At 70.4% G+C, this 220,553-nt stretch carries 212 protein-coding genes, 3 tRNA genes and 3 pseudogenes (1 of these 218 cut by a window edge); 110 read left to right on the forward strand and 108 right to left on the reverse strand.

What is annotated here, in order from left to right:
- On the reverse strand, positions 1–686 hold the 5' portion of the coding sequence (locus AB1K56_RS13310; protein WP_371206046.1) for a hypothetical protein. Its footprint begins 151 nt before the window's first position; the window shows 686 of its 837 coding nt (coding positions 1–686); its start codon is at positions 684–686; the stop codon falls past the left edge of the window.
- Between the two features lie 155 nt (positions 687–841).
- On the opposite strand from AB1K56_RS13310, the gene AB1K56_RS13315 reads away from it, so the two are divergent.
- From AB1K56_RS13315 to AB1K56_RS13325, 3 genes are read left to right on the forward strand one after another with little or no spacing between them, the layout of a single operon-like run.
- Positions 842–1,180, forward strand: a complete 339-nt coding sequence (locus AB1K56_RS13315; RefSeq protein ID WP_371206047.1) for a YbaB/EbfC family nucleoid-associated protein — start codon at positions 842–844, stop codon at positions 1,178–1,180.
- Positions 1,177–1,512 (forward strand): hypothetical protein, encoded by a 336-nt coding sequence (locus tag AB1K56_RS13320; RefSeq protein WP_371206048.1) that lies wholly within the window; start codon positions 1,177–1,179, stop codon positions 1,510–1,512. Before AB1K56_RS13315 ends, AB1K56_RS13320 begins: the two co-directional genes overlap by 4 nt.
- A complete protein-coding gene (locus tag AB1K56_RS13325; protein ID WP_264629550.1) occupies positions 1,509–2,270 on the forward strand; it encodes a hypothetical protein in 762 nt (253 codons plus the stop codon). Before AB1K56_RS13320 ends, AB1K56_RS13325 begins: the two co-directional genes overlap by 4 nt.
- Before the next feature lie 46 nt (positions 2,271–2,316).
- Here the strand turns inward: AB1K56_RS13325 and AB1K56_RS13330 are convergent, their stop codons facing one another.
- The 7 genes from AB1K56_RS13330 to AB1K56_RS13360 all read right to left on the reverse strand — a co-directional run bounded on the left by AB1K56_RS13330 (position 2,317) and on the right by AB1K56_RS13360 (position 8,618).
- Positions 2,317–2,631, reverse strand: a complete 315-nt coding sequence (locus AB1K56_RS13330) for a hypothetical protein (RefSeq protein ID WP_371206049.1) — start codon at positions 2,629–2,631, stop codon at positions 2,317–2,319.
- A 79-nt stretch (positions 2,632–2,710) separates the two neighbouring features.
- The gene (locus AB1K56_RS13335; RefSeq protein ID WP_371206050.1) at positions 2,711–2,983 is read right to left on the reverse strand and encodes a hypothetical protein; all 273 of its coding nucleotides are present in this window, start codon (positions 2,981–2,983) and stop codon (positions 2,711–2,713) included.
- Between the two features lie 595 nt (positions 2,984–3,578).
- A complete protein-coding gene (locus tag AB1K56_RS13340) occupies positions 3,579–3,974 on the reverse strand; it encodes a DUF779 domain-containing protein (protein ID WP_371206051.1) in 396 nt (131 codons plus the stop codon).
- A gap of 249 nt (positions 3,975–4,223) precedes the next feature.
- Entirely contained in the window at positions 4,224–5,774 is a 1,551-nt protein-coding gene (locus AB1K56_RS13345; protein WP_371206052.1) for an aldehyde dehydrogenase family protein, read from the reverse strand.
- A 311-nt stretch (positions 5,775–6,085) separates the two neighbouring features.
- Complete coding sequence (locus AB1K56_RS13350) at positions 6,086–6,610, reverse strand: hypothetical protein (RefSeq protein WP_264629554.1); 525 nt, start codon at positions 6,608–6,610, stop codon at positions 6,086–6,088.
- A 78-nt stretch (positions 6,611–6,688) separates the two neighbouring features.
- A complete protein-coding gene (locus AB1K56_RS13355; protein ID WP_136586394.1) occupies positions 6,689–7,975 on the reverse strand; it encodes a GAF domain-containing protein in 1,287 nt (428 codons plus the stop codon).
- 67 nt (positions 7,976–8,042) lie between these two features.
- Positions 8,043–8,618: a hypothetical protein gene (locus AB1K56_RS13360; protein ID WP_371206053.1), complete on the reverse strand. Its 576-nt coding sequence runs from the start codon at positions 8,616–8,618 to the stop codon at positions 8,043–8,045.
- 112 nt (positions 8,619–8,730) lie between these two features.
- On the opposite strand from AB1K56_RS13360, the gene AB1K56_RS13365 reads away from it, so the two are divergent.
- On the forward strand, positions 8,731–9,765 hold the full coding sequence (locus tag AB1K56_RS13365) for an NAD(P)-dependent alcohol dehydrogenase (protein WP_136586392.1): 1,035 nt from the start codon (positions 8,731–8,733) through the stop codon (positions 9,763–9,765).
- A gap of 70 nt (positions 9,766–9,835) precedes the next feature.
- On the opposite strand, the gene AB1K56_RS13370 is transcribed toward AB1K56_RS13365, so the two are convergent.
- Together AB1K56_RS13370 and AB1K56_RS13375 are read right to left on the reverse strand one after the other, a co-directional pair.
- Positions 9,836–11,263 carry a CCA tRNA nucleotidyltransferase gene (locus AB1K56_RS13370; RefSeq protein ID WP_371206054.1) on the reverse strand — a complete coding sequence of 476 codons (1,428 nt, stop codon included), beginning with the start codon at positions 11,261–11,263 and terminating at the stop codon, positions 9,836–9,838.
- Between the two features lie 60 nt (positions 11,264–11,323).
- Positions 11,324–12,841 (reverse strand): methyltransferase, encoded by a 1,518-nt coding sequence (locus tag AB1K56_RS13375; protein WP_371206055.1) that lies wholly within the window; start codon positions 12,839–12,841, stop codon positions 11,324–11,326.
- 137 nt (positions 12,842–12,978) lie between these two features.
- Here AB1K56_RS13375 and AB1K56_RS13380 point away from each other — a divergent pair, with 137 nt between their 5' ends.
- From AB1K56_RS13380 to trxA, 4 genes are all read left to right on the forward strand, one after another.
- Positions 12,979–15,162, forward strand: a complete 2,184-nt coding sequence (locus AB1K56_RS13380) for a DUF6049 family protein (RefSeq protein ID WP_371206056.1) — start codon at positions 12,979–12,981, stop codon at positions 15,160–15,162.
- Entirely contained in the window at positions 15,159–16,778 is a 1,620-nt protein-coding gene (gene murJ / locus AB1K56_RS13385) for a murein biosynthesis integral membrane protein MurJ (protein ID WP_371206057.1), read from the forward strand. The genes AB1K56_RS13380 and murJ overlap by 4 nt, the downstream gene beginning before the upstream one ends.
- A gap of 73 nt (positions 16,779–16,851) precedes the next feature.
- The gene (gene trxB, locus AB1K56_RS13390) at positions 16,852–17,838 is read left to right on the forward strand and encodes a thioredoxin-disulfide reductase (RefSeq protein WP_136586385.1); all 987 of its coding nucleotides are present in this window, start codon (positions 16,852–16,854) and stop codon (positions 17,836–17,838) included.
- A gap of 62 nt (positions 17,839–17,900) precedes the next feature.
- Positions 17,901–18,224, forward strand: coding sequence for a thioredoxin (gene trxA, locus AB1K56_RS13395; RefSeq protein WP_371206058.1), 324 nt, complete (start codon positions 17,901–17,903; stop codon positions 18,222–18,224).
- A gap of 520 nt (positions 18,225–18,744) precedes the next feature.
- On the opposite strand, the gene AB1K56_RS13400 is transcribed toward trxA, so the two are convergent.
- The 9 genes from AB1K56_RS13400 to rpmH all read right to left on the reverse strand — a co-directional run bounded on the left by AB1K56_RS13400 (position 18,745) and on the right by rpmH (position 28,713).
- Positions 18,745–19,092 carry a tryptophan synthase subunit alpha gene (locus AB1K56_RS13400; RefSeq protein WP_136586384.1) on the reverse strand — a complete coding sequence of 116 codons (348 nt, stop codon included), beginning with the start codon at positions 19,090–19,092 and terminating at the stop codon, positions 18,745–18,747.
- Between the two features lie 81 nt (positions 19,093–19,173).
- Complete coding sequence (locus AB1K56_RS13405) at positions 19,174–20,139, reverse strand: ParB/RepB/Spo0J family partition protein (protein WP_371206059.1); 966 nt, start codon at positions 20,137–20,139, stop codon at positions 19,174–19,176.
- A complete protein-coding gene (locus AB1K56_RS13410; RefSeq protein ID WP_371206060.1) occupies positions 20,139–21,065 on the reverse strand; it encodes a ParA family protein in 927 nt (308 codons plus the stop codon). Before AB1K56_RS13410 ends, AB1K56_RS13405 begins: the two co-directional genes overlap by 1 nt.
- Positions 21,066–25,636: 4,571 nt before the next feature.
- Complete coding sequence (rsmG, locus tag AB1K56_RS13415) at positions 25,637–26,266, reverse strand: 16S rRNA (guanine(527)-N(7))-methyltransferase RsmG (RefSeq protein WP_371206061.1); 630 nt, start codon at positions 26,264–26,266, stop codon at positions 25,637–25,639.
- An 8-nt stretch (positions 26,267–26,274) separates the two neighbouring features.
- On the reverse strand, positions 26,275–26,778 hold the full coding sequence (locus AB1K56_RS13420) for a R3H domain-containing nucleic acid-binding protein (RefSeq protein WP_136586380.1): 504 nt from the start codon (positions 26,776–26,778) through the stop codon (positions 26,275–26,277).
- A gap of 15 nt (positions 26,779–26,793) precedes the next feature.
- A complete protein-coding gene (gene yidC, locus AB1K56_RS13425; RefSeq protein ID WP_371206062.1) occupies positions 26,794–27,867 on the reverse strand; it encodes a membrane protein insertase YidC in 1,074 nt (357 codons plus the stop codon).
- Between the two features lie 2 nt (positions 27,868–27,869).
- The gene (yidD, locus tag AB1K56_RS13430) at positions 27,870–28,226 is read right to left on the reverse strand and encodes a membrane protein insertion efficiency factor YidD (RefSeq protein ID WP_371206063.1); all 357 of its coding nucleotides are present in this window, start codon (positions 28,224–28,226) and stop codon (positions 27,870–27,872) included.
- The gene (gene rnpA / locus AB1K56_RS13435) at positions 28,223–28,567 is read right to left on the reverse strand and encodes a ribonuclease P protein component (RefSeq protein WP_136586378.1); all 345 of its coding nucleotides are present in this window, start codon (positions 28,565–28,567) and stop codon (positions 28,223–28,225) included. The genes yidD and rnpA overlap by 4 nt, the downstream gene beginning before the upstream one ends.
- Positions 28,568–28,575: 8 nt before the next feature.
- Positions 28,576–28,713 (reverse strand): 50S ribosomal protein L34, encoded by a 138-nt coding sequence (gene rpmH, locus AB1K56_RS13440; protein WP_005054680.1) that lies wholly within the window; start codon positions 28,711–28,713, stop codon positions 28,576–28,578.
- 417 nt (positions 28,714–29,130) lie between these two features.
- Here rpmH and dnaA point away from each other — a divergent pair, with 417 nt between their 5' ends.
- The 14 genes from dnaA to AB1K56_RS13510 all read left to right on the forward strand — a co-directional run bounded on the left by dnaA (position 29,131) and on the right by AB1K56_RS13510 (position 44,578).
- Entirely contained in the window at positions 29,131–30,450 is a 1,320-nt protein-coding gene (dnaA, locus tag AB1K56_RS13445; RefSeq protein ID WP_371206197.1) for a chromosomal replication initiator protein DnaA, read from the forward strand.
- 450 nt (positions 30,451–30,900) lie between these two features.
- The gene (dnaN, locus tag AB1K56_RS13450) at positions 30,901–32,049 is read left to right on the forward strand and encodes a DNA polymerase III subunit beta (RefSeq protein WP_371206064.1); all 1,149 of its coding nucleotides are present in this window, start codon (positions 30,901–30,903) and stop codon (positions 32,047–32,049) included.
- A 54-nt stretch (positions 32,050–32,103) separates the two neighbouring features.
- Positions 32,104–33,258 carry a DNA replication/repair protein RecF gene (gene recF, locus AB1K56_RS13455; RefSeq protein WP_371206065.1) on the forward strand — a complete coding sequence of 385 codons (1,155 nt, stop codon included), beginning with the start codon at positions 32,104–32,106 and terminating at the stop codon, positions 33,256–33,258.
- Positions 33,251–33,739 (forward strand): DUF721 domain-containing protein, encoded by a 489-nt coding sequence (locus AB1K56_RS13460; protein WP_136586374.1) that lies wholly within the window; start codon positions 33,251–33,253, stop codon positions 33,737–33,739. The genes recF and AB1K56_RS13460 overlap by 8 nt, the downstream gene beginning before the upstream one ends.
- Positions 33,740–33,858: 119 nt before the next feature.
- Positions 33,859–35,895 carry a DNA topoisomerase (ATP-hydrolyzing) subunit B gene (gene gyrB, locus AB1K56_RS13465; RefSeq protein ID WP_371206066.1) on the forward strand — a complete coding sequence of 679 codons (2,037 nt, stop codon included), beginning with the start codon at positions 33,859–33,861 and terminating at the stop codon, positions 35,893–35,895.
- 60 nt (positions 35,896–35,955) lie between these two features.
- On the forward strand, positions 35,956–38,586 hold the full coding sequence (gene gyrA, locus AB1K56_RS13470) for a DNA gyrase subunit A (protein ID WP_264629574.1): 2,631 nt from the start codon (positions 35,956–35,958) through the stop codon (positions 38,584–38,586).
- Positions 38,583–38,984 carry a DUF3566 domain-containing protein gene (locus AB1K56_RS13475; protein WP_136586371.1) on the forward strand — a complete coding sequence of 134 codons (402 nt, stop codon included), beginning with the start codon at positions 38,583–38,585 and terminating at the stop codon, positions 38,982–38,984. The genes gyrA and AB1K56_RS13475 overlap by 4 nt, the downstream gene beginning before the upstream one ends.
- Positions 38,985–39,052: 68 nt before the next feature.
- A tRNA-Ile gene (locus AB1K56_RS13480) sits at positions 39,053–39,126 on the forward strand.
- A 14-nt stretch (positions 39,127–39,140) separates the two neighbouring features.
- Positions 39,141–39,213, forward strand: a tRNA-Ala gene (locus tag AB1K56_RS13485).
- 191 nt (positions 39,214–39,404) lie between these two features.
- On the forward strand, positions 39,405–40,085 hold the full coding sequence (locus tag AB1K56_RS13490) for a FadR/GntR family transcriptional regulator (RefSeq protein ID WP_371206067.1): 681 nt from the start codon (positions 39,405–39,407) through the stop codon (positions 40,083–40,085).
- A 113-nt stretch (positions 40,086–40,198) separates the two neighbouring features.
- The gene (locus tag AB1K56_RS13495) at positions 40,199–41,614 is read left to right on the forward strand and encodes a four-carbon acid sugar kinase family protein (RefSeq protein WP_371206068.1); all 1,416 of its coding nucleotides are present in this window, start codon (positions 40,199–40,201) and stop codon (positions 41,612–41,614) included.
- 57 nt (positions 41,615–41,671) lie between these two features.
- The gene (locus AB1K56_RS13500) at positions 41,672–42,574 is read left to right on the forward strand and encodes an NAD(P)-dependent oxidoreductase (RefSeq protein ID WP_371206069.1); all 903 of its coding nucleotides are present in this window, start codon (positions 41,672–41,674) and stop codon (positions 42,572–42,574) included.
- A gap of 44 nt (positions 42,575–42,618) precedes the next feature.
- On the forward strand, positions 42,619–44,046 hold the full coding sequence (locus tag AB1K56_RS13505; protein ID WP_371206070.1) for a GntP family transporter: 1,428 nt from the start codon (positions 42,619–42,621) through the stop codon (positions 44,044–44,046).
- Positions 44,047–44,146: 100 nt separating this feature from the next.
- On the forward strand, positions 44,147–44,578 hold the full coding sequence (locus tag AB1K56_RS13510) for an NUDIX hydrolase (protein WP_136586369.1): 432 nt from the start codon (positions 44,147–44,149) through the stop codon (positions 44,576–44,578).
- Here AB1K56_RS13510 and AB1K56_RS13515 read toward each other — a convergent pair whose 3' ends face one another.
- Both AB1K56_RS13515 and AB1K56_RS13520 read right to left on the reverse strand, forming a co-directional pair.
- Positions 44,579–45,061: an aminoacyl-tRNA deacylase gene (locus AB1K56_RS13515; protein ID WP_371206071.1), complete on the reverse strand. Its 483-nt coding sequence runs from the start codon at positions 45,059–45,061 to the stop codon at positions 44,579–44,581.
- Complete coding sequence (locus AB1K56_RS13520) at positions 45,058–45,630, reverse strand: DNA helicase (RefSeq protein ID WP_371206072.1); 573 nt, start codon at positions 45,628–45,630, stop codon at positions 45,058–45,060. Before AB1K56_RS13520 ends, AB1K56_RS13515 begins: the two co-directional genes overlap by 4 nt.
- Positions 45,631–45,731: 101 nt before the next feature.
- On the opposite strand from AB1K56_RS13520, the gene AB1K56_RS13525 reads away from it, so the two are divergent.
- Entirely contained in the window at positions 45,732–46,289 is a 558-nt protein-coding gene (locus AB1K56_RS13525; protein WP_136586366.1) for a peptidylprolyl isomerase, read from the forward strand.
- Between the two features lie 18 nt (positions 46,290–46,307).
- Positions 46,308–47,234: a rhomboid family intramembrane serine protease gene (locus tag AB1K56_RS13530; protein ID WP_371206073.1), complete on the forward strand. Its 927-nt coding sequence runs from the start codon at positions 46,308–46,310 to the stop codon at positions 47,232–47,234.
- Between the two features lie 51 nt (positions 47,235–47,285).
- Here the strand turns inward: AB1K56_RS13530 and AB1K56_RS13535 are convergent, their stop codons facing one another.
- Positions 47,286–47,525 (reverse strand): cell division protein CrgA, encoded by a 240-nt coding sequence (locus AB1K56_RS13535; RefSeq protein ID WP_076673116.1) that lies wholly within the window; start codon positions 47,523–47,525, stop codon positions 47,286–47,288.
- A 54-nt stretch (positions 47,526–47,579) separates the two neighbouring features.
- Between AB1K56_RS13535 and AB1K56_RS13540 the strand changes: the two genes are divergently transcribed.
- The 3 genes from AB1K56_RS13540 to AB1K56_RS13550 are packed head-to-tail and all read left to right on the forward strand — an operon-like array spanning position 47,580 to position 49,170.
- On the forward strand, positions 47,580–48,362 hold the full coding sequence (locus tag AB1K56_RS13540) for a class E sortase (protein ID WP_371206074.1): 783 nt from the start codon (positions 47,580–47,582) through the stop codon (positions 48,360–48,362).
- Positions 48,362–48,517 (forward strand): hypothetical protein, encoded by a 156-nt coding sequence (locus tag AB1K56_RS13545; protein ID WP_371206075.1) that lies wholly within the window; start codon positions 48,362–48,364, stop codon positions 48,515–48,517. Before AB1K56_RS13540 ends, AB1K56_RS13545 begins: the two co-directional genes overlap by 1 nt.
- Positions 48,514–49,170 carry an aminodeoxychorismate/anthranilate synthase component II gene (locus tag AB1K56_RS13550; protein ID WP_371206076.1) on the forward strand — a complete coding sequence of 219 codons (657 nt, stop codon included), beginning with the start codon at positions 48,514–48,516 and terminating at the stop codon, positions 49,168–49,170. The genes AB1K56_RS13545 and AB1K56_RS13550 overlap by 4 nt, the downstream gene beginning before the upstream one ends.
- On the opposite strand, the gene pknB is transcribed toward AB1K56_RS13550, so the two are convergent.
- The 7 genes from pknB to AB1K56_RS13585 are packed head-to-tail and all read right to left on the reverse strand — an operon-like array spanning position 49,142 to position 58,080.
- Positions 49,142–50,842: a Stk1 family PASTA domain-containing Ser/Thr kinase gene (gene pknB / locus AB1K56_RS13555; protein WP_371206077.1), complete on the reverse strand. Its 1,701-nt coding sequence runs from the start codon at positions 50,840–50,842 to the stop codon at positions 49,142–49,144. The two genes, AB1K56_RS13550 and pknB, sit on opposite strands and share 29 nt — an antisense overlap.
- 31 nt (positions 50,843–50,873) lie before the next feature.
- The gene (locus AB1K56_RS13560; RefSeq protein ID WP_371206078.1) at positions 50,874–52,664 is read right to left on the reverse strand and encodes a serine/threonine-protein kinase; all 1,791 of its coding nucleotides are present in this window, start codon (positions 52,662–52,664) and stop codon (positions 50,874–50,876) included.
- Complete coding sequence (locus AB1K56_RS13565) at positions 52,661–54,115, reverse strand: penicillin-binding protein 2 (RefSeq protein ID WP_264629585.1); 1,455 nt, start codon at positions 54,113–54,115, stop codon at positions 52,661–52,663. The genes AB1K56_RS13560 and AB1K56_RS13565 overlap by 4 nt, the downstream gene beginning before the upstream one ends.
- Positions 54,116–54,155: 40 nt before the next feature.
- Positions 54,156–55,559, reverse strand: coding sequence for an FtsW/RodA/SpoVE family cell cycle protein (locus tag AB1K56_RS13570; protein ID WP_371206079.1), 1,404 nt, complete (start codon positions 55,557–55,559; stop codon positions 54,156–54,158).
- Entirely contained in the window at positions 55,556–56,794 is a 1,239-nt protein-coding gene (locus AB1K56_RS13575; protein ID WP_371206080.1) for a PP2C family serine/threonine-protein phosphatase, read from the reverse strand. The genes AB1K56_RS13570 and AB1K56_RS13575 overlap by 4 nt, the downstream gene beginning before the upstream one ends.
- A 9-nt stretch (positions 56,795–56,803) precedes the next feature.
- Positions 56,804–57,346, reverse strand: a complete 543-nt coding sequence (locus tag AB1K56_RS13580) for an FHA domain-containing protein (RefSeq protein ID WP_371206081.1) — start codon at positions 57,344–57,346, stop codon at positions 56,804–56,806.
- A complete protein-coding gene (locus AB1K56_RS13585; RefSeq protein WP_371206082.1) occupies positions 57,343–58,080 on the reverse strand; it encodes an FhaA domain-containing protein in 738 nt (245 codons plus the stop codon). The genes AB1K56_RS13580 and AB1K56_RS13585 overlap by 4 nt, the downstream gene beginning before the upstream one ends.
- Positions 58,081–58,232: 152 nt before the next feature.
- On the opposite strand from AB1K56_RS13585, the gene AB1K56_RS13590 reads away from it, so the two are divergent.
- Both AB1K56_RS13590 and AB1K56_RS13595 read left to right on the forward strand, forming a co-directional pair.
- Positions 58,233–58,316: transfer RNA gene (locus tag AB1K56_RS13590), tRNA-Leu, on the forward strand.
- 169 nt (positions 58,317–58,485) lie between these two features.
- Entirely contained in the window at positions 58,486–58,947 is a 462-nt protein-coding gene (locus tag AB1K56_RS13595) for a GNAT family N-acetyltransferase (RefSeq protein ID WP_046747995.1), read from the forward strand.
- Positions 58,948–58,955: 8 nt separating this feature from the next.
- Here AB1K56_RS13595 and AB1K56_RS13600 read toward each other — a convergent pair whose 3' ends face one another.
- Together AB1K56_RS13600 and AB1K56_RS13605 are read right to left on the reverse strand one after the other, a co-directional pair.
- Positions 58,956–60,224, reverse strand: coding sequence for a tyrosine-type recombinase/integrase (locus AB1K56_RS13600; RefSeq protein WP_067118064.1), 1,269 nt, complete (start codon positions 60,222–60,224; stop codon positions 58,956–58,958).
- Positions 60,221–60,874, reverse strand: coding sequence for a helix-turn-helix domain-containing protein (locus tag AB1K56_RS13605; RefSeq protein WP_270410866.1), 654 nt, complete (start codon positions 60,872–60,874; stop codon positions 60,221–60,223). Before AB1K56_RS13605 ends, AB1K56_RS13600 begins: the two co-directional genes overlap by 4 nt.
- Before the next feature lie 97 nt (positions 60,875–60,971).
- On the opposite strand from AB1K56_RS13605, the gene AB1K56_RS13610 reads away from it, so the two are divergent.
- From AB1K56_RS13610 to AB1K56_RS13620, 3 genes are all read left to right on the forward strand, one after another.
- On the forward strand, positions 60,972–61,193 hold the full coding sequence (locus AB1K56_RS13610) for a helix-turn-helix domain-containing protein (protein WP_046748178.1): 222 nt from the start codon (positions 60,972–60,974) through the stop codon (positions 61,191–61,193).
- A gap of 100 nt (positions 61,194–61,293) precedes the next feature.
- Positions 61,294–61,584 (forward strand): hypothetical protein, encoded by a 291-nt coding sequence (locus AB1K56_RS13615; protein WP_046747997.1) that lies wholly within the window; start codon positions 61,294–61,296, stop codon positions 61,582–61,584.
- Complete coding sequence (locus AB1K56_RS13620) at positions 61,581–62,615, forward strand: zeta toxin family protein (RefSeq protein ID WP_046747998.1); 1,035 nt, start codon at positions 61,581–61,583, stop codon at positions 62,613–62,615. The genes AB1K56_RS13615 and AB1K56_RS13620 overlap by 4 nt, the downstream gene beginning before the upstream one ends.
- Positions 62,616–62,670: 55 nt before the next feature.
- Here the strand turns inward: AB1K56_RS13620 and mobF are convergent, their stop codons facing one another.
- From mobF to AB1K56_RS13640, 4 genes are all read right to left on the reverse strand, one after another.
- On the reverse strand, positions 62,671–66,135 hold the full coding sequence (gene mobF / locus AB1K56_RS13625) for a MobF family relaxase (RefSeq protein WP_371206083.1): 3,465 nt from the start codon (positions 66,133–66,135) through the stop codon (positions 62,671–62,673).
- Between the two features lie 143 nt (positions 66,136–66,278).
- Complete coding sequence (locus AB1K56_RS13630; protein ID WP_046747999.1) at positions 66,279–66,905, reverse strand: CueP family metal-binding protein; 627 nt, start codon at positions 66,903–66,905, stop codon at positions 66,279–66,281.
- 75 nt (positions 66,906–66,980) lie between these two features.
- Complete coding sequence (locus AB1K56_RS13635; RefSeq protein WP_067118055.1) at positions 66,981–67,571, reverse strand: DUF305 domain-containing protein; 591 nt, start codon at positions 67,569–67,571, stop codon at positions 66,981–66,983.
- Between the two features lie 114 nt (positions 67,572–67,685).
- Positions 67,686–68,144 carry a DUF6153 family protein gene (locus tag AB1K56_RS13640; protein WP_230977764.1) on the reverse strand — a complete coding sequence of 153 codons (459 nt, stop codon included), beginning with the start codon at positions 68,142–68,144 and terminating at the stop codon, positions 67,686–67,688.
- Between the two features lie 184 nt (positions 68,145–68,328).
- Between AB1K56_RS13640 and AB1K56_RS13645 the strand changes: the two genes are divergently transcribed.
- The 7 genes and pseudogenes from AB1K56_RS13645 (at position 68,329) to AB1K56_RS13675 (ending at position 74,008) form a co-directional block, all read left to right on the forward strand.
- On the forward strand, positions 68,329–69,648 hold the full coding sequence (locus AB1K56_RS13645) for an MFS transporter (RefSeq protein ID WP_067118052.1): 1,320 nt from the start codon (positions 68,329–68,331) through the stop codon (positions 69,646–69,648).
- Positions 69,649–69,788: 140 nt separating this feature from the next.
- Positions 69,789–70,133 (forward strand): annotated as a pseudogene (gene ccsA, locus AB1K56_RS13650) (cytochrome c biogenesis protein CcsA); the annotation flags it as partial.
- Between the two features lie 151 nt (positions 70,134–70,284).
- A complete protein-coding gene (locus AB1K56_RS13655; RefSeq protein ID WP_067118444.1) occupies positions 70,285–70,644 on the forward strand; it encodes a helix-turn-helix transcriptional regulator in 360 nt (119 codons plus the stop codon).
- Positions 70,641–72,557 carry a heavy metal translocating P-type ATPase gene (locus tag AB1K56_RS13660; RefSeq protein ID WP_371206198.1) on the forward strand — a complete coding sequence of 639 codons (1,917 nt, stop codon included), beginning with the start codon at positions 70,641–70,643 and terminating at the stop codon, positions 72,555–72,557. Before AB1K56_RS13655 ends, AB1K56_RS13660 begins: the two co-directional genes overlap by 4 nt.
- Positions 72,557–73,165 (forward strand): cadmium resistance transporter, encoded by a 609-nt coding sequence (locus AB1K56_RS13665; RefSeq protein WP_036297875.1) that lies wholly within the window; start codon positions 72,557–72,559, stop codon positions 73,163–73,165. The genes AB1K56_RS13660 and AB1K56_RS13665 overlap by 1 nt, the downstream gene beginning before the upstream one ends.
- The gene (locus AB1K56_RS13670; protein WP_270410855.1) at positions 73,162–73,692 is read left to right on the forward strand and encodes a signal peptidase II; all 531 of its coding nucleotides are present in this window, start codon (positions 73,162–73,164) and stop codon (positions 73,690–73,692) included. Before AB1K56_RS13665 ends, AB1K56_RS13670 begins: the two co-directional genes overlap by 4 nt.
- A 10-nt stretch (positions 73,693–73,702) precedes the next feature.
- Entirely contained in the window at positions 73,703–74,008 is a 306-nt protein-coding gene (locus AB1K56_RS13675; protein WP_046748005.1) for an alkylmercury lyase, read from the forward strand.
- 902 nt (positions 74,009–74,910) lie between these two features.
- On the opposite strand, the gene AB1K56_RS13680 is transcribed toward AB1K56_RS13675, so the two are convergent.
- Complete coding sequence (locus AB1K56_RS13680; protein WP_371206085.1) at positions 74,911–75,141, reverse strand: undecaprenyl phosphate translocase family protein; 231 nt, start codon at positions 75,139–75,141, stop codon at positions 74,911–74,913.
- Positions 75,138–75,371, reverse strand: a complete 234-nt coding sequence (locus AB1K56_RS13685; protein ID WP_371206086.1) for an undecaprenyl phosphate translocase family protein — start codon at positions 75,369–75,371, stop codon at positions 75,138–75,140. Before AB1K56_RS13685 ends, AB1K56_RS13680 begins: the two co-directional genes overlap by 4 nt.
- Positions 75,372–75,530: 159 nt before the next feature.
- Here AB1K56_RS13685 and AB1K56_RS13690 point away from each other — a divergent pair, with 159 nt between their 5' ends.
- Both AB1K56_RS13690 and AB1K56_RS13695 read left to right on the forward strand, forming a co-directional pair.
- A complete protein-coding gene (locus AB1K56_RS13690; RefSeq protein WP_136586355.1) occupies positions 75,531–75,797 on the forward strand; it encodes a GlsB/YeaQ/YmgE family stress response membrane protein in 267 nt (88 codons plus the stop codon).
- A gap of 128 nt (positions 75,798–75,925) precedes the next feature.
- A complete protein-coding gene (locus AB1K56_RS13695) occupies positions 75,926–76,927 on the forward strand; it encodes an endonuclease/exonuclease/phosphatase family protein (protein WP_371206087.1) in 1,002 nt (333 codons plus the stop codon).
- Between the two features lie 145 nt (positions 76,928–77,072).
- Here the strand turns inward: AB1K56_RS13695 and AB1K56_RS13700 are convergent, their stop codons facing one another.
- The 4 genes from AB1K56_RS13700 to AB1K56_RS13715 are packed head-to-tail and all read right to left on the reverse strand — an operon-like array spanning position 77,073 to position 80,147.
- Positions 77,073–77,768 carry a response regulator gene (locus AB1K56_RS13700; RefSeq protein WP_371206088.1) on the reverse strand — a complete coding sequence of 232 codons (696 nt, stop codon included), beginning with the start codon at positions 77,766–77,768 and terminating at the stop codon, positions 77,073–77,075.
- Positions 77,765–79,057 carry a sensor histidine kinase gene (locus AB1K56_RS13705; RefSeq protein WP_371206089.1) on the reverse strand — a complete coding sequence of 431 codons (1,293 nt, stop codon included), beginning with the start codon at positions 79,055–79,057 and terminating at the stop codon, positions 77,765–77,767. The genes AB1K56_RS13700 and AB1K56_RS13705 overlap by 4 nt, the downstream gene beginning before the upstream one ends.
- 4 nt (positions 79,058–79,061) lie before the next feature.
- A complete protein-coding gene (locus tag AB1K56_RS13710) occupies positions 79,062–79,490 on the reverse strand; it encodes a hypothetical protein (RefSeq protein WP_371206090.1) in 429 nt (142 codons plus the stop codon).
- A 48-nt stretch (positions 79,491–79,538) separates the two neighbouring features.
- Complete coding sequence (locus AB1K56_RS13715; RefSeq protein ID WP_371206091.1) at positions 79,539–80,147, reverse strand: GntR family transcriptional regulator; 609 nt, start codon at positions 80,145–80,147, stop codon at positions 79,539–79,541.
- A 331-nt stretch (positions 80,148–80,478) separates the two neighbouring features.
- Here AB1K56_RS13715 and AB1K56_RS13720 point away from each other — a divergent pair, with 331 nt between their 5' ends.
- Positions 80,479–80,685, forward strand: a complete 207-nt coding sequence (locus tag AB1K56_RS13720) for a cold-shock protein (RefSeq protein WP_136586350.1) — start codon at positions 80,479–80,481, stop codon at positions 80,683–80,685.
- Positions 80,686–80,742: 57 nt separating this feature from the next.
- Here AB1K56_RS13720 and AB1K56_RS13725 read toward each other — a convergent pair whose 3' ends face one another.
- The 5 genes from AB1K56_RS13725 to AB1K56_RS13745 all read right to left on the reverse strand — a co-directional run bounded on the left by AB1K56_RS13725 (position 80,743) and on the right by AB1K56_RS13745 (position 87,006).
- Positions 80,743–82,806 carry a bifunctional lysylphosphatidylglycerol flippase/synthetase MprF gene (locus tag AB1K56_RS13725; protein WP_371206092.1) on the reverse strand — a complete coding sequence of 688 codons (2,064 nt, stop codon included), beginning with the start codon at positions 82,804–82,806 and terminating at the stop codon, positions 80,743–80,745.
- A gap of 36 nt (positions 82,807–82,842) precedes the next feature.
- Entirely contained in the window at positions 82,843–84,039 is a 1,197-nt protein-coding gene (locus tag AB1K56_RS13730; RefSeq protein WP_371206093.1) for a hypothetical protein, read from the reverse strand.
- Positions 84,032–84,718, reverse strand: a complete 687-nt coding sequence (locus AB1K56_RS13735; protein ID WP_136586347.1) for an HAD hydrolase-like protein — start codon at positions 84,716–84,718, stop codon at positions 84,032–84,034. Before AB1K56_RS13735 ends, AB1K56_RS13730 begins: the two co-directional genes overlap by 8 nt.
- A 297-nt stretch (positions 84,719–85,015) precedes the next feature.
- Positions 85,016–85,714: an endonuclease NucS gene (gene nucS / locus AB1K56_RS13740; RefSeq protein ID WP_136586343.1), complete on the reverse strand. Its 699-nt coding sequence runs from the start codon at positions 85,712–85,714 to the stop codon at positions 85,016–85,018.
- A 53-nt stretch (positions 85,715–85,767) separates the two neighbouring features.
- Positions 85,768–87,006, reverse strand: a complete 1,239-nt coding sequence (locus tag AB1K56_RS13745) for a sugar MFS transporter (RefSeq protein WP_371206094.1) — start codon at positions 87,004–87,006, stop codon at positions 85,768–85,770.
- A 77-nt stretch (positions 87,007–87,083) separates the two neighbouring features.
- Between AB1K56_RS13745 and AB1K56_RS13750 the strand changes: the two genes are divergently transcribed.
- The 7 genes from AB1K56_RS13750 to mnhG all read left to right on the forward strand — a co-directional run bounded on the left by AB1K56_RS13750 (position 87,084) and on the right by mnhG (position 94,575).
- Complete coding sequence (locus AB1K56_RS13750; protein ID WP_264629601.1) at positions 87,084–88,133, forward strand: LacI family DNA-binding transcriptional regulator; 1,050 nt, start codon at positions 87,084–87,086, stop codon at positions 88,131–88,133.
- Between the two features lie 96 nt (positions 88,134–88,229).
- Positions 88,230–91,157 (forward strand): Na+/H+ antiporter subunit A, encoded by a 2,928-nt coding sequence (locus tag AB1K56_RS13755; RefSeq protein WP_371206095.1) that lies wholly within the window; start codon positions 88,230–88,232, stop codon positions 91,155–91,157.
- Entirely contained in the window at positions 91,154–91,771 is a 618-nt protein-coding gene (locus AB1K56_RS13760) for a Na(+)/H(+) antiporter subunit C (RefSeq protein ID WP_371206096.1), read from the forward strand. The genes AB1K56_RS13755 and AB1K56_RS13760 overlap by 4 nt, the downstream gene beginning before the upstream one ends.
- Positions 91,768–93,324, forward strand: coding sequence for a Na+/H+ antiporter subunit D (locus AB1K56_RS13765; protein WP_136586338.1), 1,557 nt, complete (start codon positions 91,768–91,770; stop codon positions 93,322–93,324). Before AB1K56_RS13760 ends, AB1K56_RS13765 begins: the two co-directional genes overlap by 4 nt.
- Positions 93,321–93,935, forward strand: a complete 615-nt coding sequence (locus AB1K56_RS13770; RefSeq protein ID WP_136586470.1) for a Na+/H+ antiporter subunit E — start codon at positions 93,321–93,323, stop codon at positions 93,933–93,935. The genes AB1K56_RS13765 and AB1K56_RS13770 overlap by 4 nt, the downstream gene beginning before the upstream one ends.
- Positions 93,932–94,198: a monovalent cation/H+ antiporter complex subunit F gene (locus AB1K56_RS13775; protein WP_136586337.1), complete on the forward strand. Its 267-nt coding sequence runs from the start codon at positions 93,932–93,934 to the stop codon at positions 94,196–94,198. Before AB1K56_RS13770 ends, AB1K56_RS13775 begins: the two co-directional genes overlap by 4 nt.
- Positions 94,195–94,575, forward strand: coding sequence for a monovalent cation/H(+) antiporter subunit G (mnhG, locus tag AB1K56_RS13780; RefSeq protein ID WP_136586336.1), 381 nt, complete (start codon positions 94,195–94,197; stop codon positions 94,573–94,575). The genes AB1K56_RS13775 and mnhG overlap by 4 nt, the downstream gene beginning before the upstream one ends.
- A gap of 36 nt (positions 94,576–94,611) precedes the next feature.
- Here mnhG and AB1K56_RS13785 read toward each other — a convergent pair whose 3' ends face one another.
- From AB1K56_RS13785 to AB1K56_RS13800, 4 genes are all read right to left on the reverse strand, one after another.
- Entirely contained in the window at positions 94,612–96,288 is a 1,677-nt protein-coding gene (locus AB1K56_RS13785) for an FAD-binding dehydrogenase (protein ID WP_371206097.1), read from the reverse strand.
- 112 nt (positions 96,289–96,400) lie between these two features.
- Positions 96,401–96,943: an SRPBCC family protein gene (locus tag AB1K56_RS13790; RefSeq protein WP_371206098.1), complete on the reverse strand. Its 543-nt coding sequence runs from the start codon at positions 96,941–96,943 to the stop codon at positions 96,401–96,403.
- Between the two features lie 272 nt (positions 96,944–97,215).
- Positions 97,216–97,923, reverse strand: a complete 708-nt coding sequence (locus AB1K56_RS13795; RefSeq protein ID WP_371206099.1) for an ABC transporter ATP-binding protein — start codon at positions 97,921–97,923, stop codon at positions 97,216–97,218.
- A 31-nt stretch (positions 97,924–97,954) separates the two neighbouring features.
- Entirely contained in the window at positions 97,955–99,424 is a 1,470-nt protein-coding gene (locus AB1K56_RS13800; RefSeq protein ID WP_371206100.1) for an ABC transporter permease, read from the reverse strand.
- Positions 99,425–99,557: 133 nt separating this feature from the next.
- Here AB1K56_RS13800 and AB1K56_RS13805 point away from each other — a divergent pair, with 133 nt between their 5' ends.
- Both AB1K56_RS13805 and AB1K56_RS13810 read left to right on the forward strand, forming a co-directional pair.
- Positions 99,558–100,280, forward strand: coding sequence for a response regulator transcription factor (locus AB1K56_RS13805; protein ID WP_371206101.1), 723 nt, complete (start codon positions 99,558–99,560; stop codon positions 100,278–100,280).
- Positions 100,277–101,794, forward strand: coding sequence for a sensor histidine kinase (locus AB1K56_RS13810; protein WP_371206102.1), 1,518 nt, complete (start codon positions 100,277–100,279; stop codon positions 101,792–101,794). The genes AB1K56_RS13805 and AB1K56_RS13810 overlap by 4 nt, the downstream gene beginning before the upstream one ends.
- A gap of 83 nt (positions 101,795–101,877) precedes the next feature.
- Here AB1K56_RS13810 and AB1K56_RS13815 read toward each other — a convergent pair whose 3' ends face one another.
- The 7 genes from AB1K56_RS13815 to AB1K56_RS13845 form a co-directional block, all read right to left on the reverse strand.
- A complete protein-coding gene (locus tag AB1K56_RS13815; protein ID WP_371206103.1) occupies positions 101,878–103,815 on the reverse strand; it encodes a YhgE/Pip family protein in 1,938 nt (645 codons plus the stop codon).
- Positions 103,812–104,420 (reverse strand): hypothetical protein, encoded by a 609-nt coding sequence (locus AB1K56_RS13820; protein WP_371206104.1) that lies wholly within the window; start codon positions 104,418–104,420, stop codon positions 103,812–103,814. Before AB1K56_RS13820 ends, AB1K56_RS13815 begins: the two co-directional genes overlap by 4 nt.
- The gene (locus AB1K56_RS13825) at positions 104,420–105,028 is read right to left on the reverse strand and encodes a TetR/AcrR family transcriptional regulator (protein ID WP_371206105.1); all 609 of its coding nucleotides are present in this window, start codon (positions 105,026–105,028) and stop codon (positions 104,420–104,422) included. The genes AB1K56_RS13820 and AB1K56_RS13825 overlap by 1 nt, the downstream gene beginning before the upstream one ends.
- A gap of 395 nt (positions 105,029–105,423) precedes the next feature.
- Complete coding sequence (argG, locus tag AB1K56_RS13830; protein ID WP_371206106.1) at positions 105,424–106,866, reverse strand: argininosuccinate synthase; 1,443 nt, start codon at positions 106,864–106,866, stop codon at positions 105,424–105,426.
- Positions 106,867–106,947: 81 nt separating this feature from the next.
- Positions 106,948–107,625, reverse strand: a complete 678-nt coding sequence (locus AB1K56_RS13835; protein WP_371206107.1) for a peptidylprolyl isomerase — start codon at positions 107,623–107,625, stop codon at positions 106,948–106,950.
- Positions 107,626–107,642: 17 nt separating this feature from the next.
- Positions 107,643–108,644 carry a glycoside hydrolase family 6 protein gene (locus AB1K56_RS13840; protein WP_371206108.1) on the reverse strand — a complete coding sequence of 334 codons (1,002 nt, stop codon included), beginning with the start codon at positions 108,642–108,644 and terminating at the stop codon, positions 107,643–107,645.
- Between the two features lie 125 nt (positions 108,645–108,769).
- The gene (locus tag AB1K56_RS13845; protein ID WP_371206109.1) at positions 108,770–109,462 is read right to left on the reverse strand and encodes a Pr6Pr family membrane protein; all 693 of its coding nucleotides are present in this window, start codon (positions 109,460–109,462) and stop codon (positions 108,770–108,772) included.
- Positions 109,463–109,582: 120 nt separating this feature from the next.
- Between AB1K56_RS13845 and AB1K56_RS13850 the strand changes: the two genes are divergently transcribed.
- Positions 109,583–110,869 carry an adenylosuccinate synthase gene (locus AB1K56_RS13850; protein ID WP_136586318.1) on the forward strand — a complete coding sequence of 429 codons (1,287 nt, stop codon included), beginning with the start codon at positions 109,583–109,585 and terminating at the stop codon, positions 110,867–110,869.
- Positions 110,869–112,071 carry a lactonase family protein gene (locus AB1K56_RS13855; protein WP_371206110.1) on the forward strand — a complete coding sequence of 401 codons (1,203 nt, stop codon included), beginning with the start codon at positions 110,869–110,871 and terminating at the stop codon, positions 112,069–112,071. Before AB1K56_RS13850 ends, AB1K56_RS13855 begins: the two co-directional genes overlap by 1 nt.
- Positions 112,072–112,101: 30 nt before the next feature.
- On the opposite strand, the gene AB1K56_RS13860 is transcribed toward AB1K56_RS13855, so the two are convergent.
- Complete coding sequence (locus AB1K56_RS13860; protein ID WP_136586316.1) at positions 112,102–113,226, reverse strand: AI-2E family transporter; 1,125 nt, start codon at positions 113,224–113,226, stop codon at positions 112,102–112,104.
- A gap of 90 nt (positions 113,227–113,316) precedes the next feature.
- Here AB1K56_RS13860 and AB1K56_RS13865 point away from each other — a divergent pair, with 90 nt between their 5' ends.
- The 4 genes from AB1K56_RS13865 to AB1K56_RS13880 all read left to right on the forward strand — a co-directional run bounded on the left by AB1K56_RS13865 (position 113,317) and on the right by AB1K56_RS13880 (position 117,398).
- The gene (locus AB1K56_RS13865) at positions 113,317–113,622 is read left to right on the forward strand and encodes a chorismate mutase (RefSeq protein WP_136586315.1); all 306 of its coding nucleotides are present in this window, start codon (positions 113,317–113,319) and stop codon (positions 113,620–113,622) included.
- A 382-nt stretch (positions 113,623–114,004) separates the two neighbouring features.
- The gene (locus AB1K56_RS13870) at positions 114,005–115,369 is read left to right on the forward strand and encodes a glycine betaine/L-proline ABC transporter ATP-binding protein (protein ID WP_371206111.1); all 1,365 of its coding nucleotides are present in this window, start codon (positions 114,005–114,007) and stop codon (positions 115,367–115,369) included.
- Positions 115,369–116,373, forward strand: a complete 1,005-nt coding sequence (locus tag AB1K56_RS13875) for an ABC transporter permease (RefSeq protein WP_371206112.1) — start codon at positions 115,369–115,371, stop codon at positions 116,371–116,373. The genes AB1K56_RS13870 and AB1K56_RS13875 overlap by 1 nt, the downstream gene beginning before the upstream one ends.
- A 122-nt stretch (positions 116,374–116,495) precedes the next feature.
- Positions 116,496–117,398, forward strand: a complete 903-nt coding sequence (locus AB1K56_RS13880; protein WP_371206113.1) for a glycine betaine ABC transporter substrate-binding protein — start codon at positions 116,496–116,498, stop codon at positions 117,396–117,398.
- A 110-nt stretch (positions 117,399–117,508) separates the two neighbouring features.
- Here AB1K56_RS13880 and AB1K56_RS13885 read toward each other — a convergent pair whose 3' ends face one another.
- Positions 117,509–118,240 carry a YqjF family protein gene (locus AB1K56_RS13885; RefSeq protein ID WP_371206114.1) on the reverse strand — a complete coding sequence of 244 codons (732 nt, stop codon included), beginning with the start codon at positions 118,238–118,240 and terminating at the stop codon, positions 117,509–117,511.
- Between the two features lie 47 nt (positions 118,241–118,287).
- Here AB1K56_RS13885 and AB1K56_RS13890 point away from each other — a divergent pair, with 47 nt between their 5' ends.
- Positions 118,288–118,548 (forward strand): DUF3253 domain-containing protein, encoded by a 261-nt coding sequence (locus AB1K56_RS13890; protein WP_136586311.1) that lies wholly within the window; start codon positions 118,288–118,290, stop codon positions 118,546–118,548.
- 7 nt (positions 118,549–118,555) lie between these two features.
- Here the strand turns inward: AB1K56_RS13890 and AB1K56_RS13895 are convergent, their stop codons facing one another.
- The gene (locus AB1K56_RS13895; RefSeq protein ID WP_371206115.1) at positions 118,556–119,287 is read right to left on the reverse strand and encodes a hypothetical protein; all 732 of its coding nucleotides are present in this window, start codon (positions 119,285–119,287) and stop codon (positions 118,556–118,558) included.
- 34 nt (positions 119,288–119,321) lie between these two features.
- Positions 119,322–120,311 (reverse strand): hypothetical protein, encoded by a 990-nt coding sequence (locus AB1K56_RS13900; protein ID WP_371206116.1) that lies wholly within the window; start codon positions 120,309–120,311, stop codon positions 119,322–119,324.
- 123 nt (positions 120,312–120,434) lie between these two features.
- Between AB1K56_RS13900 and AB1K56_RS13905 the strand changes: the two genes are divergently transcribed.
- The 3 genes from AB1K56_RS13905 (at position 120,435) to AB1K56_RS13915 (ending at position 123,971) form a co-directional block, all read left to right on the forward strand.
- Positions 120,435–121,805: a TrkH family potassium uptake protein gene (locus AB1K56_RS13905; RefSeq protein ID WP_371206117.1), complete on the forward strand. Its 1,371-nt coding sequence runs from the start codon at positions 120,435–120,437 to the stop codon at positions 121,803–121,805.
- Complete coding sequence (locus AB1K56_RS13910; RefSeq protein WP_264629624.1) at positions 121,798–122,493, forward strand: TrkA family potassium uptake protein; 696 nt, start codon at positions 121,798–121,800, stop codon at positions 122,491–122,493. The genes AB1K56_RS13905 and AB1K56_RS13910 overlap by 8 nt, the downstream gene beginning before the upstream one ends.
- A 407-nt stretch (positions 122,494–122,900) precedes the next feature.
- Entirely contained in the window at positions 122,901–123,971 is a 1,071-nt protein-coding gene (locus AB1K56_RS13915) for an epoxide hydrolase family protein (protein WP_371206118.1), read from the forward strand.
- Positions 123,972–124,119: 148 nt separating this feature from the next.
- Here AB1K56_RS13915 and AB1K56_RS13920 read toward each other — a convergent pair whose 3' ends face one another.
- The 3 genes from AB1K56_RS13920 to purL form a co-directional block, all read right to left on the reverse strand.
- A complete protein-coding gene (locus tag AB1K56_RS13920; RefSeq protein WP_371206119.1) occupies positions 124,120–124,557 on the reverse strand; it encodes a hypothetical protein in 438 nt (145 codons plus the stop codon).
- Positions 124,558–124,576: 19 nt separating this feature from the next.
- A complete protein-coding gene (locus tag AB1K56_RS13925; RefSeq protein ID WP_276606268.1) occupies positions 124,577–124,711 on the reverse strand; it encodes a hypothetical protein in 135 nt (44 codons plus the stop codon).
- A gap of 115 nt (positions 124,712–124,826) precedes the next feature.
- On the reverse strand, positions 124,827–127,229 hold the full coding sequence (purL, locus tag AB1K56_RS13930; RefSeq protein ID WP_371206120.1) for a phosphoribosylformylglycinamidine synthase subunit PurL: 2,403 nt from the start codon (positions 127,227–127,229) through the stop codon (positions 124,827–124,829).
- A 118-nt stretch (positions 127,230–127,347) separates the two neighbouring features.
- Between purL and AB1K56_RS13935 the strand changes: the two genes are divergently transcribed.
- Together AB1K56_RS13935 and AB1K56_RS13940 are read left to right on the forward strand one after the other, a co-directional pair.
- Positions 127,348–127,728, forward strand: coding sequence for a hypothetical protein (locus AB1K56_RS13935; RefSeq protein WP_371206121.1), 381 nt, complete (start codon positions 127,348–127,350; stop codon positions 127,726–127,728).
- Positions 127,729–127,736: 8 nt separating this feature from the next.
- A complete protein-coding gene (locus AB1K56_RS13940; protein ID WP_371206122.1) occupies positions 127,737–128,729 on the forward strand; it encodes a glycerate kinase in 993 nt (330 codons plus the stop codon).
- Between the two features lie 171 nt (positions 128,730–128,900).
- On the opposite strand, the gene AB1K56_RS13945 is transcribed toward AB1K56_RS13940, so the two are convergent.
- Both AB1K56_RS13945 and fdhD read right to left on the reverse strand, forming a co-directional pair.
- A complete protein-coding gene (locus AB1K56_RS13945) occupies positions 128,901–131,222 on the reverse strand; it encodes an FdhF/YdeP family oxidoreductase (RefSeq protein WP_371206123.1) in 2,322 nt (773 codons plus the stop codon).
- Between the two features lie 61 nt (positions 131,223–131,283).
- Entirely contained in the window at positions 131,284–132,153 is an 870-nt protein-coding gene (gene fdhD / locus AB1K56_RS13950) for a formate dehydrogenase accessory sulfurtransferase FdhD (RefSeq protein ID WP_371206124.1), read from the reverse strand.
- 333 nt (positions 132,154–132,486) lie between these two features.
- Here fdhD and AB1K56_RS13955 point away from each other — a divergent pair, with 333 nt between their 5' ends.
- Genes AB1K56_RS13955 through AB1K56_RS13980 form a run of 6 tightly spaced genes read left to right on the forward strand, consistent with a single transcriptional unit; the run spans position 132,487 to position 135,621 of the window.
- Entirely contained in the window at positions 132,487–132,966 is a 480-nt protein-coding gene (locus tag AB1K56_RS13955) for an Asp23/Gls24 family envelope stress response protein (RefSeq protein ID WP_264629631.1), read from the forward strand.
- A complete protein-coding gene (locus AB1K56_RS13960) occupies positions 132,963–133,151 on the forward strand; it encodes a DUF2273 domain-containing protein (RefSeq protein WP_076673182.1) in 189 nt (62 codons plus the stop codon). The genes AB1K56_RS13955 and AB1K56_RS13960 overlap by 4 nt, the downstream gene beginning before the upstream one ends.
- Positions 133,148–133,540, forward strand: a complete 393-nt coding sequence (locus tag AB1K56_RS13965) for an alkaline shock response membrane anchor protein AmaP (protein WP_264629632.1) — start codon at positions 133,148–133,150, stop codon at positions 133,538–133,540. Before AB1K56_RS13960 ends, AB1K56_RS13965 begins: the two co-directional genes overlap by 4 nt.
- Positions 133,540–134,118, forward strand: coding sequence for a DNA/RNA endonuclease G (locus tag AB1K56_RS13970; RefSeq protein WP_371206125.1), 579 nt, complete (start codon positions 133,540–133,542; stop codon positions 134,116–134,118). Before AB1K56_RS13965 ends, AB1K56_RS13970 begins: the two co-directional genes overlap by 1 nt.
- Positions 134,118–134,705 carry a hypothetical protein gene (locus AB1K56_RS13975; protein ID WP_136586296.1) on the forward strand — a complete coding sequence of 196 codons (588 nt, stop codon included), beginning with the start codon at positions 134,118–134,120 and terminating at the stop codon, positions 134,703–134,705. The genes AB1K56_RS13970 and AB1K56_RS13975 overlap by 1 nt, the downstream gene beginning before the upstream one ends.
- Before the next feature lie 19 nt (positions 134,706–134,724).
- Positions 134,725–135,621 (forward strand): Asp23/Gls24 family envelope stress response protein, encoded by an 897-nt coding sequence (locus tag AB1K56_RS13980; protein ID WP_371206126.1) that lies wholly within the window; start codon positions 134,725–134,727, stop codon positions 135,619–135,621.
- Positions 135,622–135,801: 180 nt separating this feature from the next.
- Here the strand turns inward: AB1K56_RS13980 and AB1K56_RS13985 are convergent, their stop codons facing one another.
- A complete protein-coding gene (locus AB1K56_RS13985) occupies positions 135,802–136,287 on the reverse strand; it encodes a DUF1990 family protein (protein WP_371206127.1) in 486 nt (161 codons plus the stop codon).
- A gap of 91 nt (positions 136,288–136,378) precedes the next feature.
- Between AB1K56_RS13985 and glp the strand changes: the two genes are divergently transcribed.
- Both glp and AB1K56_RS13995 read left to right on the forward strand, forming a co-directional pair.
- Positions 136,379–137,566 (forward strand): gephyrin-like molybdotransferase Glp, encoded by a 1,188-nt coding sequence (gene glp / locus AB1K56_RS13990; protein ID WP_371206128.1) that lies wholly within the window; start codon positions 136,379–136,381, stop codon positions 137,564–137,566.
- Entirely contained in the window at positions 137,560–138,390 is an 831-nt protein-coding gene (locus AB1K56_RS13995) for an NTP transferase domain-containing protein (RefSeq protein WP_371206129.1), read from the forward strand. Before glp ends, AB1K56_RS13995 begins: the two co-directional genes overlap by 7 nt.
- Before the next feature lie 137 nt (positions 138,391–138,527).
- Here AB1K56_RS13995 and AB1K56_RS14000 read toward each other — a convergent pair whose 3' ends face one another.
- Positions 138,528–139,703, reverse strand: coding sequence for a citrate/2-methylcitrate synthase (locus AB1K56_RS14000; protein WP_371206130.1), 1,176 nt, complete (start codon positions 139,701–139,703; stop codon positions 138,528–138,530).
- 52 nt (positions 139,704–139,755) lie between these two features.
- Between AB1K56_RS14000 and AB1K56_RS14005 the strand changes: the two genes are divergently transcribed.
- Both AB1K56_RS14005 and AB1K56_RS14010 read left to right on the forward strand, forming a co-directional pair.
- Positions 139,756–140,841 (forward strand): citrate/2-methylcitrate synthase, encoded by a 1,086-nt coding sequence (locus AB1K56_RS14005; RefSeq protein WP_371206131.1) that lies wholly within the window; start codon positions 139,756–139,758, stop codon positions 140,839–140,841.
- A 197-nt stretch (positions 140,842–141,038) separates the two neighbouring features.
- Complete coding sequence (locus AB1K56_RS14010; RefSeq protein ID WP_371206132.1) at positions 141,039–141,548, forward strand: hypothetical protein; 510 nt, start codon at positions 141,039–141,041, stop codon at positions 141,546–141,548.
- 4 nt (positions 141,549–141,552) lie between these two features.
- On the opposite strand, the gene AB1K56_RS14015 is transcribed toward AB1K56_RS14010, so the two are convergent.
- Positions 141,553–141,918, reverse strand: a complete 366-nt coding sequence (locus tag AB1K56_RS14015; protein ID WP_371206133.1) for a hypothetical protein — start codon at positions 141,916–141,918, stop codon at positions 141,553–141,555.
- 221 nt (positions 141,919–142,139) lie between these two features.
- Between AB1K56_RS14015 and AB1K56_RS14020 the strand changes: the two genes are divergently transcribed.
- Positions 142,140–142,904 (forward strand): DUF429 domain-containing protein, encoded by a 765-nt coding sequence (locus AB1K56_RS14020; RefSeq protein ID WP_371206134.1) that lies wholly within the window; start codon positions 142,140–142,142, stop codon positions 142,902–142,904.
- A gap of 39 nt (positions 142,905–142,943) precedes the next feature.
- Here AB1K56_RS14020 and AB1K56_RS14025 read toward each other — a convergent pair whose 3' ends face one another.
- Positions 142,944–143,345: an arsenate reductase ArsC gene (locus AB1K56_RS14025; protein WP_371206135.1), complete on the reverse strand. Its 402-nt coding sequence runs from the start codon at positions 143,343–143,345 to the stop codon at positions 142,944–142,946.
- Positions 143,346–143,360: 15 nt separating this feature from the next.
- Positions 143,361–144,026: a helix-turn-helix domain-containing protein gene (locus AB1K56_RS14030; protein WP_264629650.1), complete on the reverse strand. Its 666-nt coding sequence runs from the start codon at positions 144,024–144,026 to the stop codon at positions 143,361–143,363.
- A gap of 49 nt (positions 144,027–144,075) precedes the next feature.
- Between AB1K56_RS14030 and AB1K56_RS14035 the strand changes: the two genes are divergently transcribed.
- Genes AB1K56_RS14035 through AB1K56_RS14045 form a run of 3 tightly spaced genes read left to right on the forward strand, consistent with a single transcriptional unit; the run spans position 144,076 to position 146,633 of the window.
- Positions 144,076–144,795 carry an aquaporin gene (locus AB1K56_RS14035; RefSeq protein WP_371206136.1) on the forward strand — a complete coding sequence of 240 codons (720 nt, stop codon included), beginning with the start codon at positions 144,076–144,078 and terminating at the stop codon, positions 144,793–144,795.
- Positions 144,796–144,810: 15 nt separating this feature from the next.
- Positions 144,811–146,196 (forward strand): FAD-dependent oxidoreductase, encoded by a 1,386-nt coding sequence (locus AB1K56_RS14040; RefSeq protein WP_371206137.1) that lies wholly within the window; start codon positions 144,811–144,813, stop codon positions 146,194–146,196.
- Positions 146,193–146,633, forward strand: coding sequence for a low molecular weight phosphatase family protein (locus AB1K56_RS14045; protein ID WP_264629653.1), 441 nt, complete (start codon positions 146,193–146,195; stop codon positions 146,631–146,633). The genes AB1K56_RS14040 and AB1K56_RS14045 overlap by 4 nt, the downstream gene beginning before the upstream one ends.
- Before the next feature lie 225 nt (positions 146,634–146,858).
- Here AB1K56_RS14045 and AB1K56_RS14050 read toward each other — a convergent pair whose 3' ends face one another.
- Both AB1K56_RS14050 and AB1K56_RS14055 read right to left on the reverse strand, forming a co-directional pair.
- Positions 146,859–147,371, reverse strand: coding sequence for an N-acetyltransferase family protein (locus AB1K56_RS14050; RefSeq protein WP_371206138.1), 513 nt, complete (start codon positions 147,369–147,371; stop codon positions 146,859–146,861).
- Between the two features lies 1 nt (position 147,372).
- Complete coding sequence (locus AB1K56_RS14055) at positions 147,373–148,650, reverse strand: NAD(P)-binding domain-containing protein (protein ID WP_371206139.1); 1,278 nt, start codon at positions 148,648–148,650, stop codon at positions 147,373–147,375.
- 83 nt (positions 148,651–148,733) lie between these two features.
- Between AB1K56_RS14055 and AB1K56_RS14060 the strand changes: the two genes are divergently transcribed.
- The 4 genes from AB1K56_RS14060 to AB1K56_RS14075 all read left to right on the forward strand — a co-directional run bounded on the left by AB1K56_RS14060 (position 148,734) and on the right by AB1K56_RS14075 (position 152,456).
- A complete protein-coding gene (locus tag AB1K56_RS14060; RefSeq protein WP_136586277.1) occupies positions 148,734–149,078 on the forward strand; it encodes a helix-turn-helix transcriptional regulator in 345 nt (114 codons plus the stop codon).
- Between the two features lie 33 nt (positions 149,079–149,111).
- Positions 149,112–150,185, forward strand: coding sequence for a DUF4241 domain-containing protein (locus tag AB1K56_RS14065; RefSeq protein ID WP_371206140.1), 1,074 nt, complete (start codon positions 149,112–149,114; stop codon positions 150,183–150,185).
- Positions 150,186–150,486: 301 nt separating this feature from the next.
- Entirely contained in the window at positions 150,487–152,151 is a 1,665-nt protein-coding gene (locus tag AB1K56_RS14070; RefSeq protein WP_371206141.1) for an FAD-dependent oxidoreductase, read from the forward strand.
- Positions 152,148–152,456: a metal-sensitive transcriptional regulator gene (locus AB1K56_RS14075; RefSeq protein ID WP_371206142.1), complete on the forward strand. Its 309-nt coding sequence runs from the start codon at positions 152,148–152,150 to the stop codon at positions 152,454–152,456. Before AB1K56_RS14070 ends, AB1K56_RS14075 begins: the two co-directional genes overlap by 4 nt.
- Before the next feature lie 69 nt (positions 152,457–152,525).
- On the opposite strand, the gene AB1K56_RS14080 is transcribed toward AB1K56_RS14075, so the two are convergent.
- The 3 genes from AB1K56_RS14080 to AB1K56_RS14090 all read right to left on the reverse strand — a co-directional run bounded on the left by AB1K56_RS14080 (position 152,526) and on the right by AB1K56_RS14090 (position 155,818).
- Positions 152,526–153,125, reverse strand: coding sequence for a DUF305 domain-containing protein (locus tag AB1K56_RS14080; protein WP_371206143.1), 600 nt, complete (start codon positions 153,123–153,125; stop codon positions 152,526–152,528).
- A gap of 70 nt (positions 153,126–153,195) precedes the next feature.
- Positions 153,196–153,657: a DUF6153 family protein gene (locus tag AB1K56_RS14085; RefSeq protein WP_371206144.1), complete on the reverse strand. Its 462-nt coding sequence runs from the start codon at positions 153,655–153,657 to the stop codon at positions 153,196–153,198.
- A 34-nt stretch (positions 153,658–153,691) separates the two neighbouring features.
- Positions 153,692–155,818 carry a heavy metal translocating P-type ATPase gene (locus AB1K56_RS14090; RefSeq protein WP_371206145.1) on the reverse strand — a complete coding sequence of 709 codons (2,127 nt, stop codon included), beginning with the start codon at positions 155,816–155,818 and terminating at the stop codon, positions 153,692–153,694.
- 178 nt (positions 155,819–155,996) lie between these two features.
- Between AB1K56_RS14090 and AB1K56_RS14095 the strand changes: the two are divergent.
- Together AB1K56_RS14095 and AB1K56_RS14100 are read left to right on the forward strand one after the other, a co-directional pair.
- Positions 155,997–156,329, forward strand: a pseudogene (locus AB1K56_RS14095) (ArsR/SmtB family transcription factor); the annotation flags it as partial.
- 151 nt (positions 156,330–156,480) lie between these two features.
- Positions 156,481–157,458: an SRPBCC domain-containing protein gene (locus tag AB1K56_RS14100; RefSeq protein ID WP_371206146.1), complete on the forward strand. Its 978-nt coding sequence runs from the start codon at positions 156,481–156,483 to the stop codon at positions 157,456–157,458.
- Between the two features lie 140 nt (positions 157,459–157,598).
- On the opposite strand, the gene fdhA is transcribed toward AB1K56_RS14100, so the two are convergent.
- The 4 genes from fdhA to AB1K56_RS14120 all read right to left on the reverse strand — a co-directional run bounded on the left by fdhA (position 157,599) and on the right by AB1K56_RS14120 (position 161,280).
- Complete coding sequence (gene fdhA / locus AB1K56_RS14105) at positions 157,599–158,816, reverse strand: formaldehyde dehydrogenase, glutathione-independent (RefSeq protein ID WP_136586268.1); 1,218 nt, start codon at positions 158,814–158,816, stop codon at positions 157,599–157,601.
- A 189-nt stretch (positions 158,817–159,005) separates the two neighbouring features.
- Complete coding sequence (locus AB1K56_RS14110; RefSeq protein WP_371206199.1) at positions 159,006–159,440, reverse strand: hypothetical protein; 435 nt, start codon at positions 159,438–159,440, stop codon at positions 159,006–159,008.
- Between the two features lie 146 nt (positions 159,441–159,586).
- Complete coding sequence (sufU, locus tag AB1K56_RS14115) at positions 159,587–160,042, reverse strand: Fe-S cluster assembly sulfur transfer protein SufU (protein WP_371206147.1); 456 nt, start codon at positions 160,040–160,042, stop codon at positions 159,587–159,589.
- Positions 160,039–161,280, reverse strand: coding sequence for an aminotransferase class V-fold PLP-dependent enzyme (locus tag AB1K56_RS14120; RefSeq protein WP_371206148.1), 1,242 nt, complete (start codon positions 161,278–161,280; stop codon positions 160,039–160,041). Before AB1K56_RS14120 ends, sufU begins: the two co-directional genes overlap by 4 nt.
- A gap of 331 nt (positions 161,281–161,611) precedes the next feature.
- Here AB1K56_RS14120 and AB1K56_RS14125 point away from each other — a divergent pair, with 331 nt between their 5' ends.
- Positions 161,612–162,088, forward strand: coding sequence for a hypothetical protein (locus tag AB1K56_RS14125; RefSeq protein ID WP_371206149.1), 477 nt, complete (start codon positions 161,612–161,614; stop codon positions 162,086–162,088).
- Positions 162,089–162,473: 385 nt separating this feature from the next.
- Here AB1K56_RS14125 and AB1K56_RS14130 read toward each other — a convergent pair whose 3' ends face one another.
- The 7 genes from AB1K56_RS14130 to AB1K56_RS14160 all read right to left on the reverse strand — a co-directional run bounded on the left by AB1K56_RS14130 (position 162,474) and on the right by AB1K56_RS14160 (position 170,587).
- On the reverse strand, positions 162,474–163,145 hold the full coding sequence (locus AB1K56_RS14130) for a response regulator (RefSeq protein WP_371206150.1): 672 nt from the start codon (positions 163,143–163,145) through the stop codon (positions 162,474–162,476).
- Entirely contained in the window at positions 163,142–165,763 is a 2,622-nt protein-coding gene (locus tag AB1K56_RS14135; RefSeq protein WP_371206151.1) for a DUF4118 domain-containing protein, read from the reverse strand. Before AB1K56_RS14135 ends, AB1K56_RS14130 begins: the two co-directional genes overlap by 4 nt.
- A 176-nt stretch (positions 165,764–165,939) precedes the next feature.
- Positions 165,940–166,524: a potassium-transporting ATPase subunit KdpC gene (gene kdpC / locus AB1K56_RS14140; protein WP_371206152.1), complete on the reverse strand. Its 585-nt coding sequence runs from the start codon at positions 166,522–166,524 to the stop codon at positions 165,940–165,942.
- Between the two features lie 11 nt (positions 166,525–166,535).
- Entirely contained in the window at positions 166,536–168,674 is a 2,139-nt protein-coding gene (kdpB, locus tag AB1K56_RS14145; protein WP_371206153.1) for a potassium-transporting ATPase subunit KdpB, read from the reverse strand.
- Complete coding sequence (gene kdpA / locus AB1K56_RS14150; RefSeq protein WP_264629673.1) at positions 168,674–170,359, reverse strand: potassium-transporting ATPase subunit KdpA; 1,686 nt, start codon at positions 170,357–170,359, stop codon at positions 168,674–168,676. Before kdpA ends, kdpB begins: the two co-directional genes overlap by 1 nt.
- Before the next feature lies 1 nt (position 170,360).
- Positions 170,361–170,450 (reverse strand): K(+)-transporting ATPase subunit F, encoded by a 90-nt coding sequence (gene kdpF, locus AB1K56_RS14155; protein ID WP_136586258.1) that lies wholly within the window; start codon positions 170,448–170,450, stop codon positions 170,361–170,363.
- The gene (locus AB1K56_RS14160; RefSeq protein ID WP_295852520.1) at positions 170,447–170,587 is read right to left on the reverse strand and encodes a hypothetical protein; all 141 of its coding nucleotides are present in this window, start codon (positions 170,585–170,587) and stop codon (positions 170,447–170,449) included. Before AB1K56_RS14160 ends, kdpF begins: the two co-directional genes overlap by 4 nt.
- 341 nt (positions 170,588–170,928) lie before the next feature.
- Between AB1K56_RS14160 and arfB the strand changes: the two genes are divergently transcribed.
- A complete protein-coding gene (gene arfB, locus AB1K56_RS14165) occupies positions 170,929–171,357 on the forward strand; it encodes an alternative ribosome rescue aminoacyl-tRNA hydrolase ArfB (protein WP_371206154.1) in 429 nt (142 codons plus the stop codon).
- A gap of 82 nt (positions 171,358–171,439) precedes the next feature.
- Here arfB and AB1K56_RS14170 read toward each other — a convergent pair whose 3' ends face one another.
- The gene (locus AB1K56_RS14170) at positions 171,440–171,799 is read right to left on the reverse strand and encodes a PLD nuclease N-terminal domain-containing protein (RefSeq protein ID WP_371206155.1); all 360 of its coding nucleotides are present in this window, start codon (positions 171,797–171,799) and stop codon (positions 171,440–171,442) included.
- Between the two features lie 238 nt (positions 171,800–172,037).
- Positions 172,038–174,134: an APC family permease gene (locus tag AB1K56_RS14175; RefSeq protein WP_371206156.1), complete on the reverse strand. Its 2,097-nt coding sequence runs from the start codon at positions 174,132–174,134 to the stop codon at positions 172,038–172,040.
- Between the two features lie 241 nt (positions 174,135–174,375).
- On the opposite strand from AB1K56_RS14175, the gene AB1K56_RS14180 reads away from it, so the two are divergent.
- A complete protein-coding gene (locus tag AB1K56_RS14180) occupies positions 174,376–175,482 on the forward strand; it encodes a VanZ family protein (RefSeq protein ID WP_371206157.1) in 1,107 nt (368 codons plus the stop codon).
- A 31-nt stretch (positions 175,483–175,513) separates the two neighbouring features.
- Here the strand turns inward: AB1K56_RS14180 and AB1K56_RS14185 are convergent, their stop codons facing one another.
- Both AB1K56_RS14185 and AB1K56_RS14190 read right to left on the reverse strand, forming a co-directional pair.
- The gene (locus AB1K56_RS14185; RefSeq protein WP_371206158.1) at positions 175,514–176,092 is read right to left on the reverse strand and encodes a GNAT family N-acetyltransferase; all 579 of its coding nucleotides are present in this window, start codon (positions 176,090–176,092) and stop codon (positions 175,514–175,516) included.
- A 38-nt stretch (positions 176,093–176,130) separates the two neighbouring features.
- Positions 176,131–176,880 carry a LysM peptidoglycan-binding domain-containing protein gene (locus AB1K56_RS14190; protein WP_371206159.1) on the reverse strand — a complete coding sequence of 250 codons (750 nt, stop codon included), beginning with the start codon at positions 176,878–176,880 and terminating at the stop codon, positions 176,131–176,133.
- Between the two features lie 149 nt (positions 176,881–177,029).
- Here AB1K56_RS14190 and AB1K56_RS14195 point away from each other — a divergent pair, with 149 nt between their 5' ends.
- The 3 genes from AB1K56_RS14195 to AB1K56_RS14205 all read left to right on the forward strand — a co-directional run bounded on the left by AB1K56_RS14195 (position 177,030) and on the right by AB1K56_RS14205 (position 179,022).
- Complete coding sequence (locus tag AB1K56_RS14195; RefSeq protein WP_371206160.1) at positions 177,030–177,620, forward strand: hypothetical protein; 591 nt, start codon at positions 177,030–177,032, stop codon at positions 177,618–177,620.
- 65 nt (positions 177,621–177,685) lie between these two features.
- Positions 177,686–178,435 carry a YcnI family protein gene (locus AB1K56_RS14200; protein WP_371206161.1) on the forward strand — a complete coding sequence of 250 codons (750 nt, stop codon included), beginning with the start codon at positions 177,686–177,688 and terminating at the stop codon, positions 178,433–178,435.
- A 2-nt stretch (positions 178,436–178,437) separates the two neighbouring features.
- On the forward strand, positions 178,438–179,022 hold the full coding sequence (locus AB1K56_RS14205; RefSeq protein ID WP_371206162.1) for a copper resistance protein CopC: 585 nt from the start codon (positions 178,438–178,440) through the stop codon (positions 179,020–179,022).
- A 132-nt stretch (positions 179,023–179,154) separates the two neighbouring features.
- Here the strand turns inward: AB1K56_RS14205 and AB1K56_RS14210 are convergent, their stop codons facing one another.
- Entirely contained in the window at positions 179,155–180,027 is an 873-nt protein-coding gene (locus AB1K56_RS14210) for a neutral zinc metallopeptidase (protein ID WP_371206200.1), read from the reverse strand.
- Positions 180,028–180,218: 191 nt separating this feature from the next.
- Here AB1K56_RS14210 and AB1K56_RS14215 point away from each other — a divergent pair, with 191 nt between their 5' ends.
- From AB1K56_RS14215 to AB1K56_RS14225, 3 genes are read left to right on the forward strand one after another with little or no spacing between them, the layout of a single operon-like run.
- The gene (locus tag AB1K56_RS14215; RefSeq protein ID WP_371206163.1) at positions 180,219–181,520 is read left to right on the forward strand and encodes a sugar ABC transporter substrate-binding protein; all 1,302 of its coding nucleotides are present in this window, start codon (positions 180,219–180,221) and stop codon (positions 181,518–181,520) included.
- Complete coding sequence (locus AB1K56_RS14220; protein ID WP_371206164.1) at positions 181,513–182,448, forward strand: carbohydrate ABC transporter permease; 936 nt, start codon at positions 181,513–181,515, stop codon at positions 182,446–182,448. The genes AB1K56_RS14215 and AB1K56_RS14220 overlap by 8 nt, the downstream gene beginning before the upstream one ends.
- Positions 182,445–183,338: a carbohydrate ABC transporter permease gene (locus AB1K56_RS14225; protein WP_371206165.1), complete on the forward strand. Its 894-nt coding sequence runs from the start codon at positions 182,445–182,447 to the stop codon at positions 183,336–183,338. Before AB1K56_RS14220 ends, AB1K56_RS14225 begins: the two co-directional genes overlap by 4 nt.
- Positions 183,339–183,450: 112 nt before the next feature.
- On the opposite strand, the gene AB1K56_RS14230 is transcribed toward AB1K56_RS14225, so the two are convergent.
- Positions 183,451–184,665: an amidohydrolase gene (locus AB1K56_RS14230; protein ID WP_371206166.1), complete on the reverse strand. Its 1,215-nt coding sequence runs from the start codon at positions 184,663–184,665 to the stop codon at positions 183,451–183,453.
- 276 nt (positions 184,666–184,941) lie between these two features.
- Between AB1K56_RS14230 and AB1K56_RS14235 the strand changes: the two genes are divergently transcribed.
- From AB1K56_RS14235 to AB1K56_RS14265, 7 genes are all read left to right on the forward strand, one after another.
- Positions 184,942–186,135 (forward strand): NAD(P)/FAD-dependent oxidoreductase, encoded by a 1,194-nt coding sequence (locus AB1K56_RS14235; RefSeq protein WP_371206167.1) that lies wholly within the window; start codon positions 184,942–184,944, stop codon positions 186,133–186,135.
- Between the two features lie 131 nt (positions 186,136–186,266).
- Positions 186,267–187,625, forward strand: coding sequence for a septum formation family protein (locus AB1K56_RS14240; RefSeq protein WP_371206168.1), 1,359 nt, complete (start codon positions 186,267–186,269; stop codon positions 187,623–187,625).
- A 63-nt stretch (positions 187,626–187,688) separates the two neighbouring features.
- Complete coding sequence (locus tag AB1K56_RS14245; protein WP_371206169.1) at positions 187,689–188,705, forward strand: LacI family DNA-binding transcriptional regulator; 1,017 nt, start codon at positions 187,689–187,691, stop codon at positions 188,703–188,705.
- A 170-nt stretch (positions 188,706–188,875) separates the two neighbouring features.
- Complete coding sequence (locus AB1K56_RS14250) at positions 188,876–190,213, forward strand: ABC transporter substrate-binding protein (protein WP_371206170.1); 1,338 nt, start codon at positions 188,876–188,878, stop codon at positions 190,211–190,213.
- Between the two features lie 75 nt (positions 190,214–190,288).
- Positions 190,289–191,209, forward strand: a complete 921-nt coding sequence (locus tag AB1K56_RS14255) for a carbohydrate ABC transporter permease (protein WP_371206171.1) — start codon at positions 190,289–190,291, stop codon at positions 191,207–191,209.
- On the forward strand, positions 191,209–192,165 hold the full coding sequence (locus tag AB1K56_RS14260; RefSeq protein WP_136586240.1) for a carbohydrate ABC transporter permease: 957 nt from the start codon (positions 191,209–191,211) through the stop codon (positions 192,163–192,165). The genes AB1K56_RS14255 and AB1K56_RS14260 overlap by 1 nt, the downstream gene beginning before the upstream one ends.
- Before the next feature lie 53 nt (positions 192,166–192,218).
- A complete protein-coding gene (locus tag AB1K56_RS14265) occupies positions 192,219–193,730 on the forward strand; it encodes an alpha-N-arabinofuranosidase (RefSeq protein ID WP_371206172.1) in 1,512 nt (503 codons plus the stop codon).
- A gap of 150 nt (positions 193,731–193,880) precedes the next feature.
- Here the strand turns inward: AB1K56_RS14265 and AB1K56_RS14270 are convergent, their stop codons facing one another.
- Both AB1K56_RS14270 and AB1K56_RS14275 read right to left on the reverse strand, forming a co-directional pair.
- The gene (locus AB1K56_RS14270; RefSeq protein ID WP_371206173.1) at positions 193,881–194,885 is read right to left on the reverse strand and encodes a LacI family DNA-binding transcriptional regulator; all 1,005 of its coding nucleotides are present in this window, start codon (positions 194,883–194,885) and stop codon (positions 193,881–193,883) included.
- A 35-nt stretch (positions 194,886–194,920) separates the two neighbouring features.
- Positions 194,921–196,600 (reverse strand): glycoside hydrolase family 13 protein, encoded by a 1,680-nt coding sequence (locus AB1K56_RS14275; RefSeq protein ID WP_371206174.1) that lies wholly within the window; start codon positions 196,598–196,600, stop codon positions 194,921–194,923.
- Positions 196,601–196,843: 243 nt separating this feature from the next.
- Between AB1K56_RS14275 and AB1K56_RS14280 the strand changes: the two genes are divergently transcribed.
- Positions 196,844–197,368: an adenine phosphoribosyltransferase gene (locus AB1K56_RS14280; protein ID WP_136586236.1), complete on the forward strand. Its 525-nt coding sequence runs from the start codon at positions 196,844–196,846 to the stop codon at positions 197,366–197,368.
- Between the two features lie 175 nt (positions 197,369–197,543).
- On the opposite strand, the gene hpxO is transcribed toward AB1K56_RS14280, so the two are convergent.
- The 4 genes from hpxO to AB1K56_RS14300 form a co-directional block, all read right to left on the reverse strand.
- Positions 197,544–198,728, reverse strand: a complete 1,185-nt coding sequence (gene hpxO / locus AB1K56_RS14285; RefSeq protein ID WP_371206175.1) for an FAD-dependent urate hydroxylase HpxO — start codon at positions 198,726–198,728, stop codon at positions 197,544–197,546.
- 8 nt (positions 198,729–198,736) lie between these two features.
- Positions 198,737–199,057, reverse strand: coding sequence for a hydroxyisourate hydrolase (gene uraH, locus AB1K56_RS14290; protein WP_371206176.1), 321 nt, complete (start codon positions 199,055–199,057; stop codon positions 198,737–198,739).
- Positions 199,058–199,088: 31 nt separating this feature from the next.
- A complete protein-coding gene (uraD, locus tag AB1K56_RS14295) occupies positions 199,089–199,616 on the reverse strand; it encodes a 2-oxo-4-hydroxy-4-carboxy-5-ureidoimidazoline decarboxylase (RefSeq protein WP_371206177.1) in 528 nt (175 codons plus the stop codon).
- A gap of 220 nt (positions 199,617–199,836) precedes the next feature.
- Positions 199,837–200,463 carry a helix-turn-helix domain-containing protein gene (locus AB1K56_RS14300; protein WP_371206178.1) on the reverse strand — a complete coding sequence of 209 codons (627 nt, stop codon included), beginning with the start codon at positions 200,461–200,463 and terminating at the stop codon, positions 199,837–199,839.
- A gap of 160 nt (positions 200,464–200,623) precedes the next feature.
- Here AB1K56_RS14300 and AB1K56_RS14305 point away from each other — a divergent pair, with 160 nt between their 5' ends.
- From AB1K56_RS14305 to AB1K56_RS14345, 9 genes are all read left to right on the forward strand, one after another.
- Positions 200,624–202,372 carry an NCS1 family nucleobase:cation symporter-1 gene (locus tag AB1K56_RS14305; RefSeq protein WP_371206179.1) on the forward strand — a complete coding sequence of 583 codons (1,749 nt, stop codon included), beginning with the start codon at positions 200,624–200,626 and terminating at the stop codon, positions 202,370–202,372.
- Positions 202,369–203,193: an aspartate/glutamate racemase family protein gene (locus AB1K56_RS14310; RefSeq protein ID WP_371206180.1), complete on the forward strand. Its 825-nt coding sequence runs from the start codon at positions 202,369–202,371 to the stop codon at positions 203,191–203,193. The genes AB1K56_RS14305 and AB1K56_RS14310 overlap by 4 nt, the downstream gene beginning before the upstream one ends.
- 51 nt (positions 203,194–203,244) lie before the next feature.
- Positions 203,245–204,579 (forward strand): allantoinase AllB, encoded by a 1,335-nt coding sequence (gene allB, locus AB1K56_RS14315; protein ID WP_371206181.1) that lies wholly within the window; start codon positions 203,245–203,247, stop codon positions 204,577–204,579.
- The gene (locus AB1K56_RS14320; protein WP_371206182.1) at positions 204,576–205,766 is read left to right on the forward strand and encodes an acetamidase/formamidase family protein; all 1,191 of its coding nucleotides are present in this window, start codon (positions 204,576–204,578) and stop codon (positions 205,764–205,766) included. Before allB ends, AB1K56_RS14320 begins: the two co-directional genes overlap by 4 nt.
- Complete coding sequence (locus tag AB1K56_RS14325; protein ID WP_371206183.1) at positions 205,763–206,005, forward strand: hypothetical protein; 243 nt, start codon at positions 205,763–205,765, stop codon at positions 206,003–206,005. The genes AB1K56_RS14320 and AB1K56_RS14325 overlap by 4 nt, the downstream gene beginning before the upstream one ends.
- On the forward strand, positions 206,002–207,675 hold the full coding sequence (locus AB1K56_RS14330; RefSeq protein ID WP_371206184.1) for an AtzH-like domain-containing protein: 1,674 nt from the start codon (positions 206,002–206,004) through the stop codon (positions 207,673–207,675). Before AB1K56_RS14325 ends, AB1K56_RS14330 begins: the two co-directional genes overlap by 4 nt.
- Positions 207,676–208,015: 340 nt before the next feature.
- Positions 208,016–209,248 carry an alanine--glyoxylate aminotransferase family protein gene (locus AB1K56_RS14335; protein WP_371206185.1) on the forward strand — a complete coding sequence of 411 codons (1,233 nt, stop codon included), beginning with the start codon at positions 208,016–208,018 and terminating at the stop codon, positions 209,246–209,248.
- 49 nt (positions 209,249–209,297) lie between these two features.
- Positions 209,298–210,581 (forward strand): allantoate amidohydrolase, encoded by a 1,284-nt coding sequence (locus AB1K56_RS14340; protein ID WP_371206186.1) that lies wholly within the window; start codon positions 209,298–209,300, stop codon positions 210,579–210,581.
- Between the two features lie 112 nt (positions 210,582–210,693).
- A complete protein-coding gene (locus tag AB1K56_RS14345; RefSeq protein ID WP_371206187.1) occupies positions 210,694–211,557 on the forward strand; it encodes a PhzF family phenazine biosynthesis protein in 864 nt (287 codons plus the stop codon).
- Between the two features lie 115 nt (positions 211,558–211,672).
- Here AB1K56_RS14345 and AB1K56_RS14350 read toward each other — a convergent pair whose 3' ends face one another.
- From AB1K56_RS14350 to AB1K56_RS14360, 3 genes are all read right to left on the reverse strand, one after another.
- Positions 211,673–214,717, reverse strand: coding sequence for a molybdopterin-dependent oxidoreductase (locus AB1K56_RS14350; protein ID WP_371206188.1), 3,045 nt, complete (start codon positions 214,715–214,717; stop codon positions 211,673–211,675).
- Positions 214,718–214,886: 169 nt separating this feature from the next.
- Positions 214,887–215,720, reverse strand: a complete 834-nt coding sequence (locus AB1K56_RS14355) for a xanthine dehydrogenase family protein subunit M (protein WP_371206189.1) — start codon at positions 215,718–215,720, stop codon at positions 214,887–214,889.
- 2 nt (positions 215,721–215,722) lie between these two features.
- On the reverse strand, positions 215,723–216,385 hold the full coding sequence (locus AB1K56_RS14360) for a pyridoxal 5'-phosphate synthase (RefSeq protein WP_371206190.1): 663 nt from the start codon (positions 216,383–216,385) through the stop codon (positions 215,723–215,725).
- A 65-nt stretch (positions 216,386–216,450) separates the two neighbouring features.
- Between AB1K56_RS14360 and AB1K56_RS14365 the strand changes: the two genes are divergently transcribed.
- Entirely contained in the window at positions 216,451–217,473 is a 1,023-nt protein-coding gene (locus tag AB1K56_RS14365; RefSeq protein WP_371206191.1) for a methylenetetrahydrofolate reductase C-terminal domain-containing protein, read from the forward strand.
- Between the two features lie 248 nt (positions 217,474–217,721).
- On the opposite strand, the gene AB1K56_RS14370 is transcribed toward AB1K56_RS14365, so the two are convergent.
- The 6 genes and pseudogenes from AB1K56_RS14370 to AB1K56_RS14395 form a co-directional block, all read right to left on the reverse strand.
- Positions 217,722–217,946, reverse strand: a complete 225-nt coding sequence (locus AB1K56_RS14370) for a hypothetical protein (protein ID WP_371206192.1) — start codon at positions 217,944–217,946, stop codon at positions 217,722–217,724.
- Between the two features lie 93 nt (positions 217,947–218,039).
- Positions 218,040–218,324 carry a WXG100 family type VII secretion target gene (locus AB1K56_RS14375; protein WP_371206193.1) on the reverse strand — a complete coding sequence of 95 codons (285 nt, stop codon included), beginning with the start codon at positions 218,322–218,324 and terminating at the stop codon, positions 218,040–218,042.
- Positions 218,321–218,800, reverse strand: a complete 480-nt coding sequence (locus AB1K56_RS14380; protein ID WP_371206194.1) for a hypothetical protein — start codon at positions 218,798–218,800, stop codon at positions 218,321–218,323. Before AB1K56_RS14380 ends, AB1K56_RS14375 begins: the two co-directional genes overlap by 4 nt.
- Positions 218,797–220,044 (reverse strand): putative T7SS-secreted protein, encoded by a 1,248-nt coding sequence (locus tag AB1K56_RS14385; RefSeq protein WP_371206201.1) that lies wholly within the window; start codon positions 220,042–220,044, stop codon positions 218,797–218,799. Before AB1K56_RS14385 ends, AB1K56_RS14380 begins: the two co-directional genes overlap by 4 nt.
- Positions 220,044–220,325 (reverse strand): type VII secretion target, encoded by a 282-nt coding sequence (locus AB1K56_RS14390; protein WP_371206195.1) that lies wholly within the window; start codon positions 220,323–220,325, stop codon positions 220,044–220,046. Before AB1K56_RS14390 ends, AB1K56_RS14385 begins: the two co-directional genes overlap by 1 nt.
- Positions 220,326–220,425: 100 nt before the next feature.
- Positions 220,426–220,553 (reverse strand): annotated as a pseudogene (locus AB1K56_RS14395) (IS481 family transposase); the annotation flags it as partial.

Here is a 220,553-nt window from a genome sequence, read left to right on the forward strand (position 1 = left end):
GGGGTTCCAGCGGCCGGAGGCAGCTCCGCAGCGGCCTGTGGGAGCCTCAGCTCGCGCACGCGCGCCACGAACAGGTCGACGGTGGCCAGGACGGCCCGCCACGACGTCGCGTCGTCGTTCGACAGTGAACGCGGCGCGTAGAGGAAGAGCCACTGACCGCGCAGCTCCGCGTCGAGAGGATGGGCCTCGTCAGCGAGGGCGTCGACGATCTCCGGCGTGAGCAGCGCATCGACGGCCTGTTCCGAACCGGGTGCGGCTTCCACCCGCACGCCCGGACGACTGTCGTCCACCGCAGCCCCGGCCGGGGTCGCCGGAAGCGCCGACCGCGCGCGGTTGCGAACCGCCTCGATGGTTACCGAGGGCACGGCGACCCCCAGATCCACGGCGGCGTACCCCCATTGCTGCGTGAACTGATTCCCCACGGCGACCTCCGTGTAGAAGCTGTCACCGACCTCGACCATTGGATCTCCCGGAATGCGTACGATGTTCACCGCGCGCTGAGAGAACCGCGCCTTCCCGTCCACCTCGCGGAACACCACACCGGGGAGCTGCTGATCCACGGCGTGCGTGAAGTACTGCCATCCGTTCTCCGACGCCAAGCGCGAGACCGCGTGGGCGGGCGGGTTGGTCCGTGCCGGGGGAGCGACAGAGTGCGTCAACGCGGTGTAGTCGATTTCAGAATGCACGGTGTCATTCTGCCGGTCGCTTCCGAAACGAATCTGGGGCTGCCTCCGCAACGCCGGAATGCCTAGGGTGTACGAGCACGACATTCTTGGAGGGCTGAATGACGAATTCCGCAGAGGTGCACGAGGCGCTTCGAAAGATCGACGAGCAAGTGGCGATGAGTCAGCACCGAGCCCAGCTCATGCAGGACCTGGCCGTGCAGATCGAAGCCATACACGTCGAGGTGACATCGCCCGGGGGCGAGATGACGGTTCACGTGGATGCCAATGGACGCTTGATCGACATCGATCTGACCTCGAGGGCGATGGCGCTCGAACCGTCGCGGGTGCGCACGCTGCTCCTGGACTCGCTCGACGAGGCGTACGAGGAGGCGACCCGCCGCAGCGTCGCCCTCGCATCCGCCGCCTTCGGACCCGACGCCCCGACGGTCGCGGGCCTGAGGGAGAACGCCGAACGTTACCGCCCGCAGCTCAACCGGGAGGAGGACGAGCAGTGAGCGCCGACCTCATCCAGGTGGATCCCGATCTGCTGCGTCAGCACGCGCAGAAGATCACCGCTCTCTCCCACGACGTCGGCGATGCGACCTCCGCCGCCGCTCACGCCGCTCTCGGGGGACGGGCGTTCGGCATCATGTGCTCGTTCGCCGCGCCCCCCACCACGCTGCTCGGCCTCGGTGCCGTGAATGCCGTCTCCGCCGTCCAGCGGGCGCTCATCCGTGCTGCGACGGCCGCGACGCAGATGGCCGACGACTTCGAGAACCTCGAGAACCGCTTCGTGCAGGAGCTCGAGACTCTGCGGGCCGAGATCGACGGCGGGGTGTACGTGTGAGCGACACCAACTCGTTGATCGCGCCACCCACGGAGGGAAGCCTGGCCGACGGCCTCGGCCCGTTCGAAGACGGCGCCTCGCTCGTCTCGTCAATCGCGGGAGGGGACTGGATCGGAGCTTCCCTGGCCGGCGGGTCCATCGCCGTCTCGGGCTTCGATGCCGTCGTGAACCCCATCGCGACGCTGGTCTCGCTCGGAGTCGGTTGGCTCCTCGAGCACATGTGGCCCCTGAACGACTGGCTGGATGAGCTGACCGGGGACCATCACGAGGTCGCCGGTTTCGCGCAGACGTGGCAGAACGTGTCGGGTCGACTAGGAGAGACCTCGGGTTCCCTGTCTCGAGCGGTGGGCGACCTCGCCGAGCTCGAGGGCGCAGCGGCGGACGCCTACCGCGCACTGCTGACGACTCTCACCGCCTCGCTGCAGCGGTGTGCAGAGCTCAGCGCGGGACTCGGCGTCGCCGCTGATCTTCTGGCGGGCATCGTCAAGGCAGTGCATGACGTGGTCCGCGACGTCATCGCCGATCTCGTCGGCTTCGTCGTCCAGAGCCTGGCGGTCGCCGCCTGCACCCTCGGGGCGGCCACCCCCGCGATCGCCGCTCAGCTCGCGATCAAGTCGGCGCGGTGGACCTCGCTGCTCTCGTCCTTCGTCCGCGACCTCGTCACCTCGGCCGGCACCTACGTCGACCTCGCCAAGACAATCAAGGAGTTCGTCGAGGGGGCATCCTCCGCCCTCGACGACCGCGCGGCCGCGGCCTGATCACCGTCACGCCGGACCGACGATCGTCGCGAGGTCAAGGAACTGATCAGCCTCTCCACGTCGCGCCGGAACCTCCACCCATGAGGGCCATGACGCAGAGCGGCGCGGCCATGAGCACCACCGACGCGAGCACCCCGCCCCACGCCGCGTCCACCGTGAGCGCGTTCGATCCCCCCTCGTCCACGAATCCACGGAACGTCGCGACGAGAGGGATGCACACGGTGATGGCCTGACTGAACGCGACCGCCGCGAGCACGAGCGCTCCGATCACGCTCAGTCCGAGGGAGATGGCGAATGAACAGGCCATGACGAGGATGCGCTCAGCACTCGGGAACGAGTCGGGCGTTCGCAGGGCAGTCACGTCGTCCTCCAGGTGTCCGTCGCTGCAGGGGGTTTCTCGTACTGAGGGAGCGACGTTCTGGCCGGCGTTGCCCGGTCGCTCACTCCGGCAGGAAAAGCGCCAGCGCCAGGAGCGGAGAAGCGAGGATGCCGGTCACTGCCGTCGCCACCGCCCACGACCCGTCGATGAAGAGCGTCCGCCCACCCCCGCCCGGGTCTTTGGTCCCCGTGTAGGTGACGAGGTACGGGATGTCGATGGTGGTCGCCATCTCGGTCGCGACGATCGCGAGCAGCATGAGCACCACCGCGACGAACGCTGCGGCGATGACGGGGGAGAGCAGGGCGAGCACCAGGCGACCGACACGGAATCTCATCAGGCACCTCTCGCACGGCACGGCACGGCACGACACTTCACGCCCGCTCGAGCGCGGGCGGCCCGGGCGTCGCGCCCGGAGGCACCACACGCTAGTGAGCGCTGCGCATCAGCATCCGCGGATCCGCTTCCGTTTCACCCTCTCGAACGCGAGCTTCCCCCGCGCGTGTGGGGAAACTCGCTCACCGCTCACGCGCTGGACCCGCGGTTGGGAGGTCTTGACCGCCCTCGGCGTCGGAGGCCCGGGCTCAAGGACGCCCCTCAGATGAAACGCCATGCGATCGCGGGTGAAGCCGGCACAGAGGCACCGGAAGAGCTGGGAGGCTCGATCTTTCACCCTGTCCGTCAGAAGTTCGTATGGGAGACAGCGCGAACCTCGCCGTGACCGTCGGCGTTTGCGTGACGCTGATCGGCACGGCGTGGGGCGCCCTCATCGACCCCCTTCGACCGGCGACCTACTGGATCTCGGTCATCCTGGTCGTCATCACGGGATTCCTGATCGCGGGTCTCGCTCCGGATGCCACGATGTCGCTGCCACTCCTCTCCATGTCGTTCGCCACCACCGCCTGGTATCGCGACCGACGCTGGAGCGCGTCTTATTCGGCAGCAGCCCCCACCCCGAACGCCACCGCCTCCTCCTCCGTCAGCATGCGCGAACGGATGAGGAATCGCATCCCCGTCGGCCCCTCGACCGAGAAGCCCGCGCCGCGCCCCGGCACGACGTCGATCGTCAGGTGCGTGAACTTCCAATACTCGAACTGGGACTCCGACATGAAGACCTGGATCGGATCGTCGAGCCCGGCGTCGATGGTGCCCAGAAGCACGTCGCTCGGTCCGGTCAGGAACATCCCTACCGGGTAACACATCGGCGAGCTGCCGTCGCAGCACCCGCCGGACTGGTGGAACATCAGGGGGCCGTGCGTGGCCGTCAGGTCGCGCAGCAGCGCAGCAGCGGCATCCGTCACATCCACACGAGAGAGCTGGGTCGCCATGTCCCACTCCTTTCGGTTCATGTCCCAAATGTGTCGGTGTCGCGGCCGGTGACCGGCCATAAGTGGGACGAGGTCAGCGCGGCCGCCACAGGAAGGCCGACGGTCAGTGCGGCAGCTGCAGGAACGCCACCAGTCACCGCGCCAGCCGCAACGGGCCCGGAGCGACAGCGGCGAAAAGGTGTGTGACCCCCGGGCGCGAACCCGGGGGTCACGGGGTCGGGATCGCCGCCACGACCCCGACACGGCCGATCAGAAGAAGCCCATCGCGCCTTCGGCGTACGACACGAGCAGGTTCTTCGTCTGCTGGTAGTGGTCGAGCATCTTGAGGTGGTTCTCGCGGCCGATGCCCGACTGCTTGTATCCGCCGAACGCCGCGTGCGCGGGGTACTGGTGGTAGGTGTTCGTCCAGACGCGTCCGGCCTCGATCGCCCGGCCCGCGCGGTACGCGGTGTCGCCGCTGCGGCTCCACACACCGGCACCGAGGCCGTAGAGGGTGTCGTTGGCGATCGAGATCGCGTCGTCGAAGTCGTCGAACGACGTCACCGACAGCACCGGTCCGAAGATCTCCTCCTGGAAGATGCGCATGTCGTTCGTGCCCTCGAACACCGTCGGGGCGACGTAATAGCCGCCCGACAGGTCGCCGCCGAGGTCGACGCGCTCCCCGCCGGTGAGCAGCTTCGCGCCGCCCTGCTTTCCGATGTCGATGTACGACAGGATCTTCTCGAGCTGGTTGTTCGACGCCTGCGCGCCGATCATCGTCTCGGGGTCGAGCGGGTTGCCCTGCCGTACCTTCTTGACGCGCTCGAGACCGTCGCCGAGGAACTGGTCGTAGATCGACCGCTGGATGAGCGACCGCGACGGGCACGTGCACACCTCGCCCTGGTTGAGGGCGAACATCGTGAAGCCCTCGAGCGCCTTGTCGTAATAGGCGTCGTCGGTGGTGCGGGCGACGTCCTCGAAGAAGACGTTGGGGCTCTTGCCACCGAGCTCGAGCGTCACCGGGATGAGGTTCTGCGACGCGTACTGCATGATCAGGCGACCGGTCGTCGTCTCACCCGTGAAGGCGATCTTGCGGATCCGCTTGTGCTGAGCGAGGGGCGCACCCGCCTCGATGCCGAACCCGTTGACGATGTTGACGACGCCCGCGGGGAGCAGGTCGCCGATGATGTCGAACAGGAACAGCAGGGATGCCGGGGTCTGCTCCGCCGGCTTGATCACGACGCAGTTGCCCGCGGCGAGGGCCGGGGCCAGCTTCCACGCGGCCATGAGGATCGGGAAGTTCCACGGGATGATCTGCCCGACCACGCCGAGCGGCTCGTTGAAGTGGTACGCCACGGTGTTCTCGTCGAGCTGGCTGAGCGAGCCCTCCTGCGCCCGCAGCACACCCGCGAAGTACCGGAAGTGGTCGACGGTCAGGGGGATGTCGGCGGCGAGGGTCTCGCGGACCGGCTTGCCGTTCTCCCACGTCTCGGCGACGGCGATCTTCTCGAGGTTCTCCTCGATCCGGTCGGCGATCTTGTTCAGGATGACGCTGCGCTCGGCCGGAGTGGTCTTCTTCCAGCTCGCGAACGCCTTCCACGCGGCATCCACTGCTCTGTCGATGTCGTGCGCGTCGCCGCGACCCACCTCGCAGAAGGGCTTGCCGGTGACGGGGGTGATGTTCTCGAAGTACTCGCCGCTGTGCGGTTCGACCCATTCGCCGCCGATGTAGTGCCCGTACCGCGAGCGGTACTCGGCGACGGCCCCGCGGGTTCCGGGTGCGGCGTAGACGCTCGAGACGCCTTCTTCGACGATGGTCATGCGTGTCTCCTTCGACGGTCATGAGTCGCCGCGACGGCTTCGGGCGGCGATGCGCCGACGCTACGCCGGGGGAGGTTGCATCGGGTTGCGTCGGGTTGCGACCGATCGCGGAGGAGCCGGGCGCGCCGAGATCACCCGATCGGCGCGAGATCACATGCATTTTCCTAGAAGTGACGTGTGATCTCGGCGGCAGCGTGTGCTCTCGAGACTCCGGCGCGGTGGCGGCGCGGAAGCGTGCCCACCGGGCCGGCGTCACGGAATGACGGATGCCACGACCCTGAGGCCGCGGCATCCGTCACCGTCCGATGCGCTCAGGCGTCGGCGTCGGCCAGCACCGAGCGCAGCGGGGGGACGTTGACCTCGTGCAGGTCGACGTCGTCGAGGCGCTCGATGCTCTGCACGCGCGGGGCGATGGCGCGGTCGTCGGCGACGATCCAGCTGCCCACGAGGAGGAACCGGTCGTTGCCCGCGGTGATCGGCCCGGTCAGGGCGAAGGTCTGGTGCGTGGGCGTGAGGAAGGTCACGCGCACGGGCGTGCCGTGGGGGAGCGTCGAAGGGTCGACGACATCAGCCTCGAGGGCCGGCTGCGGCGGTTCGATCCCGAGGTCGATGCGCTGGATCTCGGAGCTGGTGGCGAGGATGACGTCGCCGACGAGGGGCTGACCGCCGACACCGATGCGCACGGTGCCCTCGAGGGCGTAGAGCCCGTAGCGCGGGGAGCGGACGATCACGCGGGCGACATCGCCGGCCGAGACCTCGGCGAGCGCCTCACGGATGCGCGCCACATCGCGACGGGCGCGGGCTGCCGAGAAGATGTCGAGCGCTTTTTCGTCCATATGTTCACTGTAACCACGGCCTCCGACATCGGGCAGCCGCACGGCGCGTCGCCCGTGGACACGCGGACGACGATCGCCTCAGTCGCGTTCGAGCCGCTCGATGCGGGCGACCAGACCGGCGCGTTTCGGCGAGCGCGCGGGGAGCATCGACAGGCACAGCCGCAGCACGTCGTCGTCGTCGCGGCCGTCGAGCGTCTCGGCGTAGGCGAGAAGAACGTCCACCCCCGCCTCGGCGATGAGCGCCTCGCGCAGCGCCGAGCGCACCGACTCGCGCACCTCGACCACGCCCGGGGCGTCCGACTCCGGCAGCACGGGGCCGGAGTAGGCCGCCAGGGCGACGCGATGCGCTCCCCGGTCCAGCAGCGACAGCATGTGCTGCGCGTCTGTCTCGAGACCGTCGGGCAGGCGGTAGGGACGCGACGCCGGCACCAGCCGCGGCGCGACCGGCACCAGCGCGCGCCGCAGTCGCACCATCTCGGGTCGGAGCGTCTCGACCGCCGCGTGCCCGTAGACGGCCTCGCTCAACGCCTCGGCCGAGAGCCCCTCGCGGTGAACCGCCAGCAGCAGGAGGATTTCCGCGTGCCGCGCACTGAGCTCGAGCGTCGACCCGCCGACCTCGAGCAGAGCGCGGTCCCTCCCGAGGATGCGCAGGAGGGCGCGCGACGGCGTCGAACGCTTCGGCGGCGGAGCCTGCTGCGCGCGCAGCCTCGCGACGAGCAGTTCGCTCTCGACCGCCCGGGCCGTGGCATCCACGAGCAACTGCGCCTGGGGGGTGACGGCCTCGAGTCCTCCCGTGACGTCGATCACCCCGAGCAGTCGCCGCGTCTCGGGATCGTGGACGGGCGCCGCCGTGCACGACCACGGCTGCACGAGCCGGTTGAAGTGCTCGGCCCCGCGGATCTGCACCGACCGGTCGAGGGTCAGGGCCGTTCCCGGCGCCGAGGTGCCCACGGCGTCCTCGGCCCAGTTCGCTCCCGCGACGAAGCCCATGTCGCCCGTCAACGAGCGGATGTGGCGGTCGCCCTCGACCCACAACAGCCGCCCCGCGGCGTCGCCCACGGCGACGACGACGCCAGACTCCTCAGCGGTTCCGGGCAGCAGCAGGGCGCGGATCATGTCCATGACCCCGGCGAGAGGGTGGGCGCTGCGGTACGCGTCGAGCTCGTCGCTGGCGAAGTCGAGGCTCGGCAGGCCCTCCGGACCGACGAGGGATGCCAGCGACCGCCGCCACGAATCCTGCACGAGCGGGCGCACGTCCGCGAGCCGTCGGTCGTCGTTGCCGGCGAGGAGTTCGTCGTGGGCGCGCGCGATGAGCAGCCCCGAGGTCTCGGGGGAGATCGGCGGTCGCGACCACGGTGAGGGCACGGTACTCCCATCGGCGGTGACGGAGGTGGGTCCCAGTGTAAGTCGGGCGGAGGCCGAACGGCAGGGGTCAGGGCGCGTTGCTCTCCGGGGGGTCGCTCCAGGAGACGACCCGTGCGCGCTGCAGCGGCACCGCCCCGGGCGCCAGCACATGCGGGATGCCGTGGAACCACGCCCCGCTCACCCCGCGGCGCGCGCACTCCTCGAGCCAGGCGCGGTTCTGCGCCGTCGTGGTCAGGGCGGCGCGGTGCGACGCCCCGTCGAACGGTCGGACCTCGCGCGGATCGAGGGGATCGCCGGTGGCGGTCAGCGTGCGATCGACGACGACGGTGCCCTCCGGGAGGTCCGCGGCCGGGATGGCCCAGAACTCCATCGGCGGGCGCTCCCGACCGCGGATCTCGCGCCACGCGGACCAGATCGCGTGCGGGTGCACGGGCGAGAGGAAGACGACCTCCGTCCACGAGCGCCCGAGTCCCGGGATCACCGTGTCGCGCAGACGCCGCCGCTCCGGGGTGTCGTCGTACTTCGCGAGGGCGCGCCGATGAGCCTCGGGATCGACGCCCGCCAGGTCGCTCAGGGGCAGCAGCGACGACGTGCCCGCCGCGAGCTCGATCCGGGCGTGGAAGACGTGACCAGTGGCATCCATCCCCCCACCCTGACGGTGAGAACGGTTCCCGATCAGCGGAAAACGCCGTCAACCCCCGCCCCGGGAGAGAGATCGTGGACGCACGGTGGATTCACCGAGAGAAAGGGATGCCATGAAGGCAGTGCAGTATCGCGAGATCGGCAAAGGCCCCGAGGTGGTCGACATCGAGGAGCCCCACGCGGGCCCGGGCCAGGTGCGACTGAAGGTCACGGCCGCGGGGCTGTGCCACTCGGACTGGTTCGTGATGGACCTTCCGGAGGACCAGTACACCTACGGTCTGCCGCTCACGCTCGGCCACGAGGGAGCCGGCATCGTCGACGAGCTCGGCGAGGGCGTCGAGGGCGTGCAGATGGGCGCGGCGTACGCCATCTACGGCCCCTGGGGCTGCGGTCGCTGCCACGCCTGCGCGCAGGGCGCGGAGAACTACTGCCCCTACGCGGCCGAGATGGGCATCACCCCTCCGGGACTGGGCAGCCCCGGAGCGATGGCCGAATACGTCATCGTCGACGATCCGCGCCACCTCGCGCCCCTCGGCGACCTCGACCCCGTCGAGACCGTATCGCTGACCGACGCGGGACTCACGCCGTACCACGCGATCGTCGCGGCGAAGGAGAAGCTCTACCCCGGAGCCACGGCCGTCGTGATCGGAGTCGGCGGTCTCGGACACGTGGGCGTGCAGATCCTGCGCGCCATCACCCAGGCCACCGTCATCGCCGTCGACCTCGGCGAGGACAAGCTCGCCCTCGCCCGCGAGGTCGGGGCGCACCACACCGTGACCTCCGACGAGCACGCCGCCGAGCGCATCCGCGAGCTCACGAACGGCCTCGGCGCCACCGCCGTGTTCGACTTCGTCGGCGTGCAGCCCACCATCGACCTCGCGCGCGCCGTCGCCGGGCTCGACAGCTTCATCCACATCGTCGGCATCGGCGGCGGCATCCTTCCCGCCGGCTTCTTCTCCACGCCGATGGGCGCGGCCGTTCGCGCGCCGTACTGGGGAACGCGCAGCGAGCTGATCGAGGTCCTCGACCTCGCCCGCAGCGGGGCGGTGGGCGTGCACGTCGAGCGCTACGGCTTCGACGGCGCCGTGGAGGCCTACGGCAAGCTGCACAAGGGACAGGTGCGCGGTCGCGCCGTCGTCGTCCCCTGACGCGAGCCTCGAGGGGGCGGCATCCGATCGACGGATGCCGCCCCCTCTGCGTCGTGGAAGGCGAGCGGCCTCAGCCCCGCGCCGCCCACCACTCCCGAAGACGCCGCTCGGCCTCGTCCTCGCCGAGCACGCCCTCGTCGAGGCGCAGGTCGAGCAGGAAGCGGTACGCCTCGCCGACCTCGCGTCCCGGACGCAGGCCCAGGACCTCCTGGATCCGGTTGCCGTCGAGCTCGGGGCGGATCGCATCGATCTGCTCCTGCTCGCGCAGCGACGCGATGCGGGCTTCGATGTCGTCGTATGCGGATGCCAGGCGCTGCGCCTTGCGCTTGTTCCGCGTGGTCACGTCGGCCCGCGTGAGGATGTGCAGGCGCTCGAGCTCGTCACCGGCGTCGCGCACATAGCGGCGGACGGCGGCATCCGTCCACGCCCCCTCGGCGTAGCCGAAGAACCGCAGGTGCAGCTCGACCAGGCGCGAGACGACCGTCGTGGTCGCCGCGTCGAAGCGCAGCGCCTGCAGGCGCTTGCGGGCCATGCGCGCGCCCTTGATGTCGTGGTGGTGGAAGGTGACCCCGCCACCGGTCTCGAGGCGGCGGGTGGCGGGCTTGCCGATGTCGTGCAGCAGCGCCGCCAATCGCAGGGGCACGTCGGGGGCGGCATCCGGATGCCGCTTCTTCTCGAGCGCGATCGCCTGGCTCAGGACCGTGAGCGAGTGCTCGTAGACGTCTTTGTGGTGGTGGTGCTCGTCGACCTCGAGGCGCAGCGCCGGCACCTCGGGCAGGAACTCCTCGATCAGGCCGGTCTCGACGAGCACGCGGATCCCGCGCACCGGATCGTCGGTCTGCAGCAGACGCACCAGCTCGGCCTGCACGCGCTCGGGGCTGACGATGGCGAGAGACGCCCGCAGCTCGGCGATCGCATCGAGCGTCGCGGGGTCGACCGCGAAGTCGAGCTGCGACGAGAACCGGGCCACGCGCAGCATGCGCAGCGGGTCGTCGCCGAAGCTGACGGCCGGATCGATGGGGGTGCGCAGGCGCCCGGCGAGCAGGTCTTCGACGCCGCCCGTCGGGTCGACGAGGGTGCGGGCGGGAACCCGCAGGGCCATCGCGTTCACGGTGAAGTCACGGCGGCTGAGGTCGGCCTCGAGGGTGTCGCCGAACTCGACGGTCGGCTTGCGGGTGACGCCGTCATAGCTGTCGGCGCGGAACGTCGTGATCTCGACCTGCTCGCCCTTGACGCGTGCGCCGATGGTTCCGAAGGCGCGACCGACGTCCCACTGCACCGAGGAGATCGGCTTCACGAGGGCGAGGATCTCGTCGGGGCGCGCGTCGGTCGTGAAATCGAAGTCGTGGGTGATGCGCCCCAGCAGGGCGTCGCGAACCGGGCCGCCGACGATCGCCAGATCGCGGCCCGCGTCGGCGAAGGCGCGGGCGACGGCGGAGACGACGGGGTGCGCCGCGAGCTCCTCGAGGCGCGCGAGACCCTCGGCCATGTTCAGCATGCCTTCGAGCCTAACCGGGGGCGCCGACGGCGTCCGGCGGACGTGGACGACCGGCGGGGCTCAGTCCTCGAACGAGAGGAACCCGGTCACCAGCAGTTCGCGCACGCGGGGGAGCACGTCGGCGCGCAGGTGCGCGGCGTCGACCTCCATGAGCTGCGCGATCGCGTCCACGAGCGTGCCGACCGGCAGGTCGCCGTCGCAGGCCCCGACGAGAGCGGCGAGGGCCGGGTCGACCTCCATCGTGCGGGCGAAGCCGCCGCCCTGACGCAGCTCGATCACCGAGGGGTCGCCCTCTCCGGGGCGATGGTGGCGGGCCTCGGTCACATCGGGTGCGACGCGCAGCACGCTGTCGGCGAGGTCGTCGTCGTCCAGGAGCGCTGCGCGGTCGTGCGCGGCCAAGCAGTCCGCGAGGTGCGGACCGAAGCCCGCCTCGCCCCCTCCCGCAACGCGCTCGTAGCGCGTGAGAGTGGGGCTGCCGGCGAGGGGCTTCCGCACGAGCACGTACCCGAATCCCACCCCGGTCACCCCGCGGCGCGCGAAATCGTCGAGCCACGCCTCGATGAGGCGGGCGTAGGCCGGCGTCCCCGGAACGGTCCCCCCGTCGCGGACCCAGAGTTCCGCGTACGCCAGCGGATCGAGCACCTCGCGCTCGATCACCCAGGCGTCGAGTCCGTCGCCGACCCATCCGCGGACGCGATCGAGCCCCGACTCGCCATCGTGGTACTCCCAGTTGCCGAGCGACTGGGCGATCCCGCCCGGAGCGAGGTGCGCGCCGACCTCGCGGATCACCGTGGCGACGAGCGCATCTCCCTCCATCCCGCCGTCGCGGTACTCGTAGGCCGGCACCCCCTCGACGCGCGGGGTGATGACGAACGGGGGATTGGATGCCACCCGGTCGAACGTCTCGTCACCCACCGGTTCGAACAGCGAACCGAGGCGCGTCTCGATCCCGTCGACGTCGTTGAGCAGGGCGTTGAGGCGGGTGAAGCGCAGGGCGCGCTCGGAGATGTCCGTCGCGACGACGCGGTCGACCAGACGCCGCAGACGCAGGGCCTGGATGCCGCATCCGGTGCCCAGGTCGAGCGCCGTGCCCCCGCGACGGGTCAGCTGCAGCCGGGCGAGGGTCTGCGAGGCCCCTCCCACGCCGAGGACGTGGTCCTCGGGCAGCGGCCCGCCCAGCGCGGCCTCGTCGAGATCGCTGGCGATCCACCACTCCACCTCGCCCTCCTCGTCGCCGAAGGCCTGCGGGCGCACCAGCACGGCGGGACGCACCCTCCCCGTGTCTGCGTCGAGGGCGACGAGGCCCAACGCGGCAGCGCCGTCGACGCCGAGCGCGGGCAGCGCCGCGTCCGCCTCGGCACGCGACACGGTCAGACCCAGTCCCCACAGGCGACCGAGCACCGCGAGGGCGTCGTCGCGGCCGGCGAGAGCGAGCTCCGCCGGCCCGCGCAGACCGCGAGCGACCGCATCGTCGGCCTGAGCGCCCCAGGCGTCCCGCAGCGCGGCGCTGGCGTAGCCCGCCGCACGCAGGTCGGAGGCGAGGGCGTGACAGAGCTGGGCGTCGGGTTCGGGGAGCACCGGTCCATTCAACCGTCTGCGCGAGGCTTTCGGCGGGCGTGAAGGCACGCGGCCTAGACTCGTCGCGGTACGAGGACCCGCCCCCTCGTTCCACCGACGCTCGTATGACCGTGACTTCCCCGCCTTCGGGCTCACCCGTGCCGCGGCGCCCTCGCACGCGCCGACTGCTGGCGACCCTCGCGACGCTCGCACTGGCCCTCGGGATCGCCGCGCCCGCAACGGCGGCCGCCGCCGCGGAGGCCACCCCGTCGCCCTCGGCATCCGCCTCCCCCGCGACCCTGGCCGCGGCTCCGGCGGCCAACGGCATCCTGCGCTCCGGCGATTCGCTCTCGGTCGTCGCGACGCTCTCGGCGGGGTCGACGGGCACGACCTCGACGCCCGTCGCACTCTCGCTCGGACGCGGTGCGCTCACCGACGACGCGGCCCTCCAGCGGTGGCTGAGCGGAGATACGACCGGGGTGAATGTGCAGCAGGTGGCGACGGGGACGGTGGATGCCGCGTCCTCCGGGTCCCAGACCACGACGACGCTCTCCGTGCCGGCGACCGACGCCTCGCTGGCCGGCCTCGCGGCGGGGGTCTACCCGGTGCAGGTGACCGCGACCGCGGCGGGTCTTTCGGCGACGAGCGTCATCGTCGTGCCCGCAGATACGGGGGCGCAGACCCCGATCGCCCTCGTGGTCCCCATCACCGCGGCGCCGATGACCCGGGGCCTGCTCACGGCGAACGAACTCGCGGAGCTCACGGCCGTCGACGGCGCGCTGTCGGCCCAGCTCGACGCGGTCGACGGCACGGGAGCGACCCTGGCGGTGGATCCCGCGATCCCCGCCGCCATCCGGGTACTCGGTTCCGCGGCACCGCCGACCGCGGTGGCGTGGCTGCAGCGCCTGCTGGGACTCCCGAACGATCGTTTCGCCCTGCAGTTCGGCGACTCCGACATCGCATCGCAGCTGCGGGCGGGTCTGTCCGACCCGCTGGCCCCCACGTCGTTGCAGACCTACATGAGCGCCGCCGACTTCACGCAGCCGGCGCCGGCCGTCTCGGCCGCGTCGACCCCCGACCCCTCACCCGCGAGCACCCCGGGGCAGCCGACCTACCCCTCCACCGCGGCGCTCCTCGACATCGGCACCTCGACGCCGAACGTGTACTGGCCCGCGACGGGATCGGCGGGCTCCGACACCGTCGCCGCCCTCGGCGCCCTGGGCAGCGCCGACGATCCCGCGCACGTTCTCGTGCCCTCCACGAGCGTGGCCGGGGGAGCACGACAGGCCGCCGCCTCCGTCGGGGGAGTGTCGACGCCCGTCTACGACGCCGAGGTGTCACGCGCCCTCGCCGATGCGGCCGGGCAGAACGACGCCACCTTCCGCGGCGCCTCCCTCGCGGCCGCACAGGGCTACCTCGCGCTCGCCCGCGCGACGACCGGAGCACAGCCCGTGCTGGCTGTGCTCGACCGCGGCACCGACCGCTCGCGCGTGAGCCTGCGGGCCACGCTGGGTCTCATCGCCACCGCCCCGGGATTCGCGGGCTCGCGTCTGGCCGCCATCGCCTCGTCGCCGGCATCCGAGATCACCCTCACCGATCCCGTCGTCGACGACGCGCGCGTCGGCGATGTCGGCGCGCTGCTCGACGACGAGCAGGTCATCGACCGGTTCGCGACCATCCTCGACCAGCCCGAGTTGCTCACCGGTCGTGAGCGCGCCGAGGTGCTGCAGGTCACCAACATCTCGTGGACGGGGGATGCCGCCCGCCAGGCCGTGTCGGACCACCGCGACGCGACGCGCACGACGCTCGACTCGGTCGGCATCCTGTCATCCGACTTCCGGCTCGTGAGCTCGAGCGCTCCACTCCGGCCCTGGGTGCGCAACGACCTGCCCTGGCCGGTCACGGTGGTGCTCTCGGTGCGCCCCGACGATGCGCGTCTGCGCGTGCAGCCCCGCACGACCGTCGACGCCCAGGCCTCCGCGAACACGCGCGTCGAGGTCCCCGTCGAGGCCCGCATCGCCAACGGCGAGGTGAGCGTCGACCTGCAGCTTTTCAGCCCCACGGGAGAGCCGATCGGACAGCCGCAGGCGGTCGACGTCGAGGTGCGCGCCGAGTGGGAGAGCATCGGACTGATCGTCATCATCGTCCTGGTCGTCGCGTTCCTCAGCCTCGGCGTCGTGCGCACCGTCGCGCGACGACGTCGGGCCGCCGCGGCCCCGCCCGACGACGCCGAGCCCCCGCTGGACGGCGTGGGGAACAAGGATCCGGATGCCGACGGGCGCGGCGCAGCCGATCCCGAAAATGACGAACACATCGACCTCGAGCAGGAGACGCGCCCGTGAGCAGTATCGGACGGGCGAGTGTGCTCATCGGGGCCGGCACGATCGTGTCGCGCGTCAGCGGTCTGCTGCGACAGGTGGTCCTGGTGGCGATCGTCGGGTCGGTGCAGAGCTACGCGGGCGACGCGTTCGGCCTCGCCAACTCGCTGCCCAACAACATCTACGCCCTCATCTCGACCGGCGTGCTGACGGCCGTCATCGTCCCGCAGATCGTCAAGGCCGCGACGCACGCGGACGGGGGCCGCGCCTTCATCTCCAAGCTCTTCACGCTCGGCACGGTCATCCTGCTGGTCACCACGGCCGTGGCGATGATCGCCGCACCCTGGATCGTGTCGCTCTACACGCCCGCGACGACCGCACCCGATCAGATCGCCCTCGCCACCGCGTTCGCGTACTGGTGCCTTCCGCAGATCTTCTTCTACGGTCTGTACGCCCTGCTCGGCGAGATCCTCAACGCGCGGAAGGTCTTCGGGCCCTACACCTGGGCGCCGATCGTCAACAACGTCGTCTCCCTCGTCGGCTTCGGCGTCTTCCTGCTCATCTTCGGCGGGCCCAACACCGCGGTCGCGCAGTGGACCCCCGGCATGATCGCGCTGCTCGGCGGAGTCGCCACGGGCGGGATCGTGCTGCAGACGGTCGTCCTGCTCGTCTTCTGGCGCCGAGCCGGATTGCGGGTCCGTCCCGACTTCCAGTGGAGGGGCGTGGGACTGCGTCACATCGGCCGCCTCGCCGGATGGACCTTCCTCATGGTCATCGTCGGCCAGCTGGCGGGCATCGTGCAGAGCCGCGTGCTCTTCGAAGCGACCGGGAACGGCCCCGCCGTCCTCGCCTCGCAGAACGCCTGGCTCGTCTTCATGCTCCCGTATTCGCTGATCGTGCTCTCGATCGGTACCCCGTACTTCACGCAGTTGAGCGAGCACGCGACGGCCGGCCGAGACGATCGGGTGCGCGATGACATCATCCGCAGCATCCGCGTCCTGGGCCTGTTCATCGTCGCCGCCACCGCGGCTCTGGTCGCCGCGGCCGTTCCGGCGTCCCGCATCTTCACGAACGACGCGTCCGAGGCGGTCGCTGCCGCGCCAGTGCTGCTGTGCTTCCTCGCGTGCCTCCTGCCCCTCGCGGTGCTGTTCGTCATCCAGCGCACGTTCTACGCCTACAACGACACCCGCACGCCGTTCTTCTTCACGCTCGTACAGGGCGTCCTCGTCGTGCTCACCGCCCTCGCCGCCGCCGGGGCACTGGGGGCGGGGCTCCTTCCCGTCACGCAGCTCGCCGCCGCCGTCGCGCTGGGACAGTCGATCTCGAGCATCGTGCAGGTCGTGATCGCGACGGCCATCCTGAACCGTCGGCTGGGCGGCATCGGCATCCGCTCGTGGCTCCTCCCGCTGGTCCGCTTCGTGCTCGTCGGCATCCCGGCCGGGGCGGCCGGGTGGGCCGTCGTGCTGCTCTGCGGCGGTCCGGAGGGCTGGCTCTCGGCGGACCGCCTGACCGGGGCGCTCGGTGCCGGGCTCATCGGCGCCGTCGTCCTCGCCGTCTACATCGGCATCCTGGCTCTGTTCCGCACGCCCGAGCTCGCTCCCGCGATCGCGCTCGGCCGACGGTTCCTCCCCAAGCGCTAGCCCCCCGCCCCCGGAATACCCCAGGGCTAGCATGGGTTTCATCCGGCGGAATCAACGAAGGGAACGCGCTACCGTGCGTCACGTCATCATCATCGGGTCCGGCCCGGCCGGCTACACGGCTGCCATCTACGCGGCCCGAGCCAACCTCGAGCCCCTCGTCGTCGCGAGCTCCGTCGAGGCCGGCGGCGACCTCATGAACACCACCGAGGTCGAGAACTTCCCCGGCTTCCCCGACGGCATCCAGGGCCCCGACCTCATGGCGAAGATGCAGGCGCAGGCCGAGCGCTTCGGTGCGCAGGTGCTCTACGACGACGTCGTGTCGCTCGAGCTCGACGGCCCCGTCAAGAAGGTCACCCTCGGCAGCGGCAAGGTCGAGGAGGCCGTCTCGGTCATCTACGCGACCGGCTCGGCCTACCGCAAGCTCGGCCTCGAGGGTGAAGACCGCCTGTCCGGGCGCGGTGTCTCGTGGTGCGCCACCTGCGACGGCTTCTTCTTCCGCGACCGCACGATCGCGGTCGTCGGCGGTGGCGACTCGGCCATGGAAGAGGCGAACTTCCTCACGAAGTTCGCGTCGAAGGTCTACATCATCCACCGCAAAGACACGCTGCGTGCGTCGAAGATCATGCAGGAGCGCGCGTTCGCGAACCCCAAGATCGAGTTCATCTGGAACAGCGCCGTCGACGAGATCCTCGGAGAGGATGCCGTGAACGGTGTCCGTCTGCGGTCGACGGTCGACGACACCCTGCGCGAGCTCCCGCTCGACGGTCTGTTCGTCGCGATCGGCAACGACCCCCGCACGCACCTCGTGCACGACAAGCTCCAGCTGACCGACCAGGGCACCATCTGGGTCGACGGACGTTCGTCTCGTACCTCGGTCGAGGGCGTCTTCGCGGCCGGCGACGTGATCGACCCCACCTACCGGCAGGCGATCACCGCGGCCGGGAGCGGAACCGTCGCCGCCCTCGACGTGGAGCACTTCCTCGCCGCGCGCGGTGAGGCCGGCGAGCCCGCCGTCGCCGAGAGCCCCATCGAGGGGCTTCCCGACGCGGCTGTGGTCTGAGGAACAAATCCGCCGTCACCGGCGTTTTCATCTACTGACGCTCTTATCTAAGGAGAAATCACATGACCGCCAAGGCGACGACCTCCGCGACGTTCGAGCAGGACGTCCTGCAGGCCGACGGACCCGTTCTCGTGGACTTCTGGGCCGAGTGGTGTGGACCGTGTCGCATGGTCGCCCCCGTCCTCGACGAGATCCAGAACGAGAACTCGGGCAAGATCACGATCCTCAAGCTCAACGTCGACGAGAACCCCGATCTGGCGATGAAGTACCAGATCACCTCGATCCCCGCGATGAAGGTCTTCCAGGACGGTGAGGTCAAGACGACCATCATCGGCGCGAAGCCCAAGTACGCGCTCGAGCAGGACCTCGCTCCGTTCATCGGCTGAGTCCTCTCCGTCCTCGAAAGCCCCGGCACCGTCGTGCCGGGGCTTTCGCCGTTTCCGGGGCGCCGGCTCTCTCCCGGAAGGCCCAGGATGCCGCGTCCGTCCGCCGACACCGCGTCGAGGCGCGTGTGCTGAGGCGCGGGTTCCGCCGCACGGGAGGTGTCCGGTGGGCCGGACGTCGGCACCTCCACGGCGCCGCGCGTCCCGGGGAGTCGGCAGCCGGCGCGGGTGAGGTGCGGGGAGCGGGAGGCGGGCGCTTCGGCTCTGCGGTGCGCCGGGCGCCGGGGGCCGCGGTGTGCCGGGCGCCGGGGAGCTGCGGCTCACTCGCGGGTCGGGCGCTGCGGCTGACTCGTCGGCCAGGCGCGCGAGACAGCTCTCGAGCGACGGACCGATCGCGAGGCGCCGAGGCTCTGCGAGGGACCGAGCTCCCGCGGCAGCGGCCACACGACGACGTTCGCGCGTCGTGGGGTGCGAACAGAGGACACGTGGAAGCCTCCACCGCCTCAGACGCCGTGTGGGGCGCTCAGGACGCGTCGAGACGGACGCTCGCATCCCAGCGCCGGTGCGGCTCGTCTTCGCCCAGAATGCGCCACACAGCGCGCGTGAGGGCCGGGTAGTCGAGGGCGATCTGCCGGAGGACGCGGTAGTTTCGCGCCTTCGTCGGTCGGACGCCCCCGTTCTCCGTGATGTTCTCGGCACGAAGAGTGAGGACGACGAGCTCGTCGACGCTGGGGAGGTCTTCCATGAAGTCCCACGGGTCTTCACCGCCGCGGAGTCGCTCGTGGATCAGCACGGCCAGCTCATCGGAGGCCTCGGCGCGCAGGAGCTCGAGGCTGGCGCGACGGCGCGGGTGGTCTTCATTCGCAGTCACCATTCCAGCGTACGTCGCACCACCGACACCGGGCGCGCGGGGGCGTTCGCTCCCCGCGTGACGACGAGGAGACCGTCGACCTCAGCCCGTGTAACCGTCTTCACCGAGCGCGGCGAGAATGCGATTCAGGTCCTGAATACTGGCAAAATCAATGCTGATCTGGCCTTTTTTGGCGTTCAACGAAACCCGGACCTTCGTGTCGAGACGGTCGCCCAGACGCTCCGCGACGTCATCGAGACCGGACCGACGAGAGCCCGCGGTGGGCTTCTGCCGAACGGGGGCGACACCGGGCATCTTCGCTGCCGCTTCGGCCGCACGAACGGAGAGGTCCTCGTTCACGATCTTGTCGGCGAGCTTCTGCATCTCTTTCGCGTCGTCGAGCGAGAGGATGGCGCGGGCGTGACCGGCACTCAGCACACCGGCCGCAACACGCTGCTGCACGGGGACCGGCAGCTTGAGTAGCCGGATGGTGTTGCTGATCTGAGGCCGCGAACGACCGATTCGCGTCGCGAGCTCTTCCTGGGTGATTCCGAAGTCCTCGAGCAGCTGCTGGTACGCGGATGCCTCTTCGAGGGGGTTCAGCTGCGAACGGTGCAGGTTCTCGAGCAGGGCGTCCCGCAGAAGGTACTCGTCCTCCGTCTCCCGGACGACGGCGGGGATGGTCTCGAGGCCGGCCTCACGCGATGCGCGCGTGCGCCGCTCGCCCATGATCAGCTCGTACGTTCCGTCGCCCTTGTCGCGCACCACGACCGGCTGCAGCACCCCGAACTCACGCACGGAATGGATGAGCTCCGCAAGGTCGTCCGGATCGAAGTGCGTGCGCGGCTGGCGAGGGTTCGGAACGATCGACTTGGGATCGATGTGCACGAGGCGCGCGCCGGGAACGCGGACGAGGGAATCGTCGGTGGTGTCACCGGCGACGGGGGAGTCGGTCTTCGGTGCGGCGTTCCCCTCGGGGAAGAACACGTCGACGGGGCGAGCCTCCGAGGGCTCCGCCGTGGGGATGAGGGCGCCGATGCCGCGGCCCAGTCCGGTCCTCTTGGCCATCAGGAACCCTTCTTCGTGGTGTCTCGCGAGACGATCTCGACCGCGGCTTCGCGGTAGGCGATGGCGCCCGCTGACTGGCCATCGTACGCGATGACGGTCTGTCCGAAGCTCGGTGCTTCGGAGACGCGGACCGAGCGGGGGATGACGGTGTCGAGCACCTCGCTCGTGAAGTGAGATCGGACTTCCTCCGCGACCTGCTGAGCAAGGCGTGTACGACCGTCGTACATCGTGAGCAGGATGGTGGACACGTGCAGCGTGGGATTCAGATGCTTCTGGATCATCTGCACACTCCCCAACAGCTGACTCAGGCCTTCGAGCGCGTAGTACTCGCACTGGATGGGGATCATGACCTCGTCAGCGGCCGTGAACGCATTGATGGTGAGAAGCCCCAGCGACGGCGGGCAGTCGATGATGACGAAGTCGAGGTGGTTGTCCTCGATCCCAAGATAGTCGCGAAGAGCGCCGCGCAGACGGTGCTCGCGAGCGACCTGAGAGACCAGTTCGATCTCCGCGCCCGCGAGGTGGATCGTACTCGGGGCGCACAGCAGGTTCGGGGACTCCGGGCTGGTTTGCACGATGTCGGCGAGCGGGAACTCGTCGATGAGGACGTCGTAGATGCTGGGCGTTTCCGCGTTGTGGGCGACTCCCAGCGCCGTCGAGGCATTGCCCTGGGGATCGAGGTCGATCACCAGCACACGCGCGCCGACGGACACGAGGGCGGCAGCGATGTTAACAGCCGTCGTCGTCTTTCCGACGCCGCCCTTCTGATTCGAGACCGTGAAGATGCGGGTGCGGCCCGACAGTTCGACGGACGCGGCCTCCAGTGCTCGACGCCGAGCGGAGAGATCAGCGATCTCGCGGGCGATGGGGGAGTCGTCAAGAGAGAACGACGTGGACGCCTCATCGGACTGTTTCACGTGAAACACACCTCTCCGTCGCGAACTCGCTCAGTCTACCCGCGCCCTCCGACATCCATGTTGTCCGCGACGAATGCCACCCGTCTCTCACGTGCACTCACTCGCCGAAAACGCGTCGGTCACCCCCACAGTGCTCGACACCACGCTTTCACGAGCACCTCCTGAACTCACGGTCGCTGTGTGCGTGACGGGGAAGGTTGAAGTGAGGAGCCCCGTCGTACATCACCGCGTCCACGCCGCGTAGACGGTATTGGAGAAATGACGCAGCGTCCGGCCCGTTCGACAAGGAGGGCGCGATCCGCCCCGTCGTGCGACGCCGTCGGAATGGACTCCTTGCGAAAGCATGCTCGACGCGCGGGGTCCCCCGCGCGCCCGCAAACGTCACCATGGCCGAGTCAAGTGCATCGACCGCCGGCATCCTCGTCCCGCTGCCCTCTCTCAGGGGCGAGTGTCGCGCGCGTGATGTTTCACGTGAAACAGACGCAGTGAACATGCAGAGAAGCGAGTAGCTTCGGTCACCCCTGGAGGAGGTTCTAGAACCCTGTTCCCAGCAGAAGTGCCCGTTCACTTCGACGCCACCGGTCTCAAAACGGAGGAATGGACGCGGACCGGACGCTGGCGGGAATCGGCTGAGAGGAGCTCTCCCACGCCCGATACTGTGCGCTCGTGGTTGCGACACTACTTCGTGATTGATTTCGAAAAGACCGACCACTTCCCACGGGGCGCTCTTCGTGCAGTCGGGGAGATGCTCCACACGCGGATGTGGAGGTTCGACCCCCCATAGGGTGGCCCCGGGGCGACGTGATCCAAGATCGGCTGATGCCTATTGCTTCTGCACGATGCGAGCGCGGCCCACGCAGGTTCTCGGGAAGCTCCTGCGGCGGCCGGTTACAGACCTGAATCCCATAGAGCTGGCAAGAGCGGATGACTCCCGGCGACATCGCTGACCGGCAGTCCATGCACCGACTCAGAATCGCGAGATCCGATGATCCCGTGCATGTCTTCGCGAACCCTCGGCCGACCGAGACGCAAGGGTGGCTCCGCCGACACTGAGAGGACGCGTTGACGAGGGAGTGCGGCGTCCCAGGGGGCGTATCGCGCGCAGTGCCACCTCGGGTCCCCGCCGCAGTCCAGCCGCGACCTCCTGCCTTCTCCCCGTCGCAGCCACCACTCTTGCCCTGGTCGACTGTGACCTGAGGATGCCGCGAGACGTGCGGCGCGCCTGATGATCGAAGGACGTGAGGCGTCACACGGAAGCAGCGGTGAGGCGAGCGAGCGCCCACCGTCGGAGGCGCAGGCGGTCGCCCTCGTCGCGCGAGCGGTTCTCACACACACGTGTTCGTAACAGCGGGCGACGCCCACCGGCAGGCGAGATGGCGGACGGGACCGTTCCACTGCACTCTCGTCACCCACCCTCACGGCAATCGATCCCGGCACGCGTTGCTCACCCAGACGCACCGTCCGGAAACTTCGATACGACGTCCTTGAGTCACGGACGTGCCAAGCCCTTCAGCGCCAGCGCGTGTGTTGCCGCAGCACCCCTAGAGCGCGTGCGCTTCATCTGCGCCTGATGCGCCCGAAACCCCTAGGGTGGCCCGTGCTTCTCACCGCGGCATCCACCTGCCCCTTCGAACTCGCCCGGGCCCCGCATTCACTCACTCAGACGTCCCATCCGAGGGGACGGCAGTACCGACTCAAGCATTCTGGGCAAATCGCGCGTGTAGGCAGGGGGGTTTACACGCCCATCCCCTTCGGCGACCGAACAGTCGGTCGTGGCCCGGCAATCGCAACGGCGCAATCTTCCCGGCTCGCCAAGCCAGCAGACGGCTCCGTCATGCGTTGGCTGCGGGGGAGCACGAAGGCGCCGGAGCTGCTCATCATCGGGAACACTTCGTTGACGCCGAAGTGCGGCCGCTCTGGGGCTTGCGACGGACGTCCTCAACGGCAGGCTTGGTCAAGAGCAGTCGCCAAAGGCCGACTCCCCAGCCGGAATGCGCGCCCGAACGAATACTGGACCAATTCCGCCCACAATTCTGCACACAAGCGACGCCTGGAGACGATGTTTCACGTGAAACGCGACGTGGACACGAGCGATCCGGACAGGACGTCGAGTTCATGACAGGAAGCGGGGCTGCCCGTGGGTGCGCCAGTTCCCGTCCTCACGTCATTGACTTGGAATCAACCGGACGACCAGCCGCTGGAACTCAAGGAGGTGCACGCACGACGAGGGCCCGTGACTGCCAGAGATCAACAACCGGCGCACCACAGACGCTCGACAGGCTCGCGTTGCTGCAGGACAGGCGGGAGGGCGCGGGTCCATTGACCTCGTGAAGACGAGCTCTGCCGCAGATGGTTCAGTCGTCCGCGATGTTTCACGTGAAACAAGCGCACAGTGCCACTCTGCGTCCGGGGAGAGGCTCATGACGACGATCGCAAGTAACCATCCTCAGGCGATGCTCACGGAAGCGACGACCACACCGAGCGCATGAAGGCCGCCGGTAGCCGGCCTGATAGATCGGGCCGAGGACGCCGAGTTCAAGAACTCAACAAATGGCTCGAGGATCGAGCCTCAACGATGTTTCAGGCGCTGACCTCGCGCCCCAGAACGCGCTGTACCTTCCCTCCGTCAACGAGGTAATCACCTCCGCGACGCGGCGCGAAGGGGCGACCCGGAACGACGCAACCGCGGTGGAGTGAGTGATGGGCTCGGGATAGACGGTTGTGTCACGGGAGAAGCAAGAGCTGCTGCGCGACCTCCACAAGCACGGCACACACGCTCCTCAGCGGTCGACCACCGGGGTAGAGCGGCGAGTCTGGGCGGACCGAAGCCGCTCCCGCCCGAGGACCATCCATACCAGCAGGGGCGGGCTAGCCCTCAACACCGTCAACAGCGACCCTGCAGATCTTGAACCCTGGGGCCATCAACACAATCATGGGTCACCTTCATAGCCACGGAAACGGCGACGAGCGCGTGAGCCGTCCGCCACCGGCGACAACGCGCGGGATACCCCGCGCCCCATGGCGATCCTGCGCCCGTCTGGGTGCGTGCGGACCACGCCGCGGTGACCCCGAGCGAGCTGCCTGACCCGTAACTACTTCTCAAGGTGATCACCGTCAACAGCAGCCGGGGGACGAGAGGGAGCCCGAAGATGCGACGGGGGAGTATCCGGCGCTACGCCACCCCGCGCCCTCGACAACCCACCGCGCACGGCGCCGCGGTAGTGGCGCTCCGACCGAGCATGCACATTCATCAGGGGACCGATCACTTTCCGAAGTGAGTTCGATTTCAAGGGGACGGCGTGCGGGGACACACAGATCCTTGCGCACGCACGCGACATCGCACGCACAACTCGAACAGAAGACCTTGCAGATGAATGTGCACCAAACTGAAACAAGCCGACGAGGCGGGAGTGTCCTCTCCCCGCCGCAAAGGCACATGACGAGACCCGGCGGGATCCGAGGCGAGAGTGTGGCGGCGGGCAGCGGACCCGCCGATCAGCGTAGGTGAATCCCCACCCGCACGACACCCCTTCGTGTTAGCTCGTCAGCCGTCGCAACCGCACCCACGCAGGCAGCAACGCACGTCGCCACCCTGTCGCACTCTGGAGCGTCAGGGGCCGCGTGGGGCATTTTGGTTTCACGTGAAACACCGTCGGCGCCTCACGACGGATACGTGGGCGCCAACTTTCAACCATGCTCAGGCAGCCGTGAGCTCTCGCTGCGCCTTCACGAGAAGGCGAACCTCCATTCATGACTCGTCGGCCTCACGCTCCTGCACACGCCCCAGGAAACAACAGCCGGATCGGGACTCCACGGCGCACAGAAACAGCTCACCCCGATAGAAGACCGCGAGGTCGAGAAACCCAGTGCTCCGGGTGCTCAGCACCCCGGACTCCATCACTGACCCGTCGCGGACACCACGGGCAACGCGGCGCCCAGCTCAGCGAGCTCAGCGCACAGTTCACCTGCCTGGCCCGAACGCGTGCCGCGCGGCGCACGCGTCGAGAGTCCCACAGCACGCAACGAACCACGACCGACGGGGCACGACGTGAAACCCGAGCCGCGAGCTGAGATTCGCGACGCACGCATAGAGCCGCAAGGCCCGACGAGTGCCGGCACGCGACCCACAACCGCCGACCCGAAGCCCAAGAATCGGACCCGCAGTATTCTCGTGAAGAGCAATGAGGTAGCCGCGACGGCTGACGACACATCTCCATGCCATCCCGTGGCGCGAGAGGCGCACGTACTCAGCGCGGGTGCTCCGCTTCAGCGATCCAGCCCCCGACCGACCACCGCGACGTCGGGCGCTTCACTGTCACACCAGACGAAGAGGCGAGGGCCACGTCCCTGCGCAGGCCCGGAGCACAAAGCACGCGACCCAACCGGAACGTTAATCGCTGTAGCCCACCGGCGGCCTCCGCATCCCACGCAAGGACGGGAACCCTCGCACACTCTGCACCCGCGAGAACGAGTAGCGCAGGCGAGCAATGCCGCCGCATCCCACCCCATGCATCGCGAAGCCACACGCCACACCGATAAACAGAAATAAATACCAGATCAAACGGCTTTTATCGCCGACGTCAGCGTGAAACGGTCGCGGACAACACCCTCGTCGGTTCGTCGAGCACGCCCTCGCCGACGATCTCGACCGTCACGTCTTCCAGACCGAACTTGCGGATCTGCTTCGCCGCGGCGTCGACCTCTGCCGCGACGTTCGCTCCCTTGAGGAAGACCAGCTTCCCCCGGGGTCGGACGAGGGGAGCGGTGAACGGGAGCAGGGTGCGCAGCGCGCTCACCGCGCGGGCCGTGGCCACGTCGAAGACGCGTCCGCCCGTCCACTCCTCGCCACGCATGCGCGCAACGGTGACGTTCGACAGCTCTAGCTCGGCCACCTGCTCCGTGAGCCACGCAGTCCGTCGCTCCATGGGCTCGATGAGCGTCCACTCCACATCGGGCCGTGCGATCGCCAGCACCAGACCCGGAAGGCCGGCACCGGAGCCCACGTCGACGGACCGTCCGTGGAAATACGGCGCCGCGATGGCGCTGTTCAGGATGTGACGCGTCCACAGGCGCGGTACTTCGAGCGGGCCGATGAGGCCCCTCTCTTCACCGTGTCGCGCGAGGTTCTCGGTGAACCGACGCGCTCGATCGATGTTGTCGCCGAAGAGCGACGCCGCGACGGCCGGCTCGGTCTCGAGCTGCTCCGACATCTCGACGTTCAGCCGCGACGCAGCACGGTGTGACGGTCGGCGCCCTCACCGAACGACTCGGAGGAGTACCCACGGTCGGCCGCGATGTCGTGCACGAGCTTCCGCTCGTAGCTCGACATGGCGGGCAGCGACGCCTGCGAGGCGCCCTCGTCGAGACGGGCGATCGCACGGTCGACGAGGGTCTCCAGCTGACGCTGGCGGGCATCCCGCGAGCCGCCGATGTCGAGGATCAGGCGCGAGAAGCGCCCCGTCGCGTTTTGAACGGCCAGCCGCGTGAGCTCCTGCAGCGCCTGCACGGTGTCGGGGTGCGACAGGCTGCCGAGAGCCTCGGCGTCCTCCGCCTCGACCGAGACGTACGCGCGTCCCGCGCGCACATCGAGCGCCAGATCGCCATCGATGTCGGCGATGTCGAGGAGACCCTCGAGGTAGTCGGCGGCGATGTCGCCCTCCTGCTCGAGCTGCTCCTCAGTGGCGGCGGTCTGGTCGGGGGCGATCTGATCGGACGTCGTCATCGTGATCTCCGGGTCTCAGGAGGCGGGGGAGGAGCCGGGGCTACCCGCGGGACCGCCCGCGGCTCCGGTTTTCTTGGCGGACTGCTGCTTCTTCGCGCGCTGCTTGCCGACGGGCTGCTGACGCTTCGGGGCCGCGGCGCGCGCACGCTCCGCCTCCTCGAGAAGACGCTGCTGCTCGGCCTGGTACTTCTCGATCGCCACGACCTTGCCCGACGAGTCGATGGCCTTGCCCTTGCGTGCGAGTCGCTCCTCGCGGGCCTTCGCCGCGTCCGAGCCGGGGGTGGGCATCTCGCGGATGACCACGAACTGCTGAACCATCGTCCACAGGTTGCTGACGAACCAGTAGATGACGACACCGAGCGGGAAGAAGACGCCCGAGAAGATGAACGCCAGCGGCAGGATGTAGAGCATGATCTTCTGCATCTGGTACGCCTGACCGGTCTTGGCCTCAGGCGACAGGTTCTTCGAGATGATCTGCAGCTGGGTGAAGAACTGCGACCCGATCATCAGTACGACCAGGGTCAGGAGGATCGCGACGGTGACCTGCCCATCGGGCTGGCTCCACGCGGTGACCAGGTTCACGTGCATGGATGCCACGTCGAAGAGGCGCGCGTCGTAGAACTCGGTCGTGAGTTCGGGGGTCAGCAGCCCCACTCCGCCGACGCCGCTCGCCGCGTGCTTCGACACGTCGTTGAGCACGCTGAACAGCGCGAAGAAGATCGGCATCTGCACGAGCAGAGGCAGGCAGCTGGAAACCGGCGTGGTGCCATGCTTCTTGTACAGCGCCATCGTCTCGCGGCTCATCGCCTCGCGGGAGAGCTGGTCGCGCTTGCCCCTGTACTTCTCCTGCACCTTGCGGAGCTCGGGGGCGATCTCCATCATCTTCCGCTGGCTCTTGATCTGCTTCACAAAGAGCGGGATCAGAGCCGCGCGGACGATCAGGACGAGGCCGACGATGGACAGCACCCACGTGAGGCCGGCGGCCGGAGCCATGCCGAGGGCCGTGAACAGCGCGTGCCAGCCCACGAGCACGAGCTCGACCGCCCATTTCAGCGGCCAGAGGATGGTCCCAATGAGATCGAATTGCACGATCAGTCCTTTCGGGCGGGCACGACGAAACCGTGCCGAGTGAGTTCGTGGCGGAAGGCCCGGTGAGGACGGACGTCGTCGATGCCACCCTGAGCCCAGGGATGACACCGTGCGAGACGGGCCGCGGTCAACGCGATGCCCTTCACGAGTCCGTGCTGCTGCACGGCGCCCACCGAATAGGCGGAGCAGGACGGGTAGTACTTGCACACGTCGCCGTAGACGTGCGAGATCGTGGCGCGATAGCCGTGCAGGAGCGCGAGCCCCGCGTTCCGCGGGAGCAGGGGCACGGATGCCAGGACGGCGTCCGCCCGGAGTCGGCCGGTGCCCGTCGACGAGGTCGGGAGTGTCGAAGCGCTCATGCTGACGCTTTTCGTTCGAGGCACCTCACCACGTCGGCGCGAAGGGTCGCGTAGTCGATCGTGGCGGCGGAGGGAAGTGCACGGATGACGATCGAGGCGCCCCCGCGTATGGACGGGAGCGCCTCGGCGCACACCGCCTTGAGGCGGCGGCGGATGGTGTTGCGGGTGACGGCGGAGCCGACCTGTCGGCTCACGATGAAGCCGAATCGCGGGGCGTCGGTACTGACCTCGGCCGACGAGCCGACGTAGGTGATCGTGTGCGCTCCGGCACAACGAGAACCCCGTCGGACTGTGGCTTTGTAGTCCGATCCGCGGGTGAGTCGGTTCGGCTTCGCGAGCACCGGGTCTGTCAGGCCGAGAGCTCGGTACGGCCCTTGGCGCGACGCGCCGAGAGGATGCTGCGGCCGGCACGCGTGCGCATGCGGGCGCGGAAGCCGTGCTTCTTGGCGCGGCGGCGGTTGTTGGGCTGGAAGGTGCGCTTGCTCATGGGTCACTCCGGAGGTGGTGTCGCCCGATGCTCTTCTGCCGGGGACGGGGTCGGGACTGCCGTATAGGCATAAGTCAACCGACTAAGGCTACGTCGCGCGCGGCGTTAACTCAAACCGGGGAGGTGACCGCCCATTATCCCCAGGCGTTGTCCACAAGCGTGGCAAAGACACGCGGCCGGGTCTTACAGTGGATTTTGCTCCGCGTGAGCCGCGAACTAGCGTGGCCCCGGAAGTTATCCACAGGTTCGGCGCGACACGTCGATCACCCGTCGCGTCTAGATCCCGGAGGGGATATGTCTTTGCACGAAGTACCGGATGTCCCCGTCTGGTCGGCCGTGCTGGACCATCTTCTCACCGACGACCGCGTGACCCCCCAGCTGCACGGCTTCCTGAACCTCGCGGTTCCGCAGGGCGTGATGGGAGGGACGCTGTACCTCGACGTCCCCAACGATCTGACCGCCGCGCAGTTCAACAAGCGCATGCGGGCGCCGATCATGGAGGCCCTCGCGCAGGTGCAGGGCGAGGATCCGGCCGTCGGGACCTTCCGGGTCGTGGTCAACCCCGATCTGGTCGACACGCCGCGGCCGGCCGCATCGCCCGCATCGGCGGCATCCGACCGCGCTGCGGGACGAGACCGCTCGCAGGCCGCCTCGAGCGGGCCGGCGGTGGAGCAGGCCCCCGATCCCATCGTCCCCGCCTCGCGGAACGACACCCGACTCAATCCGAAGTACACCTTCGACAACTTCGTCATCGGGCAGTCCAACCGCTTCGCCCACGCGGCCGCGGTCGCCGTCGCCGAAGCGCCGGCCAAGGCGTACAACCCCCTCTTCATCTACGGGGATTCGGGGCTCGGCAAGACGCACCTCCTCCACGCGATCGGCGACTACGCCGCGAGCATGTACGCCGGTATCCGCGTCCGGTACGTCTCCAGCGAAGAGTTCACGAACGACTTCATCAACTCAATCGCCAACAACCGCGGCTCGGCGTTCCAAGCGCGATACCGCGACGTCGACATCCTGCTGATCGACGACATCCAGTTCCTCCAGGGTCGAGCCGAGACGCAGGAAGCCTTCTTCCACACGTTCAACACCCTGCACGACCACGACAAGCAGGTCGTGATCACCAGCGACCTGCCGCCGAAGCAGCTGACCGGCTTCGAAGACCGCATGCGCAGCCGCTTCGAGTGGGGTCTCATCACCGACGTGCAGGCCCCCGACCTCGAGACGCGTATCGCGATCCTGCGCAAGAAGGCGCAGAGCGAGCGACTGCTCATCCCCGACGACGTGCTCGAGTACATCGCGACCGTCGTCTCGTCGAACATCCGCGAACTCGAGGGCGCCCTCATCCGCGTCTCGGCGTTCGCGAGCCTGAACCGGTCGACCCTCGACATGTCGCTCGCCCAGACGGTGCTGCGCGACATCATCGATCAAGACGACGCGAACGTCATCTCGCCGACCGACATCATCACGGCGACCGCCCAGTACTTCAAGCTCTCGGTCGACGACCTCTACGGCTCGAGTCGCTCGCAGGCCGTCGCGACGGCGCGTCAGATCGCGATGTACCTGTGCCGTGAGCGGACGAGTCTGTCGTTGCCGAAGATCGGCCAGCTCTTCGGCAACCGCGACCACACCACCGTGATGTACGCCTACAAGAAGATCAGCGACCTCATGAAGGAGCGCCGCTCGATCTTCAACCAGGTCTCGGAGATCACCAGCCAGCTCGGCCGCATGCGCTGAGCGCCCGTCTCCGCGAAGGGTCCGTCCGAGGTTCTCGGACGGACCCTTCGGTCGTTTTCGGCCCTCGACGGAGCTCCTGCCTGCGCTCGACACGATGTTTCAGCGAGTTCTGCACAGTGTGGAAAACCTGTGGATAACTCGGATTTGCTGCGGATGAGATGTGCACGAACGCGTTAACTCTGTGGATGGCGGTGCGAGGCCACCCTCGGCCATCGCTGTTAACTGCCCAGGCTTCCCTCAGCGCGTCCACAGTTAACAACCCTCGCGATCCCTTGTGTTAACACGCGTGTCGAGAGTTATCCACACTGTCCACAGCGGTTAACAAGATGAAGATCATTTCTCGTTGTTAAGAGAGATTCGATGACCTTGCCGTGCGAATCGAGCGACGCGGGCTCCACCGGAACGGGGCACTAGCATGGGTAAGCCATACCCGCCGTCAAGGGAGCGCCCGTGAAGTTCCACGTCAATCGCGATGTGTTCAGCGAAGCCGTCTCGTTCGTGGTCAAGCTCCTGCCTCAGCGCAACCCGCAGCCGATCCTCGCCGGTGTGCTGATCGAGGCCGGAGAGCAGGGACTCACCCTCGCCGCCTTCGACTACGAGGCGTCCGCACGGACGACCATCGAGGCCACGGTCGACGAACCGGGCACGATCCTCGTCCACGGCCGTCTGCTCAGCGACATCGCCAGCCGGCTTCCCAACGCCCCGATCCAGATCGCCGTCGACGACGACGGCATCCTGCTGACGTGCGGCTCGGCGCGATTCACGCTCGCCTCCATGCCCGTCCAGGAATACCCCGCGATCCCCGAGGTCACCGGGGAGTCCGGCCTGGTCCCCGCCGACGAGTTCGCCACGGCGATCGCCCAGGTCGCCTTCGCCGCGTCGCGCGACGACGTCACCCCGGTCCTCACCGGCGTGCAGCTCGAGGTCACCGGAACGCAGCTGAGCCTCGTCGCCACCGACCGCTACCGCGTGGCCCTGCGCGAGATCCCCTGGGACGGCGGGGCCGCGGCATCCGACGAGCCGACCTCCGCGCTCGTCCCCGCCCGCACGCTGCAGGAGGTCGGTAAGACCTTCGCGCACGGCGGCGACATCTCGATCGCGTTCTCGGGCTCGGGAGACCGCGAGATCATCGCGTTCTCGTCGGGCAACAAGACCGTGACCTCGCTGCTCATCAAGGGGAACTTCCCCCCCGTGCGCCGACTGTTCCCCGCCCAGACCGAGCACCACAGCGTCGTGAACACCGCGGATCTCGCCGAAGCCGTCCGACGCGTCGCCCTCGTGCTGGACCGGTCCGCCCCCCTACGTTTCACCTTCGGGGCCGACGGCGTCTCGATGGACGCCTCGGGTACGGAGCAGGCCCGCGCGACCGAGTCCGTCGACGCGACGCTCGTCGGCGACGAGGTGACGTTGGGACTGAACCCCCAATACCTCCTCGAGTCGCTCGGCGCGGTCCGCAGCGAGTTCGCGCGCATCACGTTCACCTCGAGCGACAACGCCAACAAGCTCAGCCCGGTCCTCGTGACCCCGCAGACCTCGGTCGACAAGGGCGGCGAAGGATCGTTCAAGTACCTCCTGCAGCCCAACCTCCTGCTGCGCTGATCGTCGGGCACCCCTCGCCTCGGCTGTGTCGGAGGCGACGGGTAGTCTGACTCGGTGATCGTGGAGCAGCTCGGACTGAAGGACTTCCGCAATTACGCGGGCGCCGATGTCGCGCTCTCCCCGGGAGCCAATCTCTTCGTCGGGCGCAACGGCCAGGGCAAGACGAACCTCGTCGAAGCAGTCGCCTACCTCGCCACCCTCGGTTCGCACCGCGTCTCGAACGACGCACCGATGGTGCGCGACGGAACGGATGCCGCGATCGTGCGCGCACGCCTCGCCCACGGTGAGCGCAGCGTGCTGCTCGAACTGCAGCTCAACCGGCAGGGTGCGAACAAGGCCCGTGTGAACGGCGTGAACGTCCGCACGTCCGAACTCCCGCGGTACGCGCAGGTCGTGCTGTTCGCGCCCGAGGACCTGCAGATCGTCCGCGGCGATCCGTCGGCCCGCCGCCGTTTCGCCGACCAGCTGATCGTTCAGCGGACGCCGCGCATGGCGGCGGTCCTCGGCGACTACGAACGCGTGGTGCGCCAGCGCACCGCGCTGTTGAAGTCCGCGCGCGCTCGAGGCGTGCGCGGCGACGCCCTGAGCACACTCGACGTGTGGGATGAGAAGCTCGTGACCCTCGGCACCGAGGTGATCGAGGCGCGCATGGCATTGGCATCCGATCTGTCGGAGCCGATGGCGCAGGCGTACGCGGCGATCGCCGGGGCCGACCACGCCCCGCGGCTGTCGTGGGCGCTCTCCGTCGGCGGCGGCGATCCCGAGGAGGGGGAGTCCGCGGGCCCGTCTGGTTCTTCCGCTCCCCTGGGGGACCAGTTCCGCGCCGCCCTCGCCTCGCGCCGCAACGCCGAGCTCGAGCGCGGGCTGACGCTCGTCGGTCCGCACCGCGACGACCTCGTGCTCGAAGTGCGCGGGCTGCCGGTGAAGGGCTACGCCTCGCACGGGGAGTCCTGGTCGGTCGCGCTCGGCCTGCGGCTCGCCTCGGCCGAACTGCTGCGGGCGGAATCGCGCCTGGGCGACCCCGTCCTCATCCTCGACGACGTCTTCGCCGAGCTCGACGCGGGCCGCCGGCAGCGCCTGGCCGAGCTCGCGTCGGGCTACGAGCAGGTCATCGTGACGTCCGCGGTCGAAGAGGACGTTCCCGAGGGGCTCCGCGCGCACGTGGTGCGGGTCGACGCGGGTCGCATCGCAGAGGCGCGCGATGAGTGACGAGGGCGAACTCCCCGAGACCATGGCCACGTACCTGCGCTTGCGCGGGCTCGAGCCCTCGCCGTACCGCAAGAAGAAGCGTCGCCGTCGCGTCGACGACGGCGACAACGCCCCCTTCGCACCGGGGCGCGATCCCCGCGGCCTGGGCGACGTGCTGTCGTCGCTGACCCGGTCGGCTGGGTGGGAACCTCAGCTCTCGCGGGAAGATCTGGTGCGCACGTGGGACGAGGTGGCGGGAGCCGACACCGCCGCACATACGCGCCCGGTGGCTCTGGATGCCGGCACGTTGACCGTCCAGGCCGACTCGACCGCGTGGGCCAAGCAGCTCCAATTGATGCGGGCGCACATCCTGTCGGAGATCATCCGCCGCTTCCCCGAGGCGGGAGTCGAGGCCATCCGCTTCGTCGGGCCTGACGTCCCCTCTTGGAAATGGGGGCCCAGAGCCGTTCCAGGCCGCGGTCCGCGCGATACCTACGGTTAGGCCATGGTCGATCCCGGATCGACACGATTTCTCCCCGCGTAGGGGCGTACACGCCATTTCGCGGGCACCCGCGCGGTAAGATGGGGTTTCCGACGAATCGATCTGGAGCGCGCTCACTCATGACGTCCGATAACCCCGACAGCGTTTCCGAGGAACCCGAAGCGACCACCCCCGCGAAGGTTCCCAACGAGTACGGGGCAGACGCCATCCAGGTGCTCGAGGGTCTCGAGGCCGTCCGAAAGCGCCCCGGTATGTACATCGGTTCGACCGGTGAGCGCGGGCTCCACCACCTCGTGCAAGAGATCGTCGACAACTCCGTCGACGAGGCCCTCGCCGGCTACTGCGACACGATCGACGTCACGATCCTCCAGGACGGCGCCGTCCGCGTGGTCGACAACGGTCGCGGCATCCCGGTCGACATGCACCGCACCGAGGGCAAGTCCACGGTCGAGGTCGTCCTCACCGTCCTGCACGCGGGTGGCAAGTTCGGCGGCGGCGGCTACGCGGTCTCGGGTGGTCTGCACGGCGTCGGTTCCTCTGTCGTGAACGCGCTCTCCACGCGCCTCGAGGTCGAGGTGCGTCGCCAGGGTCACGTGTGGCGCCAGTCGTTCCGCGACGGCGGGTCTCCGCTGGCCCCGCTCGAGAAGGGCGAGGAGAGCGATCAGACCGGAACGTCGATCACGTTCTGGCCGGATGCCACGATCTTCGACACCATCGACTTCGACTACGACACGCTGCGCACGCGCTTCCAGCAGATGGCGTTCCTGAACAAGGGACTGCGCATCAGCCTGCGCGACGAGCGCCCGCAGTCCGTCGTCACCGAGGGCGAGCCGGGCGAAGAGGTCACCGAGGCCCGCCACGACTCGTTCCTGTACGAGCGCGGCCTCGTCGACTACGTCGAGCACCTCAACCGCGTGCGCAAGGCCGACGTCGTCAACGACGAGATCATCGAGGTCGAGTCCGAGGACACCGAGCGCAAGATCGCCCTCGAGCTCGCCATGCAGTGGACGACCGCGTACACCGAGAACGTCTTCACCTACGCGAACACCATCAACACGCACGAGGGCGGCACGCACGAAGAGGGCTTCCGCGCCGCGCTGACCACGCTGGTCAACCGCTACGCCCGCGCCAACAACCTCCTCAAAGAGAAGGACGACAACCTCACCGGCGACGACATCCGCGAGGGTCTCACCGCCGTCATCTCGGTGAAGCTGTCCGAGCCCCAATTCGAGGGCCAGACCAAGACGAAGCTCGGCAACACCGAGGCGCGCGCCTTCGTCCAGAAGGTCGTCGGCGACAAGCTGGGCGACTGGTTCGACCGCAACCCCGGCCAGGCGAAGAACATCATCCGCAAGGCGATCGACGCGGCCACCGCGCGCCTGGCCGCGCGCAAGGCGCGTGAGACCGCTCGCCGCAAGAGCGTGTTCGAGTCCGCCGCGATGCCCGACAAGCTCAAGGACTGCACCTCGAAAGACCCGTCGATCAGCGAGATCTTCCTCGTCGAGGGTGACTCCGCCGGCGGTTCGGCCGTGCAGGGCCGCGACCCGCACACGCAGGCGATCCTCGCGCTGCGCGGCAAGATCCTCAACGTCGAGCGCGCTCGCCTCGATCGCGCCCTGGGCAACAAAGAAGTCCAGGCGATGATCCAGGCCTTCGGCACGGGCATCGGCGAAGACTTCGACATGGCGAAGGCGCGGTACCACAAGATCGTGCTCATGGCCGATGCCGACGTCGACGGCCAGCACATCACCACCCTGCTGCTGACCCTGCTGTTCCGGTACATGCGCGGTCTCATCGAGGCGGGCTTCGTCTATCTCGCGCAGCCGCCGCTGTACCGCTTGAAGTGGTCGAACCACCCCCACGAGTACGCCTACAGCGACCGCGAGCGCGACGCGATGCTCGTGGACGGGCAGGCCTCGGGTCGCCGGATCCCCAAAGACAACGGCATCCAGCGCTACAAGGGTCTCGGCGAGATGAACGACCACGAGCTCTGGGAGACCACGATGGACCCCCAGACCCGCACGCTGAAGCAGGTGACGATCGACGACGCGGCCGCGGCCGACGAGATCTTCTCCGTCCTCATGGGCGAAGACGTGGAGTCGCGCCGCAGCTTCATCCAGCGCAACGCCAAAGACGTCCGCTTCCTCGACATCTGATCTCGCCGACGCGAGACACGGCACCGACAGACGACGAACGCACTACGGAACTGAGAAGACATGGCTGACGACACCACGCCCGAGCCCGACGACGTCCGGGGCGAACCGGTGCACGACCACGGCAAGATCGACCAGGTCGACCTGCAGCTCGAGATGCAGCGGAGCTACCTCGACTACGCGATGAGCGTGATCGTCGGTCGCGCGCTGCCCGACGTGCGCGACGGTCTCAAGCCGGTGCACCGCCGTGTGATCTACGGCATGTACGACGGCGGCTTCCGCCCCGACAAGTCGTTCTCGAAGTGCGCGCGCGTCGTCGGCGAGGTGATGGGCCACTACCACCCGCACGGTGACGCCCCCATCTACGACGCCCTCGTGCGCCTCGTGCAGCCGTGGTCGCTGCGGTACCCCCTCGCCCTCGGCCAGGGCAACTTCGGCTCGCCCGGAAACCAGGGGGCGGCCGCCCCCCGCTACACCGAGACGAAGATGGCCCCTCTCGCGCTCGAGATGGTGCGCGACATCGAAGAAGAGACCGTCGACTTCCAGGACAACTACGACGGTCAGACGCAGGAGCCGACGGTCCTGCCGGCGCGCTTCCCGAACCTGCTCGTGAACGGGTCCGTCGGCATCGCCGTCGGTATGGCGACGAACATCCCCCCGCACAACCTCCGTGAGGTCTCGGCCGGAGCGCTGTGGGCCCTCGAGAACCCGGACGCCACCCGCGAGGAGCTGCTCGAGGCGCTCATGCAGCGCATCCCGGGGCCCGACTTCCCGACCCGCGCGCAGATCCTCGGCACGCGCGGCATCAAGGACGCCTACCGCACCGGTCGCGGCTCCATCACGATGCGCGCCGTGGTCAACATCGAGGAGATCCAGGGCCGCACCTGCCTGGTGATCACCGAGCTGCCGTACCAGGTGAACCCCGACAACGTCGCGGTCAAGATCGGCGACCTCGCGCGCGAGGGCAAGATCACCGGTATCGCCGACATCCGCGACGAGACCTCGGGTCGTACGGGCCAGCGCCTCGTCATCGTGCTCAAGCGCGACGCCGTCGCCAAGGTCGTGCTGAACAACCTGTACAAGCACACTCAGCTTCAGGAGAACTTCGGCGCCAACATGCTGGCGATCGTCGACGGGGTGCCGCGCACGCTGTCGCTCGACGGGTTCATCAGCCTGTGGATCGACCACCAGGTCGAGGTCATCGTCCGCCGCACGCGCTACCGCCTGCGCAAGGCGGAGGAGCGCATGCACATCCTGCGCGGCTACCTCAAGGCGCTCGACGCCCTCGACGAGGTCATCGCGCTCATCCGTCGTTCCCCGACGGCCCAGGATGCCAACGAGGGCCTGCAGAAGCTCCTCGACATCGACGAGGTCCAGGCGCAGGCGATCCTCGATATGCAGCTGCGTCGTCTGGCGGCACTCGAACGGCAGAAGATCGTCGACGAGGCCACCGAGCTCGAGGCGCGCATCGCCGACTACAACGACATCCTCGCCACGCCGGCCCGCCAGCGCACGATCATCCGCGACGAGCTCACCGCGATCGTCGACCGCTTCGGCGACGACCGCCGCACCGAGATCCTGCACGGATTCGACGGCGACGTGTCGATCGAAGACCTCATCGCCGAAGAGGAGATGGTGGTCACCGTCACGCGCGACGGTTACATCAAGCGCACGCGCAGCGACAACTACCGTTCCCAGCACCGCGGTGGCAAGGGCGTGAAGGGCGCGCAGCTGCGCGCCGACGACGTCGTCGAGCACTTCTTCGTCACGACGACCCACCACTGGCTGCTGTTCTTCACGAACAAGGGCCGCGTGTACCGCTCGAAGGCCTACGAGGTCCCCGAGGCCGGTCGGGATGCCAAGGGCCAGCACGTCGCGAACCTCCTCGCGCTGCAGCCCGACGAGGAGATCGCCCAGATCCTCGACATCCGCGATTATCAGGTGGCGACGTACCTCGTGCTCGCCACGCGTGGCGGTTTGGTGAAGAAGACCCGCCTCGACGAGTACGACACCAACCGCCAGGGCGGTGTCATCGCGATCAAGCTCCGCGATCAGGGCTCCGAGGAGGGCGGCGACGCCGATCAGGGTGGTGCCGACGAACTCGTGAGCGCACTGCTCGTCGACGAGGGTGACGACATCCTCCTCATCAGCCGGCTGGGGATGTCGCTCCGGTTCTCCGCGACCGACAGCGCTCTGCGCCCGATGGGGCGTTCGACCTCGGGCGTGAAGGGCATGGACTTCCGCGAGGGCGACAGCCTTCTGTCGGCATCCGTCGCCAAGGACGACGAATTCGTCTTCGTCGTCACCGAGGGCGGATACGCCAAGCGCACCGCCGTGACCGAATACCGCATGCAGAACCGCGGCGGTCTGGGCATCAAGGTGGCCCGCCTGACCGACGATCGCGGCGTTCTCGCGGGCGGCATGATGGTGTCCGAGACCGACGAGGTCCTTGTGGTTCTTGCCAGTGGCAAGGTGGTACGCTCCTCCGTGGCCGAGGTGCCTGCCAAGGGTCGCGACACGATGGGTGTCGTTTTCGCCCGTGCAGGAGGCGACGACAAGATCATCGCGATCGCGCGAAATGCCGAGCGCAACCTGGCCGAGACGACGGAGACGACCACGGAGCCCGCCGCGGATGACGCGGACGAGGCCACCGCCTCCACTCCCGAGACCCCCGAGGAAAGTACTGACGCATGAGCACGGTAGCCGACAAACTCGCCAAGAAGTCGACTCACAAGACCCCTGCGAAGCAGGTGCGTCTCCGCCTGGTCTACATCGACTTCTGGTCGGCGGTGAAGCTGTCGTTCCTGGTGGCCGTCGCTCTGGCCATCGTGACGGTCGTGTCGTACTTCCTCATCTACCTGGTGGTCTCGGCGACGCTGCTCACCAAGCTCGACGAGTTCTTCACGAGCTTCACCGACGGCGGTGCGACGCTGTCGCAGTACATCGGTCTGCCGCAGGTCATGGCATTCGCGGCGATCGTGGCCATCCTGAACCTCGTCGTCGTGACGGTCCTCGGTGCGGTGATGGCCGGGATCTACAATCTCGCGGTGAAGGTGACCGGCGGTCTGCTCGTCGGTTTCACCTCGAACTGACGCCGATTCGTCAAAACCTCGCAAGTCCGGTAAAGTCTTCGAGGTTGACGTGATCACGTCAGCGAGACGGGGCTATAGCTCAGGCGGTTAGAGCGCTTCACTGATAATGAAGAGGTCCCAGGTTCAAGTCCTGGTAGCCCCACCCCTTTCCCTCGCGGGGCCTTAGCTCAGCTGGTAGAGCGCCTGCTTTGCAAGCAGGATGTCAGGAGTTCGAATCTCCTAGGCTCCACATCGACGATAAGAGAAGCCGACCTTCGGGTCGGCTTCTCGCGTATCGGAGCCGCTCCGATCCCCCGCGGTGACGACGGCAGCGCCACATCGTACGTCGTACTCTGGACGCATGACGGCGGTGCGATTGAGCGGCGTGCGGCGGGTGTCCGCGGCGCGGGAGACGACCCGGTGAGCCGCCGGAAATCTCTGGTGAACACGGTCGCCGACGACCTGCTCGACCGCATCATCGCCGGAGAGCTCGGCCCCGGCGATCCGTTGCCCAGCGAGGCGGAGATCGGCGAGCAGTTCGATGTCAGCCGCGTCACGGTGCGCGAGGCCCTGCGGACGCTCTCGACGCGCGGCATCGTGCGGGTCGTCTCCGGCATCGGCTCGCGAGTGGCGCCGGTCGAGGCGTGGCGGTCGGTTCCGGATGCGTTGCGTTACCGCGCAGCCCATGGCGACGACGCGACCGTCTCGGAGCAGCTCATCTCCACACGACGGCTCATCGAATGCGAGGCCGCTGCGCTCGCGGCCCCCCTGATCTCAGACGCGGCGCTCGACGACTGCGAAGCCTGCATCGTAGCGATGGTCGAGGCGGCGCAGCGCTCCGACGTGGACGCGTTCGTCGCGTCCGACCTGCGGTTCCACAGCGTGATCCTCGAGGCCTCGGGCAACCTGTTCCTCGCGGTTCTGCTCGCGCCGCTGACGGAGGTGCTCGCCGACCGTCGCACCGAGACGTCGCGGGTGCCGGAGATCCAGCAGCACGCGATCGAGGAGCACCGGTCGATCGTCGGGGCGCTCCGCTCCCGCGACAGCGTGGCAGCCCGGGCCGCGATGGAGCACCACCTTCAGCAGACGCTCGACGACCTGCGGCACTTCGTCCTGCGCTGATCCTCGGGAGGCTCTTCTCCGGACTTGACGTGTACCTCCTGACTGCTGCATGCTGTCATACACCTGACAGCAAGGCGGCGGAGTGGCCGCTTTCTCGATGACGAGGAGTGAACGTGGCATCCATCGATCTGCACGCGCTGCCGCCGGCCGCCGAGCCCGACGTCGATGCCCTCGCGGCGCGCGTCGCCGACAGCGGGCGCGTGTTCGTCGTGCTCGACGACGATCCCACCGGCACCCAATCGGTCGCCGACCTTCCCGTTCTCGGAGCGTGGGACGTCGACGACTTCACCTGGGCCTTCGCATCGGGAGCGCCCGCCGTCTATGTGCTGACCAATTCGCGGAGTCTCGACCCGCAGACTGCCGAGCGGATCAACCGCGAGGTCGTGCGCAATGCCCGGGAAGCCGCGGCCGCGGTGGACCTGCGGGTCGACTTCGTCAGCCGCAGCGACTCCACGTTGCGCGGCCACTACCCGCTCGAGCCCGACGTCATCTCGTCGGAGATCGCGAACGCGGGCGGTTCCGCCGTCGCGAACGTTGTCATCGTCCCCGCCTTCCCGGATGCCGGCCGCATCACCGTCCACGGAATCCATGGCGTGCTCCACGGAGACCGGTTCACCCCCATCGGCGACACCGAGTTCGCGAAGGACTCGACCTTCGGGTTCGCCTCTTCGCGCCTGGCCGACTGGGTCGAGGAGAAGTCGCGCGGCCGCATCGAGGCGTCCGATGTCGTCGGAGTGGACATCGACGTCCTCCGGCGCGGTGCGGAAGCCGTCGCCGAGGTGCTCAGGTCGGCTCCGGTCGGCGCCCCCATCGTGGTCGACGCGGTCGTCGAAGAGGACCTCGTGCAGGTGGCGCTCGGACTCGAGATCGTCGAGGCGGAGGGGCGCGTGTTCGTCTACCGCGTCGGACCCCCGTTCCTGCGCGCCCGCATCGGACAGCGTCGTCGCGATCCTCTCGCCACCGATCAGATGAGCGCCGACGGCGCCACCCGTGGCGGCCTGATCGTGGTCGGCTCCCACGTCGGACTCACCAGCCGGCAGCTCGCCCATCTCACCACTCATCGCGATCTCGCGGCGGTCGTGGAGATCGACGTCCCCCGTCTGCTCGACGCCGCGACCGGGGCGCACGAGGTGGACCAGGCTGTCGCCGCCGTGTCCGAAGCGCTCGTGCACGGCGACGTCGTCCTGCACACCAGCCGCGCGCTCGTCCGGACGGATGATCCCGATGAGAGCCTGCGGATCTCGCGCCGCGTGTCCCAGGCCGTCGTCGACAGCGTGCACGCCGTCGCCGAACGACGCACTCCCCGCTTCGTCATCGCCAAGGGGGGAATCACCTCGAGCGACGTCGCCACGCGCGGTCTTGACATCCGCCGGGCCCACGTGAAGGGATCGTTGTTCCCGGGCATCGTCTCGGTCTGGGAAGCCGTCGACGGCCTCGCCGCCGGGATCCCCTACGTCGTCTTCGCGGGCAACGTCGGCGACGACACGTCGCTCACCGCGGCCGTCCAGCGACTGTCCGCCACCCCCTGACCGCGGCGTCCGACAGGCGCAGACCCCCTTCCCCCCACCCGCAGAGGAGCACCACCCATGACCGCCGTCCCCGCACCCACCGTCGCTGTCCTCGGACTCGGAGCGATGGGCCTCCCCATGGCCGCCCGCCTCGCCGAGACCTTGCCCGTGCGCGGGTTCGACATCGCCGGCGCACGTCTCGCGCTCGCGGAGAAGGAGGGTGTCATCCCCACGGCGTCGGCCCAGGATGCCGCCACCGGAGCCCAGGTCGTTCTCGTGGCCGTGCGCGACTCGGCGCAGCTCTCCGACCTGCTCTTCGGAGCCGCGGGGATCGCGGACGTGCTGAGCGCGGGAGCCGTCGTCGTTCTCACGAGCACCGTCGGCACCGACGGCGTGACCGAGGTGGCATCCGTCCTCGCCGAACGGGGCATCGGACTGGTCGACGCGCCACTCAGCGGAGGTCCCGTCCGTGCCCGAGAGGGCGATCTGCTCATCGTCGTTGGTGCGGCACCCGCCGACCTCGAGATCGCCCGACCGGTGCTCGACGCCCTCGCCTCGACCCTGACGGTCGTCGGCGAACGCGCCGGCGACGGGCAGGCGTTGAAGACCGTGAATCAGCTGCTGTGCGGCGTGCACATCGCCGCCGCGGCCGAGGCTCTCGCTCTCGCCGACCGCCTGGGTCTCGACCTCGAGCGCACCCTCGAGGCCCTGCAGGCCGGGGCCGCGGCATCCTTCATGCTGGGCAACCGCGGACCGCGGATGCTGCAGGCGTGGGACGACGAGGGCGCCGAGGTCCTCAGCCGTCTCGACATCTTCGTGAAGGACATGGGGATCGTCGGCGCCGCGGCCCGTCGCGCGGGACTGCCCGCACCGCTGGCCGCCGCCGCCGAACAGAGCTATCTCGTCGCGCAGACCCAGGGTCTGGGCGAGATCGACGACTCCGCCGTCATCCGCATCTCCGCCCCGACCCGTCGGTCCTGACACCTCCACCCGCCCACCCGCACCGTCAAGGGAGACCTCGCGAAATGAGCACGCCCGTCCTGTTGGCCATCGGAGTCGGAGGCATCCTCCTTCTCCTCCTCCTCATCATCAGACTCAAGCTGAACGCGTTCCTCGCGCTGCTGATCGTCAGCATCATCGTGGGTCTGGCGGCGGGACTGCCGCTGGCGACCGTGCCCGCGACGGAGGACACCCCCGAGAAGCTCGGTGTCGTGCCCGCCATCGTCGCGGGCCTCGGCAGCACCCTCGGCTCCATCGCCATCCTCATCACGCTCGGGGCGATGCTGGGCCGGATCATCGAACTGTCGGGCGGCGCGTCGAGCCTGGCGGGGCGCTTCACCGAGATCCTCGGACCGAAGCGCGTGGGCGCCGCGCTGACCGGTGCCGCCCTCGTGCTGGCCATCCCCGTGTTCTTCGACGTCGGATTCATCATCCTCGTCCCCATCGTCTACGGCTTCGCTCAGGCGGCGGGGCTGAAGCCTCTGCGGTTCGGTCTTCCCGTGGCGGGCATCATGCTCGCCGTCCACGTCTCGGTCCCGCCCCACCCTGGCGTCGTCGGCGGAGCCGCCCTCCTCGGCGCCGATATCGGGTGGCTCACCATCGTCGGCATCGTCATCGCCATCCCGTTGGCGTTCGTCAGCCACCTGCTGGCCAACCGTCTGACGCGCCGTGAGGTCGCCATGCTCGCCTCGACGAAGGAGATGTTCGAGCAGGCCGGGCGCAACGGCGTGCAGACGACCGTCACCGGTACGGTCACCTCCACGGTCGCGCCCCCGTCCGCGGGCATGGTGCTCACCCTCATCGTGACGCCCCTCGTCATGATCGGCATCGGCACGACGGCCGCGACGGTCCTGCCGTCGGGTGACCCCGTGCGCAACATCGCCCAGTTCATCGGAGCGCCCCTCTTCGCGCTGCTGGTCACCGTGCTGCTCGCGATCTACTTCCTCGGGGTCCGCCGTAAGTGGGGCCGGGACAAGATCAGCGACGTGCTCGAGTCGGCGCTGCCGCCGACGGCCGCGATCATCCTGGTCAGCGGCGCCGGCGGTGCGTTCGCGCGAGTGCTCACCGAGAGCGGCATCGGCTCGGCGCTGTCGAGCGTGCTCCTGCAGACCGGGTTGCCCGTCCTCGTCCTGGCGTTCGTGGTGTCGCTCGCCCTGCGCGCCGCGCAGGGATCGGCGACGGTCGCCATCCTGACCACCGCCGGTCTGCTCGCCGACACCGTCGCCGACGGGGGCTACTCGATGCTGCAGATCGTGGCGATCACCCTGGCGATCGCCTTCGGTGCGCTCGGTCTGTCGCACGTCAACGACTCGGGCTTCTGGGTGGTCACCCGCTACCTCGGCCTCAGCGTCGGAGACGGCCTGCGCACCTGGACCGTCCTGACCACCGTTCTCGGTCTGTGCGGCTTCGCCCTCGTCGGGGTGTTCTGGGGGATCGCCACCGCGGTGGGATGACCCCGGTCTGCACGCCCGCCCGCGTCCGCCCCCGAGCGGACCGGGCGGGCCTCGGCGTCACGCGACCTCGCGAGAGGACGGACATGGCTAGAGTCTGGTCATGGACATGCGGGTCGCCGCGTACGCCGTCATCACCGACGCCGACGACCGCGTGCTGCTCGCCCACTGGATCGACGGTCGGCGGGCGGCCTGGACGCTCCCCGGTGGCGGCCTCGAGCCGGGCGAGGATCCGGCCCACGCGGTCCGTCGGGAGGTACGCGAAGAGACCGGGTTCCGAGTGGTCGTCGGCGACCTCCTCGGCATCCATTCCCGCGTCATCCCGGCCGAGGCGCGTCTCGCCGACGGGGCGTCGGAACCCCTGCACGCGCTGAGGATCGTCTATCGCGCGCGAATCGTCGGCGGTCGCCTCCGGTTCGAGACGGACGGGTCGACGGATCGCGCGGCGTGGTTCACCCTCGCAGCGGCGCGGAAGGTGCGCCGGGTGCAGCTGGTCGACATCGCCTTCCGGATGGCCGACCTGCCGCGGCCCTGATCACCCCCGCTGCGGGCTCTCCGTGGTGATGTCGGCGACGACGGCACCGTACGCGGCGATCAGATCGTCGGCGTCGACGAACAGGCTGTAGCCGTGTGCGCCGGCTCCCATCGCGATCCGCTCGCCGACGATGCGTTCGTCGGCGAAGACCGGCCAGGCGGTGGTGCTGCCGATCGGCACGATCGTGCCGCGTTCGTAACCGGTCGCGGCGAGAGCGAGTTCGGGTTCGGGCAGCCGGAGTTTGTTCACGCCCACGACCGCGCGCAGCTTGGGCCATGAGATGGCACGGTCGCCGGGCACCAGGGCGAACAGGTAGGTGTCGTCGGAGCGCTTGACCACGAGCGTCTTCACGATGGCGGAGGGAGGGATGCCGAGGAGGCCCGCCGCCTCGACGAGACTCGAGGCCGCGGGGCGCTCGCGTACATCGACAGAGAGGCCGCGCTCGTGCGCGGCCTCTCTGACTCTGATGGTGGGATCGCTCACGCGTCCGGTGCGCGCAGCGGGTCGTCGGCCACCCACAGCTCGTCGTCGGCGCGCAGCGTCTGCCACGCGGCGTATGCCACGCCCGCCGCGGCCACGACGCCCAGGATGATGGCGATCACGCCACCGGCGCCGATGCCGTCGTGCTGCGAGGGGAGCTTCTTGGAAAGGCGCTTCGACGCCTGCTTCCCGTACTTCTCGGCACGCTTGGCGTACTTGTGGGCGTCGAGCTCGAAGCCCTTGCCCTTGGCGAGACGGTCACGGGTGTCGCCCGCCGCGTCCCAGACCGAGAGAGCACCGCCGACGACGGCTCCGGCGGCCGGGACGACCTTGTTGCTGAGGAAGCGGTTGCTGTACTTCACGCTCTTGTCGACGTACGGCGCGGCGTACTTGTTGTAGCCGTCCTGCACGGCGGGGACGAGGTCTTCGCGGCTGAAGCGACCGAGCTGGTGGCCGGCTTCACGAGCGACCTTCCCGCTCTCGCTCAGCAGCACCTGCTGCGACTCCCACACCTTGGCGGCGTGCTTCTGGAGCTTGCGCAGTTCCTTCTTGCTCTTGCGGCTGAGGCCCACGGCTCATCCTCCCTGTCGATGGGATGTACGTTGCCCTCATCTTGCCAGAACGGGCCGCCCGCGCCGCCGACCCTTGCAGATAACTCTGAGAGAATGTACCCATGGCCAACCACACCGCCGTCGCGACCCTGCACACCAACCACGGCGACATCGTCGTCAACCTCTTCGGTGACCACGCTCCGCGCACCGTCCGCAACTTCATCGGTCTGTCCGATGGGACGCAGGAATGGACCGACCCGGCCACCGGCGCCAAGGGCGAAGGTCCGCTCTACACGAACGTCATCTTCCACCGCATCATCCCCAACTTCATGATCCAGGGCGGCGACCCGCTCGGTCAGGGCATCGGCGGTCCGGGATACACCTTCAACGACGAGATCCACCCCGAGCTCGACTTCACCGCGCCGTACAAGCTCGCCATGGCCAACGCCGGACTGCGTCGCAACGCCATCACCGGTCAGCCCGAGGGCACGAACGGCTCGCAGTTCTTCATCACCACCGACCCGACGCCGTGGCTCCAGGGCAAGCACACCATCTTCGGCGAGGTCGCCGACGACGCGTCGAAAGCCGTCGTCGACGCCATCGCGGCGGTCCCCACGGGCGCGCAGGACCGACCGAAGGCAGACGTCGTGCTGCAGTCGGTCGACGTCGTCTCGGTCTGAGTCAGCGGACGGCGGCGGGTGTCCACCACCGAGGAGTTCCGTCGCAACAGCGACAACTTCTGCTACCGGCATCCTGACCGGCAGAGCTTCGTGCTGTGTCAGCGGTGCATGCGCACCGTCTGTCCGGAATGCCGGACGCCCGCCGCCGTCGGCGTGATCTGCCCCGAGTGCATGGCTCAGCAGCGCGCGTCTCAGACCCCCGCCCAGAAGAAGGCGCAGCGCCGCTGGGCGTCACGACCGATGTCGGTCGTCTCCTCCGACCGCCCGAAGATGACGCTGGGGATCATCGCCGTCACGGGCCTCGTCTACATCATCGGGCTGATCCCGGGCGTCGGTCCGCTGCTGTCGAACCTCCTCGCGTTCAACAGCTTCTACGTGCTGCCCCAGGCCGGTCTCATCCAGCCGTGGCGTCTCCTCACCGTCGCACTCGTGCACGACGGGTTCTTCCACGTCGGCTTGAACATGCTCGCGCTCTGGTTCATCGGGCGGAGCCTCGAGCCGCTGCTGGGACGCGCGCGATTCCTGATCCTCTACCTCATCGGGGCGCTCGGCGGCTCGGTGGCGGTCGCGCTGCTCGCTCCGGGCGTCTGGACCGTCGGCGCCTCGGGTGCCATCTTCGCGCTCTTCGGCGCCCTGCTCGTGATCGGCCGACACATCGGGGCCGACATCCGCGTCATCGCGATCCTGATCGGGATCAACTTCGCGTGGCCGTTCGTGCTGGCGGGGATCAACGCGATCGGGTCCGGGGACTTCGCCTCGTCGCTCGCCGCCGTCGGGATCTCGTGGCAGGCGCACCTGGGTGGCCTGGTGACCGGTGCCGCGATCGGGTTCGTCTACTCGCGGACGCGTGCGCCTCGGCAGCGCGGCCTGCAGACGGGGCTGCTGATCGGCGTGACCGTGGCTCTCATCGCGCTGCTGGCGATTCCCGCGGCGTTCTACTTCTGAGACTTATCCACAGCCTCATCCACAGGTGGGGATGAATTACACGGGTGTAAGTCAGCGCCACCGGGTCGTCATGAGGAAACCGACGAAGGCGATGCCGAAGCCGATGACGAGGTTCCAGGGACCGATCCCGGGGATGGGGAACTGGGAGTTGCTGAGGTAGAACACCAGCACCCAGACGAGGCCGATGAGCATCAGGCCGATCATGATGGGCAGGAACCACACCGGGTTCGGGGCGGATCCACCGTCGTTGCGTTCGGCGATGGGGTCTTCGCCTTTGCCAGTTCGAGCCATGCGGCACAGTCTAATGCTCAGGTGCCTGCGAACCCACGGAACTAGACTCGCCTCGTGCACCCCGACACGCAGCCGCAGACGCGCCGGAGCAGGAGACGCACGAGCGCGCCCCGGCGCGGGCTCTCGGTGATCGGCGTGATCGGAGATCTGCTCGTCACCGCGGGAGTGGTCGTTCTGCTCTTCGTCGTCTGGCAGCTGTGGATCGGCGATGTCATCATCGGGTCCCAGTTCAAGAACGAAGCCCGCGACATCACCGACTCGTGGGCGGCAGACCCTCCCGCGCCGGCCCCGAACATCACGCCGACGCCGGGGCTGCCCCCCACCGCCGATCCGCCGGAGATGGCGCAGCCCGACGATGCGCAGATCTTCGGCGTCGTCCGCATCCCTCGTCTGGGCTCCGACTACCAATTCCGGCTCGCGGGTGGGGTGAGCGCCGGACGCACCCTCGACCCCATCGGTCTCGGCCACTACCCCGACACCGCCATGCCCGGCCAGGTCGGCAACTTCGCGATCGCCGGACACCGGGGCAGTCACGGTGCGCCCTTCGCGGATCTGCCGTCTCTGCACATCGGCGACGCCATCGTGGTGGAGACCGAGACGGGCTGGTACACCTACCGCTATCGGAACCTCGAGTACGTGCGTCCCGACGCCGTCGACGTGCTCCTCCCCTTCCCGCAGAACACCGAGATCCAGGCCACGGACCGCATCATCACGATGACCACCTGCAGCCCGCGGTACGGCTTCTCCGAGCGCGCCATCGCGTACGGCGTCTTCGAGTCGTACACCCCCCGCACCGACGCGGGACCGCCCCTGTCCCTCACCTCTGGAGCCGCCTGATGTACGGAGCCCTGTGGCGCATCCTCCCGGGCCCGTGGTGGGTGCGGCTGCTGATCGTCCTCGTGCTGCTCGCGGCCGTGCTCTACGGCCTGTTCTTCTACGTCTTCCCGTGGGTCAGCGACATGGTCTACCCGCAGGAGGTCACGGTCGAGTGAGACCCCGGCGCGTCGTCGTCGTCGACAATCGCGACAGCTTCGTCCACACGCTCGCGGGCTATCTGCGCGACCTCGGTGCCGAGACGATCCTGGTCTCCGCGGACGATCCGGGTCTGCGCGGTCGCATCCGTCGCGATGCCGATGCGGTGCTCGTCTCGCCCGGGCCGGGGCATCCCACCGAGGCGGGTCAGTCCGTGTCGGTGGTCATCGACGCCGCCAGCCGCGGCATCCCTCTCCTCGGGGTGTGTCTCGGCCATCAGGCCATCGCCGTCGCGTTCGGTGCGCGGGTGGGTCACGCCCCGGAGCTGCTGCACGGGATCACCAGCGTCATCCGCCACGAGGGCACCGGTGTCTTCGCCGACGTGCCGGACGGCTTCGCGGCGACGCGCTACCACTCGTTGGCGGTCGAACCGCCCTCACTGCCCCCGGAACTCGAGGTCACCGCGCGCACCGACGGCGGCGTGATCATGGGTCTTCGGCACCGGTCGGCGCCGATCGAGGGAGTGCAGTTCCACCCGGAGAGCGTCCTCACCGAGGGAGGGCACGTCCTTCTCGGCCGCTGGCTGGAGGATTCCGGCTTGAGCGGCGCGGCGGAGCGCGCCGCGGGCCTGAGTCCGCGCGGACTCAGGAGCCCGAGCAGACCGTCAGCGTGATCTCGCTGTGGACGGGGACCTCGCCGGGAGCGAGCGACTGACCGCTCACCGTCTGCGGGCTCGTCGCGCGGCATCCGGTGTCTTCCTGGGTGATCACGGTCAACTGCTTCGCGTCGGACTCCAGCTCGCGCTTGGCGGCGTCGAGGGTGTAGCCCGTGTAGTTGACGATGACGACCTGACCGCTGGCGACGACGAGGTTGACGACCGTCCCCTTCGCGACCTGGGAGCCGCTCTCTTCGCTCGCCGACATCACGGTGCCGGCCGCCAGGGCAGGGTCGGTCGTGCGGCGGATGGAGCCCACCGACAGTCCGGCCGCTTCGAGCGCGGAGCGCGCCTCGGACTCCGAGATGCCGTCCAGTGTCGGGACGGTGGCGGTGTCGGGACCGGTGGAGACGTAGACGGTGACCTGCTGACCGGATGCCACAGTGGTGCCGGCATCGGGGGTGGTGCGCGTGACGTTGCCCGCGGCGATCTTCTCGTCGGGCTCGTTGACCCGGCTCGCGGTGAGCTGCTGAGCCTCGAGCGTCTCGACGGCCCGGTCGTACGACATGTCGACCACGTTCGGGACCGTGAACGAGGTCGTGGGCACGTCGTCGTTCGGCTGGATCTGCATGACCCAGATCAGCACCGCCACGAGCAGCACGGCCAGCACGGTCACTCCGGCCCAGATCCAGGCGACCGGAGGGCCGGGCTGGGTGCGACGCATGGTCGTGTCGGTGCTCAACTGACGCAGCGATCGCGCCGTCTCGGCCGCCTGACGCGGGTTCGGTCCGTAGAGCTCGTTCGACAGGGCCGACATCTGGCGCTTCGTCGGCGCCTTCCCGTCGGCGGTCTCGTCGAGGGCCTCGCGGAAGCCCGCGGCATCCTGGGGTCGCTGGAAGGGATCCTTCGCGAGCGCGCGCAGCACGATGGCATCCAGGGCCCGCGGGATCGTCTCGACGACCTCGCTGGGCGGAACCGGAGCCTCGCTGACGTGCTGGTACGCGACGGCCACCGGTGTCTCGCCGCGGAACGGAGGACGCCCGGTGAGCAGCTCGTAGAGCACCACGCCGGTCGAGTAGAGGTCGGCACGGGCGTCGACCGATTCGCCCTTGGCCTGCTCCGGGGAGAAGTAGGCGGCGGTCCCGACGATCGCCGTCGTCTCGGCGACGGTCGACGACGAGTCGGACACGGCGCGCGCGATGCCGAAGTCCATGACCTTCACGCGTCCGGCGTCGGTGATCATCACGTTGCCGGGCTTGATGTCGCGGTGCACCACGCCCGCGCGGTGCGAGTACTCGAGCGCCTCGAGGATGCCGTCCACGTACCTCAGGGCGTCGTCGACGGGCACGGAGCCCTCGGCGATGATCTCCTTGAGCAGGCGGCCGTGCACGAGCTCCATCACGATGTACGGGACGGGACGTTCCACCCCGTCGATCCCGACCTCGACGTCTTCGCCGGCGTCGAAGACGCGCACGATCGTGGGATGCGCCATGCGGGACGCGGCCTGCGCCTCGAGGCGGAAACGCGTGCGGAAGGCGGCGTCGCCGGCGAGGTCGGCCTTGAGGATCTTGATGGCCACCGTGCGACCGAGCGTCTGGTCGTAACCGCGATAGACGCTCGCCATGCCGCCGCGACCGATGAGGTCGTCGACGCGGTAGCGCCCGGACAGGACGCGCGTCTCAGTGGTCACGAAAAAACTCCCGGGGAGGGTGGATCGAAGCTCAGGGCTTGGTGGCGGCGCCGTTGCCCGTCGGAGACGGGTTCGGCGTGCTGCCGCCGGTGATCGAGGCGGAGGCCTCGCCCGACGGGCCGGCGGTGCGGTCGGTTCCCGAGCAGCTCACGGTGTAGGTCACGCGCAGGGTCTGACCGGCGGAGTTGCTCACCTTGAGCTGCGCGTTGCGCTCGTCGGGCGAGAACGATGCCGTCGACTGACCGTTCGTGTCGAACGTTCCGTTGGTGGCGGTGAAGTTGTACGAGGTGACGCTGCCCGTGCCCGCGGGGCACGAGTACTGCTGCCACGACACCTGGATGTCGCTGCCCGCGCTGACGGAGGTGCCCGGCAGGGTGGGCGTTCCGGGCTGCTGCAGGGGCGTCTCTTCGCCGTAGACGGTCACCGTGATGTTGGTGCCCTCGGGATTACGGCCCGTGGGGTCGACGATGTAGACGCGCCCGATCTGGTCGGCGTTCTCGGCGGCGGTTCCGGTCGCGCAGGTCGCGCCCAGCATCGCTTCGCTGAGGATGCCGCGGGCTTCATCGCAGGTCTTGCCGATGAGGTCGAGGGCGTCGACGTCGACCAGTTGTGCGGTCTGGGTCGGCGTCGGGGTGTTCGACGGCGACGCGGGGGCACTGGGAGTGGCCGAGCTGGGCGCGGCGCTCGTCGGCACCGCGTCGGGCTCGCCCTGGTTGGACAGCAGGGTGAAGAGTGTGCCGCCGAGCACCAGCAGGAGCAGCACGATCAGCGCCACCAGGGGCCACGTCCACGGGCTGCGCTTCTTCTTCTGCGGGGCGGCGTCTTCTTCGGTGTGCTGCTCCGTGAGGAGGGATGCCGCGCCCGCGCCCAGGCCCGCTGCGCCGGCGGAGGGAAGGAGCCGCGTGGTGGCGGAGGTCTGACCCGACGTGAGCAACTGGGTCGCGTCGTCGGCGACGGCCGCACCGGCCGCGATGGCGGGAACGGCGGCCGCGGCGGCGGCGAGGTCGCCCCGGCGCAGGGCCGCGGCGGCACGCGAGACGGCCGCGGACGAGGCCGGGCGGTCCTCGGGCTTCTTGGCGATCATCGCCATGACGAGGTTCTGCACCGGGACCGCGACGGTCGGCGGCAGCGGTGCAGGCTGCTCGTTGATCTGCGCCATGGCGATCGCGACCTGCGACTCACCGGTGAACGGGCGCTTGCCGGCGAGGCACTCGTACGCGACGATGCCCAGCGAGTAGGTGTCGGTCGCGGGGGAGGCGGGGTGCCCCGACGCCTGCTCGGGCGAGAGGTACTGGACCGTTCCCATGACCTGGCCGGTCGCCGTGAGCGGCACCTGGTCGGCGATGCGGGCGATGCCGAAGTCGGTGATCTTGACGCGGCCGTCGGGCGTGATGAGCAGGTTGCCGGGCTTGATGTCGCGGTGCACGAGCCCCGCGGCGTGGGCGGCCTGCAGGGCGGCCGCGGTCTGCGCGACGATGTCGAGGGTCTTGTCGGTCGACAGCGAGCCCTCGCGCTCGAGGATCGTGGACAGGGCCTCGCCGGGGACGAGCTCCATCACGAGGAAGGCGCTGCCGTCTTCTTCGCCGTAGTCGAAGACGCTCGCGATGCCCTCGTGGTTGACGAGTGCCGCGTGCCGGGCCTCGGCGCGGAAGCGCTCGAGGAAGCCCGGGTCGCCCATGTACTCGTCTTTGAGGATCTTGATCGCGACGGTCCGTCCGATGACGTGGTCGGTCGCTTCCCAGACCTCGCCCATGCCGCCGATCGCGATCCGCGAATCGAGCTCGTACCGCCCGCCGAAGGTCACACCCTGTGTCGGTCTCATTTACCCAGCACCGCCTCCATGACCTTCTTCGCTATCGGGGCGGCGATCTCGTTGCCGCTCCCGCTCTGCCCCTGGCCTCCACCGTTTTCGACGACCACGGCGACGGCGACCTGGGGGTCGTCCGCCGGAGCGAAGCCGGTGAACCAGAGAGTGTAGGGGCGGGAATCGTTCTCCGCGGTGCCGGTCTTACCCGCCACCTGGACCCCGTCTATTCTTGCATTCGATGCCGCGCCGTCCTGGACGTTCGCCGTCATCATGGCGACCATCTGCGCGGCGACGTCGGGCTCGATCGCCCGTCCGAACTCGCTGTTGCTGCCCTCGTCGGTGACCGACAGGTTGGGTTCGATGACGCGGTCGACCATGCGGGGGTTCATCACCACGCCGTCGTTCGCGATCCCGGCCGAGACCATCGCCATCTGCAGCGGCGTCGCCCGGACGTCGCCCTGGCCGAAGCCGCTGAGCGCGGTCTGCGGGGCGTTCGGGCTCGCGGGGTACGTGGATGCCGTGGACTGCAGCGGCATCGTGAACTGCGCGTTGAAGCCGTACTTCTCGGCCTCCGCGCGGATCGCATCGTCGCCCAGTTCCACCGCGAGCTCGGCGAACGGGATGTTGCAGCTCAGGCGGAGGGCCGTGGCGATCGTGACGGTGTCGCCGCCGCCGCAGGTTCCGCCGCCGGCGTTGCTGACGACGTTCGTCGACTGGGGCAGCGTGTAGGCCGCGAGGTTCGGGAAGGCCGAGTCGGGCGTGTACTTGCCGGAGGCGAGGGCGGCCGAGGCGACGACGAGCTTGAAGGTGGACCCCGGCGGGTTGAGGTTGCCCGCGATCGCGCGGTTGTCGAGCGGCTTCGCGCTGTCGGCCACGAGCTGGTCGTACGCCGAGTTCACGGCATCCGTGTCGTGCGAGGCGAGGACGTTCGTGTCGTAGCTCGGCTTCGACACCATGGCGAGGATGCGGCCCGTGGAGGGCTCGATGGCCACGACGGCGCCCTGGAGGTCGCCGAGGGCGTCCCAGGCGGCCTTCTGGACGTTCGCGTCCAACGAGAGCTCGACGTTCGATCCGCGCGGGGCCTGCCCGGTGATCGCGCGGTCGATGCGCGAGAAGAACTGGTTCGAGTCCGAGCCGCTGAGCACGCTGTTCTCGGCGGATTCGATCTGGGTCTTCGCGTCGAGCACGGGGTTCATGTAGCCGGTCACCGGCGCCCACATCTCGGCATCCGTGTACTGACGCTGCCAGCTGTAGACGTCGTCGGACGGGACGGACTGCGCGATCGGGGTGCCGCTGACGATGATCGATCCGCGCTGGATCTCGTAGGAGTCGTAGAGCGCACGCGTGTTGCCCTGCGTATTGGTCAGCGCGTTCGCCTGCACGACCTGGATGACACTGGTCGAGGCGAACAGGGCGAGGAACATCGCCAGCATGACGATGCTGAGGCGTCGGAGTTCTTTGGTCACGGTGCCTCCTCGAGTCGGGCGGCTGCGGGGGTGCGGCGCATCAGCCGATCACCACCCGCGGCCGGGAGCGGACGGCGTCGGAGATGCGCAGGAGGAACGCCACGATGATCCAGTTCGCGATCAGCGAGGATCCACCGGCGGCGAGGAACGGGGTCGTGAGTCCGGTCAGCGGGATCACGCGGGTGACGCCGCCGACCATGATGAATACCTGCAGGGCGATGGTGAACGAGAAGCCGGTGGCGAGGAGCTTGCCGAAGTCGTCCTGACCCGCTAGGCCGACGCGGATGCCGCGGCTCGTGAAGACCATGTAGAGGGCGAGGATGGCGAAGATCCCGACGAGGCCCAGCTCCTCTCCGAGGCTCGGGATGATGTAGTCGCTCTGCGACAGCGGCGTGATGTACGGCCGGCCCTGGCCAAGTCCGGTGCCGAACAGTCCGCCGTGCGACAGGCCGAAGATGCCCTGGACGAGCTGGTAGCTCCCGCCGTCGCGGTCGATGACGTCCTGGTCGAACGCGTTCAGCCAGTTCGCGAAACGGCCCTGCACGTAGGGCAGCACACGGGATGCCAGGAACGCGCCGCTCGCGACGAGCACGAGGCCGATGAAGACCCAGCTCGTCTTGCCCGTCGCGGCGTAGAGCATCGCGACGAACATGCCGAAGATCAGCAGACCCGTTCCGAGGTCGCGCTGCAGCACGATGATTCCAAGCGAGACCAGCCAGATGATGAGCACCGGGCCGAGCTCGCGGGCGCGCGGCCAGGTCATGAACAGGAACCGCGTGCCGGTGGAGGTGAGGCTCTCGCGCGTGCGCACGAGGTATCCGGCGAAGAAGATCGCCAGGCAGATCTTGGCCAGCTCGCCGGGCTGGAACGACACGAATCCGAGCGAGACCCAGACGTCGGCGTTCTGATCCGTTCCGAGCCCCGGCACGAAGGGCAGGAGCAGCAGCAGGATGCCGACCAGACCCGACAGGTACGTGTAGCGGAACAGCACGCGGTAGTTGCGGACGAAGATCAGCACGGCCACGGCGCAGACCATCGCGATGGCCGCCCACGCGATCTGGCGGTGGCCGGTGGCATCCCATCCACTGCTCTGATCGGCGAGGTCGATGCGGTAGATCATGGCGATGCCGAGACCGGTCAGGACCGTGGCGATGGGGAGCACGAACGGGTCGGCGTCGCGCACGCGCAGGCGCAGCACGACGTGCATGACGAGACCCAGCACCGCGGGGACCGCCGCGAGCATGAGGAAGCCCGTGTCGACGGTTCCCGTCACGCCGAGCTGGACGAGCGCGATGGCGGAGCCGTAGACGGCGATCGCGAAGACGAGCAGGCCCAGCTCGCGGTTGCGCTGCGTGGCCGGGACGCGGATCTTCTTGAGCGCGCGCATGACGGCCGTGTCGGTGGACACGGCGTCGGCGGAGCGCGTCTGCTTCTGGTCGGTCATCCGCTTCCCTCCGCCGCCGGCCGCAGGCGATCGACGATCAGCTCGGCATCCGAGAGCGAGCGGGCCGAGATCGTGGCCTCGACGGTCTGCCGGTCGAAGTCCGACAGATCGGCGAGCACGATGTTGGTGTCTTCGTAGACGGTCGACAGCGAGATCGGACCGATGGACTGCTGGATGCCGCGGTAGATGACCACCGAGTCGTCGTCGGCTCCGACGTAGTAGCGCGTCTGCGTCCAGTTGTACCCGGCGAACAGGGCGAGACCGATCCCCGCGAGGACGACCAGCAGCGCCGCGAGCCAGCCGAACCGGCGGCGCCGCGCGCGACGGCGGTCTTCTTCGATGAGCTCCTCGAGGAACTCCGCGGCCGGTTCGAAGTGCGTGGGCTCGTTCGCGACCTGGCGGGCGTGGTGCAGCCAGTTCGGACGGCTGGGCCGCGCCGCCGGGACCACGACGCCGCTCGGGTTGGATGCGGAGCCGACGATCGCCGGGGTGCCGATGAAGACGGGGTGCTGGCCGCCCACGTCGACGAGCACCACGGTGACGTTGTCGGGCGCGCCGCCGTCGAGCGCCTGCTTCAGCAGGGCGTCGGCCGTGCGCGCCGGGGGCATGCCGAGCCCGAGCGTCTTCGCGGTGTGGGTGTCGTCGACGACTCCGGACAGGCCGTCGGAGCACAGCAGCCATCGATCGCCGTCCTGCGTCGGCATGATGAAGCTGTCGACCTCGGGATCGGGATCCATGTCGCCGAGCACGCGCATCAGCACCGAGCGGCGGGGGTGATACCGCGCTTCCTCGGGCGTGATGCGACCCGAGTCGACCAGGCGCTGCACGAACGTGTGATCGGCCGTGATCTGCGTGAGCGTGTCGTCACGGTACAGGTAGATGCGCGAGTCGCCGATGTGGCCGATCACCGCGTAGTCGTCGACCATCACCAGGGCGCTCACCGTGGTGCCCATGCCGGCGAGTTCTGGGCGCCGCGCGACGGTGTCGATCAACTCTGCGGCGGTGTCGGCGAGGGCGTCGCGGATCGCGTGCTCGGCCTGGGCGGGGGTGGAGTAGGGCTGGTCGAGCTCGGTCAGCCGTTGAATCGCCAGGCTCGAGGCGACGTCGCCTCCCGCGTGACCGCCCATGCCGTCGGCGACCACGAAGAGGTTGGACCCGGCGTAACCGGAGTCCTGGTTGTTGGAGCGCACCTTGCCCGTGTGGGAGATGGCGGCACTCGAGCCCTGGAAGACCATGGAGGTGGTTTACGTCCTCAACTCGAACGTGGTGGCGCCGACCTTGATCGGCGCCCCCACCTTGACCTGCACGGGGGCCGCGACGCGTACGCCGTCGTGGGTGGTCCCGTTGGTGGAGTCGAGGTCCTGCAGCATCCACTGGTCGCCCCAGAGCACCAGTCGCGCGTGGTGGCTCGAGGTGTAGTCGTCGCGGATCACGAGTCCCGACTCGCTCGAGCGGCCGATGGTCAGGGGCTCGGTGCCCAGGGGCAGCTCGAGACCGGCCTTGGGGCCGCTCGTGATGACGATGCGCGAGACCACCGAGGTGGTCGCGAGACCGCCGATCGGGGCAGGTGCGGGCGGCGCGGCCGGTCGCTTGACCTGCGTGGTGACGGCGTCGGGAGACGCGGTCGGCGCCGCGGCGGCGGGAGCGGGGGATGCCGCCGGCTCGGGGAGTTTGCGCACCTTGACGCCGAAGAGGTCGGCGCGCAGCGAGTAGACGACGCCGAACACGAAGAACCACAGCAGGACGAGGAAGCCGCCCTGCAGCAGAAGGAGAGTCAACTGACTCATGAGAGGGGTCCCCGTTCCCGGACGTCGAACATGCGCGTGGCGTCGGACGCCTGGGGGCGCCGCGGCGGCTGAGCCTGAGCGACCACACGGAACACGATATTGGTGCGACCGATCGAGATCGTCGAATCGGGGGGCAGCGCGGCCTCGGAGACCTTCCGACCGTTCAGGGTGGTGCCGTTCGTCGAGCCGAGGTCGCGCACCATGGCGCGCTCGCCGTCCCACAGGATCTCGACGTGCTTGCGGCTGGTCCCGGCGTCGGGGATGGTGATGTCGGCGTCGCTGCCGCGACCGATCACCGTGCGGGAACTCGTGAGCGGGTGGCGCGTGCCGTCGATGTCGACGACCCCGCGCCAGGCGACGCGCCCCTCCGTCGTCTGCGAATCGACGCGCAGTGTGCCGGTCGACAGGGATGCGTCGCGCTCGATCGTGATCGCGACGGGACCGGCGAAGGAGTACCCCTGCGTGCGGGCGTGCTTCTTGACGAGCGTGTCGAGCTCAGTGAGGAGCGTGGAGCCGAGAGCGCTCATCTTCTCGTCGTCGGCGGGGGAGAGGCGCACCGTGAACGCGTTCGGGGTGAGGATGCGCTCACGCGTGACGACCACGGCCTTCTTGTCGAGCTCGCTGCGCAGGGCCGAGGCGATCTCCACCGGCTGGATGCCACTGCGGAAGGTCTTCGCGAACGCACCATTGACGGCGCGTTCGAGACCTTTCTCGAAACTGTCGAGTAGTCCCACGAGACTCCTTCGGGCAGGCAGACCAGTAGGCACATCGTAGCCAGGGCGGCTGGACAGGTCATGGAAGCGGCCCCCGACCCCCGCGTTTCGTCGCGTGGTCGTGGCCGTGATATTCTCGGGAAGTTGAGTTCGTGGCATCCGTGCCGTGACTCGCGCGAGTGGCGGAATAGGTAGACGCGCTGGCTTCAGGTGCCAGTGCCCGCAAGGGCGTGGGGGTTCAAGTCCCCCCTCGCGCACGAATGGAAAATGGTCTCTGATCAGGAGTTTTATACTCCGGGTCGGGGGCCATTTTCGTTGGAAGTGCTAGAAAAAGTGCTAAGCCTCTGGATGATGTGCCCCGTGCGGGGCCTTGCAACCTCCGGGGATGACTCTCGGCTGCCCGGCGCGGCCTGAGAAGATAGGGGCATGACCGAGGCAGCAACCCGAGCGATCGAGATGGCCGATGCAGGTGAAGTGTTGACTCTGCAGCGGGCCGCTTACGCGACCGAGGCGCAGTTGTACGGCGACCCGTTTCTGCCTCCACTTGTCCAGTCGCTTGAAGAGCTTCGAGACGAACTCACGAGCAGTGACGGACTGGTCGGGGTTGCGAGCGGTCGGATTGTGGCGTCTGTGCGGTGGGTGGTCGACAGCGATGTCGTGCGTATCGGCCGGTTGATCGTCGCGCCCGACCAGCAACGTCAGGGGTGGGGCACCCGGCTGCTGAACCTTGCTGAGCGTGAGGCCGGTGCGAGGACTGCGGAACTGTTCACCGGGCATCTGAGCGAGGGGAACATCCGTCTCTACCAGCGTGAGGGGTATGTCGAGTCTCGCCGCGAGAGGATCAACGACGATCTTGAGTTCGTCTATCTGACGAAACCGCTCCGGTAGCTCTGGGGTCACGTTCCTCGGAGATGGTTGGCGAAGCGGTCTACGGCCGACCTCTGCATGGTCGGGGTGACGTGGGAGTAGATGTTCATCGTCGTGGTGATCGTTGAGTGCCCCAAGCGCTCTTGCACGACTTTGGGGTGCTCGCCGAGTTCGAGTAGCAGGGTCGCGTGGGTGTGACGGAGCCCTTTGATGGTGACGCGGTTCATGGTGTCGTACTTCTTGGTGAGCCAGTTCATGCGGCGATCCCAGCGGCTGGTCATCGCGTCGGGTGAGCGGAGCTTGCCGTCGTCGTCTCCGAAGATGTAGGCGTCGGCCTTGGCGAGGGTGAACGAGAGTTCTGCGCGGGCGACCTTGTAGGAGGCGAGCACTTTCAGGGTGTCTTCGTCCACGTCGATCACGCGGGCGTTGCCGGTCTTCGTGGTCTTGGTCTTCGTCCAGTCGTCGGTATCGACCGCGCGGCGGATGCTGACCCGCATCGTCTTGGTGTTGAGGTCGCTCCATTTCAGGGCGAGGGCTTCGCTTCTGCGCATGCCCGTGTAGGCGATGAGGCGCCACAGCGGGAACAGTTCGTCTTCTCGCTCGTCGCGGTTCCAGGTGAGGAACAGGGTGAGCTGGTCGGCGCTCCAGGTGACGATCTCGGGTTTCTGCGCCCGTACCTCGCTCGTGGTCGGCGGCTTGACGGTGCGCTTCTTCTTTGCCGGGTTCACGGTCAGGTGTCCGTCGTCTATCGCGGCGTCGAGGATCGCTCCGAGCACGACATGCACCTTGTGAACCGAGTTCGCAGAGAGGGGTTTGCCCTTGCCGTAGGTGTCTTTACGGCCGGACTTCTCCAAGTCGCGGTAGTGGCGGGCTATCCTGGTGGCGGTGAGCTTGTCGAGCCGGATCGTGCCGAGCTGGGGCTTGATGTGGTTGCGGATGATCTTCTTGTAGCCCTTGATCGTGGACGCCGCGAGCTTCAACCCTGCCGCCCACTCGTCGGCGTATACACCCACGGTCGGCACCTTGTTCCCGAACTTCTCGTTCTGCTTGCGCTGCTTCAACGCCTCCTGCAAGGCATCGTTCGCCTCGTCGGTGCTCGTGAACCCGGAACGGGTGAGACGGCGCGATCCCATCTCGGGATACTCGGGGTCTTTGAGCACGTAGATCTGGAACCGCCACCGCTTGCCCTTGTCCGTCTGGTATTCCTGGATTGAGCCGGGCTGCCGGGAACGAGATCGACGCTGCTTCTTCTCACCCCCGTCGCCCTGCTCCGGCGCGGACGGCTTCTTAATGGTCATGACAAGCTGCTCCTCGCGGTCGTCGTGCCGGGCTGGTGGGTGTCGGCGTAGTTGTCGATGTAGTCGGCGGCGTTGAACACGCGCCCCTCCGGGTCGAGTTGCACGCCGCGCTCCCGGATGATCCGTGCGCGGGCTTTCGCGGCGTCAAGCCGTTCTTGGTAGGCGGCGATGGTCTTGGGGTGCGCGCTGGGCCTCTCCGGGTCATCCTTGCTCGGGGCGGTCATGCCCGCGAGGGTGGTTTCGAGGTGGTGGATACGGTCGGTGCAGATCACCCATTCCTGCTGCCAGTAGTTGAACAGCCCCTCATCGGTGAGCACGAGTTCGCCGCGCATCCACCGGTCGATCTCCTCCGGCTCGAACTCCTCGGGCACCCCGGTGAGCGTCGTCTGCCCCTCGGGTGGTGTGAGGAGGGCGGCGGGGGTGGTGCGCAGCAGGTACGCGATGACGGTGAGGTCGTCCACGTCTACCCGGCGATCCCCGGCCTCCAGTTTGCTGATCCCCGACGGGGAGAGCTTGCGGCCCGCGGCGGCGATCCCGTCGGAAAGCGTGCGCAAGTCCATGCCGATCGCCTGCCTGGCGGCGCGGATGTTGTTCGCGACGTGCGTGTTCGTGAGTCCTGCGGGGTTGCCCCGCACCCGTTCTGTTTCCATACAAGAAATCTACACTGCGATACTTGACAGCGCAAGACCCGTGGATCTATTCTGGTGGGCACCTTCTCGCGCGTGGATTGGAACGGATGGTGTGATGATGCGGCAGAGCACTCTCGATATGGAAGACCTGCGCAAGCGGCGCAGCCTGGTCATCACCCGCAAGGAAGCCGCCGAAGCGCTCGGCGTCGATCCGCGCACGATCACCACGAGCATCAACGAGGGTACGATCCCGTCGGTGAGGCTTGGCCGTCGGGTCGTGATCCCGCGCGAGAAGTTCCTCGCCCTGTTCGCCGACGACACCCCGGGCCGCGAGTCCTGAACGCCCCCCGGGTGCGGGTGTGCCGATTCGGCACCGCCGTGCCCTGGGCACGGTCAGGGTGCCGCGGTAGACTAAGAGTTCAGGAACGGAGGAACAGCCGATGAGCCAGACCATCCTGACTGCCCCTGCCCCGCAGGCCCGGCCGGACTACACGGGAATCTCCGATGCCATGCTCTACGACATCGCCCGCCACAACGCCTCGGTACTGTCCGCAGGACTGCTGAACCTGGCCCGCAACGCCAAGGACGATGAGGACCGTGGCCACTGGGTTGCCAGGCGTCGCCTCGTAAAGCAGCAGGCGCGCGTGCTGAACCCGGAGGATCGGGCCGAGATCATCGCGCAGAACGAGGTGTGGCGACTCGAGAACCTCGCCCTCCCCGCCGCTGCATGACCGAAACGGTCGGCAGCAGTGCCTGGTTGCGCCGGGTCTTCGAGGAGGAGGCCCGGGATGACCTGTTCGCAGGTCACGCCCCGCAAGAGCAGCCGGTGCTCGTGCTCCTGGGTGGGCAGCCCGCAGCGGGCAAGACCCGCGCCCAGCACGCGATCCTCGCCGAGCACGTCGCGGATGATCTGGTCGAGATCACGGGAGACGACCTCCGCGAGTACCATCCCGACTTTCGGCGGCTCGCGACCCGGGCCCCGTTCGAGATGCCCGCGGCGACCGCTCCCGTCTCCGGCGGCCTGGTGAAGCTCGCTCTGGATCACGCCCTGGAGCGGCGGTACTCGGTGTTGTTGGAAGGCACCTTCCGCGACCCGGGCATGGTCACCGGCACCGCGACCCGGTTCGCGGAAGCCGGATACCGGGTCGAAGTCGTCGCCGTCGCGACCCCGGCTCCGGTGTCGCGGCTGTCGGCCGAGATGCGATCTCTCGGCGACGGCCCGAACGAGCCCGGCCGCTGGACACCGCCCGAAGCACACGAAACCGCCCTCGCCGGGTCGGCCGGGGTGCTCTCCGCTCTTGAAGCGCTCCCGCACATCGCGCGAGTGCGGGTGTTCTCCCGCGAAGCCCAGCTTTTCGACAACCAACGGGATGCCGCCGGGGAATGGGAACGGGAGCCGGCCGCCGCGCACACCCTCCGGCACGAGCAGCAGCGCCCGCTGCCACCCGGCACGGCCGCTCAGTGGTTGAAGGACTACTCATCCGTCTACGCGCGAGCGAAACGCAGACCGGGCTACCTCGGCGCGCAGACTGTCCCGACGTATGCTCGCCTGCAAGACGATGCGGCGCAGATGCTCCGTATCCTCTCCGGCCGGGCGATGGCACCGGAGTTCCTGCTCCACGAGCATCAGCGCCGCCAGCTCGATCTGGAACATCGCCTCCCTTCCGGCACGTTCCCGCCGAGGCCACCCCGCGACCTCGGACAACCGACTACGGGCGAGCGTCACGGTGTCGACCGGCGCGGCCCGAGCCTCGGCAGATGAGGGAACGCGCCCGCAGCCGTTCCACGTGCGAAAGCCTGCTGTTCGCAGCGCAGACCTACAGGCTGAGGCCTGGCCCCGGCCGGTGAGGGGTCGCGGGGTCGTGGGTGCGTGTCGTGTCACGCAGTTGCCGCGCTCGCGCTTCCCGTGCCTCCTTCGCAGCCTTGACAGCGGCGGCGCGGGCGTCGAGGTACTGCCCGGCCTCCGTGGGAGTCATCGCGGTGAGCTTCGCGGCTTCGGCGCGGTCGCGCCGCGCTTTCGCCGCCCAGGTGGCGGCGTCACGGGCTGGCATGTTGAGTTCAGCGCGCACGGGGTCGGTTCTGACGCGCTCGGCCCCGTAGACGAGCGCGGCGAGCCGCTGTCTCGCCCTCCGCTGCTCGGCGTCTACTGTTTGGAGGCGTTCACGTGCGGCGGTCGCGTTCTGGTCAGCTTGGGTGATGCGCGGATCGGTGTCCGTGCGGTGGGCAGCTGCGGCGTCTGCCCACTGCTCGATGTTCCCGGTGTAGAGCGTGCTCGGGTTTCCCCATTCGCGGGTGAGGCGGGCGCGGGCAGCAGTGAGTTGGTGCTGTGCGGTGGCGTGCTCTTTCCGGGCGCTCCGCCGTGCGAACAGCCCCGCTGCCCGCATGCGCTGCCCGGCCCGCTCCTGCGCGTCGGCCAGGCGCAGGACTCCCTGTGCGTCCGTCAAGGCCGCTGCTCGGAGCGGGCCGTGGATGCTCTCGCGCAGCTGCTCAGCAGCCTGGGTCGCCGCCTGCGCGGTGGTTTCGACGTCGGCGCGTTCCTGCTGGTGCTGCGCGCTGAGCCGGTCGAATCGCTCCGCGAACTCCGCGAACCGGGCGGCGCGCTGCTCGGCCTGCTCGGCACGCTCGGTCAAGCGTCCAATCGCCATGCGCACCCGCCGCGCCGGGCCGTCCGCGACGAGGCCTGCGACTGCTTCGGCGGCGCGCTGGGTGGCGTCTTCGAGGCCGCGGTCGGCGCGGTCGCGCTCCATCGCCGCCACGAATTGCGCCCGCGCGTCCGCTTCGCTTCCCGCGGCGACGTGCAGCAGGTTCGTCTCGCGCCCGCGCGTCATGCCGACGTAGACGCTCGCGGCGCTGGCCTGGTCGGTGAGGAGCGTGTGCGACCCGGTGACGGTCGTGCCCTGCACGCCGTAAGAGGTGGCCGCATAGGACAGGTGGGCGTGCTCAGACACATAGTCGGCAGGGAGGCGGACGGTGCGCTGCAGCTTCCGCCCGTTCCCCACCTCGCGCAGGCTCAGCGATCCATCGTCTGCGACGTGCTGCACGATCCACTGCTGCCGGTTCGCGACGCCAATGCTGGTGTTGTTCTTGCGGGTTTGGATAAGGTCACCCGCGCCGATGGGGAGGCCGTCGCTGCCGTCCACGGTCGCCGTGTCGTCGACCTCACCGCACGCGACTCGTTCGTCACGGATACTCGAGTTCACGGTACGGGCCTCGTCGTTCGTACTGACGGTGACCGTTTCGCCGTTGTGCCGGTAGCGGGCGATCTGCTCCCTGGCCTCGTCACTGCTCGCATGGAGGCGCACCAGCCCCAGGGCTGCGAGCTGGTCGAACACCTCGCCGGGGTTCTTCCCGTCGCGCATCCGCAACGTGAGGTCGGCGTAGGCGGGATCGGTGAAGCGGTGCACCTCGGCCATGTCGAACGTGCGGCCCCGGAGCTGCGCGGCCATATCGAGTACCCCGCCGCGCCCGACTGCGGCGAGCTGCGCGCGATCTCCGACCAGCGCGACCGTCGCCCCGGCTTCGGCGCACACCGTGAGCAGGGCGATTGCGGTGTCTTGGTCGAGCATTCCGGCCTCGTCCACGATCACCCGCTCGCCGCAGGCGAGCCGAGCGTCTTGGGAGGGTCCGCGATAGGTGCGTCCGGTCTCGGGGTCGGTGTCGCCGGGGGTGAGGCGCGTCCATACGCCGTCATCGTTCCAGCGCCATCCGTGCGCGTGCACGAACGCCGCCACGCTCGCGGCGGGTACGCCGAGTTCTTCATGCGCGACCTGCGCGGCGCGCAACGTCGGTGCCACCACCCGCGACGGTCTGCCGCGATGCGCCGCGACTTCAATTGCGACACCCAGCATCGTGGTCTTGCCTGCGCCTGCTGCGCCCTCCACGATCACGAGCGGATCGGGAGATGCGACGGCGGCAGCAGCTTGCTGCTGCCCCGCATCGATACCGCGCGCCTGCGCCGCCTCGCGCACGTCGGGGTGCCGCGGCTCGCGCTTCGGCACTCGTGCGGCGATCAGGTCGCGCAGCTCGGCCTCGGCCTGCACGACGCGCACAGAGGTGAGATGCGCCACATGCTCGGGTGTCGCAGCGCCAGGGGCGAGCACGGAGAAACAATCTTCCAGCGCCAGCCACGTCGCAACGGTGATGAGGTCGCGCAACTCCTGACCGGTTGCGCGCACCCCGGCCTCGGTGATGATCTGCGTGGCGTGCTCCTGCACGGTGTGCCGCGTCCACGCCGAGCTGCCTGCCGCGCAACGGTCAAGTGCGCGCGATGCGATCTGCTGCACCGACAGCTCATCCAGCGCAACCGGCTCGCGGGGCGTGGCCCGTCGCAGGGTCGCGGGGTCGTAGCCGGCCTCTCGGAGTTCGGTGAGCCAGGCTTCTTCTTCGCGCAGGGTCGTGGGCTTCTTCGCAGGCCGCTCGTGCGCCCATGCCTGCGCCATCAACCGCGACGAGACGACCGGCCCCATCGTCTCGCCGGGATGCGCGGCCTCCCATTCGGCTTCGAGGCGTTCCAGGTTCCGGCGCACCTGCTCGCCGCGCTTACTCATCAGGTGGTTATACGGCTCCAGTTCGACCACTTCACCGGTGACGGGATCGAGGGTGAGGCCGTGCCGATCCAGCACCTCCGCAAGCTCAGGATGCGCCGCGATCACCGCGGTGCCGAGGGCTCGGATCGCGCCCTGCTGGCGGAAGACCGCGGCGGTATCGAGCGCCCGCCACTTCCCGGCAGCCCACACCCTCGTCCCGATCTGCATGTGGATGTGCCGGTGCGGGTCACCGGCCCGGGAGGTGCGGTGCGTGATGCCGACCACCTGCATATGCTCGACCGGCATCACCTCCTGCTTGCCGCGTGGGCCGACCCGCGTCACCGAATGCAGCGCCAACCACCGCCGAATCTCCGCCAGCGCATCCTGCTGCGCACGGTCCAACGCCTCAGATACCTCGGGGTGCAGCGCTGCGGCGATCGACAGTGATTTCGGGCCATTGATCGTCATCTCCGCGAATCTGGGCGACCCCAAGCGATCCTGCCCGGCGAGACGTGGCGTGCCCATCCGCTCACCCGTATCCGGGTGGATCCAGTCCACCCACCCGGCGTACTCCTCGTTCGACAGCGGCCGAACCTTCACCGCCGTTCCGCTCGCGTCGAGCACGGCGTACGCGATGCCTGCTCCGTCGCTGAGGTAGTAGTCATCGGCGCGGCTGCGGTCGGCCTCGACATAGCGCATCGCGTCGGCTCCGGTGCCCCGGAACAAGATCACGCCGCCATGCATGAAGCTCACCACCTGATGTTTCTACTATAGAAACTAGTGTATCTACCATGGTAGCATACGTTCATTCAGAAGGAACATTCAGAAGGAACATTCAGAATGAAACCAGGGGTTCATTCAGAAGGAAACCGGGTGTTCGGAGTCGTGGTGTCGGAGGGTTAGGTCAGTTGCAGGGTGGTGATGCAGGTCGGGTCGTCACTGTTCATCGTGGAGATGTCTGCCGTTCCCGCCTGGCCGTCGTATTCCACGGTGAGGGTCGCCGTTGTGCCGCGGGGTACCCAGATGCCGATGAAGCCATTGTCGTAGGTCTGCCGCACCTCGTCGACGAGCACTTCACCGTCATCGCCGGTGAGCGTGACCTGAACCTCAGCATTGGCGAGCTCACCGAGGCAGGTGGTCAGGCTGTGGAAGTAGCAGTCGTGGGTTTGATCTCGGTAGGGGGCGATCGAGATGTATACCTCGTCATCGGGCATCGGCAGCTGTGTTTCGCGTTCTTGGTCATCGGTGAGGACGAGTGCATCCGGCTGCACGGACGCGATCAGATCGGCGGGGCGGTCAGCGACGGGCATCGTGTCGAGCCGTTCGATGACCTGCGCGGCATCGAGGCCGTCCAGGTCGTGTGCCGCCAGGAAGTCGTTGTCGACTGATTGAGTGCCCGCCGAGGGCGAATCAGATTCGGGTGAAGACGTCGTCGTGGAGCATGCGGTGAGAACGAGACCGGAGACGAGCATGACGGTCGCGGCGACAATCAGCTTCCGTCGTCGCGGAGTGGTGAGGTGAGACATGGCGTGATCCTTCGAAGAGTGATGGGGGTTGGCGCCGGGGCTGTCGCCCCGGCGCCAACCGGGATGACCGGTCGATCAGAGGGTGGCGAGGAGGTCTTGCATCTGCTGGATCTCGGTGGTCTGGGCGTCGATGATCGTCTGCGCGAGCTCGACGGCGTCAGGGTTGCTGCCGTCGTCGACTTGCGTCTGGGCCATCTCGACCGCTCCCTCGTGATGGCCGATCATCTGCTCCAGGAACAGCTTCGACGCCTCGGTACCGTCAGCTGATTCGAGGGCGGCGAGATCATCCTCGGTCATCATGCCGTCTCCGTGATCCATCCCGTCCGTCTGGTGCTCTTCGGGGTTCACGCCCCAGGCGTTCAGCCAGCCCTGGAGCTGTTCGATCTCGGGACCCTGGGCGGCTTTGATCGCCTCGGCCAGTTCGACCACCTCGGGGTAGACGCCGTCCTTGGCGAGGACGATGTCGCTCATCTCGATGGCCTGCTCGTGGTGGACGATCATCATCGAGGCGAACATCACGTCCGCATCGTTGACGTCCGCCGCCTGTTCGGACGAGCCGTGATCCATGCCCGGCATCGAGTCTTCCCCGCTTCCGGTCGAGCATCCAGCCAACGTGAGGGCAGCGGAGAGGGCGAGTGCTGCGGTCGCCGCAGTACGAAACTTCATGAGTGTTCTCCAGTATCTACAGTCGCTTCGGTGACGCGGCGCCCGCAAGGGTCGCCGCGTTAGTGAGTGAGTGAGTGAACCGGTAGCTCTGGTGTGCGCCGGTTCATCTCTCGATCACGTGCGACTGATACAGAGAACGTGTAACAACGGCGCCCTGCTCACCTGCCTGTCGATGCCGCGCCACACGAGCAACGGTCGGGGCACGGTACGCATCCACCCCGGAAGGAGCCGCGGCGGCAGCAGGACCAGGAGGACCAGCAGCAGCGCAAGCACGCATGCCATCGCCATACCGAGATGATCGCCAGCACCGCAGTCCGCGCATGAGGCACCGGGATCGCCGAGCGCACCATTGGGCTCGTGATCACCGACCGCGCCGTGATGGGCTGCGCCTGCATCGACGACAGAAGCCGATACGACGGCCGGCGCGTGGGCGGCAGGGGTTCCGTGCAGGTTCAGCGTGTGCATCGCTAGCAGTCCGAAGATGATGGTCGCTACCAGCAGACCTCCGAGCACCACGCACTGGAAGAAGCCCCGGAGGCCCTTCCTGCCGCGCGCTGCTGCCACTGATGCCACGCACCCCAGTTTACGGGCTCCGTGTGGATCGAGTCTGCGCCGGAGCGGTCGGGAGCGACCGAGGCTGCTGGACCCGCGGGGTACTGGACGGGTGGCTGGGCTACCAGACTCAACCCGAATGGAATACCCCAGGGGGGTATATGGTTGGAGGTGCTAAAGTGGTTGAGACCGTCAGGAGGACCCGATGCGTTTGTTTGCGATCCGCGACTTCCGGCATCTGTTCAGCGCGCAGATCATCGCATTGTTCGGTACCGGGTTGGCGACCGTCGCTCTCGGCCTGCTGGCCTACGAACTCGCCGGCGCGAGCGCGGGGGCGGTGCTCGCGACGGCGCTGACGATCAAGATGGTCATGTACGTCCTGATCGCTCCGCTGGCGGCGGCCTATGCCGACCGCCTCCCGAGACGGATGTTCCTGACCCTGCTCGATGTGGTGCGCGCGATGGTGGTGCTCGCGTTGCCGTTCGTCACGGAGATCTGGCAGATCTACGTCCTCATCGGTGTCTTGCAAGCAGCCTCCGCGGCATTCACGCCGACATTCCAGGCAGTCATCCCCGATATCGTGCCCGAGGAGTCCGACTACACCCGGGCGCTGTCCGCGTCGCAGGTGGCATACACGATGGAGAGCCTGCTCAGCCCGGTTCTGGCTGCGGTGGCCCTGACGTTCATGACGTTCAACTGGCTATTCGTGGGCACCTCGGTGGGCTTCGTGCTCTCCGCCATCCTGGTGCTCTCCACTCGCATCCCTAACGCTGCCCCGAGTGGGCAGGCGGGCGCCTGGAACCGCGTCACCTCGGGCATGAAGGTCTTCTTCTCCACTCCGCGCCTGCGCGGCGTCATGGCCCTGAATCTGGTGGTCGCCGCAGCCGGATCGATCGTCGTCGTCAACACGGTCAACTACGTTCGAGATCAGCTCGGCGGCACGCAGGCCGACGTCGCCTGGATGCTCGCAGCCTCCGGCGGCGGCACACTGCTGGTCGCGCTGTTCCTGCCACGCGTGCTCGATCGGATCGCCGAGCGGGTCGTCATGATGACCGGTGCCGTCGTGCTGCTTGCCGGCGTGTTGGCTGCCGTAGCGATGACCGCCGCCCAGGCGATCTCCTGGACGATCACGGCACCCATCTGGGTCGCCATCGGAGGCGGCATGGCCTTGATCGTCACGCCCACCGGACGGGTGATTCGCGGCTCGGCTCCCAAGCCCGAACTCCCTGCAGCCTTCGCAGCACAGTTCTCACTGTCCCACCTGGCTTGGCTCGTAACCTACCCGATTGCCGGATGGGTCGGCACAGCGTCCGGATTCACTCTCGCATGGTCGATCCTTGCGGCTCTCGCCATCACCGGCGCCATCGCGGCGCAGATGCTCTGGCCCCGCGAGAAGGGAACGAAGGCCATCGTCGCCGGCACTGACGCAGAAACGGCGACGGGCGACCCGGCGCTCCGTGAGGAGACCGAAGCCGCCGAAGGCACCCTCGCGGCATCCCAGTGCTCCTGCGTGCGCACCGCGTGAGCACGGAGCTGGCGGAAGGGGCATTGGTTCCGGGGATCGCGGCATGATGCTCGATGTGGTGCGGCAATCCGGCCTGTGGATCAGGTGCGGGTCGGCGCGGAAAGCACCTTCACGCTCGACGCGGCGATCGCGGAAAGTGAGGGGTAGCCGTTGATCTCGCACTGCGGGCACGGCGGGAACGACAACAGGCGCGGGGCGCGGGTCCCGCCGGTCTAGGCCGCGGCCGCCTCCGCATACTCCCGAACTCCGAGGCACTGGAGACCCTCGCCTACCGCTTCGCGATACTCGGATTCATCTTCTGTACGTTCACCCTTATCGCCGGGGTGATCTGGGCGAACGAGCCGTGGGGACGCTACTGGGGCTTCGGTTGGCGCCGCACGAAGTCCGCCGGGCTGTCGCTGATCGAGTTCGCCGCGGTGCTGTTCACCTTCGCGATCGTCAACCTCTTCTTCAAAGGCCTGCACGCCTACTCCGGCATCAGCTAAACACCGGGCGACACACCCACATCGAGCCGACAACGGAGCTGCGCGGTGCTGGCCACGACCAGTTACTGGACCGATGCAAGCGGCAATCCGCGCGCCGCTGCTCGAATCGGCGAATTGTCAGTATGTCAGCGTTTACTGTATAGTTCAGTGCATGCTGACTATTGCTTCACGCCTCGACGTCATGAACCGGCTCGGCCGGGCCATGGCAGATCCGACGCGCTCCAAGATTCTAATGACTCTGCTCGACGCCCCGAGTTATCCGGGTGTGCTCTCCCGCGAACTGGAGTTGACGCGCTCGAACGTGTCCAACCATCTTACGTGCCTGCGTGACTGCGGGATCGTGGTCGCGGAGCCTGAGGGGCGACAGACGCGGTATGCGATCGCGGATCCGCACCTTGCCGCGGCGCTCGTCGCGCTGGTGGATGTGACGCTGGCTGTCGATGAGCATGCGCCGTGCGTGGACTCGTCGTGCACGGTGCCGGGCTGCTGCGGTGCGGGGGCGGACGCGTGAGCGCGGCGTGCGGCTGTGAGCACGAGCCTGCCACCATGTCGGGCGGAGAACATGAAGCGGCGGAGAGGCCCTGGTGGCGGGACCGCGGGATCATGGTGCCGGTCTTCTCCGGTGTCGCGTTCCTCGCCGGTCTGATCCTTGAATGGTCCGGGCTCGAGATCCCGACGCTCGTACTGTTCTGGATCGGCCTGCTGCTGGGCGCGTCGACGTTCACTCCTGGCGCGATTCGGAAGCTGTTCAAGGGCAAGCTCGGGATCGGGCTGCTGATGACGATCAGCGCGATCGGCGCGGTCATCCTCGGCTATGTGGAGGAGGCCGCTGCTCTGGCGTTCTTGTACTCGATTGCTGAGGCGCTTGAGGACAAGGCGATGGACCGTGCCCGTGGCGGCCTGCGGGCGCTGCTGAAGCTCGTGCCGGAGACGGCGACCGTGCTGCAGAGCGGCGTCTCTGCGCAGGTGCCGGCGAGGGAGTTGACGGTCGGCCAGGTCATGGTCGTCCGCCCGGGCGAACGGATCGCAACCGACGGGATCGTCCGCTCTGGCCGCTCAAGCCTGGACACCTCGGCGATCACCGGGGAGTCGATCCCCGTCGAGGTCGAGCCCGGGGACGCGGTGTCGGCCGGCGCGATTAACAGCTCCGGCGTGCTGGAGGTCGAGGCGACTGCGGCCGGTACCGATAACTCGCTTACGACGATCGTGGAGTTGGTCGAGAAAGCGCAGACGGAGAAGGGCGAGCGAGCGCGCCTCGCGGACCGGATCGCCCGCCCGCTCGTACCCGGTGTGCTGATTCTCGCAGCGCTCGTCGCGATCATTGGGTCACTGCTGGGCGACCCGGAGGTATGGATCACTCGTGCGCTCGTCGTGCTGGTAGCGGCCTCTCCGTGCGCGCTGGCGATCTCGGTGCCGTTGACGGTCGTTGCCGCGATCGGCGCGGCGAGCAAGTTCGGCGTGATCATCAAGTCCGGCGCGGTGTTCGAGCGCTTCGGCACGGTCCGGCACGTCGCGGTCGACAAGACCGGCACCCTGACCCGTAACGAGCCCGCGGTCACCGCGGTCCTCACTGCGAACGGCATTGCCGAGGAGCAGGCGCTGGCGTGGGCGGCGGCGCTGGAGCAGCACAGCACGCATCCCCTTGCGGCGGCGATCACCGCTGCAGCCCCGGGTGTTCCCGTGGCCGCGGATGTGACCGAGCAGGCCGGGCACGGCATCGACGGCACCGTCGATGGCGCTCGTATCACGGTCGGCAGCCCCCGCTGGCTCGACGCCGGCGAGCTCGGCGACCGGGTTGCAGGGCTTGAGGAGCAGGGCATGACTGTCGTGATCGTGCACCGCGACGAGGCACCGGTCGCGGCGATCGGCGTCCGCGACGAGTTGCGTCCGGAAGTCCCCGAGGTGGTCCGCACGCTTGCGGATCAGGGCGTCGGCATGACGATGCTCACCGGGGACAACGCCCGCACCGCTCGTGCGCTGGCTGCGCAGGCCGGGATCGCTGATGTGCGCGCGGAGCTGCGCCCTGAGGACAAGGCGACCGCGATCGGCGAGTTGTCGAAGGCGGGATCGGTCGCGATGATCGGTGACGGCATCAACGACGCCCCGGCCCTGGCGTCCGCGGACATCGGCATCGCGATGGGAGCGACCGGCTCCGATGCGGCGATCGAGTCTGCGGACGTGGCCTTCACGGGTCATGATCTGCGGCTCATCCCGCGGGCGTTCGATCACGCGCGGCGGGGCCGGCGGATCATCAACCAGAACATCATCCTGTCCCTGCTGATCATCACCGCACTGCTCCCGCTCGCGCTCTTCGGGGTCCTGGGGCTCGCGGCTGTCGTCCTGGTCCACGAGGTCGCGGAGGTCATCGTGATCCTCAACGGCCTGCGCGCCGCACGCACCCGCACACCACGAATGGAAAGCTGATGCTCGCAACCATCGGGTCGGCGATCGGCCTGTTCGCGGCGACCAACATCGACGACATCGTCGTGCTCACCGTGCTGTTCCTCGCCTCCAGCCGGGGAAAGCCGCGACCGTGGCAGATCGTCGCAGGCCAGTACCTCGGGTTCATCACACTCGTCGTGATCAGCGTGATCGCCGCGCTCGGTCTCACGATCGTCCCGGACGAATGGGTCGGCTTCCTGGGTCTGATCCCGCTCGGCATCGGCATCTGGACGCTCATTCGCGGCCTGCGCCGTAACGGCGACGACGATGATGACGACTCCAAGATCACCGCGGTCGGACTATGGGGGGTCGCCGGGATCACGATCGCCAACGGGGCCGACAACATCTCCCTCTACACGCCGATCTTCCGCACCAGCTCGCCCGGCGACGTCGCGGTCATGATCGTCGTGTTCCTGATCCTCGTCGCCGTCTGGTGCGCTGCCGGGCGACTGATCGGCACCCACAAGGCCGTCACCGAAACGCTCGAACGTGTCGAGCACTGGCTCGTCCCCGTCGTGTTCATCGGCCTGGGCCTGTTCATCCTCATTGAATCCGGCGTTATCGTCCGTCTCTTCGAGGCCCTCGCATGACCCCGGACACGAATACCGACGTTGAGTCGGCATCGGCGTCGGGAGAGCGTCCGCAGAGAGGACGCTGGCGGCTCACTGCCTGGGCGCTTCTGATCGCAGTGGTCGTCGTCGTGATCGATCAGGGAACGAAAGTGTGGGCCGAGGCCACCCTGTCGGAGCACGAGCGCATCCCGCTGATCGGCGACCTGTTGGGCCTGCAGCTCGCGTACAACCCCGGCGCGGCGTTCTCCTTCGGGGAGAGCTTCACCTGGGTGTTCGCTCTCATCGCCGTCGCGGCCACGGCCACCGCGATCGTGTTCGCGTTCCGGGTCCGACGCCCCGGGTGGGCGATCGTGATCGGTGCGCTCGGCGGGTCAGCCGCCTCGCATGCCGGAGACCGGCTCTTCCGCCAACCAGGATTCGCCCAGGGCCACGTCGTGGACTTCCTCGCCTACGGCAACTGGTTCATCGGGAACATCGCCGACATCGTCATCGTCACCGCCGCGATCGCCGGAGCGCTCCTGACGCTTCGCAGCAACGAGAACTGAGAGGACCATCATGGAGATCACACTGCAATACTTCGACGGCTGCCCGAACTGGGAGGTACTCGACCACAGGATCGCCGAAGCACTCCACGGGCGCACCGATGCAAGCATCATCCGTCAACGAGTCGGGACCACGGAGGAAGCAGTTCGTCTCGGGTTTCACGGTTCCCCGACGATCCTCATCGACGGCATCGACCCGTTCGCCGAACCAAGCGCGCCCGTCGGACTCGCCTGCCGCGTCTTCCGGACACCGAACGGGCTTGCCGGGTCACCGACCCTCGAACAGCTGCATGCGGTGTTCTCTGAAGCGCGTAGCTGAGCATCGCGAGTTCCCGGGCCCGCGCAGCTCGGCGTGCGCCCGAAAAAGTGCTAGCGAAAGTGCTAAGCAACCTGTAGCTCGGGGTAGCTCGGTGGAGTTATCCACAGTTCACGTGCTGTAGATCGTTGACTTTATGCGGCAGAACGTCATACCGAGATTCGCGGCGCGAGGGGGTCGAGATCAGTTCAAGTCCCCCCTCGCGCACAGAACGAAGAAGGCCCCGGATTCATCCGGGGCCTTCTTCGTCGTCTGCGGGAGCGGGAGGACCGTGAGTCCGTGCGGGGTGGGCCACTCGTCGCCGAAGGCTTCGCACGCCGCGTTTCGGCGTACCCCGTGGATCCTCCGCGCGACCTCACCTCGGCCGCCGTGGAAGGAGGCCCCACGCGACGGTCGTGGTCGACCGGGCGGGTTCGCACAGGCTGACGATTACACATGTGGATAACCCTGTGGAGAACATGTGCGAAACGGGCGGGAGGGTGTCAGTAAGGCTGTGGAGAGACGCTGTATTCGTCTCGGTCTTCGAAACTACACGCGCGTAATTCCGCGGATCGCGGGGGCGTGCTCGTCGTGGGGGAAGCGGGGGAGAGCCGGAAGGGAAGACGGATCGCCCTGTGGACATCTCAAGGACGAGGCTCTCCTGCACCGGCGTGCGGTGAAGGGCGAAGTTATCCACAGTTCGCACATCCGGATCACGGAGTTATCCCCACGACGACGTCGATCGCGATTGTGACGCTCCGTCCCCGGAATGACGCGGTTGTCATTCGCCTTCGGGGGCGGAATTCCGCCTCAATCCACGGGTGTGACGGAGCGGAGCTGAGCGCGATGGCGACGGCTCCCCACAGGGTTATCCACACCTCTCTCCCATCTGTGCACAGCACTCTCCACAGAAACTCGGTCGGGAGTCAGCGGCTGCTCGGTTGAAGACGGGACTGCACCGCCACGACCACGAGGACCACCGCGGCGCCGGCCGCGGCGAGGGCGACGAGGGACACGGCATCCTCTCCCGCGGGAAGGGCTCGACCGACCTCGTCCTGCCACGGCCAGAGGGCGCGGAGGGAGCCCAGCATGAGCCCCGTCATGAGCGCCAGCATCACCTCGTGGAAGCGTGCCAGCAGCAGGCGCAGAAGATTCACGAGCGAGGAGGCGCACCCAGAAGCACCGCGAGCACCATGCCGATGAGCACCGGGGCCACGATGCGCCAGCGCACCGCGGCGTCGATCAGGGTCGAGTAGACCCCCACGATCAGCGCGACCGTTCCGCCGCTGACCCCCGGCACGACTTCGACCGCCCCGATGAGCGTCCCGCGCAGCAGGTCGAGAGCGGGCTGGACGGGGGAACGGTGGTCGGCGAGGTGGTCGGCCATTCGATCCACGCTGGGCGACGTGGCCGGCGCCCCTCGCGCGAACCAGACAATTCCCGTCAGCGCAAGCCACCCGGCGAAACGCCAACCTGAGAGGAGGCTGTAAGCAACGAGTCCCGCCTCGAGCGGGCTTCGGTTCTCACTCGCGAAAGGAACGACACCATGGGATTCTTCGGATTTCTCCTCCTCGGCCTCATTGCCGGCGCCATCGCCAAGCTGATCCTCCCCGGTAAGCAGGGCGGCGGCTGGCTCATCACGCTCCTGCTCGGCGTCGTCGGCGCCCTCCTGGGCGGTTTCCTCGGCGGACTGCTCTTCAACGCCCCTCTGCAGGACTTCTTCTCCATCCAGACCTGGCTGCTCGCCATCGGCGGCTCGATCATCGTGCTGCTGATCTACGGCCTGATCGTCGGACGCCGCACCGCGCGCTGACGACGAGTGACGAAGGCCCGGGGCGGGGGACCGCGCCCCGGGCCTTCGTGCGTCTCAGGGTGCCGCTCCACCTCCCTCTGCGCCGGGCCGTGTCGCGAAGACGTCCGAGGCACGCTTTACTGGGCACGGTGTCGACCCGAGTGCGCGCGCCCTTCGTGATCACCCTCCTGACCGGGGCGGTCGCGGCTCTCGTCGTCATCTGGCCTCAGGCGATCGGGGCTCACCGTCTCCCGGTCATGGCGTCGGTCGTCTCCTTCCGGGCCCTCCTCTCCCTTGCGACGGCGGTTCTCGCCCTCGCGTTCGCGGTCTTCGCCGTTACCCGCCGCCGCTGGGGGGTGGCAGCCGCTCTCGCCATTTCACTGGCGGCGATGTCGGCGGGTAACGGCCTCGTTCTCGCGGTCCGCGGTGACGGGCCGGCGCGGGAGGGCGCGGGGGACCTCACGGTCATGGCGTGGAACACCTACGGCGGCTCCGTGTCACCGCAGACCATCGCGCGAGTGATCGAGGAGACCGGGGCCGAGGTCGTGAGCCTCCCCGAGACGGATGCCTTCGCCGCGGCGCAGGTGGTCGGCATCCTGGAGCACGACGGTGTCGAGATGCAGCACGACACGGTGTGGGCCGCGGACGGCGGGGAGCCCATCCCCACGTCGATCCTGATCTCCACCGACCTCGGCGCGTACGCGCGCGACCGGCTCGCCGGTTCGACACCGGGTCTGCCGAGCGGGATCTGGCGTCCCGTCCGCGGCGCGGGGCCCGTCGTCGTCGCCGCGCACCCGATGCCCCCTTTTCCCGAACTGATCGCGCAGTGGGACGACGGGCTCAGCTGGATCGCCGACCGCTGCCGAGACGGTGAGGTCATCGTCGCCGGTGACCTGAACGCGACGCTGGACCACTTCGCGGGCCACGGTGTCGACGGAGGTGACCTCGGTCGATGCCGCGATGCCGCCGGCGCGGTCGGCGCCGCTGCGGCCGGGACCTGGCCCGCAGGCGTACCGGCCGAGATGGGAGCTCCCATCGATCACATTCTCGCGGGGCCCGCCTGGACGGTCGACCGCTTCGCCGTGCTCAGGGGGGAGGACGGCGCGGGGAGCGATCACCGGCCGATCGTCGCGACGCTGTCGCGACGCTGAGCGGGGGCAGTGGCCGCGCGGGGCCGCCCCCAAAACTCCCGGCCCCGCGCGGACCAGCGGCGGCATTGCACCGCTGTGAGCAGCATTCTGGCGCGTTCTCGCCGATCTCGCGGCATCCGGACGGATGACGAAGGCCGACGGCGGGCTATTTCATCCGTTCGGACGACGTGTCGCGTCGACTCAGACCGTTCTGCGCGCCCCAGAGGGCGAGCTGCGTCCGGTCGTCGAGGTCGAGCTTGCGCAGGGCGGCGGCCGTCTGACTCCGCACGGTGTTCACGGACACGCAGAGGTGTCGCGCGATGTCGTCGTTCGAGGTCACTCCGCTGCTGAGCAGACCCACCACGCGCTGCTCGGCGGCGGTAAGCAGCGCGAGTCGCTCCGGATCGGCGGGGGCCGGGCGGGCCGCGCGGAGTTCGCGGAGCAGCCGCGGAGCGACGAGCGGCGAGATCGTCGCCGTGCCGGCCACCGCCCCGCGGATCACCGGCAGCAGTTGATCGCTGTCGTGGCCCTTGAGGAGGTATCCGCTCGCGCCGGCATCGAGGGCATCGACGAGGAACGCGTCCGACACCTCGCTCGTCAGCAGGATGACGCGGCAGCGGTCGGGTCGATCGGCGGTGATCAACCGTGTCGCCTCGATGCCGTCCATGCCCGGCATGTGCAGGTCCATGAGGACCACGTCGACGCTCTCCGCACGGGCCCGGACCACGGCATCCTGGCCGTTCGACGCCTCACCGGCCACGCGGATGCCCGCGGCGTTCTCGAGGCGGAGCCGGATGCCGCGCCGCACCGTGCGGTTGTCGTCGACGATGAGGACGCTGACCTCGTCGTTCGGGGTGGTCATCGGCTCACCGGGTCGAGGGCGCCGATCGGCGCACGGAGGACCACGGACCAGCCCCCGTCGTCGCGTGGACCCGCCGAGAGGCTCCCGTGGATGAGGTCGACGCGCTCCGCCATGCCGGTCAGGCCCCATCCCAGCCCCTCCGCGTCGCGGGCGGTGCGCGGGGCGGTCGCGGGATCGTTCTGCACGGAGAGGAGGAGCGTCGTCGAGGACGCGTCGACCTCGACCGTCGTGGGGGCGCCGGGGGCGTGCTTGCCGGCGTTGGTGAGGGCCTCCTGCACGACGCGATACGCCGTCGTCGAGACCATCGCCGGCAGATCGGCGATCTCCCCCCGCACCTCGACCGTGACGCGCATGCCGCGCGACGACCAGAAGTCGCGCAGACCGTCGAGGGAACGGAGGTCGAGGGTCGGCTCGACGCGCGAGCCGTTCTGGACCCGCAAATCGCGCAAGGCCGCGTAGAGGCTCGCCGAGGCGAAGCGCCCCTCGGCACGCATCTCCGAGATGAGCGCCGAAGCCTGTGCGGTGTCGAGGACCTCGATGTCGATCGCGGCATCGGCCAGGGAGAGCAGCCCGGCCAGGTGCTGTCCGGCCACGTCGTGGAGCTCCTGCGCGATGCGGGCGCGTTCGAGAGTGGTCACGCGTTCCATCTCGGCCGCGTGCACGGCGGCGGCCTCCGCCAGTTCGGCCCGCGTGCGACGGAACGCGCGGAGTCTCCGGGACGACCAGATGCCGAGGGCGGTCGCCCCCGCGATCGGGGCGCCGACGGAGAGGACGGTCTCGAGGGTGAAGCCCCCGACGACGCCGGCGGGAACCCCGGTCGACACCGCCCACGCGAGAAGGGACAGGCTCACGACCGCCGCGACCGCGATCGCGGCGCCGACGGCGACCACCGCGCGCCGAGACAGGGCGACGAAGAAGACGGCCACCGCCACCACGAGGGGCAGAGCGGTGAGCCAGCGGGGGATGGACAGGCCGGCGACGAGGGCGACGTAGCACCCGGCCGTTCCGGCCAGGGCGACCAGCGGCGCGCGGGCGCACAGGAAGAGGAAGGCGCTCTGGGCGGCGCAGCCGACGACGACGAGGGCGATGACGACCGACAGCGGCGGCGGACCCTCCCAGGGGAACTCGCCCTCCAGCAGACCCGTGAGGGGATTGATGAGCGCCTGCACGACGGTGACGACGAAGACGATCGCGACGAACACCGCCATCGACCGGGGCCGACCCAGCACACGGGTGAACCCGTCGGCATCCGTCAGCGTCGGTGCGGGGGGATCCTCAGTCGTCGGCACCGCGTCACTCTAACGTCGGCGGCAGCACGTAGACCACGTCGGCGCCGTCGCGCTCGTGCTCGACGAACCCGATGCGTGCGAGCATCTCGTGGGCGGGGCGGTCGTCCGCAGAGACGCACGCGTAGAGCGGCCGTTCCGCTTCGCGCACGGTGAGCTGCCGCAGCGCCTCGGTGGGCGCGTCGGCGTCGGCGTCGGGGGCGACGGCCAGCAGGATCTCCCGGTCTCCGTCGACGTCCATCGCCGCTCCGATTCCGGCCACCCGGTCGCCTTGCGCGATCGTGTAGACCGTCACGTCCGCGCGTCGCACCCACGTCTCGAAAGAGTCGCGGTCGTCGAAGACTCCCCGCGGCCACGCGGAGCTGCTGGCGCGAACCGCGTCGTAGGCGGCATCCCGTTCGTCGTCGGAGAGGGGATGCAACTCGATGTGGGACATGCCGTCACGCTAGCGTCGCGTCGCCTCGGTCCGCGCGATCTTGCACCCTCACGCGAAACCGTGCAGCGTCAGGAAGCTCCAGCAGGCGCCGTTCGCATCACGACGGGCGATCTGCTCGCGCAGATGACGGAAGAGCGGTTCGCGGGTGTCGTCGTCGATGCTGCCCCAGCCGTCGAGATTGCGTCGCAGCACGAGGTCGGTCTGCTCGAAGGCCTTGCGGAACACGACATTGCGCGATTCGGCCACCAGGTGCCCGTACAGGTCGAGCGCCGCCGCCACATAGGAGCGCGACGACTCGGCATCGCGAAGGGCGTCGACGAGGGGGAGGGTCGCGGCGATCTCGTCGTCGGTGGCCCGTGCCAGGGCCACGTGCATGACCGACGCGATCGTGTGCGCGGCGTACTCCCGCATGTCGGTGCGGGCGCGGTCGCTGAGGGCGGAGACGCGCGTGTAGCGGTTGGCTGCGACCTCGACCAGGCCGATCCGCTCCAGCCGCTGCAGGGCCTCGCGGACGGGGGTGCGCGAGATGCCCATGAGGGTGGCGAGTTCGACGTCGCGCAACCGGTCGCCGGGCTGGAGGCGACCGTCGACGATGGCCTCGCCGAGTGAGCGGTACGCATCGTCGACGAGGGCCGAAGCGCGTCGCCGACCATCCATGAGGCGGATTTTACGGCTCTCCGCTAGCACAGAACATCGATATAACTGACTGATTCTTCGTTTTCGTGTCGCGCACGCGGTCGCGCGCCGGTAAAGTGATCGCCGTCACGCATCGCGTGGCATATCCGGGGGGATCCGTCGACGCCCGGGCTTCGAGCTCTGCTCAGCCCGGGCGTCGTATGGGCTTCGGGCTCATCGCCCGCCGATCCGACCTCCTCCGGGCCGGCGCAACGTTTGTGTCACGGTGCCGTGCGGTCTACCGCGGTGGCCGTTACCGTGGGGGCACAGTCCGGCGCGCACGGCGTCGGCTCAAGCGGAAAACGGCATCACGATGAGCACGCAGGGCACGGTCAAGTGGTTCAACTCGGAGAAGGGCTTCGGCTTCATCGCCCCCGATGACGGCGGGCAGGACGTGTTCGCGCACTACAGCGCGATCCAGTCCGGCGGCTACCGCTCGCTCGAGGAGAACCAGCGCGTCGAGTTCGAGATCGCCCAGGGCCCCAAGGGTCTGCAGGCGGAGAACATCCGCGCGCTCTGACGCGTCCGGCTCCCGCCAGTCCGCCCCGCCCCCGCATCCCGGCGAGGGTCGGGGCGATCAGCGTTCCTGCCGCACGAGGTCGATTCCGGCGGCCGCGAACTGACGCAGCGTCGCGTGCGGCAGGAAGGCCCGGGTGAGGGCGGCGCCGATGCGCGTGAGGTCTGCCTCGTCGCGGTAGAGCAGGTACATCGTCTCGTACCGCGGGTGGAACTTCTGCTTGAACCGGTGCAGCGAGGCGAACCCGTAGACCGGCTCGAGCATCGTGGCCATGCGCGCCTGCAGATCGGCGATGGCGCCGGCATCCGGTGGATACTCGTGAGCCAGCGGGGCGCCGGAGAGCGACAGCACCTCGGCGCCCTCGGCGGAGAACTGCTGTGCCGATGAGCCGATGAGGTACTCCATGACGGGGCCGAACCCGCCGTCCCGACGGCGCATGAGGTCGAGGGTCCAGCCGCGCACCCGTCCCTCCCCGTAGACGGGCAGCCAGGAGAGGAAGCCGTCGACGTCGCCCGCGGGAGAGATCGCGAGGGCCAGTCGCACCTCGGGGTCGGCCGCCTCGTGCAGCGTGCCGAGGGTGAACCCCATCTCGGGCAGGCCCTTGTCTCCCACCCAGCTCTCCGAGATGGCCCGCAGCTGCTGACGCACGCCCCACGGTTCGTCGGCGAGCCGGGTGAGACGGAAGGTCATGCCCTCCCGCTGCGCGCGGTTGAGCGAGGTGCGCACCGCACCCCACGCCTTGCCCGTGAACTGCAGACCCGGGAGGTCGACGACGGTGTCGTCGGCCACCACGAGGGACCGCCAGCCCTCGGGCACGGCGGCGCGCGTGGACTCACCGGCGCTGAAGAAGCAGGGGGCGAGGCCGGCCGCCTCCGCCCGCTCGACGAACCGACGCACCGTGGTCGGGCGATCCGCCTCGGGGCCCAGGGGATCGCCCAGGGCGAGAACGACCCCGGAGCGGCGCTGGAAGGCGACGATGCCGCGCCCGAACCGCGCGTACGACATGCCCTCCCACGTCGTCATCCACGACAGCGTCCCCCCGCCCGTCGCGCGCAGCTCGTTCTTGATCTCGTCCACCGAGGGAGGGGGCGCATCGCCGAGCGCGGCGCGGGGCCGCGCCCGGAACGCCCCGCGCACGAGGACGAAGTAGACGGATGCCATGATCCACAGCACCGACGAGGCCAGGACGCTCGTGACGTCGGTGTCGAGCTGCGCCTCGATCCCGGAGAGACCGACGACGATCAGGATGCCGAGGATCGCGAGGACCAGGAGGACGTTGGCCACGCAGTACAGCAGGACGAGGATCCACGCCCACCGCCGGCCACGGCGCAGGGCCGTGGCGACGACGAGGACGATCACGGTGTTGATCGCGACGTCGACCCACGATCCCGAGGTCGCGGCCGACGACCCGAACGGACCGGTCATCGGTGCGACGTAGCCGAGGATCTCGATCGCGCCGAGAGCGCACACCACGACGAAGGCGATCAGACGCTGTTCGCGCACGCTCACCCGCTGCGGGCGGAGCGAGCGGTCCACGGCCAGGACCAGGCCCACAGCCAGCACGTGCTCGAGGTCGGGGAGCGATCCGTAGTAGACGAAGGCGACGGAAAGGGCGGCCACGAAGACCGTCCAGGCGCGCAGGCGCCACGGGGAGGGCAGGACGGCGAGGGCGCCCGCGATGCAGGCGAAGACGCCTCCCGAGGGACCGACGTCGAGGACGCCGGCCTGCTGCTGCGCCCACGACCACGGCAGCAGGGAGGCGACCGCGAGGAACGCGGCGGCACCCAGGACCGAGAAGAGCTGGCCTCCGGCGAAATACAGCGCGGTGAGACGGCTTCCGCGCGTGAACTCGAAGAACCCCATCGCGGCGAGGGCGGGGACGCCCGCGAGGTAGACCCAGGGCGCGTCGACGAAGAAGGTGCCGGTGATCGGCGTCCACCACCGACCCTCGACCAACGCCGGCAGCCCGTACGCGACGTCGGGAAACAGCGGCGACGCCGAGAATGGCGACCAGAGGCCGCCTCCGAGCAGTCCGACGAGGAGCAGGATGCCCGCGAGCCCGAGGGTGACCGGGACGCGGCGAGCGACGGTCGAGGCTCGAGGAGACCGGGACGTGTCCGACATGCCGCTCACGCTATTGCACAGGCCGCCCGCGCCGCCTCAGCTCGTCTCGTCGAGGAGCGCGCGCCGCGCGGCCCGGGCGTGGGCGAGCGCGTCGGTCGCGTCGGTGGCCGCGCGGGCCGCCGCCAGTTCGCGCCGCGCCCGTTCGAGGCGCAGCCGGTCGGCGATGAGGGGGCGGTCGTCGCGCGCCTCGGCGGCGATGAACGCCGCCCGCGCACACGCCAGGGTCCCCGGGAGGGCGGCCCGGGCCGCTTCGACCCGCTGGCGGGGATTCGGCGCGTCGCCGAGCGCGACATCGCGCACCTCGCGCACGCGGGCGACGGTCGCGATGGCCTCACCCGGCCGGCGCGAGACGGACGCGGAGGCGAGATCGAGATCGCGGAGCGCCTCGCGCAGCACGCCCGTCGCGGACGCGGCACCGTCGGACGGACGTGCGGCGGCCATCGCCAGGGCGGTCTCGACCTCGTCACGCGCGGCCGAGATCTCGCCGCCGGCGTTGTCGGCCGCCTGCAGCACGAAGCGGTGCGCATTCTCCACGGCACTCCCGTGACGCGAGGCGGATCGGAGCGCCCGGACGACCCGCTGGAGGGACGCGGGAGTCGCGTCGTGCTGCGCGTCGCGCAGGGCGGCATCCGCCTCCGACAGGGCGGCGGTGGCCGCGGCGGCCGCCCGCTCGGCGTCGGCCCCGTCCGTGGGATCGAAGCGCTGCCGGAGGACGACGAGAAGGGGCTCGGGGTCGCCGATGGCCGCGACAACCTCGTCGCGTCGCGCGCGCGCCGCCGCCAGGAGGGCGGCGGGAGTCCGGTTCGCCGCCGCCCAGGTCTCGAGCCGTTCGCCGAGGCTACGGACGCGCTCGCGCGCCGCGTCGAGGGCCTGCGCCACGCGTCGCGCCTGGTCGCGCCGCCGCGCGGGGCTCGTCGCGAGGTCGTCGAGGGCCGACACATCGGCGAACCCGCGATCGCGGTCGCGCCGGGCCGCGGTGCGCGCTCGCCGCAGGTCGGTGGGCGCGTCGGGGGCGTCGAGGGCGTCGGCCGCCTCGAACGCCGCGTCGAGATCGTCCACGGCGTCATCGAGAAGCAGAAGCGCCTCCGCCGCCTGCGCCGCCGCGTCATCGGCCGCCACGCGCATGCGAGGCGAACGGTGATGGCGCCGCACCGCGACGACGATCACCGCGACGACCACGAGCGCCGCAGCGAGGGCGATGACGAACGGCAGCGCCGCACCCAGGTCAGGCACCGGCGGAGTCGTCCACCAGCAGCAGCGCCCGCAGCTGCGCGACATCGTCGACGGCGGCCTGCGCTCCGTCGGCCTCGTGGGGCCAGCTGAAGCCCCAGCGCACGAAGATCACCGGGACCCCGGCATCCGCTCCGCCCTCCACGTCGTGGTGCCGATCGCCAATCAGGACGGGACGGGAGGTGTCGACGCCGTTCGCGGCCAGTCGCCGCAGCGCCTCGCGGACGATGTCGGCCTTCGTGCTGAGCGTGCGCTCGTCGAGGCTCGCCCCGACGATCGCGTCGAGGTCGGGGGCGAGGTCGAAGTGATCCATCAGGGCGACGACCTGCACCTCGGGCTTGGAGCTCGCCGTCGACTGGGGGATGCCGGCGGCGCGCAGTTCGTGCATCAGGTCGGCGACGCCCGGGTAGAGGCGCGCGCTGACCGTGTAGCCCTCTTTTTTGTTGAGGCCCCGGTAGAAGGTGACGGCCTCGGTCGCCTGCTCCGGGGTCATGCCGACGTTGGCCTGGAACGACTCGAACATCGGGGGACCGATCCAGTGCGACAGCTCGCCGCGCGTGGGGGCCTGGCGTCCGAAATGCTCGAGGGTGACGGTCAGGCGCCGGAGGATCCCCTCCGATGCGTCGACGAGGGTGCCGTCGACATCCCACAGGATGCAGGAGAAGGGAGAGCGTGCGGGCATGCGTCCACGCTACCGGCGGACCCGCGCGCATCGGCGCCCCCACGCACGTCGTCGGCATGCGTGGCGCGGCGGGAGGGGGGAGGGCGTACCGGCGACCTGCGAGGAAAGGCGGGAGATTCGCGCGAAAAGTGTTCGCGCCGACATGACCATCTCTTTCGACCGATGGATCGGTCTGCCCATGCTCTCGCCCCTCCGCGCGCGCGGGACAAGAAATCCGCGATGGGGGGACGTCTTCACGTGGCTATGCGCGCGGTCTGCGAGAAGGGCCCGCTGCAAGTGCCCGGCAGGGGAAGGCCCTCAGAACAGGCGCGGAGCCCCCGACTGCACACCCTTCATCTCGTCGTAGTCGAGAGTCAGACACCGGATGCCGCGGTCGGTGGCGAGCACCCGCGCCTGCGGCTTGATCTCCTGCGCCGCGAAGACGCCCGTCACCGGAGCGAGGAGCGGGTCGCGGTTGAGCAGTTCGAGGTAGCGGGTGAGCTGCTCGACGCCGTCGATGTCGCCGCGGCGCTTGACCTCGATCGCGACCGTGCCGACGCCGTCGTCGTTGCGCAGCAGGAGGTCGACCGGCCCGATCGCCGTGGGGTACTCGCGCCGGACGAGGGTGAGGTTCTCGCCGACGACCGACACCTGCTCGGCCAGCAGGCGCTGCAGGTCGGCCTCGACGCCGTCTTTGATCAGTCCGGGATCGACGCCGAGGTCGTGCGCGGTGTCGTGGACGATCTCGTGGATGCGCACGAGCAGAGCGTCACCGGTCTTGGCGTGCGTCACGCGCCAACGTTCGATCACCCCGTCCTCGACGTCGACCTCGTCGGGGTCTTCACGCGTCAGGCTGCAGGGTGGGCTCATCCAGTTCAGGGGCTTGTACGAGCCGCCGTCGGAGTGCACCAGCAGGCTGCCGTCGTTCTTGTGCACGAGCAGCCGGGTGGCGAGGGGGAGATGCGCGTTGAGGCGGCCGGTGTAATCGACGGAGCAACGGGCGATGACGAGACGCACCCGACGAGCCTAATCGCGCTCGCCGTCGCCGACGTCTCCGGGCCCGACGGGCCTCAGCGGCGCGCGGCCGCGTCGATCTTCTCCTCCTCGACGACGAGCGGCTTCGCCGCGCCCGAGAAGAGTCCGGATGCCACGATCAGGCCGACCACGATCAGCAGGGTGTTGAGCAGCCCGATGTGGTCGCCGATCCAGCCCAGGATGGGCGGCCCGCACAGGAACGCGACGTAGCCGATGGTCGCGGCGGCCGCCACGCGGGAGGCAGCCTTGGCGGGATCGTCCGCGGCGGCCGACATGCCGATCGGGAAGCCGAGGGAGGCGCCGAGACCCCACAGGGCCGCCCCGACGAAGACGAGCGGTCCGTAGGGCGCGAGGATGAACAGCAGCAGGCCCGCGGCCGCGGTGCCCGCGAGCACGCGCAGCACGACGACGCGGCCGAGGCGGTCGACCACCGGTCCACCGGCGATGCGGCCGACGGTCATCGCGACCGAGAACACCGCGAGCACGGCCGGACCCGCCTCTTCGGGAGCGCCGTGGCCGTAGACGACCGCGGAGGGCAGCCAGTCGTTCGCGCTGCCCTCGGCGAAGGCCATGCCGAGCATGATGACGCCGAGCGTGTACGTGCGCGGCTCGCGCCACGCCTGCAGCGAGGTGGCGAGGCGCTCCCGCCAGTGCAGGCGCTCCTCGTCGGCGGGGGCGTCCATCGCGACCTCGGCCCGCGGCACGTTGGCGACCGCGACGAAGGCGATCACGAGGATGACGACGGCCATTGCGACGCAGTGCGCGAGCACGGGGATGCCGAGGCTGACGGCGACGAAACCGAGTCCCGCGCCGATGACCGTGCCGAAGCTGAAGAACGCGTGCAGCAGCGGCAGGATCGTGCGGCCCGTCGCCTTCTCGAGCGCAGCGCCCTCGACGTTCATCATCACGTCGACCGCGCCGTTGCCGAACCCGAAGAGGGCCAGGCCCACGAGGGCGACGCCGAAGAGCTGCAGGGTGTCGGCGCCGAAACCGATGATGCCCAGGCCCGCACTGACCAGGATGAGGGCGACGAGCATGCCCGAGCGCGCCCCCACGCGGGCGATCACCGCGGGGGCGACCGAGAGGCCGATGATGGATGCCACGCCCATGCCCAGCAGCAGCAGGCCGACCCCGGAGTTCTCGATGCCGAGCGACTCGCGGATCGCGGGCACGCGCGAGGCCCACGTGGAGATGCTCAGACCGCTCGCCAGGAAGATGGCGCAGATGGCGATGTGCCAGCGCACGAGTTGGGAGCGGGTGAGGGTCGGGGTCATGCGGCCACTGTAGCGAAGCGACTCGACATCGATCGAATCGATTCGGAACACCCAGGGGGCGACGGTAGCATCGGCCCGTGACCACCCGCCGCGCCACCATCAGCGACGTCGCCCGTGAGGCCGGCGTGTCGCCGTCGACGGCATCGGTGGTGTTCAGCGGCAAGACGCCCACGTCCGAAGCGACGAAGGCCCGCGTGCTCGCCGCCGCGGAGGCGCTCGGGTACACCGGCCCCGACCCGCGGGCGGCGTCGTTGCGCCGGGGGCGCAGCGGCATCGTGGGCGTCGTCTTCGACACGCACCTCGGCACGGCCTTCCTCGACCCGGTCACCACGCACATGATGGACGGCCTCGCCGACGGCGTCTCGCGCCTGGGCGCGGCACTGCTGCTCCTGCGCGACGACGGCGAGACCGTCAGCGAGCCGTCGCTGCACACCGCCCCCATCGACGCGGCCGTGCTGATCGGCTGCAGCCCGCGCATGCGCGACTCCCTCGAGATCGTGCGCGGTCGCGGCATCCCCGTGGTCGTCGTCGAGGGCGACGCGGGCGACGGTGTGCCGCGCGTGCTCCTCGACAACGCCGAGGCCCAACGGCAGGCCGCGCAGCACGTGTACGACCTGGGCCACCGTGACGTCGTGCTCGTGACACTGCCCTTCGACACCTCCCGGCGCCGCGGATGGGCGGATGCCGAGGCGCCCGTGCGGGTGGACGTGACAGCCGATCGGCTGGCCGGTGCGCGGGAGGTGTTTCCGGAGGCTCCCGTGCTGGCGGCGGCGACGAGCTCGATCGACGAGGGGACGATCGCGGGGCGCACGATCTTCGCCGATCCCGAGCGCCGACCCACCGCCGTCATCGCCCAGAGCGATCTGCTGGCGGCGGGCGTCATCCGCGCGGCCGAGGAGGCCGGGCTGCGGGTGCCGCACGACGTCAGCGTCACAGGTTTCGACGGGGTGGTGGTCGACGGCCTCGCGCCGCACGTGCTCACGACGCTCGTGCAGCCGGCGACCGCGAAGGGACGCGCGGCCGGGGAGGCGGTCGCCGCGATGCTCGAGGACGCCGAGCCCTCGGGTCTCGACCTGCGCTGCGTGTTCCGCGCGGGGACGACGACGGCCCCTCCGCCTACCACATGAGGATTCGTGGTCCGCGAACTCTCATGCTCCGCATAGAATAGGTTCGACACCCCGAGAGCCCGGGCATCCGCCCGTCGAACCCGAGGAGGCCCGAACATGTTGCTGTTCCTGGGCGCCTTCGCGGCTCTCCCCCTGTTCCTGCCGTGGCTGGTCTCAAGGATCGGCGCGCGGGCGTTCTACGTCGCCGCGGTCCTGCCCGCCCTCGCCTTCGTCCACGCGATCGTGCTGGCTCCCTCGGTGTTCGCCGGTGACATTCCGTTCGAGGAATACCGCTGGATCCCCGCGATCGACGTCTCGCTGTCGATGCGGATGGACGTGCTCGGGTGGCTCCTGACGCTCGTCGTCACCGGCGTCGGCGCGCTCGTCATGCTCTACTGCCGCTGGTACTTCCGGGGCAAGACGCGAGGAGTCGGGCAGTTCTCGGCCGTGCTCCTCGCGTTCGCCGGCGCGATGTACGGCCTCGTGCTGACCGACGACCTCGTCGTGCTCGTGATGCTCTGGGAAGCCACGAGCGTGCTGTCCTACCTGCTGATCGGCTACTACCACGCACGCGCCGCCAGCCGTCGCGCGGCTCTGCAGGCGCTGCTGGTCACCACCCTCGGCGGACTCGTCATGCTGATCGGCGTCGTGCTGATCGTCGTGCAGGCGGGCACCTCGAGCCTGTCCGCCCTCCTCGCCGATCCGCCCACCGGCACCATCGTCGACATCGCGGTGCTCCTGCTGCTCATCGGCGCGCTGAGCAAGTCGGCGATCTTCCCGTTCCACTTCTGGCTGCCGGGAGCCATGGCCGCCCCCACCCCGGTGAGCGCGTACCTGCACGCCGCCGCGATGGTCAAGGCCGGCATCTACCTCATCGCCCGTCTCGCACCGGGCTTCGCCGAGACGCCGTTCTGGCGGCCGACGCTCATCGCGCTCGGCGTCTTCACCATGCTGCTGGGCGGATTCCAGGCCCTGCGCGAGCGCGACCTCAAGCGCATCCTGGCGTTCGGCACCGTGAGCCAGCTCGGCTTCCTCACCGTCATGCTGGGCTACGGGACGCGGGATGCCGCCCTTGCCGGCGTGGCCCTGCTGCTCAGCCACGCGCTGTTCAAGTCGTGCCTGTTCCTCGTGGTCGGCGTGATCGACCGTCAGCTGAACACCCGTGACATCGGCGAGCTCTCCGGCCTGGGCCGGCAGGCGCCCGTCATGGCGACCGCCTCGTTCATCGCGATCGCCTCGATGGCCGGCGTCATCCCGACCCTCGGGTTCGTGGCGAAGGAGACCGCGCTCACCGCGCTCCTGCACGAGGCCGAGGCCGGGGCGATCTGGGGCGTCGTGGCGCTGATCGGCATCGTCCTCGGCTCCGCTCTCACCGCGGGCTACGGCATCCGCTTCCTCTGGGGTGCGTATTGGACCAAGCGCGACGTCGCGACGACCGAGTGGCCCGACCCGCCCATCGGTTTCCTCTCGGCACCCGTGCTGCTGGCCGCGGCCTCGCTCGCGCTCGGCATCCTGTCGCCCGTGGTCGACCACTGGCTCGCCCCCTACGCCGACGGTCTGCCCGAGGCCACTCCGGGTGTGGGTGCTCCCGTCTACCCCTACCACCTGGCCCTCTGGCACGGTCTCGAGCCGGCCCTGTTCATCTCGCTCGGCACGCTCGCGCTCGGCGCGGCGATCTTCTGGACGGTGCGCAAGACGCAGCTGCACAAGCGCCGCCGCGTGCTGCCGTTCACCGCGAACGACGCCTACAACGTCGCGCTGCGCGGCATCGACCACACCTCCGAGTGGGTCACGGCGCGCTTCCAGCGCGGCTCGCTGCCGTTCTACGTCGGCACGATCTTCATCGTGCTCGTCATCGCCGAGGGCACGGCGCTGTTCGCCTCGTCGGAGTGGCGCGCCCAGCTCGACGCCTGGCACTCGCCGACGCAGCTCATCGCCGCGCCGCTGATGATCGCCGCGGGCATCCTCGCGGTGCGCGCGCGCAAGCGCTACACCGGTGTTGCCCTCGTGTCGGTGACCGGCCTCGGTCTCGTCGTGCTCTTCGCCACGAGCGGCGCCCCCGACCTCGCCCTCACCCAGGTTCTCGTCGAGACCGTCACCCTGGTGGTCTTCGCGCTCGTGCTGCGGCGTCTGCCCGCGCGCATGGGGGAGCAGAACGCCTCGGTGGCGCCCCTGGCCCGGGCCGTGCTCGGCGCGGGCGTGGGCCTGACCATGGCCCTCGTCGCCGTGGTCGCCACGGGAGCGCGGCAAGACCTCCCCATCTCGCTCGAGTGGCCGCCCCTGGCGTACGAGATCGGTCACGGCCGCAACGTGGTCAACGTCGCGCTCGTCGATCTGCGCGGTTGGGACACCATGGGCGAGCTGTCGGTGCTCGTCCTCGCGGCAACGGGTGTGGCATCCCTCGTCTTCATCACCGACCGCAGCGACAACCTGTCCCGCCGCTCGGGCACGGCCCGCAGCCGGTCGGGCCTCGGGCGCCGCCGCCCGCTCGTCGAGACCGACAGCGGCGTGCGCGCGCAGCGCGTGGGCGAGACCGGCGCGCCGCGCGCGTGGCTCGTGTCGGGCGTCAAGGTTCAGCCCGAGAACCGCTCGATCCTGCTCGAGATCATCATCCGGGTGCTGTTCCACACGGTCATGATCATCTCGCTGTACCTGCTCTTCGCCGGCCACAACCTGCCCGGCGGAGGCTTCGCGGGCGGCCTGGTCGCCGGTCTCGGCCTGGTGATGCGCTATATCGCCGGCGGGCGCTGGGAGCTCGGCGCCGCCGCCCCGACCGACGCCGGACGCCTGCTCGGCGCGGGCATGGCGATCGCCGTGCTGTGCGCGATCGTGCCGATGTTCTTCGGCTTCGCGCCCCTGCAGAGCTTCACGTTCGAGGGTGAGCTGCCGCTCATCGGGCATTGGGAGTTCGTCACCAGCACGATCTTCGACATCGGCGTCTACCTCGTCGTCATCGGTCTCGTGCTCGACGTTCTGCGCAGCCTCGGCGCCGAGGTCGACCGGCAGTCGCAGCTGCCCGAAGACGCGGAGGTGGTGGACGCGTGAACATCTCCCTCGTTCTCGTCATCGTCATGGCCGTGCTCTTCGCGTGCGGCGTGTACGCGATGCTCGAGCGCAGCCTCACGCGCGTGCTCATCGGCTTCCTGCTGCTGGGCAACGCCGCCAACCTCCTGCTTCTCATCGTCATGGGTCGCCCCGCGCTCGCCCCGTTCTACGACGGAGAGACGGATGCCGCCGACATGTCCGACGCGCTCCCGCAGGCGCTGACACTCACCGCGATCGTGATCACGTTCGCGATCTCCGCCTTCCTGCTCGCCCTCATCTACCGCTCCTGGCAGCTCGGCCAGGCCGACACGGTCATCGACGACGCCGACGACGTCGCCCTGCGCACCCGCACGGCCGAAGAGGTCGAGGACGCGATGGACGAGGAGTCGCGCTCCGACGACGACGATGTCACCACCGACTTCGTCGGCGACGCGGCGAACCCCATCCGCGTCCTGCACCAGGGCGACCTGTCGCAGCTCGTCGACGACGCCCCGGTCGATCGCGTCGCCGTGCGCCGCGGGTCGAACGAGGGCGGGACGCGCGACAGCGCGGAGCGCGACGGCGACGCCGCGACCGACGCCCCCCGCGACCCCCAGGACGGTGATCGCTCGTGAGCGCCCTCGTGCCCCTGCTCGTCGGCATCCCGCTCATCGGTGCCGCGATCAACCTCATCTTCGGCCGTCGCAAGAAGACGCAGATCGTCGTGTCGGTCGCCTCCCTCACGGCGGTGCTCGTGCTCGGGGCGATCCTCCTCGTCGCCGTCGACACCAGCGGTCCCATCGCGGTCGCGATCGCGGCCTGGCAGATCCCGCTGGGCATCGTGCTGTACGTCGACGTGCTCGCGGCCCTGCTGGTCGTCGTGACCAGCATCGTGCTGCTCGCGGTCCTGCTCTTCTCGATCGGTCAGGGGGCGGCCGACAACGACGAAGACACACCGGTCTCGATCTTCTACCCGGCCTACCTGATCCTGGGTGCGGGCATCTTCAACGCCTTCATCGCGGGCGACCTGTTCAACCTCTACGTCGGCTTCGAGATCCTGCTCGTCGCCTCGTACGTGCTCATCACGCTCGGGGGCACCGAGTCGCGCATCCGCACGGGCGTCGTCTACATCGTCGTGTCGCTGGTGTCGTCGATCCTCTTCCTCGCGGCGATCGCGATGGTCTACGGCGCGCTCGGCACCGTCAACATGGTGCAGATCAGCGAGCGCATGGCGCAGCTCCCGCAGGACACGCAGACGATCCTGCACCTCATGCTGCTTCTCGCGTTCGCCATCAAGGCGGCGGTGTTCCCGCTGTCGTTCTGGCTGCCCGACTCGTACCCCACGGCACCCGCTCCCGTCACGGCGGTGTTCGCGGGCCTGCTGACCAAGGTCGGCGTCTACGCGATCATCCGCACCGAGACGCAGCTCTTCGTCGACAACGACATCAACTTCCTGCTGCTCATGGTCGCCCTCGCGACGATGATCGTCGGCGTGCTCGGCGCGGTGGCGCAGGCCGAGCTCAAGCGCATCCTGTCGTTCACTCTCGTGAGCCACATCGGCTACATGATCTTCGGGCTGGCGATCAACACGCCGCTCGCGGTGGGGGCGACGATCTACTACATCGTCCACCACATCATCGTGCAGACGACCCTGTTCCTCGCGGTGGGCCTGATCGAACGCCGCGCGGGGAGCACGTCGATCCTCAAGGTCAAGGGACTGATGCGCGCGGCACCCCTGCTCGCGGTGCTCTACTTCATCCCCGCGATCAACCTGGGCGGCCTCCCGCCGTTCTCGGGCTTCATCGGCAAGTACGCGCTGTTCGACGCCGCGGCCCAGGTCGGCACACCGGTCATGATCGTGCTCATCGTGGGCGGCATCGTCACCTCGATCCTGACGCTGTACGCGCTCATGCGCGCCTGGAACCTGTCGTTCTGGCGCGAAGACGACGACTCGGCCGAGACGACCGAGCGCATCGCCTACCTCGGCAACGCCCCGGCGGCGACGATCTCGACCGAGCGCCGCACCATCCCGCGCATCATGACGGTCGCCACCGCCGGCATGGTCATCGTGACCCTCTCGCTGACGGTGTTCGCCGGACCGCTGCTCGATGCGTGCCTGCGGGCGGGCGAGCGCATCTACGGCGGGGTCACCCTCGTGCAGCTGCAGGATGCGGAGGACCCGCGATGAGCCCGACCCGCCGCGCGCAGGTGTCGCTCTTCCTGCACCAGCTGCCGCTCCTGCTGTGGCTGATCGCCCTGTGGATGCTGCTGTGGGGCCAGTTCACATGGCTCGCCTTCGTCACCGGCCTCGTGATGGCGGTCTTCGTCACCCGCGTCTTCCGGCTGCCCCCGGTCGAGCTCTCGGGGCGCATCAACCTCTGGTACGGCCTGATCTTCGTCGTCACCTTCCTCGGCGCCGTCATCAAGGGATCCCTGATCGTCGCGTGGCAGGTCCTCGACGTGCGGCGCCAGCCGGGAGCGGCGATCATCGCGGTGCCTCTGCGCGTCGACGACGACGTCATCATGGCCCACACCGCGGTCACGGCATCCCTCATCCCGGGATCCCTCATCGTCGATGTCGATCGCGAGAACCGCACGCTCTACCTGCACACGATCGGGGTGCGCAGCGACGCCGACGCCGAGCACCAGCGCCGCATCGTGCTCGGCTGGGAGGCACGGATCACGCGCGCCGTCGGCTCGCGCGAGGAGCTGCAGGAGCTGCGCGCCCGCATCGCCGACAGCTCGACGCACCACCACGAGTCCATCGAATCCCCGCGAGAGGGGAGGACCCCGCTGTGAACGCCCTCGTCGTCGTCATCCTCGTCGTCTTCGCCGCCGCCGCGGTGCTCGCCCTCATCCGGCTCGTGATCGGCCCGTCGATCCTCGATCGGGCCGTCGCGGCCGACGTGCTGCTCACCGAGGTGGTCTGCATCCTGGGCGCCGACATGGTGATCAACCACCACACGCGCTCGCTGCCGGCGATGCTCATCATCGCGGCGGTCGGCGTGTTCGGGTCGATCGCGGTCGCCCGCTTCGTCGCGCGGAAGGAGAACCCGCGGTGACCCTCGAATCGGTGCTCGACACCGTCGCCCTCGTGCTCGTGCTGATCGGCGCCGTGCTCTGCCTCACGGCGACGATGGGGCTGCTGCGCTGGCGCGACGTCCCCACACGACTGCACGCGGCGACGAAGCCGCAGGTTCTGGGCGTGCTGCTCATCGTCATCGCCGTCGCGCTGTCGCTGCGCACGTGGGAGGTGGTCGCCTTCGGCATCCCGATCGTGCTCATCCAGTTCGCCACGGCGCCGCTGGCCGCGCACATGGTCGGCCGCGCCGCGTACCGCAACCGCACGACCGACGAAGAGGGCCTGTACATCGACGAACTGCAGCACCGTACGGAGCAGCCCGGCTCCACCGGCGCGGAGACGCGGCCGGAGAGCTGACCGCTCAGCGCGCCTCGGCGACGCGGATGCCGGGGTTCAGAGTGCGCCCGCGAGGGCTCGACCGACCGTGCGGCCCGTGAAGAGGCAGCCTCCGAGGAAGGTGCCCTCGAGGGCGTTGTATCCGTGGGCGCCGCCCCCGCCGAAGCCGGCCGCCTCGCCCGCGGCGTAGAGTCCCTCGATCGGTCGGCCCGCGGCATCCAGGGCGCGTCCGCTGAGGTCGGTCTGGATGCCGCCGAGCGACTTGCGCGTCACGACCCACAGGCGCACCGCGATGAGGGGGCCGTGGGCGGGATCGAGCAGCGCGTGGGGCTTCACCGTGCGGAAGATGCGGTCGCCGAGGAAGCGGCGGCTGTTGCGGATGCCCATCGCCTGCGCGTCCTTCGAGTACGGGTTGACGAGCTCGCGGTCGCGTTCGACGATCTGCCGGTGGATCGCCCCCTCGTCGAGAAGCCCGTCACCCGTGAGGGCGTTCATCTTGCGCACGAGTTCACCGAGGGTGTCGGCGACGACGAAGTCGGCCCCGCGCGTCTTGAACGCCTCGACGGGTCCCGGGGCGGTCCGCCCGAGGCGACTGCGCAGGAGCAGTCCGAGGTCGCGCTCGGTGATGTCGGGGTTCTGCTCCGACCCCGACAGCGCGAACTCCTTCTTGATGATCGTCTGATCGAGCACGAACCAGGAGTAGTCGTAGTCCGCGATGTCGGGGGTGGTGCGCAGGATGCGGAGGGTGCCCAGCGTGTCGTATCCGGGCAGGCCGGGAGGGGGGAGCCGCCGCCCCCGGGCGTCGAGCCACAGCGACGAGGGACCGGGGAGGATGCGGATCGCGTGGCCGGGCCACACGGGGGCGAAGTTCTGCACGCCCTCGGTGTAGTGCCACATGCGGTCGCGATTGACCAGTCGCACGCCCTGGGAGGCGGCGATGTCGAGCATGCGCCCGTCGACGTGGGCGGGGACGCCGGTGACCATCTTCTTCGGCGGCGTGCCCAACCGCTCCGGCCACCACGCGCGCACGCGGTCGTGGTCGCCGCCGATCCCGCCGGTGGCGATGACCACCGCCTGGGCCGACAGCTCGAACGTCGACACCTCGTCGCGCGACGACGGCACCCCGCGGGCCGCGTCGTCGGGTGCCAGGATCGCCCCGCGGATGCCGGTGACCCGGCCGCCTTCGAACACCAGACCGTCGACGCGATGGCGGAAGCGCAGGTCGAGGGCGCCGTCCGCCGCGGCGGCGCGGGCGCGATCGGCGAAGGGCTCCGAGATCCCGGTCCCGGTGCCCCACGGCACGTGGAAGCGGGGGACCGAGTTGCCGTGCCCGTCCGCCGTCAGCGACCCGCGTTCGGCCCAGCCGACGACGGGAGTGAACCGCACGCCCTGCTCGTGCAGCCAGGCGCGCTTCTCGTCGGCGGCGAACTCGACGTAGGCCCGCCCCCACTTCTTCGCCCACTCGTCCTCGGCGAGGGGACCCTCGAGCCGATCCCAGCCCGCCGAGCCCTGCCAGTCCTGCCATGCGAGGTCGAACGAGTCGCGCACGCCGAGCCGTCGCTGCATGGGGGAGTCGACGAGGAAGATCCCCCCGAACGACCAGAACGCCTGTCCGCCGAGGTTCGCCGCATTCTCCTGATCGACGATGAGCACGCGCTTGCCCGCTCGGACGAGCTCGTTGCTCGCGACCAGACCGGCCAGTCCTGCGCCCACGACGATGACATCGGCATCCATCGGTCTCCTCCTCCGCGCGGCGACGGCGACGCGCGTTCCTTGCATCATCTCGCGGGATGGGTGTGCATCTCGCAGGCCCGCACCCGATTCGGATCGAGTGCGCCGCGGAGCGTCAGACGCCCGCCTCCCGCACGTCGCGCTCGGCCTGGGGCGAGGGGTTGCCCTCGGCGGGGTCGGGCGTCTCGGTGCGGTGGTCGAGTTCGCGCGCCTCGCGCTCGTCGCGGCGCCCCTCGGCCAGGAACGCCAGCCGGTTCAGGCACTCGTGGTTGCGGGCGATCAGGAGCGGCTTCCACAGCAGCGAGGGGAGCAGGGCGGCGGCGCCCGAGACGGGCTCCTCGAGGATCGTCACGGCGATGCCGTCGCCGTGCGGGCGCACGTCGATGCGGATGACCCCGCGCCCGAGGATGCCGGCCTCCGGCCGCAGGCGCAGCCGACGCGGCGGGTCCCACTCGACGATCTCGGTCTCATCGTGGATCATCACCGGCCACACGCCGAGCGAATGGTGGATGCGGGTGCCTTCGCGCGGCCACTCCGCGTCCACGTCGCGCATGCGGGCGGCGCCCACCACCCACACGGGGTACAGCCACCCGTCCGAGAGCACCGCGAACAGGTCGTCGGCTGTGCAGCGCATGAGGCGCGTGTTGCGGGCGGCCATGGCATCTGCCTCTCCGGTCGGCGTGCTTCGACTGTAGGGGGCGGCCGTCGAAGGCGGTGAACCCCTTGACCGAGGGGTGGGTGGGGCCCGGTCCCTTCGACAGGCTCAGGGACCTTCGACAGGCTTAGGGACCTTCGACAGGCTTAGGGACCTTCGACAGGCTCAGGGGCCTCGGGGGAGCGGTCGCTGAGCCTGTCGAAGCGTCCGGGCCGGGCAGGACGAACGAGGCCCGGGGCCCCGCGCAGGGGAGGCGGGGCCCCGAGCCGGTCCGATCAGCCGTGCGTGATGTCGGTCACCACGCCCTTCGCGAGACGCAGTCGACGGCGTGCCCGACGGGCCACCGTGGAGTCGTGCGTGACCATCACCAGCGTCAGCCCCTCGGCGTTGAGCGTCTCGAGCACGTCGAGGATCTCGTCGCGCATGCTCTCGTCGAGGTTTCCGGTGGGCTCGTCGGCGAGCAGCACGCGGGGCTGCTTGGCGACGGCCCGGGCGATCGCGACGCGCTGCTGCTGTCCGCCCGACAGTTCCCCGGGCCGGTGGTCGGCACGGTCGGCGAGACCGACGCGCGCGAGCGCCTCGGTGACCCGCCGCGAACGCTCCGCACGGTCGAGGTGCAGCGGCTCGAGACCCATGTCGACGTTCTCGGCCGCGGTCAGGGTGGGGATGAGATTGAAGCCCTGGAACACGAAGCCGATCTCCTCGGCGCGCAGGCGGCTCAGCTGGGCGTTCGAGGCCGTCGCGATGTCGACTTCGCCGAGCGTCACCGACCCGCTCGAGGGGCGGTCGAGCGCGCCGAGCATCTGCAGCAGCGTCGACTTGCCGCCGCCGGTGGGGCCCTGGATGGTGACGAAGTCGCCCGCCGCGATCTCGAGGTCGACGCCCGCGAGGGCCTGCACGGTGCGATCGCGCTGACGGTAGGTGCGCGAGACCTTCGAGAGGCGGTACGCGGTGGCGGTGGAGGTGGGAACGGTGAGGGTCATGATGTCTCCTTCGAAGAACCGGGGATGCCGCTCACGCGACCGAACGGAGGGCGGCGGCGGGGCTGAGGCGAGCGGCACGCCATCCGCCGAAGGCTCCGGCGAGGACGCCGCCGAGCACGGCGATGCCGACCGCGGCCAGCACGACCACGGGGGTGACGGGGGCGCTCAGCACGATGTCGGTGGCCTGCGCCGCCGCCTGCCCGAAGCCGCCGGGGCCGCCGGCGCCGGGACCCCCCTGCCCTCCGGGACCGCCGGAGGTGCTCGCCGCGACCGAGACGGTCGGCGAGATGACGTTGACGAGCAGGATGCCGCCGAGCCCGAGGATCAGGCCCGCGACGCCGCCGAGCAGGCCCTGCACGAGCGACTCGCCCGCGACTTGCCGCACGATGCGCGCGTTCGACCAGCCGATGGCTTTCAGCGTGCCGAACTCGCGGGTGCGACGGGCGACACCCGAGATCGTGAACAGCACGGCGAGGGCGAGGGCGACGAGCAGCACGACGAGGCTGAGCCACGTGCCGAGGTTCGAGATCATCGTCGACGCGCTCGAGAGCGATCCCGATACGGTCGAGGCGAGCTCGGACTGCGAGCTGACGGTCGCGTCGGGGAGTGCCGCGGTGATCTCGCTCTGCACCAGGTCGATGGCATCCGCCGAGTCGGCCTGCACGTACACGGTCGACACCACGTCGCCGACGCCGGCGAGCGTCTGGGCCACGTCGAGGGGGAGGTAGACGTTCGCGGCGGTGTCGGCGTCGGCCGAGGCGGAGGCGACGATCCCGACGATCTGCATCGCCGTGCCGCCCACGTCGACGGTGCCGCCGACGGCCAGGCCCGCGCTCGCGGCATACGTCGCGTCGATCACGGCGACGTTCGTTCCGGCATCCGCTGCCTCCAGGGCACGGCCCTCGCTGACCGTGACGGACGAGAGGGGACCGACGGACGCCGCGGGGTCGACGCCCAGCACGCTGAAGGAGTCCACGCCGAAGGCGCTGCCGCCGTCTCCGCCGGGTCCGCCCGCCGGGGGTTCCCCCATGCCCCCACCCTGCGACGCGTCGGTGCCGGTGCCGCTGTCGGCGCTGCGGTCGGGGATCTGGCCCGAGAACGTCGTGTTGGTCAGGGCCAGGGCGCCCGTCGCCCCGGACACGCCGTCGAGACCGGTCACCGTGCTCACGGTCGAGGCGTCGAGCGTTCCGCGCATCATGTCGGTCATCAGGCGCGACTGGCTGAGGGTCGTGGTGCCGTCGCTCGAGGCCCCGTCTTCGGCGCCGAAGTCGAAGCGCGGTCCGCCGCCGCCCTCGCTCGGCTGGGTCTGCGCCCCGGTGACGGTGAGGTCGGTGCCGACGCCGTAGACCGACGACAGCGCCTGCGATTGCGCGTCGCGCACGCCCGCCGACAGAGCGTTGACCACGATGACCAGGGCGATCGCGATCGCGAGCCCGACCGCGACGATCACGGTCTGTTTGGTGCGGCCGGCGAGTTCGCGCCGCAGGTAGGTGCCGTACATGCTTCTCCTTCCGGACGCGGGGTGCGGCCGTCGGAGTGACGGTAGGAACGGCACCCTCACCGCCGCCTCACGGTTTCTATGAAGCGCGTATGTCGCGGTGACAGGACTGCGGAGGGCGGGCATGCTGGCATCCATGACCTCCCGACCCGCCCCCCTGCTGCGCCCCGACGGCTCGCCGATCCGCGCGCTCGTCGTCGACGACGAGGCCAACCTGAGCGAGCTGCTGCGCATGGCGCTGCAGAACGAGGGGTGGGACACCCGCACGGCCGCCGATGGTCAGGAGGCGCTCGCCGTCATCCGCGACTTCAATCCGGATCTGCTCGTGCTCGACATCATGATGCCCGGGCTCGACGGCATGGGCTTGCTCGCGCGCGTCCGGGCCGCGGGCAATGACGCGCCCGTGCTGTTCCTGACCGCGAAGGATGCCGTCGAAGACCGCATCGCGGGCATCTCGGCGGGCGCCGACGATTACGTGACGAAGCCCTTCAACCTCGAGGAGGTCGTCGTGCGGCTGCGCGGGATGGCCCGGCGCCACGTCGCCGCGGTCGCCGACGCCGACCCGCGCCTGCGCGTCGGCGATCTCACGCTCGACGAGGAGGCGTACGAGGTCGAGCGCGGCGGCATCCCGATCAAACTCACCGCGCGCGAGTTCGAACTGCTGCGCTACCTGATGCAGAACCCGCGCCGCGTGCTCAGCAAGGCCCAGATCCTCGACGAGGTGTGGAGCTACGACTTCGGCGGCGACGGCAGCGTCGTGGAGATCTACATCTCCTACCTGCGCAAGAAGATCGACACCCTCGGCGAACCGCTCATCCACACGGTGCGCGGCGTCGGCTACACGATCAAGGCGTCATGACCGCGTCCGCCGTGTCGCCGCGGCCGTCCCCGCCGCGCTCGCCGGGGCGACGCCGGCCGGGCCGACGGTGGACGCTGCGCCGCACCCTCGTCGTCGGCACCAGCCTGCTCGTCGCGCTCGCCTTCGTCGTCATGAGCCTCGCGACGATCGTGTCGCTGCGCTCGTTCACCCTCGACCGCCTCGATCAGCAGGTGAGCGAGGGCCTGTCGTTCGCGGCCGGTCGCGGGTCGTTCGAGAACCGCGGCGGATCCGCACCCGCACCCGATCAGGGCCAGGGCCAGGGGCAGGATGCCGATCGCCCCGCGCCGCGGATCGGATCGCTGCAGGCGGTGGTCGCCGCCGACGGCACCGTGCGCACCTCCGACTACACCCGCAGCGACGGCACGCAGGTGCAGCTGACCGCGGAGCAGGTGGCCCTGCTGCAGGCCGATGTGCCGACCGACCGCACCCCGGTCACGATCGATCTCGGCGGCGACCTCGGGTCGTTCCGGATCGCCGGGGCCCAGGTCGACGGCACGACGGTGTTCGCGGGCAACTCCGAGGCCGACGTGTCGGCGACTACGACCGCGCTGACCGTCATCCTGCTCGCGGTGAGCGCGGCGACCCTGCTGATCGCGGTTCTCGGTCTCTCGCTCTTCGTCCGCCGGAGCCTGCGCCCGCTCGATCGCGTGGCGGAGGTGGCGCAGCGCGTGTCGACGCTCTCGCTCGCCGCCGGGAGCGTCGAGATCCCCGACCGCGTGGCCGCCGCCGACACCGACCCGGCAACCGAGGTGGGTCGGGTCGGGTCGTCGCTGAACGGCCTCCTCGGCCACGTGCAGACCTCTCTCGCCGCCCGCCAGCACAGCGAGGACCAGCTGCGCCGCTTCATCGCCGACGCGAGCCACGAGCTGCGCACGCCGCTGTCGAGCATCCGCGGGTACGCGCAGCTGTCGCTCGGCGAGGACGCGCCGATGACGCCGACGCAGGCGCGCTCGTTCGACCGGATCGAGTCGGAGGCCACGCGCATGGCATCCCTCGTCGACGACCTGCTGCTGCTGGCGCGCCTGGATGCGGGCCAGCCCCTGCGCCGCGAGGAGGTGGAGCTGACGCTGCTCGCGGTCGACGCCGTCAGCGACGCGCAGGCGGCGGATGCCACCCACGTGTGGCGCCTCGACGTCACCGACGACCTCATCTCGGTGACGGGCGACGAGAACCGTCTGCGGCAGGTGGTGGCGAACCTCCTGCGCAACGCCCAGGTGCACACCCCGCCCGGCACGACCGTCACGCTCTCGCTCGCGCGCGACAGCGGGGAGGCCGTGCTGCGCGTCGCCGACGACGGACCGGGCATCGACCCCGCGCTCGCGGGGCGCTTGTTCGACCGGTTCGCGCGCGGCGACGACTCCCGCAACCGGGATGCCGGCAGCACGGGTCTCGGCCTGTCGATCGCGCAGGCGATCGTCGAGGCGCACGGCGGGCGCATCGGGGCCGAGAGCGCGCCGGGGCGCACGGTGTTCGAGGTGCGGCTGCCGGTGTGACGCGGGGAGGGGGCTGAGCGTGTCGACGTCACCGGGCTCTGGGGGGTGCCGGTCCCTTCGACAGGCTCAGGGACCGGACCGCCTCAGCCGATCAGGCTCGGCTGCAGGTCGCGCAGCGTGCGGTGGTGCGTCATGCGCGTCACACCGATCGCCGCGAGCAGCACGCCGCCGACCATCCACGCGCCGAGCACGAGCAGATCGGGTCCGACGCGCGAGACGTCTCCGCCGTACATGACCTGGCGCATGGCATCCACGACGTATCCCATGGGCAGCACGTGGTGAAGCGCCGCCAGGGGAGCGGGAAGGGTCTGCCACGGGAACGTCCCGCCCGCGGTGACCAGCTGCAGCACCATCAGCACGAGCCCGAGGAACTGCCCCACCGAGCCGAGCCACACGTTCAGCGCGAGCACGATCGCCGCGTACGTCGCCGAGGCGAAGAGCAGGATGCCGAGGGCGGCCCACGGATTCGCGAACGAGAACTGCAGCGCGATCGCGAGCACCGTGAACAGCCCGACCATCTGCAGGGCGCCGAGGCCCGCGGGCGTCAGCCAGCCCGCGAGGGTCACGCGGACGGGGGAGCGCAGAGCCGTGATGGCGCGCTTGGAGACGGGCTTGACGATGAGGAACAGCGCGTAGATGCCGATCCAGCCGGCGAGGGCGGCGAAGAAGGGGGCGAGGCCCGCTCCGTAGTTCTGCGCCTTGGTCACCGAGCTCGTGCCGACCGCGACGGGGTCGCTGATGGCCGCCGCCTGCGCCTGGCGCGTGGCGTCGTCGGAGTCGGGGATCTGCTCGACGCCGGCGGCGAGGCCGTCGCGCAGCTGCGTCGCCCCGTCGGAGAGCTGACCGATACCGCTGTCGAGCTGCGCCGCGCCGTCGCGCAGCTGCGCGGAGCCGTCGCGCAGCTGCGCGGCTCCGGATGCCGCGGTCGCGGCGCCGTCGGCGAGGGCGGAGGCGCCGTTCGCGGCGGTGGCGGCCCCCGAGGCGACGGAGGCGCTGCCGTCGGCGACCTGCCGTGCGCCGTCGTCGAGCTGGTTGATCTGGTCGACGGTGCTCTGCACGCGGTCGTTCGCGGACGACAGGCGCTCTCCCACGGGGTCGAGGCGCGAGAGGATCTCGTCGATGCGCGTCTGATCGAGACCGGCGTTCGCGAGGGCCGTGGCGATGTCGGCGCGCGCCTGGGGGAGCTGAGCGGCGGCGTCGCCGGCGATCGAGCCGACCTGCCGCGCGGCCGCGTCGATGCGGTCGACACCGTCGGCGACCTGCGCGGCGCCGTCGGCCACGCGCGCCGACCCGTCGCGCAGCTGCGCGGTGCCGTCGCGCAGCTGGCTCGCGCCCGAGGAGAGCTGGGACGTTCCGTCGGCGAGCTGGGCGGAGCCGTCGGCGAGGGTGCCGGACCCGCTGGCGAGCTGGGAGGATCCGTTCTTCGCGGTCGCGAGACCGTCGACGAGCTGCGTCGCCCCGTTCGTGGCGTCCACGAGCTTCACGCGGATGGTGTGCAGGGCGTCGAGCAGGGTCCCCCCGGCCTCGTCGATCACCTTCTGCGCGACCGAGGTCTGGATCCTCGCGACCGCCTGCGTGCCGATGGTCGAGGCGAGGTAGTTGTTGGCGTCGTTGGTGCGCAGCTCGATGTCGGCCTGGCGGGGGGTGTCGCTCGAGAGCGAGGCCACGGCATCCGTGAAGTCCGCGGGCAGGGTCACGATGAAGTCGAAGTCGCCGGCCTGCAGGCCCGCGTCGGCCTGATCGGCAGACACGCGGTGCCACTCGAACGTGTCGCTGTCGAGCAGCTGCTCGGCGGCCTCGTCGCCGAGATTGCGCTGCTCGCCGTTCACCTCGGCGCCCTGGTCGTCGACGACGAGAGCGACGGGGACGCTGGAGAGGTTGCCGTAAGGATCCTGGTTGGCCCAGAGGTACAGGCCGCCGTAGAGGATCGGCACCGCGAGCAGGGCGACCAGCGCCAGCACCGACATGCGCGTCGAGGTGAGACGGCGCAGTTCGGCCGTGATCATCTGCGGGATCTTCATCGCGTCGCCTCCTCGGCGTCGTCGAGCAGGTCGATCGCGGTGCGCGACGCGCGCCCGGCGATCACGAGCACGGCGTAGCCGCGCTCGGCGAACTCGCGGGCGATGCGCCACCACCCGAGGGGTTCTCCGCCGTGACGGTCGGGCGCGACGAGCACGAGGCCCTCGACGCCGGTACGTAGCGCCGCGAGCTCGAGCAGCAGGCGCACGCGCGCGGCGGGGTCGATGTTGCCCACGGGAAGCGACGCGATCGAGTCGAGTCCGATCTGCTCGAGCCACCGCGCGGCCGCGAAGGGCGTCGGTGCGTGACCGGCGAACATGAGTTCTTCGGCGACGACGCCGGTGACGGTGACGTTCGGTTCGGGCTCCGACACGATCGGGGCGTCGACGAGCGCCACGCGGCGGCGGATCGCACCGCGGTCGGCGCGGCCGTCGATCGTGACCGTGCCGGCGTCGATCTTCATGCGTCCGGATGCCACCAGGCCCAGCACCGTGGGGCGCTGCTCGGTCTCCGCGACGACGAGGGTCGCGGTGCCCGTCTCGTAGGCGGTCGTGGTCTCGGGGAGGGCGCTGCGGCCCTTGGCGACGGCGTCGACGACGATCTTCATCAGGCCTGCGCCTCCAGGTCGGGGTGCTGCGCGAGGATCTCGCGCGCCTCGGTCCACGACAGCCCGGCCATGCCCAGCACGGCGCACACCGCGATGGCGCGCGCGGTCGAGGACTCGGCATCCACCCGCGAGACGACCATGCGACCGGTCTCCTCCAGCAGGCGGGCCAGGGTCGGTGCCGGCAGGTCGGTGCGCAGCTCTCCCGCCTCCTGCCCGCGCCGCACGATCGCGTCGATGCGGCGGCGCAGCGGGGCGAGGGCCGCCGAGGTCTCGGGCAGGTGCGCGTCGTCGAGGGCGAGGGCCGCGGCGGCCTGCACGTGAGCGGCTTCGCGCCAGAGCTCGGATGCCAGGCGCGCGAGCGCGACACGGGAGTCGGTGTCGTCGACGTCGTCGGCGATCGCGTTGAAGCGGGCGGCCCCCGCGGCGATGACCTCGCGCACGATCGCGTTGCGGTCGTCGAAGTGACCGTAGAGCGCGCGGCGCGAGAGGCCGGCGCGGCGGGCGATCGTGTCGATCGAGGCGCGGGGATCGTGCCCGATGGCGGCGGTGGCCGCGTTGAGGATGCCGGCGCGGTTCTCGACGGCGTCGCGGCGGGTGGGGATGCTCACGGGTCGAGTGTACTCCGAAAGTGCACAGGTGTGTGCAACTTAAGGGGCCGTATCCCCGGGCAGGCGGCTCGACCGGTCTCGGCGGCGGGGGTGACGGGCCCCGCGATCGGCTGAGCCGCCACAACGCAGGAGTTTCGCGGCGAACGGGCGGGATCATCCCTCCCCGCCGCACCTCGAGTGCTGGCCTCCTGCGTTGTGTCTCGCGAGACGCGCCGGATGTCGTCGGGTGACCGCGACGAGACCGCGACGAGACCGCGACGAGACCGCGGGAAGGCGGGGCGGCGATGCGGCGGGGGTGCGGCGCGACAGCGGGCCGCGAGGAACGCCGGTGACCGCGCGAAAACACCCGACGCCGCCCGGCCGAGGCGGCGGGGCGGCGTCGTGAAGGGTGCGGGTCAGTCGGTGCCGGCGTCGAACGCGGCGGACTCGCCCGCGGCATCCGTCGCCTCGGCGAGGCGCTCGCCGTCGGCCGAGAGGGGAGCGGCCGGCTCGATGATCTCCTGCGCCCCACCGACGGCGACGTCGCCGACGAGCTCGCCGGTCGGTCCGCCGATCAGGCCCTGGGCCGCGTACTGCTCGAGACGGGCGCGCGAGTCGGCGATGTCGAGGTTGCGCATGGTCAGCTGGCCGATGCGGTCGACGGGTCCGAAGGCGGCGTCGCCGACGCGCTCCATCGACAGCTTCTCGGGCGAGTACGACATCCCGGATGCCACGGTGTCGAGGATCGTGTAGTCCTCGCCGCGGCGCAGGCGCACGGTGACCGAGCCCGTGATGGTCGACCCGACCCACTTCTGGATCGACTCGCGCAGCATGAGCGACTGCGGCTCGAGCCAGCGGCCCTCGTACATGAGGCGACCGAGGCGACGACCCTGCTCGTGGTACGTGGCGAGGGTGTCTTCGTTGAGGATGCTGTTGACCAGGCGCTCGTAGGTCAGGAACAGCAGGGCCATGCCCGGGGCCTCGTAGATGCCGCGCGACTTCGCCTCGATGATCCGGTTCTCGATCTGGTCGCTCATGCCCAGGCCGTGGCGCCCGCCGATCGCGTTCGCCTCGCGGACCAGGGCCACCGGGTCGTCGAAGCGCGTGCCGTTGATCGCGACCGGACGACCGGCCTCGAAGGCGACCGTGACGTCTTCGGTCTCGATCTCGACCGCCGGGTCCCAGAACCGCACGCCCATGATGGGCTCGACCGTCTCGAGCGAGACGTCGAGGTGCTCGAGGGTCTTGGCCTCGTGCGTGGCGCCCCAGATGTTGGCGTCCGTCGAGTACGCCTTCTCGGCGCTGTCGCGGTAGGGGAAGTCGTGGGCGACGAGCCACTCGCTCATCTCTTTGCGGCCGCCGAGCTCGGTGACGAAGTCGGCGTCGAGCCACGGCTTGTAGATGCGCAGGGCGGGGTTGGCGAGCAGGCCGTAGCGGTAGAACCGCTCGATGTCGTTGCCCTTGTAGGTGGAGCCGTCGCCCCAGATGTCGACGCCGTCTTCTTTCATCGCGCGCACGAGCAGCGTGCCGGTCACGGCGCGGCCGAGCGGCGTGGTGTTGAAGTAGGTGCGGCCGCCCGAGCGGATGTGGAAGGCACCGCAGGCGAGGGCGACGAAGCCCTCTTCGACGAGCGCGGTCTTGCAGTCGACCAGGCGCGAGATCTCGGCGCCGTACTGCGTCGCGCGACCGGGGATCGAGGCGATGTCGTCTTCGTCGTACTGACCGAGGTCGCCCGTGTAGGTGCAGGGTACGGCGCCCTTGTCGCGCATCCACGCGACGGCCACGGAGGTGTCGAGACCACCCGAGAAGGCGATGCCGACGCGCTCGCCGACGGGAAGGGACTGCAAGACCTTGGACATGCCCTCGATTCTAGGGCGGAGGGATGCCGCAGCCCGACTCGCGGGGAGCGGTGCAGCCGACGAAGGGCCTGGGGAGGAGCCTCAGCCGACCACGACGTCGGTGATTGTGACGGGCGTCGCCGGGCGGCCGTCGGCGGCCCCGCCCTCGGCGCCGGCCGCGGCGATGCCCTGCACGACGGCGAGGCCTTCGGGCGACATCCGACCGAACACGGTGTAGTCAGGCCGCAGCTGCGTGTCCTCGTAGACGAGGAAGAACTGCGACCCGTTGGTGCCCGGACCGGCGTTGGCCATCGCGACCGTCCCGGCCGGGTACTTCTCCGACCCGTCGAGCTCGTCCGCGAAGCGGTAGCCGGGACCACCGCGACCGGTGCCCGTGGGGTCGCCGCACTGCAGCACGAAGATGCCCGAGGTGGTGAGGCGGTGGCATTCGGTGTTCGAGAAGTACTGCTGCTGCGCGAGCGAGACGAAGCTCTCGACGGTGCAGGGCGTGCGCTCGCCGGTGAGGGTGATCGGGATGTCTCCCGCCGAGGTCTTGAGCACCGCCTGCACGTCGCCGGTCGGACGGTCGGTGCCGGCCGCGGGCGGGGTGACGTCGACCGCGGGCTGTCCCGAGGCGGGGTACGCGCACTCGGCGCTGCCGGCGCTCGCCGAGGGGGCGCTCGCCGCGGGTGCGCTGTCCGTCGAGGTGCCGCCGGAGCACCCGGCGAGCAGCAGCAGAGCGGAGGCGGCCAGGGCGACGGTGATCAGGCGGGTGCGCACGGGTCCAGCGTAGGCGGCTAGGTCTGTCGGCGCGCGACCAGGTCGAGCGCGGCCTTCTCGAACCAGCTCCCCGCTCCCGGACCGCCGTTGCAGTCGCCGTCGCTCTCGCCGGGCCGCTTGATCCACAGCAGCGCGTCGAGACCGCCCGCGCCCGACACCGCTCGCGGCGTGCTGCCGAGACCGGCTCCGGGGGGATTGCACCACTCCCCGGTCCAGCCTCGGCCGTTGCGCGAGGTGTCGATGACGTAGCGCGCGGTGCCGCCCAGCGCGGAGCGCACGCGTTCGGCGTAGGTGCGCTCCGACGCCGTGGTGCGGAACCCCGAGACGTTCGTCGCGAAGCCGCGCGCATCGGCGATCCCCGCGTCCCGCAGGCGCGCCGCCATCACCTCGGGCGCGATCCACCCGGAGTTCCCGGCGTCGATGTAGGCGGGCACTCCCGCCGCGGCCAGGGTGCGGACGCCGTCGCGGATGAGCCCGGCGCGATCGCCCTGACCCGCGCACTCGCCGAGCATGGCGAGGGCGTCGGGCTCGACGATCGCGACGGACGGCGTGCCGCGCAGGGTCTGCGCGATCAGCGCGACCCACCGGGCGTACCCCGCCGCATCGAGTCCGCCGCCGGAGTGCTGGCCGCAGTCGCGGGCGGGGATCGCGTAAAGCACGAAGACGGCCGTCTTCTTCTGCCGGACGGCGGCCTGCGTCTCGGCCCGCAGCACCCGCACCAGCGTCGAGGAGTCGTACCACTCGCCGAGCCACACCGCGGTGGGCTGCGCGGAGATGATCCCGAGCTTCTTCGCCACCGCCGTGCGTCCCTCCCGCGCGGCGGCCTTCTGCGCCTCCGCGGCCGCCGAGAAGGTCGGAAGGGCGGGGCCGGATGCCAGGGGGTTCGGCCCCGAGGGGAGCGTCGACGGGCCGCCTGCCGCCGAGGCGGGCGTCGCGGACAGCAGCGCGGCGGGGGAGATCAGCAGGGCGACGGCACCCGCGGCGAGCACCTTCTTCCAGGACGGGCGGCGTGACGGCATCCGGGGTCTCTCTCGCAAGCGCTGCGCGGGATCGCCTTCTCCGCCGGGGGCGGGGGATCGCCGAGGTGCGCCCATTATCACCCGGGCGGGATCGCGCGCGGGAGCATCGCCCGGGGGGCGTTCGATCAGCGGGGTGCTGCTCCGCGCGCGCGGCCGAGGGCGACGACCCCGAAGGCGAGGGCGATGATCGCGACCGCGATGATCACGATGTAGACGGCGACGCTGCCCCACCCGCCCGTGTTCGGGTCGAGGAAGGGGTAGGGGTACCAGTACGGCGCCCCGGTCGTCGGGTTGGTGATCAGGGGTGCGCGCACGAGCGTGTAGACGATCCAGACGATCGGGAAGATCGCCGCGGCGAAGGCCGCCGACCAGGGGAGGCGGCGGCGCAGGGGTCCGAGCACCACGTCGAGCAGCAGGAACAGCGGACCCCACACGTGCATGACCTCGTTCGACCATCCGACCGTCTCGGGCTGGAGCGGGAGCCCGCGCAGCAGCAGGTTGTAGACGACGCCGGTGACGATCATGTACGTCGACACGAAGGCGAGCGCGGTCGCGAGGCCGCGGGGATCGACCTCGAGCCGCCGGCCCCGGGCGAAGAAGCGCACGCCGAGCACGAGCAGGACGACGGCCGACGAGACGTTGGAGAGGATCGTGAAGAAGCTGAAGAAGTTCGCGACCACCGTCGGGACGTGCCGGCCCTGCGCCAACGCCTCTCCCACGGTCGAGGAGAACTGGGCGATCACCGCGGCGAGGATCAGCACCGCGACCGCCAGTCGCACCGCATTCCATCCGGTGACCCATCCACGCGATCGCTGCATGGAGTCAGGCTACTGAGGTGCGGGCGGCTGAGGGCGGGTCGTTGCCACATGCCCCTGCGGTCGTGTCGGGCCCGCTCGATAGGATGGGGTGTACCGCCGGACAACATGCGAGGAGCACTCATGCCCGGAATCGTGATCGTCGGCGTCCAGTGGGGCGACGAAGGCAAGGGCAAGGCCACCGACCTGCTCGGTGAGCGCACCGACTGGGTGGTGAAGTTCAACGGCGGCAACAACGCCGGCCACACCGTCGTCATCGGCGACGAGAAGTACGCGCTGCACCTCCTGCCCAGCGGCATCCTGTCTCCCGGGGTGACCCCGGTGATCGGCAACGGCGTCGTGGTCGACCTCGAGGTGCTCTTCAACGAGCTCGAGGCGCTCAACGCGCGCGGTCTCGACACGAGCCGGCTGAAGATCAGCGCGAACGCGCACATCATCACGCAGTACCACCGCACGCTCGACAAGGTCACGGAGCGCTTCCTCGGCAAGCGCATGATCGGCACCACCGGTCGCGGCATCGGCCCGGCCTACGCCGACAAGATCAACCGCGTCGGCATCCGCGTGCAAGACCTCTTCGACGAGAACATCCTGCGGCAGAAGGTCGAGGGCGCCCTCGACCAGAAGAACCACCTGCTGGTGAAGATCTTCAACCGCCGCTCGATCACGGCCGATGAGATCGTGGAGGACCTGCTCGCCTACGCCGAGCGCGTGCGCCCGATGGTCGCCGACACCTCGCTGCTGCTCAACGACGCGCTCGACGCGGGCGACGTGGTCGTCTTCGAGGGCGGCCAGGCCACCATGCTCGACGTCGACCACGGCACCTACCCGTTCGTCACCTCGTCGTCGGCGACCGCCGGTGGCGCGTCGACGGGTTCGGGGGTGGGTCCCAACCGCCTCGACCGCATCGTCGGGATCGTCAAGGCGTACACGACGCGCGTGGGCTCGGGCCCGTTCCCGACCGAGCTGTTCGACGAGAGCGGCGACTGGCTGCGCTCGCGGGGCTTCGAGTTCGGCACCACCACGGGGCGTCCGCGCCGCGTGGGCTGGTACGACGCGCCCATCACGCGCTACGCGACGCGCATCAACGGCATCACCGACCTCGTGCTGACCAAGCTCGACATCCTCGGCGGCCTTGAGCAGATCCCCGTCTGCGTGGCCTACGACGTCGACGGCGAGCGGTTCGACGACCTCCCGGTCAACCAGACCGACTTCCACCACGCGAAGCCCATCCTCGAGTACTACCCGGGCTGGAGCGAAGACATCTCCACCGCGCGCACCTTCGACGAGCTGCCGCAGAACGCACAGGACTACGTCCTCGCGCTCGAGAAGATGAGTGGAACCCGCATCTCGGTCATCGGCGTGGGCCCTGCCCGCGACCAGGTCATCGTTCGGCACGACCTCATCGACTGATGCGGCTCTGGGTCGGCGCGTACGGCGGCGATGACGGCTCCGCCGAGGGGATCGGCATCCTGCAGGCCGGAGAGGCCGACGCCCCGGGGGCCGGCGGCCCCCTCGGCATGGTCGGCACGGCCGTGGCGGCGCCGGGATCGGCGTCGTGGCTCGCCGCCCACCCCGCGAGCGGCGATCTGCTGTACGCCGCGCTCGAGTCCGACGGGACGGTGCAAGCCTTCCGCCGCGTCTCCGACACGCGCCTGACCCCGCTCGGAGCCCCCATCGCGGCGGGAGCGGCGGTCTGCCACGTGGCCGTGGCGCCCGACGCGTCGTTCCTCGTCGCGAGCTGCTGGGGCGACGGGCGCGTGGTGCTCATGGACCTGGATGCCGCGGGGCGGCCCTCGCGTCCCGTGATCGCCGCCGAGGCCGCCGACCCCCACGGGGCGGCCCCCGACGAGGGAACGGTGAGCACGGGTGCGCGGGTGTCGGGCGCGGTCGTCCCCGACCTCGCGGCGGCCGCGCGGGCCCTGCGCGAGGCGGCGGGCGAGGACTACGCCCACCTCGTCCCGGCCTACGACGACCTGCCCGAGACCGACGCCGAGTCCGAAGAGGCGGCCGCGGGCGCGCGCGTCTCGCGGGCCCACCAGGCGACGTTCCTGCCCGGCGGCCTGATCGCCACGACCGACATGGGGCTCGACCTCGTGCGCCTGTGGCGTCGCACCCCGGCGGGCCTGCGCGCGGTGCGGGAGGTGGTACTGCCGAAGGGCAGCGGCCCGCGGCACGGCGTGTGGCATCCGTCCGGGCACTTCTACGTGGTCACCGAGCTGAGCCGCGAGGTCTTTGTGCTCGCCCCCGACCGTGAAGGACGCTGGCACGTGCGCTCCGGCGAGCCCCTGCTCGGCACCCTCGACACCGACACCGCCGCCGAGCTCAGCATGGGCCGCGACGGATCGACGCTGTACGCCGGCGTGCGCGGGAGCGACACGGTCGGAGTGCTCTCGGTGCGCGGTGCGGGGGAGACCCTGCAGCTCACCGCGCTCGCCGAGACGGGCACGCACTGGCCGCGGCACCACCTGGTGGTCGACGACACGCTGCTGGTGGCGGGTCAGCTCGCCGACGAGATCGTGTCGCTGCCCCTCGACGCGCGTACCGGCGTTCCGGGGCGCGTGCGCCACCGCACCGTCTCGGCGTCGCCGACGCGGCTGCTCGCGATGCGCTGAGCGGGTTCGCGCTCGGGGGCGACGGTTCCGCTACTTCTTGGCATCCTGTCGCGGGATGACGATCTGCTTGATGATCAGCAGGACCGACGCGGTCACGGGGATGGCGACCAGCGCGCCGAGGAGGCCGAGGAGGGTGCCGCCGACGAGGGCGCCGATCACGACGAGGGCGCCGGGCACCGAGATCGTGCGGTTCATCACGCGCGGGGTCAGGATGTATGCCTCGATCTGCATGTACACCAGATAGACGATGGCGAAGATGAGCCCGGCGGTCGGACTGACGATGAGCGTGAACAGGGTCGCGGTCGCCCAGAACAGCACCGAACCCACGAGAGGGATGAGCGTGATCCCGAAAGCCAGGGCGGCGAGCAGGGCCGCGAACGGCTGCTGCAGGATCGTCAGCACGATGAATGCGAAGACGGCGTTGCACAGGGCGAGCACGACCATGCCGGCGAGGTAGCCACCCACCGAGTCGGTGATCTGCCCCGTCATGTCGGCGACGGTCTCGCGGCTGCGCGCCGGCGTGAGGCGCACGAGGCTGTTCTTCATCTTCGGCAGGGATGCCAGGAAGTACAGGCTCAGCACGAGCACGATGATCGCGCCCGAGATGAACTCGCCGATCCCGATGCCCACCTGGAGGAGCCCGCCGCCGATCGCGGCGATGTTGGTGGGGTTCGTGACGAAGCTCTGCACCTCTTTCAGCACGTCACCCAGGCTGTCGCCGAAGTTCTGCTCGACCCAGCGCACGGCATCGCTGTCGATGACGTCGTTGACGAACGTGGGGATGTCGCCGACGAACTGCTCGACCTGACGCACGACCGGGGGGATGAGCAGCCAGAGGGCGCCGGCGAGGATGACCGCCAGCCCCCCGAAGACGATGACGATGCCCCACGCCCGCGACAGCCCCCGGCGCACGAGCATGCGCACGAGGGGATCGAGAGCGAGGGCGACGAACAGGGCGATCGCGATGTAGATGAGCACCGTCGACAGCTGCCCGAGAGCGAGAGCGAGCAGGAACGCGGTCAGGCCCCCGAGGGTGAGGAAGAAACCGGCGGCGTAGGGGCGGGAGACCGCCGCCCACACCGGCTTGTCGCGCGAGGTGGGAGCCCCGGCGTCGGCGCCTACGGCGGTGGGGTCGGGGCGCGTCGATCGGCTCATGCTCACACTGTAGGACTCGGCCGCGGCGGACGACGGTGCACCGCACGGTGCCGTGCGGCGCGGTAGGGTCGGAGCGATCTGGGAGGACACATGACCGACGCCGATCCCTCGACGATTCTGCAGGGGCTGCGCGGCAGCATCGACAACATCGACGCCGCGCTCATCTTCCTTCTCGCCGAGCGGTTCCGCTGCACCAAGCAGGTGGGCGTCCTCAAGGCGAAGCACGGGATGCCCGCGTCCGATCCCGCGCGCGAGGAGCAGCAGATCGCCCGCTTGATGCGCCTGGCGGAGGATGCCGACCTCGACCCCGCGTTCGCGGAGAAGTGGTTCAACTTCGTCGTCGCCGAGGTCATCCGTCACCACCGCACGGCCGCCGCCCAGCCGCCCGTCGACTGAGCTTCCGCGCATCGCGCGGGGCGACGCAAGGGCTCCGCGACACGCCCGGGGTGTCATGCGGGTGAATCGACCGATCGACTCGCGGCGGTGCACTCCAGGCGCGCGCGCGTGCCACACGGCATCCGGATCCGCAAGGCGAGAAACGATTTGCCAGCCGATCCATCACCGTGAAACGTTGGACGAGGTCCTTCACGGGCCGTTCACCCGACCAGTCCGCGGTCGCCGGTGTCTTCTCGGGGGAGGGGATGCCGCGAGCGTATGGTCGGCGGCCAGGACGCCGGACCCGATGTCCGGTGTCGACGTGCTCCACCCCCGGAGAGCGCCGACGGCTGCCACCCGGGCGTGACCTGCGCGGCCACCCGAAGGCCGCTGAGGTGCACCAGTGACACATCCGCCTGCTTCGACGGAGCCCGCTCCGTCCGCATCAGCTTCGCCCGCATCGGCTTCGCCCGCATCCGCGGGCGAGACGCCCGCCCTCTCCGCCAAGAACCTGTTCAAGGTCTTCGGACGCGCGCCCCAGGCCGCCGTCGACAAGCTCCGCTCGGGCGCCACGCGCGACGAGATCGCCGACCACGGGACCGCCGCCGTCATCGACGCGAGCTTCGACGTCCACCCCGGCGAGATCTTCGTCATCATGGGGCTCTCCGGCTCCGGCAAGTCCACCATCATCCGCATGCTGAACGGCCTGCACGAGGCCACCGCGGGAACCGTCGAGGTCAAGGGCGACGCCCTGACCGGCGTGGGCGCGTCCCGCCTGCGCAGCCTCCGCCGCGATCGCCTCGCGATGGTGTTCCAGCACTTCGCGCTCCTCCCGCACCGCACGGTCGCGGCCAACGTCGCCTACCCGCTCGAGCTCCAGGGCGTCGGCAAGGCCGAGCGTCTGGCCAAGGCGAACGAGATCCTCTCCCTCGTGGGCCTCGACGGCTGGGGCGACAAGCTCCCCTCGGCGCTCTCGGGCGGAATGCAGCAGCGCGTCGGCATCGCCCGCGCCCTCGCCGCCGACACCGACATCCTGCTCATGGACGAGGCCTTCAGCGCCCTCGACCCGCTCATCCGCCGCGAGATGCAGGAGCAGCTCATCGAGCTGCAGCGGACCCTGAAGAAGACCATCGTCTTCATCACGCACGACCTCAACGAGGCGATGTTCCTCGGCGACCGCATCGCGGTCATGCGCGACGGACGCATCGTGCAGATCGGCACCCCGGAAGACATCCTCACCGACCCCGCGAACGACTACGTCGAGCAGTTCGTGCAGGACGTCGACCGCGCCCGCGTGCTCACCGCCGGCAACGTCATGGAGCGCCCGCGTCCGCGCGTCGACGCCTCGGCGGGCCCGCGCACGGCCCTGCGCCAGATGCGCGACGCCTACATGTCGGCCGTCTACGTCACCGACCGCGATCGCAAGCCGCTCGGCATCATCACCGACCGGGATGCCATGAAGCTCGTGCGGGCGGGGGAGAGCTCGCTGCTCAGCCGGCTCAAGCCCGTTCCGCAGACCGTCCGCGAGGACGACGTGCTCATGAACCTCTTCGTCCCCTCGGTCGAATCCCCGCTCCCCCTGGCCGTGCTCGACGCGGAGGGCCGTCTCGCCGGTGTCATCCCGCGCGTCACGCTGCTCGCCGCCCTCGGACCCGGGCCCACCTCCACCGAGGAGATCACCGTGCTTCCGCAGCCCCTCCCGTCCGCCGAGATCGATGCGGTGCTCGACACCCCGGTCGCGGCCTCCGAGACCGAGGGGGTGCGCTGATGGATGGTTTCCGCATCCCGGTCGGCTCCTGGGTCGACTCCGCCGTGGACTGGTTGCGAGACAACCTCTCCGGGCTCTTCGACGTCATCGCCGTGACCGTGCGCTTCCTCGTGGGCGGTCTCAGCGACATCCTCCTGTCGGCGCCGATCGTCGTGGTGATCGTGATCGCCGCTCTGCTGGCCTGGCTGCTGCGCTCGTGGAAGCTCGCGGTCGGCACCGTGGTCGGCTTCGCCCTCATCCTCGCGATGGGGCAGTGGGTCACCGCCATGCAGACCCTCGCCCTCGTGCTCGTGGCGACCATCGTCGCCGTGGCGATCTCGGTGCCGCTGGGCATCTGGTCGGCGCGCAACAGCACGGTCCGCGCGGTGCTGAAGCCGATTCTCGACTTCATGCAGACGATGCCCGCCTTCGTCTACCTGATCCCCGCGATCACCTTCTTCAGCATCGGCGTCGTGCCCGGTGTCGTCTCGACCGTCATCTTCGCGCTACCTCCGGGCGTCCGTCTGACCGAGCTCGGCATCCGCGGCGTCGACTCCGAGACGGTCGAGGCCGGGCAGGCGTTCGGCGCCACCCCGTGGCAGATCCTGCGCGGCATTCAGCTGCCGCTCGCGATGCCGACCATCATGGCCGGCGTCAACCAGGTGATCATGCTCGCGCTGTCGATGGCTGTCGTGGCCGGCATCGTCGGCGCCGACGGCCTCGGCAAGGAGGTCGTGCAATCGATCTCGACCGTCAACCTGCCCAAGGGCGTCGAGGCCGGCCTGAGCGTCGTGATCCTCGCGGTCTACCTCGACCGGCTCACCGCCGCTCTCGGCAACCGCGCCGACAACACCTCGTCGCTGCTCGGAGTGCTCGCCCGTCGGCGGGCCGCCCGTCCCGCGGCGGTCGTCACGGCGGGCGCCACCGCGGCACCGCACGTCGACACGGCGTCGGCGGATGCCGCGGCCGAGGCCGATCGCGAGAAGGCTTCGCCGCGCCGCGCCCCGATCTCGAGCGGTCGCTGACCCCCCCGCCCTCGCGTGAGTCGCCAGGATCTGTCGCTTCGTCCCCGGTCGAAGCGACAAATCCTGGCACCTCGCGCGGGGCACCCACGGAAATCACATACGAAAAGGAAGAGAACACAGCAATGAAGACGCGACACCTCACCGCGACCCTCGCCCTCGGCAGCGTGGCGGCCCTCGCCCTCGCGGGCTGCGCCAGCGGAAACCAGGCCGAAGGCGGCTCGGGCGACGGCGGCGACAAGGGCACCATCACCCTCGGGTTCCTCCCCTCCTGGACCGACGGCCTCAGCACCGCTTACCTGCTCGAGGACCAGCTCGGCAAGCTCGGCTACACCGTCGAGATGCAGACCCTCACCGAGGCGGGCCCGCTGTACGCCGGACTCGCCCAGGGCGACGTCGACATCTACCCCTCGGCCTGGCCCGAGCTCACGCACGCCGATTACATGGACAAGTACGGCGACAACATCGAAGACCTCGGCGCCTACTACGACGACGCCAAGCTCACGATGGCGGTCCCGAGCTACGTCGACATCGACTCGATCGACCAGCTCCAGGCGAACGCCGCGCGCTTCGACGGCAAGATCTACGGCATCGAGCCCGGCGCGGGCTTGACCACGCAGACGCAGGAGGTCGCGATGCCCGGGTACGGCCTCGACGGCCTCGAGCTCGTCACCTCGTCGACCGCGGCGATGCTCACCGAGCTCGACAACGCGATCGCGGCGCAGAAGGACATCGTCGTCACCCTGTGGCGTCCGTTCTGGGCCAACGACGCGTACGACGTCAAGGACCTCGCCGACCCCCAGGGGCTGATGGGCGACCCCGAGGCCCTGCACTTCCTGGGCACGAGCGGCTTCGCCGAGAAGTACCCGGATGCCGCCGAGCTCATCGCCGGCATCCAGCTCGACGACGCGCAGTACGGCTCGCTCGAAGACCTCGTCGTCAACGAGTACGGCGAGGGCAAGGAAGCCGACGCGGTCGACGCGTGGCTCGAGCAGAACCCCGACGCGTTCTCGACGCAGCGCGACTGATCTCGGACGCCGAAGGCTCCCTCCGTCCCGCGGGGGGAGCCTTCGGCGTTGCGGGAAGCGGTCGCCCGTCGGACTGAGCGGCCCCTCACCCGCCGGGCGGGTCGAGGACATCAGCCGATCTGTCGCGCCGCCGTGAACCGCGTGATGAAGCCCGGATGCCCGGCCGGCATCGCGAGCACCGAATCGGGGGTGCGTCCGGCGAGCTGCGGGAAGCCGGCATCGGCCACGAGCTCATCGTCGAGCACGTCGAGCTCGGCGGTCACGAGCGGCCAGGGCTCGTGACTGTTCGCCGCCCAGATCGTGCGGCCGAGGTGCCGCTCGTGAAACCCCCAGCGGGCGGTGAGGAAGCGCGAGAGCCCGGTGTCGACGGTCTCGGTGCCGAGCGTCGCCCGCAGCCGCGTTCCCGGATGCCGACCGCCGTGGCGCCGTGAACGGTACTCGATGCGATCGCCCTCGGTGCGCACGCCGGCGCGGGCCCAGCGGTAGGGCAGGCCGAAAAGGGCGCGAGCGGCGAGCACCGGAGCGAGGTGTTCGGCTTCGAGCGTTCGGAACACCACGCCCCGGCGCCCCTCCGCGTCGATCGCGTACGTGCGGACGTTGATCTCGGTGAACGTCCCGACGAACGGAACCGGGGGCAGGGGCAGGAAGCGGAACTCGCTCAGCACGAACGGCACGAGACCCACCCACGCGGATCCGTCGTGCTCGTCGGGCCGCGTGCCCGCGGGGAGCAAGGGAGCCACGTCGGCGGCGTCGACGCGCCAGTGCACGAAGACGGCGCGGTTCCAACGCTGCGCGATGACGGCGCGTCCGGGCAGATCGGGGGCGTGGCGCTCGGTGATCACCGGCTCATTCTGACCCCGACGCCTTCCCGCGGAGGGACACTGGACAGATGACCTCGTCGTCTGGTGCGGACCCGCGGCTCGTGGCATCCATCCGCGATCTGCTCGCCGCTCGCGACGCCGGGGCGACCATCTGCCCCTCCGAGGCGGCGCGCGCCGTCGGCGGCGACGACTGGCGCGAGCTCATGCAGCCGGCCCGCGACGCGGCCCGCGAGCTCGTCGCCCGCGGAGAGGTCGAGGTCACGCAGAAGGGCGTCGTGGTCGACGTGACCACGGCGCGGGGACCGGTGCGGATCCGCCGGAAGGATTGAGCGGCGATCAGACCGCGGGCTCGGGCGGGGTCGTCGACGTGCGCGGCTGCGCGGCGCCACGCGGAAGCTCCAGCGCGACCTTCTTCTCGAGCTCGTCGACCGCCTCGTCGCTCAGCCAGATGAGGCCGTCGAGCTCCTCGCGCACGCGCTTGTACGCGAGCTGCCGTTCGTTGGGCGTGGCCGCCTGGTCGGTGGCGACCGTCAGCAGCTGCTTCGCCGTGTCGAGGCGCTTGCGCTCGTCGGGAGTGAACGCCGCGTCCTTCACGCGCCGCGCCTCGCGCTCGGCGACCTCGAACGCGACCTCGTAGTCGGTCACGGCGTCGCGGTACTCGCGCAGACGCTCGGGTGAGAGCGTCTCGCCCTCGGCCGGACGGAGGTTGTCGGCCACCTTCTTCGCCCGCAGGAAGGCCGCCGTCAGCGGCTGACGGCCGTCGCTCATCGCCGGGTACGAGATCAGCTTCGCGGCGTCGAGCTCGTACTCGAGCCACTGATGGGTCACCGCGTCGTGCGCCGACACGAGCCGCGCGCGCTCGTCGCCGCCCGCGGGGGTGATCGCCGCGGGGGCGTCGGCGCTCGCTGCGAGACCTTGCGCGCGCAGCAACTCCAGCTGCTCTTTGTGGCGTCGACGCGCGTTCACCTCGCGGTGCTTCGCGCGCGCGTTGAGTGCGCCCATCGTCATCCCGAAGAGGGGGAAGACGAGCCACCAGTAGTTGCCGGCGAAGTTCCAGAATTCCTGCACCCGCGCCATGCTACGCCGCCGGGCCCCGCCCCTCTCAGGATGCCGGAGGGTGCGGCCGATCGCGTGCGGGAGGCGGCCAGACCGGGCCATCGTGCGGTGCGGGAGGGGTGGCATCCGGTCGCTTCGCGGAGGCGCGTCGAGCGCCGCGCTCGGTCCAGGAGCGGGCCGCTGCCCGCCCCATCGACTCCATCGAGCGCGCGAGAGCCCGCTGGGCGGTCTCGGCCAGGTCGGAGGCGACGCGGCTCCACGCATCGCCGCCCTCGAACCCGGGCTGTTCGGTGCCCTGGCGCGCCGCGCGCTCGGCGCGGTCGAACGCGTGCGCGGTGAGGCGCACGGCGTCGCGGTACGCGAGGTAGTCGGCGGGCTCGAGACGCGTCTGCACCGATGCGGGCCGCAGCCACTGCGCGCGCTCATGCGCCCGCAGGAACTCGGCGAGGAGGGGCGAGCGCGAGTCGCTCATCTGCGGGTAGTCGATCGCGAGGCCGGGATCCGTCTCGTACGCCATCCAGCGGGCGAGGATCGCGTCGTGCTCGGCCAGCAGGCGCGCGACCGGCAGGGGAGCGCTGCCCGCACGGATCGCGGGGAGCATCGCCTTCGCCGCCTTCACTCCGGCACGCCGCGCGCGCACCTCCGCCATCGCCGCGCGGAGGTCGCGCTGCGCGTCGACCAGGCGGGCGCGTGCGGCGGCGACCGTATCGCTCGAGACACGGGATGCCGCCCGCTCGGCCTGGGCGCGCACCACCTCGGCGTCGGCGACCTTGACGTCGGCGCGTCCGCGGGTGACGGCGTGACGGGCGGTCTGCAGGTCGAGTTGGGCCGCGTCGAGCTCGAGGCGACGCGCGGCGGCCTTGCTCAGGGGGCGGGAGGCCCACGCGCGAACCGCGCGATCGCCGGTCGTCGTCGTGCCGGCCGGGAGCGCTCGGCGTCGGGAACGGCGCACGCCGACCCAGCCGACGGTGCCGGCACCGGCCGCAGCAGGACCGATCCACCACCACTCGGCCAGAAGGGCCACCAGCGGTTCCACACGCCCATGCTATGCCGGGCCTCCGACACGGGGCTGGGTGGGGGCCGGAATCCGCAGGGGTGATGCCGGAGCGTGCGGCGGGCGTCCAGCGACCGGTCCCGCGGGATGTGAGATCGTTGGCCGGTGACACGGCGACGCAGCACGGCCCTCCCGGGCTCGCTCACCCCACGTCGGGTGGTGCTCACCCCGGGACGCGTCATTGCCCTCTCCTTCGGCGTCGTGCTCGCGCTCGGGACCGCGCTGCTGAGTCTCCCGGCGGCCACGCAGGGGCGATCCGCCACGTTCATGGAGGCCCTCTTCACGGCGACGAGCGCCCTCTGCGTGACGGGGCACATCGTGGTCGACACCCCGACCTTCTGGTCGCCGTTCGGCCAGGTCGTGATCATGGTGCTGATCCAGATCGGCGGCTTCGGGGTCATGTCCCTCGCGACCCTGCTCGGTCTGCTCGTCGCGCGCCGGCTCGGGCTGCGCACGCGTCTGACCGCCGTGAGCGAGACCCACACGGTCGCCGTCGGCGACGTGCGCCGAGTTCTCCTCGGCGTGGCGATCATCGCGTTGATCACCGAGGTCGTGGTGGCGTCGATGCTCGCCGGGCGGTTCTGGCTCGGCTACGGGGAGTCGTTCGGCCGCGCCCTCTGGCTCGGTGCGTTCCACGCGGTGTCGTCGTTCAACAACGCGGGCTTCGCTCTCTTCAGCGACAGCCTCATCTCGTTCGCGACCGACCCGCTGATCTGCCTGCCGATCTGCGCCGCGATCATCCTCGGCGGTCTGGGCTTCCCCGTCATCATGGAGCTCTGGCGGCAGTACCGCTTCCCGCGCCGGTGGACGCTCAACACCGTCACCGTGCTCGTCGGCAGCGGGGTGCTGCTCGTGGCGGGGACGATCGCCCTCACCGCGCTCGAGTGGTCGAACCCGGCCACCCTGGGCGCGATGGATCCCGCCGGTCGTCTGCTCGCGGGCTTCACGATGTCGGTGATGCCGCGCACCGCCGGGTTCAACTCGATCGACGTCTCGCAGATGCTGCCCGAGAGCTGGTTCGTCACCGACATCCTCATGTTCATCGGCGGCGGCCCCGCCGGCACCGCGGGCGGTGTGAAGATCACGACCTTCGCGGTGCTGCTCTTCATCGTGCTCGCCGAACTGCGCGGAGACACGGCGGTCAACATGTTCGGCAAGAGGCTCCCGCGCTCGACCCACCGCGAGGCCCTCACCGTCGCGCTGCTGTCGGTCGCCCTCGTAGTCGGGTCGACGCTGGCGATCATGCTCCTGAGCCCGTTCGGTTTCGACCGCGTGTTCTTCGAGGTGATCTCGGCGTTCGCGACGGTCGGGCTGTCGACCGGCATCACCGCCGACCTGCCGGCGCTCGCCCAGCTCATCCTCATCCTGCTGATGTTCATCGGCCGTCTCGGCCCCGTCCTTCTCGGCGCCGCGCTGGCCCTGACGCGTGAGAAGCGCATGTACGAACTCCCGAAGGAGCGACCGATCATTGGATAACAACACCTTCTTCAGCCGTCGGCGGGTACGGGGGAACGCGGCGTCGTCGGTCGCCGTGATCGGCCTCGGCCGGTTCGGCGGAGCCCTCGCCACCGAACTCGCGCGCAGCGGCACCGAAGTGCTCGGCGTCGACACCGACGAAGACATCGTGCAGTCGCTCAACGGCGTGCTCACGCACGTCGTGCGGGCCGACTCGACCAAGCAGGTCGCTCTCGAACAGCTGGGCATCGCCGAGTTCGATCGTGTCGTGGTCGGCATCGGGTCGGACATCCAGGCCAGCATCCTGACGACCTCACTGCTCAAGCGCATGGGCACGCGCTCGATCTGGGCGAAGGCGATCAGCGAGCAGCACGGCCTCATCCTCGAGCAGCTCGGCATCGAGCACGTCGTCTACCCCGAGGCCGATATGGGGCGCCGTGTCGCCCACCTCGTTCGCGGATCGATGCTCGATTACGTCGAGTTCGACCGCGACCTCGTCGTCGCGAAGACCGTGGCCCCGCGGGAGCTCGTCGGCCAGACCCTCGAACAGGCCGCAGTGCGCCGGCGCCACGGGGTGACGATCGTCAAGATCCGTCACGCCGACGGCCAGTGGCACGCCGCGGGGGCGGCATCCGTCGTCGGCGAGGGAGACCTGCTGATCGTGATCGGTCCGGTGGAGAAGACCGAGCGGTTCGCGGCGCTCGCCTGAGGGCCTTGCCCGCCCGCTCGATTGCGAGGAGGCTGACCGCGACGCGAAGGAAAGGCGCCATGGAGATCATGCGCGTGATGTGTTCCGACGGGTCGTACGAGTGCGGTGACGCGGAGGAGGACGTCGCCGCGTGGATGCGGAGCGAGGGCTCGCTGCGTGCCGACGGGGCCCTGCTCGACTCGGGTCGTTTCGCCGAAGTCGATGGGGCGCGCGCGGTGGTCACGGCCATCTCACGAGGTCCGGATGCCGAGCCTCAGCCGTCGCGTCCATTGTCTGTCGGGGTGGTACCTGCTCGACGTCGCCGACGCGGACGCGGCGACGGCCCATGCGCGACGGGCTCCGCTGTGCGGCACCGTCGAGGTGCCCCCTCCTCGAGTCCTGATCCGGCGATGTGCGAGGGTGAACCCATGATCGCCCGACTCGCCCCGAACACGTCGTCCGCCGAGGTCGACGATCTGCGCCGACGCATCGCCGAGACCCGATGGCCCGATGACGTGGGCGACGACTGGTCACGCGGTACACGTCCCTCCGCCCTGCGCCGCGTGCTCGACGCGTGGGCGGAGTTCGACTGGTGCGGTGTGGAGCAGCGCCTGCGTCGCGAGCAGCATCTGCTCGTGGGTGAGCCTGGCCGTCGCGTCCACCTGTGGCGGTCGGGAACGCCCGGGGCGCGCGCCATCGTGCTCATCCACGGGTGGCCCGACAGTTTCGTCCGGTTCCGCGGGGTGGCGGAGCACCTCACCGATCTCGACGTCGTCGTCCCGAGCATCCCCGGGTTCGGATTCAGCGATCCGGCCGGCCGCGACGAGGGCGGCCCGCGCTGGAATGCCGAGCGGCTGCTCGGCGCTCTCGATGAGATCGGCGTGCGGTCGTTCGCCGTGCACGGCGGCGACCTCGGTACGGCCATCGCCGACCAAATCGCCGTGCTCGCCCCCGACCGCGTGACCGGAGTGCATCTCACCGACGTCCCCCTGTGGCACGCGCGCGCGGCGCACGATCTCTCGGTCGAGGAGAGGGAGTGGGTGGATGCCGCCGATGCGTGGGAGACGGCCGAGGGCGCCTACGCCGCCGAGCAGCGCACCAAGCCGCAAACCCTCGCGGCCGCGTTGACGGACTCCCCGGCGGGGCTGGCGAGCTGGTATCTCGAGAAATTCCAGGCCTGGGGCGACGGTGACGTCTTCGAACGACTCCCGCTCGATCTCCTTCTGGAGAACCTATCGCTGCATTGGTTCACCCGCACCGCGGGCAGCGCCGCGAGGGTGTACTTCGACCGCCGACGCTTTCCACCGACGGGCCGGGTCACCGTGCCGACCGCCTTCGGGCTGTTCCCCCACGATATCGATCACGGCGTCGAGTCCTTCGCTCGCCGCCGGTACCCGACGGTGCGCGTCACGCGCTTCCCGTCGGGCGGGCACTTCGGGGCGATGGAGCACCCCGCCCTGCTCGCGGCCGATCTGCGTGCCCTGATCGAGACCACGTAAGGGAGCGTTCTGCGTCTCTCCGTGCGCGGCTCGATGACAGGGCGCGTTGCCTCACACGGCGACGCCGCAACGACCGAGCGCGGGATCGCGGCGGTGTGGTGACCGTCATCCGCGCGGAAGATCGGGAGCGACTCCCGGGTCTGCCGCCTCAGACGGGCGGGCTCGAGATGTGCGCCTGCATCGGCAGGAGGTTCTGCAGCGGCGCCATGTACCCCTGCGCGGGCATGTCGAACACCACGCCGGCGACGCCCTGCTGAGCGAACGCGGCGAGCCACTCGACCGCGCCGGGGAGGGGGACGCTCAGTACGCGCGAGGCGGCTTCTTCGTCGAGGCCGGTCGCGAGGGCGCCGTCGTGCGCGCGCTGACGGGTGGTGAAGGCGAAGACCATCGGCCCGTTCGCGAGCTGACCGATGAACGGCGACGGGGCGTCGTCGGGTCCGCGCGCGATGAACGACCAGTGCGGCAGCGCGTAGACGGCGCGCCACAGGGCGTCCATCGCCGCGAAGCTCTCGGGCTGTGAGCGCGCGGCGTCGGAGAGGGCGTCGAGCGTGGCGACGGTCTCGGGGGTCGGGTCGATGAGCGACATCGGCGTGCGCCTTTCGTCGTCAGCCGAGGATGAGCGAGATCACCGTGGCACCGCCGCCGGTGAGCACCAGGGCGCCGATCACGATCCACGCGGTGATCTTGACGCGCTTCTGCCGCTTGTCGCTGAACACGGTCATGTCGTCGTCGTCGGTCATCTCGCGTCTCCTCTCGGCTGTGCTGTGTTGTCGTTGTCGGTGTCGTTCCCGGAACGGTGCGGCGAGGACCGGGACCGGTCGTCGCGCGGACCGTTCAGCCCGCGCGACGATCGGATCAGGCCACCGGCTCCGAGACGGTGGGTCCGAAGACCGCGGGGAGCGTCTCGGTCGACAACCGGCGCAGCTCCGACACGGGCACGGTGAAGATGTCCTGGATCTCGAGCGTCGCCTCGGTGCCCGGCTCGACATCGGTCACGCCGATGCGCAGCACGGGGTAGCCGCGTCCGTCGCACAGGCCCCGGAACTTCACGTCCTCCTCGCGGGGGACGCTGACCAGCACGCGGCTGGTGGACTCGCTGAACAGGGCGGCGGTGGCATCCACCCCGTCGCGCTCCATGAGCTCGGTGAGCCAGACGCGCGCGCCGACGCCGAAGCGCAGCACGCCCTCGGCGAGGGCCTGCGCGAGACCGCCCGATGACAGATCGTGCGCGCTCGACACGAGCGACTGCGACCCCGCGGCCTGCAGCAGTTCGGCGAGCTTGCGCTCCTGCGCGAGGTCGACCTTCGGCGGGCGACCGCCGAGGTGGTCGTGGATGGTGCCCGCCCACTGCGAACCGTCGAGCTCGTCAGCGGTGACGCCCAGCAGGTAGAGGTTCTCGCCGGCATCCTGCCAACCGCTCGGGATGCGCGCGGCGACGTCGTCGATGATGCCCAGGACGCCCACGACGGGGGTCGGGTGGATCGGCTGGTCGCCGGTCTGGTTGTAGAACGACACGTTGCCGCCCGTGACCGGGATGCCGAGCTCGAGGCAGCCGTCGCTCAGACCCTCGACGGCCTGGCTGAACTGCCACATGACCTCCGGGTTCTCGGGGCTGCCGAAGTTCAGGCAGTCGGTGACGGCGGTGGGCACGGCACCGGTGACGGCCACGTTGCGGTACGCCTCGGCCAGAGCCAGCTTTGCGCCGTTGTAGGGGTCGAGCTGGTTGTAGCGGCCGTTGCAGTCGGTCGCGATCGCGAAGCCGAGGCCGGTCTCCTCGTCGACGCGGATCATTCCGGCGTCGTCGGGGAAGCTCAGCGCGGTGTTGCCGAGCACGTAGTAGTCGTACTGGTTCGTGATCCACGAGGTGTCGGCGAGGTTGGGGCTCGCGACGAGGGTCGTGAACTGCTCGCGGAGGGTGTCGGCATCCGTCGCCCTCTCGAGCTTCGCGGCGGAGTCGGCCTGCAGGGCGTCGATCCAGGTGGGGTGGGCGACGGGGCGCTCGTAGACGGGGCCGTCGACCGCGACGGTCGAGGGGTCGACGTCGACGATGCGCTCGCCGTACCAGTCGATGACGAGGCGGCCGTCGCCGGTGACCTCGCCGAGCACGCTCGTCTCGACGTCCCACTTGCCGACGACGGCGAGGAACGCGTCGAGCTTCTCGGGCGCGACGATCGCCATCATGCGCTCCTGAGACTCCGACATGAGGATCTCTTCGGGCGTCAGCGACGGGTCGCGCAGCAGCACCTTCGACAGTTCGACCTTCATGCCGCTGTCGCCGTTGGCGGCGAGCTCGCTCGTGGCACACGAGATGCCCGCGGCCCCGAGGTCCTGGATGGCCTCGACGAGGTCGTCCTTGTACAGCTCGAGGCAGCACTCGATGAGCACCTTCTCGGCGAACGGGTCGCCGACCTGCACCGCGGGACGCTTGGTGGGCCCGCCGTCGGCGAAGGTGTCGGATGCCAGGATGCTGGCGCCGCCGATGCCGTCGCCGCCCGTGCGGGCACCGAACAGCACGACCTTGTTGCCGACGCCCGTGGCGTTGGCGAGCTTGATGTTTTCGTGGCGCATGACGCCGACCGCGAGGGCGTTCACGAGCGGGTTGCCCTGGTACACCGCGTCGAAGACCGTCTCGCCGCCGATGTTGGGCAGGCCCAGGCAGTTGCCGTAGAAGGAGATGCCGCTGGTGACGCCGTGCACGACGCGGGGGGTGTCGGGGTGGTCGATCGCGCCGAAGCGCAGCTGGTCCATGACCGCGACCGGGCGCGCGCCCATCGAGATGATGTCGCGGACGATGCCGCCGACGCCGGTCGCGGCGCCCTGGAACGGCTCGATGTAGCTCGGGTGGTTGTGCGACTCGACCTTGAAGGTGACCGCCCAGCCCTCGCCCACGTCGACGACGCCGGCGTTCTGCCCCATGCCCACCATGAGGCGCGTCTTCATCTCGTCGCTGACCTTCTGGCCGAACTGGCGCAGGTAGATCTTGCTCGACTTGTAGGAGCAGTGCTCGCTCCACATGACCGAGTACATCGCCAGCTCGCCGCTGGTGGGGCGGCGGCCCAGGATCTCGCGGATCTTCGCGTATTCGTCGCTCTTGAGACCGAGCGCGCCGTACGGCTGCTCTTTCTCCGGCGTCGCGATGGCGTTCTCGACGGTGTCAGCAAGAGCTGTGCGGGCGGCGGGGTTCGGGGTGGTCACGCGGCTGAGCTCCAAGAATCGCAGGGGCCGGACGGGAGTCAGTCTAGTTGGGCGGGCCGACATGCCCGGGCGGCCTGTTCACGGGGGAGGTCGACTCCTGCGCCGAGCCCGCCGGTGGAGCTTGTGCAGCCGTCGCCGGACGCGCCAGGCTGGGCCGCACCGGAGCGAAAGGCGCACCCGCATGGCCATCCTGAACTTCCACCTCGTCGTCTCGGGCGACCTCGCCGCCGCCCAGCAGGCGGCACGCACCGCCCTCGAGGCCGCGGGATTCACCGTGACCGAGCAGGGCGACCACTGGAAGGCGACTCACGGCAGCATCGCCAAGACGATGTTCCTCGGGCTGCGGGCGCACGACGCCGACGTGCGCGAGGTGCTCGACGTGCGATTCGCCGATCTCGGCGGCACGGTGCGCGTCGATCTGCACCGCCCGATCTTCCAGCCCGGTGGCGGCAGCGACGACGGACTCGAGCAGGTGAAGCTGCACGACGCCTACCAGCGGGCCGTCGGCGAGGTGCAGGCCGACCTGCAGCGCCAGGGCGTGCTCGTCAGCGCCGACGTCTGACGCGACGCATGCGCGTGGTCATCGCCCCCGACAAGTTCAAGGGCACGCTGAGTGCGCGGGAGGCGGCGGATGCCATGGCGGCGGCCGTGCGCGCCGGGCGACCGGACGCGGAGGTGGTGGTCGTGCCCATCGCCGACGGCGGGGACGGCACGCTCGACGCCCTCGGCGGAGCGAACCGGGTCGACACCGTGACCGGACCGCTCGGTGAGCCCGTGCACGCCGCCTGGCGTCTCGAGGGCAATCTCGCCGTGATCGAGTCGGCCGCGGCATCCGGGCTCGTTCTGGCCGGGGGATCCGACCGCAACGACCCCTGGAGCGCCACGAGCCGGGGCGTCGGTGAACTCGTCGCGCGGGCGCTCGACGCGGGCGCGACGCGGGTCGTGGTGGGGATGGGCGGATCGGCGATGACGGACGGAGGCCGAGGGGCGATCGAGGCCCTCGGCGACCGCGTCCCCTTCGGCCCCGGCCGGGTCGTCGTGCTGACCGACACGACGACCGCGTTCGTCGACGCCGCGCGGGTCTTCGGTCCGCAGAAGGGCGCGGATGCCGCCCTGGTGGACCGACTGTCCGCTCGACTGTCGAGGGATGCCGAGGAGTGGGCCGCCCGGTTCGGCACCGACGTGCGGGGCATTTCGCGCACCGGCGCTGCGGGAGGACTGTCGGGTGCGCTCTTCGCCGCGGGCGCGGACCTGGTCGACGGCGCGGCCTTCATCGCCGACACTCTCGGGCTCGAGGCGGCGATCACCGGAGCCGACCTCGTGCTCACCGGCGAAGGCGCCTTCGACGAGACCTCGCTCGCGGGCAAAGGGCCCGGGCACGTGCTCGCGCTCGCCGCGGCGCGGGGGGTGCCGGCACTCGTCATCGCCGGGACGGCGGCGCCGTCAGCCGTCGGCGAGCGGGTGTTCACACTCGTCGGGACCGTGGGGGAGGAGAGGGCGCGGCGCGAGCCCGCGGCGGCCGTCGAGTCGACGGTCGCGCGCGCCCTCGCGCACGGGGCCTGAGGAAGCACCGCGTCTTGCCGAGCCGACGCGCGATCCTCCGACGCCGGCGTCGCGAGCGGGGGCGGTCAGCGGCGTACCCGGGTCGAGGGATCGCGCGGACCTCGCCGTTTCGGGATCCGACCCTGCGTCGAGGGGGTCCCGCGCGGGGCGAGCCGATCTCGCCCCCGCGCGTCAGGCCGTCTTCGCGATCCGCACCCGGATGTCCTTCATCAGCGGCTGATCGCTCTGGCGGCTGTAGTCGTCGGGGCCGAGCAGCACGTTCAGCTCGGGGAAGTAGCCCGCCGCGCTGCCGCGCGGAGTGTCGTACTCGAGGGCGCGGAATGCCGTGACACTGCGCACCGAACCGTCGCGCGAGGTTGCGACGATGTCGACGAGGTCGCCCTCGGCGATGCCGCGTTCCTTCATGTCGCGCCGGTTCATGAAGACCAGTTCGCGGATGTTGCGCACGCCCCGGTAGCGGTCGTCAGCCGAGTAGATCGTGGTGTTCCACTGGTCGTGCGAGCGCATGGTCTGCAGCACGAGCACGTCGGCTTCTGTGGGGATGACGTTCGGCAGTTCGGCGTGCGAGAACTCCGCCTTGCCCGAGGGCGTGCGGAAGTCGCGCTCGCGGGCGGGCTGGGGGATGCGGAAGCCGTACTGCTGACGCACGAGTTCGTTGAAGCCCTCGAAGCCCGGCAGCGCCTTGGCCATCGTGTCGCGGATGCGGTCGTAGTCGCCCACGTACCACTCCCACGGCGTGGCCGACTCGGGCATGGTCGCCCGCGCGATGCGCGCGATGATCTCGGGCTCGCTGAGCAGGTGCGGCGACGCCGGCTTGCGGGAGCCGAGCGAGAGCATGACCGAGCTCATGGCATCCTCCGTCGAGATCGACTGCGGGCCCGCCTCCTGCATGTCGCGCTCGGTGCGTCCGAGGCACGGCAGGATGAGCGCCTCTTTGCCGTGGGTCAGGTGGCTGCGGTTCAGCTTCGTGCTGACGTGCACGGTCAGCTCGCACCGGCCCATACCCTCGGCGGTGAGCTTCGTGTCAGGAGCGGCGCGCACGAAGTTGCCGCCCATGCCGAGGAACACCTTGAGGTCGCCGCGGTGCAGGGCCGCGACCGTGTGCACGGTGTCGAGACCCGGCTCGCGCGGCGAGGTGATGCCGCAGACCTCGTCGAGCTTCGCGAGCCATTCCTCCGTCGGCTTGTGGTTGATGCCGCACGTGCGGTTGCCCTGCACATTGCTGTGGCCGCGCACGGGGGAGGGGCCGGTGCCCTTGCGTCCCACGTTTCCGCGCAGCAGCAGCAGGTTGACGATCTCGCGCACCGTATCGACGCCGTGCTGGTGCTGGCTGACGCCGAGGCACCAGCTGATGACGCAGCGCTTCGACGCGAGGTAGACCGCGGCGGCGGCGCGGATCTCGGCCTCGGTCAGGCCGGCCTGTTCGACGAGCTCGCCCCACGAGGTCGCCTCGACCATCGCGCGGTACTCGTCGAGTCCGCTGGTGTACGCGTCGAGGAACGCCTGATCGAGGGCCGTGGGGTCGGTCGCCGAGGCCTCGAAGACGACCTTGGCCATGCCGCGCACGAGCGCCAGGTCGCCGCCGGGGCGCACCTGCAGGTTCATCGTGCTGGTCGGCGTGGAGTTGAACGTCGCCATGTCGACGATCTCGTGCGGCACGATCGTGCGGGTGCCTGCGACCTCGCGGAGCGGGTTGACGTGCACGACCTGCGCTCCGCGGTCGATGGCCTCGGCCAGGCTGGTGAGCATGCGCGGGGCGTTCGAGGCGGCGTTGACGCCGAGCACGAAGAGGGCGTCGCACGCCTCCCAGTCCTCGAGGTCGGCGGTGCCCTTGCCCGTGGCGAGGGATGCCGTGAGCCCGCGGCCCGAGCCCTCGTGGCACATGTTCGAGCAGTCGGGGAGGTTGTTCGTGCCGAGCTCGCGCGCGAACAGCTGGTACAGGAAGGACGCCTCGTTGCTGAGGCGGCCCGAGGTGTAGAACGCGGCCTCGTCGGGGGAGTCGAGCGCCGTGAGGTGGCGCGCGATCGTGCGGAACGCGTCGTTCCACGAGATGGGCACGTAGTGGTCGGTCGCGGCGTCGTACGCCATCGGCCCCACCAGGCGCCCGGCGTCCTCGAGCTCGAAGTCGCTCCACTGCGACAGCTCGCTCACGGAGTGCTCGGCGAAGAACTCCTTGCCGACGCGCTTGTGCGTCATCTCCCACGTGACGTGCTTGATGCCGTTCTCGCAGATGTCGAGGGTGACGCCCTTGTCGTCGGGCCACGCGCAACCCGGGCAGTCAAAACCGCTCTTCGGGTGATTCATCGTGAACATCGCCTTGGTCCCCGCGAGGGGCTGACGCTGCTCGTAGAGCACCTTGCCCACCGTGAGGGCGGCACCCCAGCCGGCGGCGGGGTGCTCGTAGGGGCCGGTGCTCGACCACTCGCCCTCGACCTGCGGGCCGAGGCCTCCCTGGCGCGGTTCCTCGGTCATCAGCCCGAACGACTCACCCATGCTCACCCTCCGTGGATTCCGGCGCCGAGTCGGTGGCATCCGCTCACCGCGCGCACGATCGTCAGCGTACGCCCGCGACGTCCTCGGTCACGGGGGTTGTGGATGCGACGACGATGCGATCCGCGCGGGTGTAGAGGTTCATGCTCGAGCCGCGGACGAACGCCGCGAGCGTGAGCCCGGCGCGCTCGGCCAGTTCGATCGCGAGGGACGAGGGCGCCGACACGGCGGAGAGCATCGGGATGCCGGCCATCACGGCCTTCTGCACGAGTTCGAAGCTCACCCGCCCCGACACCTGCAGCACCGTCCCGCGCAGGGGCAGACGATCGTTGAGCAGCGCCCAGCCGACGACCTTGTCGACGGCGTTGTGGCGACCGACGTCTTCGCGCGCGACGAGCAGCTCGCCGCTCGCGACGTCGAACAGTGCCGCGCCGTGCAGGCCGCCGGTCTTGTCGAACGTCTTCTGATGCTCGCGCAGGCGGTCGGGGAGGGCCGCGACGTCGTGAGCCGAGATCGAGAGGGGGTCGGTCGACACGTCGTAGGTCGAGACCTTCTCGACCGCGTCGATGGATGCCGTTCCGCACACCCCGCACGAACTCGTCGTGAAGAAGGAACGCGGGGTGGGGGGCGCGACCCCCGCGGCGAGGGTGAGATCGAGCACGTTGTAGGTGTTGCCGTCGGCGCCGCCCGTGCCGGGTCCTCCGCAGTGGATCGCGCGGGCGAACTGGTCGCCGCGGCTGATCACGCCCTCGGACACGAGGAAACCCGCGGCGAGCTCGACGTCGTGCCCGGGCGTCCGCATGGTCACCGACAGCGGCGAGCCCGCGACGCGGATCTCGAGCGGTTCCTCGACCGCGATGGCATCCGGTCGCTGACGGTTCGCGCCCTCGAGGGTGATGCGGGTCACCCGGCGGGAGGTGGTGAGGCGGCCCATCTCAGGACCGCTCCGACGAGAACAGGGGGGACATGGGTCGAGCGTACGCCCGGCATCCGACATGCGGTCGGGTGGGGTCCGGGCGACCCGGGGTCGGGTACGGACGCCAGTGACGCGCCATCTCGCCCCTCGCGGCCTCACCGAGGGAGCAGCGGCTGGGAGCGTGACCACACGCGCAATCGTGCGGGAATCAGCCATTCGCATGCGGCCGAATACAGATGCGGCGGGTTTTTTCAAGTCCGGCGTGACGATTCCTGCACCCGGTACGTCTTAGTCATGTAGGCCGAAGCGCCCACCCCGAACCATCGGGTCACGACATCGAAAGGCACGGACATGGCTGAGAACGCCCCCACCACCCCCGCTGCGCAGAACGTCCCCCAGGCGGCGTCGCGCGTGAACCGTCCCCTCGCCGCTCGCGGCCAGGAGACCCACACCGAGGGCAAGACCACGATCGCCGAAGGCGTCGTCGCCAAGGTCGCCGGCATCGCGGCCCGTGAGGTCACCGGCGTGTACGCGCTCGGCGGCGGCGGAGCCCGTGCGCTCGGCGCCATCCGTGACGCCATCAACGCGACCGACTTGACGCAGGGCGTCAAGGTCGAGGTCGGCGAGACGCAGGCCGCCGCCGACGTCACCATCGTCGTCGAGTACGGCGCCCCGATCCAGGAAGTCGCCGACCAGGTGCGCGGGCGCGTCGCCGGTGCGATCAGCCGTCTCGTCGGTCTCGAGGTCGTCGAGGTCAACGTCGATGTGAACGACGTCCACATCCCGGGCGACGACAACAACGACGCCGAGTCCGAGAAGCGCGTCCAGTGAGCGCCACGACGAAGGGCGCTCTCGCCGGTCTCGTGCTGGCCCTCAGCGCCCTGATCTTCGGCTTCTGGGGATTCATCCTCGTCGCCCTCTTCATGGCGATCGGTGTGGTCGTCGCCCGTATCACCGCGGGTGAGATCGACTTCCGCAACGTCGTCAACGCCTTCAAGGGTCGGAGCACATCGTGACCACCGTCACCGCTTCCCCCGGGGTCGGCAGCCGCAGCGCGGTTGCCGGCCCCGGCCTCCCCGCCGGCCGGGTGAACATCGCCGACCGCGTGCTGCAGAAGACGGCCGAGCGCGCCGCCGCCGACATCATCGGAGTGGATGCCAAGGGCGTCCACGTCGAGATCGTCGCGGCCCGCGACACCGCCGCCGTGCGCGTGACGTCGCCGTTTCCGGTGCCCCGCCTCGACGACACCGAGGCCGTGCGCGCCGCCACCCCCGTGCTCGAGGCGGCCGCCGCCGCCCAGAGCGAACTCCGTACGCGCCTCACGCGGCTGTTCGGCCGCGAGATCTCGCGCGTCGACCTGACCATCTCGGGCGCCACCGCCCCCCAGCGAAAGCGAGTGCTGTGATGACTGACACCGTGCTCCGCACCGTGGTGCGTCGCGAGACGCACTCCCCGCGCACCGTGGCCATGCTCGTCGTGGTCGTGCTGCTGCTCCTGGCCCTGGCCTACGCCGCGGTCGAGATCATCCTGAACCTCACCGGCGCCCAGCCGCTGCTGGTGTCGCCCGGCGAGGCCCTCAACGCCGTCGTCGCGGCCCCCACCGCGCTCATGCCCGTCGCCTTCATCATCGGCGGCGTCGTGCTCGCGATCCTCGGCCTCATCGTGCTCGTGCTCGCGCTCAAGCCCGGTCGGCTCTCCCGCCACGAGATGGAGTGGGGCGAGCGTGCCGTCGTCGTCGACAACGGCGTCGTGGCATCCGCTCTCGCCCAGCACCTCAGCAACGAGTCCGGCATCGCCCGTGACGACATCGTCGTGGGCGTGGCCCACCGCGCCGTCGACGTGACGGTGCGTCCCCCGGTCGGCATCCCGGTCGATGAGGCGCAGCTGCGCCGCATCGTCGACGAGGAGGTCGCCGCCTACAAGCTCACCCCCGCCGTGCGCACCCACCTGCGCGTCGAGCGTCCCGACACCAAGGAGTCCTGATGAACGCCACGCGTCGCGGTCTGAACCGCTTCATCCTCTTCCTGGTCGCCCTCGTGCTGCTGGGCCTGGGCGCTCTCGCCCTCGCCGTGGGACTCCTGCCCGGCGGAACCGATACCTGGACCACCGTCATGGGCGGCTTCCAGGGCTGGCTCGAGTCGCTCGGCCGCGACTCCGCCGGCTGGGGTGCCGTCGCAGCCTTCGTGGTGCTCGCGATCATCCTCATCGTCATCGCCTCGGCCGCCGTGCGCGGACGCCGCCAGGCGCCGCTGCAGTCGACGGGCAGCGCGAGCGACGCCGGTCGCATCACGGTCACCGACGGGTTCGCCTCGGAGGCCCTCAAGAACGCGCTCGCCGAGCGCGACGAGATCCTCTCCTCGCGCATCAGCGCCGGTGAGATCAAGAACGAGTCGGTGCTCCACGTCGCGGTCACCCCGCGCCAGAACACCTCCCCGCGTCAGGTGGCCGAGCACGTCGACACCCTGGTCACCAACCTCGCCGCCCTCACGGGCCAGAACCTGCGCGCGTACATCTCCATCCACTCGGGCCTGCGCGCGAAGCTCGCGCGCGACAACACCCGCGTGCACTGACACCCCACGAGGAGCCGTCATGACCACCATCGATGCCACCATCGACCCGCCCGACCTGGATGCCGCAGCGAGCCTGGCCGCCGCCGCGGCCGGCTCGGTGCCGGGCGTGCACGCCCTGGGCAGCCTGCTGGGTCGCGCGTCGGACGCCGTCCGCGAGCGCGTGGGCCTGGCCAGCACCGCCCCCGGCGTGAAGATCGACACCGACCGCGCCGAATCGGTCACGGCGACCATCTCGCTCGTGGTCGATTACCCGCACAAGCTCCACGAGGTCTCCGACGCCGTGCGCACGGCCGTCCGCACGGCTCTCGAGCCCCTCGGGCGCGGGCGCATCGATGTCGACGTGGTCGTGACCGGTGTCTTCGGCCCCTTCGACCGCGACGTCGTCGAGGAGGCGGAACAGAAGGCGGATGCCGCCGGCGACCGCGCTCGCGAGATCGCTGCGGACGTGAAGGACCGGGCGGATGCCGCGTCGACGGCGGTCCGCGAGAAGGCCGATGACGCCGCCGCCGTCGTGCGCGAGAAGGCAGAGGACGCCGCGAAGGCGCTCGGCGACGCGAAGGACGCCGCATCCGACCTGGCCGGTCGCGCCGCCGCGGCGGCCGGGGAGTTCGCCCGGCAGTCGTCGGAGGCCGATCGGCGCGAGGAGGCTGCGGCCGACGTCGCCGCCGCAGACATCGCCGCCGCCGACCGGGTGACGCACGATCTCGAGCCGGTCGACGAGGGGTCGGCCCTCGACGCCACCGCCGACGCCGCGACCGAGGGCGAGCGCGCCGATGTGCGCGACGTCGTCGCCGAGGCCCTCGAAGACGCCGCGGTCGACATCGCGATCGCCGCCGACGAGGTGCGCGGCGACGACGAGACGCCGGCCACCGACGAGGTGCAGTCGGTCGTGGAGGACGAGCGTCCGCACGCCTGACCCGGTCTGCATGAGCCACGGGCCCCGCTTCGGCGGGGCCTTCGGCGTTCCGGGGGAGCCTTCCGTATCGCTCCGTCGTCCGCTCCGCCCCCCGCGAGATCACACGATCGGCGCGAACCGACAGGCTATGTCGGCGGCGGAAGGGGTGACCTCGCGCCGATCGTGTGCTCTCGGGCCTCGTTACAGCGCGCGCAGATACCGCCGCGTCATCCACGCCTGCACGGCACGACCGAGCGGGGCACCCACCCGGGTGAACCAGCGGCCCGGCTTCGAGAACGCGGCGATGTCGAACACCACTTCGCCCGACGGTCGCAGCGTCAGCGTGAACCGCTCCTCACCGCGCTCGGGATGCCCCGGCAGCGTGCCGTAGGCGAACCCCGCCACGGCGTCGGTGCGCTGCGCCCAGACCACCAGGCACGGGATACGGAAGCTCAGGATGCCGATCCCCAGGCGCATCGTGACGCGGGTGCCCTCGCGCATCGGCGTCTCGCTCAGGTCGACCCGCGCTCCCGCGCGTCGCTGCGCCTCGCCCGCGAGCAGGGCGTCGGCGGCGCGCTCGAAGGCGTCGCGCCCGTGACCGATGATCCGTCGTGCGCGCACGTGGTGGTAACCGGCGGGCATCTCTCCCGCCGTCGCGCCGATCTCGGTATACGTCAGGCCGTCCATGCGGCCACGGTAGCCGGGCGGCGGCGCGAGACGGCGGGGTTGCCCCGGCCTACGCTGAGACCATGCCCCTCTTCCCCCGCGGATCGATCGCGTGATCGACGTCGCCGATCACCTCGCCGCGGTCCTCGAGCAGGTCGTTCCCGTTCCTTCCGAAACGCGGGCCGTGGCATCCGCGCGCGGCCGGGTGCTGCGGCATCCTGTTCACGCCAGAGTCGACGTGCCGGGATTCGACAGCTCCGCGATGGACGGGTTCGCGGTCCGCGAGGTCGCCGCTCCGGTCACGCTCCGGGTGATCGCCGACCTCCCGGCGGGCACCGACGACGATCCGATGATGGATGCCGGCGACGCCGCCCGCATCATGACGGGCGCCCCCGTACCGACAGACGCCATCGCGGTGGTCCCGTTCGAAGACACGGAGCGGGGACTCGCGGGCGGTCTCGACGACGTCACGGTCGTCGTCGCCCCGCGCGGGCCGGGAGCGCACGTCCGTGCCCGCGGCTCCGACGTGCGCGAGGGGGAGCTCGTGGTCCCGCCGGGGGTACGGCTGAACGCCTCCCGTCTCGGTGCGGTCGCGGCCGCGGGTGTCGGCACGGTCTCGGTATCGCGCGCCCCCCGCGTGGCCGTGGTGTCGACGGGCTCGGAACTGCGTCCGGCCGGCGAACCGCTCCGCCGCGGGCAGATCCCCGAGTCCAACAGCGTGCTCCTCGCCGGTCTCGCGGAGGAGGCGGGGGCCGAGATCGTGCTGCGCACCAGCGTCGGCGACGAAGGTGACGGGCCCCGTGCGGCCATCGCCGCCGCCGAAGCCGCCGACGCCGACGTCGTCGTCTTCTCGGGAGGGGTCAGCGCGGGCGCTTACGAGGTGGTGAAGAACACCCTCGGCGACCTCATGCGCTTCGAGGGTGTGCGCATGCAGCCCGGCAGACCGCAGGGCTTCGGGCGCACACCCGCGGGCACACTGTTGTTCGGCCTCCCGGGCAACCCCGTGAGTGCTGCGGTGTCGTTCGAACTGTTCGTGCGGCCGGCGCTTCGGGCCCTCGAGGGCGACGCCGAGCTCGGGCGCGAGACCGTCACCGCCGTGCTCGCCGCGGGCCGCCGGGCCCGACCCGGGCGCGTGCAGTACGTACCCGTCCGCCTCGACCGCTCCGACCCCGCGCGCTGGACCGCCTACCCGACCCCGCACGGCACCCGGGGGCTCGGCGACGCCGACGGTCTCGCCATCATCCCGCCGAGCGACCGCGACCTCGAGTCCGGCGACGCGGTCGAGGTGATGCGGTGGTGACGCTCGACGCGATCCTGCTGGCGGGCGGCCGCGCCTCACGCGTGGGCGGGGCCGCCAAACCCCTCTTCGAGGTGGACGGCCGCACGCTGCTCCGCGCCGGCATCGACGCGGCCCGGTCTGTCGGGGCGCAGAGGATCGTGGTGGTCGGACCGCGACTCGACGACGACGCCGGTCTCACGTGGGTGCGCGAGGACCCGCCCTTCGGGGGACCGGTCGCCGCGGTGCTCGCCGCCCTCCCGGTCGTGGATGCCGAGGAGGTGCTCGTCCTCGCCTGCGATCTTCCGACGGCGGTCCCGGCGGTGGCCGCCCTGCCCGACGTTCTCGGGGCGGGGATCGACGGCGTGTGCCTCGACGACGGTCGGCGTCAGTGGCTCATCGGGCGCTATCGCACCGGGGCGCTGCGCACGGCGGCATCCGGTCTCGCCGACCGCGGACGCGATGCCGCGATGCGGGCGCTGCTTGGCGGGCTGCGCATCGAGCCGGTCGCCGTCGATCCGGCCCTGACGCGCGACATCGACACGTGGGACGATCTGCATCACGCCCGAGGAGGAGCCATGACCGAGAACCGCACCCTGCCGCCCGAAGCGCTGAACGACTGGAGCGCCGCACTCGCCGAGCACTTCGGCCTCGACCGCGGCGACATCCCCATCCCGCTCATCCTCGATCTCGCGCGCGACGTCGCGAACGGCGTCGCGCGCCCCGCGGCTCCGCTCAGCGCGTTCGTGGCCGGGCTCGTCGCGGGCCGGGCGGGAGGCTCGCCCGCCGACACCGAGGCCGCCGTCGCGGCCGTCGTCGAGATGGCGCGCGGCTGGGATCACCCCTGATCCACGATGCGGAGATCGCCCACGGAGGTCAGGCCGCGCGAGCGCGTCGACCGCGAGCTCCGGCGCGACGGCCGCGAGCCGCGAGTCGTTCGTCCACAGGCGCGCGCACCCCGCCTGCTGCGCGATGGTGAGATGCGTCACCGCCCCACGTACTCACCCCGTGGGCGAAGCCGCATGGCGGGCTCCGCATACTCCGCGGCGATGTGCGCGATCCACCCCGCCAGCCGGCCGACGACGAAGATCGTGCTCGCGGCGTCCTCGGGCAGCCGAGCACCGGATGCCAACGCGGCCAGCGCCAGATCGACGTTGGGGCGCAGGCGCGCCCGCGCGTCCACGACCTCGGAGAGCCGGCGCACGGCATCCATCGTCCCTTCGCCGTCCGGGAGCGCGGTGATGAAGGGGAACAGGGCCTCGGCGCGGTCGTCGATCCCGCGGTAGAGCGGGTGCCCGAAGCCCGGGATGCCGTTGCCGTCTTGCAGCGCTTCGGCCAGGGCCCGTTCGGGGTCGAGGCCTCTCCGCACGCGCGTGAGCAGGCGGGCCGTGCGGGTGGCCGCGGAGATGTGCAGGGGGGAGTCCGCCGCGCCGAGAGCGGCGCTGACCGCGGCGTATCCGTCGGCACGCGCCGAGGCGGCCACCCGCGCGGAGAAGGTCGACACCGCGAGGTCGTGGTCGATGAGCAGCACGAGGGCCGCGTTGACGGCGGGACCGACGGATGCCGGGGCGTTCCACGACCGCGACAGCGACAGCGCGATGTCGGGATCGGGGTCTCCGCCGAGGGCGACCGGGATCCCGGTCAGGAGCGTCCAGCCGATGCGGTGCAGCGTGGTCGGCGAGGTGTCGTGACGGAGGGGATCGTCCGCGGCGAACCCGGTGAGGGCGGCGCGCAGGCGATCCATGGCGTCGGCGTGCGGGGGCAGCGCCGCCACCATCTCGCGCGCGCTGCCGATGGCGGGGTCGGGGGCGTCGACGCGCTCGGCGTCCCAGAGCCAGGCGACGACCTCGGCGAACGGACGGTCGACGAGATCGCGCGCGCGTCGGCCGCGGAAGAGCAGCTCGTCGTCTTCGATGTCGGCGATGTCGGTGTGCAGGATGCCGAGTGGCATCCCGGTGGTGGGGTGGGCCGGTGCGTGCGCCGCGGAGCGTCGTCGCCCGGTCGCGAACGCCTCGACCTCGAGGGCGTCGAACGTCGAGCCGTGCGCGTCGCGCTCGCGGGCCAGCAGCCCGCGCGAGACGTAGGCGTAGAGGGTCTCGGGCTTGACCCCGAGCCGAGCGGCGGTCTGGGCCGCGGTCAGGCGGGGGAGGGGAGCCGACATCTTGATCCGATCAACGTTGACGCTGTGGACGTCATGTTCGCACACTGAGCGCATGAGCCACCTGATCGATGTCCCCCGCGGTCTCAACGGTGTCGTCGCGGCCGAGACGGCCATCAGCGATGTGAACGGCGAGGCCGGTTTCTACCACTACCGTGGTCACTCCGCGGTCGACCTCGCGCGCACCCGCACCTTCGAAGACGTCTGGCACCTGCTCGTCGTCGATGGCGCACCCCACGCCCCGCACGACTTCGAGCTGCGGATCGCCGACGCGCAGGCCGACGAGCGGCTCCCGGCGCTGATCGCCGCCGTCCGCGAGCGCACCGACGATCCGATCGCGGTGCTGCGCGCGGTGTGGACGCTGTCGGCATCCGCCCTCCGCTCCGCGGCGCTGTACGACCTCGACGAGACGGGTCGCCTCGACGACGCCATCCGGTACGCGGCGATCGCGCCCCTCGCCCTCGCTCCTCTCTCGGGGCGGATGCCGGCGGGCCGCGGCGTCGTGTCGGACTACCTCGAGCGGGTGACTGGCGTCGTTCCCGACGACGCGCATGTGCGCGCACTGTCGGCCTACCTCGTCGCGGCGATGGACCACGGCTTCAACGCCTCGACGTTCACCGCCCGGGTCATCGCGTCGACGGGAGCCGACATGGCATCCTGCCTCTCCGGCGCGCTCGGGGCGCTCTCGGGGCCGCTGCACGGGGGAGCGCCCGCGCGCGCACTCGACAGTCTCGATGCCGCCGGCGGCGACCCCGGCGCGTGGATCGCGGGAGAGCTGTCCGCCGGTCGACGTCTCATGGGCTTCGGACACGCGGTGTACCGCACGGCGGATCCGCGGTCGGAGCTGCTGCGCGAGGTCGCCCGGGGACTCGGCGGCGGGCGGGTGGAGCAGGCGCTCGCGTTCCAGGCGGAGGCCGAACGTCAGCTCGCCGCGCGGCATCCGGAGCGGGCCCTGAAGGCGAACGTGGAGTTCTACGCGGCGGTGGTGATGGAGCAGTGCGGCATCCCGCGCGGCATGTTCACCCCGACCTTCGCTCTGGCCCGCACGATCGGCTGGACGGCGCACGTGCTCGAGCAGGCGCGGGATCCGAAGATCATCCGCCCGGCCGCGCGGTACGTGGGGGTGGGGGCGGTTTTCTGAGCGCGCACCGGTCGCACCGTCCTGCGGAGGAGAGTCGTGACACGCCGCTCGATCGCGGTGCGCAGCGCGGTGACGGCCACGATCTCCGCACGACGGCAGGGCCGACGGTCGTCGGGGTCGGCGTCCAACACGAACGGCCGGGCGAGAGATGCAACACCCGACTGGCACCCGCGCGCCTCGTCGCCGAAGATGGATCCATGCGATCCCCCCGCCCGCTGCTCCTCCTCGCGCTCGCCGGCGTGAGCCTCGTCCTCTCCGCCTGCACCGGTCCGACGTCATCCGAGCCCGCGTCGAGCGAGCCCTCCGTGTCGGTCTCGACCGCCCCGAGTCCTGTCGCGAGCGCCTCGGCCTCTCCCGACGCCGGCCCGGTCGAGGCTTTCCGCTCGTGGTGGACCGCCGTGCGGGCGGCCGACACGGTCGCGGCCTGCGGTGCCCTGACCGAGCCGCTGCAGCAGCGCATGATCCAGGAGTACAACGACACCACCGGGGCCGGGATCTCCGACTGCGCGGCCCTCATCACGCAGACCTCGGCCCTTTATGCCGCCACCGGCATGTCGGCCGACGTCGACGTGACGGTCGTGTCGCAGACGCAGAACGATGCGGTCCTCGACGTCGCCTACGCCGGCGGGAACTGCGGCACGGTGCACCTCGACCACTCGAGCGGATCGTGGACGCTCACCGAACTCAGCCAGGAGTGCGCCGGCTGATAACTCAGGTCAGCAGCTCGCTGAAGAAGCCGATCGAGATCGACAGCAGACCCGCGGCCACTCCCGCGATGAAGCCGGCTGCCGCCAGCTCGCGCGCCATGCGCGCGTTGAGACTCAGGATGCCGCACACGAACGACACCACGGCGAGACCCCACATGCCGATCTGTATCCACGGCATCTCGTCGATCTTCGAGATCGTCTGGGCGGTGGCGATGAAGAGGTACCAGGCGATGACGATCGCGCCGGTGACGATCGCGATGATGGACACGGCCCGCAGGTCGCCCTTCGGTGTGGGCGGCGGGTCGGGTTCGTCGCGCGGCGGGACGTCGGTCGCCGGTTCGAGCGAATCGGGGAGATCCTCGTCTGCCATGCGTCGATCCTCCCAGGTCACCGGGCGGATCGGGGATGGCTTGTCCGGCGCGGTCTCGCGTGCGACACGCCTCGTCGCGGGGCGTCCGCAGGCACGCCGATCCGTGGACGGAGGTCGAGGCCTCCCCGCGGGTGCGCGCACGGTCCGCGAGGACCTGCGGGGCGCATGCGGTTCCGCGCGGGCAGGGCGGCACCCGCCCGCCGTGACCTAGGCTCCTCCCGATGAGAACCGTCGGAGTCGACCTCGCCGCGGAGGCGCCCGGCACCGCGCTCGCCGAGATCGCATGGAGCCCGGGCCGCGCTGTGCTCGAGCGTCTCGAGATCGGGATGACGGATGCCGAGATCGTGGCATCCGTCCGCTCCGACGATGCGTGGCTGGGGGTGGACTGTCCGCTCGGCTGGCCCGACGCGTTCGTCGACTTCGTCGGGGCGCATCATGCCGACCGCGTCCCGACGCTCGGTCCCGTCGAGGGGCACGCGGACTGGCGTCGACCGCTGGTCTACCGCCACACCGACCACGTCGTGCGCGAGCGCATCGGGCGGTGGCCCCTGAGCGTGTCGACCGATCGGCTCGGGGTGACCGCGCTGCGCGGGGCGGGGCTGCTGCGTCGTCTGGCCGAGGTGGGGCTCGACGTCGACCGGGCCGCCGAGGGGCGCCTGTTCGAGGTCTACCCCGGCGGATCGCTGCGCCTGTGGGGCTTCGACACCACGGGATATCGCGTGGATGCCGCCCGCCGGGCCGTTCTGCTCGACGCGCTCCGCGAGCGCGCACCGTGGGTCGACCTCGGCGCCTTCGCCGCGCTGGCGATCCGCAAGGCGGACGCCTTCGACGCCCTCGTCGCCGCCCTCGCGACCCGCGCGGGCGCGCTCGGACGGTTCTCGCCCCCGGCATCCGACATGCTCGCCGTGGCGCGGCGGGAGGGATGGGTCGTGCTGCCCGACGGGCCGCTGGAGGCTTTGGTCGACGGTCCCGTAAGCAAAGGCTAGACATCCAGCCTTTGCTTACGAGGGCGACGTCCTCGGACGTCAGGCCCCGGACAAACTCCCGATCAGTCCCTCGACGCGGCCCTTGATCTCGTCGCGGATGCGGCGGACGGCGTCCAGGTCCTGCCCCGCGGGGTCGTCGAGCTCCCAGTCCTCGTAGCGCTTGCCCGGGAAGATCGGGCACGCGTCGCCGCAGCCCATCGTGATCACGGCGTCGGAGGTCTTCACCGCGTCGACGGTGAGGATCTTCGGCTGGTTCGCCGAGATGTCGATGCCTTCCTCGGCCATCGCGGCGATGGCCATCGGGTTGATCGAGTCCTTGGGGGCGGATCCGGCGGACAGCACGTCGATGCGGTCGCCGGCGAGGTGCTGCAGGTAGCCGGCGGCCATCTGCGAACGCCCGGCGTTGTGGACGCAGACGAAGAGAACGGTGGGGCGGGTCATGGTGCGCTCCGGTGGTCAGGCGGCGAGGTGGGGGAGGAGCCCGTCGATACGGCGGGCGAGATGTCGATAGGTCTTTTCGAAGGCGTCCGCGGTGTTCGAGGGAACCGGGTCGGGCACCGACCAGTGGAGGTCGGTTCTCTCGAGGGCCTCGTGGGCGTTGTCGCACACACTGATCAGCAGGTCGTCGTCGTGGCGGATGTCGGCGAGCAGCTTGGGTGCGGCGTCATGCAGGTCGAGGCCGTGCCGCGCGGCGACCGCGATGGCCCCCGGCGCGACGGCGGGCGACGGGGTGGTTCCGGCTGAGGCGGCGGGGACATCGCTGCGGGTGCGCCACAGGTGCTCGGCGAGCTGAGAGCGGGCCGAGTTCGCGGTGCACACGAACACCACTCGCGGTGCCGTCAAGACCGTGCTGCCGGAGATCGGACCGGCGGCGTCCGGCGACAGCGAGACGTAGGTGCGGCGGCGATCACCCTCCGAGCGCGAGCGGACGATGATGCCCGCTCGCTCGAGCACCTTGAGGTGATGGGAAAGCAGGTTCGAGGCGATGTTGATGCGCGCGAGCAGTTCGAGGGGGGAGAGGTCGCCCGTCTCGAGCAGGTCGACGATCTGCAGTCGTGCGGGGTCGGCGAGGGCAGCGTGCCGTGCGGCGCGCCTCTCGAGGTCTGTTTGCTCACCGTTCATTGTCTCAATCTTGATTGATGTAGTGTGGCGCCGTCAAGGTAGGAGAGACATGAATTCACAGACGATCGCCCCCGTCTTGGCGGAAGCGGTGGGCACCGCAGCGCTGGTCTGCGTCGTGGTGGGCTCGGGGATTGCCGCGTCATCCCTGACGGATGATGCGGGTCTTCAGCTCCTGGCCAACAGCATCGCGACGGCCATGGGACTGTTCGTGCTCATCTCCGTCCTCGGTCCCGTCTCGGGTGCTCACCTCAACCCGGCCGTCACGGTGGTCGATCTGTTCCGCCCGGGAAGCGCCCTCTCAGGCCGCGTGGGCCGTGCCGCGCTCTACGTGAGCGCACAGCTGGTCGGGGCGATCGGCGGAAGCGTTCTGGCGAACGCCATGTTCGATGTCCCCCAGGCCCTGTCCACCTCCGACCGCGGCGGGCTCGGGGTGCTCCTCGGAGAAGTGGTCGCGACGGCCGGGTTGATCGTCGTCATTCTGCTCGCCGCACGCCAGGGCGCGGGACGCGCGGTCGCCTTGTGGGTTGCGGCCTACATCGGCAGCGCCTACTGGTTCACCAGCTCCACCTCCTTCGCGAACCCCGCCGTCACCGTCGGGCGGATCTTCACCGACACGTTCGCCGGCATCGCCCCCGCCTCCGCCGCCCCCTTCGTGATGGCGCAACTGCTCGGCGCCGCCGTGGGCGTGGCGGTGGCCTCCCTGCTCCTGGCGTGGCCCCCGCGCGTGCCACGCGACGCCGTCGCAGCTCCCGTCGTCTCATCCCTCTGACCCGAAGGGCCCCTCATGCACATCGTCGCCATCGGCGGGAGTGACGCCGGTATCTCGGCTGCGCTCCGCGCCCGCGAGCTCGACCCGTCCGTCGACGTCACCGTCGTGGTCGCCGACGCATACCCGAACTACTCCATCTGCGGCATCCCCTATTTCTTCTCCGGAGAGGTGACGCCCTGGCAATCGCTCGCGCATCGCACCGCAGTCGACCTCGAAGCGACCGGCATGCGCCTCCGGCTCGACACTCTCGCCACCGACATCGACGTCGAGGGTCACCGCCTGCACCTGCGGGGGCCGGACGGCGCGTTGAGCCACCTCGATTACGACGCCCTCGTCGTGGGGACCGGTGCTCTCCCGTCGCACGCGGGGATCGAGGGGCTCGGTGCCCTGGGGCCCGCGGACGGTGTGCATGTCATCCACTCCATGGGCGACACCTTCGCTCTCGATGACGACCTGAACGCGCGCAGCCCCCGCAGTGCCATCATCATCGGCGCGGGCTACGTGGGGTTGGAGATGGCGGAGGCCTTCATCGCGCGGGGCATGCAGGTCACCCAGCTGCAGCGCGGACCCGAGGTGCTCTCGACGCTGGATGCCGAGCTGGGCTCGCTGGTGCGCGACGAGCTCATCGCGCACGGCGTCACCGTGCGCACCTCGACCGTCGTCCGGGGCATCGAGAAATCGGGGACGGAACTCACCGTCCACGCCCTCACCGATGGCGAAGAGCGCGCGTACACGGCCGATCTCGTCCTGGCCGTCGTCGGAGTCCGCCCGAACACCGAGCTGTTGAGACGAGCCGGGGCATCCCTCGGGGCGGGCTCGGCGGTCGCCGTCGATGCGGCGATGCGCACGGGGCTGCCCGACGTCTTCGCCGCCGGCGACGGCGTCATCACCCACCACCGTTTGCTCGGCGAGACCTACCTCCCCCTCGGCACCACCGCCCACAAGCAGGGCCGCGTCGCCGGAGAGAATGCGCTCGGCGGCACCGCCCGCTTCGCCGGTTCGGTCGGCACCCAGGTGGTGAAGGTGTTCGATCTCGTCGCCTCCCGCACCGGGCTTCGTCATCACGAGGCCGCGGCCGCCGGATACGCACCGTCGACCACGCAGAGCGTCGCCGACGACCACAAGCGCTACTACCCGGGCGCGCAGCCGATCACCCTCCGCATCACCGGCGACGAGAACACCGGACTGCTCCTCGGCGCGCAGCTGGTCGGGCGCCTGAGCACCGAGACCGCGAAACGCGTGGACACGTATGCCACCGCGTTGTTCGCTGGCCTGAGCGTCGAGCAGGTCAGCGATCTCGACCTCTCCTACACCCCGCCCCTCGGATCCCCGTGGGACGCCGTCCAGATCGCGACCCAGGCCTGGTCGCGGCAGCAGCATTCCTCTGGAGTACGCGCATGACCGCCCCCACCGTCCTGTTCATCTGCACGCACAACGCCGGACGCTCACAGCTCGGCGCGCACCTCATGGACCGCGTCGCACAGGGGAGGGTGCGCGTCCTCAGCGGCGGTGTCGCCCCGGCCGACCGGATCAATCCCGCCATCGCCACCACCCTCTCGGAGCTCGGGATCGACACGACCGACGCCACTCCCCGGGCCGTGACGGCCGACGACCTCGCCACCGCCGACGTGGTGGTGACGATGAAGCCCAACCTCGACCTCCCCGGTCCGATCCGCGGGGAGCACGTGCAGTGGAGCTTCCCCGACCCCGCCGAATGGGATGCCGACGGCGCCCGAGGAATGCGCGACGCGGTCAAGAGCGCGGTGGAAGATCTCGAGCGACGTCTGCGCGAGACGGCTCGCGCGCGCACCGCAGCGCGATCTCGCCGTCGTTCGTGAGGTGGTACTCCGCCCCCTGTCGGGCGGTCCAGCCGAGGTTCGTCAGGCGCCACAGCGTCTCATCCCGCATCCTCGGCAACCGCTCGCGGTGTCCGGCGCCGAGGTCGGGACGTCGACGCTCCCACTCGCGAAGGATCCCTTCGCGGGTGAGCGGGCCCATGGCGGACAGGATCTGCAGGACCAGGGCTCGCACGGCGGTGAGGTGTCGCGCGACGTCGATCTCGGTCATGCGCGCCCGTTCATCGTGCTGCGCCGCTCGATGAGCACGGTATCGCGCCACTGCCCGGCCCACGGGCCGACGGCCGAGCGGGCAATGCGGTCGCGACGACCGACCTCGCGAAAGCCGAGGCTCTCGTGCAGGCGGAGGGATGCCGTGTTCTCGGGGAAGACGCTCGACTGGATCGTCCACACCCCGTTCATCTCGGCCGCGGCGATGAACGCGCGCAGGAGGGCGGTGCCGATGCCGCGGCCCTGCGCGCGCCCGGCGACGTAGACGGAGTGCTCGACGACGCCCCGGTACGCGGCGCGTGCCGACACCGGCGACGCCGCCGCCCACCCGACGACGCTGTGCGCGTCGTCGACGGCGACCAGCCGGCCGAACCGGGTCTTCGCGCGGTCGAACGCGTCCCAGGTCGGCGTCTCGGTCTCGAAGGTCGCGTTGCCGCCCTCGATGCCCTCGCGGTAGACGTCCTCGACCGCGGCCCAGTCCGCGCGTTCCAGCGCACGCACGAGCGTCATGTCAGCAGCACCCGCCGGCATCCGTCGAGCACACGCCGGTGGCCGGAAGGCTCAGCTCGACGCGCGAGGCCGAGGCCAGGTCGCCCGCGAGCCACGCCGCGATCGAGCGCACCTGCTCGTATCCGGTGGCCAGGAGGAACGTGGGCGCGCGGCCGTACGACTTCATCCCGACGACGAAGAAGCCGTGCTCGGGGTGCGTCAGCTCGCGGAAGCCGTGCGGCTCGACGGTGCCGCACGAGTGCACGTTCGGATCGATGAGCGGGGCGAGCAGGCGCGGCGCCTCGACGACGGCATCCAGGTCGGTGCGGATCTCGCGCAGCGGGGCCAGGTCGGGCCGGAACCCGGTCGCGTTGACGACGACGTCGGCGGTGACCGCGTCGAGCTCGCCGCGTCGCGTTCCGAGAAGACGGATGCCATCCGGCAGGGCCTCGACGCCGCTGATCTCGAACGAGTCGATCTTCTCGACGGCTCCGTCCTCGACGTAGCGGTCGACGCGTGCGCCGAGCTGCGCGCGTCCGACGAGCTCGTCATCCGCCGATGACGACACGCGCGCGGCGCTGGCGTTGCGGATGAGCCACGTGATGCGGGTGCCGGGGGCGTCGCGCTGCAGGCGGACGAGCGAGATGAGGGTGTTCGCGGCGGAGTGCCCGGCCCCGACGACGACCGTGTGCCGCCCCGCGAAGCGGTCGCGCTCGCGGCCGAGCGCGTCGGGGAGGGCGGGCGAGATGCGGGCGTCGTCGATGGTGGGGAGGCCCGTGGACAGGAGGGAGTTGGGGGAGTCGTACGTTCCGGACGCGTCGAGCACGGCGCGGGCGAGAAGCTCTCCCTTCGGGGTGCGCACGAGGAACGGCGTGTTCTCGCGATCGGCGGATCGCGTGCGGTCCATGCCCTCACGGGCGACGCCGGTCACGCTCGCGTCGTAGCGGATGTGCACCGCGATCTCGGGCAGTTCGGCGAGCGGGCGGAGGTAGTCGTCGACGAGCTCGCGGCCCGTGGGGGCGCGACCCTCCGCCGGCATGGTCCAGCCGGTGGCCTCGAGGAGGCGGCGCGCGACGGGGTCGACGACCTCGCGCCAGGCCGAGAACAGGCGCGTGTGCCCCCACTTCTCGACGGCGGCGGCGGGTCCGGATGCCGCTTCGAGCACGGTGAACGCGATGCCGCGGTCGGCGAGGTGCGCGGCGGCGGCGAGGCCGACGGGACCGGCGCCGATGATCGCGACGGGGAGGGTCGCGAGACGATCCGTGACCCGGGGCCGCGGGGTGAGGGTGAGCGTCGACATGGGACTCCTCGTGCATCGATGACGGTCGATGCTTATCGTGCCCGTATCTATCGATGGATGTCAATATCGACTATCGTCGATGCATGACCACGCTGCCGCTCCTCGACCCCGTCGCCTGCTGCGTGTCCTCCGGGGGTGCCGCGATGTCCGTCGCCGACGCCGAGGAGCTGGCCGGGCGGCTGAAGGCCCTCAGTGATCCGACGCGACTGCGCCTGCTGTCGATCGTCGCGAGCGCGGCGGAGCAGGAGGCCTGCGTGTGCGACCTCACCGAGCCGGTCGGTCTCTCTCAGCCCACGGTGTCGCACCACCTCAAGGTGCTGACCGAGGCGGGGTTCCTCACGCGCTCGAAGCGCGGCACCTGGGCGTACTACCGGCTCGTGCCCGGTGCGCTCGACGCTGTCGCCGGCGCTCTGCGCATCGAGGGGTGACGCGGCGCGGTGTCGTCGCCGTAGCCTGTCGTGGTGTCCACCGAGCGATCGAAGAAGTCGGCCGAGAAGCGCGTCGTCGGGTTCCTGCAGGACTATGACGAGCAGTGGCGTCGCGCCGCCCCCGCGTTCGAAGCCCGCGACCACACGGTCGACGCCTTCGAAATGTGGCGCGGGCTCACGCAGCGCGTGGCGCGTGAGCACTTCGTCGACGGGGCGGAGGATCTCTCGACGTCCTTCGGGACGCCTCCCGAGTACGGCGTCGCGGTCGAACGGATCGTGCGCTCGGAGGTCGACGCGGACACGGCCTACGTCCTGACCGAGGTGTTCGGGTCCCCGGTCGACATGTTCCACGAGTTCACGCTGCGCAAGAGCGGGTTCCGCTGGCGGATCGCATCGATCGCCCAGCATTTCGACGATCCGGTCGCGCCTTTCGCCTCGCCGGCAGACGTGCGGACGTCCCTCGACGCGACGTCGACCGAGATGGCCTTCGACCCGTTGCCCGCCCCGCAGCTCGGTCTCGACGAGGAGCGCAACTTCACGCCGCGCTCCGTGGTCTTCCCCGGCGGCGAGGGTCCGGAGATCGTGACGGTCGAGCACGTGGGGACGCTCGTCACCGACTCCGGGGCTCTCTCGGTCATCGACTTCGGCTACGAGAACGACGACGCACGGCCGCTCGCGCGGCGCGTCGCCCCCGGCTCGTATCCGGTGGACCGGGTCACCGCGGCGGGACGCATCGCCGCCGTGCGCGTGCGCTTCGCCGACCGTTCCGCCGTGTCGTGGCATCCGGCCTCGCAGCAACCCGGTCAGGGTCACGTGATCGGCGTCGACGCGGGGTGCGTGTGCGTCGTGGACTATCCCGCGTACGCGGGCATGTCGAGGAGGGCGAAGGCCGAGCGGTTCGAGGAGTTCCGCGAGCGCCCGCGGCCTTCGATCGGGGTGTTCCCCCTCGGCGAGGGCCAGGTGGGACTGGCGACCGAGTCGGGGTGGGGTGACGGCGGTTATCCGGTGCTGTGGGGCCTGGATGCCGACGGCGCGGTCGTGCAGCTCGTCGTCGACTTCATGGTGCTCGTGACCGACGCGGAGGACGGTCGGCTCGTCCACCTGTGACCAGAGATGCGCCGATCCCCGATCTGCGCTCTCGTCGGGCGCGGACGTCCTGTGCGTGGACTCAGCGGCCGAAGAGCTTCGCGAAGAAACCGCCCTCGGCGGGCTGCTTCTGGTGACCCTCGCAGCGATCGCGTCGGGGGACTCCCGCCATCACCTGGTCGACGTGCTGGCCGCATCCGGCCCACGTCGTCTTCCCGCACGTCCTGCACGCCACCTGTCGGCACATCTTCGGCATCCTTTCGTTCCCGGTCGCGGTCGCGACCCCGGCTCACTATACCCCCGGGGGTATAAAGTGGATGCCATGAGGACGATCATCATCGGAGGAGTCGCCGCGGGCATGAGCGCCGCGACGCGGCTGCGTCGACTCGACGAGACCCGCGAGATCACGGTCTACGAGCGGGGCGAGCACGTGTCGTTCGCGAACTGCGGACTGCCGTATCACGTGGGCGGCGTGATCGCCGAGCGCTCGGCGCTGCTGCTGCAGACGCCGGAGTCGCTCGCGGCGCGCTTCGCCCTCGACGTGCGGGTGCGGCACGACGTGATCGCCATCGACACGGCCGCGCGAACGGTGACCGTGCGCGATCTCACGGCCGGCGCCGAGAGCGTCGAGACCTACGACGAGCTCGTGATCGCCACCGGCGCCGCGGCCGCACTCGGGCCGTCCGCGGGAGGTGTGCCCACGCACACGCTGCGCAGCGTCGACGACGTCGACCGTGTGCTCGAGGTGCTCGACGACGCGGGCCCCGCTCCGCGGGTCATCGTGGCGGGGGCGGGGTTCATCGGCCTCGAAGCCGTCGAGAACCTCGTCGCACGCGGGGCGCGAGTGACGCTGGTGAGCCGCGGTCGCCAGGTGCTGTCGCCTCTGGATCCCGAGATGGCGGCGCCGCTCCTCGCGGTTCTGCGCGACGCGGGCGTCGACGTGCGGCTCGGCGCGACCATCGTCGGTGCCGAAGCGGGCACCGTGCGCCTCGATGATGGGACCGCGCTCGAGGCCGCGCTCGTCGTCGAGGCGAGCGGCGTGCACCCCGACCGCGGGCTCGCGGCCCTCGCCGGCATTGCGGTGGGACCGTCGGGAGGTATCTCCGTGGACGGACGACAGCGCACCTCCGCCCCGCACGTCTGGGCCGCCGGCGACGGCGTCGAGAAGCGCGACCACCTCGACGGCGAGCCGACCCTGGTCACGATGGCGGGACTCGCCAACCGGCACGGTCGGGCGATCGCCGATGACATCGCGGGCCTCGAACCCTCCGACGCGCGCCCCGCCCTCGGCACGGCCGTGCTCGGCCTCTTCGGCACGACGATCGCCTTCGTCGGCTGGAGCGAGCGACGGCTCCGCGCCGAGGGTCGGCCGCACCGCGCCATCCACACCCACCCCGCCTCGCACGCCACCTACTACCCGGGAGCGCAGTCGATGGCGATGAAGCTGCTCGTCGACCCCGCGTCGGACCGGATCCTCGGGGCGCAGATCGTCGGCGGCGACGGCGTCGACAAGCGCATCGACGTGATCGCCGTCGCGATGGCGGCCGGGCTCACGGCATCCGCTCTCTCGGAGCTCGAGCTCGCCTACGCTCCGCAGTACGGCTCGGCGAAGGATCCCGTCAACATGATCGGGTACGTCGCCCAGAACCTCGCCGGGGGGACGACGGATGCCGTGCAGTGGCACGAGCTGCCCGCGGCGCTCGCCGACGGGGCGACGCTCGTCGACGTGCGCACCCCCGCCGAGCACGCCGCCGGCGCCATTCCCGGCTCGGTCAACCTGCCGCTCGACGAGCTCCGTGCGCACCACCACGAGCTTCCGGACGGACGGGTGATCGTGCACTGCCAGGTGGGGCAGCGCGGTCACACCGCCGCGCGGCTGCTCGCGCAGCTCGGCCACGACGTGCGTAACCTCGACGGCGGATACCGCACCTGGCTCGCCGGCCGCGAGGCCACGTCCTCGAACCTCGTCGAAGGAGAACACGCATGAGTGACCGCAGCCTGCACGACCCCCAGGCCGTGAAGAAGGTCGCGAACCGACTCCGCCGCGCGCAGGGTCAGCTCGCCGCCGTGATCGCCGCCGTCGAGGGCGGCGGCGACTGCCGCGATGTCGTCACGCAGCTCGCCGCGGTGAGCAGCGCGATCGACCGCGCGGGCTTCGCGATCATCTCGACCGCGATGAAGCAGTGCATCACGGACACGGATGCCGATGATGCCGACGCCGCGGGCGACGCCGACGCCCCGGGCCGGCTCACGGTCGAGGAGCTCGAGAAGCTGTTCCTCACGCTCGCCTGAGCGGGCCCCGCCTCCGTTGGCCGGGGAGGGTGGGGGCGAAGCGCCACGGCGCCCCGCCCCCATCGCTGCTCACAGGGAGGCGAGCAGGTCTTTCATCGTGGCGATCTCGGCTGTCTGGCTGTCGACGATGGAGCGGGCCAGGTCGACGACCTCGCTGTTCTGTCCGTCGTCGATCTCGTCCTGGGCCATGTCGACGGCACCATCGTGGTGCTCGATCATCTGCTCGAGGTAGAGACGGGCGGCGTCGTCGCCCTCGGCATCCGCGAGCTCCTGCATGTCGGACTCCGACATCATTCCGCCGTGATCCATGCCGCTCATGCCCCCGCTCATCGACACGCCCCAGTCCGAGAGCCACCCCTTCATCGTCTCGATTTCGGGGCCCTGGGCGGCCTTGATCTGCTCGGCGAGGGCGGTGACGCTGTCGTCGACACCCGCCTTGGCGAGCAGGGTGTCCGACATCTCGATCGCCTGCTCGTGGTGCGGGATCATCATCGTGACGAACATGATGTCGGTCTGCGACGCTTCGTCGGCCGTGGTGGCCGTCGCCATCGGGCCAGAGCCGTGATCCATGCCGGGCACGGACCTGGACCCGCTCGTGCCGGAGCATCCCGCGAGGGCGAGTACGGCGGCCAGGGGAAGAGCGGCTGCCGCCGCGAATCGGGTGTTCATTGGTTTCTCCTTGTCTTTCGCCCGCGTGCGGGCGCTGTGGGCTGAGGGATCGCGCGGTGTCGCGCGCCGCTCACGTCCGACAGACGCACAGGGAGATCAACGAGGGGGGTCGGCCGGGAGCGGAACGCGCGCGGCGTCGCGTGCCCTCGGGAGTCAGGAGGTCGCGCAGGGTGAGCCGGCGGAGCACCGACGTCGCCGCGAAGACGAGGAGGGTCGCCGCCACGAGCGCGAGGATGCAGCCCATCTCGGACATGGCGTGGTCGCCGCCGCAGTCCTCGCAGACCGGATCCGCTGCATCCGTCGCCTCTGCCCTCATCGTTGCCAGGCTCGTGTCGACCGGGTGGACATGCTCCGACGCCGCTGAGGCGTCGATCGCAGCGGTGCCGTGATGATCGGTCATCGTGGCCCGGTCGTTGAGGACGTGCATCGCGAGCAGGCCGACGATGATCGCGGCCGCGACCATCGCCAACACGGCGACGAGCGCCGGTCGCCGCGCATGGGCGTCGCGGAGAACCGATGTCCCTGCGAGCATCGTCCTCCTCCTCTCTTGCAGGCTAGGCGGTGACTCAGCGCCCGGGGTCGTGCGCCGGTCGCAGATCGAGGCGCCGGAGAAGCTGCGCGTTGACGGCGACGACGATGGTCGACAGCGACATCAGGATGGCCCCGACCGACATCGGCAGCACGAACCCGATGGGGGCGAGCACACCGGCGGCGAGCGGCACCGAGAGCAGGTTGTATCCCGCGGCCCACCACAGATTCTGCGTCATCTTGCGGTAGGCGGCGCGCGATAGATCGATCGCGGACAGGACGGCGCGGGGGTCGTCGTGCGCCAGGATCACGCCGGCGGAGGCGATCGCCACGTCGGTCCCCGCCCCGATGGCGATGCCCACGTCGGCCTGAGCGAGAGCCGGGGCGTCGTTCACGCCGTCGCCGACCATCGCCACCGTCCTCCCCTCGCGCTGCAACTGTTCGACCTTCGACGACTTGTCTTCGGGGCGCACGCCGGCGAAGTACCGGTCGATCCCCACGGCCTCGGCCACGGACGCGGCGACGGCCTCGGCATCGCCCGTGATCATCACCACCTCCACGCCCCGATCGCGCAGCGACCGCACGGCGCTGATCGACTCGGGGCGCACTTCGTCAGCGAGTCGCAGGGCACCGGCGACCGCACCGTCGACCACGACGTGCAGGATGATCGCACCCTCATCGCGCCACGATCGCGTCCCGTCGATCTCGTGGAGACTCTTCTCCTCGAGCAGGTGCGGTCCGCCGACCTCGACGACATTGCCCTCGACCCGGGCCCGCACGCCGACGGCGGGAGCCGACGAGAAGTCGTCGGCGCGCGGCACCGTGAGCACCTCGGCATCCGCGGCGGCGATGATCGCCCGGGCCAGCGGGTGCTCGGAATCGGATTCCGCCGCGGCGGCCCACGCGAGCACGCGGTCCGCGTCGGCGTCGGCGGTGGGGACGACGGCCGTCACCGCGGGGGCGCCCGCGGTGAGCGTTCCCGTCTTGTCGAAGAGCACGGTGTCGACGGCCCGCATGCTCTCCAGCGCGAGGCGGTCCTTCACGAGCACACCGGCGCGCGCGGCCCGCTCCGTCGCGATGGAGACCACGAGCGGGATGGCGAGGCCGAGCGCGTGCGGGCACGCGATCACGAGCACGGTGATCGTGCGCACCACCGCTTCGTCGGGCAGGCCCATGAGCGTCCAGGCCGTCGCTGTGATGACGGCGGAGCCGAGCGCGAACCAGAACAGCCACGCGGCCGCACGATCGGCGATGCGCTGCGCGCGCGACGACGAGTTCTGCGCGTCCGACACGAGCTTCCGGATGCCGGCGAGGGCGGTGTCGTCGCCGACCGCGGTGATGCGGACCCGCACGCCCGAGTCGGCGGCCACCGTGCCCGCGACGACGGCATCGCCTTCGGCGCGGCGGACCGGGCGCGATTCGCCCGTGATCATCGATTCATCCATGCTCGCCGAGCCCTGGACGATCCGTCCGTCCGCGGGAATCCGCGCCCCCGGACGCACGACGACGACATCGTCGATGCGCAACTCCGACGGCGACACGCTGACCGTCGAGTCGCCCTCGACGCGTTCGGCCTCGTCGGGAAGGAGCGCCGCGAGCGAATCGAGCGCCGAGGTGGTCTGCGCGAGCGACCGCATCTCGATCCAGTGCCCGAGCAGCATGATCACGATCAGGAGGGCGAGCTCCCACCAGAAGTCGAGTTCGTGATTCAGGATGCCGAGACTCGCCCCCCACGATGCCAGGAAGGCGACGGTGATGGCCAGCGCGATGAGCAGCATCATGCCCGGCGCGCGGGAGCGCACCTCCGACACGGCGCCGGTCAGGAACGGTGATCCGCCCCAGACGTACATCACGGTGCCCAGAACCGGCGAGATCCAACCGAGCCACGCGGCATCCGGCAGCGGATAGCCCAGCAGCATCGCGAACATCGGCGAGAACGCGACGACCGGCACGGCCAGCACGAGCATGACCCAGAACAGTTGTCGGAAGGCAGCGACGTGATCACCGTGTCCGGCGTGGCCGCCGTGGTCACTGTGCCCGGTGTGGGCGGTGTGTTCTTGGTGGTTCCCGTGCTCCGCGTGGTGTCCGGGTGCAGCACGCATCGAGTCGTGCTGTTCCGCCCGGCCTTGGGCGGACTGCGCAGCGTGGACGTGATGATCGCTCATGAGTCCTCCTCTCGTGCCGATCCGGCGAGCGTATACCCCATGGGGGTATCGAGGGGCCGCCTTGCGGCAGGATCCTCCTTCGGTTAGCTCATCCGGTCGCGGTCCGTCGCGGCGGCGTCGTGGCGCGCGGTCACGTGCCCCTTGCCCCGCAGACCGATCACGGCTAACGTGCAACCAAATGGTTGAACAACAGAGCGACGCCGACATCGACCGGGTGTTCCACGCTCTCGCCGATGCCACGCGGCGCGACATCGTGCGGCGCACGCTGGTCTCCGAGCAGTCGGTGACCCAGCTCGCGGCGGCCTACGCGATGTCGTTCGCGGCGGTGTCGAAGCACATCGCCGTGCTCGCCGAGTCGCGGCTCATCACCAAGCGCGCGGAGGGGAGGGTGAGGCTCGTGCGTGCCGATCCGTCCGCGATCGCCCGGGCGCAGCAGCTGCTCCGCTCGTACGAAGACCTCTGGCGCGGGCGCGTCGACCGGCTCGACGCGCTGCTGTCCGAAGAGGCGGATGCCACGGCATCCACCGCGGTCCCGCCCACAGAGCCACCGGGTGGAGCGGCATCCACCCCTCGACCCGCCGCGGTTCCGCCCCCAGGGGCCCCGCCCGCCACGGCATCCGCGCCCGAAACCCCCGCGCCCTGACCCGACGAAGGAGTCCGTCATGCCCGTCACATCCGTCGAGAGCGACACCGAAGCGCTCACCATGACCCTGATCGCCGACTTCGCCGTCGGCCCGGACCGCCTCTGGGCGGCGTTCACCGACCCGCGTCAGCTCGAACGCTTCTGGGGTCCTCCCGGCTGGCCGGCGACGTTCGACGCGTTCGACTTCACGGTCGGCGGGCACGCGAAGTACCACATGACGTCTCCGCAGGGCGAGCGCGCGGGCGGAGCATGGGAGTTCACCGCGATCGATGAACCCCGCGGGTTCGAGGTCATCGACTCCTTCGCCGACGAGAACGGCGAGCCCCTCGAGGGGATGCCGTCGATGCGCATGGTCTTCTCGTTCGAGGCCACGCCCGAGGGCTCACGGATGACGAACGTCAGCCGCTTCGACTCCGTCGAGGCGCTCGAGCAGGTCGTCGCGATGGGCGCCGTCGAGGGCTCTACCCTCGCGATGAACCAGCTTGACGCCGTGCTGCAGGGCCTTCGCGAGTTCGCCCAGGGGAAGGGGACGCAGCTGGAGGTGCTGAGCGACCAGCACGTGCGCATCACACGCCTGATCGATGGCCCGCGCGAGCTGGTGTGGCGCGCGCACGTCGACCCCGACCTGATGCGGCAGTGGATGCTCGGCCCCGACGGCTGGCGCATGTCGGTGAGCGAGATCGACCGCCGCGAAGGTGGCCGCTACCGCATCGCCTGGGAGCCCGAGCCGGGAACCGAAGGGGAGTCGTTCGGCTTCGACGGCGAGATCCTGCTGCTCGACGAGCCGCGGCGCATGGTGCAGACCGAGCACATGACCGGCACCGACTTCCCCTCGACGGTCAACGACCTCTCGCTCTATGAAGAGGACGGGGCGACGCTGCTGACGCTGCTGATCGAGTATCCGGATGCCACGACCCGCGACATGGTCCTGGCCACCGGCATGGTCGACGGCATGGAGGAGAGCTACCGCCGTATGGAGCGCGTGGTCATGGGGTGAGGGGGATGCCGCGGCGCCGAGGCCGTGGCATCCGGCCCTCGATCGGGCCCCTGTCGAAGCTCGAAGTCGCACGCGGTGCTCGCAGACTCCGCCGGGAGATCTGCGAGCACCGCGCCGCTCTGCGAGCTCCGGGGCGAGCGTCAGCCCTTGATGTACCCGTTCGGGTTCAGCACGTACTTGCGCGGAGCGCCCTTGTCGAAGTCGGCGTAGCCCTGCGGTGCGTCGTCGAGGCTGATGGGCGTGGCGTTGACGGCCTTCGCGATCTGAACCTTGTCGTGCAGGATCGCCATCATCAGCTGCCGGTTGTACTTCATCACCGGGCACTGACCCGTGGTGAACGACAGCGACTTCGCCCAGCCGAGGCCGAGGCGCAGCGACAGCGACCCGACCTTGGCCGCCTCGTCGACTCCGCCCGGGTCGCCGGTCACGTACAGACCCGGGATGCCGAGGGCCCCACCTGCCGCGGTGATGTCGAACAGAGAGTTGAGCACGGTCGCCGGCGCTTCGTGCGAAGAGTCGGAGCCGTGACCGCGGGCCTCGAAGCCGACCGCGTCGACCGCGGCATCCACTTCGGGAGTCCCGAGGATCTGCTCGATCTGGTCGCGCGGGTCGCCCTTCGACACGTCGACGCTCTCGAAGCCCATCGACCGCACCTGCTCGAGACGGTCGGCGTTGAGGTCGCCGACGAGCACGGCCGCCGCACCCAGCAGCTGCGCGCCGACGGCGGCGGCGATGCCGACCGGACCCGCACCGGCGATGTACACCGTGGATCCCGGACGCACACCCGCGGTGTACGCGCCGTGGAAGCCCGTGGGGAAGATGTCGGACAGCATCGTGAGGTCGAGGATCTTCTCGAGCGCCTGCTCGCGGTCGGGGAAGACCAGCAGGTTCCAGTCGGCGTAGGGAACGAGCACGTACTCGGCCTGGCCGCCCACCCAACCGCCCATGTCGACGTAGCCGTAGGCGCTGCCGGGGCGATCGGGGTTCACGTTGAGGCAGATGCCGGTCTTGCCCTCCTTGCAGTTGCGACACCGCCCGCACGCGATGTTGAACGGCACCGAGACGATGTCGCCGACCTTGACGAACTCGACGTCGGGTCCGACCTCGATCACCTCGCCGGTGATCTCGTGCCCGAGCACCAGACCGGCCGGAGCGGTGGTGCGACCGCGCACCATGTGCTGGTCGGAGCCGCAGATGTTGGTGGAGACGGTGCGCAGGATCGCACCGTGGGGGACCTTTCGGCCGACGTTCGCCGGGTTGACGCCGGGACCGTCCTTGAGCTCGAACTCCGGATAGGGGGTGTCGATGACCTCGACGACACCGGGTTCTTTGTACGCCACTGCCTTGTTGCCGGACATCTTCGTCCTCTCCGGCCGGGTATCCGCCCAGCCTCGTCGTGTCCTGCGGGGCGGGGCCCGCAGACCCGTCCGATCGCGGCGGGCGATCTCGGATCACGACGTCATGAGCGGATGCCCCCAGCAAAACTCGTGACCCGGCGTGCCGTCAATGAATGTGACCCGAACGAGGGCAGTTGAGAACTGTTCTCGTCACGCCGCCGGGGCCGCCCGACGGACCGCGTCGCGGATGCGCTTCTCGACCTCGGCCGTCACCTCGACCACGGCGAACGAGACCGGCCACATCGGCCCGTCGTCGAGCTGCGCGGAATCGTCGAAGCTCACCGTTCCGTACCGCGTCTTGAACTTCGACGCCGGCTGGTAGAACACCACGACCTTGCCGTCCTTGGCGTAGGCGGGGAAGCCGTAGAACGTCTTGGGGTTCAGGTGCCCCGCCTCCTCGAGAACGATGACGTGGAGGCGCTCGGCGACCGCGCGGTCGACGCCCTCGAGCTTGTCGATCGCCTCGAGGCAGGCCTCGTTCTCCTTCTGCAGCTTCGCGAGGCCCTTCAAGCCCTTCATGGCCTGGAGTTCCTCGGCCCGCTGCTTCATCGCCGCGCGCTCTTCCGCGCTGAATCCGGTGGCCATGGCATCCGCCCTCTCCTCGTCAGGCACGCAGGATATCGCCGTGGTGACGATGTGGACAGCGCCGTGTGCTCTGACGCGCTCCGCGCGGTGTTCTGGACGCTCAACGGGCGCGGGCGCGGGAGAGCGGACGTCCGGATGCCACGGACTCAGGCCTGCCGCAGCCCTTCCTCGAGCGCGACCCACGCGAGCATCGCGCACTTCACGCGCGCGGTGTACTTCGAGACGCCGGACAGGGCAGCGGCGTCGGCGAAGGTCTCCTCGTCGAGCGGGATCTTGCCGCGCGAGCGCAGCGCCTCGCGGAACGACGCGATCAGGGTTTCGGCGTCGGCGCGCGGCATCCCCTCGTCTCCGCCGTCCTCCTGCAGGAGCGCGACGAGCATCGAGGCCGAGGCCTGCGAGATCGAGCAGCCCGCCCCCTCCCAGGTGACGGATGCCACGCGGTCGCCCTCGAGGTCGACGCGCAGTGTGATCTCGTCGCCGCACACCGGATTGCGTTGGTGCACCGTGGCGCTGTGCGCGCCGGGCTCGGCGAGCCCGAAGCCGCGACGGTTCTTCGCGTGGTCGAGGATGAGCTCCTGGTACAGGGATTCGAGGCCGCTCATGCGCTCACCCCGAAGAAGCCGCGAACGCCCGACACGGCGTCGAGGAAGGTGTCGACCTCGGCCTCGGTCGTGTGGATCGCCGCGCTCGCGCGGACCGACGCGGTCATCCCGAAGCGCCGGTGCAGCGGCTGGGCGCAGTGGTGCCCGACGCGCACGGCGACGCCGCGGCTGTCGAGGAACTGGCCCACGTCGTGCGCGTGGACCCCCTCGACCTCGAAGGCCTGCAGGGCGATGCGGTCGGCGGCATCCGTGTCTCCGAGCAGGCGGATGCCGTTGATCGACCGGAGTCCCTCGCGCATGCGCTTCTCGAGCATCGCCTCGTGCGCGTGCGCGGCCTCGAGGTCGTGGTGCCCGAGCCAGCGGACGGCGGCGGCGAGGGCGACGGCCTGCGACACCGGCTGGGTACCCGGTTCGAAGCGCTGCGGCGGAGGGAGGTACTCGGCGCGGTCGAGCGTGACGGTCGTGATCATCGACCCGCCCGTGGTGAACGGCGGCAGTGCCTCGAGCACCTCGTCGCGCCCCCACAGCGCGCCGATTCCGTACGGTCCGTGGATCTTGTGGCCCGAGAACACGGCGAGGTCGACTCCGGATGCCGGAAGGTCGAGCGCCAGGTGCGGAGCCGACTGGCACGCGTCGAGCACCGTCAGCGCGCCGACGCCGCGGGCGAGGGTGACGAGCTTCGCGACCGGGTTCACGATGCCGAGGACGTTCGAGACGTGCGGGAACGCGACGACCTTCGTGCGTTCGCCGATGAGGTCGGCGGCGGCGTGCATGTCGAGCGTGCCGTCGTCGAGCACGGGGATGTGGCGTAGTCGCGCGCCCGTGCGGGCGGCGAGCTCCTGCCAGGGGATGAGGTTCGCGTGGTGCTCGGCCTCGGTCACGACGATCTCGTCGCCCTCGCGCAAACGTCCGGCGTAGCCGAGGGATCCGGCGACGAGGTTGAGGCCCGCGGTGGCTCCGCTCGTCCACACCAGCTGCTCGGGCTCGGCTCCGACGAACTCCGCGACCGTGACGCGGGCGTCTTCGAACAGCTCGGTCGCCTCGGCGGCGAGGGTGTGGGCGCCACGGTGCACGGCGGCGTTCGCGCGCTCGAGGAAGTCGCGCTCGGCGTCGAGCACCGCGCGCGGCTTCTGGCTCGTCGCCGCGGAATCGAGGTAGACGAGGGGGTGGCCGTCGACCTCGGTCTCGAGGATCGGGAAGTCGGCGCGCACGGCGTCGACGTCGAAGGGGAGGGTCACGGTTCTAGGCTACGCGGCGGCGGGTGGGCGGGCGCCGGGTGCGGCGCGCGGGCGGGGCCGGTCGGGGCGTGGGCGGGGCCGGTCGGGGCGTGGGCGGGGTCGGACGGTCGGTGCCGGGCGCCGATCGGACGGCGAGACTGCATCGGGCTGACAACTCGGCGGCATCCTGCAACCGGGATGTCAGCCGGGCGCAGTCTCGGCTTATCCGGGTGGCTCGCCGGCCGGGCGGCGGGGCGCCGGGTGTGAGTGAAGGGTGAGGAACGGAGCGCGGGGCGTTCGCGAAGCGTGAGGACGGCGGATCGGCGCCGGCTCGAAGCGTAGACCGGATGCCATGACCCTCACGGCCCTGCTCCCCACCCTGCGCGCCAGCATCCCGGCGCCCTTCGACGCCGCGGCGTGGCCCGCCGGCTCCGCCCCGACGATCGACGACGTCACCGTCCGCGCGATGTCGGTCGGCCGCTACGCCGAGATCTGCGGCACGCCCTGCGTCTGCACGGGTCCGGCGGTGATCCCGGCGTCGGGCGGGGTGGCATCCGCGGTCCTGTCGACGACCGTGGTGGTCGCGACGGTGGTGGATGCCACGCCCGACACGGTGCGCCTGGACGCGTGCGTCGCAGGACTCGACGCGGTCTGGCGCGAGGCGCGGCTGCTCGGCCGGGTGTCGCACGCGTACGACGAGCCCTTCGCCGTGCTCGACGCGCACGGGGAGGAGCCGTGCGGAACCGTTGTTCTCCCCGGGGACGTGCGGGTCGGCGATCGAATCGCCTTCCCCTGCCCCGGATGCCACACCGTCGGCGAGGTGCGCTGATGCTGCTGCACTCGATCGTGTACGCCTGCCGCTGCGCGCGCGTGCAGGCCGAGTTCGAGGCGTGCGCGGGCGAGGACGAGGCGGAGGGCGAACACAACTCCTGAAGTTCCGCTCGATTGCGGCCGGAACGGGGGCGGACGGGGGCGACCGGCTCGGTTCTTCAGGAGTTATGCGCGGCGGGTGGCCGCCACAGCGGCCGGGCGACCGGCTCGGGCGGGTCGCGGAGCCGGTGGGTGGGAGGGGCCGGCGGGGGCCGAGATGACCCGGAGGACGATCGAAACTCCTGAGATTCCGCGTGATCGTGGCCTGAACAGGGGCGGACAGGGGCGACCGGCTCGGTCTTTCAGGAGTTCGGCACAGCTGCACGCGCCGCGCGGAAGGCGCGTCACACCACGAGCCGGTACCCCATCCCCTGCTCGGTGAGCAGGTGCACCGGGTTCGAGGGGTCGGCTTCGAGCTTCTTGCGCAGCTGCGACATGTAGAGCCGCAGGTATCCGCTGTCGGCGACCTGCTCGCTCGCCCAGATCTCCTTCAGCAGGGTCTGCCGCGTCACGAGCGAGCCCGGGTTGCGCGCGAGGAACTCCAGCATCCGCCACTCCGTGGGTGTGAGGTGCACGCGGTTGCCGCCGCGCAGCACCGCTTTCGCGGCGAGGTCGACCTCGACGTCGCCGAAGCGCACCGTCGACTCCCCGCTCGCGGGGACCGTGCGCCGCGCGTGCACGCGCAGGCGCGCGAGCAGCTCGTCGATCTGGAAGGGCTTGGTGACGTAGTCGTCGGCGCCGGCGTCCAACGCCTCGACCTTGTCGGCCGAGCCCGTCCGCCCCGACACGACGATGATCGGCGCGGTCGTCCATCCCCGCAGCGCCTCGATGACCTGCACGCCGTCGAGGTGCGGCATCCCGAGATCCAGCAGCACGAGGTCGGGGTGGGCCTGGGCGGCGAGGGTGATGGCGGCGGCGCCGTCGGCCGCGGCGACGACGTCGTAGCCGTGCGCGGCGAGCGTGATGCGCAGGGCGCGCACGAGCTGCGGGTCGTCGTCGGCGATGAGAACCTTCACGGGGCGTCCTCCGGGGATCGGGATGCCGCGGCCGCAGCCTCGGACGCGGAACGGGCGCGAGCGACGGCGGGGCCGGGTGCGGGGGAGCCGCCCGCCGCCCCGCGCGGAAGCGTGTACGGATCGTCCACGGAGGCTTCGGTCGACACGGGCAGCGCCACGACCATCGTCAGGCCGCCGCCCGGGGTGTCCTCGGGCGTGAGGGTGCCGCCCATGCCCTCCGCGAAGCCCCTCGAGAGGGCGAGTCCCAGGCCGAGACCGGCGGTGTTGTCGGTGTCGCCGAGCCGCTGGAAGGGCGAGAACATGTCCTCGCGTCGTTCCGGGGCGATGCCCGGCCCGTGGTCGATCACGCGGATCTCGGCCGTGCCGCCCAGGCGGCTCGTCGCGATGCGCACGCGCTCGCCGTCGGGTGTGTAGCGCTGCGCGTTGGTGAGCACGTTGACCAGCACGCGCTGCAGCAGCACCGGGTCGGCGCGCAGGGCCGGGAGGTCGGGGTCGAGGGCGAGTTCGACGTCGTCGGGACCGAGGTCGAGTTCGTCCAGGGCCATCAGCACGACGCCCGCCGCGTCGGTCGGCGTCAGCGAGACGGCGAGCACTCCCGCCTGCACGCGGCTGACGTCGAGCAGGTCGGTGACGAGCACCGACAGGGTCGCGAGGCTCTCGTCGGCGGTCTCGAGCAGTTCGCGGCGGTCGTCGTCCGACAGGTTGTCGCCCGCGGCGCGCAGGCCGCCGAGGGAGGCGACGGCGGCGGCGAGGGGGCGCCGCAGGTCGTGGCTCACCGCCGACAGCAGGGCGCTGCGCACCTGGTCGGTCTCGGCGAGGGCCCCGGCCTCGGCGGCCGTTTCGGCGAGGTCGGTGCGTTCGAGGGCGGCCGCGAGCTGCGCGACGACGACGTCGAGAAGGCGGCGCTCGCCGGCGTCGAGGTCGCGGCCGTGCAGCTCGAGCACCGCGCGGTCGACGCCGACCGGCACGGTCGTCGCTCGGCCGTCGCGCACCGGTTCGCCGTCGGTGGCCAGCGTCGCCCCGTCGGATGCCACCAGCCGCACCCCCGCGAGACCGAACGCCTCGCGCGCACGGCTCACCAGCGCGGGCACGGCGCTCTCGCCGCGCAGGACGCTCCCGGCCACGGTGGCCAGCAGGTCGGCCTCGGCGGCGGCGCGGCGGGCGGCGCGGGCGCGCCGCGCGGCCTGATCGACCACGACGCTCACGAGGATCGCGATGACCACGTAGAGCCCGAGGGCGATCGCGTTGGCCGGATTGCTGATGGTGACGGTGTACAGCGGTTCGATGAAGAGGAAGTTCAGCGTGAAACCCGACAGCACCGCCGCGAAGACGGCGGGCCAGATCCCGCCGATGAGCGCCACGACGACGACCAGCAACTGGTAGACCAGCACGTCGGCCGCGACGGAGTCGTCGGAGCCGGTCGACAGCAGCAGGAGCGAGATGAGCGGTCCGCCGAGGATCGCGGTGAGGAAGCCCAGGATGCGACGCTTCGCGCTGAGCGCAGGACCGCTGAGGCGAGGAAGGGTGAAGCGCCCGCCCGCGCGCGCGTGGTTGACGATGTGCACGTCGATGTCGCCGGAGAGGCGGATGACGGTGGCGCCGATGCCGGGACCGGTCAGGGCGGTGGCCACGCGCCCGCGGCGGCTCACGCCGATCACGAGCTGCGAGGCGTTCACCGAGCGCGCGAAGTCGACGAGCGCTGTCGCCGGATCGTCGCCGACGACCTGGTGATAGGTGCCCCCGAGCGTCTCGACGAGGGCGCGTTGCTCGGCGAGGGCGCCGGGGGCGCTCGCGCGCAGGCCGTCCTGCGTCGACACGTGCACGGCGAGCAGCTCGCCGCCCGCCGATCTCGCGGCGATGCGCGCCCCGCGCCGCAGGAGCGTCTCGCCCTCGGGGCCGCCGGTGAGGGCCACGACCACGCGTTCGCGCGCCTGCCACGACCCCTCGATGCCGTGCTCCGAACGGTAGCGCTGCAGCGCAGAGTCGACCTCGTCGGCGAGCCACAGCAGCGCGAGCTCGCGCAGCGCGGTGAGGTTGCCGAGGCGGAAGTAGTTCGACAGGGCCGCGTCGATGCGCTCGGCGGGATAGACCGAGCCCGCCGCGAGCCGGTCGCGCAGCGACTGCGGGGCGAGGTCGACGACCTCGATCTGATCGGCGGCGCGCACCACGGCATCCGGGACCGTCTCGCGCTGGGTGACGCCGGTGATCTTCTCGACCACGGCGTTCAACGACGCGATGTGCTGCACGTTGACGGTGGTGATGACGTCGATCCCCGCGTCGAGGAGCGCGTCGACGTCCTGCCAGCGCTTGTCGTTGCGGGAACCGGGCGCGTTGGTGTGCGCGAGCTCGTCGACGAGCGCGATCCGCGGGAGCCGCTCGAGAACGGCATCCAGGTCCATCTCGTCGAGCGAGACGCCGCGGTGCGCGACGGCCAGCCGCGGGACGACCTCGAGACCCTCGGCCTGCGCCGCCGTGGCGACCCGGCCGTGGGTCTCGACGATCGCGATGACGACGTCACGGCCCTCGTCGCGCAGGCGCCGCCCTTCTTCGAGCATCTCGTACGTCTTGCCGACGCCCGGTGCCATGCCGAGCAGCACGCGCAGGCGCCCGCGCTTCACGCGGCGCTCCTCGGGCTCGGGCCGGCCGCGATCCCGGCGCGCGACAGAGGGGAGCGGCGGGGGACCGTCGCCCCGGCGCGACGCGACGCGGTCTCGGGCGCACGGCGCCGCCGCCGCGCGGGAAGCGCGACGGCGGCGGAGGACGCGACGACGGTCATGTCAGCGATTCTCGTCGCTCAGAGCGCGTCGAGCGCGCGATTGAGCTCCAGTACGTTGACCCGCGGGTCGCCCAGGTATCCCAGGTCGCGGGGCAGCGTGTGCTCCGCGACCAGCGCCTCGACGTCGGAGACCGGGATGCTGCGCGCCTCCGCGACCCGCGCCACCTGGCGCTCCGCGGTGGCGACGGAGATGTCGGGGTCGAGGCCCGAGCCGGAGGAGGTGACGGCGTCGGCGGGAACCGAGCCCTGTCCGTTCAAGTCGACGAACGCCGAGCGGCCCTCCTCGATCGAGGCGATGAGGTCGGCGTTCTCGGGGCCCAGGTTCGATCCCGTCGAGGCGGCTCCGTCGTACGAGGCCGCCGAGGGGCGCGACTGGAAGTACTGCGGGAGCGCCTGGCCGTCGGCATCCTGGAACGACTGGCCGAGGAGCTGCGAGCCCACGACCGTCCCGTCGGCCGAGCGCACGAGCGATCCGTTCGCCTGGAAGGGGAGGGCGACCTGCCCGATCGCGGTGATGAGCAGCATGTAGCCGACGCCGAGCAGGACGGTGAAGACGAGCATCGCGCGGACGGCGACGCCGGCGGTACGCAGGGTGGTGCGCATGACGGGGCCTTTCAGAAGCCGGGGAGCAGGCTCACGACGAGGTCGATGAGCTTGATGCCGATGAAGGGGACGATGACGCCGCCGAGCCCGTAGACGAGCAGGTTGCGGCTGAGGATGCTCGACGCGCTCGCCGCGCGGTATTTCACACCGCGCAGGGCGAGGGGGATGAGCACGATGATCACGATCGCGTTGAAGATGATCGCGCTCGTGACCGCGGATGCCGGGGAGTGCAGCCCCATGACGTTGAGCACCGCGAGCCCGGGGAAGGCGCCCATGAACATCGCCGGGATGATCGCGAAGTACTTCGCGATGTCGTTGGCGAGGGAGAACGTCGTCAGCGCACCGCGCGTGATGAGCAACTGCTTGCCGATGCGGACGATGTCGATGAGCTTGGTCGGGTCGGAGTCGAGGTCGACCATGTTGCCGGCCTCTTTCGCGGCCGAGGTGCCCGTGTTCATCGCGACGCCCACGTCGGCCTGAGCCAGAGCGGGGGCGTCGTTGGTGCCGTCGCCGGTCATGGCGACGAGGTTGCCGCCCTCCTGCTCGCGCTGGATGAGGGCGAGCTTGTCTTCGGGCGTGGCCTCGGCGAGGAAGTCGTCGACCCCCGCCTCGGCGGCGATCGCCTTCGCGGTGAGGGGGTTGTCGCCCGTGATCATCACGGTGCGGATCCCCATCGCGCGCAGCTCGCCGAAGCGCTCGCGCAGACCGTCCTTGACGACGTCCTTGAGGTGGATGACGCCGAGTACGCGGCCGGTGCCGTTCGACATCGTCGCGACCACCAGCGGCGTGCCGCCCGACTGGGCGATGGCATCCGTCTCGCTCACCAGCTGCGCGCGCAGCGCCGGGGCGACGGGGCTGCCCGAGGCTTCGAGCCACGCCAGAACGGCCGACCCGGCGCCCTTGCGGATCTGCGTGCCGTCGACCAGGTCGAGGCCGCTCATGCGGGTCTGCGCCGTGAAGGGCACGGACTCGGCGCCGCGGGGCATCTCGGCGACGATGCCTTGAGCGGCGGCGAGCTCGACGACCGACACGCCCTCGGGCGTGGGGTCGGCCTGCGACGACAGCGAGGCGTACTCGGCGAGCTCGGGGTTTCCGACGCCCTTCATGGGGACGAAGGCCGAGGCGCGGCGGTTGCCGTAGGTGATCGTTCCGGTCTTGTCGAGCAGGAGCGTGGTGACGTCTCCCGCGGCCTCGACCGCGCGGCCCGACATCGCCAGGACGTTGCGCTGCACGAGACGGTCCATGCCCGCGATGCCGATCGCGCTGAGCAGCGCCCCGATGGTCGTCGGGATGAGGCAGACCAGCAGCGCCACGAGCACGGGGATCGAGACGGGGGATGCCGCGTACGAGGCGATCGGGTTGAGCACGAGCACCACCACGACGAACACGATCGACAGGCTCGCGAGCAGGATGTTCAGCGCGATCTCGTTCGGCGTCCGCTGACGCGACGCTCCCTCGACGAGCGCGATCATGCGGTCGACGAACGTCTCGCCGGGCTTCGACGTGATCTTCACGACGATCCGGTCGCTGAGCACGCGCGTGCCGCCGGTCACCGCGCTGCGGTCTCCGCCCGACTCGCGCACGACGGGGGCCGACTCTCCGGTGATCGCCGACTCGTCGACGGTCGCGATGCCGTGCACGATGTCGCCGTCTCCGGGGATGAGCTCCCCGGTCTCGACGAGCACGACGTCGCCCACGCGCAGGTCGCCCGAGGGGACGGCCTCGGTCGCGGCGTTCACGGCCGACGGGTCGGCGGGGGAGTAGTCGACCACGCGACGGGCCGAGGTCGTCGTGCGCGTCTTGCGCAGCGTCGCGGCCTGCGCCTTGCCGCGGCCCTCGGCCACCGACTCGGCGATGTTCGCGAAGAACACCGTGAGCCACAGCCAGATCGCGATGCCCCAGGTGAAGCCGAAGGGCAGGGAGCCGTCGGCACCGCCGAGGAACGGCTCGGCGATCGCGATGAGGGTGGTCAGGGCCGCGCCGACCCAGACGAGGAACATCACGGGGTTGCGCCACTGCGCGGCCGGGTTGAGCTTCTTCGCGGCGCCCGGGAGGGCGGCGACGATCTGCGCGGCGCTGAACGCGCGGCGCGGGGCATCGTGGGTGGGTGTCGGCGCTTCGGGCGCCGGGGCGTGGGTGAGGGTGGACATCAGCGGGTCAGTCCTTCAGCGAGGGGTCCGAGGGTGAGGACGGGGAAGTAGGTGAGCGCCGTGACGATCACGGCGACACCGGCGAGGAGGCCGGCGAACTGCGGGCGGTGCGTCGGCAGGGTTCCGGCGGTCGAGGGCACGGCATCCTGGGCCGCGAGGGCCCCGGCCAGCGCGAGCACGAACACGATCGGCAGGAAGCGCCCCAGCAGCATCGCCACGCCGAGCGCGGTGTTGAGCCACGGGGTGTTCGCGGTGAGACCTGCGAAGGCCGAGCCGTTGTTGTTCGCCGCGGAGGTGAAGGCGTAGAGCACCTCGCTCAGTCCGTGCACGCCCGGGTTGAGGATCGAGGTCGACTCCACGTCGTCCCGGATGCCGGGGACCCCGAAGCTCAGCGCGGTTCCCGCGAGCACGAGGGTGGGGGTGACGAGGATGTACAGGCTCGCGAGCTTGATCTCGCGCGGCCCGATCTTCTTGCCGAGGTACTCGGGGGTGCGACCGATCAGCAGGCCGCCGACGAACACCGCGATCACGGCGAGGATCAGCATGCCGTACAGGCCCGAGCCGACGCCACCGGGGGCGACCTCGCCGAGCATCATGTTGATCATCGGCATCATGCCGCCGAGCGCCGTGAAGCTGTCGTGCATCGAGTTCACCGCCCCGGTCGAGGTCAGCGTGCTCGTCGAGCCGAACAGCGTCGAGCCGAAGATGCCGAAGCGCACCTCCTTGCCCTCCATCGCCCCGCCCGCGAGCATCGGGGCGGTTCCAGCGCCGGCCAGCTCCGCCCAGGTGAGCAGAGCAGTGGATGCCGCGAAGATCGCCGCCATCACCCCGAGGATCGTGTAGCCCTGACGGTCGTCGCCGACCATGCGACCGAACGCGCGGGGGAGCGAGAACGGGATCACGAGCATGAGGAAGATCTCGAACAGGTTCGTCCACGGCGCGGGGTTCTCGAACGGGTGCGCGGAGTTGACGTTGAAGATGCCGCCGCCGTTCGTGCCGAGCAGCTTGATGGCCTCCTGCGAGGCGACCGGGCCGCCGGGGATCGACTGCGCCGCCCCCGCCACCGTCGTGGCATCCGTGAATCCGGAGAGGTTCTGGATGACGCCGCCCGCGAGCAGCACGACGGCCGCGACGATCGAGAACGGCAGCAGCAGGCGGAACGTCCCGCGCACGAGGTCGACCCAGAAGTTGCCGATCACGCCGCTCCGACGCGACGCGAACCCGCGCACGAGAGCCACGGCGATCGCGATCCCGACGGCCGCCGAGACGAAGTTCTGCACGGCGAGAGCGGCGAACTGCACGGTGTAGCCGAGCGTGGACTCGCCGCCGTACGACTGCCAGTTGGTATTCGTGACGAACGACACGGCCGTGTTGAACGACAGGGCCTCGCTCGGCGCCTCGAGGCCGAGGGCGAACGGCAGCAGCGGCTGCAGGCGCATGATCGCGTACACGAACACGACGCCCACGAACGAGAACAGCAGGACCGACCGCAGGTAGGCCTGCCAGGTCTGCGCGCTCTTCGCGTCGACGCCGATGAGTCGGTAGAGACCGCGCTCGACGGCGAGATCGCGCTCGCCGGTGTAGATGCGAGCGATGTAGTCGCCGAGGGGGCGGTAGGCCAGGCCCAGGGCGACGATGAGGGTGAGGCTGGTCAGGACGATCGACCAGATGCTTCCGGCGTCCATGTCAGAACTTCTCGGGACGGACGAGCGCGACCACGAGGTACACGACGGCGGCGACCGCGAGCACCGCGGCGAGGACCGAGAAGACGATCACGAGCGCTCGCCTCCGCGTCCGGCGGGGCGGGCGGACGAGGGGCGGGCCTCGGGGCCCAGCTTCTCGACCCCCTTGGCGACGAGCGCGACCAGCGCGAACAGCGCGGCGGTCACGGCGAGGAAGACGACATCGAGCACGACGACTCCAGGTTCGGGTCTGTACCGCGGGCGGGCCGCGGGCGCCGCGGGGCGGCACGTCTGTCGATACAACTCCGCCGGGTCGCGGCATCCGCGGGCCCTAACGCTTTCCCTACGGGTCGCTCACGGACCCATACGGGGTGCTTACGGGCGGCGGGCCGGGCACGCACTGGCGGGGCGCGCGTTTGGCGGGGTGGGTGGTCAACGGGGTGCCGCCGACACAACGCAGGAGTAAAGGTCTTGGGAACCCGGGCGCGAGGGTGGGCGGGGCCGCGGCGGAGTGATCTCCTGCGTTGTGTTCGCCGGGATGCGTGAGTGCGTTCCACGGGGATGATGGGGGCATGGCTGACAGCGACGTGCGCGTGACCGCCGCGCTCGTGATCCCGGCGTCCGAGCTGTCGTGGCGGTTCTCGCGCTCCTCGGGCCCGGGCGGTCAGGGCGTGAACACGGCGGATTCCCGAGTGGAACTGATGTGGGACGCCGCCGCCTCGGCCGTGCTGTCGGACGTGCAGCGCGAGAGGATCGTCGACCGGCTCGATGGGCGGCTCGTCGACGGGGTGCTCACCATCGCGGCATCGGAGCATCGGAATCAGCTGCGCAACCGCGACGCCGCGCGCGCCCGCCTCGCGGCCCTGGTCGCCGAGGCCGTGCGACCGCCGGCTCCGCCGCGCCGCGCGACGAAGCCGACCCGCGGCTCGAAGGAACGCCGGCTGCAGGCGAAGCAGCGCCGCACCGACGTGAAAAGGATGCGGCAGCGCCCGACGGACTGACGGGCGCGCGCCCGCGTCGGCCCAGCCATCCCCGCCGGGTGCCGTGGATACTCGATCCCGGGGGAGGTCGCAGGAGGGAGGGTCAGGCGCCGCCCTCGGCCCGGCGGCGACGCACCTGCTCCTCGAGGTCGGCGAGGTGCATCTCGCGCTCGAGGTCGGCGATCTGCTGCTCGGTGCTGCGGGCGTCGCGCGGCCGCGGCGCGGGAGCGGGATCGGCGGTCTTCTGCCACCGGCGCGGGTCGCCGAATGTCATCGGTTCGCGGCGCTGCTCGTACTCCCGACCGAGCGTGAACCACAGCACCGACCCGATCAACGGCAGCAGCACGATGAAGAACACCCACACGAACTTGGGCATGTGCTTGACCTGGTCGTCGCGCCGCGTGATGGCGTCGATGAGGGCGAACACCATCACGGCGAGCGTCAGCAGGGCGAGGATCGGCATGGCTCCCACCTTGGCCGAGACGCGCGCCGACGTCCACATCGTCCTGTCCCCCGCCCCTTCGGCGCACGTGCTGGGGTGCAGGGCCCGCCGCGCGCTCCCGCGGCGTCGAGTGTCCGAGACACCCGAACGTCACGACAGTCCGTCCGGGTGTCGTGGACGCTCGAGCGGCCCGGCGGGCTCGACGACCCCGCCGGAAACGCCGAACGCCCCCGCCGGCGGCGGGGGCGTTCGGGACGGCTCAGGATGCCGAGCCGGCGGAGGTCTTCTTCGACCCGCGGTGCGCGGGGACCTCGGCGACGGGCTGACCCCGTCGCTGCTGGCCGGGGAGCGGTCGGGAGCGACGGCCGTAGATGAGCTCGGACGAATCGAGCAGCCACGGCACGAGGGTGATCGACACCCCGTGCACGAGCATGAGCTGCTGCGCGAGGCGGCGCGAGCGCCGGTTGTGCAGGATCGACTCCCACCAGTGCCCGACGATGAACTGCGGCAGGTACACGGTCACGACCGACGAGCCGTGCTTGGCGCGGTAGCTCTTGATGAACGAGGTCACCGGCGAGGTGTAGGTGCGGTACGGCGACTCGATGATGACGAGGGGCACGGGCATGTCGTGCTCCTCCCACTCCTTCTGCAGCTTCGCGGCATCCTCTTCGGTGATGGCCACGTGCACGGCGAGGGTCTTGTCGTGCTTGGCGGCGAGGGCATAGTCGAGGGCCTTCATCACCGGCTTCTGCAGGCGGTTCACGAGCACGATCGCGACGTCGCCCGACGAGCCGAAGTGCACGCTGTCGTCCATCCGAATCTCGTGCTCGACGTCGCGGTAGTAGCGGTTCACGCCGATCATCAGCACCGCGAGGATCGGGATGGCGATGAACACCAGCCACGCGCCGTGCGTGAACTTCGTGATGGTCACGATGACGAGCACGAGCACGGTCATGCCGGCGCCCACCGAGTTGATCCACAGGCCCGAGATGGCCGAGCGGCGCTCGTACGCGGCCGACTGCTGCTTCGCGGCCTCGGGGGGCAGCTCTTTCAGGCCGCTCAGCACGCGACGCCAGTGCTTGACCATGCCGATCTGGCCGAGTGAGAACGACACGAACACGCCGATGATGTAGAGCTGGATCAGCGTGGTGAGGTTCGCCTGGTAGACCACGAGCACGCCGATGGCGACGATGCCGAGGATGATCATGCCGTTCGAGTACACGAGGCGGTCGCCGCGGGTGTTGAGCGCCTTCGGGGCGTAGCCGTCGCGCGCGAGCACCGATCCGAGCAGCGGGAAGCCGTTGAAGGCGGTGTTGGCCGCGAGCAGGAGGACGCACGCGGTGGCCGCCTGGATGATGAAGAACGGGATGCTGCCCATGCCGAAGGTCGCGGCGGCGACCTGGGCCATGAGACTCGGCTGCGGGTTGTTGGCGCAGTCGAAGCCGATGAGGTTGCAGGGGTTCTCGGCGTAGTGCACGCCCGAGATCAGCGCGAGGGCGGTGAGGCCGACGAACAGGATGATGGCGATGCCGCCCATCATCGTCAGCGTCGTCTGAGCGTTGCGGATCTTCGGCATCCGGAACGCGGGCACGCCGTTCGACACCGCCTCGACGCCCGTGAGGGCGGAGCAGCCGCTCGAGAACGCGCGCAGAACGAGCAGAATGAGCGCCGCCTGCGTCAGCGACTCGGCCTGCACCGCGTACTGCGCGCTCGAGGCGACCGGGGCGACGCCGAGCAGCGTGCGGCCCAGTCCGACGACGATCATCACGCCGACCGACCCGATGAAGAGGTAGGTCGGGATCGCGAAGACGCTCGAGGCCTCGCGCACGCCGCGCAGGTTGACGATGACGATGAGGATGACGAAGCCGACCGCGATCTCGACGCGGAACGGATTCAGTTCGGGCAGGGCCGAGATGATGTTGTCGACCCCGGATGCCACCGACACGGCCACCGTGAGCACGTAGTCGACCAGCAGGGCCGCGGCCACCACGACACCGGGCACCTCGCCGAGGTTCTTGCTGGCGACCTCGTAGTCGCCACCGCCCGAGGGGTAGGCCTTGATGAGCTGACGGTAGCTGAGCACCACCACGACCAGCAGCACCACGACGGCCACCGCGACCCACGGGCTGAGGGTCAGGAGGGCCGTTCCGCCGATGAGGAGGATCATCAGCAGCTCCTGCGGGGCGTACGCCACGGAGGAGAGGGCGTCGGAGGCGAAGATGGGCAACGCCATCTTCTTGGGGAGGAGCTGCTCGTCGAGTTTCTCGGAGGTGAGAGGCTCGCCGATCAGGATGCGTTTCGCGATCGGCGTCTCTTCGCCGTCAACGCGACTTTCGTCAGTCACGGCGCGCGACATTACGCGCACTCCGGGCTCTGCGCAATCTGACGCGCACGTCGTTCAGCCTCTGGTCGCTCAGTCGTGATCAACGGGGACGCAGGATGCCGTATTCCCGGCGTCGCCGGTGCGTTCCGTGCGCGGCGTTTCCGGCGGAGCAAGCCGCCGTCGCGCCGATGACGATCCCCTACCGAAGAAGGGCTGCGCGGCTGCTGTGCACAAGGCGACGGAGACGCCCGCGCCGCCCACCTAAGCTCGCGGGGTGCACAACATCCTCGGGTCGGGACTGCTCGCCGTCTTCGCGGGCGCGATCGTCGCGGTGCTCGCGTTCGTGCCCTTCGTCGCGGTCAGCTACCGCCGCCGCGGGGGACTCACCCTCTGGCGCACCGCGCTGTGGGCCGGCGCCGCCGTGTACTTCTGGGCGATCTGGACCTACACGCTCATCCCCCTGCCCGACGGTGATGCCTACCGCTGCGCGGGGGTCAACCTGCGCCCCTTCGAGTTCGTCGACGAGATCCGCGCGGCTGTCGCCGTGTCGGGCCGCTACCTCACCGACCCCGTCGTGCTGCAGGTCGCGCTGAACGTGCTCCTCTTCCTTCCGCTCGGCTTCTTCCTGCGGGTGCTCGGCGGGCGCGGCATCCTGATCGCGGGGGCTGCGGGCCTTCTCATCTCGGGGATCATCGAGACGACGCAGCTCACCGGCGTCTGGGGGCTGTTCCCGTGCGCCTACCGCGTCTTCGACGTCGACGACCTCATCGCCAACACCTCGGGCGCCCTGCTGGGCTCGATCCTCGCGTTCATCGTTCCGGCGCAGCACCGCGGGGTGCGCAAGAGCCCGGATGCCGAGCAGCCCCGCCCGGTGACCCGCCGTCGCCGTCTGCTGGGCATCGTGTGCGACGTGGTGGGCGTGTGGCTCCTCGGCTTCGCCGTCTCGGTGGCCGTGCAGGCCGCGATCGCGCTGACGCTGGGGGATGCCGCCACCTTCGCGACCGACGAGGTGGCCTCGCTCGCGGGGACGGCGGTCTCGGCCGGGGTGTCGCTGGTCGTGATCCTCGCGACCGGGAGATCGATCGGCGACCTGGCCACGCGGGTGCGTTTCACGAACGGCGTGCTGTCGGTGTGGGCGGCGCGTCCGCTGCGGTTCCTCACGGGCGCCGGGGCGTACGCCGTGCTCTCCGCCCTGCCGGCGCCGTGGTCGCTGTCGGCGTTCGTGCTCGCCCTGGCGACCGGGGCGCTCCTCGTCGTCTGGCGCGACGGACGCGGCCTCACCGGGTGGATCGGGCGCCGCCGACTGGTCGACGACCGGTCGGGGGTGGTGAGTCCGTCGGTCGGCGGCTGGTCGGCTGCCCGTGCGGACGAAAAGCGATGACGCGCGGGCCCCTCGATCCCGCCCCCCGGGGTCACACCCCGGCGAACTCCTCCGCGAGCACGCCCATCAGCACCTCGTCGTGGAAGCGTCCGCCGTGGAACGCGATCGCCCGACGCACGCCCTCGCGCACGAAACCCGCCTTCTCGTAGGCGCGGAGGGCTCGCGTGTTGAAGGCCCACACCCGCAGTTCGACCTTGTTCACGCCCAGCTCGTCGAAGGCGTAGCGCAGCATCGTGCGGGTGGCATCCGTTCCGTAGCCCCGGCCGACCGCGTCGGGGCCGAGGATGATCGCGAAGGTCGCCACGCGCGCGGGCAGGCTGCCGCCCCACAGGGTCGCGTGGCCGATGAGGCGTCCGTCTTCGTCGTCGATGCTGAAGCCGGCCCCGCCGGGGGAATCGTTGCGGCTCCAGGCCTGGAACATTTCGCGCACGGATGCCGCGGGCCGATGCTGCACGCCGCCCTGCTGCAGCACCGCCGAGTCGTCGCGACGCCACCAGTCCACGAGCGGGTCGAGATCGGCATCCGTGGTCGCCCGCAGGCGGACGCGTTCGCCGCGCAGGAGGTCGGCGCCGTAGGCGAGGGCGGAGGAGGTGTCGTGGAGGTCGTCCATCCCTCGACCGTAGCCAGTCGCCGACGCCGAAAGGACGGTCACGCGAACATCTGGCGGAGAGCGCGCAGATCCCCCGCGTCGAGGGCTTGGGCGATCACCGCGGCATCCGCAGCCGAGGGGAAGAGGCCCGCCATATCGTCGCGGAAGATCGCGCGCATCGCGTCGAGATCGTCCGCGTGGGCCGCGATTCTCATGGCCTCGACGGCGCGCTGATAGGGGATCTGCTGATAGCCCCCGGGGGCGTCGGGTGGGCTGAAGTACGGGATCCACGGAAGCGACCCGTCGGGCCGCAGGAGCAGCACGTCTCCGGGCTGGATCACGCGCGTGTGGTTGAGGTCGGCGATGCTCAGGGGGTTGGCGATGCAGAAGCGGTCGCCGATCGCGTAGAGGGAGTCACCCGGTTCGACGGTGTAGGTCGTGACGACACCGCCGTCGCCCACTCCCACGGGACCGGCGGCGAGGTCGCGCGGGCCCCGGTCGATCAGGTCGTTGTTCACGCTCGCGCTCATCCTGCCGAGGTGGATCCAGCTCGGGGCGTCGCATCCCTCGGGGTCGTTCCGCGGGATGCTGACGCCGTTGCCCACCTGGACGTAGTCGTCGCCGAGGTCGGTCGGGTCGGTCCCCTCCGCGCCGGATGCCGCGACGTCGGTCGGGGACGGGGAGGGCGCGTCCGCGGCGATCGACGTCAGGTGCGGGAGAGCAGCAGACACGGCGGGAGCGGCGAGGGCGACGAGTCCCGCCACGACGAGGATCGACACCCCGGTCGCGATCGCCGCTTCCTTCTTCATGCGATCACCCTACGGGGGCGCCGAACGGACCGCGGGTCCGATTCGCGCGCGGGCCGCGACCGTGCGCGGGCTCGGGGCCTTTCTCGACGCCTGACCATCGCCCGCACCGATGTCGGTGGGGCCGCCTAGGCTGAAGGAGAAGGAGTCGCATGTCGTCGAGAGCAGGTCGCGCGCAGCGCGTCGGACGCGGAGTCGCCGCGGCCGCTGTGGCGACTTTCATCGCGACCGTCTCGCACGCGTCCGTCGGAGCGCAGTTGCCGCCGGCGATGAACGTCGCCCTCGCACTGTGCCTGGCCGCGCCCGTGTGCGTGCTCCTGGCCGGACGCACGGCGTCGTGGTGGCGGCTCGCGCTCGCGGTGGTGCTCAGCCAGGCGCTGTTCCACGGCATCCTGACCCTCGATCTGAGCGGGAGCGGTGCGGGACCGGTGTCCCACCACGGCGCTGCACCGGTGCTGTGGGATGCGGCCGCCATGGGCCCGACGCACACCGCGCACTCGCCCTGGATGTGGGTCGCGCACGCCGTCGCTGCGGCCGTGACGATCCTCGCGCTCGGCCGCGGGGAGCGCGCCGTCCGCGCGATCGCACGTTTCGTGGTCGCGGCGCTGGCGGTCCTGCGTCCGTTCCGGGGGCTCGCCGCGCGAACGGATGCCGTTCGCCCGGCCCCCGAGGCTCCTCTTCTGACGAGGGCGATGACGGTGTTGTCGCCGATGAGGCATCGGGGTCCGCCGCGCGCGGCGTGATCCTCGACACCCTCATCTTCGGCGCATCCGTCTGATCGGTGCGCCCTGTTCAGAAAGCAGCATCCATGTCTCGCAAGACCACTCTTCGTCGTGCCCTCGTGGGCCTCGCCGCCGGCGCCGTGCTCGCCATCGGCGCCCCCCTGGCGGCCTCCGCTCACGTGACCGTCAACCCGAACACGGCGACACCCGGCAGCTACGCCACGGTGAACTTCCGCGTTCCGACCGAGTCCGAGACGGCATCCACCGTCAAGGTCGAGGTCTCCCTGCCCACCGACACCCCGCTCAGCTCGGTGCTCGTCGAGCCCGTGCCGGGGTGGACGGCCACGGTCGAGAAGGGCGCCTTGCCGGCACCCGTCGAGGTCGACGGCAACACCATTTCCGACGCCGCCCTCAAGATCGTCTGGCAGGCCGACCCGGGAGTCGGGATCGGTCAGGACCAGTTCCAGATCTTCTCGGCCGTGCTCGGACCGGTGCCCGACACCGGGCACCTTTTGCTGCCGGCGACCCAGACCTACTCCGACGGCGAGGTCGTCGACTGGGCGGCGACGCCCGATCAGGTCGCGGCCGACGACACGCTCGAGCCCGCACCGGTTCTCTACATCAACGACACCCCGCCGACCGCGGAGCACAGCCACGGCTCGACCGCGACGACCACCGCATCCGGAATGGACGACCACTCGAGCGAGGCGAGCGCCGCGACGAGCGACTCCTCCTCGGGCGTCGCTCTGGGTCTGAGCATCGCCGCGCTGGTCGTCGCGGCCGCCGGCGCCGTGCTGGGCGCCCTCGCGTTCGCCCGTCGTCCGAAGCGCGTCTGAGCGTGCGCTCCCGCAACGCGCTGCGCCGCGTTCTCGCCGGGGCGGCGGTGATCGCTGCGGCGATGACCGCCGCCCTGGGCGGGGCCACCGCGGCCTCGGCGCACGACAGCCTCGTCTCGTCGTCTCCCGCGGAGGGCGACGCCGTCTCGACCCTGTCGCAGGTCACCCTCGACTTCAGCGCCAACCTGCTCGGCGCCGACGGCGGCAACGTCGTGATCGTGGTCGGTCCCGACGGACGCCACTACGAGAGCGCCTGCACGGAGCTCGCCGGTCCCACCCTCACCACCGAGGTCGCCCTCGGCGCGCCCGGCGCCTACCAGGTCGAGTGGCGCGCCGTCTCCTCCGACGGGCACCCGGTCTCGGGCGTCATCCCATTCACGTACACGGGCGAGAGCACGTCCGCCGGAGCGGAGCAGTCGCCGTGCGCCTCGGCCGTGGGCGCCGGAGAGGCCGCTCCCGCGAGCGACGCCCCCGCCGCCGGTGGGATGTCGGGTCTGACCATCGGACTGCTCGCGGGCGGCGGCGCGGTCGTCATCGTCGGCATCCTGATCGTCATCATCCTGCGCACGCGCAGCCGCGAGGACTGACCCGCTCCGGGTCCTCCGGGCCGGTCGTCGTGCGCGGCGGGATCCCGGAGGGCCGGCTTTCAGGCCCGGATGCCAGCATGCCGGGGCCGCAGTCCGCCGGACGGTCCGCGACCCAGCGCGGGACGCCCCCGCCTACAGGCTCGAGCCCGCGATCGAGAAGGTGTCGCAGGCGTTCACGCCGCCCTGGCGCCCGGCGTCGAACCACCGGGTCCGCTGCTCGCTCGAGCCGTGCGTGAAGCTCTCGGGGTTGGTGACCTGGCCCGCCTCGGCCTGGATGTGGTCGTCGCCCACCGCGGCCGCCGCCGCGAGGGCGTCGCTGATCTGCTGGTCGGTCGGGGGCTGCAGGTAGGGCGTGCCGTTCTCGTCGACCTGTTCGCCGGCCGCGGCGACCCAGGCGCCGGCGTAGCAGTCGGCCTGCAGCTCGGTGCGCACGCCGTTGCTGTCGGGCCCGGTTCCGTTGTTCGGATACTCCTGCATCACCCCGGTCAGGTTCTGCACGTGATGCCCGTACTCGTGCGCGAGCACGTAGAGCTGGGCGAGGGGGCCCGCGGTGGTGTCGTACTGCTCCCGCAGGATCGAGAAGAACGTGGGGTCGACGTACACGGTCTCATCCGGCGGGCAGTAGAACGGGCCGGTGGCGTTGGACGCCGTTCCGCACGCGCTCGAGGTCGCCTGGTCGACGATGATCAGCTGCGGTTCGCGATACCCGTCGAGGCGCTCCTGCCAGAACTGGTCGATGCTGAGGGTCGCCGCGGCGAGGCGGCAGGTGTCGTCGTTGTTGGCATCCTGTCCCGTCGAACAGTTCGCGATGGCTTCGCCGCCGCTCTGCGGGGCCGCGGGCGCCCCACCGCTGAGCAGTCCGGTCAGATCGGTGCCGGTGAAGGCCGAGATGAGCAACACCACGATCGCGCCGAGACCCACCGCGCCGCCGCCGACGGCCGCGACCGTCCCACCGCGCCGCTTGGCCGTGTTGCCGCCCACACGGGCGTTGTCGTTGAAGGTCACGACGGTCACGGTACGCGCGGATGCCGCGGCGGCCACAGGGCTGGACTTCTCGCCGTCGAGCGGTGCGTACAGCACTTCGCCGATTCCGCAACCCCCGGATGCCCGCCGGTCGTGAGCGTACCGTCGCCCGCGAGTAGCAGCGCAGCCCCGGCGTCCGCTCCTCGTTGTGCAACCAACGATCGGAGTTCGTCATGACCGTCACCCGCCGTACCTTCCTCGCCGGATCGGGCGCCCTCGCGCTGCCGCTCCTGCTCGCCGGATGCGGCTTCGTGCAGACCGCACCCGCCGAGAAACGGCAGGGCACGCTGACCTTCACCACGTGGGGGACGGATGCCGAGCTGGCCGGCTTCCGCGCCGCGATCGCCGCGTTCGAGGCGGCCAACGAGGGCGCGACCGTCGAGCTCAACGCCGTGCCGTACGAGCAGATGTTCACGAACATCGACGCGCAGCTGCAGGCGGGCAATCCGCCCGACATCTTCCGCGTGCCGTACTACACGTTCGGCGCGTACGCCGGTCGCGGCCAGCTGCTCGACCTGAAGCCGCTGCTGTCGGCCGACCGCCAGGCGCAGTTCACGCCGCAGGCGTGGGCCGCGGTGCAGAACGGCGACGGCACGTTCGGTCTGCCGCACCACACCGACACCTCGGCGATCCTCGTCAACCTCGACCTGTTCCGTCAGGCGGGAATCGACGCGTCCGAGATCCCCACCTCGGCCGACCAGGCGTGGACGTGGGAGCAGCTCGACGCCCTCGGCGCCCGGCTGCGCGCGGGCCTGCCCGCCGATCGCTGGCCGTGGGCCTACAACTGGCAGGGCAACGGCGTCACGCGTTGGCTCAGCCTGCTCTTCCAGTCCGACGGGGCCTTCCTGGAGTCCGACCAGAAGACACCGGCGATCGACTCCGACGCGGCGCGCGAGGCGGTGGCGTTCTCGAGCTCGTTCTTCACGAAGAACTACGTGCCCGCCAACAACACGATCGCCTCGTCGAGCTACGCGGCGGAGTCCTGGTTCTCGCAGTCGGTGGCGATGGTGTGGTCGGGGGCTTTTCAGATCCCGGATGCCGACACCACGGCCGACTTCGAGTGGACGGCGACCTACGCCCCGCGCAACGTTCGTGCGGGCAGCGACTTCGGCGGCAACGCGCTCGTGGCGACCGCGAACACGCAGCAGCCCGAGCTCGCGGCATCCTTCCTCGAGTTCGTCACCGACGCCGGACCCATGCGCGACTTCTGCCGGGCGGCGTCGCTGCTCCCAACCCGCGCCGACCTGCTCAACGATCAGCTCACCTTCGACGTGCGTCCCGAACTGGCTCCCGTCTTCGCCGGCCAAGCGGCTCTCGTGCAGCCGCAGGACGTCGCACAGGTAGCGAGCCCCTCGATGTCGGGGATCATCCCCGTGCTGAAGCAGCAGCTCGACCTGGCCTTCACCGGAGCGCAGGATGCCGCGACGACGGTGACCACCATGAGCTCGGGCATCCGGGCGGCCACCGGTGGCTGACACCCTCGCCGCCCCGCGGGGCGCCCTGCGGGAGCGGGCGCGCTCGCCGCGACGGCCGGGCGCTCGGCGGGAGGCGCTCGCCGCGTACGGCTTCATCGCGCCGAGCTACGTGCTGCTGCTGGTCTTCGTGCTCGTCCCGCTGGTCGGCGCCTTCGCGGTCAGTCTGCAGCGCACCGACGGCTTCGGCGACGGCACCTTCGCCGGTCTCGACAACTACGCCCGTCTCGCGGGCGACCCGCTGTTCTGGCGCGCGCTCGGCAACACGGTGCTGTTCACCGTGCTGGTCACGCCGCTGTCGATGCTGCTCGGCCTCGTCGCGGCGACGCTGCTGAACACGGCCCTGCCCGCCCGGCCGCTGTGGCGGTCGCTGCTGATCCTGCCGATGGCGGTGTCGGGGGTGGCCACGGCCCTCATCGGGGTGCTCGTGTTCGATCAGAACTCCGGCATCCTGAACCGGCTCCTCACCGCGGTCGGGCTCTCGCCCGTCACCTGGCAGTCCGATCCCGTCCCGGCGTTCGCGACGATCGTGCTGGCGACGGTGTGGTGGCGCACGGGATTCAACATGCTGATCTACCTCGCGGGGCTCCAGGGCATCGGGCCCGACCTGTACGAGGCGGCGACGCTCGACGGGGCGAACCGGCTGCAGCGGTTCCGCAACGTGACGGTGCCCCTGCTGGGGCCGACGTCGTTCTTCCTCGTCGTGCTGAACGTGATCTTCTCGTTCCAGGTCTTCGACATCGTCTTCGTGCTCACCGGCGGCGGACCGGGAGGGGCGACGAGCGTGCTCGTCACCTACGCCTACGAGACGGGGTTCGTCACGCGCGATCAGGGCTACGCGGCCGCGATCGGCATGGTGCTGTTCGTCTTCGCCCTCGTCTTCGCCGCCGCGCAGTACCGGGCCAGCCGCACGAAGGACGTGGTCGAATGAGCGTCGACGAGCGGGTGGCATCCGCTTCTCCCGTGGCCCCGCCGACCGCCCCGCCGGCCCGTCGTCGCCGACCCCGGCGCGGGGATGTCGTGGTGCGCACGGTCCTCGTCGCCGTGATCGGCGTGGCCGCCGTCTCGCCGCTGTACTGGATGCTCGCCGTCGCCTTCTCGTCGCGCGCCGAACTGCTCGGCGGCCGCGAGCTGCGCCTGTGGCCGCGGGAGGTGACGCTCGAGAACTTGGAGCGGGTGTTCTCGTCGTTCCCGGTGGCGACGTGGTTCGGCAACTCGGTCGCGATAGCCGTCGTGGTCACCCTCATCTCGGTGACGACGAGCCTGCTCGCGGGGTACGCCTTCGCGCAGTTGCGGTTCCGCGGGTCGACGGCGCTGTTCTTCGTGGCGCTGGCGACTCTGGTGCTGCCGGTGCAGGTGATCATGGTCTCGCTGTTCCGCATCGTGACGATGACGGGGCTCTACGGCACGTACTGGGCGGTGATCCTGCCGGTGTCGGCCTCGGCGTTCGGGCTGTTCCTGGCGCGGCAGTTCATGCTCGGCATCCCGCGAGAGCTCATCGAGGCGGCCCGCCTCGACGGAGCGGGACACCTGCAGACCTTCACGCGCGTGGTGCTGCCGCTGTCGAAGCCGTTGATCGCGGTGCTCGTCTTCATGAGCTTGCTGTCGTCGTGGAACGACTTCGCCTGGCCCCTGATCGCGCTGCGCGAGAATCGCCTGTTCACCCTGCCGATCGGCCTGTTGTACCTGCAGGGGCAGTTCGGCAGTGACTACGGCGCGACGATGGCGTACGCGCTGCTGAACGTCGTCCCGATCGCGATCGTCTTCCTGGTGTTCCAGCGGTACTTCGTGGCGGGCTTCGCGCGCAGCGGCATCAAGTGAGCAGTCGAGCGTCCAGGACACGCCGCATCGCGTGAGGTCCCTGCGGCGTGTCCTGGACACTCGACGGGTAGCGGGACCTCGCGCGACGGTGGGGCGGGAGCTGGGGGCGGTCTCAGTCCAGGAACTCGCGGGCCGCGACGACCAGGTTCTCGACTCCGCGGTCGATCGTCGGCTGCATGACCGGTGCGAAGAACGGCGAGTGGTTGGTGGGGATGTCGCGCTCGATCGTGCCGCCCGCCAGTGCGTCCGCGAAGGTCTGCGGGTCGACCCCGCCCCAGAACCAGAACACCAGCGGGGCACCCGACTCGCGGGCGAACCACGACACGTCCTCGCTGCCGGTGAACATGCCCGGGTCGACGACGCCGGCCTCTCCGAACGCCCGTCGGAACGCGGCCGTCAGGCGGGAGGTGGCATCCGGGTCGTTGATGGTCGGGGGGAGCGAGTGATCGGTGGTGATCGTGGGCTCCTTCTCGGCTCCGGATGCCGCCGCCTCGGCGCGCACGATCCGCTCGACCTTCGCCATCACGCGCTCGCGCGCCGCGTCGTCGGGGTAGCGCAGGCTCAGTTCGAGCTTCGCCTCGGCCGGGATGATGTTGTTCTTCAGCCCCGCGTGGATCGAGCCGACCGTGACGACGGCGACGTCGCGCGGGTCGACCTCGCGCGAGACGACGGTCTGCAGGCGCATGACGGTGGCCGCGGCCATGACGACCGGGTCGATCGTCGAGTGCGGGCGCGAGCCGTGACCGCCGCGGCCGTGCAGCAGCACGGTGAGACCGTCGGATGCCGCCATCTGCGTTCCCGGGCGCACGCCGATGACGCCCGCGGGAAGAGGCGTGACGTGCTGGCCGAGCACGATGTCGGGCTTCGGGTAGCGATCGAGCACCCCGTCGGCGATCATCGCCTGCGAGCCCGCGCCGTACTCCTCGGCCGGCTGGAACACGGCCACGACGGTGCCCGACCATTCGTCGGTCGTCGCGACGAGCCGCTCGAGCGCGCCGATGAGTGCGGTGACGTGCATGTCGTGGCCGCACGCGTGCATGACGGGCACGGCGTTGCCGGCGGGGTCGGTGCCGCGGGCGGTGCTGGCGTAGGCGAGCCCGGTCTGCTCTTCGACGGGCAGGCCGTCCATGTCGGCGCGCAGCCACACGACCGGACCGGGGCCGTTGTCGATCCTCGTGACCACGCCGGTGCGTCCGACGCCCTCTTCGACCGGGAGGCCGAGATCGGCGAGGTGCCGCGCGATGACGCCCGCCGTGCGCGTCTCTTGGAACGACAGCTCCGGGTGGGTGTGCAGGTCGGTGTAGAGGCTTTCGAGGTCGACGCTCATGGATCGAGCCTAGTTCGCGCCCCCGACTTCGACACGGGTTCGTCGCGGCGAGCGGTCGTCTGCCGCGGCGTCGCCGTCGCGGTGCAGCGGCGGGACCCTGGCGCACAACGCAGGAGATCCGCTGCCGGGCCGCGACGCCGCCACGTCGCCGCGGGTGCTGCCGCCGGAAACTCCTGCGTTGCGCTCGGGCGCGGCCGCCGCCTCCACCCGTTACCCGATGCCGCGCACCCCCGCAACCCGCCCGATCCGGTCAGGCGGGGCGGGGAGGCTGTGCGCATGACCACGACACACTTCGACTACCTCATCGTCGGCGGCGGGATGGTCGCCGACACTGCCGCGCGCGGCATTCGCGAGATCGACACGGACGGGTCCATCGGCATCCTGAGCGACGACGTCGACGAGCCGTACACGCGCCCCGCCCTCAGCAAGAAGCTCTGGACCGACGACGAGTTCACGTGGGAGAAGGTACCGCTGGGCACCGCCGCCGACACCGGAGCCGATGTGCGGCTGCGTACGCGCGCCTCGGCGATCCGTCCCGACGCGCACGAGGTGGATGCCGCGGGCGAGACCTTCTCGTACGGAAAGCTCCTCATCGCCACCGGCGGAAAGCCCGTTCCGCTTCCGATCGACGACCGTTCCGACGGGGCCCGCGCGCTGTCGTTCCGCACCGCCGAGGACTACCGCGCGCTGCGCGCCCTGGCGGGCGAGGTCGAGCGCATCGCGGTCGTCGGCGGCGGCTACATCGGCTCCGAGCTGGCCGCGGCCCTCGTGCAGAACGGTGTCGACACGGTACTCGTGCACACCGGCGCGGTGCTCGGCGACGCGGTTTTCCCGGCCGCCCTGGCGGAGCGCTTCGAGAAGCTCTTCCGCGACGCGGGCGTCGAGATCGTCGCGGGGTCGAAGGTCACGGGGGGAGAGGTGGATGCCACGGGCGCCCGCCTCGAACTCGAGAACGGCGACGAGGTGCGCGCCGACGCCGTGGTCAGCGGACTCGGCATCGAGGTCGCGGCCGACCTGGCCGACGACGCCGGACTAGCGGTGGACGACGGGGTCGTCGTCGACGCGCAGCTGCGCGCCTCGGTCGACGACGTGTACGCCGCGGGCGACGTCGCCAGCTACCCGGACCGTCTGCTCGGGCGTCGTCGCGTGGAGCACGTCGACAACGCGAACGAGCAGGGCAAGACGGCGGGGCGCAACCTCGCGGGCGCCGCCGAGCCGTACACGCACACGCCCTATTACTACTCCGCGGTCTTCGGCATCCGGTACGAGGCGGTCGGAACCCTCGACTCCTCGCTCGAGACCGTCGAGGACTGGATCGACGCCGACCACGGCGTCGTCTACTACCTCGACGACGACCGGGTCGTCGGCGTTCTGCTGTGGAACGTCGAGGAGGCTCGGGATGCCGCCTGCGCGGTGCTCGCGGAGGCCGACACACTCACGCGCGACGACCTGGTCGGCCGCATCCGCTGACGCGACGGCCCTCCCGTCCGGAGCCTTTACGCCCCGGCGGGAGGGCGGTCGGGCGGTGTCGCGTCGGCCACCTCGGGACTAGCCTGGACGCGCGCTGTGCGTCTCATGGCGCGAGATACCCGGGAGCATCCATGGCCACCGCAGAACTGCGCCTCACCCTGCCCGTCGACCGTGCGCGCGAAGCCGTCGCGGCGGCGCTGACCGAACAGGGCTTCGCGGTCCAGACCACGGCCGGAGGCTCGCTCGACGTGTCGCGCGGCAGCTTCGGCACAACGCTCGTCGCGGGCGCTTTCGCCGGGCAGGACATGCACGTGCGGTTCGACGTGCACCTCACCGAGACCGCCGAGGGCGCCCTCGCGTCGTTCGAGCACTCGGCGGTCGGCGGATTCTTCAAGGGCGGGGCGATCGGAGCGGCGGAGGCGGGCGATGTGGTCCGCGAGGCCGCGCACCTCGCCGGAGCCCGCCTCGCCTCCCAGGGGGTGATCGCCGGCGGTGTCGCGGGTGATTCGGCGGCCGCGTCGCCCGCTCCGGCGTACGGGGACGCCGTGCCCCCGGTCGCCGGCGACGCGGAAGCGGGCGCGACCCCGCCCGGCGCCCCCGGTGCCCCGGCGTGGCCCGCCCCGTCCGTCCCCCTCGACGGCGTCTCCGACGTGCCCGCGGCTCCCGCTCCGCCGACCTCCGGGGCCCCGGCGGTGACGCCGAGCGGCTACCCCGGCTATCCGGGGGCGGCCCCGGCGGGCGCGCCCTCCGCGCCGACGGCCCCGTACGGCTACGGCCAGACGCCGTACGCCCCCGGCCCCGGCGCGGGCGCGGGCCCCGCGGCATCCGGTCGCACGAACGGCGTGGCGATCGCCGCGATCATCATGGGCTTCGTCCTGCCGCTCGGCGGGATCATCGCCGGCGCCGTCGCCCTCGCGCAGATCAAGCGCACCGGGGAGAAGGGACGCGGTCTCGCCATCGGCGGCATCGTCGCCGGCGCGGTCATCGGGGTGCTCTCGATCATCGCGATCGTCGGTCTGGTGTTCTTCGCGCTCGTGGGCGCGGGCGTCGCTTCGTCGTCGTCCGACCCGTTCGGCCTGCCCGAGGAGCCCGACGGGGGATCCGTGACGATCGGACCGGGTGAGCAGGCCCCGAGCGACGCGTACACGCTGCCGGTCGGAGCGTGCCTCGACGACGTCCCGAGCGGCGTCATCTCGCCCTCCAACCTCGTCGACTGCGCGCAGCCGCACACCTACGAGGTCTTCGGCAGCTTCTTCCTCTCCGACGGGGCCTTCCCGGGCGACGACGCGATCGAGTCCTCGGCGTACGAGGGATGCGACGCGGTCTACCCCGACTACGTCGGCATCCCGTGGGAGCAGTCGACGCTCGCGTACTACTACGTCTCGCCGTCGGAGGAGACGTGGGCCGAGGGCGACCGCGAGATCTCCTGCCTGCTGTACGACCCCGACACCGACCAGACGACCGGATCGCTGCGGGGCGCTGCTCGCTGAGATCGTCGAGGCGTGCGATGAGCTGCGGTGTACAACGTTGTACCCTGAGCGCATGGAGATCCGATGACGGCCACGCTGCATGATGTCGCGCGGCTGGCCTCGGTGTCGATCAAGACCGTTTCGAACGTCATCAACGACCGTCCGAACATCCGGCCGGCCACACGTGAACGGGTAGAGCGGGCCATCGCCGAGCTGGGCTACACGCCCAACCTGACCGCGCGGAACCTCCGCAGCGGACGAACGGGCGCCATCGCCCTCGCCGTGCCCGACCTGGCCCTGAGTTACTTCGCGGAGCTCGCCGCGATCGTCATCGCCGAGGCGGAGCGGCGGGGGGTGGTCGTGCTCGTCGAGCAGACCGGGGGAGACCGCGAGCGTGAGATCGAGTTGCTTCGCTCGCCGCGGCTCAAGCTGACCGACGGGCTCATCTTCAGCCCCCTCGGAATGGGGCAGGATGACGTCGACCGGCTCGAAGTGCCGTATCCCCTGGTGCTCTTGGGTGAGCGCATCTTCGACGGCCCGACCGATCACGTGACGATGCGCAACGTCGACGCCGCGCGGGACGCGACTCGATTCCTGCTACGCAACGGGCGACGGCGCATCGCCCTCGTGGGTGCCCATGACGGGGAGGTCATCGGCTCGGCAGGACTTCGCCTGAGGGGGTATCGCGAGGCGCTCGACGAGGCGGGGGTCGCCTACGACGACGACATCGTCGGGTACACGACCATGTGGCATCGCGCGAACGGTGCCGATTCGATGCGGGAGCTACTGGGCCGAGCCGTGGACTTCGACGCCGTTCTCGGACTGAACGACACGCTCGCACTGGGGGCCATGAGGGCCCTGCAGGAGGCGGGACGACTCGTGCCCGACGATGTGTGGGTGGTGGGCTTCGACGACCTCGACGAGGCGAAATACTCGATCCCCTCGCTCACAACCATCGACCCGGGCCAGGAGTGGATCGCGCGCACGGCGGTCGAGACGCTCCTTGCGCGCATCGCCGACGCCACAGCGGCGCCCGATCCGCACCTCGTCCTCGCCGAGTATCGCCTGGTCGTGCGCGAATCGGCGCCCGGCGCGAACTGACGCGTTCTCGCGGCGCTTGACACGTCGTCCCCTGGGCGGCATCATTCGATTTACAACGTTTACTTCCAACGTTGTAAATCGTGCAGAGCGGCACTTCCACGGCGCCGGGCTGCGCCGATCCATCTCCGAGAGACACCGGTGTTTCGCACCGCGAGAGGAATACACAGCCCATGAAGAAGAAGGTCTTCGCCGGTCTCGGCGTCGTCGCCGTCACCGTGGCTGCACTGACCGGGTGCAGCTCGTCGTCCGAGTCCGCCGCAGCCTCGTGCACCAACGAGATCCTCAAGCCGGATGCCACCCAGGTGAGCGTCTGGGCGTGGTACCCGGCCTTCGAGCAGGTCGTCGACCTGTTCAACCAGAACCATGATGACGTGCAGATCTGCTGGACGAACGCCGGACAGGGCAATGACGAGTACACGAAGTTCTCGACGTCGATCGAGTCGGGCTTAGGAGCTCCCGACGTGATCATGCTCGAGGCCGAGGTGCTCTCGAGTTTCTCGATCCGCGACGCGCTCGTCGACCTGTCGGCGTACGGCGCGGGCGACGTCAAAGCCGACTACACCGATGGGGCGTGGAAAGACGTCTCCAGTGGCGACGCGGTCTACGCGATCCCGGTCGACGGTGGCCCGATGGGCATGCTCTACCGCCAGGACATTCTCGACCAGTACGGCATCGCCGCTCCCACGACGTGGACCGAGTTCGCCGACGCCGCGCAGAAGCTCAAGGATGCCGGAGCCCCCGGAGTCCTGGCGAACTTCCCGCCGAACGGGCGCGCCTTCACGCAGGCGCTGTTCGCTCAGGCCGGCTCGAAGCCGTTCACCTACGACAACGCCGCTCCCACCGACATCGGCATCGACGTCAACGACCAGGGCGCGAAGGACGTGCTCGAGTACTGGCAGGGCCTGACGTCCAAGGGCCTCGTCGCCACCGACGAAGCGTTCACCGCCGATTACAACACCAAGCTGGTCGACGGTACGTACGCGATCTACGTCGCGGCGGCGTGGGGTCCCGGCTATCTGCAGGGTCTCGAGGGTACCGACGACAGCGCGAAGTGGCGCGCGGCGCCCATTCCGCAGTGGGACGCCGCCAACCCCGTGCAGGTCAACTGGGGCGGCTCGACCTTCGCGGTCACGAGCCAGGCGAGGGATAAGGAGGCGGCCGCGACCGTCGCGAAGGAGGTCTTCGGCACTGAAGAGGCGTGGAAGATCGGCATCGAGGAGGCCGCGCTGTTCCCCCTCTGGAAGCCCATCCTCGACTCGGACTACTTCCGCGACCTCGAATCGCCGTTCTTCGGGGGTCAGCAGATCAACAAGGAGGTCTTCCTGCCGGCGGCCGCGGGGTACAGCGGCTTCACCTTCAGCCCCTTCCAGAACTACGCCTACGACCAGCTCCAGCAGCAGGTCACAGCCGTGACGGTCGACGGTTCGAAGGACGCGGCGACCGCGTTGGACGACCTCCAGTCGACCCTTGAGCAGTACGCCACCGAACAGGGCTTCACGATCAAGTGAGTCCGAAGTGGGCCGGCCCACGGGTCGGCCCACCGCCCGCTCTTGCCTCTCGCCCTGACCTCACCGGGAGAACACATGGCCACGCAAACCGTCACGACGCCCCCGCGGCGCCGCGCCACAGGACACGCACGTCGACAGCGCGTCGGGTGGCTTTTCATCACCCCGTTCCTGGTGATCTTCGCGGCGTTCCTGATCTTTCCGCTCATCTACGCCTTCGGAATGAGCCTGTTCAGCTCCACGCTGGCCACAGGGACTAAGTTCGTCGGCGCAGCCAACTACCTCAAGGCTTTCACCGACCCTCTCTTCCTCGGCGGCTTGGGACGAGTCGCGCTCTACGCGCTCGTCATGATCCCGGCTCAGCTGTTGGTCGCTCTCGTCGCCGCTCTCGTGCTAGACACCCTGGGAACCTGGCTGGCGAAGGCGTCGCGCCTGCTGATCTTCGCGCCGTATGCGATTCCCGTCGTCATCGGGGCGCTCATGTGGAGCTTCCTGTACAGCCCTCGATTCGGCCCGGCCGGCACGATCTTCGGGCTCTTCGGTCTCGATGCCCCCGACTTCCTCGCCAGTAGCGCCATCTTCGGCAGCCTCGTCAACATCGTGACCTGGCAGTGGTCGGGCTACTACATGATCGTCATCTACGCCGCTCTGCGCTCGATCGACCCGTCGATCTACGAGGCGGCGCGCGTCGACGGCGCCGGCGGATGGCAGATCGCGACGCGCATCAAGGTGCCGATGATCGCCTCGTCGATGGTGATGGTCATCACCTTCGCCCTGATCGGAACGCTGCAGTTCTTCACGGAACCGACCGTGCTGCGCTCGATCGCCTCGGGGGCGCTTCCGGCGGAGTACACGCCGAACATGTACGCCTACGCCCTCGCGTTCAGCTACAGCCAGTTCAACTACGCCTCGACGATCGCTTTCTCTCTCGCGATCGTGGTCTTCATCGGCTCGTTCGGCTTCCTCTTCCTCACCCGCAAGCAGAACGGACTCAAGTGATGGCCGTCCCCACCACCGCGCGAGACGACCGCACGCGCACCATCGTCACCGCCGGGGCGGGTCGCCCCGACCGCGCGGCCCGCCGTGAGGCGCGCCGCAACGCCCGCCTCGCGCAGGGGGGCCGCCGTATCGGTTCGCACGTGCTGCTGCTCATTCTCGCCCTGTACTTCGTCATCCCGATCTGGTGGCTCTTCGTCGCAGCGACCAAGAGCACGGGGGGGCTCTTCTCCAGCCCCGCGTTCTGGTTCGACGATCCCCTGCAGCTCTTCGCCAACATCGCCGGCCTCTTCGAGCACCAGGGTGGCATCTACTGGACCTGGCTCGGCAACTCATTCGTGTACTCGTTCGTGTCGGGAGTCGGGGCGACGATCGTGGCCGTGCTCGCCGGCTACGGCTTCGCGAAGTACCGCTTCCGTGGCAGGGGCTTCGTGTTCGGCATGATCCTCGGGTCGGTCATGGTGCCGCTGACCGCACTGGTCATCCCGCAGTTCATGCTGCTCAGCCAGTACGGACTCGTGAACACCGGATGGGCCGTCATCCTGCCGTCGCTCCTCAACCCCTTCGCCGTCTACCTCATGCGTGTCTACACGCAGGACACCGTGCCCGACGAGCTGCTCGAGGCGGCCCGCATCGACGGCGCGGGGGAGTGGCGCACCTTCACCACGATCGTCGTCCCCCTGCTGCGCCCCGCGATCGTCACGGTGCTGCTGCTGTCGATCGTGGGCACATGGAACAACTTCTTCCTGCCGCTCGCGATGCTCACCAACCCCGAAACCCTGCCGGTGACCGTGGGGCTGAACCGCTGGCTGGCGCTGTCGAACGCGGGCGCCGGCGGTGAGCAGGTGTGGAACCTCATCACCTCGGGCGCCTTCATTTCCGTGCTGCCCCTGCTGTTGTCGTTCCTCCTTCTGCAGCGCTACTGGCAGGGCGGCCTGACGCTCGGCAGCGTCAAGTGACGGCCCCGCACCTCCCGACACCCTCTTCTCGCACGACCACAGAAAGCGCACCCATGCCTGACGCACGTCTCTCCATCGACCCCGGGGCCGTCATCGGCCCGATCCGGCGCAAGATCTTCGGCGGGTTCGTCGAACATCTCGGCCGCCACATCTACACCGGCATCTTCGAACCCGGTCACCCCACAGCGGATGCCGATGGCTTCCGGCAGGATGTCATCGAGCTCGTGAAGGAGCTCGGCGTCGACACCATCCGATATCCCGGCGGCAACTTCGTCTCGGGATTCCGGTGGGAAGACTCGGTGGGACCCGTCGAGAAGCGTCCGCGCCGCATCGACCTCGCCTGGCACTCAACCGAGACGAACGAGATCGGCCTGCACGAGTTCTCGTCGTGGCTCGACAAAGTGGGATCCGACCTCATGATGGCCGTGAACCTCGGCACGCGCGGAACGCTCGAGGCACTCGACCTGCTCGAGTACTCCAACGCCCACGGCGGCACCGCACTCAGCGATCAGCGCATCGCCAACGGGCGCCCGACGCCGTTCGACGTGCGCATGTGGTGCCTCGGCAACGAGATGGACGGCCCATGGCAGCTGGGTCATCGATCTGCAGACGACTACGGGAAGATCGCGTCGCAGGCCGCCAAGGCGATGCGGATGTTCGACCCCGACCTGCAGCTCGTGGTCTGCGGCTCTTCGAGCGCCCACATGCCCACCTTCGGCGAGTGGGAGCGGGTCGTGCTCACACACACCTATGACGACGTCGACCTCATCTCGTGCCACGCCTACTATGAGGAGCGCGGCGGCGACGTCAACAGCTTCCTCGCCTCGGCGGTCGACATGGACGCGTTCATCGAGAAGGTCGTCGCTACGGCAGACCACGTCGGCGCGGTCAAGCAGTCCAGGAAGCGCATCGACATCTCGTTCGACGAATGGAATGTCTGGTACATCGATCGCTACCACGAGGTCGACAAGCTCTCGGGGGTCGGCAACTTCCCCGTCGCCCCGCGGCTGCTCGAAGACTCCTACTCCGTGCTGGATGCCGTCGTGTTCGGCAATCTCATGATCTCGCTCCTCAAGCACGCCGACCGTGTGGCATCCGCTTCGCTGGCGCAGCTGGTCAACGTGATCGCGCCGATCATGACGGAGCCGGGCGGGATCGCGTGGAAGCAGACGACGTTCTTCCCGTTCTCGATCACCTCGCGTCTGGCGCGCGGCGAGGCGCTGCGTCTCGACCTGCAGGCGCCGACCTACACGACCGAGGCGTACGGTGAGGTTCCGCTGGTCGACGCGGTCGCCACGCATGACGCCGAGGCCGGGCGCAGCGCGGTGTTCCTCGTGAACCGCTCGACGACCGAGGCCCTCGACGTGGCGATCGACGTGTCGGAGCTGGGGGAGATCGCAGTACTCGAGACGCACACGCTCGCGGACGAAGACCGGTCGGCCGCCAACACACTCGACGACCCCGAGCGCGTCGCGCCGGTCCCGAACGACTCGGCGACGATCACAGCCGGGAGCCTGAAGGTCACCCTGCCGCCGGTGTCCTGGACCGCCATCTCGCTCGGATGACGCGAAGGGAGACCGGGCCGCGACCGGCTCGGTCTCCCTGGCCCCCTCGCCGCGCAGAACGGTCGGTGAGGGCAGAGCCCATTCCGGCGCTCGGGCGGAGAGCGGTCGCGTGGATCGTGCCGCGGAGCGGTGCGCTGAGGCGCGAGAGGGTCAACGCCGAGACGGAGCGCCCGTCGAGCCGCGATCGACGAGTTCGAATGGCAGGGTGCCGCGTCTGCGGGCGGGCTCGGCGCCGTCGAGCTCGGCCAGCACCGCGTGGGCCGCGCGTTCGCCCTGACCCCGCGCGAACTGATCGACGGTGGTCAGCCCGAACCACCGCCCCAGTTCGTGACCGTCGACGCCGATGATCGACACGTCCTGCGGAACGCGCAGGCCCCGGTCGCGGGCGGCGAGGATCGCCCCGATCGCCATCTCATCGGAGGCTGCGAACAACGCGGTCGGTGCGTCGGGTGCGGCGAGGGCGCGCGCCGCCGCCGCCGACCCGCCCTCGATCGTGAAGTCGGCCGGTTCGAAGCGCGCGTCGATCACCCCGGCCTCCGCGAGCACCTGCTCGAAGCCGCGTCGGCGCAGCGCCGGCACGGTCGATCCGGCGTCGATCGCGGCATCCGCCCCGATGTGGGTGATGCGGCGATGACCGAGACCGAGCAGGTGCGTCGTGGCGAGACGGCCGACCGCGAGGTCGTCGACCGTCAACGTGGTCACCAGGGGGTTGGGGCCGGCGATCGCGACGATCGGAACGTCGAGGCCGTTCAGCGACGCCGACTCCTCGGCATCCAGTTCGAGGGCGATCGTGATGACGGCGTCGATCCGGCGGCGCCGGAGGTGGTCGTCGAAGACGCGGCGGCGCTCGGCGGGGTCGGCGCTCACGCTGTACAGCGTGATGTCGTAGCCCTTGCGCACGAGGGCGTCGGAGATCCCGGCGAGCACGGTGCTGAAGAACCAGCGGTCGAGGAAGGGCACGACCACCCCGACGGCGCGCGTGCGCCCCGAGGCGAGGCTCGACGCGGACGCCGAGACGACGTAGCCGAGGCTCTCCGCCGCGGCGAGCACGCGGTCCCGCGTCGCGACCGACACGGGACCGCGCCCGCTGAGGGCGCGCGAGACCGTGGCGGTCGACACTCCCGCGGCGCGCGCGACGTCGTCGATACCGGCCACGGTCCCGGGGCCCTCGGAGAAGCGGATGCCGCGGCTCAGGCCGCGGCGATCCAGACGGTCGTGTCGGTGGGCAGGCGCTCGCCGTCGAGGGGGCCGCTCGCGACCAGCACCTCTCCCGCGGGCAGCTCGACCGCGGCGTCGCCCAGGTTGGCGATCACGAGCAGCGTGCCGTTGCGGAACGCCACCACGTCGTCGCCGTACCCGTCGACCCACGCGAGGTCGCCCGCGCCGAGGTTGCGAGCACGGCGCTCGGCGAGCAGCGCGCGGTAGAGCGTGAGCGTCGACGACGGGTCGTCGACCTGCTGGTCGAACGCGAGGTCGGCCCACTCGGCCGGCTGGGGCAGCCACGAGGCCCCGGTGTCGTTGAAGCCGTAGGCGGGCGCATCGGCCGTCCAGGGCAGGGGCACGCGGCATCCGTCGCGACCGTAGCGCTCGCCGTTCGTGCGGAACCACGTCGGGTCCTGACGTGCGTCGTCGGGCAGGTCGATGACCTCGGGCAGGCCGAGCTCCTCGCCCTGGTACAGGTACGACGAGCCCGGGAGAGCGAGCATCATCGACGTGGCGGCGCGCGCCCGGCGCAGGCCCTTCGCCGGGTCGGGCTGACCCGGCGACTTCGGGCCGATGCCGGCGCCCTGCGGGTTCTCGGCCGTCAACGCGAGGCGCGAGGCGTGGCGTACGACGTCGTGGTTCGACAGCACCCAGGTGCTGGGGGCGCCGACGGCACCGTACTCGTCGAGCGACTCGGTGATCACGGCGCGGAGGGCGGCGGCATCCCATTTCGTCTCGAGGTAGTGGAAGTTGAACGCCTGGTGCATCTCGTCGGGGCGCACCCACAGGGCCGTCTCGGCGACGGTGGGCAGCCACGCCTCGGCGCACAGCGCCCGGTCGCCGTCGTACTCGGCGAGCACCTCGTGCCATTCGCGCCACACCTCGTGCACGCCCGGCTGGCCCCAGTAGGGCACGGACTCGGCGTCGCCGCCCATCGACCCCCCGTCGGGGTCGGGCGTGTAGTCGGGGAGGCCCTCGGCCTTGATCAGGCCGTGCGCGACGTCGACGCGGAAGCCGTCGACCCCGCGGTCGAGCCAGAAGCGCAGCACGTCGCGGAACTCCGCGCGCACCTCGGGATTGGTCCAGTCGAAGTCGGGCTGGCTCTCATCGAAGATGTGCAGATACCACTGGCCGGGCGTGCCGTCGGCCTCGGTGACGCGCTTCCACATACCGCCGCCGAAGACGCTCTCCCAGTTGTTCGGGGGGAGTTCGCCGTTCTCGCCCTTGCCGTCGCGGAAGATGTACCGCGCCCGCTCCGGACTGCCGGGGGCGGCCTTCAGCGCCTCCTGGAACCACACGTGCTGATCACTGGAGTGGTTGGGCACGAGGTCGACGATGACCCGGATGCCGCGCTCGTGCGCGCCCGCCAGCATGGCGTCGAAGTCGGCCAGGGTGCCGAAGATCGGGTCGACGTCACGGTAGTCGGCGACGTCGTAGCCGGCGTCCTTCTGCGGCGAGGTCTGGAAGGGGCTGAGCCAGATGGCATCCACCCCCAGCTCGCGCAGGTCGTCGAGGTGCGCGGTGACGCCGGGCAGGTCGCCCAGGCCGTCGCCCGACGCGTCCGCGAACGAGCGCGGGTAGATCTGGTAGATGACGGCGGTGCGCCACCACTCCGAGCCGGGTGCGGACGCGAGTTCGGGTCGCGAGTCCTGCTGCGTGAAGGTCATGGGTCCACGTTAGTGCAAGCGCTTGCAGTGGCGTCAAGTGCGGAGCTGCGGGTGGCCTCGTGCGCCGGGCGGGGCGTTGCGCGGCGTCGGGCGCCGGGCGGGGGCGTCGCGCGGCGTCGAGTGTCCACGACATCCGGACGCTCAGCGGAATCGTTCGGGTGTTGTGGACACTCGGACGTGAGGCGTGAGGCGTGGGCCACCGGGCGCGGGGCGGCGCGGGGGAGCCGCGATTAGGCTGGAACCGTGCCCGACGCCTCCGCCCTCGCCCGCGCTGAATCCCTCATCACGAGCATCCCCGACTACCCGAAGCCCGGGATCGTGTTCCGCGACATCACGCCGTTGCTGACGGATGCCGCGGCCCTGCGCACCGTCGTCGAGGCGCTCATCGAGCCCTTCGCGGGCCGCTTCGACGCCGTCGCGGGTGTCGAGGCCCGCGGATTCCTCCTGGCGGGGGCCGCGGCCATCGCCGCGAACGTCGGTCTCATGCCGATCCGCAAGGCCGGCAAGCTGCCGCGTCCCGCCGCGACCATGTCGTACGACCTCGAGTACGGCTCGGCGCAGATCGAGATGCACGACGACAACGCCGCCGGCGCCCGCGTCCTCCTGCTCGACGACGTGCTCGCGACCGGCGGCACCCTCGGCGCGGGCCGCGACCTGCTCGAGGCCGTGGGCAGCGAGGTCGTGGGGATCGCGACGCTGCTCGAGATCGATGGGCTGGGCGGCCGCGAGGTGCTCGGCGACGACGTGCACTCGGTCTTCCACGTCTGACCCCTCCCTCTCGGAGGTGCGTCGCCGGGTGGCGGCGTGCGAAACTCCTGACTTTCCGCGCCGTGAGGGACGGGATGCCCCGGATCTCCGCCGTCGCAGGGTGTGCGGCGTCCGATTTCTCAGGAGTTCTGCCCGGCCCCGGTGAGGTAGCCGCCCGCGCGACCCGCCGCGCCCCTCAGCCCAGGACGCTCGCGCCCAACTCCACCGGGCTGCCCTCGATGTTGCCCACGATGCCGCGGATGACCCCCGTGCCGTCTTCGCGGCGCAGGCCGTCGTACCAGGCCTGCGTCGCCTCGACGTCGAAGGCGTGGGTCTCGTGCGCGCGCTTTCGGGCGCGCAGTACGAGGTCGCCCGCGCGCTCGGTGCGGATGCGCTCGTACCGCTTCAACGAATCCTCGACGCCGAGGGTCGAGGTCGCGAAGACGATGCCGAGCGCGAAGCTGTCCTCGAGCGCCGAGCAGGCGCCCTGGCCGATGTCGGGGGCGGTGTTGTGCGCGGCGTCGCCGAGGATCGCCACGCGCCCGCGCACCCAGGTGTCGAAGGGGTCGATGTCCCAGATCTCCACGCGGTTGAGCGACTCGTCGGGGTCGATCCCATCGAGCAGCGCGCGCACCCCGGGGGCGCCCCACGAACCGAAGGCGTCCTCGAGGGCGGCCATGCGGTCCTCGACCACGCCCGACGGTCCGGGCACGTCGACGAAGAAGTAGAAGCGGTCCCCCGCGACGGGCATGACGGCGCAGCGCTTGCCGTCGCCCACGTAGGTCGTCCACTGGTCGAGGGGGCCGATCCGCTCGTCGGCTGTCACGAGCCCGTTGTAGTTGACGTACCCCGAATAGCTGCGCTCGGGGCGGATGCCGCTCGGCTCGGTCACGTAGTCCCGTACGAGAGAGCGCGCCCCGTCGGCGCCGATCAGAAGGTCGGCCGTGTCGCTCGACCCGTCGGCGAAGACGGCTGTCACGACGCCGTCGGTCTCGGAGACGCCGGTGAGCTGCTTCCCCAGCCGGATGTGGGCGGAGCCGACGGCATCCATCATCAACTGCTGCAGGTCTGCCCGGGCGACGGGATAGGGGCGCTGCCCCGTCTGCGCGGTGACGGGGGCGAGGCTGAAGCGGCACATCTCGTCGCCGGTGTGCCCGTCGTAGTAGGCCATGTCGTCCATGCGGCCGCCGAGGGCGGCGACCTCGGGGCCGAGGCCGAGCCAGTTCAGCACCTTCACGCCGTTGGACCACAGCGACAGGGCGGCGCCGACGGGGCGGTTCTCGCGCATGCGGTCGTAGACGACGACGTCGTGTCCGAGCTTCTGCAGGGCCAGGGCGGCGGAGGTTCCGCCGACACCGGCGCCGATGACGATGACCTTCATGACTCTCCTCAGCTGCCGCGATAGGTCGAATAGGCGAACGGGCTGAGCAGCAGCGGCACGTGCAGGTGCGCGTCGCCCGAGACGGTGAACGCGACGGTCGCGACGGGGTGGAACGACGCGACGCCCCGGCCCCGGAAGTACGCGCCGGTCGCGAAGGTGAGGGCGTAGTCGCCGTCGTCGAGCACGTCGGGGCCGAGGGCGAGGCGGCCGTCCGCGTCGGTCGCGGCGGAGTCGATCGTCGCGCCATCGAGGTGGGCGAGGGTCACGGAGACTCCGGCGGCGGGCGTGCCGGCGGTGGCGTCCAGGACGTGGGTCGTCAGGTGGGTCATCGGGGGATACCTCGTGGGGGGATGCGGCGGGTCATTCGGCGGCTTCGGGTTCGGCGGGAGCGTCGTCGGCGAAGGTCGTGCGCAGCCGCAGCAGCGCGATCTCGGCGAGCTGGCGGGTGGCCTCGATCGTCTCGGCATCCGGCTCGTTCGTCAGGCGACGCTCGAGCTCGGCGCGCATCTCGCTCGGCGTGCGTCCGGCCGCGCGGATGAGGAAGACGCGGCCGAACCGCTCCTCGTAGGCGATGTTGCCGGCGGCGATGGCCGCGACGTCGTCGTCGGCGGCGGATGCCATGGAGCCCTGCTCGCGCCGGGACGCCGCGGCCTCGGCGCCGTCGCCCGACACTCTCGCGCCGATGCGCGGGTGTGCGTGCAATGCCGTGGCGAGGTCGTCGGGCGACCACGCGGAGGCGAGGTCGCCCGCGTAGGCGGCGAGGGCGTCGACGCTCGCGTAGGGGCGACCGGCGACGACCGCGTCGACCCACCCCGGGATGTCGGCCCAGACGCGAACGACGCCCGCGGCATCCGCGTCGTCGAGGGCGTGGAAGTCGTGCAGATGCATGCCGGTCAGGCTAGGCGCGCCGCGTTACGGGCCTGTGGCGGGATGTGTCCGCGATGTTGCTGTGGCGAACATTCAGGGGTGGCCGCCGGCTCGCACCTGCGACACAGCGCAGGAGATCCGCCCCGCTTCGTTGCGGTGTCGACGGCATGGCGGGGGCCCAGGCGGGCGGACCAGCAGATCTCCTGCGTCGTGTCCGCCGATCGCGCGGGACCGTCGCGCGTCAGGCGTGCACGATCAGCCAGTGCGCCACGGCATCCGTCTCGCCGGTGTTGTGCAGGCGGTGGGGGACCGAGCAGGGGTAGCTGATGGCATCCCCCGCCCGCAGGATCACCCGCTCGGCCTCGAAGTCGATGGTGAGCTCGCCCGCGACGACGGTGCCGACCTCGTAGCCCTCGTGGTGGAACAGCCCGTCGGCGCCGTGGGCGGAGGCTCCGGGCGGGTAGATCGACTCGAAGTAGTCGACGCCCGGTGACGATCCGGGGGTGAGGCGGCGGAACGACACCCCGCTGTCGAGCACGATGTCGGGCGACTGACCGGCCCGCTGCAGCGTGAAACCCGAGGGTCCCGCGGGTTCGACGGGGCGATCGGATGCCGGGTCGAAGGCCGCCACGAGGGGAACGCCCAGGGCGTCGGTGATCGCGATGAGCCGCGAGACGCTCGGCTGCATCACCCCGCGCTCGATCTGCGAGACGGCGCTGGGGGAGATGCCGAGGGTCTTCGCGAGGGCCCGGGCCGAGATGCCACGGGCCTGACGAAGATCGCGGATGCGCGCCCCGACGGATGCCGACGGCTCGGCCGCCGCGGCCGAATCGCTCTCGACGGCGTCGGCAAGGGGCGGCTGCGTCATGCCCCCGAGTCTAGGGAGCGGCGAGGTGTGAAGGAGCGACTTCACATGCTCGTTACAAGAGCGAAACCGTTGGCGTCGTGTGAACCCATAACTTCACATCAGAGCTCCACTCCGGCCGCGGACTCCACGTCGTGGCATCCATCGTCCTGAGAGGAATGACATGACTTCCACCCCCCTCACCGGCCCCCACGATCTCGTGGAGGCCGCCGGCCACCCCCACGGGGGCGGCAACATGAAGCCCCACTACGACGAGCGTCTCGCCAACGAAGACCTCGCGCCGCTGCGGAAGCAGAAGTGGTCGAGCTACAACATCTTCGCGTTCTGGATGAGCGACGTGCACTCGGTCGGCGGCTACGTCACGGCCGGCTCGCTCTTCGCGCTCGGCCTGCAGTCGTGGCAGGTGCTCGTGGCGCTGATCGCGGGCATCGTCATCGTGCAGGTGTTCGCCAACCTCGTCGCCAAGCCCAGCCAGAAGACGGGTGTGCCCTACCCGGTGATCAACCGCGTCGTCTTCGGCATCCGGGGCGCGAACATCCCCGCGATCATCCGCGGCCTCATCGCGATCGCCTGGTACGGCGTGCAGACCTTCCTCGCGGCGGAGTCGCTGAACATCGTGTTCCTGAAGTTCATCCCGGGTTCCGCAGCCCTGCTCGACGTGTCGTTCGCGGGTCTTTCGGCGCTCGGCTGGATCTCGTACGCGATCCTCTGGACCGCTCAGTTCCTGCTGTTCTGGAACGGCATGGAGGTCATCCGCCGCTTCATCGACTGGGCGGGCCCCGCGGTCTACCTGGTGATGATCGTGCTCGCGGTGTACCTCGTCTCGCAGGCCGGCATCGAGAACATCTCGTTCACCCTGTCGACCACGCAGCTGGACTTCTGGGCCTCGATCCCGGTGATGTTCGCCGCGATCGCGCTGGTGGTGTCGTACTTCTCAGGGCCGATGCTCAACTTCGGCGACTTCGCCCGCTACGGCAAGAGCTTCGCCGCGGTGAAGAAGGGCAACTTCTGGGGCCTGCCGATCAACTTCCTGTTCTTCTCGCTGCTGACCGTCATCACGGCCTCGGCCACCGTCCCGGTGTTCGGCGACCTCATCACCGACCCGATCCAGACGGTCGAGCGCATCGACACCCCGTTCGCGATCCTGCTCGGCGGCCTCACGTTCGTCACCGCCACGGTCGGCATCAACATCGTCGCCAACTTCATCTCGCCTGCGTTCGACTTCTCCAACGTCGCCCCGAAGAAGATCTCGTGGCGCGCGGGCGGCATGATCGCCGCGGTCGGCTCGACGTTCCTCATGCCGTGGAACTGGTACTCCAACAGCGACGCGATCCACTACTCGCTCGGCGTGCTGGGTGCGCTGATCGGCCCGCTGTTCGGCATCCTGATCGCCGGTTACTACTTCGCCGCCCGCCAGCGCGTGAAGGTCGACGCGATGTTCACGATGGATGCCGCGGGCCCCTACTGGTACCGCAACGGTTTCAACCCGAACGCGGTCAAGGCCGTCATCGCGGCGGGTGTGCCGACTGTCGCGATCGCGGTCTTCCCGAAGCTGTTCGCCGACCTGGGGCTGTTCAACGTCTCGTGGATCAGCGACTACAGCTGGTTCATCGGCTGCGCGCTGGGGCTCGCGCTCTTCCTCCTCTTCGAGCGTCTCGACCCGCGGGTGCCGACGTTCGATGGCGAGACCGAGGGCATCTCGGACGGCGCCGTCGACGGAGCGGCCGCGACCGCGGCATCCGAGCCCCCGGCGATCTCGACCGAGGTGCCGTTGCCGGGCTCCGGGAACTCGGGGTCGGATGCGCCCGCGGTGCTCGCGCGGACGGCTCAGGATGCCGCCGTCCCGGAGCGCGGGACAGCACTGTCCGGGCGCCCGACCGCCGCCGGCCCGCGCAAAGGCCTGCTCGCGTGAGGATCCTGCTCATCAACCCCAACACCTCCCGGGCGATGACCGCGAAGATCGCGGACGCCGCCCGGGGGGTGGCGGGACCCGACGTGGTCGTCGACGCAGTGTGCCCCGCGGTCGGGGCGTCGGCGATCGAGAGCCACGTCGACGAGGTCGCCGCGGCGGCCGCGGTGGTCGAGCTCGTCGCGGCGGACCGCGACGGTCCCGCGCCCGCCGATGCGTACGTCATCGCGTGCTTCGGCGACCCGGGACTCGACGCGGCGCGCGAGCTGGTCGACGCGCCCGTCGTCGGGATCGCCGAGGCGGCGATGCACCTGGCCGCGGTGTCGGGGCGGCACTTCGGCGTCGTCACGACCCTGAGCCGCACCCTCGGTCGGGCCCGTGACCTCGTGGGGCGCTACGGCATGGACCGGGCGTGCGTCTCGCTCGCGGCGACCGGCATCCCGGTCCTCGACCTCGAGGACACCGGGTCCGCGGCCGTGGCGACCATCGAACGCTTCGCGGCCGAGGCCGCGTCGGGCGGTGCCGACGTGATCGTGCTCGGCTGTGCGGGAATGGCCGATCTGTGCGCCGAGCTCACGGCGCGCGTCGGGGTGCCGGTCGTCGACGGGGTCGCGGCGGCGGTGGGGATGGCATCCGGAATGGTGCGGATGGGGCTCGGCACGAGCAAGCGCGAGGAGTACGCGACGCCGCCGGTGCGGGAGGGGCGGGTGCCGGTCGCTTCGCGGGTCGGGGCGGATCACGCGCCCACCGCGGGTCCGTCGGCGACGGGCTCTCTCGCGCTCACGACTCCTCCCCAGGCGGCGGATGCCGAGGTGTTCGCATGAATGTTGATGACGGTTACATTCGTGAAACGCGAGCCGCTTAGCGTGAGCGGCATGAGCACACGGATCGCCGCGCGTCGGGTCTTCCTCGGCGACGCCTTCGCGCCCGCCACGGTCGTGATCGACGACGGGGTCGTCTCCTCCCTCGACGAGTTCGATGTCGGCGCCGACACCGTGCTCCCCGCCGACGCGGTGCTGCTGCCGGGGCTCGTCGACTCGCACGTGCACCTCGACGAACCCGGCCGCACCGAGTGGGAGGGCTTCGCCACCGGCACCGCGGCGGCGGCGGCCGGCGGCGTCACGACGGTGGTCGACATGCCGCTCAACAGCGTCCCGGTGACCACCTCGGTCGACGCGCTGGAGGCCAAGCGCGCGGCCTCCCGGGGCAAGCTCGCCGTCGACGTCGCGTACTGGGGCGGCGCCGTGCCTGAGAACCTCGGTTCGCTGCGCGAGCTGGCGGATGCCGGGGTCGTCGGCTTCAAGTGCTTCCTCTCCCCGAGCGGGATCGACGAGTTCGGGCACCTCGACGCCGACCAGCTCGAGCGGTGCCTTGAGGAGCTGGCCGCCTTCGACGGGCTGCTCATCGTGCACGCCGAAGACCCCGCGCACCTGCCCGCGCACGGCGCCCTCGGACCGCGCTACCGCGACTTCGAGGCGAGTCGACCGCCGCTCAGCGAGCGCGCGGCGATCGAGCGGGTCATCGCGGCCGCCCGCCGCACGGGGGCCCGCGCGCACATCGTGCACGTCTCCGACGGCGGCTCCCTCGACCTCGTCCGCGCGGCGAAGGCCGAGGGCGTGCGCCTCACGATCGAGACGTGCCCGCACTACCTGACGCTCGACGCGGCCGAGGTGCCCGACGGGGCCGGTGCCTTCAAGTGCTGCCCGCCCATCCGCGGGGGCGACAACCGCGATCTGCTGTGGGCGGGAGTGATCGACGGCACCGTCGACGCGATCGTGAGCGACCACTCGCCCGCGACGGTCGAGCTCAAGACCAACCCCGACTTCGGCCTCGCCTGGGGCGGGATCGCGGGGCTGCAGACCGGACTCTCGGCGATCCACTCGACCGCGCGAGAGCGCGGCCTGGCCTTCGAGACCCTGCTGCCGCTGCTGACGACCGGACCCGCGAAGATCGCGGGCCTCACCGGTCTCGGGGTGATCGAGGTCGGCGCCCCCGCGCACCTCGTCGCCTTCGCCCCCGACGAGCAGGTCGTCGTCGACGCCGCCAGCCTGGAGTACCGCCACCCCCTGTCGCCCTGGCACGGCAAGACGCTCACCGGTGCGGTGCGCGAGACGTGGCTGCGCGGGCGGTCGGTGTACCGCCGCGGCGCGCCCGTGACCGACCGCGAGGGCCGCGAGCTGCTCCGCACCGCAGCGACGGTGGAGGCGTGAGCGCCGTGTCGCCGACCTCCCCGCTCGAGATCCTCCAGCCCGGGGTCGGGCCGATCCCCGGCGACCACTACGTGCCGGCCACCCCCGCGACGGTGATGTGGGGCCGACTACCCTGCGCCGCGGACGCCGCGGTGCTCGAGGTCGCATCGGGTGAGAGCGTCACCTTCGACACCGTGAGCCACGAGGGGATCCTCGACGACCAGGGCAAAGACCCGCTGGCCTACTTCTCGGCCCACGGCGTACCCGCCGACCACGTACTCGCCGACGCGATCGAGATCGCGGCATCCGTCGTCCGCGACCCCTTCGCCGACGGTCCGCACGTCGTCGTCGGACCCGTGCGCGTGCGCGGCGCCCGCCCGGGCGACCTGCTCAAGATCACCGTCGAGGCGCTCGCTCCGCGCGTCCCGTACGGGGTCGTCTCCAACCGTCACGGCAAGGGCGCCCTGGTCGGCGAGCTCCCCCGCGGCGAGCACAACGTCAGCGTCTTCGCCGCGGTCGCCGAGCGCGACGGCATCCTGCACGGGACGCTCCCCGTGGTCGAGGGCGGCGAGCCGATCGTCGCCTTCCCGCTCGCGCCCTTCCTCGGGACCATGGGGGTCGCCGTCGCCGGCGACGAGCGGCCGCACTCCGTTCCGCCGGGCGCTCACGGCGGCAACATCGACGTGAACCTGCTCGTCGAGGGGACGACGCTGTTCCTCCCGGTGCAGGTCGATGGGGCCCTCGCCTACGTCGGCGACCCGCACTTCGCCCAGGGCGACGGCGAGGTCGCTCTCACCGCGCTCGAGGCGTCGCTGCGGGCGACGCTCCGCTTCGAGGTGATCCCGGCGGATGCCGCCCGCGCGGCCTTCGGGGAGGTCACCGGCCCGCTCGTGCGCACGCCCGAGTACCTCGTTCCCACCGGCATGGACCCCGATCTCGACGCCGCGATGCGCGCGTGCGTGCGGGCGTCGCTCGCGCTCATCGAGGGGCGCTGGGGGATGGCGGAGCACCTCGCGTACGCCTACCTCAGCGCCGCGACCGACTTCGACATCTCGCAGGTCGTCGACATCGTCTCGGGGGTGCACGCCCGCATCCGGGAGGCGGACTTCGCGGGTGTGCCCGCGGTGGAGCCCGTCGCCTTGGCATCCGGCGCCGGCGCCTCGCCGTCCGAAGCCGTTCCCTCGCACGATGAAGGAGACGTCGCATGAGCCCCGTCCTCGCTGCCGCCCTGGCCCGCGCCGAAGCCGCCGCCGGCGACCTCGCGGGTGTTCCGGCCGACACCGGCGCCACCCCGCCCCGCCGAGCGTCCAAAGCACCCGGACGGTTCTCCGGGATGTCCGGGTTCTTCGGACAGTCGACGCAGGTCGGAGGGGCGCGACGCGGAGACGGGCAGCGCGGAGAGGTGCAGCGCGGAGGGGCGCGACGCAAAGAGGGGCGCGGACGATGACGGATGCCACGACGGCGATGTCGGCGCCCGCTGCGCCCGCACCGGGCTCGGCCTCGGACTCCCCGCCGATCCCCGCCGACCTGCGCGCGGCGTTCGACGCGTACGAGCGGGCGATCGTCACCAATGACCTCGACGCACTCGACGACTTCTTCGCCCCCGGCTCCGACACCCTGCGCGGCGACACCGCGGGGCTGCTCGTGGGGCACGAGGCGATCAGCGGGTTCCGGTCGCTGCGCGGGGGCGTGCCGCCGCGCGAGATCACCGAGATCCACTACCGGCCGCTCGCGTCGGGGGGTGGGCCCGCGGCATCCGGAACCGCGGACGCCGACGGCGACGTCGCCCTGCTCATCTCGGTCTCGCAGTTCTCGGGCGGCGGCCGGGGCCTGCAGACGCAGATCTGGCAGCGGGTCGACGGCCGGTGGCTCATCACGGCCGCGCACGTGACCCCGCGCACCCCGGCCCTCGACCGCACGATCTGGCGCAGCGTCGGCGACCCCTTCCTGCAGGGCGCGTGGGAGGGACCGCTCGCGGGACTCACCGTGGCGGTCAAAGACCTCTTCGCGATCGCGGGCTTCCGCATCGGCGCGGGCAACCCGACCTGGCTCGAAGAGGCGCGCCCCGAGAAGGTCACCGCTCCCGCGGTCGCCGACCTGCTGCGCGCGGGCGCGTCGCTGCGGGGGATCGCGCGCACCGACGAGTTCGCGTACTCGATCGCGGGCGACAACGTGCACTACGGCACCCCGCCGAACGGCGCGGTGGTCGGGGCGCTGCCCGGCGGATCGTCCAGCGGGCCGGCTTCGGCGGTGGCGCTCGGTCACGCCGACATCGGGCTCGCGACCGACACCGCCGGCTCGATCCGCGTGCCCGCGTCGTACCAGGGGCTGTGGGGTCTGCGTACGACGCACGACCTCGTCCCGCGCCAGGGCATGCTGCCCCTCGCGCAGTCGTTCGACACGATCGGCTGGCTCACCCGCGACGGCGAGACGCTCCAGCGCGTCGCCGAGTGGTGCCTCAGCTACGACGGTTCCGCCTCGACCGAGAGCGTCTACGGGGCGTCCGGCGACGACCTGCCCTGGCGTTTCCTCGTTCCCGAGGACATCCTCGCGTGCGTCGACCCCGCCACGCGCGACGCCTTCTCTCGGCTGGTGGTCGCGGTGGCGGCATCCGAGGATCCGCCCTCGTTCCGCGCCGTGCACACGGGAGACCTGGATGCCACCTTCACCGCGTTCCGCACCGTGCAGGGGGCCGAGGCGTGGCGCAACGACGGCGAGTGGCTGCGCGCGCACCCCGGGGCCGTGGGCCCGGCGGTCGCGGAGCGCTTCCGCGCCGCGTCGCAGATCACCGCGACCGAGGAGTCCCGCGCCCGCGCCGACCTCGAGCCGATCGCCGCGCACCTGGCCGAGCTGGTCGACGGGGCGGTGCTGATCTTCCCGACCGTTCCCGGGCCCGCGCCGCTGCGGACGGCCGACGTGGATGCCGTCCGCGCGGCGACCCTGCGCATGACCGCCCCCGCGGCGGCGGCGAGGCTGCCCGCGATCTCGGTGCCGCTGCTGACCGTCGGCGGCGCTCCCGTCGGCGTGTGCCTGGTGGCGCGCGCGGGCACCGACCTCGCCCTGGTGCGTCTCGCCCGTCGGCTGCACGCCCTGGTCGGGGCGGGGACCGGCCGATGATCCGCGTCGCGGCGTCGGCCGGCCGCCGTGCGAAACTCCTGACATTCTGCCCCGAGCGGTCGGCGGCCGGCGCCGGCGTGGCATCCACCGTCGGTTTTTCCGGAGTCTCGCCCGCTCGCGCCGCTTGGTCGCTCCCTGCCTCCCGGCGCGCGTCCACGCCCGACGACGGCGGGTGGACACGGGCGAAACGCCTGAGAATCGGGCACGATCTCGCTTCGGCGCCGGTTCCCGCGGCACTCGCGGCCGGTGTTTCAGGAGTTTCGCTCGCCCGCAGGCCCGCACCCCGATGCACCGGCCGCACCCGCCCGAAGTCCCACCACCCCCGCTCCCTGGAGTCCTGATGTCCCACCTCCCCGGCCCGATCGATCCGCCCGCTCGCCTGCTGATGGGTCCCGGCCCCATCTCGGCGTACCCGAGCGTGCTGCGCGCGATGGGCGCCCCGCTCGTCGGTCAGTACGACCCGTTCATGACCGCGACGATGACCGAGACGCAGGAGCTGTACCGGCAGGTGTGGGGCACGTCCAACGACGCCACGCTGCTGATCGACGGCACGAGCCGCGCCGGCATCGAGGCCGCGATGGTCTCGCTGATCCGCCCCGGCGACCGCGTGCTCGTCCCCGTCTTCGGCCGCTTCGGGCACCTGCTCGCCGAGATCGCCGAGCGAGCCCTCGCCGAGGTGCACACGATCGAGGTGCCGTGGGGGCAGGTGTTCCCGGTGTCTGCGATTCGCGAGGCGATCGAGCGGGTGAAGCCGCACCTCGTCGCGTGCGTGCAGGGCGACACGTCGACGACGATGCTCCAGCCGCTCGACGAGATCGGCGAGATCTGCCGCGCCCACGGCGCCCTCTTCTACACCGACGCGACGGCCTCGCTCGGGGGCAACCCGTTCGAGATGGACGCCTGGGGCCTGGATGCCGCGACCGCCGGCCTGCAGAAGTGCCTCGGCGGTCCCTCGGGATCGGCGCCGATCAGCCTGTCCGAGCGCGCCGTCGAGGTCGTGCGCTCGCGGGCCCGCGTCGAGGCCGGCATCCGCGAGGAGGGGGATGCCGTGGCATCCGACTTCATCCGCTCGAACTACTTCGACCTCGCGATGATCCTCGACTACTGGGGACCGCGGCGCCTCAACCACCACACCGAGGCGACGACCATGCTCTACGGCGCGCGCGAGTGCGCGCGCGTGCTGCTGCTCGAGGGGCGCGACGAGGTCATCGCGCGGCACCGGCTGCACGGCGACGCGATGCTCGCGGGCGTCGAGGGCCTCGGGCTCACCGTCTTCGGCGACGTCGCGCACAAGATGACGAACGTCGTCGCCGTCGAGATCCCGGATGCCGTCGTGGGCGACGCCGTGCGCAGCGAGCTGCTCGGCGACTTCGGCATCGAGATCGGCACCTCGTTCGGCCCGCTGCACGGCCGCGTCTGGCGCATCGGCACGATGGGCTACAACGCCCGGAAGGACGCCGTGCTCACCACGCTCGCCGCCCTCGAGACGGTGCTGCGCCGTCACGGGGCGACGGTCGCCGCCGGCGGCGGGGTCGACGCCGCGCAGGGCGTGTACGCGGGGGCGGGGGCGTGAGTCCTCGCTCCTCCTCCGCTTCGCGCGACGCCGCAGCAGAGGCCCGCCGATGACCACCGCGACCCGCCTGCAGGCGGCTCCCGAGCGCATCGCGGCCGCCGCCCGCCGCGTTATGGGGCGGTGCGAAGAACTCGCGCGGGTCACCGCGACGCCGGGGAGCATCACCCGCGTCTACCTCTCGCCCGAGCACGCGCGGGTCAACCGTCTCGCGGCGGAGTGGATGCGCGAGCTCGGCATGACGACCCGTCAGGATGCCGCGGGCAACCAGGTCGGACGACTCGCTCCCGCGGGCGCCCCCGACGCCCCCGCCCTGCTGCTCGGGTCGCACCTGGACACCGTCCCCGACGCCGGACGCTTCGACGGGATCGTCGGGGTGCTGATGGCGCTCGAGGTCGTCCGGCTGCTCCGTCTCGTCGACGATGAGGGCGCGGCATCCAGCCCCTTCCCGTTCGCGCTCGAGGTGATCGCCTTCAGCGACGAGGAGGGCACGCGCTTCGGCAAAGCCCTGCTGGGCTCGTCGGCCGTCGCGGGGCAGTGGGACCCCGCGTGGTGGGACCTCGCCGACGCCGACGGCACCACGTTGCGCGAGGCGTTCCGCGAGTTCGGTCTCGACCCGGGGCGCGTCGGCGAGGCCGCGCGCCGACCCGACGAGCTCGTCGCGTACCTCGAAGCCCACATCGAGCAGGGACCCGAGCTGCACCGCACCGGGCAGGCGCTCGCCGCGGTGTCGTCGATCGCCTCGGCCCGTCGCTTCCAGCTCGTCGTCGAGGGCGAGGCCCGGCACGCCGGCGGAACGCCCTACGACATGCGGCGCGACGCTCTGCTCGGGGCGAGCGAGGCGGCCCTCGCCGTCGAGCGCATCTGCCGCGGAGAGCACCACATCATCGGCACGGTCGGGCAGCTCGAGGCCTTTCCCGGCGCGGTGAACGTCGTTCCGGGCGAGGCGCACTTCTCCCTCGACCTGCGCGGGGAGTTCGACGACGCGCGCGATCGCACCTGGGTCGAGATCTCGAACGAGCTCGACGCGATCATGGGCCGCCGGGGTCTGCGCTGGCGTTCGCGCGAGGTGCACAGCGCCCCCGCCGTGTTCTGCGCCCCGCTGCTGCAGGACGTCGTGCGCGCCGGCATCGGATCCGAGGCCCCGACCCTGTTCAGTCGCGCCGGCCACGACGCGATGTCGATCGGTGCGATCACCGAGGTGGGCATGCTGTTCCTGCGCAACCCCGACGGCATCAGCCACCACCCCGACGAGGCCGTGAGCGGGGCGGACGTCGCGGCGGGACTGCGCGCTCTCGCCGAGGCGATCCTGCACCTGGGGGCGGAGCGGCGCTGAGGCGAGGGGTGCGTCCGGCAGCGCGCACCGGCACCGGGGTGGCCGCCGCACCGGTCCACCGATCCCCGACTGGCCCCCGGCGACGGTCGGCGACCTGCGCGAGAATCGCTGGATGACCGAAACACCCGGCATCCTGCACCTGCTGGCCTTCGCCGCCGAACCGGGCGGCGGCAACCCCGCGGGAGTGGTCCTGGATGCCACGGGCCTCGACGACGCGGACATGCAGCGCATCGCGACCGACCTCGGCCACCCGGAGACGGCGTTCGTCGGTGAGCGCGACGGCCGCCGGGTCGCCGTGCGGTACTTCTCCCCGGGCGCCGAGGTTCCCTTCTGCGGACACGCGACCATCGCGACGGCCGTCGCGCTCGCCGAGGCAGAGGGCGTCGGTCCGTTCACGTTCGACACCGCCGCGGGCGCGATCGAGGTCGCGACCGACCGCGACGCCGAGGGCCACGTCACCGCCGGGTTCACGAGCGTCGAGCCCGACACGATCGAGCTCGAGCCCGACGTCGCCGACCGACTCCTCGGCATCCTGGGACTCGACCGCGCCGATCTCGACGACCGGATGCCGCTCGCGCAGGCCTTCGCCGGCAATCTGCATCCGGTGGTCGCGATCGCGTCCCGCGAGACGTTCGATTCGTTCACGTTCGACCCCGCGGAGCTCCGTGAGCTCATGGACGAACGCGGCTGGAAGGGCACCGTCATCACCGCGCACATCGCGGGCGAGCTCGTCGACGGCGTCGTCGTGGAAGCGCGCAACCTCTTCCCCGTCGGCGACATCACCGAAGACCCCGCCACCGGCTCCGCCGCGGCCTCGTTGGGCGCGTACCTGCGCGACCGACTCGGCCTGCCCTCGCCCTTCGCCTTCACCGTGCGGCAGGGCCGGCACATCGGCCGGCCGAGCGTCCTGGAGGTGGAGGTTCCGGCATCCGGCGGCATCCGCGTCTCCGGAACGGCTGCGCTGCTCGAGGGCTGAGCCCATCGCGCCCGGCTTGTCCCACTTATGGTCGGTTGAGCCTGCGTGCACCGGCCATATGTGGGACGAGCACCGGCAACAAGGGGGACGAGCCCCCGCCGCAGCCGGACTCGCCTCACTCCCCGCCGGCCAGCCTCCACACGCGGTCGCGCGAGAACGGCAGCTCGTACCCTCGACGGCCGACCGCCCGCGATACCGCGTTGCCGATCGCCGCGCCGACGGGGTTGTAGGGCGACTCGCTCATCGACTTCGCGCCGAACGGCCCGAGGGAGTCGTCGGTCTCGGCGAAGTACACCTCGGTGTCGGGCACGTCGGCGAACTGCGGCACGCGATACGTGCGGAACACGGGATTCTGCACGACGCCGTCTTCGAGCAGCACCTCCTCGTACAGCGCTCCACCCAGCGCCTGAGCGGCCCCGCCCTCGATCTGCCCGCGGCACTGCGCGGGGTTGATGACGACCCCGGCGTCGGCCGACTGGATCGACTGCAGCACCTTCACCGTCCCGGTCTGCGGGTCGACGGCCACGCGCACCGCGTGCACGTTGAACGCGAGCGAACGGAGGTCGCCGAACTCCGCGCCGTCCGCGGTGAGCTCGCTCTCGCCCGAGGCCGCGACGATCCGCGCCCAGGAGACGATCTCGTCCCCCACGCGGATCCCGGATGCCGTGAACGCGACCTCGCCGCCCTCGAACGGCGCATCGCGGCCGACGCCCGACCCGACGGCGGATGCTGCCACCGCGCCCTCGCCGCCCTCGCACGATCCGGCGCGGCCGGCCGACCCGCGAGCTCCCGATCCGACGGCGGATGCCGCCATCGCGAGGTCGCGGGCATCCCCGGTCGCGAGTTCTCGCGCGAGGTCGACCATCCGCCGCCGCAGCGCCGTGCACGCGCCGAAGAGCGCCTTGCCCGCGACCACCGTTCCGGCCGAGGCGAAGGCCCCGGTGTCGTGGCGCACGGCGTCGGTGTCGGCGGCCCACAGCTCGAGGCGCTCGGGCGACGCGTCGAGCACGGTCGCGGCGATCTGGCGGTGCACGGTCGAGGTGCCGTTGCCGAACTCCGCCGTCCCCACCCGCAGCAGATAGGTGCCGTCGGGACGCAGGGTGGCGGTGGTGTGGGCGATGTGTCCGCGGGGAGCCATCGTCGCGATCATGGCGGTCGCCATCCCCTCGCCGACGAGCCACCCCTCGGGAGCGTCGACGCCGTTGCCGCGGCGCAGGGCGTCCTGCGCGAGGTCGAGGCACTGGTCGAGGCCATAGCTGCCCCAGATCAGGTCCTCCTCGTACTCCTCGTCGTCGTCGGGGTGCAGGGGGTCGCCCTCGCGCACGGCGTTGATGCGTCGCAGGTCGAAGGGGTCGATGTCGAGCTCCTGCGCGAGCGCGTCCATCGCCGACTCCACCGCGAAGACGACCTGCCCGAGCCCGTACCCGCGGAACGCCCCCGACGGCGGGTTGTTCGTGTACACCGCCTCGGCGTCGATCCATTTCGTCGGCACCCGGTACAGCGTCGTCGACTCGGCGCACGAGTGGAACAGCACGCCGATCGCGTGGTTGCCGTAGGCACCGGTGTCGCTCAGCACGTCGATCTTCATCGCGGTGAGCGAGCCCGCGGCATCCGCCCCGAGGGTCGCGCGCACGCGCATCGGATGCCGCAGCGACGCGCGCACGAACTGATCGGTGCGCGAGAACTCGTAGACCACCGGACGGCCGAGCGTCAGCACGGCCAGGGCGGTGAGGTCTTCGGTGAACAGCTCCTGCTTGCCGCCGAAGCCGCCGCCCACGCGCGCGGCGAACACGCGCACGCGATCGCGTTCGAGGCCGAAGATGTGCGCGATCTCGTCGCGGGCGAGGAACGGCACCTGCGTCGACGAGCGGATGACAAGGCGCCCGTCGTCGTCGAGCCATCCCACGGCCGCGTGCGTCTCGAGGGCCGCGTGCGTGACGCGCGACGAGCGCCACTCGCCGGTCACCGTCGCGTGGCTCGCGGCGAGGGCCTGGTCGATGTCGCCGCCGTGACCGGTGTGGAAGCCGGCGACCACGTTGCGTCCGGCCTCCATCACGCGCTCGTCGGGCGTGCGGTCGGGGTGGAGCAGGGGAGCCCCGGGGCGACGCGCCTCTTCGGGGTCGAAGACCGCGGGGAGCACGTCGTAGTCGATCCGGACCGCGCGGCATCCGGCATCCGCCGCCTCCGCGGTCTCGGCCACGACCGCGACCACGCGCTGCCCGACGTGCCGCACGACGTCGTCGAGCATGCGCGTGTCGTCGGGGTCGTCGGTGCGGTGCTCGTGCCGACCGGAGGAGTAGCGCACCTCGGGCACATCGGCGTGGGTGAACACGGCGACCACTCCCGGCAGCGCGAGCGCCGCAGACGTGTCGATCGAGCGGACGCGCGCGTGGGCGTGCGGTGAGGTCACGACCCGCAGCACGAGCGGCGGACCGCCGGGCACGGGTTCGTCGAGCGTGAACGGTTCGCGGCCCTGCACGAGGCGGCGCGCGGCCTCGGGGATGACCGAGGCGCCGACGCGCGCGGTGGTCGCGGGCGTGCAGGACTCCTGCAGATCGGGCCGTTCGGGGGCGGAGAGCAGCGGACCGCGCGGTTCTGCAGGAGTCGTGCGCGCCGCCGGGACGGATCCGGCTGCGGCGGAGGCGCCGGCGTGTCCGCCGCATCCCGCGCCACAGGCGTCGGCGCCCGCTCCTGCGGCATCCGCCCCGCCTCCCGTCTCGCGGACGGGGCCCAGCACGGAGGCGCGGATGGCCTCGCGGATCGGGCGGTACCCGGTGCAGCGGCACAGGTTGCCCTTCATGCGGCGGTCGAGGTCGTCGAGGTCGTCGGCGCCCAGGGTGGACGCCGTGACGCTCATCCCCGGGGAGCAGAAGCCGCACTGGAATCCGAAGCCCGTCGCGATCGCCTCCTGCACCGGGTGCAGGTCGTCGCCGGGGGCGAGGCCCGCGGCCGTGGTGATCGCGCGACCCTCCAGACGCATCGCGGGCACGATGCACGAGTGCGTGGGGGTGCCGTCGAGCAGCACGGAGCAGGCGCCGCAGTCTCCGGCGTCGCAGCCCTTCTTGACCTCGACGTGACCCGTCTCGCGCAGCAGCGTGCGGGCGCATTGGCCGGGCCGCGGTTCCGCCTCGACCGGGGAACCGTTGACATGGAATCTCACGCGGTCGCCTCCCCGTCGGTCGAGGGGCGGTGCGCGGGCATTCCGTCGCGGGAATGGATGCCGCGCCGGTGCCGCGCTCCGGAGGATGCGCCCGGATTCCCGCCGCACGCCCACCGTGACGACGTCGACCTGCGCGGATCTCCGGAGCCCGGCACGAGGGCCCCGGCGCTCACGCGGCACCCCGCTGCAACGGGCGGGCGAAACCCGCCCGCAGGCGCTCGGCCAGCACGATGCTCACGCCGCGGCGCCAATCGGCGCTGCCCAGCGGATCGGTATAGAAGTCGGTGGCTCCGGCGACGGCGTCGCGCAGCTCCCCGGCCCCGGGCACGCGCGCGAAGCGCAGCACCCGCGGGCGACGCACGGCGGCGGTCACGACGAACACGCTCGTGCCGTCGGGATCGACGCGCGCCGTGACGACGGCGCCCGAGCGTCCGAGCTCGGCGAGGGCGATCTTCTGCAGCCCCACGCGCGCGGTCAGGGCCCGTGCCGGGATGTCGAGGGCGCGCACGACCTCCCCCGGAGCGAGCGAGGTCGCGGCGTTGTCGACGACCAGATCGGCCACCGCGATGCGGCGCTCGCCGCCGTCCGGCGTCCAGATCAGAGCCGTGGCATCCAGGGTCGAGAGCATCGCGATCATCGCGCCCGCCGCGAAGGCCTGGCAGACATTGCCGCCGACGGTCGCGGTGTTCCAGATCTTGAACGAGGCGAGCAGCGCGTCGGCCGCGGGGCGCGCGAGGGCGAGCGACGTCCAGTCGAGGGGCGCCTCGTACTCGACCCAGGCGAGCAGGCGGGCGATCGTGCACGTCGCTCCGATGCGCAGACCCTCGTCGGTCGCCTCGAGGTCGGCCCAGCCCAGTCCCGTCAGGTCGACGAAGCCGGTCGTATGCGGCTGCGGCTCGCTCATGAGCCACGTGCCGCCGGCCATCACGACCTCGCCCGGGCGCAGGGCGAGGTCGGCGCGCGAGCGCGCGACGCGGTAGGACGTGACGCTGGTGATGTCCATGCTCAGCCCGCCTTGATCCGGCCGGTCCAGCGCCCGTCGGTGAGGGTGTAGTGCTGCCGCGTGCTCTGGCCGAGGGCGTCGCCCCGCCAGAAGGTGAGCGTCACCGGGCGCATGCGGAAGCCGACCCAGCGTTCCGGCGGGTCGAGGTGGGGGTGCGCGGCGTCGAACTCCGCCCACAGGTGTCGACGTTCGAGCACGTGCAGGTGCGCGTTCTCGTCGGTGTTCAGCCACGCGAGCAGCTGCAGGTAGCGCGAGCGCTGGCGGTACACCTCGGCGGCCTCGTCGGCGCCGACGCGCTCGACGATGCCGCGCACGACGAGCTGCCGCCCCACCTCGGGCCAGGCGACCGACATCGCGGCGACCGGGTTCGCCGCGATCTGCGCGACCTTGGCGCTCGCGGCATCGGTGTGGAAGTACAGCCCGGTCAGGTCGCGGTCGCTCACCAGCACGTGTCGCAGCGACGGCAGTCCGTCGCTGCCCATCGTGGCCAGGGCGGCGAGGGGCCGCAATTCGCTGTCGTGCGGGGGGAGCCAGCGCACGAGAAGGTCGAGCGGGTCGTCGACGAGCGCGTCGACGTCGTCGACGTCGGAACCGAACGTGGTGCCGGCCGTGATCATGGCGATGCGACCTCCGGGGATGCTGCGGGTAGCGACGAGCGTAGGCACCGCGCGTTTCGGCGATGTTGCCGTCATGAACATTCGACGAAACACCGGGTTCGTACACTCCCGGCATGAGCGTGCTGCCCCTCATCGACACCTGCCCGAAGAGCATGGAGTACGGTCCCTGCGGCGGGGTCGGCTTCGACGGATCGTGCGAGGTCGACGCGGCGCACCGCTGCGCGTTCCTGCACCGCCCGACCGTGCCGTGGACGGGGCTCGACCGCTCGACCGAGGTGGCCCCGGCTCCGCGCACGGCCGCTGCCGCGCGCACCCTCGAGGCCCTCAGCACCCGCCCCTGGGTGGTGGCCGACCTTCCCGCGCGGGCGCTGAGCGTGGCATCCATCGATCGGTGCGCCGCGATCCTCTCCGGAGAGGTGGATGCCGTCCTCGCCGGCGACGCGGGAAGCGCGCGGGTCCAGTTTCCTCCCGCCTACCGTGCGCACCTGCTGCAGAGCCGGGGTCTGCGCGTGTGGACGGGCTTGAACATGCGCGACCGCAATCGCGTGGCGATCGAGGGCGAGCTCGCGGCCCTCGCGGTCGAGGGGGTCGCGGGGGTGCACTGCGTGACCGGCGACCACACACGCACGGGACACCGCCCGGACGCGGCGCCGGTGTTCGACCTCGACTCCACCGAGGCCACGGCCCTGGCCCGCGCCGCCGGGCACGTCGTGTCGGTCGCGGCATCGCCTGCCGCCCCGCCCGTCGACCGACGCGCGGCGCGGCTGCGCGAGAAGATCCGCGCAGGAGCGGACGTGTGCTTCGTCAACCACGCCGGCGGGGCGGCGCCCGTGCGCCGGTTCATCGAGGAGGCGGGCGACGGCATCCGGTACATCCCGTGCGTGCCGGTGGTCGTCGATCACGCGTCGGCCGACCTGCTGGAGTCGTTCACGACCCTGGTGCTGCCCGAGGACTTCCTGGAGCGCGTGCGGCGCTCGCGCGACCCGCGGGCGGAGGGGATCTCGCTCGCGGTCGAGATGGCGCGGGAGATGCTCGCCGTGCCGGGCGTCGTCGGCGTGAACCTGTCGGGCGGTCGCGAGGGCGCCGAGGAATCGTTCGCCGAAGCCCTCGCCGAGATCGCGCGCCGGCTGCGCTGAGCGCGCGGGGCGCAGATTGCATTCTCGATAAATAAAGTCGCGGATGGGTGCAGTACTACGCGCTGCTGACCGACATCGGCCTGCTGAAAGATCTCGACCACTTGTGCAGGCACTCGTCCGCGCTCACGGCGTCAGCGATTGGCTCGGGCAGAGGTCGTTCATATGGACCTAGCGCAAGTGGGCTAGACGCTCGATCTCACCCCGAACTACTGATCGGTGTGATGCGCCGCGTTCCAAGGCTCTGGCGGTTAGAACGTTCGGCCCTGCAGGAGGTCAGCGACATCGGACAGCGGCAGGCCAACACCGTCTCGGAACGCGAGCGCCGCGCCCAGCTCCCCCCGCGGGTCGGTCCCCTTCCCGGCGTTGTCGGGCTTCACGAGTGCGTAGAGGTCGTCGTCGGGCGCCTTGATATTGACCTGTCCGCGATCCGCGGCCAATCGCGGGAGATGGGCAAGATCAAGCTCGGCAGGCATGCGCCACACCGTAGCGCCTGCGAGGCCAAAGTCGCGGTGACGCGGCTGGTGCCCGTCGCCTTTCGATGAGCTTCGTGAGACGGCTCGGGGAAGCTAGCGCCAAAGGCTGATGGCGCTCGCCTCAGCCGCGCTCAAAGCTTCGCCCGACGCCACGGCTGCGGTATCCGCTGCGGCAAGCGCAAGGTTCATCGACTGCATGGCGGTAATCCACTGACGTTGCGCGTCGTCGTACGCGGTCCGCGCGCTTCCGCTCCAGCTATCCCGAACCTTTGCCACGGCGCCCTCTAGCGTGTCCAGCTCGCGCTGTATCGACGCCGTAGCGGCGTGCAGTGCCTCCACGAAAGCCTCGTGTCGACCGCTGTTGAACGCGATGCTCACGGCTTCTGCTCGCTGGCCAAGCTCAGCTCGCGCAGTTGGTACTGCGCGGGCGGATTACCAGTTCGCACGAAGTGCTTGAACACGCCCGCCGCCTCGTCGGCGTCGAACACTTCCCGCCGGTGCACGAGCAAGACACCGTTGGCGTTGAACGCAATGGCCACGTCCGGCGCGTCGGATGAGTCGCCCTCACGCCCCAAAGTAGCGACGCTCCAGCTCCCGTCGTCACGCCGACGACCCCACTCGATGGTCATGGCTTCGGCGGTGCCCGCGGCCTGTAAGAACGGGTCGTCCCGTCCCGGCATGTCATCGAAATGCACCCCGTCCGGGATGCGCTCCACAACAAGAGTGGAGCGGTCGGGTTGGCCCAGCATGGACAGCAATCGTCCGAGCGTGCGATCCGCAGACTCCGCGAATCGGCTCAAGGTAGTCCGTGAGCCGTTCGAGGTGTACTGCGCGCGTGGAACTTCAGCAGTCACGGAACCTCCTTCAGAACGACTTCCACGATACGGACGGTCTCGCCATTCACGCGAGCTGTGGCCGGTGTCCCACCATTGACGATGTCGTCGAACACACGCTGGTTTGCATCCTTTGAGGCAGTGCCGGACTTCACTTCGATCGCCGTATAAGTGCCGTCCGGATTCTTGTACAGGCCATCGAAATATCGACCGTTCGGATTGCCGCCATCGACAGTTGCCTTCACCTGCTGGCGGATGACCTGCTCGCCGGTCTCTTCCTCGAACTCGTCTAAGCCCTGCTGCTCTTTGTCTTTGCCGGGCGACGAGTTGCCGTCCGTGTAGCGTCCGCGCTCGTCTCGGTTCGGATCGGCGTGCTTCTGCATCGGCTCGACTCGTCCCGCGCCGATCGCGTCAACAGCTACTACAGTTGCGCCGACGCCCGCGGTGGCAATCCCGCCTCCGATGAGTGCGGCACCGCCCGCGGCGGTGGGCGCGCCGATTGTTGCGCCAACTCCGGTGAGAGACACCGCGCCGCCGCCACCGAAGAGCCCCGCTCCGCCCGCGATCATCCCTGCGCCGCCCAGCATCGCGAGGAGCGCTTCCGGGTGCCGAAGCATGGCATTCCCGACGCTAGCCACGCCATTCACGACGTCGACAAGACCGTTCCAAGCAAGCCGACTTTGCATGATGAGCATCACTGTCGCGGTTGCGCGGGCCACGTCCCAGGCGGTCGGCTCCGGCGCAGTGAGTACCCTCAGCTTTTCCGCCGCGATATCCCCGGAAGCAGTCACTTCAGCGCGCGCATACTCCAACAAGTCTCTGGCGTCTGCGCGTGTCTGCGCGCCGCCGTCAACGTACGGCGGGATGACGCCGCTCGCTCCAGCGAGGTACGCCGCGCGCTCCGCCTCTCGGTGAGCACTGACGCTGTATGCGGTCTGCGCTTGGCCCGTCGCCCACATAGCAGCGGCATCCGACGCCTTCTGCTGCGCCCAGCCAAGCGTGGTGCCATAAGCGTTTAGTGACTCGACAGCGCTCGCGATGAGCGTGTGCAGCTCGTCCCATGCCGACGCGACCTGCTCACGGCGCAAAGTGAAGCCCGAAGCGGCCTCGCCTTGCCAGCCGTCGGGTGGGGCGGCGCCCCTTACCTGCTCGGCGATAGACGCCGCCGTGGCAGCGCGCGCACGCCAGGCGTCCACCGTCGCGAACAGCTCGGAGAGGTCTCCGGGGACTAGCTCGGTCGGTTCGCTTGTCTGGCCCAGCTCCATCACGGCGCTGAGCCGTCGTCGCGAAGCGCCGAGTTCGTATCCGCCTGCTCGTAGAGGTCTGCACTTGTGCGCAGTCGCGAGGCGATCTCTTCAAGAGCAGCGGCTTGTTGCGACCACGCCGTGCCAACCATGCCCGCCACCTCCGATAGCCCGGCTGTGATGGCGTCGTGCCCGAGGTCAGATGCACATGATTCTGTGAATGATCCCGCGTCGTCTCTGATGCCTTCATACAGCTTCGCGCTCGACCGGAGCGACTCCGGGTCAGCGGCGAAGACGGTCATGCCACGAGGATACGCACTCCCGCGAGCCGCTAGGAGCTTTCCGGGAGGGTCGGAAGGGGCCGCCTATCGTCGCGGCGTGGCTCTACCCCCGGGCGTCGAGCTAGGTGTGATGTCCGGAAAGGTTGTTGTCGATCCTGCGGATGGGCGGGGCTCCGATCGCGGAGTGGTGCCTGTGATGATTGTAGAAGTGCAACCAACCCGGCAGCGCCGCGCGGCGTTCGGCTTCTG

Origin of the sequence: Microbacterium sp. BWR-S6Y (genome assembly GCF_041379845.1) — a bacterium.
GTDB classification, from domain to species: Bacteria; Actinomycetota; Actinomycetes; order Actinomycetales; family Microbacteriaceae; genus Microbacterium; species Microbacterium hydrothermale.

Coding starts and splice junctions, on each gene's coding strand:
- rsmG (WP_371206061.1), bottom strand. CDS start 26,266: ATGTCGGAGCAGCTCGAGACCGAGCCGGCCGTCGCGGCGTCGCTCTTC.
- AB1K56_RS14195 (WP_371206160.1), top strand. CDS start 177,030: ATGTCGTCGAGAGCAGGTCGCGCGCAGCGCGTCGGACGCGGAGTCGCC.
- AB1K56_RS13700 (WP_371206088.1), bottom strand. CDS start 77,768: ATGACCACCCCGAACGACGAGGTCAGCGTCCTCATCGTCGACGACAAC.
- AB1K56_RS14055 (WP_371206139.1), bottom strand. CDS start 148,650: ATGTCGACGCTCACCCTCACCCCGCGGCCCCGGGTCACGGATCGTCTC.
- AB1K56_RS14005 (WP_371206131.1), top strand. CDS start 139,756: ATGAGCCACCTGATCGATGTCCCCCGCGGTCTCAACGGTGTCGTCGCG.
- AB1K56_RS13970 (WP_371206125.1), top strand. CDS start 133,540: ATGACTGACACCGTGCTCCGCACCGTGGTGCGTCGCGAGACGCACTCC.
- AB1K56_RS14305 (WP_371206179.1), top strand. CDS start 200,624: ATGACTTCCACCCCCCTCACCGGCCCCCACGATCTCGTGGAGGCCGCC.
- AB1K56_RS14050 (WP_371206138.1), bottom strand. CDS start 147,371: ATGACGCTCGTGCGTGCGCTGGAACGCGCGGACTGGGCCGCGGTCGAG.
- AB1K56_RS14040 (WP_371206137.1), top strand. CDS start 144,811: ATGCACATCGTCGCCATCGGCGGGAGTGACGCCGGTATCTCGGCTGCG.
- AB1K56_RS13615 (WP_046747997.1), top strand. CDS start 61,294: ATGAGCCAGACCATCCTGACTGCCCCTGCCCCGCAGGCCCGGCCGGAC.
- AB1K56_RS14125 (WP_371206149.1), top strand. CDS start 161,612: ATGACCCTCACGGCCCTGCTCCCCACCCTGCGCGCCAGCATCCCGGCG.
- AB1K56_RS13340 (WP_371206051.1), bottom strand. CDS start 3,974: ATGGCGACCCAGCTCTCTCGTGTGGATGTGACGGATGCCGCTGCTGCG.
- AB1K56_RS14215 (WP_371206163.1), top strand. CDS start 180,219: ATGACCGTCACCCGCCGTACCTTCCTCGCCGGATCGGGCGCCCTCGCG.
- AB1K56_RS13405 (WP_371206059.1), bottom strand. CDS start 20,139: ATGGCCAAGAGGACCGGACTGGGCCGCGGCATCGGCGCCCTCATCCCC.
- AB1K56_RS13630 (WP_046747999.1), bottom strand. CDS start 66,905: ATGTCTCACCTCACCACTCCGCGACGACGGAAGCTGATTGTCGCCGCG.
- AB1K56_RS13545 (WP_371206075.1), top strand. CDS start 48,362: ATGTACGGAGCCCTGTGGCGCATCCTCCCGGGCCCGTGGTGGGTGCGG.
- uraH (WP_371206176.1), bottom strand. CDS start 199,057: ATGACCCACCTGACGACCCACGTCCTGGACGCCACCGCCGGCACGCCC.
- kdpA (WP_264629673.1), bottom strand. CDS start 170,359: ATGGACGCCGGAAGCATCTGGTCGATCGTCCTGACCAGCCTCACCCTC.
- AB1K56_RS13370 (WP_371206054.1), bottom strand. CDS start 11,263: ATGCTGAACATGGCCGAGGGTCTCGCGCGCCTCGAGGAGCTCGCGGCG.
- kdpB (WP_371206153.1), bottom strand. CDS start 168,674: ATGTCCACCCTCACCCACGCCCCGGCGCCCGAAGCGCCGACACCCACC.
- AB1K56_RS14300 (WP_371206178.1), bottom strand. CDS start 200,463: ATGACGCAGCCGCCCCTTGCCGACGCCGTCGAGAGCGATTCGGCCGCG.
- AB1K56_RS14175 (WP_371206156.1), bottom strand. CDS start 174,134: ATGTCGCGCGCCGTGACTGACGAAAGTCGCGTTGACGGCGAAGAGACG.
- AB1K56_RS14330 (WP_371206184.1), top strand. CDS start 206,002: ATGACGGATGCCACGACGGCGATGTCGGCGCCCGCTGCGCCCGCACCG.
- AB1K56_RS14240 (WP_371206168.1), top strand. CDS start 186,267: ATGGCCACCGCAGAACTGCGCCTCACCCTGCCCGTCGACCGTGCGCGC.
- arfB (WP_371206154.1), top strand. CDS start 170,929: ATGGCTGACAGCGACGTGCGCGTGACCGCCGCGCTCGTGATCCCGGCG.
- AB1K56_RS13690 (WP_136586355.1), top strand. CDS start 75,531: ATGGGATTCTTCGGATTTCTCCTCCTCGGCCTCATTGCCGGCGCCATC.
- AB1K56_RS14020 (WP_371206134.1), top strand. CDS start 142,140: ATGAGAACCGTCGGAGTCGACCTCGCCGCGGAGGCGCCCGGCACCGCG.
- AB1K56_RS14015 (WP_371206133.1), bottom strand. CDS start 141,918: ATGGCAGACGAGGATCTCCCCGATTCGCTCGAACCGGCGACCGACGTC.
- purL (WP_371206120.1), bottom strand. CDS start 127,229: ATGTCGGCCCGCCCAACTAGACTGACTCCCGTCCGGCCCCTGCGATTC.
- AB1K56_RS13915 (WP_371206118.1), top strand. CDS start 122,901: ATGATCGCCCGACTCGCCCCGAACACGTCGTCCGCCGAGGTCGACGAT.
- AB1K56_RS13935 (WP_371206121.1), top strand. CDS start 127,348: ATGGCCATCCTGAACTTCCACCTCGTCGTCTCGGGCGACCTCGCCGCC.
- AB1K56_RS14090 (WP_371206145.1), bottom strand. CDS start 155,818: ATGAGCGATCATCACGTCCACGCTGCGCAGTCCGCCCAAGGCCGGGCG.
- AB1K56_RS14085 (WP_371206144.1), bottom strand. CDS start 153,657: ATGCTCGCAGGGACATCGGTTCTCCGCGACGCCCATGCGCGGCGACCG.
- AB1K56_RS14385 (WP_371206201.1), bottom strand. CDS start 220,044: ATGGAGCTGGGCCAGACAAGCGAACCGACCGAGCTAGTCCCCGGAGAC.
- AB1K56_RS13655 (WP_067118444.1), top strand. CDS start 70,285: ATGCTGACTATTGCTTCACGCCTCGACGTCATGAACCGGCTCGGCCGG.
- AB1K56_RS13570 (WP_371206079.1), bottom strand. CDS start 55,559: ATGACCGACCAGAAGCAGACGCGCTCCGCCGACGCCGTGTCCACCGAC.
- AB1K56_RS14325 (WP_371206183.1), top strand. CDS start 205,763: ATGAGCCCCGTCCTCGCTGCCGCCCTGGCCCGCGCCGAAGCCGCCGCC.
- AB1K56_RS13850 (WP_136586318.1), top strand. CDS start 109,583: ATGCCCGGAATCGTGATCGTCGGCGTCCAGTGGGGCGACGAAGGCAAG.
- AB1K56_RS13940 (WP_371206122.1), top strand. CDS start 127,737: ATGCGCGTGGTCATCGCCCCCGACAAGTTCAAGGGCACGCTGAGTGCG.
- fdhA (WP_136586268.1), bottom strand. CDS start 158,816: ATGTCCGGCAACAAGGCAGTGGCGTACAAAGAACCCGGTGTCGTCGAG.
- AB1K56_RS13535 (WP_076673116.1), bottom strand. CDS start 47,525: ATGGCTCGAACTGGCAAAGGCGAAGACCCCATCGCCGAACGCAACGAC.
- AB1K56_RS13945 (WP_371206123.1), bottom strand. CDS start 131,222: ATGGGTGAGTCGTTCGGGCTGATGACCGAGGAACCGCGCCAGGGAGGC.
- AB1K56_RS13345 (WP_371206052.1), bottom strand. CDS start 5,774: ATGACCATCGTCGAAGAAGGCGTCTCGAGCGTCTACGCCGCACCCGGA.
- AB1K56_RS13925 (WP_276606268.1), bottom strand. CDS start 124,711: ATGACCGACGACGACGACATGACCGTGTTCAGCGACAAGCGGCAGAAG.
- AB1K56_RS13770 (WP_136586470.1), top strand. CDS start 93,321: ATGAGCCCGACCCGCCGCGCGCAGGTGTCGCTCTTCCTGCACCAGCTG.
- AB1K56_RS14170 (WP_371206155.1), bottom strand. CDS start 171,799: ATGCCGATCCTCGCCCTGCTGACGCTCGCCGTGATGGTGTTCGCCCTC.
- AB1K56_RS13840 (WP_371206108.1), bottom strand. CDS start 108,644: ATGCCGTCACGCCGCCCGTCCTGGAAGAAGGTGCTCGCCGCGGGTGCC.
- trxA (WP_371206058.1), top strand. CDS start 17,901: ATGACCGCCAAGGCGACGACCTCCGCGACGTTCGAGCAGGACGTCCTG.
- AB1K56_RS13360 (WP_371206053.1), bottom strand. CDS start 8,618: ATGGATGCCACTGGTCACGTCTTCCACGCCCGGATCGAGCTCGCGGCG.
- AB1K56_RS13865 (WP_136586315.1), top strand. CDS start 113,317: ATGACCGACGCCGATCCCTCGACGATTCTGCAGGGGCTGCGCGGCAGC.
- AB1K56_RS13795 (WP_371206099.1), bottom strand. CDS start 97,923: ATGACCCTCACCGTTCCCACCTCCACCGCCACCGCGTACCGCCTCTCG.
- AB1K56_RS14335 (WP_371206185.1), top strand. CDS start 208,016: ATGTCCCACCTCCCCGGCCCGATCGATCCGCCCGCTCGCCTGCTGATG.
- AB1K56_RS13675 (WP_046748005.1), top strand. CDS start 73,703: ATGGAGATCACACTGCAATACTTCGACGGCTGCCCGAACTGGGAGGTA.
- AB1K56_RS13790 (WP_371206098.1), bottom strand. CDS start 96,943: ATGGCCGCCCGCAACACGCGCCTCATGCGCTGCACAGCCGACGACCTG.
- AB1K56_RS13350 (WP_264629554.1), bottom strand. CDS start 6,610: ATGGACGAAAAAGCGCTCGACATCTTCTCGGCAGCCCGCGCCCGTCGC.
- AB1K56_RS14355 (WP_371206189.1), bottom strand. CDS start 215,720: ATGGACATCACCAGCGTCACGTCCTACCGCGTCGCGCGCTCGCGCGCC.
- AB1K56_RS13525 (WP_136586366.1), top strand. CDS start 45,732: ATGGCCAACCACACCGCCGTCGCGACCCTGCACACCAACCACGGCGAC.
- AB1K56_RS14190 (WP_371206159.1), bottom strand. CDS start 176,880: ATGAAGAAGGAAGCGGCGATCGCGACCGGGGTGTCGATCCTCGTCGTG.
- AB1K56_RS13920 (WP_371206119.1), bottom strand. CDS start 124,557: ATGTCGCTCATCGACCCGACCCCCGAGACCGTCGCCACGCTCGACGCC.
- AB1K56_RS13610 (WP_046748178.1), top strand. CDS start 60,972: ATGCGGCAGAGCACTCTCGATATGGAAGACCTGCGCAAGCGGCGCAGC.
- gyrA (WP_264629574.1), top strand. CDS start 35,956: ATGGCTGACGACACCACGCCCGAGCCCGACGACGTCCGGGGCGAACCG.
- AB1K56_RS13595 (WP_046747995.1), top strand. CDS start 58,486: ATGACCGAGGCAGCAACCCGAGCGATCGAGATGGCCGATGCAGGTGAA.
- AB1K56_RS13720 (WP_136586350.1), top strand. CDS start 80,479: ATGAGCACGCAGGGCACGGTCAAGTGGTTCAACTCGGAGAAGGGCTTC.
- AB1K56_RS13975 (WP_136586296.1), top strand. CDS start 134,118: ATGAACGCCACGCGTCGCGGTCTGAACCGCTTCATCCTCTTCCTGGTC.
- AB1K56_RS13725 (WP_371206092.1), bottom strand. CDS start 82,806: ATGTCGGACACGTCCCGGTCTCCTCGAGCCTCGACCGTCGCTCGCCGC.
- gyrB (WP_371206066.1), top strand. CDS start 33,859: ATGACGTCCGATAACCCCGACAGCGTTTCCGAGGAACCCGAAGCGACC.
- AB1K56_RS14255 (WP_371206171.1), top strand. CDS start 190,289: ATGGCCACGCAAACCGTCACGACGCCCCCGCGGCGCCGCGCCACAGGA.
- AB1K56_RS13980 (WP_371206126.1), top strand. CDS start 134,725: ATGACCACCATCGATGCCACCATCGACCCGCCCGACCTGGATGCCGCA.
- AB1K56_RS13560 (WP_371206078.1), bottom strand. CDS start 52,664: ATGAGACCGACACAGGGTGTGACCTTCGGCGGGCGGTACGAGCTCGAT.
- AB1K56_RS13810 (WP_371206102.1), top strand. CDS start 100,277: ATGACCGCGTCCGCCGTGTCGCCGCGGCCGTCCCCGCCGCGCTCGCCG.
- AB1K56_RS14260 (WP_136586240.1), top strand. CDS start 191,209: ATGGCCGTCCCCACCACCGCGCGAGACGACCGCACGCGCACCATCGTC.
- AB1K56_RS13955 (WP_264629631.1), top strand. CDS start 132,487: ATGGCTGAGAACGCCCCCACCACCCCCGCTGCGCAGAACGTCCCCCAG.
- hpxO (WP_371206175.1), bottom strand. CDS start 198,728: ATGAAGGTCATCGTCATCGGCGCCGGTGTCGGCGGAACCTCCGCCGCC.
- AB1K56_RS14265 (WP_371206172.1), top strand. CDS start 192,219: ATGCCTGACGCACGTCTCTCCATCGACCCCGGGGCCGTCATCGGCCCG.
- AB1K56_RS14345 (WP_371206187.1), top strand. CDS start 210,694: ATGACCGAAACACCCGGCATCCTGCACCTGCTGGCCTTCGCCGCCGAA.
- AB1K56_RS13575 (WP_371206080.1), bottom strand. CDS start 56,794: ATGGTCTTCCAGGGCTCGAGTGCCGCCATCTCCCACACGGGCAAGGTG.
- AB1K56_RS13820 (WP_371206104.1), bottom strand. CDS start 104,420: ATGAAGATCGTCGTCGACGCCGTCGCCAAGGGCCGCAGCGCCCTCCCC.
- AB1K56_RS14365 (WP_371206191.1), top strand. CDS start 216,451: ATGAGCGTGCTGCCCCTCATCGACACCTGCCCGAAGAGCATGGAGTAC.
- AB1K56_RS14000 (WP_371206130.1), bottom strand. CDS start 139,703: ATGTCGGCTCCCCTCCCCCGCCTGACCGCGGCCCAGACCGCCGCTCGG.
- argG (WP_371206106.1), bottom strand. CDS start 106,866: ATGTCCAAGGTCTTGCAGTCCCTTCCCGTCGGCGAGCGCGTCGGCATC.
- AB1K56_RS13420 (WP_136586380.1), bottom strand. CDS start 26,778: ATGACGACGTCCGATCAGATCGCCCCCGACCAGACCGCCGCCACTGAG.
- AB1K56_RS13315 (WP_371206047.1), top strand. CDS start 842: ATGAGTCAGCACCGAGCCCAGCTCATGCAGGACCTGGCCGTGCAGATC.
- AB1K56_RS13460 (WP_136586374.1), top strand. CDS start 33,251: ATGAGTGACGAGGGCGAACTCCCCGAGACCATGGCCACGTACCTGCGC.
- AB1K56_RS13715 (WP_371206091.1), bottom strand. CDS start 80,147: ATGGATGGTCGGCGACGCGCTTCGGCCCTCGTCGACGATGCGTACCGC.
- AB1K56_RS13735 (WP_136586347.1), bottom strand. CDS start 84,718: ATGCCCGCACGCTCTCCCTTCTCCTGCATCCTGTGGGATGTCGACGGC.
- AB1K56_RS13500 (WP_371206069.1), top strand. CDS start 41,672: ATGACCGCCGTCCCCGCACCCACCGTCGCTGTCCTCGGACTCGGAGCG.
- AB1K56_RS13685 (WP_371206086.1), bottom strand. CDS start 75,371: ATGGCCGACCACCTCGCCGACCACCGTTCCCCCGTCCAGCCCGCTCTC.
- AB1K56_RS14060 (WP_136586277.1), top strand. CDS start 148,734: ATGACCACGCTGCCGCTCCTCGACCCCGTCGCCTGCTGCGTGTCCTCC.
- AB1K56_RS14370 (WP_371206192.1), bottom strand. CDS start 217,946: ATGCCTGCCGAGCTTGATCTTGCCCATCTCCCGCGATTGGCCGCGGAT.
- AB1K56_RS13845 (WP_371206109.1), bottom strand. CDS start 109,462: ATGCAGCGATCGCGTGGATGGGTCACCGGATGGAATGCGGTGCGACTG.
- AB1K56_RS13600 (WP_067118064.1), bottom strand. CDS start 60,224: ATGACCATTAAGAAGCCGTCCGCGCCGGAGCAGGGCGACGGGGGTGAG.
- AB1K56_RS14250 (WP_371206170.1), top strand. CDS start 188,876: ATGAAGAAGAAGGTCTTCGCCGGTCTCGGCGTCGTCGCCGTCACCGTG.
- AB1K56_RS14025 (WP_371206135.1), bottom strand. CDS start 143,345: ATGACCCGCCCCACCGTTCTCTTCGTCTGCGTCCACAACGCCGGGCGT.
- AB1K56_RS14100 (WP_371206146.1), top strand. CDS start 156,481: ATGCCCGTCACATCCGTCGAGAGCGACACCGAAGCGCTCACCATGACC.
- AB1K56_RS14275 (WP_371206174.1), bottom strand. CDS start 196,600: ATGACCTTCACGCAGCAGGACTCGCGACCCGAACTCGCGTCCGCACCC.
- AB1K56_RS14390 (WP_371206195.1), bottom strand. CDS start 220,325: ATGACCGTCTTCGCCGCTGACCCGGAGTCGCTCCGGTCGAGCGCGAAG.
- AB1K56_RS14200 (WP_371206161.1), top strand. CDS start 177,686: ATGTCTCGCAAGACCACTCTTCGTCGTGCCCTCGTGGGCCTCGCCGCC.
- AB1K56_RS14110 (WP_371206199.1), bottom strand. CDS start 159,440: ATGGCCACCGGATTCAGCGCGGAAGAGCGCGCGGCGATGAAGCAGCGG.
- allB (WP_371206181.1), top strand. CDS start 203,245: ATGAGCACACGGATCGCCGCGCGTCGGGTCTTCCTCGGCGACGCCTTC.
- AB1K56_RS13505 (WP_371206070.1), top strand. CDS start 42,619: ATGAGCACGCCCGTCCTGTTGGCCATCGGAGTCGGAGGCATCCTCCTT.
- AB1K56_RS14035 (WP_371206136.1), top strand. CDS start 144,076: ATGAATTCACAGACGATCGCCCCCGTCTTGGCGGAAGCGGTGGGCACC.
- AB1K56_RS14075 (WP_371206142.1), top strand. CDS start 152,148: ATGAGTGACCGCAGCCTGCACGACCCCCAGGCCGTGAAGAAGGTCGCG.
- AB1K56_RS13875 (WP_371206112.1), top strand. CDS start 115,369: ATGGATGGTTTCCGCATCCCGGTCGGCTCCTGGGTCGACTCCGCCGTG.
- AB1K56_RS13620 (WP_046747998.1), top strand. CDS start 61,581: ATGACCGAAACGGTCGGCAGCAGTGCCTGGTTGCGCCGGGTCTTCGAG.
- AB1K56_RS13645 (WP_067118052.1), top strand. CDS start 68,329: ATGCGTTTGTTTGCGATCCGCGACTTCCGGCATCTGTTCAGCGCGCAG.
- AB1K56_RS13985 (WP_371206127.1), bottom strand. CDS start 136,287: ATGGACGGCCTGACGTATACCGAGATCGGCGCGACGGCGGGAGAGATG.
- AB1K56_RS13475 (WP_136586371.1), top strand. CDS start 38,583: ATGAGCACGGTAGCCGACAAACTCGCCAAGAAGTCGACTCACAAGACC.
- AB1K56_RS13785 (WP_371206097.1), bottom strand. CDS start 96,288: ATGGATGCCGATGTCATCGTCGTGGGCGCAGGACTGGCCGGTCTGGTC.
- AB1K56_RS13670 (WP_270410855.1), top strand. CDS start 73,162: ATGACCCCGGACACGAATACCGACGTTGAGTCGGCATCGGCGTCGGGA.
- dnaA (WP_371206197.1), top strand. CDS start 29,131: ATGGGAGGGACGCTGTACCTCGACGTCCCCAACGATCTGACCGCCGCG.
- AB1K56_RS13855 (WP_371206110.1), top strand. CDS start 110,869: ATGCGGCTCTGGGTCGGCGCGTACGGCGGCGATGACGGCTCCGCCGAG.
- AB1K56_RS13755 (WP_371206095.1), top strand. CDS start 88,230: ATGTTGCTGTTCCTGGGCGCCTTCGCGGCTCTCCCCCTGTTCCTGCCG.
- AB1K56_RS13605 (WP_270410866.1), bottom strand. CDS start 60,874: ATGGAAACAGAACGGGTGCGGGGCAACCCCGCAGGACTCACGAACACG.
- fdhD (WP_371206124.1), bottom strand. CDS start 132,153: ATGGGCCGCCTCACCACCTCCCGCCGGGTGACCCGCATCACCCTCGAG.
- AB1K56_RS14070 (WP_371206141.1), top strand. CDS start 150,487: ATGAGGACGATCATCATCGGAGGAGTCGCCGCGGGCATGAGCGCCGCG.
- AB1K56_RS14185 (WP_371206158.1), bottom strand. CDS start 176,092: ATGGACGACCTCCACGACACCTCCTCCGCCCTCGCCTACGGCGCCGAC.
- AB1K56_RS13335 (WP_371206050.1), bottom strand. CDS start 2,983: ATGAGATTCCGTGTCGGTCGCCTGGTGCTCGCCCTGCTCTCCCCCGTC.
- AB1K56_RS13365 (WP_136586392.1), top strand. CDS start 8,731: ATGAAGGCAGTGCAGTATCGCGAGATCGGCAAAGGCCCCGAGGTGGTC.
- uraD (WP_371206177.1), bottom strand. CDS start 199,616: ATGCATCTGCACGACTTCCACGCCCTCGACGACGCGGATGCCGCGGGC.
- sufU (WP_371206147.1), bottom strand. CDS start 160,042: ATGAGCGGCCTCGAATCCCTGTACCAGGAGCTCATCCTCGACCACGCG.
- AB1K56_RS13815 (WP_371206103.1), bottom strand. CDS start 103,815: ATGAAGATCCCGCAGATGATCACGGCCGAACTGCGCCGTCTCACCTCG.
- kdpC (WP_371206152.1), bottom strand. CDS start 166,524: ATGCGCACCACCCTGCGTACCGCCGGCGTCGCCGTCCGCGCGATGCTC.
- AB1K56_RS14080 (WP_371206143.1), bottom strand. CDS start 153,125: ATGAACACCCGATTCGCGGCGGCAGCCGCTCTTCCCCTGGCCGCCGTA.
- AB1K56_RS14045 (WP_264629653.1), top strand. CDS start 146,193: ATGACCGCCCCCACCGTCCTGTTCATCTGCACGCACAACGCCGGACGC.
- rpmH (WP_005054680.1), bottom strand. CDS start 28,713: ATGAGCAAGCGCACCTTCCAGCCCAACAACCGCCGCCGCGCCAAGAAG.
- AB1K56_RS13510 (WP_136586369.1), top strand. CDS start 44,147: ATGGACATGCGGGTCGCCGCGTACGCCGTCATCACCGACGCCGACGAC.
- AB1K56_RS13580 (WP_371206081.1), bottom strand. CDS start 57,346: ATGAGTCAGTTGACTCTCCTTCTGCTGCAGGGCGGCTTCCTCGTCCTG.
- AB1K56_RS13665 (WP_036297875.1), top strand. CDS start 72,557: ATGCTCGCAACCATCGGGTCGGCGATCGGCCTGTTCGCGGCGACCAAC.
- AB1K56_RS14235 (WP_371206167.1), top strand. CDS start 184,942: ATGACCACGACACACTTCGACTACCTCATCGTCGGCGGCGGGATGGTC.
- yidD (WP_371206063.1), bottom strand. CDS start 28,226: ATGAGCGCTTCGACACTCCCGACCTCGTCGACGGGCACCGGCCGACTC.
- AB1K56_RS13800 (WP_371206100.1), bottom strand. CDS start 99,424: ATGTACGGCACCTACCTGCGGCGCGAACTCGCCGGCCGCACCAAACAG.
- AB1K56_RS13710 (WP_371206090.1), bottom strand. CDS start 79,490: ATGTCCCACATCGAGTTGCATCCCCTCTCCGACGACGAACGGGATGCC.
- AB1K56_RS13805 (WP_371206101.1), top strand. CDS start 99,558: ATGACCTCCCGACCCGCCCCCCTGCTGCGCCCCGACGGCTCGCCGATC.
- AB1K56_RS13745 (WP_371206094.1), bottom strand. CDS start 87,006: ATGACCCCGACCCTCACCCGCTCCCAACTCGTGCGCTGGCACATCGCC.
- AB1K56_RS14225 (WP_371206165.1), top strand. CDS start 182,445: ATGAGCGTCGACGAGCGGGTGGCATCCGCTTCTCCCGTGGCCCCGCCG.
- AB1K56_RS14340 (WP_371206186.1), top strand. CDS start 209,298: ATGACCACCGCGACCCGCCTGCAGGCGGCTCCCGAGCGCATCGCGGCC.
- AB1K56_RS13860 (WP_136586316.1), bottom strand. CDS start 113,226: ATGAGCCGATCGACGCGCCCCGACCCCACCGCCGTAGGCGCCGACGCC.
- AB1K56_RS13890 (WP_136586311.1), top strand. CDS start 118,288: ATGACCTCGTCGTCTGGTGCGGACCCGCGGCTCGTGGCATCCATCCGC.
- AB1K56_RS14230 (WP_371206166.1), bottom strand. CDS start 184,665: ATGAGCGTCGACCTCGAAAGCCTCTACACCGACCTGCACACCCACCCG.
- AB1K56_RS13880 (WP_371206113.1), top strand. CDS start 116,496: ATGAAGACGCGACACCTCACCGCGACCCTCGCCCTCGGCAGCGTGGCG.
- AB1K56_RS14010 (WP_371206132.1), top strand. CDS start 141,039: ATGCGATCCCCCCGCCCGCTGCTCCTCCTCGCGCTCGCCGGCGTGAGC.
- AB1K56_RS13635 (WP_067118055.1), bottom strand. CDS start 67,571: ATGAAGTTTCGTACTGCGGCGACCGCAGCACTCGCCCTCTCCGCTGCC.
- AB1K56_RS14030 (WP_264629650.1), bottom strand. CDS start 144,026: ATGAACGGTGAGCAAACAGACCTCGAGAGGCGCGCCGCACGGCACGCT.
- AB1K56_RS14245 (WP_371206169.1), top strand. CDS start 187,689: ATGACGGCCACGCTGCATGATGTCGCGCGGCTGGCCTCGGTGTCGATC.